The sequence below is a fragment of the Streptomyces sp. NPDC001204 genome (assembly GCF_053598035.1).
In genome coordinates this window covers 245,792-476,477 of sequence record NZ_JBSFJL010000002.1, presented here as the reverse complement: position 1 = coordinate 476,477, position 230,686 = coordinate 245,792, and the positions used below count along the sequence as shown (strand labels likewise).

Here is a 230,686-nt window from a genome sequence, read left to right as displayed (position 1 = left end):
CCGGGTGAGCCGGTCCCGCTCCGGCGGACGTGTTGGACGCGGTCACGGTGCGCTCCCTGACGTGGTACTGGTCCGGCCAGTGTGCACCAGAGCGCCGACGACGCGTCGGCGCTCACGCCGGGGAGCGCGGACCGCGTCTACCAGCGGGGGGTCGGCGGGGCGGTCCAGCCCGGTTCGGCGACGCGCATCGCCGCCGCGTCGTCCCGGTCCCGCAGGCGGCCGTCGTCCTCGGCCCAGCGGCGGTGCAGGAAGGCCAGCCTGTCCCGGTCGAGTTCGACGCCGAGACCGGGGCCGTCGGGGACGGCGATCCGGCCGCCGTCGAAGGTGAGCCGCTCGGTCAGTACGTCCTCCGACTGCCAGGGGTAGTGGGTGTCGCAGGCATGGTGGAGGCCGGGCACGGTGGACGCCACGTGGGTCATCGCGGCCAGGCTGATCCCCAGATGGGTGTTGGAGTGCATCGACACACCGACGCCGAAGGCGGCGCACAGGGCCGCCAGGTGCTGGGTGTTGCGCAGGCCGCCCCAGTAGTGGTGGTCGGAGAGCAGCACCTGGACCGCGTTCGAGGTGAACGCCTCCTTGATCTCGGCGAAGGTCGTCACGCACATGTTGGTGGCCAGCGGCACGCCGGTCCGGGCGGCCACCTCGGCCATGGCGGGCGTGCCGAGGGCGGGGTCCTCCAGGTACTCCAGGACGTCCCCGAGCTGCCGGGCCACCTCCACGGAGGTCTCCACCGACCAGGCCCCGTTGGGGTCCAGCCGCAGCGGGTGTCCGGGAAAGGCCTCCGCCAGGGCCCGTACGGCGGCGATCTCCTCCCGGGGCGGGAAGACGCCGCCCTTGAGCTTGAAGGAGGTGAAGCCGTGGCGCTCGGTGAACCCGCGTGCCTGCTCCACCACCCCCGCCGGGTCGAGGGCGGCGCCCCAGTCGTCCTTCTCGCAGTCGACGCCCTCCGGATGCCCGGCCCACTTGTAGAAGAGGTAGGCGCTGTACTCGACGGAGTCGCGCACCTTGCCGCCGAGCAGCGCGTGCACGGGCAGGCCGAGCGCCTTGCCGAGGGCGTCCAGGCAGGCGACCTCGAAGCCGGACAGGACGGACAGGCGCAGTTTGTCGGCGGTCTGGACGCCGCGCAGCCCTCCGACGTCGACGGCGTTCTCCACCCGGGAGGCGTCCACGGCGAGATCGAGGCCGAAGAGGCCGTTCAGGTCGGTGATCCGACGTCCCGTCAGCCGGTCGGCGAGGGGGCGGGCCAGCTCCAGGTACTTGGTGTCGCCGTAGGTCTCGCCGTAGCCGGTGATCCCGTCGGCCGTCACCACCTCCACGATCAGGCGGGGGGTGTACGGCTGGTGGACGCCCTGGGTGTTCAGCAGCGGCGGGTCGGCGATCAGGATCGGGGTCAGCCGTACCTCGGTGACGGTGAGGTCGCGGGTCACAGGGCGGCCCCCACCATGTCGAGTCCCGCGTCCAGCAGTTCCCTCAGGTCGGCCAGGTCGGCGGGCGAGGGGTCGGTGAGCGGGGCCCGTACGGGTCCGACGGGGCGTCCGCGCAGCCGGGCGGCCGCCTTCACCAGGGACACGGAGTATCCGGGCACCCGGTCGCGCAGTTCGACGAAGGGGACGTAGAAGTCGCGCAGCAGCTTGTCGGCGGAGCCGCCGTCGCCGGACCGCAGCGCGGCGAAGAAGGCGTTCGCGATCTCCGGGGCGAAGGCGTGCACGGCGGAGGAGTAGGCGGGGACACCGACGGCCGCGTAGGCGCGGGCCTGCATCTCGGCGGTGGGGGCACCGTTGAAGAACAGGAACCCCTCGGGGGCGGCGAGGGTGAGCCGCTGGAGGGCGTCGAGGTCGCTGCGGCCGTCCTTGAGGCCGATGACCGAGGGGATCCGCGCGATGCGCCGGAACGCCTCCAGGCCGTACGCCACCTGACCGCGCTGGTAGGCGATGAGCGGCAGCCGGGTGCGGGCCGCGAGCTGTTCGAGCTGGGCGGCCAGTCCGTCCTGCGGGGCGGCGACGAGGTAGTGCGGCAGGACGAGGAGCGCGTCGGCGCCGGCCTCCTCGGCGATGCGCGCGAACCGTGCGGCCTGCACCCAGCCGTACCCGGCGCCCGCCACCACGGGCACCCGGCCCGCCGCCTCCTCGACGGCGGCCGAGACGACCTGGCGGTACTCGTCCTCGTCCAGCGAGAAGAACTCGCCGGTGCCGCAGGCCGGGAAGACGGCGCCGGGCGCGGTGGCGAGCTGAGCGGCCAGGTAGGCGCGGCAGCCGTCGGGGTCGAGCGACCCGTCGTCGTGGAACGCCGTCAGCGGGAAGGACAGCACACCGCCCGCCATCCCCTCCCGCAGTCTGCGCACCACATCGGACGGACCCGCGGTGTTCGTCTCCGGACTCACCCTGGCCATCTCCCCACATAGACGCTATCCATGTATGGGAACGGAGTTTAGAAACGCGAACATGCTCCGTCAACGGGCCTGCGGGGGTCGCGCGGTCGGCCGCCGGGAACCCGCAGACGTCCGGAAAGCCGCATGCGCCGGGCGCACAGGGCACCCGGCGCATGCGGGAGACGGGTTCGGCGGGGGCTTACGGGAACTCGTACGCCTCGACCTCGGCGAGGTACCGACGGCGCAGTTCCTCGTCGTGCTCCAGGAAGGAGGCGAGGAAGGAGTTGCGGGCCAGTTCGCGCAGCCGGTCCTCGCCAAGGCCCAGGGTGTCGCGGACGGCGTCGAAGTTGTCGCCGACGTAGCCGCCGAAGTATGCCGGGTCGTCGGAGTTGACCGTGCACAGCAGGCCGGCGTCCAGCATGGCGGGCAGCGGGTGGTCGGCCAGCGTGCCGACCGCGCGGAGGCGCACGTTCGACAGGGGGCACAGGGTCAGCGGGATCCGGTCGCGCACCAGGCGGGCGACCAGCTCCGGGTCCTCCACGCAGCGCAGCCCGTGGTCGACGCGCTCGACGCCGAGCACGTCGAGGGCCTGCGCGATGTACTCCGGCGGGCCCTCCTCGCCGGCGTGCGCCACGCGCCGCAGCCCGAGGGCGGCGGCGGCCTCGTACACCTCGCGGAACTTCGCCGGCGGGTGGCCCGCCTCGGCGGAGTCCAGTCCGATCCCCGCGATCCGGTCGAGGTACGGCTTGGCGGCCTCCAGCGTCTCCATGGCCGACTCGGCGGACTCGTCGCGCAGGAAGCACATGATCAGCCGGGTCGAGACGCCGTGCTTCTCCTGGCTGCGGCCCAGCGCCCGCCACAGCCCGTCGACGACCGTGCCCATGCCGACGCCCCGGGAGAGGTGGGCCTGCGGGTCGAAGAAGATCTCCGCGTGCCGCACGCCCTGCGCGGCGGCCCGCGCGAGATAGGCGTCGGCCAGGTCCTCGAAGTCCCGCTCGGTGCGCAGGACGGCCATGAGCCCGTAGTACAGGTTCAGGAAGGACTGGAGGTCCTCGAACCGGTAGGCCTCGCGGAGCGCGTCGGTGTCCGCGTACGGCAGCTCGACGCCGTTGCGCGCGGCCAGCTCGAAAGCCAGCTCGGGCTCCAGGGTGCCTTCGACGTGCAGGTGCAGTTCGGCTTTCGGCAGCGGCATCGGAACATCGTACGACCTGGTCAGCGACGTTTCGGAACCGGCACCCTGAGCAGGTCGTGCGCCACGGTCAGCTCGCCGTCGAACCCGGCCGCCCGCGCCTGCCGCTCGAAGTCGTCCGGGTCGGTGTACCGCTGGCTGAAGTGGGTGAGGACCAGATGCCGCACACCGGCGTCCCGCGCCACCCGCGCCGCCTGACCGGCCGTCAGGTGACCGAACTCGACGGCCAGCTGTTCGTCCTCGTCGAGGAAGGTCGACTCGATGACCAGCATGTCGCAGCCCTCGGCGAGCGCGTGCACGCCCTCGCACAGCCGGGTGTCCATGACGAACGCGAACCGCTGTCCGCGCCGCACCTCGCTGACGGCCTCCAGCGGCACCCCGTCCAGGGAACCCTCGCGCTGGACGCGGCCCACGTCCGGGCCCTTGATCCCGTGCGCGGCGAGCCGCTCGGGCAGCATGCGGCGCCCGTCCGGCTCGACGAGCCGGTAGCCGAAGGATTCCACCGGGTGGGAGAGCCGGCGGGCTTCGAGGGTGTACGCCGAGGTCGTCGCGAGGACGCCGTCGGCGTCGACCGGGGCCTCGGTGAGCTCGACCGTCTCGCGGTAGGCGGTGGCGTGGCGCAGGCGGTCGAAGAAGCGCCGGCCCGAACGCGGGTAGTGGGCGGTGATCTCGTGCGGCACCTGGTCGAGGTTGATCCGCTGGATCACCCCGGCCAGGCCGAGGCTGTGGTCGCCGTGGAAGTGGGTGACGCAGATCCGGTTCAGGTCGTGCGCCGCGACCCCGGCGCGCAGCATCTGGCGCTGGGTGCCCTCGCCGGGGTCGAACAGGATGCCCTCGCCGTCCCAGCGCAGCAGATAGCCGTTGTGGTTGCGGTGCCGGGTGGGCACCTGGCTGGCGGTGCCGAGGACGACCAGTTCACGTACGGACACGACGGCCTACCCGGGGGGCCACTCGAGGCCGCGGCCGCCGAGGACGTGCGCGTGGGCGTGCCAGACGGTCTGGCCCGCGCCGGAACCGGTGTTGAACACGATGCGGTAGCTGTCCAGCTTGTCCTCGTCGGCGATCGCCTGCGTCTCGCGCAGCACGTCCGCGGCGAGTCCGGGAGCCTCGGTGGCGAGGACCGCGGCGTCCTTGTAGTGCGCCCTGGGAATCACCAGGACGTGGGTGGGCGCCTGGGGGTTGATGTCCCGGAAGGCGACAGTCGTCTCCGTCTCGCGGACGATCGTGGCCGGGACCTGTCCCGCGACGATCTTGCAGAACAGGCAGTCGCCCTGGGGTTCCCCTGCCATGCGGGTGCTCCTCACGCCGGGTTGATCGGGTACGGGGGCATGGTATCCAGGGCGCGCGGATCCGGCCGGGTCCGGGGGCCTCGCCCCCCGGACGGTCACGGCAGGGACGGCGGCGTCTTCGCGGGTGTCTCCTGGAGCGCCTGAAGCGCGAGGCGGATCGCCTCGTCGAGCTGGACGTCGTGGCCCGCCGCGTGGTCCTGCGGGCGTTGCGCGACCTCGACGTCCGGGTCCACCCCGTGGTTCTCCACGCCCCACCCGTAACCCTCCAGCCAGAAGGCGTACTTGGGCTGGGTGATCAGCGTGCCGTCGACCAGGCGGTAGCGGCTGTCGATGCCGATCACGCCGCCCCAGGTGCGGGTGCCGACGACCGGCCCGATGCCCAGCGCCTTGATCGCCGCGTTGACGATGTCGCCGTCGGATCCCGAGAACTCGTTGGCGACGGCGACGACCGGGCCGCGGGGCGCGTCCAGCGGGTAGCTCTCCGGCCGCATGCCGCGGGGCAGGTCCCAGCCGACGATCCGCCGGGCCAGCTTCTCCACCACGAGCTGGGAGGTGTGGCCGCCGCGGTTCTCGCGGACGTCGACGACGAGCCCTTCGCGGGCCACCTCCACGCGCAGGTCGCGGTGGATCTGCGCCCAGCCGGGGGCCTGCATGTCCGGCACGTGCAGGTAGCCGAGGCGGCCGCCGGACCGCTCGTGGACGTAGGCGCGGCGGTCGGCCACCCACGCGTGGTAGCGCAGGGGTTCCTCGTCGGCGACGGGGACCACGACCGCGTGCCGCGGGTCGCCCCCGCCGGCCGGCAGGACGGTCAGTTCGACCGGCTTGTCCGCCGTGCCGACCAGCAGCGGGCCGGGGCCGGCCACCGGGTCGACGGGGCGGCCGCCGACCGCGACGATCGCGTCCCCGGCGCGCACCGCGACGCCGGGAGCGGCGAGCGGGCTGCGCGCGTCCGGGTCGGAGGTCTCCGAGGGCAGGATCCGGTCGATCCGCCAACTCCCGTCCTGGTGCCGGGAGATGTCCGCGCCGAGCAGCCCCTGCCGGGTGCCGTGCCCGAAGCCCCCGGGCGGCATGACGTAGGCGTGCGAGGTGCCCAGCTCGCCGTGCACCTCCCAGAGCAGGTCGACCAGGTCGTCGTGGGTGGCGATCCGGTCCAGGACGGGCCGGTAGCGGTCGAGGACGCCGTCCCAGTCGACGCCGCCCATGTCCGGCCGCCAGAAGTGGTCCCGCATGACGCGGCCGGTCTCCTCGTACATCTGCCGCCACTCGGCTGCCGGGTCGACGGTCTGCCGGACCCGGCCGAGGTCGACGGTGATGTTGGAGTCGCTGTCCTCGTCGCCGGAGGCGCGCCGGTCGCTCGGCACGACCTTGAGCTTGCCGTCCGTCCACAGCAGGACCCGCTTGCCGTCGCCGCTGACCGCGAAGTGGTCGGCGTCGGCGGCGAGATGCTCGATGCGCTGCTGGAGGAGGTCGTAGCGCTCCAGCTCGGTCTTCGGGTCCGGGTCGCCGGGCGTGGCGCGGGAGGCGCCGAGAACACCGCGCACCGGGTGCCTGAGCCAGAGCACGCCGTCCTTGGCGGCGCGCAGGTTCGAGTAGCGGGCGGCCTCGACCGGGAACGGCACGATGCGGTCGGCCAGGCCCTCCAGGTCGATCCGTGTCGCCGGGACACCCTCGCTGTCCGGGGTCTCGTCCTTGTCGGGCGCCTCGAAGGGCCGGCCGTGCCGCTGCGGGCCGAACGGCGAGGGGGTCGCCGCGGCGAGCGTGATCAGGTGCGGGCGGGAGCTCTCGACGAACGCCAGGTCGAAGACGTGCTCGTCGTAGACCGGGTCGAAGGAGCGGTGGGAGAGGAAGGCGAGGTGCTTGCCGTCGAGGGTGAACGCGGGCGCGTGGTCCCGGAAGCGCAGCGGGGTCGCCTCGGTGACCGACAGGTCGGTGGTGTTGGCGAGGCGGAGCTGGCTGAGGGGGCGCGGCCCGGGGTGCGACCAGGCCAGCCAGGCGGAGTCGGGCGAGAAGGCGAGGTCGCCGACGTCCCCGTGCTCGCTGCGGTCGACCTCGCGCACCTCGCCGCTCTCGCGTTCGACGAGCAGCAGCCGGCCGTCGTGCGAGGCGACGGCGACGCGGCTGCCGTCGGGGGCGGTGGCGAGTTCCAGGACGCGGCCGAGCTGCCCGGCGCCCAGCCGGCGCGGGGTGACGCCGGGCGCCAGGCCGGTGGCGGGCGCGAACTCCAGGGCGTCGTCGCCCTCGGCGTCCGTCACCCACACCACCCACTCCTCGCCCTCGGCGCGGAAGGTGCGCGGCAGCCGGGTGCGTACGCCGGGCTCGGCGGCGAGCGCGCGGGCGGGACCGGAGCGGTGGGTGACCCAGTGGACGGCGCCGCGCACGGCGACCGCGCTGCCGCGCGCGGTGTGGTCGGGGGCCGCCGAGCCGAACCAGTGGGAGGCGTTCACCGGATACGGCTGGAGGTCGACGCGCGGCCCGCCGAGCCGGACGTCGATCCGGCGCGGATCGGCGCCGTCCAGATCGTCAAGCAGCCACAGTTCACCGGCGCTGGAGTAGACGACCCGGGTGCCGTCGGTGGCGGCGTGCCGGGCGTAGAAACCGTCCAACTGGGTGTGCCGGCGCAGGTCGGAGCCGTCGGCGAGGGAGGAGTACAGCGCGCCGGTGCCCTCGTGGTCGGAGAGGAACGCGATCCTCTCCCCCACCCACAGCGGGTATTCGAGGTTGCCGTCCAGGTCCTCGTGCAGCCGGACGAACTCCCCGGCGTCCTCACGGTCGATCCACAGCTTGCCCGCCGTGCCGCCCCGGTACCGCTTCCACCAGGCCGCCTCGCGGCCCATCGGCGCGGACAGCAGGACGGTGTGCGGGCCGTGGACGACGTCGCCGACGGGCCCGTACGGCAGGGTGGTTGCCGGTCCGCCGTCGAGCGGGACGGCGCGCGCCCAGGTGCGGCGCAGGCTGGCCTGGCCCTGGGTGCTGATCGCGAGGACCTCGCCGTCCGGGGTCCAGCCGCGCACCTGGGTCTTCGAACTCCCCCAGTACGTCAGGCGCCTGGCGGGACCGCCGGCGACCGGGGCGATGTGCGCCTCGGGAGCGCCGTCACGGGTGGAGGTCCAGGCGACGAAGGCGCCGTCGGGCGAGATGCGGGGGTGGTTCGTCGGCACGTTGTCGGCGCTGACCCGCCAGGCCCTGCCGCCGTCCAGCGGCGCGAGCCACACGTCGTCCTCGGCGGTGAAGGCGACCAACTCGCCGCGCAGGTGCGGGAACCGGAGATACGCGGTGGAGGCGGACGATGCGGACGGCACGGGCGACGGAGACGATGCGGGCTGAGTCACGTGATCACCCTACGCAGGGGCGACGGCGACGGACAGGGGTCGGATGGCTCCCCCCGCGCACAACCGGCGGCGGTGCGGCCTCACTTGCCCCGGACGGGCCAGCAGGTGGGATCGCCCTGGCACCAGATGGTCCGGGTGACGGTCACCGTGACCGCCGGCTCCGGCTGACCGTGGGTGGGCCGGTAGGTGACGGGCGGGCGGTACGTCGGTGCGGTCGTGGCGTCGCAGTTGCCGAGGCCGCCCACGTGGAACACGACCCTGCCGCCCACCCTGGCGGTCAGGTCCCCGCGCACACAGGCTCCGTCGACGGCCCGGGTGACCTTCCCGGTGACGGAGATCTTCCGGCCGTCCTTCGTCTCCCCCTGGCAGTCCACGGAGACCACGGTGGTCTCGGACGCCGACGGCGACCGGTTCCCCTGGCTCCCCGCCGCGCGCGTCCCTACGCCGTCGTCCCTGCCCGTGCAGCTGATCCAGCTCACCGGCACGTGCCGCCGGTTCAGCTCCGCCGTCGCGGTGCTGTCGGTCGTGTACGCCGCGGACGCGGCGTTGAGCCCGCCGGGTTCACATGCGACGGCACCGCCCGCGGCGACCGCCGCGAGCACCGCCACGGCCCTCACCCGCCGCCCGCACGGCAGGTGCCGAATCCGCCTGGATGCCCCCATGCACGGCAGCCTGCCACCGCCGCGCCCGGGGCGGTAGAGCGCATACGGCCACACGCGCGCCGCGCGCGCCCGCGCTCATGCGGCCCCGCCGGTCAGGACCAGCGGCCGGTACGGCCCAGCAGCAGGGCGGCGGCCGCCGTGCCGGCGGTGGAGGTGCGCAGCACGGTGGGGCCGAGCACGTACGCCTTCGCCCCCGCGTCCCTGAACTGCGCCAGTTCCTCGGGTGACACCCCGCCTTCGGGGCCGACGACCAGCACGATGTCGCCCTGGGCGGGGAGTTCGACGGTGGCCAGGCGTTCCTCGCCGCTCTCGTGGAGCACGGCGGCGAAGTCGGCTTCGGCCAGAAGTGCGGCAACCTGTTTGGTCGTCGCCGCGTCCGCGACCTCGGGGAAGCGCACCCGGCGGGACTGCTTGCCGGCCTCGCGGGCGGTCGCGCGCCACTTGCCGAGCGCCTTCAGACCCCGGTCGCCCTTCCACTGCGTGATACAGCGGGAGGCGGACCAGGGCACGATCGCGTCCACGCCGACCTCGGTCATGGTCTCCACGGCGAGTTCGCCGCGGTCGCCCTTGGGCAGGGCCTGGACGACGGTGATGCGGGGGGACTCCGGCGGTTCCTCGACGAGGGACGCCAAGTCCGAGACCACCAGCCGGTCCTTGCCCTCGGCGGCCTTGACCACGCCCTCGATCCAGAGCCCGCGGCCGTCGGTGAGCACCACGTCCTCGCCCGGCCGCAGCCGCTTGACCGAGACCGCGTGCCGCCCCTCGGGGCCCTCCAGCACGAACTCCGTTCCGATTGACCTCAGTTCGTCCACGACAAACACCGGCGCGGTCATCGCGCGTCACCTCCTGCCGCGAAACCGGCCTCCAGCGCCGCCCGTGCGGCGTCGAGTTCGGCGAGCAGCACCTCCACCAGCTGCCCGGCGGGCAGCTCGCGGGCCATCCGGTGGCCCTGGCCCGCCCACAGTGCCATGCCCTGCGCGTCCTTCGCCTTGGCGGCCGCCTTGCGCAGCGGCGCGGTGAGGTGGTGGACCTCCGGGTAGGCGGCGGGCGCGTACGGGCCGTGCTCCCGCATGAAGCGGTTGACCAGTCCGCGGGCCGGCCGTCCGGAGAACGCCCGGGTCAGCTCCGTACGCGGGAACACCGGGTCGGTGAGGGCCTGCTTGTGCAGCTCGTGCGCGCCGGACTCGGGGGTGGCGAGGAAGGCCGTGCCGAGCTGGGCGGCACTGGCGCCCGCCGCGAGCACGGCGGCGATCTGGCTGCCGCGCATGATGCCGCCCGTGGCGATGATCGGCAGGGCGACCGCCTCCCGGAGCTGCGCGACGAGCGAGAGCACGCCGATCCCGGCGCCGCTCTGTTCCGGCAGGTCGCGATGGGTGCCCTGGTGACCGCCGGCCTCCACGCCCTGGGCGATCACCGCGTCCGCGCCCGAGCGGTCCACGGCGAGCGCCTCCTCGGTGGTGGTGGCGGTGGCGAGGACGAAGGTGCCGACCCGGTGCAGGGAGTCCACGACCTCGCGGGCGGGCACGCCGAAGTGGAAGGAGACGACCGGCACCGGATCCTCCAGGAGCACGGCGAGCTTGGCGTCGTAGCCGTCGTCGCGTCCGGAATCCGGGTCGCCGAGTTCGGTCTCGTACCAGCCGGGCTCGCCGGCGAGCTGGTGGGCGTAGAGGTCGACGGCGCCGGTCTCGGCGCTCTCCGGCTGCGGCATGAACACGTTGATGCCGAAGGGGCGGCCGGTCAGTCCGCGCAGCTGCTTGATCTCCTGGTACATGCCGTCGGCGGTCTTGTAACCGGCGGCGAGGAATCCCAGCCCACCCGCATCGGACACCGCCGCGGCGAGCGGCGGCACCGCCGGACCGCCCGCCATCGGCGCCTGCACGATCGGGTGCGGGAAGAGATCGGTCAGTGCGGAGGACATGACGGCATGTTGTCACGTCCGCTTGACGAGTCCGAATCCGGGCGACCTCCGGCATATGCCGGAGGAATCCCTTCCGGCCCAACCACTGAACCCGGCCGACCCGGGCCCCGCCTCGGCACGGGACCCCCGGCCGACCCCAGCCCGCCTCAGCGACCGTTGAACGCGTCCTTCAACCGCGAGAACAGCCCCTGCTGCCCCGGCTGGAACTGCCCCTGTGGGCGTTCCTCGCCGCGCAGCTTGGAGAGCTCGCGCAGCAGGCGTTCCTGCTCGGGGTCGAGCTTGGTCGGGGTCTGGACCTCGACGTGGACGATGAGGTCGCCCCGGCCGCCGCCGCGCAGGTGCGTGACGCCCCGGCCGTGCAGTGGGATCGACTGGCCGGACTGGGTGCCCGGGCGGATGTCGACCTCCTCCAGGCCGTCCAGGGTCTCCAGCGGCACCTTGGTGCCGAGGGCCGCCGCGGTCATCGGGATGGTGACCGTGCAGTGCAGGTCGTCACCGCGCCGCTGGAAGGTCTGGTGCGGCAGCTCGTGGATCTCGACGTACAGGTCGCCGGCCGGACCGCCGCCGGGGCCGACCTCGCCCTCGCCCGCGAGCTGGATGCGCGTGCCGTTGTCGACCCCGGCCGGGATCTTCACGGTCAGGGTGCGGCGGGCGCGGATGCGGCCGTCGCCGGCGCACTCCGGGCACGGGGTGGGCACCACCGTGCCGAAGCCCTGGCACTGGGGGCACGGGCGCGACGTCATGACCTGGCCCAGGAAGGACCGGGTGACCTGCGAGACCTCACCCCGGCCGCGGCACATGTCGCAGGTCTGCGCGGTGGTGCCCGGGGCCGCTCCCTCGCCGCTGCACGTGTTGCAGACGACGGCCGTGTCGACCTGGATGTCCTTCGTGGTGCCGAAGGCCGCCTCGTCCAGCTCGACCTCGAGCCGGATCATCGCGTCCTGGCCGCGGCGCGTGCGCGAACGCGGTCCGCGCTGCGACGCCGTGCCGAAGAAGGCGTCCATGATGTCGGAGAAGTTCCCGAAGGAACCGGCCCCGAAGCCGCTCGCGCCGGCCGCGCCGGCCTGCGAGAGGGGGTCGCCGCCGAGATCGTAGACCTGCTTCTTCTGCGGGTCGGAGAGCACCTCGTAGGCGGCGTTGATCTCCTTGAACCGCTCCTGGGTCTTCGGATCCGGGTTGACATCCGGGTGCAGCTCGCGCGCGAGCCGCCGGAAGGCCTTCTTGATCTCTTCCTGCGACGCGTCACGGCGCACGCCGAGAACGGCGTAGTAGTCCGTGGCCACCTACGACTCCGCCAGGATCTGTCCGACGTACCGTGCCACTGCGCGTACCGCTCCCATCGTTCCCGGGTAATCCATGCGGGTCGGTCCGACCACGCCGAGCTTGGCCACTGCCTCGCCGCCCGAACCGTAGCCGACCGACACGATGGACGTGGAGTTGAGTCCTTCGTGGGCGTTCTCGTGACCGATGCGCACGGTCATGCCCGGATTCTGCGTCTCACCGAGCAGCCTCAGCATCACGACCTGCTCCTCCAGCGCCTCCAGAACGGGCCGGATCGTGAGCGGGAAGTCGTGCGCGAAGCGGGTGAGGTTGGCGGTGCCGCCGATGACCAGCCGCTCCTCGTTCTCCTCGACGAGCGTCTCCAGGAGGGTGGACAGCACGGTCGAGACGGTACCCCGGTCCTCGAGGTCGAAGCCGTCGGGCAGGTCCTCCACGAGGTGCGGGACGTCCGTGAAACGGCGGCCCGCGACCCGGCTGTTCAGCCGTGCCCGCAGATCGGCCAGGGAGGTCTCCCCGAAGGGCGCCGGGCAGTCGACCATCCGCTGCTCGACCCGGCCGGTGTCCGTGATCAGCACGAGCATCACACGCGCGGGCGCGAGAGCAAGCAGTTCCACGTGCCGCACGGTCGAACGGGTCAGCGACGGATACTGCACGACGGCGACCTGCCGGGTCAGCTGGGCGAGCAGCCGTACCGTGCGGGCCACCACGTCGTCGAGGTCGACGGCGCCGTCGAGGAAGTTCTGGATGGCACGCCGCTCGGGCGCGGTCATCGGCTTGACCTCGGCCAGCTTGTCGACGAACAGGCGGTACCCCTTGTCGGTGGGGATACGGCCGGCACTGGTGTGCGGCTGGGCGATGTAGCCCTCGTCCTCCAGGGCCGCCATGTCGTTGCGGACCGTGGCCGGTGAGACGCCCAGGCTGTGCCGCTCGGTGAGGGCCTTGGAGCCCACCGGCTCCTCGGTGCCGACGTAGTCCTGGACGATGGCGCGCAGCACCTGAAGCCGCCGCTCGCTGAGCATCGCGCGCACCTCCAGGGTCGTTCCTCGGCCACCCGCCTGGCACTCTGCGCATACGAGTGCCAGCTCTACCCGGCCCAGTGTACGGCTGCCGGGTACGCCCCCGGCAAGGCCGGGCCGCGACGGACTACGAGGTCGGGACCGGGATCACCCGGGATCGGCCGGGATGTCGTACCCGGCGGGCATCACCGCTAGCGTCGCCCTATGACGGATGCGCGGGAAGCCCCTCGGGAAGAACTGGAATGGGAACGGCTGGCGGACGGGGTGGGGCGGTGCCGCCTGCCCGGATGGGACTGCACGGTCGGGCTGGTCGTCGGGGAGGGCGCCGCGCTGATGGTCGACGCGGGTTCGAGCCACGCGGAGGGCGCACGGTTGCGTGCGTGGGCGCGGGCGCTCGCCGGTGGTGATGTGACACATCTCGCGCTCACCCACCCCCACTTCGACCACATCTTCGGGGCCGCGCAGTTCGACGGCGCGGAGATCTTCGCCGCCGAGGGCGCGGACGCCGTGTTCGGTGACAGCGGTGAGCGCGCCGAGCTGCGCGGGGACGCGGTGCGCCAAGGCCTGGACGCCAAGGCGGCCGAGGAGGCGGCGGACGCCCTGGTAAGGCCCGGCCACGAGGTCCGGGACCGGCTCACCCTCCGGCTCGGTGGCGGGCGGGAGGTGCTGCTGGCGAACATGGGCCCGGCGCACTCCACGCACGACCTCGCGGTGGTGGTGCCGGGCGACCAGACCGTGGTGTTCTGCGGGGACCTGGTCGAGGAGTCCGGCGAGCCCCAGGCGGGCCCGGACGCCGTGCCGTCCCGGTGGCCCGCCGCCCTCGACCGGCTGCTGGCGCTCGGCGGCGAGGACGCGCTGTACGTCCCCGGTCACGGAGCGGTGGTGGACGCCGCCTTCGTCCGCGCCCAGCGGGACGCCCTGGCCGCGCGCTTCGGCGTGTCGCTCTGATCGGACACGGGCCTGTCCATATCGTCACTCGAATGCGCCAGTATTCGCCCGACCTCACTCCGCCCTGGAAGAAGCCCCGGCCCGTGCCGGAGGTTCCCGCCGAGCCGGGTCTGGTCGTGGAGGAGCCCGGGACCGGCTTCTGCGGGGCGGTGATCCGCTGCGAGGCGGGCACGGTGACACTGGAGGACCGTTTCGGCAAGCACCGGGTGTTCCCGCTCGCGTCCGGCGGCTTCCTGCTGGAGGGCCGGGTGGTCACCCTGGTGAAGCCGTCGTCAGGCCCGGTACGGCCCACCCGTACCGCATCCGGTTCGGTCGCCGTGCCCGGGGCACGCGCGCGTGTGGCCCGCGCCGGGCGCATCTACGTCGAGGGCCGGCACGACGCCGAACTGGTCGAGAAGGTGTGGGGCGACGACCTGCGCGTCGAGGGCGTGGTCGTGGAGTACCTGGAGGGCGTGGACGACCTGCCGGCGATCGTCGAGGCGTTCGCGCCCGGTCCGGACGCCCGCCTCGGCGTCCTCGTGGACCACCTGGTGCCCGGCAGCAAGGAGTGGCGCATCGCCGAGTCGGTGACCAGCGAGCACGCGCTGGTGGTCGGCCACCCGTACATCGACGTCTGGGAGGCCGTGAAGCCCTCCTCGCTCGGGATCGAGTCCTGGCCCCGCGTCCCGCGCGGCCAGGACTGGAAGACCGGCGTGTGCCGCGCCCTGGGCTGGCCGGAGAACACGGGCGCGGCCTGGCAGGGGATCCTGTCCCGCGTGCGGTCCTACAAGGACCTGGAGCCGGAGTTGCTCGGGCGGGTGGAGGAGCTGATCGATTTCGTCACGGCAACGGCCGGCGGTGGGGCATGACGTCGGGCGACGTGCCGAATCCGCTCCTGTCGAGTTCGGCACCGAGGGCGTCGAGTGTCAGCGGATCGCCGAACTTCGTCTTCTGCTCTCCCTTGTAGCAGGTTGGGGGGTCGAACCGAGGCTCTGCGGTGGTTCACTCCGCCGAGTGATCAATCCACCAGATCCCGCACCACCGCGTCCGCCAGCAGCCGGCCCCGCAGGGTGAGCACGGCACGCCCCGCCTCGTACGGCCCTTCCTGGAGCAGCCCGTCGGACAACGCGCGCCGGGACGCGGCGAGGCCGTCCGGGCGCAGCAGGTCCAGGGGGACGCCCTCGCGCAGCCGCAGCTCCAGCAGGACGCGCTCCACCCGGCGGTCCTCCTCGGTGAGGAGTTCCCGGCCGGCGCCCGGGGAGCGGCCGGCCGCGAGGGCCGCCGCGTACGCGCCGGGGTGCTTCACGTTCCACCAGCGCACGCCCCCCACGTGGCTGTGCGCGCCGGGTCCCGCGCCCCACCAGTCGGCGCCGCGCCAGTACAGCTCGTTGTGCAGGCAGCGGCCGGCTTCCGAGGTGGCCCAGTTGGACACCTCGTACCACTCGAAGCCCGCCGCGGTCAGCGTCTCCTCGGCGATCAGGTAGCGGTCGGCGTGCACGTCGTCGTCCGTCATCGGGATCTCCCCGCGCCGGATCCGGCGGGCGAGCCGGGTGCCCTCCTCCACGATGAGGGCGTACGCCGAGACGTGGTCGGGGCCGGCGCCGAGGGCCGCGTCCAGCGAGGCCCGCCAGTCGTCGTCGGACTCGCCGGGGGTGCCGTAGATCAGGTCGAGGTTGACGTGCTCGAAGCCGGCGGCGCGGGCCTCGGCCACACAGGCCTCGGGGCGGCCGGGCGTGTGGGTGCGGTCGAGGATCTTGAGCACGTGCTGCCGGGCGCTCTGCATGCCGAAGGAGATCCGGTTGAAGCCGCCCTCGCGGAGCGTGGCCAGGTAGGCGGGGTCGACCGACTCGGGGTTGGCCTCCGTCGTGATCTCGGCGTCGGCCGCGAGGCCGAACTCGTCGCGGATCGCCCCCAGCATCCGCACCAGGTCCTCGGCGGGCAGCAGCGTGGGCGTGCCGCCGCCGACGAAGACCGTGCGGACCTCGCGCGGGTCGTCGCCGAGCACCTTGCGGGCGAGGCGCACCTCGTCGGTCAGCGTCCCGGCGTAGTTGTCACGGGAGGCGAGCACCCCGCCGGTGCCGCGCAGCTCGGTGGCGGTGTAGGTGTTGAAGTCGCAGTAGCCGCAGCGGGTCGCGCAGTAGGGGACGTGCAGATAGAACCCGAGGGGCCGTTCGGCCGCCCCGGCGAGCGCGGCCACGGGCAGCGCACCGTCATCGGGAACGGACTCACCATCGGGAAGTGCGGAAGGCATGCCTTCCATTGTCCAGCACGACGGGAGAAGCCCGGCCCGGCCGCCGGAGCGGCGGGGGCTGGGCGGCTTCTTCGGGCGTCGTGTTCTGTCAGTCGCGTTCGGCCTGGAGTACCAGCAGGGCCAGGTCGTCCTCCGGCGGGCCCGTCCCGAAGTCGTGTACGAGCCGGCGGATGCGCTCGGCGATCGGTTCCGCGTCGAGCCCGGCGCAGGCGGCGAGGGCCGTGGCGAGGCCGTCGCCGTCGTCGAACTGACGGGAGCCTGAGCGCCGCTCGGTGACGCCGTCGGTGACGCACAGCAGGGTGTCGCCGGGCCGCAGGTCGAAGGTCTCGCAGGCGTACGTCTCGTCCTCGATCACCCCGAGCAGCGCCTGCGGCCGGGCCACCGTACGGACGCCTCCCTCGCGCCCGAGGACCAGCGGCAGCGGGTGCCCGGCGGAGGCGAGGGTGCAGCGCACGCCACCGTCGAAGGGGACCAGCTCGCCGTACAGCAGGGACAGGAACCGGGTCTGGGTGTCGCCGGGGACCGGGGTCCGCCCGCCGGCCGCCACCAGGACGCGCGCGGCGGCGTCGGCGGCCTCGGTGGCGTCGTCGAGGAGGAGCTGGTTGAGGCGGTCCAGGACGTCGGCGACGCCGTAGCCCTCGCGGGCCAGCAGCCGCAGCCAGGGGCGGGCGAGCCCGATGACGACGGCGGCCTCGGGACCCTTGCCCTGCACGTCGCCGACCGCGAAGCACCAGCGGCCGTCGCCGGCCGGGAAGAGGTCGTAGAAGTCACCGCTCGGGCCGCCCTTGTCGCACGGCTCGTACACCAGCGCGCTGCGCAGACCGGGGATCTCGGCGACCGCGCCGGGCAGCAGGCCGCGCTGGAGCACGGCGCTGATGGTGGCCTGGCGGGCGTACTGCCGGGCCGCGCCGATGGCGAGGGCGACCCGGCGGCTGAGGTCCTCGATCAGCCCGGTGACCTCGTCGGGGAAGCGGAGCAGCCCGGTCCGACCGATGACCAGCGTGCCCAGCGGACGGCCTCCCGCGATCAGGCGGTACGCCAGCGCCGCGCCGTGGGCCGCGTGCGGGCCGAGGGCCTCCCCGGGCCAGGGGTACGGGTCGGGCCCGGACCGCAGGCCGTCGGTGGGGCGCGGCGGGTCCTTCTCCAGGGCCCGGCGCAGTTCCTCGATCCGGCTCTCGCTGCCGTGCCAGACACGGGCGAGCCGCGGCCCGGCCGCGCCGGTCCCGTCGTGCCAGCCTCCACCGCCCTCGGCTCCGCTCCAGCGCGAGGCCCCCCAGCGGCCGGTCGACTCGTCCTCCAGCCACACCGCGCACCAGTCGGCCAGCCGGGGTACGAGCAGCTGTCCGGTGAGCGAGGCGACCAGGTCCTCGTCGAGCTGGCCGGCGAGCAGGTCGGAGGCCTCCGCGAGGAAGGACAGCGCGCCGCGTCCCAGCCAGTCCCGGTCCCGCCCGGCGCGCTGGGGCTCGGGCGCGACGAGGACCTCGGCGATGCCGAGCCCGCGCTCGGCGCCGTACACAGCCTCCCCGGCCTCCTCCGCCGGGCCGGCCTCGGCGGGCAGCCGCGCCCACACCGTCTTGGCGCCGGCCCGGTAGGTGACGCCCCACGCCTCGCAGAGCGTCGCGACGAGCCGCAGGCCGCGGCCGTGCTCCGGGGTCTCGTGCGGTGCCCCGGAGCCGTGGTCGCGGAGGGGGCGCGAGGGGTGGTGGTCGCACACCTCGACCACGCAGGCGCCGGTCTCCGGCTCCAGCCGGCAGGTCAGCTCGACGTCGGTGCCCGCGTGCACGACGGCGTTGGTGACCAGTTCGCTGACCACGATCAGGGCGTCCTCGGCCAGTCGCTCGCCGATCTCGAACCCGAGGTCCGTCCACTCGGTCAGCGCGGCGCGCAGCCGCGCGCGGGCGGCGCCGGGCGCGAGGGAGCCCCCGGGCAGTGTCGCGTGCGTCCGCGGGCATGCCCCCGCGGCGTACGCGCCCGGACCGGACGCGTGCGCGGGTACCGCGAAGGCACGGGAGGCGGTCTCCCGCTGCGTGGGAATGACCCCCATCTGCGGCTCCCCGGGCGGTCCGGACGAATCGGTTCGGTCGATGCCGACAGGGTGACAGACCGACCGCGCCCATAAGCAAGGAGTTACCGAAGTGTGTCGCCTTGCACGAGAACCATGAGAACTGCGCTACCAAAGTGATCAAAGACGGACAGATCCGAGCGCCCGTGAACCTATTCGTGATCGTTCCCCGCGCACCCGGGGCGCGCGGGGAGTTCACCGGCCGGGCCGGCTCAGTGATCACGCCTCACGCGCGCCTGCATACATCTCGTCGATCAGATGCTTGTACTCCCGCTCCACCACGGGCCGCTTCAGCTTCAGGCTCGGGGTGATCTCGCCGTGCTCGACGTCGAGGTCGCGCGGCAGCAGGCGGAACTTCTTGACGGTCTGCCAGCGCTGCAGGCCCTCGTTGAGCTGCCTGACGTAGCCGTCGACCATCTCGACCGTCCGCGGCGCGGCGACGACCTCGGCGTACGGCCTGCCCTCCAGGCCGTTCTCCTTGGCCCACTCCAGGATCGCCGGCTCGTCGAGTGCGATCAGCGCGGTGCAGAAGTTCCGGTCGGCGCCGTGCACGAGGATGTTGGAGACGTACGGGCACACCGCCTTGAACTGGCCCTCGACCTCGGCGGGCGCGATGTACTTGCCGCCGGAGGTCTTGATGAGGTCCTTCTTGCGGTCGGTGATGCGCAGATAGCCGTCCGGGGAGAGCTCGCCGATGTCGCCGGTGTGGAACCAGCCGTCGGCCTCCAGCACCTCGGCGGTCTGCTCGGGCAGCTTGTGGTAGCCCTCCATGACGCCGGGGCCGCGCAGCAGGATCTCGCCGTCGTCCGCGATGCGCACCTGGGTGCCGGGCAGCGGCTTGCCGACCGTGCCGGTGCGGTAGGCCTCGCCGGGGTTGACGAAGGAGGCGGCGGAGGACTCGGTGAGGCCGTAGCCCTCCAGGATGTGGATGCCGGCGCCGGCGAAGAAGTAGCCGATCTCCGGGGCGAGGGCGGCGCTGCCCGAGACGCAGGCACGCAGCCGGCCGCCGAAGGCCTCGCGGATCTTGGCGTAGACGAGCGCGTCGGCGACCTTGTGCTTGGCGGCCAGGCCGAGGGGCGCGGAGCGGGTGCCGGTGCGCCTGAAGTTGTCCTGGGTGACCTTGGCGTACTCGCGGGCGACCTCGGCGGCCCACTGGAAGATCTTGTACTTGGCCGGGCCGCCGGCACGAGCCTTGGCGGCGACGCCGTTGTAGACCTTCTCGAAGATGCGCGGGACGGCCGCCATGTAGGTCGGCTGGACGACCGGCAGATTCTCGATGATCTTGTCCACGCGGCCGTCCACGGCCGTCACGTGCCCGACCTCGATCTGGCCGGAGGTGAGGACCTTGCCGAAGACGTGCGCGAGCGGCAGCCACAGGTACTGCACGTCGTCGGCGCCGACCAGCCCGGTGGCGGCGATGGCCTTGGCCATGTACGACCAGTTGTCGTGCGGCAGCCGGACGCCCTTGGGGCGGCCGGTGGTGCCGGAGGTGTAGATGAGGGTGGCGAGCTGATCCTTGGTGATCGCGCCGACTCTCTCCTTGATCAGCTCGGGGTGCTCGCCCAGGTACGCGGCGCCGCGCCGCTCCAGCTCGGCCAGGCTGAGCACCCGGTCGCCGGTCTCGACGCCGTCCGCGTCGATGACGACGACGTGGTGCAGCTCGGGCAGCTCTGCGCGCTTCTCCTCGGCCTTGGCCAGCTGCTCGGCGTTCTCCGCGATGAGCACCCGGCTCTGGGAGTCGGAGAGGATGAAGGCCGCCTCGCCGGCGTTGGTCTGCGGGTAGACCGTGGTCGTGGCCGCGCCCGCGCACATGATGCCGAGGTCGGCCAGCAGCCACTCCACACGGGTGGCGGAGGCGAGCGCGACACGCTCCTCCGGCCGCACGCCCAGTTCGATGAGTCCGGCCGCGATCGCGTGGACCCGCTCGGCGGACTGCGCCCAGCTCAGCGACTTCCAGTCGTCCGGACCCTCGCCGGAGGCCGCGGGTACGGGGTAGCGGTAGGCCTCGGCGTCCGGTGTCGCCGCCACACGCTCCAGGAAGAGGGCCGCCACGGACGGCGGACGGTTCTCGATCAGGGTCTGTGCGTCGCTCACGACATCCTCCGGGGCCCGCGACAGTGCGGCTGGCTCTTTGCGGCTGGGGTGACTCACGTGTGGTGGTGCGGACTGTTGCTTAACTCACGAGTAACTAACGAGCAGGATCAGACTAAGGCGCGACCGGTCACCGCGTAAGGGGCAGTGCTCCGTCACTTCGCACAGAGAGCTACCGCGCGGATGCGCGAGGGCCCGCCGCGCTTTCGCACGACGGGCCCCATTTTCACCCGGTTCACCGGGTAACGGCCGCACGCCCCGGGCTACCGGGGGGTCACTTCTTGCCCTTGGCCGACCCCGCGCTGTCATCGCTGGAGAGCACCGCGATGAAGGCCTCCTGCGGAACCTCCACGGAACCCACCATCTTCATGCGCTTCTTGCCCTCCTTCTGCTTCTCCAGCAGCTTCCGCTTACGGGAGATGTCACCGCCGTAGCACTTGGCGAGGACGTCCTTGCGGATGGCGCGGATGGTCTCGCGGGCGATGACCCGGGAGCCGATGGCGGCCTGGACGGGCACCTCGAAGCTCTGCCGCGGGATCAGCTCCTTGAGCTTGGCGACGAGCCGGACGCCGTACGCGTACGCCTGGTCCTTGTGGGTGATCGCAGAGAAGGCGTCCACCTTGTCGCCGTGCAGCAGGATGTCGACCTTGACCAGGGAGCTGCTCTGCTCACCGGTGGGCTCGTAGTCGAGGGAGGCGTAGCCGCGGGTCTTGGACTTCAGCTGGTCGAAGAAGTCGAAGACGATCTCGGCGAGCGGGAGGGTGTAGCGGATCTCCACGCGGTCCTCGGAGAGGTAGTCCATGCCCAGGAGGGTGCCGCGGCGAGTCTGGCACAGCTCCATGATCGAGCCGATGAACTCGGTGGGCGCGAGGATCGTGGCCCGTACGACGGGCTCGTACACCTCGGCGAGCTTCCCCTCGGGGAACTCGCTGGGGTTGGTGACCGTGTGCTCGGTGCCGTCCTCCATCAGCACGCGGTAGACCACGTTGGGGGCGGTGGCGATCAGGTCGAGCCCGAACTCGCGCTCCAGCCGCTCGCGGATCACGTCCAGGTGGAGCAGTCCGAGGAAGCCGACGCGGAAGCCGAAGCCGAGGGCGGCGGAGGTCTCCGGCTCGTAGACCAGGGCGGCGTCGTTGAGCTGGAGCTTGTCCAGCGCCTCGCGCAGCTCGGGGTAGTCGGAGCCGTCCAGCGGATACAGGCCGGAGAAGACCATCGGCTTGGGGTCCTTGTAGCCGCCCAGCGCCTCCTCGGCCCCCTTGTGCTGGCTGGTGACGGTGTCACCGACCTTGGACTGGCGGACGTCCTTCACCCCGGTGATCAGGTAGCCCACCTCGCCGACGCCGAGACCGTCGGCCGGCAGCATCTCCGGGGAGTTGGTGCCGATCTCCAGCAGCTCGTGGGTGGCGCCGGTGGACATCATCCGGATCCGCTCGCGCTTGTTGAGCTGACCGTCGATGACACGGACGTAGGTCACGACACCGCGGTAGGAGTCGTAGACGGAGTCGAAGATCATCGCGCGGGCGGGGGCGTCGGCGACGCCGACCGGAGCCGGGATCTCCTTGACCACCCGGTCGAGCAGCGCCTCGACGCCGAGACCGGTCTTGGCGGAGACCTTCAGCACGTCGCCGGGCTCGCAGCCGACGAGGTTGGCCAGCTCCTCGGCGAACTTCTCCGGCTGCGCGGCCGGCAGGTCGATCTTGTTGAGGACCGGGATGATCGTGAGGTCGTTCTCCATCGCCAGGTAGAGGTTGGCGAGGGTCTGGGCCTCGATGCCCTGGGCCGCGTCGACGAGCAGGACGGTCCCCTCGCAGGCGGCGAGCGACCGCGAGACCTCGTAGGTGAAGTCGACGTGCCCCGGGGTGTCGATCATGTTGAGGATGTGCGTGTTGCCGGGGTCGTGGGTGGGAGCCCACGGCAGACGCACCGCCTGGGACTTGATCGTGATGCCGCGCTCGCGCTCGATGTCCATGCGGTCGAGGTACTGGGCGCGCATCTGCCGCTGCTCGACCACCCCGGTCAGCTGGAGCATCCGGTCGGCGAGCGTGGACTTGCCGTGGTCGATGTGCGCGATGATGCAGAAGTTGCGGATCAGAGCCGGGGCGGTACGGCTCGGCTCGGGCACGTTGTCAGGGGTCGCGGGCACGCAGGGTCCTGTTTCTTGAGGCGCCTTATGCCTCGGGTCGGAACGATACGTAGCTTCCATGGTCCCACGGGTGGGGACCGGCGACCGGTTTGGGCCGCCCAGCGGGCCACTGGTAGCCTGGGCGACTGTGTCTCATGCCCTCTACGCGCGAGGCACAACCCAAGAAATCACCGGTACGGGACCCGTGCGGCCCCGTGCCAGAACCTGAAAAGGCTCATTCGTGGCGAACATCAAGTCCCAGATCAAGCGGAACAAGACCAACGAGAAGGCGCGGCTGCGCAACAAGGCCGTCAAGTCCTCTCTGAAGACCGCGATCCGCAAGGCCCGCGAGGCCGCTGCCGCGGGTGACGTCGAGAAGGCCACCGAGCTCCAGCGCGCTGCCGCGCGTCAGCTCGACAAGGCCGTCTCGAAGGGCGTCATCCACAAGAACGCGGCCGCCAACAAGAAGTCGGCGCTGGCCACCAAGGTCACGGCCCTCAAGGGCTGAGCCCCTTCCTTGATCTGAACGGATCCTCCGGGATCCGACTTGGCCGGAAGGACCGAGGGCGGGCCCTCTCTCATCCGCCCCCGACCGGCAACCCCCGGATCCGCGCGCGGCCTGCGTTCGCCACGCGGGCGCGGAACCGAACTGCGTGAACCGAAGACCCCGTCGCACTCCCTTTCCCCAGGGAGAGCGGCGGGGTCTTCGGCGTGTCGCGCGAGCGTGAAGAGAGGCTTGGACCTTCGACGTGGGGTGGCGCGGGCCGTCTCAGCCGCGTCCTCTGGAGCGGGCCGCCCGGGCGATGGTCACCACCGCCTTCTCCAGGGCGTACTCGGGGTCGTCGCCGCCGCCCTTGACGCCCGCGTCGGCCTCGGCCACCGCGCGGAGAGCGACGGCCACACCGTCCGGGGTCCAGCCGCGCATCTGCTGCCGGACGCGGTCGATCTTCCAGGGCGGCATGCCGAGTTCCCGTGCCAGGTCGGCCGGACGGCCGCCTCGCGCGGACGACAGCTTTCCGATCGCCCGCACGCCCTGGGCGAGCGCGCTGGTGATCATCACCGGTGCCACGCCGGTGGCCAGCGACCACCGCAGCGCCTCCAGCGCCTCCGCCGCCCGTCCCTCGACGGCCCGGTCGGCGACCGTGAAGCTGGACGCCTCGGCCCGCCCGGTGTAGTAGCGGCCGACGACGGCCTCGTCGATCGTCCCCTCGATGTCGGCGACCAACTGCGCCACCGCCGACGCCAGCTCCCGCAGATCGCTGCCGATCGCGTCGACCAGCGCCTGGCACGCCTCGGGTGTGGCCGAGCGCCCGAGCCCGCGGAACTCGCCCCGTACGAAGGCGAGCCGGTCGGCCGGCTTGGTCATCTTCGGGCAGGCCACCTCGCGCGCACCGGCCTTGCGCGCCGCGTCGAGCAGGCCCTTGCCCTTGGCGCCGCCCGCGTGCAGCAGCACCAGTGTGATCTCCTCGGCGGGCGCCCCCAGATACGCCTTGACGTCCTTGACCGTGTCGGCCGACAGGTCCTGCGCGTTGCGCACGACCACGACCTTGCGCTCGGCGAAGAGCGACGGACTGGTCAGCTCGGCGAGCGTGCCGGGCTGCAACTGGTCCGGGGTGAGGTCCCGTACGTCCGTGTCGGCGTCGGCGGCCCTGGCGGCGGCCACCACCTCCCGCACGGCACGGTCGAGCAGGAGGTCCTCCTGCCCCACGGCTAGCGTCACCGGGGCGAGAAGGTCGTCGTTCGCAGTCTTCCTGGCCATCGCGACAAGCATCCCACGGACCACTGACAACGCCCCCGGCACGTGGCACCGGACGCCGCGGACGACACCGGTTCGCTCCTGGCCCCTACAGGGCTACGGCTCCTCGCGCCAGCCCTCCCACTCCGCCGCGAACGCGTCCAGCTCCACCGGATCCAGCCGTTCCGCCTCGTCCCGGAGGACGACGAGCCACTGCGCGTCCTCGGCGTCGTCCTCACCGGCCAGCGCGTCGCGGACGATCCGCGGCTCCTCGTCGACCGCGAACCGCTCCGCGAGTGCCTGCGCCACCTCCTCCGCGGCATCGCGGTCGGGCAGCACCAGCACGTGTCTCACATCGCTCACGGTGCCATTGTCCGGCAGCCCGCCGTGACGAGGACCGGCGGCCGACGGCCGGCGGCGCCTGACGGCCGTGCCCGGCCGGGGGTCAGGCCTTGGGGACGAGCTGCACGTCGAGGGCGACCTGGATGGTCGGCCCGACCACGGCGATCCCCCGCGCCAGCATCGTCTGCCAGCTCACCGTGTAGTCGTCACGGTGCAGCTCGGTGGTGGCCCGGCAGGCCGCCCGCACCTCGCCCTCTATGCCGTTGCCGAGCCCGAGGTACTCCATGTCGAGGGTGACCGTACGCGTCACCCCGTGCAGCGACAGCGCGCCGGTGACGGCCCATCTGCTGCCGCCCCTGTGCACGCACCGCTCGCTGTAGAACTCCAGCGTCGGGAAGTTCGCCACGTCCAGGAAGTCCGCCGAGCGCAGATGGTCGTCACGCATCCGCACGTTGGTGTCGATGGACGCCGCGTCGATCACCACGTGCATCGCGGACCGCTCCACGGGATCGGAGATCCGCACCGCTCCCGCGAAGGAGTTGAACCGCCCGTGGATCCGGGCCAGCCCGATGTGCCGGGCGGTGAAGCCGATCGAGGAGTGCGTCGCCTCTATCTCCCAGTCGCCCGGCGCCGGCAGGCCCGGCGGCTGGGCGACCTGGAGGGTCACATCGCCCAACGGGGCCAGCGAGTTCTCGCCGACGAACACGGTCGCCCGGTGCGGCGTGTACCCCTCCGCGGAGATGGCGAGCCGGTACTCCCCCGCCGGCACCGTCGCCAGGAACAACCCGTAGGGATCCGTGCCGCCGCCGACCGCCGTGCGCCCCATGGTGTCGCTGACGGTGAACTCGGCGTGCGCCACCGGTTGGTTGACCGGATCGAGCACCCGGCAGCTCAACACACCCGCGTCGGGCGGGGTCTGCACCGCCGCGAGCGGACTCGCCTGTTGCACCCGGTTCGTCCGGTTTCCCAGCCAGCGGCCGAACATCTGCGCCACCCCATGCATGCCTCGACATCTCCATTGCCGAAGAAGTATTCGATCACCAACAGGGCATTCCAGGCAACACGAGCCCACATCGCGAGAATCCGGCACATGCCACGGGACTGCACACAAGGAGCATCAACTGGCTGCTCATTGACAGAAAATGAATATTTTCACCTCTCCCTCCCCACAACCGGCACACATCCCCGGCATTCAGTTCCGCGCCACACGCACTCCCGCACCCGCACCGGTCACCGCGAGCGCCCCGTCCCGGTCCGTGCGCAGCACCACCGCGCCCAGCGCGCGCAGGGCCGCGACGGTGGGAGGAGCCGGGTGCCCGTAGCTGTTGTCCGCGCCGCAGGAGATCAGGGCCAGTCGCGGGGCCGCCACGCGTATCAGGTCCGGGCTCTGGTACGCCGAGCCGTGGTGGGCGACCTTGAGCACGTCCACGCCAGCCAGTCGCGCGCTCATCGGGGAGTTCAACAGCGCCTGCTGTGCCGGGGGTTCGAGGTCGCCCAGGAGAAGCAGGCGCAGTCCGCCGGAGTGGACGAGCAGTGTGACGCTGGCGTCGTTGGGTCCGTCCGGGTCCGGTGCGGGGGGCGGTGGCGGCCACAGCACCTGCCAGGTCAGGTCACCGGTACCGCGCTGTTCCCCGGCACCGGCACGGGTCAGCGGGATGCCGCGACGGGCCGCCTCCTTCCGTACGAACTCGGCCTGCTGCGCGGGTTCTTCGTAACCGGTCGTCTCGATCGCGCCCACCGCGCGTCCGCGCAGCACGCCCGGCAGGCCGGCCACGTGGTCGGCGTGAAAGTGGGTCAGTACGACCAGCGGGACCCTGGTGACGCCGAGCTTGCGCAGGCAGTGGTCCACCAGTGCCGGATCGGGCCCGGCGTCCACGACCACACCGGCGCCGCTGCCCGCCGCGAGCACCGTCGCGTCGCCCTGGCCCACGTCGCACATCGCGAACCGCCAGCCGGGCGGCGGCCAGCCGGTGATCACCCGGGTCAGTGGCGGCGGCTGCACGACCACCAGGAGGAGCAGCGCCCCGCAGATCCCGCAGAGCCAGGGGTGTCTCAGCAGCCACCGGCCCGCGAGCGCGGCCGCCACCGTGACGAGGGCCAGCAGCAGCGCCCCGGTCCAGTTGTCCGGCCAGTCCACTCCCCCACCGGGCTGGGCCGCCCCGGTCCGGGCCACGTCCGCGATCCACCCGGCCGGCCAACTCGCGCACCAGGCCAGCGTCTTCGCCACCGGCATCGCGAGCGGTGCCGTCGCCAGCGCCGCGAATCCCAGCACGGTCGCGGGCGCGACGGCGGCCTCCGCGAGCAGGTTGCACGGCACCGCCACCAGGCTCACCCGGGCCGACAGCACGGCGACGACGGGAGCGCACAGCGCTTGCGCCGCTGCCGCCGCGGCCAGCGCCTCGGCCGCCCTGGCGGGGACCCGACGGCGTTGCAGCGCTGCGCTCCAGCGGGGCGCGAGCGTGAGCAGGGCTCCGGTGGCCAGCACCGACAGCAGGAAGCCGTAACTGCGCGACAGCCACGGGTCGTAGAGCACCAAGAGCAGTACGGCCGTCGCCAGGGCGGGGAGCAGCGATCTGCGGCGCCCGGTCGCGAGGGCGAGCAGCGCCACCGCTCCGCAGGCCGCGGCCCGCAGCACGCTCGGGTCGGGCCGGCACACGACGACGAACCCCAGCGTGAGCGCCGCCCCGAACAGCGCGGTGCCGCGCAGGGGCAGGCCCAGCCGCGGTGCCAGGCCGCGGCGCTCCACTCGCTGGGCCAGGCCCGGTGGCCCCAGGAGCAGGGCGAGCAGGATGGTGAGGTTGCTCCCGGAGACGGCCAGGAGGTGTGTGAGGTCCGTCGCCTTGAACGCCTCGTCGAGTTCGGGGGTGATCCGCGAGGTGTCCCCGACGACCAGGCCCGGCAGCAGCGCCCGCGCGTCCGCCGGCAGGCCGTCGGTCGCCGCCCGCAGCCCGGCACGCAGCCGGCCCGCCAGCCGCTGTGGCGCGGACGGCTCCGCCACCACCTCGGGCGGCGCCCTGTCCTGGACCCTGAGGACCGCCGCGATCCGGTCGCCGCCCGTCATCGGGGGCGCCAGCCGCGCGGTCACTTTCAGCCGCGTGGACGGCAGCAGCCCCAGCCAGGGCGAGAGCTGTACCCCTTCCTCGGGGTGTGTGTCGTGTCCGTCCGGCGAGCGTCCCGGGTTCCCCGACGGGGCCCCGACACGGGACGCCGTCCACGAGCCGATGTCGACCAGGATCAGCACCGGAGTCCGGGTCACCACGGCCGCCGCCGAGCCGGGTCGGTCGACGCGCAGCACCTCGGCGTCCATCCGTACGGAGGGAGGCGCCTGACGGTCACCGCGGATCCGGGGGCGGGTGAGGCGGGGGTCGGAGGTCAGCTCCACCTCGGCGGTCACCGTGGCGAACTGCCGTGCCAGAGCGGGCACCGGACCGCGCCGCACGTCCGCCCCGTGGAGCCCGGCGGACACGGCGGCAGCGGCGGCGCCCAGCAGCGCGGCGGCAGCGGAGGTACGCGCCCAGGAGGCACGTGTCCCGGACCGCCTGATGGCAGGAGCGGGTGGCTGCCCTGCCGTGGGTGCGGGTGTTCCACGGCTTCCGCGTCGTCGGCGTACCAGGAGTGCGGCGGCAGCGGCGAGGCAGGCGATCACGAAGCCGGTCACTCGGCCCGTGGAGGCGTCCAGCGCCACGGCCGCCGTCGCCCAGGCCGCGAGGGCGGGCGGGACGAGCCGGAGGTCTGCCGGTCCTTCCTGCCGGGGATGGGCGTTGCCCAGTCGCTTGCCGGAGGCGGCGTGCACCGCGGGACGGACGTGGGTCCGGGTGGATGGGGGCTCGGCAGGGGCGGGGCGGCCGGGAGGCGCGGGGCCTCGCTCGGCGTCGGTGCCGGTCTCGGTATCGGGGTTCACGGGCTGACCAGGTCCCGCAGATCGGCGAAGCGGCGCGTGCCGATGCCGCTGACCTCACGCAGCTGGTCCACCGAGCGGAAGCCGCCGTGCTGCGTGCGGTAGTCGATGATGCGCCGGGCCAGCACGGGACCGACGCCGGGCAGGGTCTGCAACTGGTCAGCGGTGGCCGTGCTGAGGGAGACCGGGGCCGCGGAGTTGCCCGCGGCACCCGTACCGGCCGCGCCGGAGAGGCCCGCCCCGGGCGCCTCGGGTACGGCGGCGGGGGCCGGGCCGCCGACGACGACCTGTTCGCCGTCCACCAGGAAGCGGGCCCGGTTGAGGCCGTCGGTACTGGTGCCGGGACGCACCCCGCCGGCCGCCTGAAGGGCGTCGGCCACCCGCGACCCGGCCGGCAGGCGCTGGATTCCGGGGCGCCGGACCTTGCCGCTGACGTCCACCACGATCTCCGTGCCGGGGGACGCCGGAGCGCCCCGCGCGAGGACCGGCGGCGCCCCGGCAGTGGTGGCCTTGTCCTGCCCCTGGTCCTCGTGGGGAGCCACGGCCCGCACCACCTCGGGTGCCTGGACCGTCTGCGTACGGCCGGTCCAGAAGTGCTGCACGGCGAGGAGCGCGGCGACGGCGAACAGCACGGTGAGTGCCACCACGTTCCTGCGCTCCAGCCCGCACCGTGCCTGCAGCCACAACGGCATGCGCTCGCGCACCGCGGCCCCGGTCCGCTCCCGCCAGTCCGGCACCCCGGCAGGACCGACGGGCTCCGGCTCGGCATCGCCGCCCGTCTCCACGGCGCCCCGCACAGCGGGATGGGCCGCGCCCCTGCGGCCGGCCGCCACCGGGCCTGCCCCAACCGCCGTGGTCGAGCAGCTCACTTCGCGCACGGCAGCGGGGCTCACGCGGCCCGCGCCAGACGGACTCACGTCCCCCGAACCCCCGTCGACGACCGCAGCCGGGCCGACATCGGCCACCGCGGCCGAGCCGCCAGCGGCCACGCCAGTCGCCCCGCCGCCGACCACGGCCGCCGAACCCACGCCGCCCACCACCGCAGCAGAGGCTCCGGCTGCGGCTGCCCGGCCCGCGCCGACCAGCCCACCACCGGCCACCTCGGCCGGGCCCGCCTCCCCCACGGCGACAAAAGCCCTATCCCCCAGTGCAGTCGAATCCGTGCCCTCCACCGCAGGCTGACCCACGGCCACCGCACTCGGCTCACCCTTGGCAGTAACGACGTCGGCCAGGACAGAGGGCGCCCTACCACCCGCCGCAAGCGAACCCACGGCGGTCACACCCGCCCTCCCCACAACGCCAAGCCCCACATCAGCCACACCGTTCGGATCCGCGCCACCCGCCACAAGTCGGCCCAGGCCCGCCGCGCTCGGCTCAGCCGTGGCAGTGACGACCTCGGCCAGGACAGACGGCGCCCTACCACCCGCCGCAAGCGAACCCACGGCGGTCACACCCGCCCTCCCCACAACGCCAAGCCCCACATCAGCCACACCGTTCGGATCCGCGCCACCCGCCGCAAGCGAACCCACGCCCGCCGCGCTCGGCTCGCTCCTGCCGGCGCGACCGAAGTCGCCCCCGGTCATCGCACCCTCACCACCCACAGGGAGCGACCCCGCGCCAAGCGCCGCAGCCGCGCTCGCCGCGTCCGGTGGGCGGCCCGTCCGGTCCGGCGTCGCGGTGGCCCAGGACGGCCTGGGACGAGGGGGCCGAATCGGCGTCGCCGGGTCAGGGCCGGTCTTGTGCTTGCGCGTGACCTCCCGGGAGTCACCGCCCGGTTCCCCCGCCCGCCCCGCGCGTTCGGCGAACAGTGCCTGCGCGCGGCGGTGCAGATCCTCCGCCGAGGCGTGGGAGCCCCGGCGGGCCGGCGGGCGTCGGTGGCGGGAGCGGCCGTCCGAGTCGGGCGTGCGGCCCGGGCCGCTGGTCGCCGCCGCTGTGCGTGAGCGTGATCGAAGTGCCATGCCAGGAGCATCCGGCAACCCGGCACACCCGCGATGATCTTGCTCGATTTCCGGGGACTACCGCCCGGTTGTGGACAACTCGCTCACCCGTACGGGTCAGCGCGGCGAGACCACGACCCCCAGCAGCCCCGGACCGGTGTGCGCGCCGATCACCGCCCCGACCTCGCTGACGTGCAGGTCGGCCAGGCCGGACACCCGTGTGCGCAGCCGGTCCGCGAGGGCCGACGCCCGTTCGGGAGCGGCGAGATGGTGGACGGCGACATCGACGTCGGCGTCGCCCGCGCGCTCGGCCACGATCTCCTCCAGGCGGGCGATCGCCTTCGAGGCGGTGCGCACCTTCTCCAGGAGTTCGATCCGGCCGTCCTGCAACTGGAGCAGCGGTTTCACGGCGAGCGCGGAACCCAGCAGCGCCTGCGCCGCGCCGATGCGGCCGCCGCGGCGCAGATAGTCGAGGGTGTCGACGTAGAAGAAGGCGGAGGTGCCCCCGGCACGCTTCTCCGCGGCCGCGACCGCCTCGTCCACCGTGCCGCCGGCCTCCGCGGTCTCGGCCGCGGCCAGGGCGCAGAAGCCGAGCGCCATCGCGACCATCCCGGTGTCCACCACCCGTACCGGCACCGGCGCCTCACGCGCGGCGAGCACCGCGGCGTCGTACGTGCCGGAGAGCTCCGCGGACAGGTGCAGGGAGACGATGCCGCTCGCGCCGGACGCCGCGACCCCGCGGTAGGTCTCGGCGAACAGCTCGGGGCTGGGCCGCGAGGTGGTGACGGGCCGCCGCTTCTGCAGCGCCTGGGCGAGTGAACGCGTCGAGATCTCGGTGCCCTCTTCGAGCGCCTGGTCTCCGAGGACCACGGTCAGCGGAACCGCGGTGATGCCGTGGCGCTCCATCGTCCGCGGCGGCAGGTAGGCCGTTGAATCGGTGACGATCGCGACATGGCGGGACATGAGCTGGAGGTTACCTGCCGTAGTGCCCCGACGGCAGCCCAGCCCCTCTCACCGGGTCATGTGTGGCCGGATCGGACCGTGTTCAAGTCGTGCTCTCGGGCCGGGGCTTCTTCTGCCAGGGGTAGACCGGGCGACGGCCCGACGGGGTGATGGCGGGCCGGTCCGGCTCCTCGGCGGAGGCCTGCCGTGGGGCCCCGCGCCAGGTCCGCGGGTCCGCCGCGGCGGCCGGTGGCTCGGTCGTCGGACCGGACGGCTCGGTCTCTGTCGGCGGCTCGGACGGCTCGGTCTTGGTCCAGTGGCGCAGCGCGCCGGCCTCCACGTCGATCTGGGCGCTCAGCGTGTCCAGGTCGTCGTCGGCGAAGCGGCGGGCGCGGTCGCGGGCCGCCCAGCGCAGGGAGTCGGCCGATTCCGTGATGCGCCGGGTGCGTTCGCGCAGGACCGGGAGCCGCTCGGTGAGCGTCTTCCGGTCCGGATCGGCCTCCAGTCGCCTGAGGTCGCCCTCGAGTTCGCGCCCGTGCACGCTGAGCCGCTCGAACAGGGCGATGGACTCCTTGAGGGACTCGTCCTCGTGCACGCCCGCGTACAGGGCGTCCTGGGTGGCGCGCATCGAGGTGCGCAGGCTGAGCCGCAGCTGGGCCAGTTCGCCCCCCGGGCCGGGCTGGGTGAAGGACTTGGCCCGCAGCGTGTGGTCCTCGACCGTGCGGCGGGCCTGGGTGATCGTGCGGTCCACACTGCGCTTGGCCGCCCCGACCACCTTCACCGCGGCGTAGGCGCCGAGCACCACGAAGACCGCGAAGAGGAGGACGAGGACGGTGACGACTGTTTCCACAGCGCTCCTCCTCCGGCTCGCGCGGCACCGGTCGCGCCGCCCTTCCACGGTAAACGCAACGGGCAGGTCCCGGGTTCCAGAAGAACCCCGAACCTGCCCGTAGGGGACTACCCCGAGGCACTCACGCAGGAACGATGTTCACCAGCTTCGGCGCCCGCACGATCACCTTGCGGATGCCCGCGCCCTCCAGCGCCGCGACGACCTTCTCGTCGGCCAGCGCCACCTTCTCCAGCTCCTCCTCGGAGATGGCCGGGGAGACCTCCAGACGCGCCTTCACCTTGCCCTTGACCTGAACGACGCAGGTCACGGTCTCGTCGACGACGTACGCCGGGTCGGCGACGGGGAAGTCCTGGTGGACGACCGAGCCGGAGTGGCCCAGCTTGTGCCACAGCTCCTCGGCGATGTGCGGGGCCAGCGGGGCGGCCATCAGCACCAGCGCCCCGGCGACCGAGCGCGGCACGGGCCGGCCCGTCTTGGTCAGGTGGTTGTTCAGCTCCGTCACCTTGGCGATGGCGGTGTTGAAGCGCAGGCCCTCCAGGTCCTGGCGGACACCGTCGATCGCCTTGTGCAGGGCCCGCAGCGTCGCCTCGTCCGGCTCGGCGTCGACGACGGTGACCTCGCCGGTCGCCTCGTCGACGATGTTGCGCCACAGGCGCTGCAGCAGCCGGAACTGGCCCACCACCGCGCGCGTGTCCCACGGCCGGGACACGTCCAGCGGGCCCATCGCCATCTCGTACAGGCGCAGCGTGTCGGCCCCGTACTCGGCGCAGATCTCGTCCGGAGTGACCGCGTTCTTCAGGGACTTGCCCATCTTGCCCAGCAGCCGGGAGACCTTCTCGCCCTGGTAGTGGTAGGCGCCGTCGCGCTCCTCCACCTCGGCGGCCGGCACCGCGATGCCGCGGGCGTCCCGGTAGACGTAGGCCTGGATCATGCCCTGGTTGAACAGCTTGTGGAACGGCTCCGCGGAGGAGACGTGCCCCAGGTCGTACAGGACCTTGGACCAGAAGCGCGCGTACAGCAGGTGCAGCACGGCGTGCTCGGCGCCGCCGACGTACAGGTCGACGCCGCCGTGGGGCATGCCCTCGCGCGGGCCCATCCAGTAGCGCTCGATCTCCGGGTCGACCAGCTGCCGGTCGTTGTGCGGGTCCAGGTAGCGGAACTCGTACCAGCAGGAACCGGCCCAGTTGGGCATGGTGTTGGTCTCGCGGCGGTACTTCTTCGGTCCGTCGCCCAGGTCCAGGGTGACGTTGACCCAGTCCTCGTTGCGCGACAGCGGCGTCTCGGGCTGGGTGTCGGCGTCGTCCGGGTCGAAGGTGCGCGGCGAGTAGTCCTCGACCTCGGGCAGCTCCAGCGGCAGCATCGACTCGGGCAGCGCGTGGGCCACGCCGTCCTCGTCGTAGACGATCGGGAAGGGCTCGCCCCAGTAGCGCTGGCGGCTGAACAGCCAGTCGCGCAGGCGGAAGTTGACGGTGCCCTCGCCGATGCCCTTGCGCTCCAGCCACTCGGTGATGCGCGCCTTGGCGTCGACGACGCCCAGGCCGTCCAGCTTCACGTCGTCACCGGCGGAGTTCACGATCTTCGCGTCGTACGAAGCGAAGGCGTCGTCCCAGGCCGAGGGGTCCGTGCCACGGTCGTCGGCCGGCTCGACCACGCAGCGCATCGGCAGTTCGAAGGCGCGCGCGAAGGCGAAGTCGCGGCTGTCGTGGGCGGGGACGGCCATGATCGCGCCAGTGCCGTAGCCCATCAGGACGTAGTCGGCGATGAAGACCGGGATCTTCTCGCCGTTGACCGGGTTGACGGCGAACGCGCCGGTGAAGACGCCGGTCTTGTCCTTGGCCTCGGCCTGGCGCTCCACGTCCGACTTCGAGGCGGCCTGGGCCCGGTAGGCGGCGACGGCCTCGGCCGGGGTGGCGTGGCCGCCGGTCCACACCTCGTGGGTGCCCTCCGGCCAGGCGCCCGGGGTGAACTTCTCCACCAGCGGGTGCTCGGGCGCCAGCACCATGTAGGTGGCGCCGAACAGGGTGTCCTGGCGGGTGGTGAAGATCGTGATCCGCTCGCCGTCGATCGGGAAGTCGACGCGGGCGCCCTCGGAGCGCCCGATCCAGTTGCGCTGCTGGAGCTTGATGGCCTCGGGCCAGTCCAGCTCCTCCAGGTCGTCCAGCAGCCGGTCGGCGTAGGCGGTGATGCGCATGTTCCACTGGCGCAGCTTGGCCTTGAAGACCGGGAAGTTGCCGCGCTCGGAGCGGCCGTCGGCGGTGACCTCCTCGTTGGCCAGCACGGTGCCGAGGCCGGGGCACCAGTTGACGGGCGCGTCGGAGGCGTAGGCCAGGCGGAACTCGCCCAGGACCTCGGCGCGCTCGGCGGCGCTCAGCTCGGGCCACGCGCGCGTGTGCCCCGGCACGGCCCGCTCACCGGACTCGAACTGGGCGATCAGCTGCGAGATCGGACGGGCCTTCCCGGCCTCGTCGTCGTACCAGGAGTTGAAGATCTGCAGGAAGATCCACTGGGTCCACTTGTAGTAGTCCGGGTCGATCGTGGCGAACGACCGGCGCTTGTCGTGGCCCAGGCCCAGCCGGCGCAGCTGCGCCTTCATGTTCTCGATATTGGCCTCGGTGGACACCCGCGGGTGGGTGCCGGTCTGCACGGCGTACTGCTCGGCGGGCAGGCCGAAGGCGTCGAAGCCCAGGGTGTGCAGGACGTTGTGGCCGGTCATCCGCTGGAAGCGGGCGTACACGTCGGTGGCGATGTACCCGAGCGGGTGACCGACGTGCAGGCCCGCACCGGAGGGGTACGGGAACATGTCCATGATGAACTTCTTGGGCCGGGCGACCAGCCCGGGGTCGCCCGCCAGGTCACCCTTGGGGTTCGGCGCCGCGTAGGTGCCGTCGGCGTCCCAGAAGTCCTGCCAGCGTGCCTCGATGTCGGCCGCCACGGCGGCCGTGTAGCGGTGCGGCGCTGCCACCTCGGAGGGGGCAGCGGGGTTCGTCTCGCTCATGGTCCTCAAAGCTCCATCGATCGTCTCTGCCCACGGCTGCGACTTTCGGAAATGAAAAATCCCCTCGCACAGGAGGGGACGCCGCGCCGATGCCGACCATCCGATTGGTCCGGCGGTCGGGACTGATCAGCGCGGCTCGCTAAGCAGAAGGCGTACGGCACGCATGGCGTCAGGGTACCGCAGCCGTCGAGTGCGGGGCGACGGGCGTCCGCGGGGCGGGATGCCGGCCCCCGGCGAGTCGTGAGGGACCGGGGATCCGTTTGTGAAGGTTCAGAAAAACTGAACATCGTTCAAATTTAACCCGGCGTAATGGATCCTATGGGGACAACACGAGCCCCGGCAGCGTCGTTGATAACAACGCAATAACTCAAACGGCGTACTGCTCGGTTTGGAGCCACTTAGAGTTCGTGCCCGGGACCGCTTTCCCGAACCGCTCGGAGTCGCCCCCATGAACCCTCGTCGCAGTAACAGCTCCCTCCCCAAACCGGGCCGCTCGGCCTATGGGGTGGCGTCGGCTGTCGTCCTGCTCCTCATACCCGTGGTCGTGCTGGCCGGAGGCAGCCAGTTCCGCGAGTTCCTGAACTTCGGCGCGGGTGTGCTCTCCCTCGTCTCGCTCAGCTGCTCGGTGATCTGGGGCCTGGTCGCCCAGGACCGGATCATCCTGAACACGCGCCAGCGGATCGTGGGCCAGGCGGTGCACCGGACCACCGCGGTCGCCTCGATCGCGTTCCTCCTGGTGCACATCACCACCAAGATCGTGCTGGGTCACACCCAGCTGATCGCCGCGCTGATCCCGTTCTCGCTCGGCCTCACCGGGATCGAGGGCCTGGTCGGCCTCGGCTCCCTGGCCGGCCTGCTGATGATCTTCGTGGGCATCACCGGGGCACTGCGCAGCAACTTCGCCACCCCGGCCCCGGTCGCGGCGCGCTGGCGGGCGATGCACATGCTGGCCTACCCGGCCTGGTGCGCGGCGCTGATCCACGGCCTGTACGCGGGCCGGGAGGCCAAGCCGATCTTCCTCATCCTCTACGGCCTGTCCCTGCTGGGCGTCATGGCGGCCCTGGCCGTGCGTGCGGCGCCGCGCCCGGTCAAGCGCAGGCTCGCCGGCCGGCTCGTGGCGGTCCTGGGCGGCGGCGAGCGGCCGGAGCTGGACGACCTGGACGCGAGCCGGGCCAGGGCGGCGGAGTCCGGGCTGCCGGGCTACGAGAACGCGCGCGGCGCGACGCCTCCCCGCGCCGACGCGACGAGGCCGGCGCCGCGCGGTCCGCGGCCCTCCTCCCCGCTGTACGACACCCCGGCCTCCGCCGCGGAGCCCGAGCCCACCCCCGGCTTCGCCGCCGCCTACCGGGCCGTCGCGACGCCGCCGCCCGGGCAGCCCTTCGCGGCCGACCAGACCGCGCGCATGAACGTGCCGTTCGACCCCCGGACCACGGGGGCGGCGCCGCGCGTGGACGGCCCCGGCAGCACCTCGGGCAGCTGGCCGATCCCCTCGCCGCCGCCGGTCGGCGAGGCGCCCCCGTCGGCCTACGACCCGCTGAACGACACGGGATACAACATCCCGGCCTACAACAATCCGGGCGCGGCCGCGGGCACTCCCGCGTACGGCGGACGTGATGTGTACAACACCGGTGAGACGAACGCCCCCTACGGCACGTACAACCCGAACGACACGTACAACAGCGGTCCCGCCACTGAAACACCCCCCGGCGCCTCCTATGACGCACCGGGTTCGGGCGAACCTTGGAACACGCCTTCCGGAGGCTACAGGTGAACGAGGCCCTGCCCGACGTCCCGGAAGTCCGCGTGGTCGGGCTTCCCCAGCTCACGTCGGGCTTCGACCTTGTCGAAAGACTCGACCTGCCCATGCACCTGAAGGTGCACGGGCCACTCGAACCGTTGGGCGGCGAGCAGCTCGCGAAGCTCTCCGAGGCCATCAATCTGAAGGGCCGCGGCGGCGCGGGCTTCCCCTTCCACAGGAAGCTGCGCTCGGTCGCCGAGGCGGCGATCAAACGCGGCGTACGGCCGGTCGTCGTCGTCAACGGCAGCGAGGACGAGCCGGCCTGCCGCAAGGACACGGTCCTGATCAACCGTGCCCCGCACCTCATCCTGGACGGGGCCCTGCTGGTCGCGGAGGCCCTCGGTGCCCGCACGCTCGTCGTCGGGGTCACGCGTGAGTCCACCCAGCGCTCCATGGAGGCCGCGCTCGCCGAGCGCGGACTGAGCAACAGCCGCAGGTCGGCTCTGCGCGCGAGCGTGCAGCGCAACCCGGTGCGCATGGTCACGGGCGCGGCCGCCTCGCTGATCCGTTCCATCGACGGCGGTCCGGCGATCCCGCCGGGCCGCAAGACCAGCGCATCGCAGAGCGGCGTGGGCGGCGCGCCCACCCTGCTGTCCAACGCGGAGACCTTCGCCCAGCTGGCGATCGCCGCCCGCATCGGCCCGGAGCGCTACGGCAACACCGGCCTGTACGACGAGCCGGGCACCGTGATGCTGACCATCTCCGGCGCCGTCGCCCGCCCCATGGTGGTCGAGGCCCCCACCGGGGTGCCACTGCGCTACGTCCTCCAGCTCGCCGGCGCCCCGCCGGTGCCGCAGGGCGTGCTGACCGGCGGCTACCACGGCAAGTGGATCGACGCGGCGACCGTCAACGAGGCGATCGTCTCGCGCAACTCCCTGGACGCGGTGGGCGGTGCGATGGGCGCCGGGGCGATTCTGCCGATCAGTCAGGAGACCTGCCCGCTGGGCGAGTCGCTCCAGGTGGCCAAGTGGCTGGCGGAGGAGAGCGCGGGCCAGTGCGGTCCCTGCTACCTCGGTCTGCCGGCGGCCGCGCGCGGTATGGAGGACATCCTGAACGGCGGCGGCCCGGCCGCCCTGGAGGCCCTCAAGCAGGTCGCCAAGAACGTCAAGCGGCGCGGCGCGTGCTCGCATCCCGACGGCTCGGCGATGTTCCTGGAATCGACCATCAAGGCGTTCACCGACGACCTGGCCGCGCACGTCCTCGGCAACGGCTGCGGACGCCCCGTGGAGGGCGTCCTGCCGCTCTTCGAGGGCGGCAGGGCTCCCACCGGTGTCCCCGGCGGCGGCGAGGCCGAGGAGTCCGGCGCCAGCCGTCAGAAGATCTACGTCGACTGGACGCTGTGCCGGGGACACGGCCTGTGCGCGGACATCCTCCCGGAGGTCTTCGAACTGGGCGCCGACGGCTTTCCGACCGTCGCCCAGGCGAAGGTTCCGCGCTACGCGGAGGACAAGGCCCTGCGCGCCGTGCGCCGCTGCCCGGCGCTGGCCCTGCGCCTCGAGGAGGACACCCGCTCGCAGGCTCCGTCACGCAACCTGCCGGTCCTCTCCCAGGGCCGCGGCCGCCGCGCTCTGGGCCGCTGAACGCACGCGACGGCGGGTCACCCTCCCAGGGGAGGCGACCCGCCGTCGCGTTTTCGCTGCCGGTGCCGCCGCGTACACGCGCGGGCATACGTCGAAGGCGGGTCATCCGATGGATGACCCGCCCTCACTTCCTGTGGAGCTAAGGAGAATTGAACTCCTGACCTCCTGCATGCCATGCAGGCGCTCTACCAACTGAGCTATAGCCCCTCGTGGCCACGCGGCTGAGCCGCGTATTCGACCGTGTCGCCCGGTTTCCCCGGCGGCGACGCCAACATTACACGGTCCAGGGGGTGGAACACCAAATCGGTTTCGCTCCGCCCCGCACGGCCCCGAGCACAGGGGCGGCGTCACGCCGTCACGAACGAATAGAACCGCTTCAGCGTGCAGTGCTCCTCCAGGAGCCGGCCGTAGATCGGCTCGCCCTCGAGTTCGCGGTAGGTCTCGATCGGGTCGCCTTTTATGATCAGCGCCCGCGCGCACTCCTCGCACCAGTACTGGTAGTCGGGGTTGATCGGCTCCATGTCGCGGACGATCGGGGTGCCGCCGCCGCACCAGTCGCACTTCCGCCTGTGTGCACCCATGGGTCAGCTCCAGCTGTGGCCGCAGGCCGTGCACACGTACGAGATCCCCCCGTTGTCACCGAGGACTTGGGCCACATGGAGGGAGCCGCAGGAGGGGCAGACGAGGCGGGTGACCGTGTCTCGTATCAACGCCGCATCGAGGAGATCACCGACCTCCTCGAGGATGCAGGCAGGCATCGCTACTCCCTCCCGTCGGGCCGCGCCCCCTTCCGGCCGTTTGATTCTGCCACGGCCGGGCCGACACGGTCAGCGACGCCTTGGTACCAGTACGGCCACGGCCTGCACCGGGGACGTCCGGGCGGGCGCGTCCAGGCACTCCGAGAGCGCACTCGCAGAGGTATACGCCCCCGGAGCCCCAAGTGACTCAAGCCGGTTCACGGGAATACAGAAAATCCCGCCCCTGAACGGGACGGGATCCTGACGAACGATCTTCGGCGACTCAACCGAGTGCCGGTCCGTGGAGCTAAGGAGAATTGAACTCCTGACCTCCTGCATGCCATGCAGGCGCTCTACCAACTGAGCTATAGCCCCTTGCCGCCACGCGAACCATCCGCGTGGTGTTTCGCCCCGCTCGGCGGGGCGAACAAGATGAACTTTAGCCTGCGACCTGCCGGAAAGTGAAATCCGGGTCCCGTGGGCCGCGGGGCGGCTCAGTCGTCGTCGCCGAGGACGGGCTCGGGCAGGGTGCCGGCGTTGTGCTCCAGCAGCCGCCAGCCGCGGGCGCCCTCGCCGAGGACCGACCAGCAGCAGTTGGACAGGCCGCCCAGGCTCTCCCAGTGGTGGGGTTCGAGACCGAGGAGGCGACCGAGGGTGGTGCGGATGGTGCCGCCGTGGCTGACCACGACGAGCGTGCCGTCCTCGGGCACCTTCTCCACGTGCCGCAGCACGACGGGGGCGGCGCGGTCGGCGACCTCGGTCTCCAGCTCGCCGCCGCCGCGGCGCACCGGCTCACCGCGCTTCCACGCGGCGTACTGATCGCCGTACCGGCCGATGATCTCCTCGTGCGTCAGGCCCTGCCAGACGCCCGCGTAGGTCTCGCGCAGGCCCTCGTCCCGGGCGACCTCAAGGCCGGTGAGCGCGGCCAGCTCGGCGGCCGTGCGGGTGGCCCGCAGGAGGTCGGAGGAGACGATCGCGTCGGGCCGCAGGGAGGCCAGCAGGCGGGCGGCACGGCGGGCCTGGCCGACGCCGGTCTCGGTCAGCTCGACGTCCGTGCTGCCCTGGAAGCGCCGTTCCACGTTCCAGGGAGTCTGGCCGTGGCGCCACAGGATGACGCGGCGGCCACGGCCCGGCGCCCGGCCTGGCCCCTCGGCGGCGCCGCTCACCGCCATTCACCGCCGGGCTCCGCCGTCTCCTCGGCGGCCTGCTGCTTGGCGTGCTCCTCGGCCTTGCCCCGGGTGGCCTTGGCGTCGGCGGGCAGTTCGAGTTCGGGGCAGTCCTTCCACAGCCGCTCCAGGGCGTAGAAGACACGCTCCTCGCTGTGCTGGACGTGCACGACGATGTCCACGTAGTCGAGGAGGACCCAGCGGGCCTCGCGGTCGCCCTCGCGGCGCACCGGCTTGGCGCCGAGTTCCTTCAGCAGCCGCTCCTCGATCTCGTCGACGATCGACTTGACCTGGCGGTCACTGGGCGCGGACGCCAGCAGGAAGGCGTCCGTGATCGACAGCACGTCGCTGACGTCATACGCGATGACGTCGTGCGCGAGTTTGTCGGCGGCCGCCTGGGCGGCGGTGTTGATGAGGTCGAGAGAGCGGTCGGTCGCGGTCACTACAGGGCTTTCCTTCGGCGGTCACTTGACACCAAGGGTCTCACGGACCGCCGAGGACACCCCACGCAATTGAGGGATCACTGCCCCGAGGAGCCCTGGTAGTCCTGACCGAGGACGACGGAGACGTCGGCGTTCGAGGTGACCGTGCCCTTCGTCACCGCGCTGTCGGGCAGCCCCAGGGTCTTGGCGACCTCCGTGGCCTTCTCCTTGTCCGCGGCGTCGGCGTAGACGACCTCGGACGCCGAGCGGACCTCGGAGGCGGTGCCGCCCTCCAGGAAGGTGAAGCCGCCGCCCAGCAGGACGATGCGGGCCTTCTCCGTGTTGCCCTTGGCGCCGGTGGCGTTCCGCACGGAGACCCGGACGGCGGACGACTGGTCGGGGCTCTTCGCGGTCCCGCCCAGGACGTCCTTGACCACGCTCTCGCTAGCCTGCGCGCTCAGCGTGCCGTCCGTCTGCACCGGCAGCAGCGCCGTCTTGTAGTCGCCGCCCTTGGCGAACTCGGCCAGCTTGGCGAGGAAGGTGCCGAGGTCCTCGTCGGTGAGCGAGGGGTCGAGGATCTGCTGGAGCGTCTGCACCGTCGTCGTCGCGCCCGTGGCGTCGGAGGAGACCTTGCGCAGCACGCTCTGCATCACCTGGCCGAACCGTTGGAGCTGGGCGTTCTCCTCCTCGCCCGAGGCGTGGTAGGTGGCGTAGGCGACGGCCATGTTGCCGCTGAGGGTCTGCGCCTTGCCCTTGCGGACCAGGGGCGCGGCGCCCTTCTTCTTGGCGTCCGGGTCGGGCACGTCGGCGTTGGTGTCGACGTCGACGTTGCCGACCAGGTCGACGAGGTTCTGGAGGTAGGGGGTGTCCAGGCGCCAGGTGCCCTCGATGTCGGTGCCGAGGACCGTGTCGAGCTGCTCGCGGGTACCCGAGGAGCCGTCGCCCTTGACCGACTTGGCGAGGGTCGTGACGGTGCCGTCGTCGCCCGTCAGGGCGAGGGAGTTGGGCAGCAGGACGGTGGTGCCCTGCTTGGCGGTGGTGTTGCCGACCAGCAGCGCCGTGGACGTGCCGCCCCGTTCGGTGTCGTGCAGGTGGACGACGATCACGTCGCGCTTCTGGGCGCCGTTCGCGGTCGCGGTGCCGCCCCCGGAGCCGGACGACGACAGGCCGGGCAGCTTCCCGGCGTACCAGAGGTAGCCGACACCGCCCGCCGCGAGCAGGGCCAGCACGACCGTCAGGGCGATGACGCGGCTGCGGGCGCGGCGGCGGGCCTCCTCGCGGCGCTCGGTGCGGTTCTCGGTGAACTTCAGCCAGTCGATGACGTCCTCGGAGTCGTCGCTGGGCTCCTCGACGAAGGCGAACTGCTCGGTGCGGTAGTCGGGTCCGTCCGCGCCGTCCGGGTCGGGTCCCTGCGCCGCCCGGTCGGCGTCCGCCGGGCCGGTCTGCTGCGGGATGTGGGCGGTCTGCTCGGGGACCCGGGGCTGCTGCCCGCTGGTCGCGGCCCGGCCGTACGGGTCGTACGGCGCCGTCGTCGCGCCGGAACCGTACGGGTCGTAGGAGCCGTGGGCTCCGTGGGCTCCGTGGGCTCCGTGGCTGGAGGGGTCGGGCGCCTGCCGGCCGGGGTCGTAGCCGGTGCCGTAGCCGCCCTGGTAGGCGCCGTCGTGACCGCCCTGGTAGGACGTGGGATCGAGCTGCTGCTGGCCGCCGGTCGCGTACGGGTCGTAGCCGTAGCCCTGCTGTCCGTACGCGTCGTAGGCCTGCTGCGGAGTCTGCTGGACGGGGACCGGCCGGTACACAGGCCGGCCGTACTCGTCGTAGCCGACGAGTTCGTACTGGTCGCCCCCGTGACCAGCGTCGTATCGGTCGTTCACCGGTGCCCCTCTCGGCTCACTCGCCTCGGTACAGCTGGCGTTTGGCGATGTAGCGCACGACTCCGTCAGGCACCAGATACCAGACCGGGTCACCCTTGGCGACTCTCGCCCGGCAGTCCGTGGAGGAGATGGCGAGGGCGGGGACCTCGACGAGCGAGACGCCGCCCTCCGGCAGGCCGGGGTCGGTCAGATGGTGGCCGGGCCGGGTGACGCCGATGAAGTGCGCGAGGGAGAACAGTTCCTCGGAGTCCCGCCAGGTGAGGATCTGGCCGAGCGCGTCGGCGCCGGTGATGAAGAACAGGTCGGTGTCGGGGTTGAGCGCGCGCAGATCGCGCAGGGTGTCCACGGTATAGGTGGGACCGCCGCGGTCGATGTCGATGCGGCTCACGGAGAACTGCGGGTTCTCGGCGGTCGCGATGACCGTCATCAGATAGCGGTCCTCCGCCGGGGAGACTTGGCGGTGGGACTTCTGCCAGGGCTGCCCGGTGGGCACGAACACCACCTCGTCCAGGTGGAACTGCGCCGCGACCTCGCTGGCCGCCACGAGGTGCCCGTGGTGGATCGGGTCGAACGTTCCGCCCATGACGCCGAGGCGCCGCTTGCCCGACGCCGAAGGCCCGCCGCCGGGCCCGTGTTCGAGGGGGTTCACCGTGTCACTCGCCGGACCGGTAGGCATGTCCTGCTCTCCCATGCGTGCAGACCCTACCGGCCCGGCCTGAGGACTCCATGAGCCAGACCCCGGGGACGGGCCGGACAGGACTTCAGCGGTCGCGGTTGAAACGCGTGGTGATCCACAGCAGGAGCAGCAGGATGAACAGCGCGCCACCGCCGGTGAGGAAGGGGCTGAGGCTCTCGTGGTTGCCCCCCTCGGCCTCGGCGAGGTTGACCAACTGGGCAGCGGTGCTGGGGTAGCTCATCTTTGGCAGGACCTATCCGGGAGTGAGCGGGACAAGGATGTCGGCCCATCGTAAGCAACCCCTGGCGCACCGCTCACCCCGACTCCACCGTTGGCACCGCGGGCGCTTGCGCCCCACCCGCACCCGCGCGGCCCCGCCGGTGCGGGTGCGACGGCCGCGGGAGCTCTCGGGAACCTTTCCGCCGCGTCAGTCGTCGTCCCGCTTGTAGCCGCGGAGGAGGAACCAGCCGGTGAGGACGCAGCCCAGGACCATCACGATCAGGACGACCCGGAGCAGGTAACCCGCCCCCTGGTGCTGGGCGGCGGCGCTCGCGGCCTCGGTCAGCCAGGCGGCTGCGGGGTGGTGCTCCATGACGTGGACTCCTTCGTTGCACTGCCCGTCCACGGTATCTCCGCCTAGGCTGGGCCCTGCCTCGGGGGCACATTGGGACACTGACACACATGGGGGACCACATGTCCGACGACGGCCGCGAACAAGAAGCGCAGGAGCACGTGCCGAGCCGGCAGCGCAGGCGCTTCCCGGAGATCTCCTCGCGTGCGTACGAGCACCCTGCCGACCGCTCCGCCCTGGTCGCGCTGCGCAAGCTGAGCGGTTTCGACACGGTGTTCAAGGCCCTCAGCGGCCTGCTGCCCGAGCGCAGTCTCCGGCTGCTGTTCCTGTCCGACTCCGTCCGCGTCTCCGACCAGCAGTTCGCACACCTGAACGACATGCTGCGGGACGCCTGCTACATCCTGGACCTGGAGAAGGTCCCGCCGATGTACGTGACCCAGGATCCCCAGCCCAACGCGATGTGCATCGGCCTGGACGAGCCGATCATCGTCGTCACCACGGGCCTGGTCGAGCTGCTCGACGAGGAGGAGATGCGGGCGGTCGTCGGCCACGAGGTGGGCCACGCCCTGTCCGGGCACGCCGTGTACCGCACGATCCTGCTGTTCCTGACGAGCCTGGCCATCCGGGTCGCCTGGATCCCGCTGGGCAACCTCGCGATCATGGCGATCGTCACCGGGCTGCGCGAGTGGTTCCGCAAGTCGGAGCTGTCGGCGGACCGGGCCGGTCTGCTCGTCGGCCAGGACCTGAAGGCGTCCATGCGGGGCCTGATGAAGATCGCGGGCGGCAACCACCTGCACCAGATGAACGTGGACGCGTTCCTCCAGCAGGCCGAGGAGTACGAGGCCGGGGGCGACCTGCGCGACTCCGTGCTGAAGATCCTCAACGTGCTGCCGCGTTCGCACCCCTTCACCACCGTGCGGGCGGCCGAGCTGAAGAAGTGGGCCGAGTCCCGCGACCACCAGCGGATCATGGACGGCCACTACCCGCGCCGCACCGAGGACAAGGACACCTCCGTCACCGACTCCTTCCGCGAGTCGGCGGCCCACTACGCCAACCACGTCAAGAGCTCGAAGGACCCGCTGATGAAGCTGGTCAGCGATCTGGCGGGCGGCGCCGGCGACCTGGGTGACCGGGTGCGGCGCGGCTTCGGCGGCTTCACGGGAACGGCCCCGCCCAAGGACCGGGGCAAGGACCAGCCGTCCGCCGACACCCCGCCGCGCGACGAGGACTGACCTTCCGGGCGAGCGCGGGCCGGTCCCGCGCGGCCACCGCCCGCGGCGGCGTCACACCTTCGGCTCGGCGCTGTGCGCCAGGGAGCCGCACAGGGCCGCCGCGGTGTCCGTGGCGTACGGGTCCGTGCCGGGCGGGCTGCCCGCCTTCGCGGTCTGACCGGCCAGCAGCGGCTCGAAGCGTCCCGCGGAGTCCCCGGCGCAGGAGAGCGGGCCGGCCTGCACATAGGAGACGACGATCTGGACCTGGTGCAGCCGCAGGTCGTCCTGGGTGAAGCGGAACTGCAGCTCACGCCGGACGGTGAACAGCGAGGCCGGCGCGTGCGCCGCGGAGCCGGCCGGCTTGAGCGCGTAGACGAAGGTGTGGTCCGCGCCGACCTCCAGGGTGGAGGAGTCGGTCTCGGCGGCCTGGAGGCTGCCCTGCACCCGGATCTCGCGGTCGGCCAGCTCGGCCCGGGCCGGGTCGAAGCGGACGAGCCAGCCGGTGGGCGCGTGCCGGCCGTCGGCGGCGGGGTGGTCGAAGCTCTGGTCGAACTGGTCGAGCTGACCGGGGTCGAGCAGTGCCCGTACAGGGCGGGTCTGGCCGCCGGTGAGCACCTCCGGGTAGAGGGAGGACGCGACGATGTACTCCTTCGCGATGGTGAGCGCGGCGACGACCTGGCTGTCGGTGAAGTGCGCGGTGCGCCGGACGACGGGCAGCGGTACGCCCTCCGCGCCGATGGCGAACTGGGCGGCCGGGCTGTGCGCGTACAGGTACCCGGGGTCGGCCGCGCCGGGCACCTTGCCCTGCGGGGCGAGCGGGATGACGGTCATCCGCAGCGGCTCCACGGGCCGCTGCGCCTGCGCGCTCTGGTAGGGGTGCCGTACGCCCATGTAGATCGCGGTGCCGAAGGCGACGATGATCAGCAGGACCAGCAGCAGCGCCTGTCGGGGCAGCCCTCGGCGCAGTGGCGGGCGGCGGCGCACGGCCGGGGTGTGGTCGGTCATCCGCTCGCGCGCTGAATACTCCTGGAGGCGGGCAGCCCGGACGAACGACTCGTCGAAGACGACGGATCGGTATTCGTCCTCCGCACCTCCCGGGACGCCCTCGGGTGTCCCCTCAGGTGGCTCTCCAGGCCCTCCCATATCTTCAGGGTAGGTCTCCGGAAGCCCTGGTAAACGCCCTGATGTGCGACAAGTTCTGACAGGTTCTCACCAGAACCGCCGCCCCGCCGTCAGGGCGTGCGCGGGACCGCCGGGACGGGTGGCTGGGAGTAGTCGGCGGACGCGGAGGGCGCCGCGGCGCTGCCCTGCTCCAGGCCGGTCGAGGCGGGCGGCGGGGCCTGCTCCCGGGTGCCCGAGGAGCCGCCCCGGTAGACCGCCGCGAAGGCCAGGGCGACCATGCCGATGCCCATGACGAGGGCGAGCACCCAGGCGACGGGGCGGTGCCAGCGGACGTGCCTGCCGAAGGTCCCCGGGGCGCCGTGGCGGCCTTCGAGGACGTCGGGGTCGTCCAGGTCGCCGTAGGGGTGCTCGGGGCCGAGGCCGGGGCCGTACCCGTCCTCGTAGCGCTCGCCTCTGGCGTGGGCGCGGCGGGCCTCCGCCTCGGAGGCCTCGGCTCTGGCCTGCGCGGCGGCCAGGAGGCGTTCGACGGCGGTCGGCTCGTGGATCACGGCCGAGCGTACGAAGGCCTCGTCGAAGACCACGGAGGCGAACTCTTCGTCCGACACCCCGCGGTCGTGGTCGTCGTCGGGCTCCCAGCCGTCAGGGAACGGCGTGCCCCCCACATCCTCCGGCACGGATCCAGAGTAGACCTGAGGGGTCAATTTGGGCAGACGGTATGGAAATTCATCCGACTGCTGAGACGCCCCGTCATGGGCCGGGCGGCGTCAGCGCCGGGTGTGCCCGTCCCCCGTGAGGATGTACTTCGTGCTGGTCAGCTCCGGCAGCCCCATCGGGCCGCGGGCGTGCAGCTTCTGGGTGGAGATGCCGATCTCGGCGCCGAAGCCGAACTGGCCGCCGTCGGTGAAGCGGGTGGAGGCGTTGACGGCGACGGTCGTGGAGTCGACCAGCTGGGTGAAGCGGCGGGCGGCCTGCTGCGAGGTGGTGACGATCGCCTCGGTGTGCCCGGAGCTCCACAGCCGGATGTGCGCGACGGCCCGGTCCAGGGAGTCGACCACGGCGGCGGCGATGTCGTACGACAGGTACTCGGTCTCCCAGTCCTCCGGGGTGGCCTCGACGACCGTGGCCCGGGAGTCCTTGGCGTGGGCCATGACCCGCTCGTCGGCGTGGACGGTGACCCCGGCCTCGGCGAGCGCGTCCAGGGCGCGCGGCAGGAACTCGGCGGCGATGTCCTGGTGGACCAGCAGCGTCTCGGCGGCGTTGCAGACGCTGGGCCGCTGCGCCTTGGAGTTGATCAGGATGTCGACGGCCGTGTCCACGTCGGCCTGCGCGTCGACGTAGACGTGGCAGTTGCCGGTGCCGGTCTCGATCACCGGGACCGTGGACTCGTTCACCACCGTCCGGATCAGCGAGGCGCCGCCGCGCGGGATCAGCACGTCGACCAGGCCGCGGGCGCGCATCAGCTCGCGCACGCTCTCGCGGCTCTCGCCGGGCACCAGCTGCACGGCGTCGGCGGGCAGGCCCGCCCCGCCCACGGCGTCGCGGATGACCCGGACCAGGGCGGTGTTCGACTCGTAGGCGGAGGCCGAGCCGCGCAGCAGCACCGCGTTGCCCGACTTCAGGCAGAGGGCGGCGGCGTCCACGGTGACGTTCGGGCGGGCCTCGTAGATGATGCCGACCACGCCGAGCGGGACGCGGACCTGCCGCAGGTCGAGCCCGTTCGGCAGCGTGTTGCCGCGGACGACCTCGCCGACCGGGTCGGGCAGCGCCGCCACGTCCCGCACGTCGGCGGCGATGGCGCGCACCCGCTCGGGGGTGAGCGTGAGCCGGTCGACGATGGCGTCGCTCGTGCCGGCCTCGCGAGCCTTGGCGACGTCCTTGGCGTTGGCCTCGAGGATCTCGCCGGTACGGACCTCCAGGGCGTCCGCGACGGCCAGCAGGGCGTCGTCCTTCGCCACCCGCGGCAGCGGCGCGAGGTCGGCGGCGGCGGCCTTGGCGCGGTACGCGGCCTGGGTGACCGGGGACATCGAGTCGTACGGCGAGAGCGTGGTCATGAGGGAAGGGTAGTGCGCCACGAGGGGCGGACACCGGTCATCCCACACCGCGAGACGGGGTCAAAAGGGGTGTACTCCGACCGGTGTCGCGGGCGGCGCTCCGTACCCCTCGGCGAGGCGCTGGTGGTAGGTCTCGCGGTCGATGACCTCGAGGCCGACGATCTCCCAGGGCGGCAGCCGGGCGCTCTGCCGGTGCTCACCCCACAGGCGCAGCGCGACGGCGGCCGCGTCGTGGAGGTCGCGGGCCTCCTCCCAGTAGCGGATCTCGGCGTGGTCGCCCGCGTAGCGGCTGGTCAGCAGGAAGGGGTGGTCGTGAGCGAGCTGCTCGAGGCCGCGCCGCACCTCCTTCAGAGGGGCCTGGGCGCCGGAGACGCTGAGCGTGACGTGCCACAGCCGGGGCAGATCCCGCGGCTCCTCGTAGCCGGCTCCGGCCGCCACGCTCGTCAGGCCACCGCGGGACGCCGCCGCCCCAGGGCGCACTCGTCTCACGACGTCCTCCTTCACGCAGCGCTCGCTCGAATCGCTGGTCCCGCTCATGCGGAATGCGTCACCGCCTCAAAGTGGAACAGGCCGCACGGCTCCATGGGGCGGTTTTACGGAACGTCCCCCACCTTCGGCACCCGGGTGGTCGGACGTTTCGGCGTATTACGGCTCCAGGAGCACCAGATCGTCCCTGTGTACGACCTCGCGTTCGTACGCCGGTCCCAGCTCGCGGGCGAGTTCGCGGGTGGAGTGGCCGATCAGCCGGGGGATCTCCTTGGCGTCGAAGTTGACGAGGCCGCGGGCCACCGCGCGCCCCGCGCCATCGCGCAGCTCGACCGGGTCACCGGCGGTGAACTCGCCCTCCACGGCGGCGATCCCGGCCGGCAGCAGCGACTTGCGGCCCTCGACGACCGCGCGGACCGCGCCGTCGTCGAGGGTGAGCGAGCCCTGCGGGGTGGAGGCGTGCTGCAACCACAGCAGCCGGTCCGCGGAGCGCTTGCCGGTGGGGTGGAAGTAGGTGCCGGTGTCGCCGCCGGACAGGGCGTCGGCGGCGTGGACGGCGCTGGTGAGCACCACGGGGATGCCGGCGGCGGCCGCGATCCGGGCCGCCTCCACCTTGGTGACCATGCCGCCGGTGCCGACGCCGGCCTTGCCGGCGCTGCCGATCTCGATGCCCTCCAGATCGCCGGGGCCCCGGACCTCCGCCAGCCGGGTCGTGCCCGGCCGGCTCGGATCGCCGTCGTAGAGCCCGTCCACGTCGGACAGCAGCACCAGCAGGTCGGCGCGGACCAGGTGGGCGACGAGCGCGGCGAGCCGGTCGTTGTCGCCGAAGCGGATCTCGTCGGTGGCGACGGTGTCGTTCTCGTTGACCACCGGGAGAGCGCCCATCGCGAGCAGCTTGTCGAGGGTGCGGGAGGCGTTGCGGTGGTGGGCGCGGCGACTGGTGTCGTCGCCGGTCAGCAGGACCTGGCCGACGCGGATGCCGTAGCGGGCGAAGGAGGCGGTGTAGCGGGCCACGAGCAGGCCCTGGCCGACGCTGGCCGCGGCCTGCTGGCGGGCGAGGTCGCGGGGGCGGCGGCGCAGGCCCAGCGGGGCGAGGCCGGCGGCGATGGCACCGGAGGAGACGAGGACGATCTCCTTCCGTCCGCCGCCGCCTTCGGCGGAGCCCCTTCGGGCGCCGCCCTCCTTGAGGCTCTTGCCGAGGACGTCCACCAGCGCGTCCACCCGGTCGGCGTCCAGGCCGCCCGACGCGGTGGTCAGGGACGAGGAACCCACCTTGACGACGATCCTGCGGGCCTCGCACACGGCTTGCCTTGCCCTTGCCACCGTGCCCACTCCTCACCTCGTCCACGTCCGGACGCCTCGCACGCAATCTACGCGAAGGGCACCGGGCGGCGTGTGTCGGTCCAGCCTGCGGACCGCCGCCCGTGGCACGCCGGGCACGCCGTGTGTTCCCGCGGGTACGGCCGGCTGCGCCGCGTGCGGCGTGGTGCGGTGCGACGGCCCGGCCCGGGCGGGTGCGCCCCGGGCGGCCGCACAGGGCGGCCGGTCGGGGACGAGGGCGGCCTGCGGGCCTGACGGCACGTCTGCCGGAGGAGGCCGCCGGATGCGCCCCCCCGGGTCCGGTCCTCAGGCGTGGCGGTGGCGCCAGCCCTGCCAGGCGGACTCGATCATGTCGTCCAGGCCGTGGCGGGCGGACCAGCCGAGTTCCTCGCGGACGCGGTCGGCGGAGGCGACGACGCGGGCCGGGTCCCCGGGACGGCGTTCGGTGACCTCCGGGACCGTGCCCTCCCGGCCGGTGACCTTCAGGATGCGGTCGACCATCTCCTGGACCGAACTTCCCTCGCCACGCCCGATGTTGAGCGTCAGAGCGGTGCCCGCCGGCGCCGTCTCCAGACGGGTGGCGGCGGCCAGGTGGGCGGAGGCGATGTCCTGGACGTGGATGTAGTCGCGGACGCAGGTGCCGTCGGGCGTGGCGTAGTCGTCGCCGAAGATCCGCGGGGCCTCGCCGGCCTCAAGGCGTTCGAAGACCATCGGGATCAGGTTGAACACGCCGGAGTCGGACAGCTCCGGGGACGCGGCACCGGCGACGTTGAAGTAGCGCAGGGACGCGCTGCGGATGCCGTGGGCGCGGGCGGCGGCGTTGATCAGCCACTCGCCGACGAGCTTGCTCTCGCCGTACGGGCTCATCGGGACGCACTCGGTCTCCTCGGTGACCAGGTCGACGTCCGGCATGCCGTACACGGCCGCGGAGGAGGAGAAGACCAGCCGTTCGACGCCGGTCCCGGTCATCGCCTCCAGCAGGGTCTGCAGGCCGGTGACGTTCTCCCGGTAGTAGTAAAGGGGGCGTTCCACGGACTCGCCGACCTGCTTCTTGGCGGCGATGTGCACGACGCCGGTCACGCCGTGCTCGCGGATCGCGGCCTCCAGCCGGGGCCGGTCGAGGACGCTGCCGACCACCAGGGGAACCCCGGCGGGCACCCGGTCCCGGCTGCCGGTCGACAGATCGTCGTAGACCATGACCTTCCGGCCGCCCTCGGTCATCGCGCGCACGACGTGCGCTCCGATGAAGCCGGCACCGCCCGTGATCATCCACATACTTGGGTCATCCCTTTCCGTCGCGCCGCCCGTCCAGGCCGTCGATGGCCCGGAAGACACGTGCGCAGTTCTCCGTGTCGCGCTGACCGAAGAAGTCGTCGACGCGCTGAGCGTACGGGTCACTGACCGAGAAGCCGCGGTCGATCGCCGCGACGATCTCGTCGACGGCGTCCTCCACCGTCCGGGACACCGGCCCGAACCCGTCGCGGGTCAGGTCGAAGTAGCCGCGGCGGTAGTGCTGGCCGTAGAAGTCGTCCTCGTCGAAGGGCACGTAGACGAGGGGCTTGCCCATGTAGGCCACGTCGAAGAAGACGGACGAGTAGTCGGTGACGAGGAGCGAGCACTCCTTCATCGCCTCCTGCACGCCCCTCTTGGTCTGGTCGGCGACGGTGATGTTGGGGTGGTCGACCTTGAAGTGGCGCAGGTACGGACGGATCTCGTAGTGCGGGTAGAACTCCAGCCGGACGCCGGAGCGCTCCAGCCCGGCCCGCAGCCGCTCGTCCTCCAGCAGCCGGGAGAAGAACCGGAAGTACTCCGAGGCCGGGAACTGGACACGCGGCCGGCGCCTGCGGTTGTACGAGGGCACCACGATGTCGCGTCGCCACGTCGGCATCAGCAGCACGGTGGGCTGCCCCTCGACGGGCTGCAGCTTGTCGAACCGGGGGAAGCCCAGGGCCTGGACCTCGTCGGTGCGGTAGCCCATCTCCTCGCGGATGTAGGCGGCCTCGTCCTCGGACACGGCCACGAACAGGTCGACGCTCGTGGACTGCCGGTGCGCGGACTGCGAGACGTCGTTGTACGTCACGCCGTGCTGGAGGAACACCCGGCGGTACTTCAGCAGGTCGCCGAAGATGCGCAGGTAGTTGAGCTTGCCCATGCTGGGCGGCGCGAGGTAGGCCTCGAGGTCGTACGGCGATATCAGCCGGGTCGCGTTGAGCAGGTAGAGCCGGTGCTTGAGCGAGCCGAGCGCGAGGACGTTGCCGCAGTCCTGGACCTTCGCGCGATCGGCCGCCTTCGCGTCGATGACGTAGTAGACGTTGCGCCGGGGGTGGTTCTGGCGCATCCACCGGAAGAAGTGGTGGCCGTTGTCCTGCGCGGTGTCGTGGCGCTCGCCGACGATCCAGATGTCGCGGCGGGCGAGCACGGGGCGGGTGAGCCAGTACAGCAGCCGCAGCAGCCAGCCGGGCTGCCGGGTGACGATCCGGCCCGTCTCGCGGCCCAGGCGCCGCATCCGGTCGGCGACGCCCGCCGCCGAGCGCCGCCGGGCCACCCGCACGTGGGCCACGTTCTCCGTGTCCGCCGACACCTCGTAGCGGAAGGCGCCGATGCGGTCCACGCCCTTGAAGCGGTGGAACGCGGGGCGGGCGGTCACCGGGGTGTCGACGAAGCCGCCGGGGCCGTGCAGCCGTACCGCGAGGGAGTAGGCGCCGCCGTGCAGGGCCGCCAGCTCTTCGCGGCCGAGGTCGGCCCGCCAGCCGCTGTGCAGGTCCCGCTGCTTGCGGACGTGCCAGCGGTCGCGGCGGTACACCTGCCGCGCCGGTACGGTGTGTTCCCGGCCGCCGGGCGCGCTGAACACGAGCTCCAGCCGGTTGCCGAAGTCCTCGGAGATGTCGACGTCGCCAAGGGTCAGGAACCCCTCGACGCGCAATGCGCCGTCGACGGGACGGACGGACTCCGCCTGGGCCGACCGGGACATGACGCGCAGCAGCGTGGAGTCGTCCACGTCGCCCTCGGTCCTGCGGAAGAGCACCGGGCCGGCGACCGACAGCTCCGGCAGGAAACGGGGCTCCTCGAACGGACGGGTGAAGAGCGCGGCGTTGCCCGCCCTCACGGCGTGATGCGTCAGGAGGGAGGCGTTCGGACCGGCGCAGTCCAGGACGACGTCGTCCGGGATGTCCCGGTAGAGGGTCCGCAGCTTCGGGTAGAGGGCTTCGAGTTCCTCGCCGACCATCATCTTGGGCAGGCCGACCAGGTACGGGTGGAAGCCGCCCGCCACGAAGCGCTGGAGCGCGGCCCGCCGCTCCGGACCCGCCGTCGCATGGGCGTCCAGCAGCGACTGGAGCAGGGCCAGCAGGCTCCGCGCGGTCTCGCGCCGGTCACGGGCGGGGAGTCCGGAGCGGGCGTCGTCGGTGACGCCGTAGGCGAGCGCCGCGGTCACGCGGATGCGGCGGGCCTTCAGCAGAGCGGTGGCCACGGGGGTGATGTGCTCGATGTCCCAGCCGTCCCCGACGTGGAAGCCGCACTCGCGCAGCAGGTCGCAGCGGAACAGCTTGCCGCCGGGCGACGCGGCGAAGACCAGGTCGGGGGCGCCGGCGAGGCCGTCGACAGTCCGGTCGCCGGCCTCGAAGCACTCGCGCAGGAACACGTCGGCCTCGCGCAGCACCTCGGAGGCCTGCCAGGTGTCCCCGACCACGACGTCGACGTCGTCCGCGGCCGCGGCGAGCAGCCCGGCCAGCGCGCCTTCGGCCAGGACACCGGATCCGTCCATGAAGGCCGCGTACGGACCCGCCAGTCGGTCGAGGACCGCCTGCCGGGAGGCCTGGGCGTCGCGGCCGTCCGGGGTGCGGACGAGACTCGCGTTGCCGTGGCGGTCGGCGAACTCGACCGCGGCGGGCGCGTCCGTACCGGTCCCGGCGGTGACCAGGAGCACCCGGGTATGGCCGAACTCCTCCTGACAGGCCAGGGAGTTCAGGGCGGCCCGCAGCGCGTCGTCGCCGTATCCGGCGCAGAACACCACGACGGTCGCGACGGGTTCCGCGGGCTCCGCCACGTTGGCCGGCAACTCGCGCCCCTGCCACCACTGCCAGTACCCGGCGTCCGGCGCCTTGCGCGTCGCCCCCCTGGCGTCGGCGGGTTCGGCCGGACGCCACACGAGGTTGCCGCTGCCCGTGATGTCCGGCCACAGACCGGAGGGCTCCAGCACGCGACCGAGTGGTGCCAGGTCGCTGCCGCGGACGCAGAGGGCGGTGGTGTGCTTGCGGCCCTTCCACAGGACCTGCATGTTGAGGTTGACCAGGCTCCGCGAGGAGAGCACGGCGGCGGCCGAACCCAGGTCGAACGAGACCTGGTAGGAGATCCGGGACTCGTCCACCCGGACGTCCGGCACCTCCACGACGGTCCGCTCGCCGGTGTCCTTGGCCCGTACGTGCAGCGCCAGCCGTACCTCGTCGCCGGTTCCGATGCGCTGGAACTGGTTGAGGATCTCGCCCGCGAGCGTGACCGTCGTGCCGTCGACGGCGAGGGAGGTAACCCGGTTGAACAGCTTGCAGTTCTCGAACGACTCGTCCTGCAGGCCGAGTTCGGTCACGTCGAGGAACTCGTCCGCCCCCGGCAGGTCGGCATGGCGTGCCGACCAGTACACGCGGTCTCCGCGGCGCGCCAGGTCGGTGGAGACGACGCCCCGGCGCTGCTCGAAGTCGGCGACCGTGAGGGCCTCGTCCGCCAGCCGGTTCCGGAGGTAGAAGGCGCGCACCCGGTCCAGCGGACCGCACAGCGGGTAGGCGCCCTCGTCGATCTCGGTCAGGTACTCCGAGACGATGTCCAGGAAGGCGGTGCGGAACCGCTCGTCGCCCGCGCGGAGTTCCTTCGCGTACAGCCGGACGTCGTGGCTGATGAAGCGGGCGTCCTTGTAGACCTTGATGTCCTCGGCGCCGGCCTCGCGCAGGAACCCGTCCGCCAGCCGGTGCACCGCCACCCGGTCGGAGATGCTGCGGATCTCCCCGCGCCGGTTGGTGATCGAGGCGCTGCCGTCCTGCGGGTCCTCCCAGACCCACCGGTAGACCGGTTCGGCGAGGACGGAGATGCCGGAGGCGAGGGTGTAGGACTTCGCCGAGAAGAAGGTGTCCTCGTAGAAGACTCCCTCGGGGAAGAAGATCTCGTTCTCGAGCAGGAAGTCCCGCCGGTACAACTTCGCAGCGGCGATGGGATCGTTGATCAGTTCCGGCCAGCTCCGGATGCCGTCCACGGTCCGGTCGACGCCGTAGAGCATGGGCTGCCACACCTGCGTCGTGTCACGCTGCAGATTGATCCGGTGGGCGCGTCCGGCGGTGATGTCGGCGCCGGTGTTCCGGGCCGACTCCAGCAGCAGTTCGCACGCCTTGACCGGCAGTTCGTCGTCCGAGTCCAGGAACATGACGTATTCGCCGCGTGCCGCACGAATTCCGTCATTGCGGGGTGCTCCCACGCCCCCGCTGTTGGTCTGCCGGGATATGACCCGCAGCTGCGGAATTCGGTCCGCGTAACTCTCCGCGACGGCCCGGCTACCATCTTGGGACGCGTCGTCGACGACCACGGCCTCGAAGTCCTGGCATGTCTGCACCACCAGGGAGTCGAGGGCTCTGCCGAGGGTCGCCGCGGCGTTGTACGCGGGGACGACGACGGTGATGCCAGGTGCAGCGTCCACGCGCGGGAACATCACGCCTCCATTACCAAGGGCTGAAAAGTCGGAGATCACAGCTCCCACGCCAAACACCCTCGCGTCGGCACTGGCCCGGAAGGCGCCCAAACCTCGGCTCGCACGACAAGGGGACCCCGGGAGGAACTCCGCCACGGAGGCGCGCCAAGCGGCAAAAGCCAAGTGCCACAAGGAAGCGGCTGACTCATGAGCAGATTAGCCTAACCCGCGCGTCCGGCCGGTTCCCAATCAGGGACGATTCAGACACCATCCACCTTATGTCCCGGTCCCGTGTGATTCTTGACACAGCTTCGGATGAACGGGGCAACCACCGCCGCCCAAGCATTGCCTTAAGCCTTGGCGAACGGCGTATGGTTGGCCGCGCCCGGGCCACCCTACGATGGCATTTGACTGTTGGATTACCGTGGTAAAGCCAACGTCCTTTGACGTAAGGCGCACCGGCATGCCCCGGCCGCCTCGTGTGGCACGTCCGACCACTCCGCGCGCTCCTCGGTGCCTCGCCGAGGGCCACCCCGAAAGGGCTTCCTGCCGACCATGGACATACCTCCGCTCGCCGAAGTGCGCCGCCGCACTGAGAAGAAGCGGGACGCCTGGTGGACCGTTCTGCTCGTCGACCCGGTGGCCACGCCCCTGGTCCGGTGGACCGCCAAGTGGACCAGGGTCACTCCGAACCAGATCACCTGGGCCGCGCTCGTACTCGGCCTCGGAGCGGCCGCCTGCTTCGCCCAGGGCGGGTGGCTCTGGCTGGTCGTCGGCGCGGTCGTGTACCACTGCAGCTTCATCCTGGACTGCATGGACGGTAAGCTCGCCCGGCTCACCGGCAACGGATCCGAGTTCGGCGCCTGGCTGGACTACGTCTTCGACCGCATCCGGGTCCTCGTCTGCGCCGTCGCCCTCATGGGCGGCCAGTACCACCAGACCGGCAACGTCGCGTACATCTGGCTGGCGCTGGCCGTCGTCTTCCTGGACATGCTCCGGTACATCGACGCCCTGCAGATCTACAAGGTCCGTCAGGGCATGCGGACCAAGCTCCAGCAGGCCGCGGCCGAGGTCGCCGAGGTGACCCAGGCGCCCGCGCCCCGCGTCGCCGCGGCCGTGCGCATCACCGCCGAGGCGAAGGACGAGGCCGTGGAGGCCGGCGAGGAGGAGAGCGCGGCCGACCAGCGCGCCGAGGAGCCCGCGGCCCCCGCCCTCGGGGTGGTCACGCAGCAGTCCTTCGTGCGCCGGTTCACGCGCTACAACCGCATCCGCGACCTCCTGATCAGCCACCGCATCCGCACCCACCTGGTCAGCGGCATCGAGTTCCAGATGGCGGTGTTCATCATCGGCCCGCTCGCCGGGGCGATCATGGGCGTGACGATCGGGGCCGGTGTCCTGCTGGTGCTCTTCGAACTCGCCATCATCTACAAGCTGATGCTCTCGACCCGCGACTTCGAGAACGCCATGGACTCGTACCGCCGTACCGCCGCGGCCGCCACAGTGGCAGCGGAGCCGGTCACCGCGTCCGTCCCCGTCAAGGGCTGACTCCCGCACGGCCCACCGCGATGCCGGTCTCCTGAGCACGTCGGAGACCGGCATCGGCGTTTTCCCGGCCGTGTGCCCGCAGGCATCGCCCCTCCCCCAGCAACGGAGCCCCCGGTGACGGACCAACCCTCGTACGACGCCGCGCTCGTCGTGCCCTGCTTCGACGTGGCCGGGCACGTGCCCCGCTTCCTGGACTCGGTCGCCGCCCTCGACGGGTTCGACCGGACCCAGGTGATCCTCGTCGACGACGGATCGACCGACGGCACCCGCGGGCTGCTCGCCGCGTTCGCCGACCGCCATCCGCAGGCCGAGCTGATCACGCAGTCCAACGCGGGTCCCGGGGCGGCCCGCAACCGCGGGCTGCGCGAGGTGCGCGCCGCCCACGTCGCCTTCGCCGACGCGGACGACGTGATGGCGCCCGACGGGCTGTCCGCGATGCTGGCCTCGGCCCGCGGCAACGACGCCGACATGGTCGTCGCCGACTTCACCAACGTCCCGCTGCGCCCCTACGGCCGCTGGAAGCGGTACTTCGGAGACGGCGACCGGTGTGTCGAGGACATCACCGAGTACCCGGACCTGGTGTTCTCGGCGAGCGTGTGGAACAAGCTGTTCTCCGTGCCGTTCCTGCGGCGCATCCGGGCGTCCTTCCCGGAGGGCGTGCTGTTCGAGGACGCCTGGTTCAGCGTTCCGGCGCTGCTGTCCGCGCGCCGCGTCAACCTGCTGGATCGCTCCGTCTACCTCTACCGGCAGCGCGGCGACGGTTCCTCGATCATGGACTCCCTGCGGGCCAACGCGGGCAACTACCGCGACCACCTCGACCTCAACCTGCACCTGCTCGACGTGGGCACGCGCCACGGACCCGGGGTGCGGCGGTTGATGGAGCGGTACGCCGCCTTCACCTATCTCGGCTTCCTCAGAAGGCTCTCCGAGGCGCCGCCGGAACTCGACGTCGCGGCGCTCCTGCCCGATGTGGGCAGGCTCTACGGGGGCATCCGCGACGACGTACTGCGGGAGTTCGTCACCGGCCGCAGGGACGCGGCGCTGCAGGCCGCGGCGAAGTCGGGCAGGCTCGGCGAGTGGCTCGCGGACCCCTGGCCCCTGCTGCCCGAGGGCGCTCGGCCGGCCGACCGCGTATGGCGGGACCTGCCGCTGAATCCGGCCGTCGCCGCCCACGGCGACCCGCCTCGCTACCGGCTGAACGGCGACCGGGTCGAACTCACGGGCTCGGTCGCCCCCGCCGGCGGCGGCGGCTTCGGATCCCGGTGGACGTCCAGTACGACGCCCGTCAGCGCGGTGCTGGACACGACGGTGAGCCCGGCCCGCACCCACCGCGGCGTCGCCCTGCTGCAGACCCTGCCGGCGTCCACGGTCAACGTGGCCACCCTGCAGATCTCGCGGGGCGGCGTGCTGGCCCTGTCGCTGCCCCGCATGGAGGCCCTGCCGGGCTGGGTCGACCTGTCGGCGATGACATGGCCGCTGCCGGAGCCGGCACCGGTGGAACGACCGGCGCCGGCACCATGAAGCCGGTCTACGAGGCGAAGGGGTCGAACCCTTCGTACCCCTGCTCCGCCTCGTCCCGCTCGGCCTGCCGGTTCCGGCGCCGCTGGGCGGCCGGACGCGGCGCCTCGAAGCGGTGGTCCTCGCCACGGCGCCCCAGCATCTCCGCGCCCGCCGTGACCGTCGGCTCCCAGTCGAAGACGACCGCGTTGTCCTCGGGTCCGATGGCGACGCCGTCGCCGGACCGGGCGCCCGCCTTCATCAACGCCTCCTCGACACCGAGGCGGTTGAGCCGGTCGGCGAGGTAACCGACCGCCTCGTCGTTGTTGAAGTCGGTCTGGCGCACCCAGCGTTCGGGCTTCTCGCCGCGGATACGGAAGAGGCCGTCGTCCTCGCGGACGACGGTGAAGCCGGCGTCGTCGACCGCCTTCGGGCGGATGACGATCCGGGTCGCCTCCTCCTTCGGACGGGCGGCACGCGCCGTCGCGACCAGGTCGGCGACCGCGTAGGACAGCTCCTTGAGTCCCGTGCGCGCCACCGCCGACACCTCGAAGACACGGTAGCCGCGGGCCTGGAGATCGGGCCGGACCATCTCGGCGAGGTCCTTGCCGTCGGGCACGTCGATCTTGTTCAGGACCACGATGCGGGGGCGGTTGTCGAGGCCGCCGTACTGCCGCAGCTCCTCCTCGATGACATCGAGGTCGGAGACCGGGTCGCGGTCGGACTCCAGGGTCGCCGTGTCCAGCACGTGCACGAGCACGCTGCACCGCTCCACATGGCGCAGGAACTCCAGGCCCAGGCCCTTGCCCCGGCTGGCGCCCGGAATGAGTCCGGGCACGTCGGCGATGGTGTAGACGGTCGAACCGGCCGTCACCACACCCAGGTTGGGCACCAGGGTGGTGAAGGGGTAGTCGGCGATCTTCGGCTTGGCGGCGGAGAGGACGGAGATGAGGGAGGACTTTCCGGCGCTCGGGTAGCCGACCAGCGCCACGTCGGCGACGGTCTTCAGCTCCAGCACGATGTCCTGGAGGTCCCCCGGCTCGCCCAGCAGCGCGAAGCCGGGCGCCTTGCGCCGGGCGGAGGCCAGCGACGCGTTGCCCAGGCCGCCCCGGCCGCCCTGCGCGGCGATGAACGAGGTGCCGTGGCCGACCAGGTCGGCGAGCACGTTGCCCTGCTTGTCCAGGACCACCGTGCCGTCCGGCACCGCCAGCACCAGGTCCTCGCCGTCCTTGCCGGAGCGGTTGCCGCCCTCGCCGGGCTTGCCGTTGGTGGCCTTGCGGTGCGGGGAGTGGTGGTACTCGAGCAGGGTCGTGACGGACTGGTCGACGGTGAGGATCACGTCGCCGCCGCGCCCGCCGTTGCCGCCGTCCGGGCCGCCCAGCGGCTTGAACTTCTCACGGTGCACGGAGGCACAGCCGTGGCCCCCGTTACCCGCGGCGACGTGCAGTTCGACGCGGTCCACGAAGGTGGTCATGGTGTGTGCCTCCAGCACTGCGCAAATGTACGGATGTGTTTACTGCGTAACACGCGAAAGGCGGACCCGCCTTCCCGCCGGGGAAGTGAGGTCCGCCTCGCGAAGAATTCCGATCAGGCGACCGGAACGATGTTCACGACCTTGCGGCCACGGCTGGTGCCGAACTCCACCGCACCGGCCTGCAGCGCGAACAGCGTGTCGTCGCCGCCACGGCCGACGCCGGCGCCCGGGTGGAAGTGGGTGCCGCGCTGGCGGACCAGGATCTCACCCGCGTTGACGACCTGACCGCCGAAGCGCTTCACGCCGAGCCGCTGGGCATTGGAGTCGCGACCGTTCCGGGTGGACGATGCGCCCTTCTTGTGTGCCATGTCTCCTCAGTCCCTTACTTCGCAGCCGCGGGGATCGACGTGACCTTGATCGCCGTGTACTGCTGGCGGTGGCCCTGACGACGGCGGTAGCCGGTCTTGTTCTTGTAGCGCAGAATGTCGATCTTCTGGCCCTTGTGGTGGTCCACGACCTCGGCCTGGACCTTGATGCCGGCCAGCACCCACGGGTCGCTGGTCACAGCGTCGCCGTCGACAACGAGCAGGGTCGAGAGCTCGACCGTGTCGCCAACCTTGGCAGTGGAAATCTTGTCAACCTCAACGATGTCGCCGACAGCAACCTTGTGCTGGCGACCACCGCTGCGCACGATGGCGTACACGCGGATCTCACTCTCTCGCTCGGAACGGTATCCCCGCAGTCCAGCCGCCCCGCGACACGCGCGAACGGCCTCTCCTGGCCACGGCCCGTGCGGGCCCGTTGCCGGGAGGAAGAGGTTTACGGGGATGAGACGCATCTGGCGACACGCCGACGGTCAAGGTTACGGGGCCCGGCTTGAGGGGTCAAACCGGGCTCCGTGCTCACCTGGCCGCCCGGGTTCCTGCCGCTCGGAGACACCCGTATGCGCTGCACACGCGAGCGCCAGAGGGCGGACGCGGGTCCTTGCGCGGCGGGGAATATGCTCGCTGCCGAAGCCAACAGGGGAAGGCAGCCAGGTGAACTACAGGGTCCAGCCCAGCGCCCAGGTCGACGAGAGCGCCGAGATCGGTGCCGGCAGCAGTGTGTGGGACCTCGCGCAGATCCGTGAGGATGCCCGTCTGGGCGAGGCGTGCGTGATCGGCCGCGGCGCGTACGTCGGCTCGGGCGTGCGCATGGGCGACAACTGCAAGCTGCAGAACTACGCACTCGTCTACGAGCCGGCCGAACTCGGGGACGGCGTCTTCATCGGCCCGGCCGTCGTTCTCACCAACGACCACAACCCGCGCTCCGTGGACCCCGAGGGCAAGCAGAAGCGCGGCGACGACTGGGAGGCCGTCGGCGTGAAGATCGCCGACGGGGCCTCGATCGGCGCGCGTTCCGTGTGCGTCGCACCACTGACCATCGGCCGCTGGGCGATGGTCGCCGCCGGCGCCGTCGTCACCAAGGACGTCCCGGACTTCGCCCTGGTCATGGGCGTGCCGGCGCGGCAGACCGGCTGGGTGGGGCGCGCCGGGCACAAGCTCGTGCAGAAGGAGTCCGGGGTGTGGCAGTGCCCGCAGACGGGCGCCCTGTACGACGAGAAGGACGGCGTCCTCACCGAGCGCGACGCCTGAGGAAGTGGACGAACGGCCCGTGGTCCGCAGGACGTGCCTGCGGACCACGGGCCGTCTCGTGCCCTTCTGGCCCAAGGGCCGGGCTCCCTGCGTCAGCCGATGCCGAAGAGCCGGTCGAACTCTCCCCGGACCGCCGGCCAGTCCCACGAGGCCAGGGCGTACTTCTCGCTCTCGCGGCCGTGCCCCGCCCACGTCTCCTCGTCGGCGGTGACGGCGAGGATCCGGTCCGCTGCCGCCTCCGGGGTGCTCACCACCCAGTCCGCCGGGTAGAGCGTCGGGGCGCCGTGCTTCTGCCCCGCGAAGAAGGGCCAGTCACGGACGACGGGAACCGCCCCGCTGGCGGCGCCCTCCATCACGCCGACGTGGCAGCCCTCGCGCACGGAGCTGCTGAGGATGACACCGACGTCCCGCAGGTTGCCGGGCACGTCGGTGGTGACTCCCCGGCGCTCCACGACCCCCTCGGCCTCCAGCGCGCTCACCTTGCGCTGGAAGGAACGCTGGTAGGCGGCGACGGCCGGGCTGTCCTTGGCGTCCATGTCCCCGCCGATCATCACCAGCCGGTACCGCTCGTCGCGGCGGCGCAGTTCCCGGATGACGCGCAGGGCCCACAGGGGGTCCTTGGCGACCTGCCCGATGCCCACCATGCCCACGGTGAAGCGGGCGTCGGGGTTCTTCGGGAGGGCGAAGCCCGCGAGGTCCATGCCGTTGCCGACGATGTGCGTGCGCGGCGCCTGCGGTCCGGTCAGGGCCGGCACGGAGCGCAGGGCCAGGTCACGGATGTGGTCCGCGACGAAGACCAGGTCGTCGACGCGGGAGAAGTCCGTCAGCCGGGGCCAGTAGGAGAACGTCTCGTAGCTGTGCAGCCGCACGACGATGCGGGCGGTGCCCGGGTCCACGGAGGTGAACAGCGCCGCGGCCGCGGCGCACCAGTCGACGAACACCGTGTCGGCCCAGTCGAGGTAGGGGCGCAGGTGCTGCTCGGCGGTGAAGCCGTACATGGCGTCGCCGCCGAGGCGGTGCGCGATCAGACCCCGGCGATTGCGGGCGAGCCGCTTGATGCCGGGGTAGTCGGCGATGTCGAGGAACCTCAGCTCGACATCCGGGTTCGACTCGTAGTGGTTCCTGATCAGGCCGAGGAAGCTGTCGTTTCCGTCCGTCACGACCAGCAGGCGCCGCGGCCGGCCCGGCTCCGGCTCGGCCGCCGGACGCGCCCGTCCCTGCGCGGCGGTCGCCGCCGCACCCGCGGTGGACGCCGTGACCAGACGGGCGAACTCCTCCGCGCGCTTCGGCAGCGGGCTCTCCCGCTGATCGAGGTGTGCCACCCGGTGGAACGCGGTCTGCAGCGCGTGGTTCACGAACTCCGCCGCACCGGCGGCGTCGCCCGCCGCGAACAGGCTGTCGGCGTGGGCGAGATCGGCCTCGGCGGACGCGAACAGTGTGTCGGGGGTGAATCCCTGGCTCAGCGCGCGTCGCGTCGCCGTGCGCAGCACCTCGGCCCGCGACTCCGTGTCCCGCAGCCGCTGGGCGACCGCGCCGGCGGTCGCCACCGCGGCCTGTGCCTTGCGGAGGCCGAACAGGCCGGTCATGACACTGCGCGTCACATCGACCCGGGTCCGGCGAGGCAGCGGAAGCAGCGGCACCCGCCGGGCGACGGCGGAACCGATCCGGGAGCCGAGCACCTTCTCGTGGCCCAGGAGCAGCGCGCCGTCGGAGATCCGGTCGCGCTGGGGGCCGTCGTCCACCGCGTCGGGCACGGACACGGCCGGGGCGTTGCCGTCCTTCAGTGCCCGTACCAGGCGCTGGGCCGCGCCGAAGCCGACGCAGGCGTGTGCGCCGGTGTTCAGCCGCGCCAGCTCCCAGCCGCTGTAGTAGGCCTTGGAGTCGGCCGCGACGATGACATCGGCTGCCCCGGCGAGGCGCAGGACCTTGTCGTCCCCGCCGACGTAGGCCCAGAAGCGCTCGTGCGGGTGCGCGTGCACGGCACGGCCGCGGGCGCGCCAGTCCAGGTTGACGCCGTCGGTCGCGACCCGGTGGACGGTGTCGATCCCCCACTCCGCGTCGATCCGGTTCTGCGCGAACGTCCCGACGAGATGCACGCGGACGTCCAGCTTCTTCATCTCGCCGACGAACGTCTGGAAGATGTCGGTGTTGGGCGTGCGCCCCACCACGACGAGCACGTCCTTCACGATTCCACCTTCTCCTTCGCCGCGTTCCGCGCGTCGAGAACCAGTTCGGTCAGTTCGCGGACCGCGGGCGCCATCACTGCGCCCCGCTGGTAGGACGCCCCGTGCGCCTTGGCCGCCCGGCGCTGCTCGTCCGTGGCCGACGTCGCCATGTGCGCGGCCCGGCAGAAGGACTCCGTGAGCTTCTCGACGTCGAGGCCGTACGCACCGGTCCACAGCGGATGACCCTCGAGCAGGTCCGAGGCGTCGTGCTCACGCTCGTGGACCGAGACGACGGGCAGCCCGGTGGCCATGTACTCGTAGACCTTCCCGGACGTGACGTACTTGCCGCCGACGATGATCAGCAGCAGGGCGTTCCACCGTCCGTAGAGCTCGGAAACCTGCCCCTTGGGCACCGGTCCGCCGATGACGACGCCGTCGGCGGCTGCCTCGTGCAGCATCTCCATGTGCCGGTTCGCCCCCTGGTGCGCTCCGACACCGATGTGTCCGCGCACTTCGAGGGTGGCGTCGGCCAGCAGCGGCTCGCGTTCGCGGGCCGCCTTCCAGGAGTCGAGGACCTTGGCCAGCAGAGGCGCCGGGAACGTCACGGTCCCGAGGTAGCCGAAGACCAGCGGGGCGTCGGGGTCGCGCACGGTGGTCGGCAGGTCGACGCTGTCGGCGTCGTAGCCGTTGCGCACGATGTGGATCCGGGAGCGGGCGTCGGGGTAACGCTTGCGGTAGTGCTCGGCGATCGGGTCGTTGACGCACCAGAAGGCCACCGCGTCGGCCAGCATCCGGGACTCCCAGACACCCGCGGGAGAGTCCTCCAGGAACGCCTCGACACCTTCCACGACGTCGAGCGACCAGCCGTCGCGGAAGTCGACCGCGTAGGGGACCTGGTGGTCGTCGTAGAGGCGCCGGATCGCGGCGAGTTGCACGTAGGGCACGCAACTGGCCATCGAGAGGGTCACCGGGTTCTCGGCGTGGATGCGGAGGGCGGCTTCCTCCAGGGCGGGGCGCCAGGCGCCGAACACCGGGTCGGGGAAGATCTCCTGGACGTCCTCCCGGGCCTGGCGCAGCCAGGCCTCGGGGTCCAGTGCCCGCTCCCGCGAGAACTTCCGCAGGTCCGTTTCGAGGTCGTCCCGGGACAGCGGCAGCTTCACCACGTCGATCCTGGGGTCGACCGGGTCGGAGAGCGTCGGGTCGATACCCGAGTCGATCATCCAGGACTCGTCCTCGATGGTGACCACGGTGACCCGCCACCCGTGAGCCGCGAACTGGTTGGCGGTCTCCCGCATGCGGTAGGCACAGCTCTTGGCCGCGGGCGGGAAACCGATCGCGAAGTACAGCAGATGCGGCTTGTCCTGGCCCTCGGCGGATGTCAGGTCGGCGGGTGGCACAGACTTGTCCTCGACTGGAGTGGTTGACTCTGGCGGCCGTGCTTCCTCGCTCAGCCATGGCGGTGGCGGGGGCGCACACCGACCGCAGGCCAGGCCGGTTCCCTGGTGGTCGTGGCCTTCCTCCACCGTGCGGTGATGTGTCGGTCCCGCCGCCTCCAAATGGAGGGATTATCACACACGTTCGACAAGACTTTCCCTCACCGACGGCCACCGTCCGCCTCACGGCAACGCCTGACCCCCCGCCGCGCGTCGCCGGGCGGATCGTATGCTCGGTCGGCACTGCGACGACGAGGGGATGCAGGATGACGGGGGGACACACGTGGCACTGAGACCCGCGAGACACCAGGGAGCCGGTGCCGCACCGGGCCGGGACCGGCTGCCTTCTCTCACCGGTCTGCGCTTCTGGGCCGCGCTGGCCGTGGTCCTGTACCACCTGTCCCGGCAGGCGGGAAAGATCCCGGGGCTGAGCGACGTGGTGTGGTACGGCCGCACCGGCGTGACCTTCTTCTTCGTCCTCTCCGGGTTCGTCCTCGCCTGGACGTACGACGGGGCGGGCGTCGCCGCGAAGGTCTTCATGTGGCGGCGGTTCGCCCGGATCTGGCCGATGATGGTGGTGAGCACCGCCCTGTCGGTGGCCGTCATGGCCGCCCAGAATGTCGCGATCCCGGGTGCGGCGGTCGCCACGTCACTGGTCCTGCTGCACGCCTGGGTGCCCGACCCGGTCTACGCGTCCGCGGGGAACCCGGCCGCCTGGTCACTGAGTGACGAGGCCTTCTTCTACGCGGTCTTCCCGCTGCTCCTGGCCGCTCTCGCGCCCCGCAGGGCACGGGCGTGGGCGTGGACGGCGGCTGTCTGCTGCGCGGCCCTGCTCCTCGTGTGGCCGACGGCCTCCACCGTCTCGGACACGTTCGTGCGGGTGTGGGCACTGGACTACGTACCGCTGACCCGCTCGCTGCAGTTCGTCGTGGGTGTGGCGGCCGGGCTCGCCGTCAAGCGCGGATGGCGTCCCCGCGTGCCCCTGTCGGTCGCCGTCGGCCTGGTCGTCGCCTGGCACCTGCTGCTGATCCCCTGGTCCCGTGCCGTATCCGACGCTCTCTGGTACAGCCCCTACAGCGCCTCCCAGTTGCTGTCCACCCCGCTCTTCGCCCTGCTCGTCGTCGCGGCCGCCCGCGCGGATCTCGACGGCCGCCGCACGGGACTGGGCGGTTCCTGGATGATCCGGCTGGGACACTGGTCGTTCGCCTGGTACCTGATCCATGAAATAGTCATCCGAATCGTCAAGGGCTTCTACGGGCGCCCCGTGTCGCTGTCGGACACCGTCGAGGTCTGGACGCTCGTCCTGGTGATCAGCCTGGCGTTGTCCGCGGCCGCCTACCAGTGGATCGAGCGTCCCGCCGAACGCACGCTGCGCAGGCTCGGCCCGCGCCCCGCGGCTCCGAGGCCACGACCACGGACCGCACGCGCCCAGTGAGGCCGCACGCCCGGAACACCGCCCCTGACCGAGAAGAAGAGACGCCGTGAAAGTCATCAGCATCGTCGGAGCCCGCCCCCAGCTGGTCAAACTGGCCCCCATAGCAGCCGCGTTCGCGGAGACCGAGCACGAACACGTCATCGTGCACACCGGCCAGCACTACGACGCCGACCTGTCGGACGTCTTCTTCAGCGGGCTGGGCATCCCGGACCCGGACGTGCACCTCGGGGTCGGATCCGGCAGCCACGGCGTGCAGACCGGCGCGGTGCTGTCCGCCCTCGACCCCGTCCTCGACGAGCACCGGCCGGACTGGGTCCTGGTCTACGGCGACACCAACTCGACCATCGCCGGCGCCCTGTCCGCCGTGAAGCAGCACATCCCCGTCGCCCATCTCGAGGCGGGGCTGCGTTCCTTCAACCGCCGCATGCCGGAGGAGCACAACCGCGTGCTCACCGACCACTGCGCCGACCTGCTGCTCGCGCCCACCGAGGAGGCCGTGCGCCACCTCGCCGGCGAGGGGCTGGAGCACCGCACCCGGCTGTCCGGCGACGTCATGGTCGACATCTGCCTGCGCATCCGGGACGCCGTGCTCGCCGGGGAACACCCGGCGCCGGCGCTGCCCGAGGGCATCGACCCGGCGCAGCCGTTCCTGCTGGCCACCCTGCACCGGCCGGACAACACCGACGATCCGCAGCGCCTCTCCGCGCTCGTGGCGTCGCTGGCCGGGCTTCCGCTGCCCGTGGCCCTGCTCGCCCATCCGCGCCTCGTCGCCCGCGCCGAGCAGCACGGCATCAAGCTGGAGCAGGGATCCGTCCACGTGGGCCGTCCGCTGCCGTACGCGGGTCTGGTCGCCGCGGTGCTCGCGTCCGCCGGCGTGGTCACCGACTCCGGCGGACTGCAGAAGGAGGCGTACCTGCTCGACCGGGCGTGCACCACGGTGCGGCCGGAGACCGAGTGGGTCGAGACCCTGGAGGACGGCTGGAACGTCCTCGTGCCCGATCCGCACGAGAAGCCGGCCGCCGAGTGGGCCGGCATCGCCTGCCGCCCGGCGCCGCGGACGCCTCGCGGCACTCCGTACGGTGACGGCACCGCGGCCCGCCGTGTCGTGCGGCTCATGGAGGAGGCGGCCGGCGCCTGACCGGAGCCCGCGTACGGATCTGAGCCCCCGCCCGGTGGTCCGGGACGGGGGCTCAGCGCCTTACGAGGCGGTCAGCCGCCGATGACGACCCGGCGCACGCCCTCCCAGCGGGCCGGGTCGGTGGTGCGGCGGCCGTCGACCAGGACGCGTACGTCCGGCAGGTCGGTTGCCGACAGCTCGCGGTACTCGGCGTGGTCGGCCTGGAGGATGGCGGCGGTCACGGTCTGGCCCTCGTGCGGGGGCAGGCCGTGCGCGGTCAGCTCCTCGGCGGTGTACATCGGGTCGGAGACACAGGGCACCGCGCCGCGCTCGCGCAGCGCCTCCACCGTGCCGTAGACGCCCGAGAACGCGGTCTCCTTGACGCCGCCCCGGTAGGCGGCGCCCAGCACGAGGACGTTCACGCCGGTCAGGTCGCCGTAGGCGGCCGCGAGGAGGTCGACGGCGTACGCCGGCATGGCCGCGTTGGCCTCGCGGGCGGCGCGCACCACGGTGGCCTGCGGGTCGTTCCACAGGTACATCCGCGGGTAGATCGGGATGCAGTGGCCGCCGACGGCGATGCCCGGCTGGTGGATGTGGCTGTAGGGCTGGCTGTTGCAGGCCTCGATGACCTTCTTGACGTCGATGCCCGCGGTGTCGGCGAAGCGCGCGAACTGGTTGGCCAGGCCGATGTTGACGTCCCGGTAGGTGGTCTCGGCGAGCTTGGCCATCTCGGACGCCTCCGAAGTGCCCAGGTCCCACACGCCGTTGGGCCGCGGCAGGTCGTCGCGCTCGTCGAAGTCGAGGACCTGCTGGTAGAAGTCCACGCCGCGCCGGGTCGACGCCTCGTCGATGCCGCCGACCAGCTTCGGGTAGCGCCGCAGGTCGGCGAAGACCCGGCCGGTGAGGACCCGTTCCGGGGAGAACACCAGGTGGAAGTCCTCGCCCGCGGTCAGCCCCGAGCCCTCGGCGAGCATCGGCGCCCAGCGGTCGCGGGTCGTGCCGACGGGGAGCGTGGTCTCGTACGACACCAGGGTGCCCGGCTTCAGCCCCTGTGCGATGGCCTTGGTCGCCGCGTCCATCCAGCCGAAGTCCGGCACGCCCTCGGCGTCCACGAACAGCGGCACGACAACGACGACGGCCTCGGACCGGGCCACCGCGTCGGCGGTGTCGGTGGTGGCGGACAGCAGCCCGTCATCGACGGCACGCTTGAGCCGGACGTCGAGGTCGTGCTCGCCGGGGAAGGGCTCGGTACCGGCGTTGACCAGGTCGACGACCTTCTCGTTGACGTCGGCGCCGATCACCCGGTGGCCCTTGGAGGCGAACTGCACGGCGAGCGGCAGGCCGATCTTCCCGAGGGCGACTACGCAGATGTTCATGGACGGGGTGCCTCTTTCTCGGGGCGGTCTGCGGGACCGGGACACGGGACCCGGCAGGAAGCGATGGGCCGGGCCTCAGGCCCCGGACGGCACGGCGTCGTCGGCCGTGTCCAGCCGCACGGTGTCGCCGGTGGCGGCGGATTCGAGCACCGCGGCGGCCACCTCGACCGTCCGCAGGCCCTGGCGGAGCGTCGAGATCTCGTGCGAGCGGCCGAGCACGGCGTCCCGGAAGAACTCGTGCTCGACGAGGAGCGGCTCCCGCTTGGGGATCGCGTAGCGGATCATGTCGCCCTCGGCAACGCCGCGGAACGCCTGCAGGGCCTCCCACTCGGTCGCGACGGCCGCGTTGGAGTGGAAGGTCAGGTCCGCGGTGAGGGTGTCGGCGATGAAGCAGCCGCGCTCGCCGGTGACCGAGGTGAACCGTTCCTTGAGCGGGCTCAGCCAGTTGACGAGGTGGCTGACCATGGTGCCGTCGACCAGCTGCCCGACGGCGGCGACCATGTCCTCGTGCGGGCGGCCGCTCTTGGAGACGGTGTGCGCGGAGACCGACACGTAGGGCTTGCCGGTGACCCAGGCGGTCAGGTCGATGTCGTGGGTCGCCAGGTCCTTGACCACGCCCACGTCGGCTATGCGGTGCGGGAACGGCCCCTGCCGGCGGGTCACGACCTGGAAGACCTCGCCCAGCTCACCCGCCTCCAGGCGGGCCCGCAGGCTCTGCAGCGCCGGGTTGTAGCGCTCGATGTGGCCGACGCCGGCCACCAGGCCGCGGGCCTCGAAGGCCTCGACCAGCCGCCGAGCGCCCTCGACGGTGTCGGCCACCGGCTTCTCGACCAGCGCGTGCACCCCGGCCTCGGCGAGCTGCAGGCCGATCTCCTCGTGGAGCGCGGTCGGGCAGGCCACCACGGTGTAGTCGACGCCCAGCGCGACGAGCTGCTCGACGGACTCCAGGACCGGCACGCCCCGCGAGACGCCGAACTTGTCGCCCATCGGGTCGACTACGGCGACCAGTTCCACACCGTCGAGTTCGGACAGGATCCGGCAGTGGTGGCGGCCCATGGACCCCAGGCCGACGAGACCGGCCCGCAGCTTCGCCTCGCTCACAGTGTGTCTCCCAGGGTGTTCACGGCGTCGGCGATGCGCACGAGGTCGGCGTCGGTCAGCGACGGGTGGACCGGCAGCGACACGACCTGGGCGGCGGCCCGGTCGGTCTGCGGCAGGTCCCAGGTCCGGCCGGCCTTGCGGTCCGGCTCCCGGTACGGCGTGAGCCGGTGGATGGGGGTCGGGTAGTAGACGGCGTTGCCCACTCCGGCGGCCGTGAGCCGCTCCTGCACCGCGTCCCGGTCCATGCCCTCGGGCACCCGCACGGTGTACTGGTGGTAGACGTGCCGCGCGCCCTCGGCGACCGGCGGCGTCACCAGCGCGGTGATGTGCTCGTCGAGGTGGGCGGCGTTGGCGCGGCGGCGGTCCGTCCACTCGGCGAGCCGTCCGAGCTGCACCCGCCCGATGGCCGCGGCGACGTCCGTCATCCGCATGTTGGCGCCGACGATCTCGTTGGCGTAGCGCTGCTCCATGCCCTGGTTGCGCAGCAGCCTGAGGGTGCGCGCCACCTGGGGGTCGGCGGTGGTGATCATGCCGCCCTCCAGGGCGTGCATGTTCTTCGTCGGGTAGAAGCTGAACGTTCCGGCGGTGCCGAACGCGCCGACCGGGGTGCCGTTGAGCTGCGCCGCGTGGGCCTGACAGGCGTCCTCGACGACGGCGAGGCCGTGCTTCTCGGCGATCGGCAGCAGCCGGTCCATGGCCGCCGGGTGCCCGTACAGGTGGACCGGCATGACGGCGGCGGTGCGCGGGGTGACGGCCGCCTCGACCGCGTCGGGATCGAGGCAGAAGCTGCCGGGTTCGATGTCGGCGAAGACGACGTCGGCGCCGACCAGGCGGACGGCGTTGGCGGAAGCGGCGAAGGAGAACGAGGGCACGATCACCTCGTCGCCCGGGCCGATACCGAGGGCCATCAGGGTCAGATGGAGCGCGGAGGTCCCGGAGTTGACGGCGACGCAGTGGCGCCCGTCGACCAACTCGGAGAACTCCGACTCGAAGGCGGCCACTTCGGGCCCCTGCACGACCCTGCCGCTGCGCAGCACGCGCACCGCGGCCTCGATCTCCTCATCGCCGATCACCGGCCGAGCAGCCGGGATGGACTCCAGGGCGTCCGCCATCGGCGTCCTCCTCTTCAACGGCCTTGTCGCCGCACGACATACCTGAGCCGGGAGGTGGCCGCCGTGGCACGTTCGTCCGCTTCCCGTGGATTACCGGTGCTACGGGACGGCGTACAGGTCTCCGCCGAATCCTCCGCCGGCGGCGTGCTCTTGGGGGGAGCCGGCCGCGAGCGAGATGTCCGGCGTGCTCGTCGGCTGTGGTTCTCGGCAAGCGCCTGGGTGTACGTCTCGGCAGCGGCCGATACCGCCGTTCAGGCTATCAAAGGTGCACGTGTGTTCCCTTGTCCTCCATCTCTCCGTAACCTCCGGCGTTCGAAGGGGGTCCGGACGGACGGCGGACGGCGGACGGCGGACGGCGGACGGCGGACGGCAGACGGCAGACGGCAGACGGCAGACGGCAGACGGCAGACGGCAGACGGCGGGCGGCGGGCGAGCCAGTCGGACGTACCGGCGGACGAGCCGGGCGGCAGGCGGGCGGGCAAGCGAGGCAGACGAACCGGCGGACGAGCCGGGCGGCAGGCGGGCGGGCAAGCGAGGCAGACGAACCGGCGGACAAGCCGGGCGGGCGGCCGCGCGGCACCGGAACCTCGGCGGGCCGGAAACAGCCGTGTGCCCCGGCCCGGCACACCGCAGGGGTGTCCGGGCCGGGGCACACGGCCGGGGCTAAGCCCTCGTCACTCCTCCACCGACGAGCCGACCGAGGACGGCGCCTGCTGGGCCGCCGCCGCGGTCTTCTTGGCCGTCGCCTTCTTGGCCGTCGTCTTCTTGGCCGCGGTCTTCTTGGCGGTCGTCGTCTTCGCCGCCTTCTTGGCCGTGGCCTTCTTCACGGCCGTCTTCTTGACCGCGGTCTTCTTGGTGGCGGCCTTCTTCGCCGTCGCCTTCTTGGCCGTCTTGCGGGCCGCCGCCTTCTTCGCCGGAGTCGCCTCCGAGGCGGTCTCCTCGGCGGGCTCCTCCGCGGCGGCGGCCGGTTCGGCCTCCTCCGCCGGGGCCGACGGGACGACCAGGACGGCCGTGTCCTCGGACGCGGTCGGCGCGGTGGCCTTGCGCACGGCGCGGCGGCGCGGACGGGCCGGGGCGGCGGACTCGGCGGGGGCCTCCGGCTGTTCAGCCGGAACCGCAGCCGCTTCGACCGCGACGTCCTGCGGCTCGGCGGCCGTCGGCGCGGCCTCGGACACCGTCACCACGGTCTCCTCGGCACCCGCCGGGGAACCGGCCGGCGCCGACACCTTGCGGGTCGCGCGACGACGCGTACGGCCCTTGGGGGCGGCCTCCTCGACCGGGGCCTCGGCCGCGGGCGCCGGAACTGCCGGGTCCTCGACGGCCACGGGCTCGGCCTGAGCCTGTTCCGCCGGCTCCGGGCGCACCGGGCGCGCGGCCTCGGCGGCCGCCGTGACGTCCTGGGCCGTGGGAGCCGGGGTGCCACCGTCGGCGTGGGCCTTCGGCGCGCCCGCGGGCGCGGACGCCCGCCGGCTCGCGCGGCGCCGCGTACGGCCACGGCTCGCCGCGGCCTCCGCCTCGGCGACGCTGCTGTACAGCTCCTCGTCCGGGGCCATCTCCAGCGCGGGCAGCGCGATGGGCTCGGCGGCCTCCGTCTCGGTCTCCGCCTCCTCCTCGGCGGTCGGGGAGACCACCTCGGCGGCCACGGCCTCGTGCTCGTGCGGCTGCTCGGCACCGGCACGGGCGCGCTTGCGGCGCTTGCTCCCGCCGCCACCGGCGGCGCTCGCCTGCTCCAGGTGGACGATGACACCGCGGCCGTTGCAGTGCACGCAGGTCTCGGAGAAGGACTCCAGCAGACCCTGGCCCACCCGCTTGCGGGTCATCTGCACCAGGCCCAGCGAGGTCACCTCGGCCACCTGGTGCTTCGTCCGGTCGCGGCCCAGGCACTCCAGCAGACGGCGCAGCACCAGGTCGCGGTTGGACTCCAGGACCATGTCGATGAAGTCGATCACGATGATGCCGCCGAGGTCGCGCAGCCGCAGCTGACGCACGATCTCCTCGGCCGCCTCCAGGTTGTTCCTGGTGACCGTCTCCTCCAGGTTGCCGCCCTGGCCGGTGAACTTGCCGGTGTTGACGTCGATGACGACCATCGCCTCGGTCCGGTCGATCACCAGCGAACCACCGCTGGGCAGCCAGACCTTGCGGTCCAGCGCCTTGGCGAGCTGCTCGTCGATCCGGTACGTGGCGAAGACGTCGACCTCGCTGGTCCAGCGCTGCAGACGCGGCGCGAGGTCCGGGGCGACGTGCGAGACGTACCCGTGGATCGTCTGCCACGCCTCGTCACCGCTGACGATGACCTTGGAGAAGTCCTCGTTGAAGATGTCGCGCACGACCCGGACGGTCATGTCCGGCTCGCCGTACAGCAGCGACGGTGCGCTCGAACCGCCGCCGTTCTTGGCCTTCTTCTGGATGTCCTCCCACTGCGCCTGGAGCCGCTCGACGTCCCTGCGCAGCTCGTCCTCGCTCGCACCCTCGGCGGCGGTGCGCACGATGACCCCCGCGTCCTCGGGGACGATCTTCTTGAGGATGGTCTTCAGCCGGGCCCGCTCGGTGTCGGGCAGCTTGCGGCTGATGCCGGTCATCGAGCCCTCGGGGACGTACACGAGGTAGCGGCCCGGGAGGGAGACCTGGCTGGTCAGACGGGCGCCCTTGTGTCCGATGGGGTCCTTGGTGACCTGGACGAGGACGGACTGGCCGGACTTGAGGGCGGACTCGATGCGCCGGGGGCCGTTGGCCATGCCGAGCGCCTCGAAGTTGACCTCACCGGCGTACAGCACGGCGTTGCGGCCCTTGCCGATGTCGATGAAGGCGGCCTCCATCGAGGGCAGGACGTTCTGCACCTTGCCGAGGTAGACGTTGCCGACGTACGAGGTCGACTGCTCCTTGTTGACGTAGTGCTCGACGAGCACGCCGTCCTCCAGGACGCCGATCTGCGTACGGTCGCCGTGCTGGCGGACCGCCATCACGCGCTCGACGGCCTCACGGCGGGCCAGGAACTCGGCCTCGGTGATGATCGGCACCCGGCGGCGGCCCTGCTCGCGGCCCTCGCGGCGGCGCTGCTTCTTGGCCTCCAGGCGGGTCGAGCCCTTGATGGACTGCACCTCGTCGGACGGCTCGGCGGCCTTGCGGGGCTCGCGCACCTTGACGACGGTGCGCTCGGGGTCGTCGGCGGACGGCTCGTTGTCCGTGCCGCTGTCACCGGCCCGGCGACGACGCCGACGGCGACGGCGGCTGCTGCTGGAGCCACCGCCCTGCCGGCCCTCGTCCTCCTCGGCCGACTCCGCGGACCCGGCCTCGTCCTCCTCGTCCTCGTCGAGCTGCTCGGCGGTGTCCTCGGCGTCCTGCGCGGCCTGCTCGGCGGCGAGCTCGTCGCTCTCCTCCGCGTACTCGTCCCCGCCGGCCTCGGCGGACTCGCCCCGGCGACGGCGGCGGCCACCGCGACGGCGGCGACGGCGCGAACCGGACTCCTCGCCGTCCTCGCCCTCGGCGGCTTCCTCGGCCGACTCGGCGGACTCCTCCTCCGTCTCGTCCTCGGCGGACTCGTCGGCGGTCCCGGCCGCCCGGGTCTCGGGCTCCTCGTCACCGGAACCCCGGCGGCGACGGCGACGGCGCGAGCCGCCCTGCTCAGCCTGTTCAGCCTGCTCGGGCTGCTCGGCCTGCTCCTCCGGAAGCTCCTCGACCTCCGCGGCCTCGGCGGCCGCCGCGGCGGCGGCCCGCTCCGGGGTCTGGAACATCGGCTCGGTGAAGACGGGCGCCTGGAACACGGCGACAGCGGGGCGCGCGGGCCGGCGCGACGACTCGCCGTCGCCGACGGCGGACTCGGCGGCGGGCTCGGAGAACCCGGTCGCGGCACGCCGCACGACCCGACGCCGGCTGCGCCTCGTCCCGGTCTCCTCGGCCCCGGCCTCGGCAGCGGGCGCCTTGGGCGCCTGCGACTCGTCGGCGGCAGGGGTGGCGGGGGCGACGACGGCGGGGGCCTGGTCCTCGCCGGGGGTCCCGGTGACGCCCGTGGTCTGGGCGGCGGGCTCGGACACACGGCGCGTGGCACGCCGGCGGGCACGCCGCGGAGCAGCGTCCTCCACGACCTCGGCGGCGGGCTCGGGGGCCGTGGCCTCCTCGGCTGCGGGGGCCTCGCTCACGGACTCCGCCGCGCCCTCGGGCGAGGCGGCGGGCTCGGACACACGGCGCGTGGCACGCCGGCGGGCACGCCGCGGAGCAGCGTCCTCCACGGCCTGGGCAGCGGGCTCAGGCTCGGCGGTCGCGGCCTCGGCGGCCGGCTCGGGGGCCGTGGCCTCGGGAGCGGCGTTCACCGCGGGGGCCTCGGCCGGCGCGGGGGCACCGGCGGGCGTGGACACACGCCGGGTCGCGCGGCGCCGCGTACGAGCGGCGGGCGCGGGCGCCTCCACCGCCGGCTCGGCGACAGCCTCGGCACTCTCCTGCCGCTCCACGCTCTCCGCGGGCGCGGCGGGGACGACCGACTCCGCGGACGCGGGGGGCGCGGACACGCTGCGGGTGGCACGCCGGCGGGCACGCCGCGGAGCGGCGGCCTCGCCGACCTCCACGGACCCGGCGGACGTCTCGACGGCACCGGACCCGGTGGCCGGCGTCTCGGCGACGGCCGCCGCCGGCACGACGGTCTCGGCGGCAGCCTCGCCCTGGGCGGTCGTGGGGGTCCCGGCGGGCACGGAGACACGGCGGCGCGTACGGCGCGCGGGTGCGGCCTGCGCGGCGGCTTCCACGAGGGCGGCGGCCTCGGCCGCCTCCTCCGTCTCCTCGCCGGTGACCGCCTCGGCCCCGAGGGTCTCCTGCTCCTCCACCTGCTCCGCGAGTTCCGCGGAGGCGGCGGCCGGTACGGCCGGAGCGGTGATCTCGGCCGCGGCCTCGGAGGACGCGGCGGCGGGCGGACCCGCCGGGCGAGAAGCGGCACGGCGCCGACGACGCGGCGGCAGGGTGTCGCTGGGAGTGTTCAGTTCTTCGGAACCCTCGATGGGTTCGGTCGGTTCGAGCATGCGGGCGTATCTCCCGTCAGGCTCCCGGGCGCCGCGCCTGGTCCGGCGCCGATCATCGATCGACACCGTTGACGTCCGCGGCCGTGCCATGGGCGCCGGCCGCCGTCCGGGGCGCGGGCGCCGCACGGGAGCTCTCTGTGTCCTGTCTCGCCGGTTCCGCACCCCTTGTCGTGTACGGCCTGGCGAAAGTCTTCTGGTCGGTGCGCTGCCCGACCCAGGTGGCTCCCGAGTACGAGGGCGGCGCTTCGACGTCCGTCCCGGTGCGGAACCGTCCCTACGCAGGCGCCTTCGCGGCGGCAGGAACGGCGGCCCCCACTGAATCGGCCGGGGCGGCCAGGTCTGCCTCGCGGTCGGGCGCGAGCGGGTCGGTCACCGTACCGGTCTCTTCATCGAGCAGCCCCTGCGCCAGCCTGGTCACCGCTGCGGGGACCGGCGGCGCCAGGTCGGCCACGGCGCGGAGACCGGACAGGACGTCGTCGGGTCGTACGGCAGGCGTCACGTGCCGAACAACCAGCCGCAGTATCGCACAAGGCTGGTCGCTCGGCCCATCAGCCGCCGAACCGTGCGTTTCCGCACTCTCCAGGTCCACCACCGCGGACCGGGCGTCGAAGGTGCGCATGCCGTTCTTGGTCAGGCGCTGCACTTCCACGGTCTCGGCCCCGTTGAAGGCCGCGACCGCACGTTCGGCCTCGGCCGGGTCCACACCGTCCAGCCGCAGCTCCCACACGGAAGCGGTCAGCCGGTCGGCGAGCCCCGACGTACGGGCCTCGACCGCCTCGACGATGTCCAGCCCGGCGGGCAACGACTCGTCGAGAAGCTCACGCAGACGCTCCGGGTCGCGGGACGCGGTGAGCGCGATCTCCAGGTACTCCGCCTCACTGCCCGTGCCGGTGGGTGCGGCATTGGCGTAGGACACCTTCGGGTGCGGCGTGAACCCCGCCGAGTACGCCATCGGCACCTCGGCACGGCGCAGCGCGCGCTCGAAGGCGCGCTGGAAGTCACGATGGCTGGTGAACCGGAGGCGGCCACGCTTGGTGTAGCGCAGTCGGATGCGCTGCACCGCGGGTGCGGGCGGTGGGCCTTCGGGCTGTCGCTTGCCCAGTGGAACTTCTCCTCGTGTACGGCGGACGGTCCGTGGCGCCACCCCGCAACGGCGGGGAGCGTCCGGTCCGGCACCTTTCCGGTGCCGTCCCGTCCGGATCACCCCCGCGTCGGCGGGGAGACTTCGCGCCCGGTCCTTGTCTCTAGAGTACGCGCCTCGGCCACCGCGGGTTCCCGACGGGCCACCGGCCGGGGTTCCCCGAGGAGCGCCCGGCGCAGGTCTGCCCGGGTCTGCCGGGCGATGTCGCGCGCCGCGGCGAAAGCCTGCCGGGTGGCATGGCCCACCTGGCGCGCGATCCGCGCCGCGGGGCGCAGGACGGCGTCCCGGACGGCGTGCCCGACCGGCGTGAGCACCCGACGGTACGCCCAGCGCACCGGTTCCACGACGAGCCGGCGCAGGACGGCCCCCAGGAACCGCCCTACGGCGAGGGAGATCCGCCCGGCCACCCGCCAGGCGTGCCCGAGGGCGTCCGCCACCTCCCGCCCGACGACGGCCAGGGCGCGACCGGCGGGGACGAGCACCCACCGCCACAGTCCCCTCGCGCACCAGGCGAGTCCGCGGCCGGCGGGCGTGAGGACCCACCGCCACAGCGCGAGCGCGGGCAGGACGAGCAGGACACGGCAGGTCCAGTACAGAACCGCACCGACCCCCGCGGCCACCGTCGCGAGGAGCCACCACAGTCCCCTCGCACACCGGGCGAGCGCACGGCCGGCCGGCGTGAGGATCCACGTCCAGCACCACCTGCCGGGGACCACGAGGAGCCACTGGACGAGCCGGGCAGCGCCAGCGAACACCGCTGCTCCCACGGCGGCGAGCACGAGCCCGAGCCTCCGCAGCACCCACTCGGCCGCACGCCCGATCGGCGCGAGCACGCGCGCGTACACCCACGCCAGCACGTCCCCGGCTCTCCGCGCGAGCCACACGAGCGCGTGCCCGATCGGCGTCAGCACCCACCGGTACGCCCCTACGAGCGGTACGACGACCACTACGCGCCCGAGCCGAGCGAGCGCCCGGCCGAGCGGCCGCAGCACGGTGTCGCGCAGCAACCGCCCGCCGACGACGAGCGCGTCCCACGCCATGCGCACCGGCACGACCAGCACCAGCACCACGATCCGTACGGGCATCCGGATCGCCACCACGAGGCACCCCTCGGGCGGCCGTTCCCCGGCCCCCCGCTTCTCCAGTTCCATACCGGAGAGGACGCGGCGGCGCCCCCGACGGATCCACGAGGCCCACGCGGCACTCGGCGGGAATCCGCAGAGGCCGGACCCCGATCCCCCTCCGGCCGCACACGAGAACCTGGCCGCACACGGCAACGGAGCGGACCGAACCGGCCCGCTCCGCCCGCGCTGCGCCTCGGATTACTCGTGAATCGCCTTACTTGTGAATCGTCGCGCAGGCCTTGGTCCCCGGGTAATTGTGCCAATACCCGCAGATCTTGCTGCCGTCCGCCGCCGAAAGCCCCCAGGTGGTTCCGACCGTCTTCTTCTCGACCCGCGCGGCGGTGACGGTTTGGCTCATGAAACCGCCCGAACCGTCCGTGAAGTCGATGTGCGCGTAATCGGTCCAGGCCCGGTTGTTCGACTGCTTGGACAGGTAGAAGCTGTCCACCTTGAGCCCGGTCCCGTTCACCGTGATGCAAACCGACCCGGACCCGTCCGTGGATCCCGCGTTTCCGGTGCAGTTCGTGGCGCTGAACGGAGTGACATCCACCGCCTGGGCATTTCCGCCGAACATCGTGACACCCATGACAGCGGCGGCGATTGCGGTCAGAACCTTCTTCAAGTGGCTTCACACCTCAAGCGATTGATCGGCAAGTGACAGGTCATATAAACAATCCGCCACACACCGCAGCCACTCATTTCCGGCCTTGATCTGACTGGTTCCCCGCTTCTCAAACACGTTGAAGCCCCCTCCCGACAGGGAAGGGGCTTCAACCGGCTACGCGGCCGGACACGAGTGCCTCGCGCAACTCAGTGCGCGTGACCGCTCGACGCAGGTGCCGGGGCCGCGTTCTTGACCGTCAGAGGCAGCAACTTGATGGTGCCCGGGGGCGCTTGGCGTTGCATCAGTCGGCCTCATCGAGCCGGGCCAAGCACTTCGTCGGCGCTTCGGGGCTCTGTGCGCGGCTGTCGGTTGAGCTTGTGGCGCGCGATGGAGGATCGCCGGTAGACCTCCTTGCGGGCCCGCATGATGTTGCCCAGGGGCGCGTGCTCGGCGGTGACCCGCCAGGGCGTGAAGGACAGTGCGTCCATCTTCTCCAGATTCCCCGGCTCGGAGATGTCCTGCTGCGGCAGCCGCAGCTCGGCCACGGTGACGGACGGCGAGAGCTGCTCGGGCCACTCCACGGTGGTGTCCTCCACCGGCATGCGCTCCAGGTCGGTGCAGAGCTGGACCTGGATGTCGAAGGCGTAGGGCCGCTCCTGCAGCTCGGCCTGCAGGGCCGGCCGGAAGACCTCCACCCCCGAGGTCGGGTCGATGGTGCGCCGGACCACCGCGGCAGCGGAGGACGGGTCGGGGGTGATGCGCACCTTGGCGATGTAGTCCCCGTGCCGGACCGCGCCCATCGTCCAGTAGCTCGAAAGCAGCAGGTTCGCCGGAGGGGTCTTGGACAGACGCAGGAAGGCCAGGAACTCGTCCCATGCCCAGTTGTCCTGGTCCAGTGTCCCCTTCCCGGTCACGAACTCGGTGAAGAAGCGGTGTGCTCCGGGACGGCCCTGGGAGAAGTAGGCCGGCGCGGTCAGGAACAGTTCCTGGATGAACAGGTAGTGCTCGACTGTGTTGCAGAAGAAGATCGGTCCGTTGATGTTGGCGTAGTCGAATGTGCCCGTGTCCGGTTCGTCCTCCAGCAGGGTCGGGCCCGGGATGTCGAACATCTTCAGTGCCAGTCCGGTGGCGGCTCCCAGCCGCGCGTCGGCTCCGGCGTGAGGCGAGCCGTTGGAGAAGCGGATGAGCGCATCGTGGGTTCCCGGAGTCGCGTAGATTCCTTGGGCGTACTCGGGGGGCAGCCCGTCCAGGATCTCCACTTCCCCCCGGACCAGCCCGTAGCCCTTGGCATGGGCGTCGCGAAGGGCCCGTCCGGTGCCGCCGGCCTCGACCGACTCGGCGATGTAGCTCTCGGTCTTCTCGATCACCGTCTGCACGTTGCGGTCGAAGTCCGGGTCGTCGTCTTCGACGTCAGGCGTGTAGCGGACGAACTGTGCGGCCATGACCTCGACCTCTCCTCTCGGAGACCGTGCTCGCACCTCAGGGGCTCGGAATAGCCCTCAGCCCTCCAGTTCGGCGAGCCAGCGCAATGCGCGCAGCCCCGGCACAAAGCAGTACTCGCCACCCCGGGTGACCACGAAGCTGGGCAGGTTCCGCAGACGGCGCCGGACCGGCTTCTCCGGGATGGTGACGCTGCCGGTTCCGCCGTGATGCCCGGCCACCGGGTCCTTCTCGCCGGGGTAGCCGATGAAATTGCCGTCGTTGACCCATTCGGCCTTGATGAACTCGAACTGCCGCTCCAGATGGGCCCCGAGGAAGACTCCGACCAGACCCCGGTCGGCGCCGTCGTCCTCAAGCACGCCCTCCGGCAGCGGCGGGCCGTAGGTGGTGCCACGGCGGATGAGGCGGTGCATCCGCGCATCGCCGATGATGGTGGAATCACGGGGGTTGGTGCGCCGGATGTGCGCACCGGCGGGGCACCGGTACCCCCGGTCGTCGTTCTCCCGGTACAGGAAGTCGTTGACGCGGTGCGCATCGGCCGCCAGTTCCGGATCATCGTGCTCCGGCGTCAGCGTCAGCGGCGCTCCGCTCGGCCAGCGCCCGACCATCTTGGCCGCCAGGAGTGCCTCCTCCTCGGCGCTGGAGCTGTTCGCGCGCAGGTACCGGCGCCAGGCCGCCACGTTGGTGTGGATCTTGCGGACGGCCGCGTAGGTCCCGTTGCGCCCCAGCACATCGGGGCTGGGCATGGGCGGCAGACTGCCGGTTTCGTCGGGGTAGCCGAGGATGAACTCGCCCGCCTTGATAGGGGCTTCCCGCGGGCTGGAGCCGGGCAGTCCGACGCCCTCGATGTTCGGATGGCTGATGCCGTCACGGAAGCCGAAGGTGGTGCGCCCGGTCGGGAGCTGGTGGACGTCCTGCTGCCAGATCACCTGGACACCGGGTGTCTCCTCGTAGGCGACACGGGCCCGCTCCAGCTCCTTGTCCAGCTGTGCCGTATCGGAGGAGAGGGCACTCAACGCGATGTGGACGTCGCCCGTTCCGAACGGTGCCTCCCAGTGGGCCGGTGCACTCTCGCCCACGTCGCCGATCAGCTCCGCCCGAGCGGCCATGCCCTCACGAAACGCCCGCGGAAAGCTGTCCAGCGACTCCTGGGGCACCCCCAGGGCCCTCAGCCCCTCGTAGGTGAACGCCACGGCGACCCAGGCATCCTGGCTCCGGTCCGGGCCGGGCAGACCACCCGAGGTCACCGGGAGCAGCCGCCGCAGCAGGGCGCGCCCGGCATGACGGTCATCGACACGCAGGAAGACGAACTTTCCCTCGTACGGCACGGGCCTCGGACGCAGCGCCCCGCTCTGGACGTCGTCGATCTCGATGCTCACGCCGGCCGCGCTGCCGCTGTCCGCTGCGTTCATGATCGCTTGTGCCCTCCACACCGGTCTCTAGGCCGAGGCTTCCTCCAACAGCTTCTGGAAGGCGGGCGTGGCCACCAACTCCGCGTTGGCGGGGTTCTCCAGGGCCGACCGGAACTCGGGGGTGTCCAGCACCTCCTGGAACGCGTCGTCCACGCGGTGGTCCTTGAAGATCTGCTGAACGGTCAGATCGGGATAGGCGCTGACGAAGACCCCCGCGGGCTCCTGATGGGCGAGGAACCAGTCCTTGACTCCTGGATCTTTGATGCCGGGGAACCCTTCGCTGTGCGAGAAGACCTTGTCGAAGCGTTCCCCGACCACCGTCTTGGCGAAGTCGTCGATGTAGGTGTCCCAGGAGCCGTCGAAGACGCTGGCGAACATGAACCTGGTGTCGTTGTCGAAAATGACGTGCCGTGCGTCATGCAGCGTGCCGATCTGGCGCAGCGCCGCATGGACATTCTCGTCATTCGCCGCGTCGCCGAGCCAGGTGAGATCCTCGCGCAATGCATCGGCCTCGCCCGGCTTGATCTTGGTGAAGACGGTGAACTCGTTAGAGACCCCATCCGTCCTGCCCGGGTGCTCAGGGTGAGCTGGCGGGGTTGCACCTGTCGCAGTCATCGCGAAGCTCTCCTGCCGCGGATCGGTGCGAGAGTCGCCAAGCGCTCGGACATGAGGCGCCATCGCCCTCACGTGCCAATCCTCACCGCGGATGCACTACCTCGCATCCCGGCGAAGTCCCGGCATTGCGGGGTCCAGCCTGACCCCTCCCGCCCCGAAAAGCACCCGAGGACAGATCCGGCCAGGCGCAGGAAGATGGAATGGGCCGGACGTGCCGAGCACGTCGTCGTCACCATTCCCGGGCAGCCGCTCGCGCACGGCCGTGGAGACAGTGGCGCGACTCGATCGCACACCGACCCGTTGCGCCGCCGAGGCGCTCGGGGCACCCTCGCGCGCCAAGCCCTGCTCACGCGCCAAGCCCTACTCAACTGGATCGCCACCCCGACCTCACGCGGAGGCAACCATGGGCGCAGTTCTTGGTGACGTGCTGGGTTTCGCTGCGGCCGTCGCGGTCAGTCCCCTCCCGATCATCGCCGTCATCCTCATACTCGCCACGCCCCGAGGACGTCTCAACGGCGTCCTCTTCACCGTCGGCTGGATCCTGGGACTCGCGGCACTGGGCGCGGTGATGCTGGCGATCGCTTCCCCGGCGGGTGCCTCCGCCCGCAACCACCCGGCCACCTGGGTGGGAGCCCTCAAGCTCGCCCTGGGCCTGTGCCTCGTCCTCTTCGGCGCCCGGCAATGGCACCGGCGCCCAAGGGATGCCTCGCAAGCCCAGCTGCCGAAGTGGATGAGCGCGATCGACCGCCTCACGCCGGTCAAGGTCTTCGCACTCGGGCTGGCCCTGGCCGCGCTCAACGCCAAGAACGCCCCGCTGACCATCGCCGCGGGGGCCGCGATCGGCTCAGCCGGCCTGCCGGTAGGGCAGCAGATCGCATCTCTGGCGATCTTCGTCCTGATCGCCACCCTCGGCCTGCTGGCCCCACTGGGAGTCTTCCTGCTCGGGGGAGAGCGAGCCAAGACCACGCTCGGCAGCTGGAAGAACTGGGCAGCTCAGCACAATGTCGCCGTGATGGCGGTCCTGTTCTTCGTCCTCGGGCTGAAACTGCTCGGAGACGGCATCTCCGTCCTCAGCTCCTGACCGGCCTACTCGCGTCGCCCGGATGCCGACGAGCCCCCTCCCGACAGGGAAGGGGCTCAACCGGCTACGCGGCCGGACACGAGTGCCTCGCGCAACTCAGTGCGCGTGACCGCCCGACGCAGGTGCCGGGGCCGCGTTCTTGACCGTCAGAGGCAGCAACTTCTTGCCGGTCGGGCCGATTTGAATGTGGGTGTCCATTTGCGGCCATTCACCAACGGGCCCAAAACCGCTACCGTGCTGGCCATGGCCAAGCGAAGCAGGACGCGCACGACAACTGACCGTGGGGCGTACGACGTTGAGAGCGAGTGGACCAAGGCCGACTTAGCCCTGTTGGAGGAGTTGAAGAAGGCGGAGGCTCTCTTACCCGACGACGCTCCACGCGCCCTCCTGTCCGTGCGCCTGTCCGTCCTCACCGATGACACGACCTCTCCAGTCCGCCAGGAACTTGATCTACGCATCCTCGCCAGGGAGCGCGGCTGTCGTGTGGTCGGCGTCGCCAGTGACCTCAACGTATCGGCCACGAAGGTGCCGCCGTGGAAGCGCAAGGAGCTTGGCGACTGGCTCAACAACCGGGCTCCGGAGTTCGACGCACTTCTCTTCTGGAAGCTGGACCGCTTCGTACGCCGCCTCTCCGACCTCAGCACCATGATCGACTGGTGCCTGAAGTACGGAAAGAACCTGGTCTCCAAGAACGACTCCATCGACCTGACCACCACGGCCGGCAAGATCATGGTCACGATCATCGGCGGCATCGCCGAGATCGAAGCAGCCAACACGAGCACCCGCGTCACAAGCCTCTGGGACTACACGAAGACGCAAAGTGACTGGCTGGTGGGCAAGCCCGCGTTTGGATACGAGACGGCGGAGGACGAGGCCGGCAGGGTCGTACTCGCCATCGATGAGAACGCCTACCGAGCGCTGCACTGGTGCCGCAGCGCCGCCATGAGGGACAGGCCGGCTTCAGCCCGGCGCATGGTCAAGGTCCTCGTACGAGCCGGGCTCTGCGGACCAGGCCTGACAGCATCGACGCTGCTCCGGCGCCTCAGGAACCCGGCGCTCATGGGATACCGAGTAGAAGAGGACAAGAACGGCGGTGTGCGCCGCTCCAAGATCGTCCTCGGCAACGACGCGAAGCCCATCCGCGTGGCAGACCCGATCTTCACCGAGGATGAGTTCCAGAGCCTTCAGGCGGCTTTGGACCGACGAGGGAAGAAGCAGCCCACCCGACGCCCCGATGGCGCGACAAAGTTCCTCGGCGTCCTGATCTGCCATGACTGCGGCTCGAACATGACAGTGCAGAAGAACCGCGTCAAAGACCGGTTCTACATGTACCTCCGGTGCGGCAAGTGCAAGGCAGGAGGCCACGGCGCGCCGAACCCCGACGAGATCTACAGCAAACTCGTCGACGACGTTCTGAGGGTTCTCGGAGACGAGCCGGTCATGACACGCGAGTACCGGCAGGGCGCCGAGGCCCGCAGGGAACAGCAGCGTCTTGAACAGTCGATCAGCTACTACATGACCGGGCTTGAGCCTGGGGGCCGCTTCACCAAGACGCGCTTCACCAAGGAGCAGGCTGAGAGGTCACTGGACGACCTCATCAAACAGTTGGAGGCCATCGACCCCAAGTCGACCCAGGACCGGTGGGTGGCCGTGCACAACGGCAAAACGTTCCGCACCCATTGGGAGGAGGGTGGCATGGAAGCCATGGGCGCCGATCTACTCCGGGTAGGCGTGAAGTGTGTGGTGAAGCGAACCAGGGTGAAGGGCGTGCGGGCGCCGCACATCCACATGAAGCTCATGATCCCCAAGGACGTCCGGGACCGCCTCATACTCAAGGAAGACGACTTCGCGGAAGCCTTCTGACGCAGCACACACGGCGTGCGTGCGTAGCCGCCTCCCGATGACACGGGGAGGCGGCTTCTCGCTTCACGAGAACCACGTCGCAGGATCGAACGGCTCTTCCGTACCGTCATCGTCAATGATCACTATCTCGCTCTCGATCAAGCTGGTGATCCTGTCGCTGACCATCCGGGGCAGTGACGAGCATCCGGGCTGCTGACGCTCAGGTTCGGGTGAAGCAGTTATCGGCCCCACTCCCCCGCTTGCCTAGCTTCCAGGCCAAGCCGCCGGGACTCCGCAAGGTCGTCAGCAATTCCTGTCGCTATGAGGGCAGCGCCGGGGGTGTGGCCGGAGCCGACGTAGCGCCATTGCCTCTCAGTGAGCACATCGGGCACCTCGACGTGGCCCATGTGGTCTGCACGTTCGGCGCGGAGCGCGGCGTACGTCGTCGAGTAGGCGCGGGACTTCGTCAGGATGTGGCCCCGATAGCCGAGGGTGTGAGCCCAGTCCCGGAGCCGGAGGGGCCCGTACTCGGGGAGGCCGCCGAGACGCCAGCAGGTACGGATGAGGGAGCGGACGTTTCCGCTCACAGGTGCCGACTCGATGTCGCCCCAGGACGAGAGCGCGTGGTCGAGGCCGGCACCTGTCTCACTTGCACCCTTGGTGACGTACTTGGCCACGTATGCGGCGACCGCGTCATCGTCGGGTCCGTCGCCATCGGCGCGTAATGGCCGGGCGTCGACCTGGGCGCCCCAGCGCAAGGCCAACTCGCCCACGGCCGGGCTGTAGGGAGTGCGGACCAGGACCCGCCGGGCGGAGGCGCGCACAGCGTCGATGAGCAGGCCTGAAGTGCCCCAGGCCGGAGGTTCGTCGGCAGGTCCGTTCGGGCCATCGAGGCGGACGACGGCGTGCACGTGAACGGCCGCCCGCTTCTGATACTCGGCGACGCGGGCGAAGGACAGCCGGGCGTGTTGGGCGAAGTGAGACTGTACGAAGCCGGCCGAGGTGGCGAGGCGTCGCCGGACGTCGATGACGAACCGGTCCCAGAGCTTGGAGGCGTGTGCGTGCCACAGCACGTGGCCCGCGTAGTCGTAGCAGTCGAGGCAGAGGGGTTGGCCGACGTCCGGCGCGTCCGGGGTGTGGACGGTGCCGCAGCCGAGGGGACGGCCATGTTCGCAGGTTCCGCCGTCGCGACGGGGGCGGCAGAGTTCCCCAGCACGGTGGACCGGACCGAAGGACGGAGCGGTCAGGGTGACGAAGAGCCGGGGGCGGTGGCGGACGGTGGCGGGGACGTTCTTGCCGCCCAGCAGGCCGGCGCGGACGAGGTGGTAGGTGTCTCCGGCGTGGAGGCGGGAGCAGGCCGGGCAGACGGTGGCGCGCCGGTTGCGGCAGCGGACGAGGAGGCGTTCGCCGGGCTCGTTGCGGGTGTCGTAGTGGTGGAGGACCTCGCCGGTCGCACCGTCCAGGGTCATGGTTGAGCCGGAGAGATGGACGGGATGAGCGCAGCCGCCGGTGGCGGTGATCTGCTCGAGCCAGCGTGGGAACTTGGGGTCTTGGGCGAGCCGGATGGCGTCGCGGTCTGCTTCGGGGAGCTGACGTAGGCGCGCCGCGCGGTCGAGGGCGGCGCGCCGGTCAGTAGGGGTGTTCTGCGGGGTGATGGTGGTGACCTTCCGGGGTGGGCCGCCGTAGCGGCCGGGTGGGTGGTGGGTGGTGCGCTGTGGTTCATGGGGATCTCCTCCGTTGCGGGTCGGGTGGGGGTGGGTCAGCGGATGGTTCCGGTGCCTCGGCAGACGCGGCAGCGCCGCTGCCGTCCGGTCCAGGTGCGGCGGGCTCCGTCGCCCTTGCACTGGGGGCACCTCACACGGGGCATAGGCATGCGGTTGTGTCCTTTCTGCTCAGGGGTGAGAGAAGCCGTTGATCAGCCAGGTGACGAGGCCGTGGACGGTGAAGACCACGGGGGTCTGGCCGAGGTAGAGGCCGAAGAGGCCGACGCAGACCGCTTCCCAGGCGCGGACGTCGCGGGAGCGGACGAGGAGGACGGTGATGATCCCGAAGATCACCGCGAACGTGAACGCCGTACCTTCGCCGATCACTTCTCGTCTCCCTCCAACACCTCAAGCGCGCGTGTCAGGCCTGGCAGTTCGGGAGTGGTCGCCGCGTACTTCCTGCTGATCGCCACGGCTTCTTGCGTGGGAGTGAGGTGGGAGCGGGCGCGGCTCCAGCCGCCGTCCGGCCCGGTGCACACGGCCACCCCGCGTTCCTCCGCTGTGATCGACTGGGCGACGGCCACGGCGTCCTTGTTCAGGTCGCCGAGGGTCATCTCGGCGGTGCCGGGGTCGTTGACGCGGTGGCAGATACGGCCGCCGAGCTGCGCCCGCAGGGCGGTGACGCCGGGGCCAAGGTCGGAGCCGACGCGTTGGCCGGCGACAACCAGGTGCATCCCCAGCGCGGCCCCGAGCTGGGCTAGCCGCAGCAGCAGCGTGGAACACTGGTCCGCTTCCGCCTTGCTCTCGCGGGTGCCGTCCGACAGGTACAGTTCGGCGATCTCGTCGACGATGACGACGACCGGCACCGGCCTCAGCTTCTCCGGAAGCTCCCAGATCGAGCGGACCCCGGCAGACCGGCAGACGCTCATCCGGTCCTGCATGTCGACCACGAGCGCGGAGAGCACGACGACCGCTTCCCTGCGGCAGGTCGCCAGCGCGCTAAGCCGTCCAGCGAACAGGCCCAGTTCCATGCCGCCCTTGCAGTCGATGCCGACCAGGGCCACCGGCTGCCCGGCGAGCTGGGTGATCAGCCGGGCCAGCAGCGTGGACTTGCCCGAGCGGGTTGCCCCGGCGATGAGCCAGTGCGGTACGAGCCGCAGGTTCATCACCCACGCCCCGCCGGACTCCAGCACGCCTATCAGCGCGCAGAGGAGTTCGGCCGGAGCCGTGGCTAAGCCAGGCCGCTCCAATGGATCCGTGGCCGTCGCCGTCAGCAGGACGAGCCCGCGTTCCGGCGAGGTGACCCGCACGGCGTGCACCTTCCACGCGTGCACGAACGCGTCCGCCGCCTTCAGATACGTCGCCGGGGTCTGGCCCGCGTGCAGGCGCACGATCACGGTCAGGCCCATGCGGGTGGCGCGCGGGAAGGAGACCCGCGGAGCTACCGGCCGCAGCGGATCACCCTTGACCACCAAGTCCCCAAGCAGGCCGCGCGGCGGGCGGCGGGAGATGGCGAGGTCGTTGAGTATGGCGACCTTGCGCCAGGTGAACACCACCCGGCACGCAGCGGCCGGGTAGCCCACGAGGTACCAATGCCAGGCCGGACGGTGCCGGCGCACCAGGTCACCGACGACCAGCACCCAGGCCAGCACGGCCAGCGCGAGGGCGAGAGCTATCGGCCCCATCAGGCGCCACCGCCCTTGGCGTGCGCCGGGCCGGGCACGGGCGTGATGGCGTCGGCGCGGAAGCTGACGCCGTGCCGCTCGCCCATCGACCAGACGAACGCCGTCAGCCCGGTGACCTTGACGATCTGTCCTTCCTCGATGCCCTTGGGCTCACCGGTCACGGCGATCTCGATGACGGAGATCCGCCGCCGGTCCTGCCGCACGGTGACCGCGACGGTGTAGACGGGGTTGCCGTCCCGGTCCTTCTTCACCTCCTGTGTCTCAAGGTTGCTGATCTTCGCTTCGGGCGCGATGGCGCACCGCAGTACGCCCAGCCGCGTCGTGTCCACGGGAATGGACTGCATTTCTTTGGCCTCCCTGGCCAGTCAGGACGCCAGTGATGTACTGACGTCACTCGTCCTTACGAGTTACGACTATGGAGCTCTGTACGGCGGGGGTGCAACTACTTATGCTGACGAGTGATGTCGCGCGTGCGACGTGCCTACGACCACGACCCGGAGAAGCCGAGATGACCGAGATCCAGCGCCCCGGAGCCCTCTACCAGCAGGTGGCCGCAGCGATCAGAGAAGCGATCCTGTCCGGCGAGTTCGCGCCCGACTCCCTGTTGCCGTCCGAGGCTCAGCTCATGGCCCGCTACGGCGTCTCCCGCCCCACGGTCCGCAACGCGATCGCCGCACTGCGCGCGGAAGGGCTGATCGATGTCCGGCACGGCAAGGGCAGCTTCGTACGCTCCGACGGACAGCCGGCCCTCACCCTGGAGCGGCGCATCAGCCGCACCACGGAGGGCAAGTTCGTCATGCCCAACGGCGACGTATGGCAGGAGGCCGAGGAGCCGAGCACCTACCGCACCCACACTGCCAAGGACACCGGCCGACTGCTTCAATTCGGCGAGGAGGAAGCGCTGTTCGGCTGCGACCGGCTGCTCACCGATCCCGGCACCGGGACGCGGGCCATGCATCGCACCCTGATCCCCTTCGAGATCGCCGAGGCTGTCCCGTTGCTCGGCAAGGAGCCGTGCAAGCCTCCGGCAGCGATCTACTGGGTACTCACCCAGGCCGGACACAAGCTGTCGTGGACTGAGACGGTACGCGCCCGCATGCCGCTGCCCGACGAGCGCGCCACGCTCCAGCTCCCCGACGCGACCCCGATCCTGCACATGGCCCGCGTCACCCACGGAACCGACGACCGCCCCCTGATCCTCGAAGAGCTGCGCATCGGCGCGGACCGCGCCGAACTCGCCTACCGGATCACCGCCGACAAACAGCCCGCCCGACGCGCCCGCGCCTGAGCAACCGGCATCGGTCGAAACCGCCTTCACTTCCTCAAGGGCGCGCCTGCGGCGCGCCGGGCCGCCCGGCCGCCCCGGCCGGGCGTGCGGCGTGGCCGCCGGTCCCGTCCGGTCGCCGGACGCCCCACACCGCAGCCAGCCGGAGAAGTCGAGGCGTCGACCGGCCGTCGCAGGCTGGGGCGTGGGTGGCTGGGGGTCGCCGGCCTCCGAGACTTTAGGCAGCTCCCATGGGGCGAGCCTCGAAGAACAGGGGGCCCATCGGGCACAACCGCGGACAGGTCCAGTACCTGCCCGATTCGCCGGGCCAGCGTAAGGCCCCCTGTTCACTCGCCCCATGGCAGCTACTGCCCAAAGTCTCTCCGGCCGGCGACGTGCCCACGTACCGCGCTCACCAGTGACAGCGCCCCTCATGCCGCACCGCCGCCGTCGCCGTCGAGCCCCTCCAGGAGCCCGGCAAGCCGGTCCACCGCCTCCGGCCAACCCACCAACCGCACGACTCCACGCCCGTCCTCGCCCGTCGAGGCGACCGCCCGCACGATGGACAGCTCGAAGCCCGCACCGAGGAGCGCCCGGTTCAACCGGTCGGCAACCACCCGAGCCTCCCGCCAGCCCACCACGTAGTCGACCCCTGGCACCCACAAGCCGTGGTCGACGCCCATCACGCCATCGAGGCCATCACTCAGCCAGCCCTCACCCGAGCCAGACACCTTGCCCACCTCTGCCCTGATCTAGGTAACGGATCATCAACTCTCTTTGGCCCAGGGCAAACAAGCAGCCCAACGGCCCCGGTACCATCTGGCACCGGGGACCGCTGCGTCCCCTCCCGGACCACCCCGGTTGCTGCCAGGCGCGGGGGTGGTCCGGTCTCGGTATGAGGTTGTGAAGCGTGGCCCCCAGGGCCGAGTGGGGAGCCCGGCGGACAGTCTGGGAGCCACGCCCCGATCGCCGGAGGAAACACCCCCCGGCCCCGTGCTGCCGCCCGCCCCGAGGGGACAACACGAAGGCGACAGCCCGGAGATCACTAGATTGGACTGGCGCCATCTCCGCCGTTGAGGTCGAAGCGGCACCACACCGTCTTGCCGCCCCCGTCTCCCGGCGTCCACCAGACCGCCACCGCCAGCCGCTGAACGATCAGCAGCCCACGGCCGCTGTCGGGCAAGACCGCTTCCGACAGCTCACCCATGAGTCCCGGAGAGAACGCGTCGCCCAACGGAAGCACCGGAGGCGTCGAGTCCTCATCCGAGACGCCGATAAACAGCCAATTCGGCCAGAGCTTGAAGGTCACATCAATGCGCCGACAGCCACCCGGATGAGCCAGATCCCGATCCGGCACCGCGTGGTTCACCACGTTCCCCACCAGCTCGGATACGGCTAGCCGAGCATCGTCGATCACCTCGGTTGCACCAGCACCCCGCAGGAACTCGGCGGTCATGTCTCGTGCGACGCGTGCCGTGTCCTGGAACTCGGCGAAGAGCGTCAGTGTCAAGAAGTGCCCACCGGATGACGGCTCAGGCGCCACGAACCAGTGGGCGTACGCGTCCAGTTCCTCCTCTAAGTGCTCACGCTGTCGCACTCTCTTCGCCTCCATGACAGGGTTCCGTCTCGGGTCACGTCTGCCGAAGTCCTCCCGGCAGGGTCACCCGAGGCTGCCCCGTATCTCCCGGCCATCGCTCCCCCCTCGTGGGGACCCCCCTCGTGGGTACACTCGCGAGACGGACAGTGCGCAAAGATCGAAAGAGAAGATCGAACAAGACGAGACGTCAGGTCAATCACGATGGGGAAGTGAGATGACCGAAGCTGCACCGACACCGGCTGCTCTACCGCCGCACGTACTGGAACGCGCAGACGTACGGTCCGCAATCGCCAACCACGACTTCGGTGAAGTCTTCAGGCTGGCCCGGCTCCATGGTCAGATCAGCTTCGCCAAGATCGCCGAAGCTACCGGCTACAAGCGCGAGCACATCGGCAAGATGGCCCGGCCTGAAACCGAGGGCAAGGGCGTACGCCCACGGATCACCCAGCACTACAAGATCCTCGAAGTGGTGGACGCACTATGCGTCCCCGGCCATCTCGCGGGACTTGCCCCGCGCCCGTGGGAGCTGACCCAGAGAACCACCTCGTCACCGACAGACGACCCGAGCACCCTGATCACCCAGGGTGGGGCAGGTCTGTGGGATGTCGCAGAGTTGCTCCGCCGTACCGAGATGTCGAGCATCAACAGCGCCGCCCTGGAATCCATCGAGCAGGGCATTGATCAACTCGCCCGCGCCTACCCCTACGCGGATGCCGACTACCTGCACGAGCGCACGCGCAACGGCCTTCACTACGTCACCAAGCAGCTCGAAGGCCGGATGACCCTCCGCCAACACCGCGAACTTCTCGTCGATGCCGGATGGCTCTTCCTGCTGAACGCATGCGTCCAGTACGACCGCGGCCAGCGCGAGGCCGCCAACCTCAGCAAGGCCGCCGCACTCCGCATCGGCGAGGACGCCGGCCACGGCGAGATCAAGGCATGGGCATGGGAGATCGAGGCGTGGTTTGCCCTCACCCAGAGCCGTTGGCAAGACATGCTCGACGCCGTTGAAGCAGGACACGCCTCCGACCAGACGCACTCCGTCGGCGTGCAGTTGTACGCGCATAAGGCACGCGCCGCCGCGCGCATGGGAGATGCCCGCCTGGTCCGTGACTCCCTGGACGCTGGACGCGCACGCCTGGACCGGCTACCGCGCGCGGACCACCCCGAACACCACTTCATCATCGACCCGGACAAGTGGGACTTCTACGAGATGGACGCCTACCGTCTCCTCGGAGACGACGAGCGCGCCGCGACCCACGCCCAGTCAGTGATCCGCATCAGCACCGGCCCGGATGGAACAGAAATCTCGCCCATGCGCGCCGCAGAAGCCCGCCTCACACTCGGAGTCGCCGCCGCCCGCACCGGCGAGATCGAAGAAGCCATCGGCATGGGCACCAAGGCACTGGAAGCCGACCGCAAGTCTCTCCCATCCCTGCTTTTAGTCGCCGACGAGCTGGACAAGGAACTACGCGCCAGGTACCCGCGCGAAGCAGCCACACGCGACTTCCACGAGCAGGTCGTGATCATCAAGCGAGGTGCCGCCCGATCTGAGCTTCCGTTCTAGACCAGACGACAGACGGTCCGGGGCCCATTCATCAGACCTTTGCAGCACTCGGCCTGGCGCTGAACGTTGCATTGACAGCCGAAGATTCACAGCCACCCAGCCTCGGACCTCGAACGATCAGACGGTCATCGAGGCTTTCAACGCGGTCAGCGGTCAGCTGACCGCCGTAGCGTCCGACAATCCTCGGCAGACCCAGTCGCCTGGTGAAGATGCGTAGCTTCCGCACCTTTACCCACGCGATTCCTTGATCTCAATTGAGTCAATGAGATTGCACGTGCTTCATAAATCCGCCAAGACGTGACCCACAATACACTAGCGCCAATTGCAAGAGAAAGGCCAGCGACCCACCAACTGGCAGGGTCACTGGCAGGCATAGCGGTCCAATCCCAGCGCTTCCCGGTACCGAGCCAGACGAGAGGAAAAACGGACAACAACGGAACTATCCAAGTCAGGCGCACCCCGAACAGGCGGCCTGACAAAAATGCCAGCCCCAACCAAATCAATAGAGATCGAACAAATACCACTCCGCTCCCGACTCCGGCAGCCGCAGCCTCAGAAAGAAACGAGAGCGCGCAAGAGACGATCAACAGAGAAGACGTGACGACAAGACGCGTGCGATGCAGCAAAACACCCCCGGTCCCCTCGTGATCCGCCATCGGACCACCCAAGCTTGACGCAATGAGAACGGCCGAGAATAGCGGAAGCTCTCTACGGAAGGGAACTCCCGCCACTGCGGGTCCCCCCTCAAAGGATGGAAGCGGAATTTGAAACCCGCCCAAGAAGGCAGAAATGGCGGCAGTCGCAACTACAGCTATGAGCGCCACCCAGATTCGGTGTACGCGTACGTATCGCAGTAGGCAAGAAGCGGTCATCAACGTGGCGCACATCCCGCCTCACGCACGTACGTGCGCTCTTCCTTGACCCATTGCTGCTGATCGGATTCCGACGCCGCAACTATACGAGCCGCGGCTTGCTTGGCATCTGACATGCCCTCCATATGCAATCCGGCATCGGCCTTGGTCGGCGACTCACCCATTGCGCGATACTCGAGCCATAGATCAATTCGGTCTACCGCTCGCCATGCCCTCGAAGCCGTCTCAGGAGGAAGACACTGGCCCATACCAAGCGATTCCATGGAAACCTGACTAGCCATTGCTATCGCTGCCGCCCTAACGTGACCTTCTGCAATTTCGAAACCGCGATCGCCAAGTGGAGTAGGACGAAGGCCGCTCTCGTAAAATATTGGAGGCACCTTAATCCACTCTTGCGGAATTTGGTCAAGGCGTTCCGCCATTCGCGTAAGCGACGGTAGATACTTTCCATGGTCACGCCATACGCAGACCCTTGGAGTATCCACAGATACCCTGTCGCACAGCATGTTGTTAGCTGTAGCGGAGCGCGCCTCTCGAAGCGGCCCAGCGAAAAGAAGTCCAGCGAACGCAATAAAGCACAACGGCAAAGAAAATGCGAAAACGCACCGAACACCCAGCGGAATCGGGTAGAAGGAAGTTTCACCACTGTTTCGGAAGCGTCTGCCCACGGGGGCGACCACAGCAATGACGAGGAGAACAGAGGCGAGGAATAGGCGAGCGGCTACGGCGTCATGCCGGACGATAGTGTCTGGGGCTCCAGAGAGAACGAACAGGCCATACGCCTGCCCCACTACCAGGAAAAGAATGAATCCGCCCAGTGCGCAGACAACCGGCGTGAAAGCCGGTGACGGCCAGATGCGTCCAATAAGGTGTCCGACTGCTGCATACATCGTGAGTGTCGCCACCCCGACAAGCAGATAGGAAGGCCAGAGGAAGCCGCCGCCTGCCTCAGGCAGGGAAGCAATTGCGGCAATTACGCACCCAACGCCATATGCGCCCAGCCCCAAAGTGAGGGTTGCCGCCAGTCGCGCCGCCTCTGCGTACCAGGCCTGTCGGGCCGAGGCCAGAAGAAAAGCGGGCATTTCTGAGCGCGAGGATCTGCCGGCCTGCCAGGCAGACACTGCGGCAAGCACGGGCCCCAGGAAGAGTGTCGTTACTTGTGATGCGGCACTCGCCTCCGACCAAACGCCGATCCAGTAACGTGACCTCCCGAAGAGCACGAGGAGATCGATAACGATCATCAACGGCAGTGCAATCAGCAAGGGAGAGCGACGTAGCTCTATAAGATAGATCCTTACCATGCGGCTTCCTCCCCAGAGGCAAAACTACCCAGCACTGTCATATAGCCGCGCTCTAGTGCACTGTCACCGGGGGCTGTCGCGGATGCCGATGCCGCCAATTGTTGCGGTGTGCCGTTATGCACTATCTCTCCGTCTTTCAGTACGAGCACAGTGTCGCAAGCCGCACTGACATCCTCAACCAAATGCGTACTGAGCAGTACAGCAGCTCCTCCATTGGCAAGGGAACGGATCAAGTTTCGAAAGTCCAGCCTTTGAGCTGGATCCAATCCAACGGTCGGCTCATCAAGAAGAATTAGAGACGGCTCTCCGACAATGGCCGCCGCAATTCCTGCTCGCCGAAGCATACCGCCAGACAGGGATTTCATTTTATGGTTTGCTCGGTCAGCGAGCCCGACGGCAGCTATAGCTTTCTCGGTGGATTTCTCGGCTCGCTTATGTGGAACTTCGCGCAGCCAGGCACAGTAGCGCACAAAGTCGCGGATAGAAAAGCTGGGATAATAGCCGAAATCTTGAGGCAAGTATCCAATGCGACGACGGACGCGGCGAGCACACCGTTCGGAGTGAATCTCCTCTCCAAAGAGACAGAGAGACCCTTCCTGGGGTGGGGACATGGTGCTGAGAGTCCGTAGCAGAGTCGTTTTGCCGGCGCCGTTCGGTCCGAGCAGGCCAGTGACCCCTTCCGCAACATTTAGGTCCAACCTGTCGATGACTTTCCGATGACCGTATCCCTGAGAAAGGCCAGCCAGCCCAACAATATTGTTTGACATTTAAACTCCATAAGCGGTGGGGCATACACCCCACCGCTCGTCTGGACGCGATCAGACCTCTAGCCGACAACCTTCGTGCTGTTTATGCTGAAGATACATTCGTACGAGTGGAACTTTCCGACATACCCCATCGGCAGGCTGCGGAAGCCATATCCGTCACTTTCGAAGCTGCTGCAGTAGTAGTGCACGTCGTAGTAGCCACTCGTGCTTGTGACGCCCTTGCAGTAAGCGTGCCCGGACGTGGTGTACCAGTAGCCGCGACATCCGTGATGCCAGGTAGATTCATACGAGGCGCTGGCCATCGGCGCGCTCAAGCCGATTGCCAGGGTTGAAAGGACAGCGACGGTAGCGACCTTGGCGGACTTGCCGGAGATTCGCCGCTTCAATGCAGTGAGCATTACTCCCCCTTGGGCGTCAAAATTTTGCTCTGTGTTGATCATCATACGGCATGTACACAACATGTAAAGCCTATGAGGGCGAGGAGTGCAGATCTCACTGATCTCGTTTTATTCTATTAGCGCTAAACGTCAGATGTTTAGAGACTTAATTAACTACAGGCGGTTCATCGCAATAATTGCCGTTATACAAAAAGTGTCCGATTAATTCATGAGCAGAGTCTGACTGAGGAGCACCCCATGGCAAGCTGACGTACATGACGTCGACGACCCGACCCGAGCCGAAGCGAGCGGTCACAACAGTGGCCGGGCGGCGCCTGTCCTTCCTCGATTTCGGCGGCCCGGGACGTCCCCTGCTCGCCTTGCACGGACACTTCGGGGAGGGCCGCACCTTCGCACGTCTGGCTCAGGACCTGGGCGACCACTGGCGGATCATTGCTCTCGACCAGCGCGGGCACGGCTATTCCGGCCGCCCCGCCGACTTCTCCCGCAGCGGCTACGTCCAGGACGCGGCGAGCCTTTTGGAGGACCTGGGGCTCAGCGGCACTGTCGTGCTTGGACACTCGCTCGGAGGCGTCAACGCCTACCAGCTCGCTGCCCGGCATCCCCACCTTGTCCGCGCTCTGATCATCGAAGACATTGGTGCCGAGGTCGATGACGATCTGTCCTTCAGCCTGGCCTGGCCACATCGGGCTCCGACACGGGCAGGGTTGTTGGATGGGCTCGGCGCGTCAGCGAGCTACCTCACGGACGCCGTCCGCGAGTACGCCGACGGGTGGGGACTTGCCTTCAGCCCGCACGACATGAACACCTCACAGCAGCAGCTCAACGGCGATCACTGGAACGACTGGCTCGCCAGCGACTGTCCCGCCTTGCTCATCCGCGGCAGCCGCAGCTTGGTCCTCAGCGCCGGCCACGCGAAGGACATGGTGGCGCGACGTCCCCGCACTCACCTCACCGAACTTCCCGCCGGCCACACCGTCCATGAGACCGACCCGGCCGGATTCGCTACCGCGGTCCGCGGGTTCCTCAGCTCATTGTGATCACGGCAGCACCGCCGATCAGCGAAGCGGGATCACAAGCAACCCATTGACGAAGCCGGGCCCCCACGACCGTGCCTGTCAGGGACACGAGCCAAGAGGACCCGGGACGCCAAACTATCGGCACCCCGTCCGACACCGGCGCGGACACTCCCGCTTCTCACCAACATCGCCAGAAGTCACCCGATAGGGGTGGCTCCCGTTCTCGTTGCCGATCATGGGCCTGTGTGACAGTCCATGCCTTTCACGGATGGCGCAAGGTGGCTCCCGTTCTCATTGCCCGAGTGGCTCCCTTTCACCCTGTCGAAAACACCCAACCCCAGAGAAGGCCGTAACGCAAGCGCGGTCGAGCGCTGGGAAAGTCACTAAGACGCCGTTTATTTTGGTCGCAGCACGACGAACGAGAGTGCCACAGTGATCCGTATGGAACTCCCTCCCGACACTGTGTTCATCTTCGATCGCGACGAGGACTTGTTCGTCTTCGCATCCTTCGTCCACGCTACGAACGGGATTGAGGCGATTGAGATCGATGAAGGTGAGTACACGGCGGCGTACTCACCAGACGGTGGCGTGTTGGCGCTGACTGCCCCCGAAGGCCCAGAAGGGTCGGTCATTCTGGCCAGGACCGGCAGCATGGACCTGGGCGATCTGGAGCGGAGAGTGGCCCGCTACTGGCGCCGCCATCAGACAGGTCAGCCCCCGCGTGACCCGCTGCACACAGCGCGGTTTTTGATCGAGAGGGACAACAAGCCGCGCAGGGGATGGCTGAGCCGGGTCACTGCCCTGCTGCGACACGACAGTGACGGGGCCGAACCAACACCAATCGACCCGCATGACTTCACCGCGCAAGGCGACGGTAGCCGATGAGGGCCGCGGCTATGCCGACGAAGGCGAGGAAGTGTTCGGCCTTGCGCTCGTAGCGGCGGTGCAGGCGGCGGCAGCCGGCCAGCCAGGACACCGTCCTTTCTACGACCCAGCGGTGGCGGCCCAGCCGTGTGGAGGACTCCACGCCCTTGCGGGCGATGCGGTGCCGGATGCCTCTTTTGCGCAGCCACCGGCGCAGGTAGTCGTAGTCGTATCCCTTGTCGGCGTGGAGCTTGGCCGGGCGCCGGCGGCGCGGCCCGCGCTGGGAGCGGACAGGCGGGATGCCGCGCACGAGCGGTTTCAGGCCGAGGCTGTCGTGCGTGTTGGCGCCGGAGATGCCCAGGGACAGGGGCAGTCCGTTCCGGTCGGTAATCAGGTGGATTTTCGATCCACTCTTGCCGCGGTCAGTCGGATTCGGTCCGGTCAAGGTCCCCCTTTAGCTGCCCGGACACTGACGGTGTCAATCGCGCACCGCGACCAGTCCAACTTCCCCTGGGTACCGAGTCCGTCGAGGATGACCCGGTGGAGGCGGGCCCAGACCCTTTCCCGGCTCCACTGGGCGAAGCGCCGGTAGACCGTGGGCCAGACCGGCCCGAACACCGGCGGCAGCTGCCGCCAGGTGCAGCCCGAGGTGGCCACAAAGATAATCCCCGCCAGGGTCTCACGGTCACCTGCCCGCCTTCGGCCCCCGCCCTGCGGACGCTTCACCTCCGTCGGTGGAACCACCCGCCAGAACAGCGCCCACAACTCATCCGGTACCAACCGCTCAACCAGATCCGTCATGCACGGCTCAACGAACGATCACGCCAAAGGAAACGACGTCTAACTCTAGAAACGACTGGGCCCCTTCCCGCGCCAGGGAAGGGGCCCACGAGCACGCAGTTGCTCACCGCCGCCCCATCTGTCCGCGTGGTCAGCAGAGTGGTGGTTTGACCGAGTGATCACGGCCCCCTGCAACTCACCAGCCGATCGGGCAGTGCACGAACGCCCTACGCCTCAGTCAGTGGTCTGCGCCCAGAGCCGTGGTGGCCTCTTCCCTTCCTTCAAGAAGGCATCGACCATCCGCATGTCTGACGCGAAGCCAACTGAGGCGTTGTCTGCCAGAAGATCCAACTGATCCGGGCTCCACTCATCAACGCTGCCGCCGAGAAGCACGAATCGCTGGTCCGCAGAGTAGCGAGCGCGTGCAAGCTGTTGCACCAGAACAAGGGCGTGCTCGGCTGCTTGCTTGCTGCTCGCAGCCTGCAGCAGTACCTCACGCTTTGGCGCAACTACCCGAGCCGTCGGACGCACTTCACCACCTCGAGGTAGGCGCACCGATGGACGCTTTTGATATTCGAGGTGGGCCGAGCTGAGGAAGGCGTAGAGAGACCTCTCCAACGGACTTTCTCGACCACCTTGCGCCAGCCACTTCAAACTGTCCGTGGACAGCACCGCACCAGCGATGTCAGCCACGAGGGCACCGGCACAACGGATCGAACGGCGACCGGTGATGCGTCCGTGAATCTCCTTCAGGTGGTAGCCGTCGAGGATCTCGCCCCAGGCCTTGGCTGCGCGTCCTCCCCCAAGGTCTACACCGGCGTCCAGCAACCGCATGGCAGCGATGCCTGCATCGCTGGCAAGGACTTCATCGCCGGACACGCGGAGAAGCAAAGTGACTCCATCACCGTCACTGAAGAATAGGCCTCCGGTGAGCGCGACTGTTCCAGGCTTCCCGCCAGGAGCGATCGTCCATCCGGCGAGCTGATCACGGACAGAGGGCGGCAGTATGTCGTCCCTGATCACGGGTACTCCTCCAGGCCCTCTAGCGGTAGTGTGTCGGGCGGCGTCGTCGGGCTGTACCAGGTGTACCCGTCCCCGATCGCGATCTCGCATTCGCCCATGAAGTCCAGCAAGACTTGACGGTACTCCTCATCCAAGGCAGCGAGGGATGTATCCACAGGGACCGCCGGGTCATGCCGTATGTCGGTAGGCGCGTACACATCCTTGTTACCGCGAGCCTCGCTCCAGCGATGCTTATGGGTACGGCAGATGTAGTCCTCGCCCACCCGATCACGGTGAGTGCCCCGCACATCGAGCCGCCGCACGTTCGCGCCGCTGGGGAGATGCCGCAAGATGAGGGTGTACTCCCAGGCCAGATCCACTTTGATCCTGAAGATCAGGTCGAACCGGTCTGGCAAGTCACTGCGAACCGGTACGTTGCCCTCAAGCTGCGATGGTCGGCCGTCCCTGCGCACGCTCTTGGGCTTCCATCGAATTGGGGCATTGAGCTGCGCACTTACTGTCGCGCTCAAGATCTTTTCTGCTACTTCATCTGTACACTCGCCCGCCCCCACCATGGGGCGATCATAGGTTGAACGTGTGGGTAAGGGAATGGCTCCGGAGAGTCACAGCAAACGACTCCAATTCGGAGCCCTGGACTCACATGTCGCCGGCCCCCCGCAGGCCTCCTTGAGACCAGGAGCGGGGGTAAGCCTCAGACCCACTCCACCTCGGACACGATCTGGACACCGCTTCCAGGGCCCGGCAGCGGTGTCCGGAGGGCGGCCTGCGGAACGGACGAGCGAGGACGGGAAGCAGCCACGACAGCCAGCGCAGCAGCCACCTCGTCCTCACTCGCCCCCGCCAGGGCCTCAATCACCCGATCGAGTGCCTCGCTCACGTCAGTGGGTGTGACCACTCGCAGCGGGCGCCGGACCTGCGTTCTTGACCGTCAGAGGAAGCAACTTCTTGCCAGTCGGGCCGATTTGTATGGCCGTGTCCATCTGCGGACATACCCCGCAATCGAAGCAGGGGGTCCAGCGGCAGTCCTCGACCTCGGTCTCGTCGAGGGCGTCCTGCCAGTCCTCCCAGAGCCAGTCCTTGTCGAGACCGGAGTCGAGGTGGTCCCAGGGGAGGACCTCCTCGTAGGTGCGCTCGCGGGTGGTGTACCAGTCGACGTCCACGCCGAAGGGGGCGAGGGCCTTGTCCGCGCCGGCCATCCAGCGGTCGTAGGAGAAGTGCTCGCGCCAGCCGTCGAAGCGGCCGCCGTCGTCGTAGACCGCGCGGATGACGGCGCCGATCCGGCGGTCGCCCCGGGAGAGCAGGCCCTCGACGATGCCGGGCTTGCCGTCGTGGTAGCGGAAGCCGATCGAGCGGCCGTACTTCTTGTCGCCGCGGATCTTGTCGCGGAGCTTCTCCAGGCGGGCGTCCGTCCCCTCGGAGGAGAGCTGGGGCGCCCACTGGAACGGGGTGTGCGGCTTGGGGACGAAGCCGCCGATCGAGACCGTGCAGCGGATGTCGTTGGAGCCGGACACCTCGCGGCCCTTCTGGATCACGCGGGTCGCCATGTCGGCGATCTGGAGGACGTCCTCGTCCGTCTCCGTGGGCAGACCGCACATGAAGTACAGCTTCACCTGGCGCCAGCCGTTGCCGTAGGCCGTGGCGACGGTGCGGATCAGGTCGTCCTCCGAGACCATCTTGTTGATGACCTTGCGGATGCGCTCCGAGCCGCCCTCCGGGGCGAAGGTGAGGCCCGAGCGGCGGCCGTTGCGGGTCAGCTCGTTCGCCAGGTCGATGTTGAAGGCGTCCACGCGGGTGGAGGGCAGCGAGAGGCCGATCTTGTCGGCCTCGTAGCGGTCGGCGAGGCCCTTGGCGACGTCGCCGATCTCCGAGTGGTCGGCCGAGGACAGGGAGAGCAGGCCCACCTCCTCGAAGCCGGTCGCCTTCAGACCGGCCTCCACCATGTCGCCGATGCCCGTGATGGAGCGCTCGCGCACCGGGCGGGTGATCATGCCGGCCTGGCAGAAGCGGCACCCCCGCGTGCAGCCGCGGAAGATCTCGACCGACATGCGCTCGTGGACCGTCTCCGCCAGCGGCACCAACGGCTGCTTGGGGTACGGCCACTCGTCCAGGTCCATCACCGTGTGCTTCGACACACGCCACGGGACGCCCGACTTGTTGGGGACCACGCGGCCGATACGGCCGTCGGGGAGGTACTCGACGTCGTAGAAGCCGGGCACGTACACCCCGCCCGTCCTCGCCAGGCGGAAGAGGAGTTCCTCGCGCCCGCCCGGGCGGCCCTCCGCCTTCCAGGCGCGGATGATCTCCGTGACCTCCAGCACCGCCTGCTCGCCGTCGCCGATGACCGCGCAGTCGATGAAGTCGGCGATCGGCTCGGGGTTGAAGGCGGCGTGGCCGCCCGCCATCACGATCGGGTCGTCGATCGTGCGGTCGCTGGCCTCCAGCGGGATTCCGGCCAGGTCCAGGGCCGTCAGCATGTTCGTGTAGCCCAGCTCCGTGGAGAAGGACAGGCCGAAGACGTCGAAGGCCTTGACCGGACGGTGGCCGTCCACCGTGAACTGCGGGACGCCGTGCTCCCGCATCAGCGCCTCCAGGTCGGGCCACACGCTGTAGGTGCGCTCGGCCAGGACACCCTCGCGCTCGTTGAGGACCTCGTAGAGGATCATGACGCCCTGGTTGGGCAGGCCGACCTCGTAGGCGTCCGGGTACATGAGCGCCCAGCGGACGTCGCAGGACTCCCAGGGCTTGACCGTGGAGTTGAGTTCTCCGCCGACGTACTGGATCGGCTTCTGCACATGCGGGAGCAGAGCTTCGAGCTGCGGGAACACAGACTCGACGGTCTCGGCGGCTTCGGCAGGCATCTCGACGGACCTTCGTGAGCTGACAGGGGGGACCACCAAGCGTAACCCGGTCCCGGACCTGTCCCGAACGCCCGGAAGGCGGTCGCGGGAGCGCTCAGAGGGACGTCCCCTTCTCGATCGCCCGCCAGGTTTCCGGCAGCCGCGCCTCCAGCTCGGCCGCACTCCGCTCCTCGCGTCCGTGGAGCACCCCGTACGTGAACGCGCTCTCCCCAGCCTCGTGCGCCTGGCCGGCCAGCTCGCGCAGGGTCCGGCGGGCCATGACGCTGTCCTGGTGGTCGCCGAGCAGGCTCTGCAGCGACTTCGCCGCCTTCACCAGGCCGGCGGCCGGATCGCCGAGGGCGGGTACGGCCGCCTCGGCCGCGTACCGGGTGGCCTTGGCCTTCTTGCGGGCCTCGTGCAGGGCGAGGTCGCGGTCGTGGCCGGGCGGCAGGTCGAGGGCGTGCCGGAGCAGGGCGGAGAGCGCCGCGAAGTCCTTGTGTACGGTCTTGGTGATCACCTTGGCCGGTTTCCCGGCGGCGGCCGGGCGCAGCGGCGGGTCGGCCAGCAGGGCGTCGAGTGTGTCGAGGAGGGCCAGGTGGCGATCGCTGTCGAGGTCGGCGAGGAGGCGTCGGCGCGCGTCGCTGCGGGCGGTCTGCGACCAGGTGCGCAGCCGGGTGCGGACGGGGCCGGTGATCAGGGTGTAGGGCAGGTCGTCGAGGCCGGCGGTGAGACGTTCGGCGAGGACTTCCTGGTCGCGGCCGAGCCCGAGTTCGGTGCCGAGCCATTTCAGTTCCGCGCGGACCGGGTCGGTGGTGGTCCGGTCCAGGACCTTGCGGTAGGTGCGCAGGGCGCTGCGCAGGCGGCGGGTGGCGACGCGCATTTGGTGGACGGAGTCGTACTCGTCCCGGCGTACGGCGGGGTCGAGTGCGACGAGGGCGTCGCGCTGGGTGCGCAGGTAGGCGAGGACGTGGTCGCCGGCCGTCGTGGGGGCCGCGTGCCCGGCCGCCGTGGGGCGGGGGCGGTCGGGCGGGGCGGTCTCGGTCAGGGCGCGGGCCAGTTTGGAGGCCGCCGGGGAGGGGCGTACGCCCGCCTTGCGCAGGCGTTTGCCGACGGCGTCGAGGAGCGCCGGGTCGCCGTCGTCGGCGAGTTCCACCTCGATCTCGGTCCACTGGGCGGCGCCGCCGTGACCGGTCAGCCGTTCGGCCCGTACGGCGTCGACGGCGACCTCGGCGAGCGGGGTGCCGTCGGCGTCGACGAGGTGGCTGATCCCGCGGCGGGAGCGGATGCGGACCAGTGGGAGCAGTTCGGCGTCGCGGACGCGGGAGCGGACGAGTCCGGCGAGGGCGGGGGGCACGGTGTCGGAGAGGGGGGCGTGGATCTCGTCGCGCACGCCGGGGCTGACCGGGAACTTCAGGTGCCAGCCGGCGTCGGTGCCGCCGGTGCGGCGGCGCAGGGTGAGTCCGTCGGCGGTGAGGCGTTCGTCGGGGGTGTCGTAGTAGACGGCGTCGAGTTCGGCGACGCCCTGGTCGACGACGGCCGCCACCGGGCCGACGCCGGTCAGGTCGGGGAGTGCGCCGTCGCCGGCCTCGTACTTCCGCTCGATCTCCCTTTTCGCCCTCATGTCCGCCATGACCCGAATCTAGTGCGGGTCCGGCCCCGGCGGCAGGGGTCCGGGCGCGGGTCGCCGCCGCTACGCCGACATGGGCCGCTGCATTCTGATCGACTGGAGCAGTCCGACCGCCACCCAGACGGCGAACATCGACGAGCCGCCGTAGGAGACGAAGGGCAGGGGCAGGCCGGTGACCGGCATGATGCCCAGGGTCATGCCGATGTTCTCGAAGGACTGGAAGGCGAACCAGGCGACGATTCCGGCGGCGACGATGGTGCCGTACAGCTCGGTCGTCTCGCGGGCGATGCGGCAGGCGCGCCAGAGCACGATGCCGAGCAGCAGGATGATCAGGCCGGCGCCGAGGAAGCCGAGTTCCTCGCCCGCGACCGTGAAGACGAAGTCGGTTTGCTGTTCGGGGACGAACTGGCCGGTGGTCTGGGAGCCGTGGAAGAGGCCCGCGCCGGTCAGGCCGCCGGAGCCGATGGCGATGCGGGCCTGGTTGGTGTTGTAGCCGACGCCGGCCGGGTCGAGGCTGGGGTTGGCGAAGGCGGCGAACCGGTTGATCTGGTACTGGTCCAGGATGTGCAGCTGCCAGACGGCGATGCAGCCGACGACACCGGCGGTGAGCAGGCCGAAGACCCAGCGGTTGGAGGTGCCGGAGGCGAGCAGCGCGCCGAGGATGATGGTCAGCAGGACCAGGACCGTGCCGAGGTCGGGCATGAGCAGCACGACCATGATCGGTACGGCGGCGAGGCCGAGCGCCTGAAGGACCGTGCGGTGGTCGGGGTACATCTTGTCGCCCGCGTCGACCCGGGCCGCGAGCAGCATCGCCATGCCCAGGATGATCGTGACCTTCACGAACTCGGAGGGCTGGAGGGAGAAGCCGCCGCCGAGGACGATCCAGTTGCGGTTGCCGTTGATGGTGGCGCCGAGCGGGGTGAGCACCAGCAGCACGCCGAGGACAGAGAGTCCGTACAGGATGGGCACGACGTTGCGCAGGGTGCGGTGGCCGAGCCAGACGGTGCCGATCATCAGGGCGAACCCGATGCCGGTGTTCATGAGGTGCCGGATCAGGAAGTAGTACGGGTCGCCCTGGTTGATGCCGGTGCGGTTGCGGGTGGCGGAGTAGACCAGGGCGGCGCCGATCGCGGACAGCGCCAGCGCGCAGAACAGTATCGGCCAGTCGAGCCGGCGGGTGGCCGAGTCGCGGGCGAAGACCCGTGTCCAGCCGCCCTTTTCAGGGCCGTACCCGGAGATGGAGAAGCTGTTCGCGCCGGTCATGCGGTCATCCTCCGGCTTCCCCTTCGGCGCTGGCGCCTGCGGGTGTCGCGGTTGCCTGTGGGGGGCGAGGCGGTGGTCGCCGGCGGCTGCTGGTCGTTCGGTGCGGTGCCGCCCTGCTGGTCGTTCGCGGTGGTGCCGCCCTGCTGGTCGCCCGGCGCGGTACCGCCGCCCTGCCCGGCCTGCTCGGCGGCCTGCTTGGCGATCTCCTCCTGGTCCTTGGCCGGGTCGGCGGGGACCTTCGCGGCGGCGATCGAGCCGTCGGGCCGGATCTGCGGCAGGCTCTTCTGCGGGGTGGGCAGCAGGGCCTTCTTGTTGTCGATGGAGCCGTCGGCCTGGACGCCGTACATGGCGCTGTAGATGTTGCGGACGGCCTCACCGGAGGCGCCGGAGCCGGTACCGGCCTGGGCGATGGTCATGATGACCGTGTAGTCCTTGCTGTAGGTGGCCAGCCAGGACGTGGTCTGCTTGCCGTAGACCTCGGCGGTACCGGTCTTGGCGTGCAGCGGGATCTTGTCCTGCGGCCAGCCGGCGAACTTCCAGGCGGCGGTACCGCGGGTGGCCACGCCGGCCAGGGCCTGGTCCATCATGTCGCGGGTGGCCTTGGTGATGGGCAGCTTGCCGTGGGACTTCGGCTTGATCTCGGTGACGTGCTTGCCGTCGGAGCTGACGATCGCCTTGCCGATGCTCGGCGTGTACATGGTGCCGCCGTTGGAGATCGCGCCGTAGATGACAGCCTCCTGGATCGGCGTGAGAAGGGTGTCGCCCTGGCCGATGGAGTAGTTGATCGAGTCGCCCTCGCGCAGCTTGTTGCCCTCGAGGCAGTTCTCGTAGGCGATCTTCTCGACGTAGCTGCCGTCCTTCTTGCCGGTCTTGCACCAGGCGTCCTTGTTGGCCTCCCAGTACCGCTGCTTCCACTGGCGGTCGGGGACGCGGCCGGTGACCTCGCCCGGCAGGTCGATGCCGGTCTCCTTGCCGAGGCCGAACTGGTGGGCGGCCTTGTAGAAGTAGTCCTTCGGCTTGCCCTTCTTGGGGTTGATGCCGCCGTCCTTCTTCCACTCGTTGTCCGAGAGGTAGTAGAAGACGGTGTCGCAGGAGACCTCCAGGGCCCGGCCGAGTGAGATCGGGCCGAAGCTCTCCCCCTCGAAGTTCTTGAAGACCTGGTTGCCGACCGAGTAGGAGCTGGTGCAGGGGTAGTTGCCGTTGAAGTCGTAGCCGGCCTCGACCGCGGCGGCCGTGGAGACCACCTTGAACGTCGAACCGGGCGCGGACTGCCCCTGGATGGCCCGGTTGAGCAGCGGGTAGTCGGAGTCCTTGCCGGTGAGCGCCTTGTAGTCCTTGGCGGAGATGCCGCCGACCCAGACGTTCGGGTCGTACGTGGGGGCGGACGCCATGGCGACGATGCGGCCGGTCTTGGCCTCCATCACGACGACGGCCCCGGAGTCGGCCTTGTAGTTGCTCTCGGTGATTTTGTCCCACTGGGCCCGGGCGGCCTTCATCGCCTTGTCCAGCTCGTACTCGGCGATCCGCTGGACGCGGGAGTCGATGCTGGTGACCAGGCTGGAGCCGGACTCGGCGGCGTCCGACTGGGCCTTGCCGATGACGCGGCCGAGGTTGTCGACCTCGTAGCGGGTGACGCCGGCCTTGCCGCGCAGTTCCTTGTCGTACTGCCGTTCCAGCCCGGAGCGGCCGACCATGTCGGAGCGCAGGTAGGGCGAGTCGGTGTCCTTGGCCTTCTGGATCTCGTCGTCGGTGACCGGTGAGAGGTAGCCGAGTACCTGAGCGGAGTTGGACTTGCCGGGCCCGGGGTAGCGGCGCACGGCCGCGGGTTCGGCGGTGATGCCGGGGAAGTCCTCGGCGCGTTCGCGGATCTGCAGGGCCTGCCGGGGGGTGGCCTCGTCGGTGATGGGGATGGGCTGGTACGGCGAGCCGTTCCAGCAGGGCTGCGGGGTCTTGGAGTCGCACAGCCGGACCTTCATCATGACCTCGTCGACGTCCATGCCGAGGACGCCGGCGAGCTTGGTGAGGACCGCCTTGCCGTCGTCCTTCTGCTTCAGCAGGTCGGTGCGGGAGGCGGAGACCACCAGCCGGGTCTCGTTGTCGGCGAGCGGCACACCGCGGGCGTCCAGGATGGAGCCGCGCACGGCGGGCTGGACGACCTGCTGGACGTGGTTGCCGGAGGCCTCCTTCTGGTACTGGGCGCCCTCGCGGATCTGGAGGTACCACAGCCGGCCGCCGAGCGTGCCGAGCAGGGAGAGAACGAGGATCTGGATGACGACGAGCCGGGTCTGGACGCGTGGGGTCCGACCGGTCTCAGGGATGTTTGTCATGGGCGAAGCCCAGTCCTTGGAAGGGTGGTGGTGGGAGACGGGTGGGCGGTCACGGGTGCTGCCTCCCCCTCTCAGTGCGTGTAACGGACCTGTGCGGCCGGCAGGGCGGCCGACTGCCGTGCTGTCACAGCCGCTTGACCCCCTTGATGCGGCCGACCCGGGTGGTGCGGGTGCGGGCCTTGGCCTTCAGACTGCCGAGCGCGCCGCGCCGGCCCCCGATGCTCAGTCCGGTGCCGGAGGAGAGCCAGCCGGAGGAGATGTCGGTCTTCTTGGCGGCGGAGCCGGAGTCGGCGAGCGGATCGTTCTCCGCGCGCCTGGCCAGCCACATGATCCCGGGCACGACGAAGGGGGCCAGCAGCAGGTCGTACACGGCTGCCGTCAGCAGCAGTCCGCCCAGGCCGACATGGCGGGCGGCGGTGTCGCCGACGAGGGCGCCGACGCCCGCGTACAGCAGGGTGGAGCCGATGGCGGCGGCCACCACCACGGCCATGGGGCCGGTGGCCGACTTGACCTGGCCGGTCTCGGGTTTGATGAGTCCGGCGAGGTAGCCGATGACGCACAGGACGAGGGCGTAGCGGCCGGCGGCGTGGTCGGCGGGCGGGGCGATGTCGGCGAGCAGTCCGGCGCCGAAGCCGACCAGGGCGCCGCCGACGTGGCCGTAGACCATGGCCAGGCCGAGGACGGTGAGCAGGAGCAGGTCGGGGACGGCTCCGGGCAGGTGCAGCCGGGACAGGACGCTCACCTGGATCACCAGGGCGACGACGACCAGCGCGCTGGAGAGCAGGATCCGGTTGGGGCGCATGGGACGTGAAGCTCCTACTGCTGCGGATAGTCGTTGGCGTAGGCGTCGGCGGACGGGGTGACCGTCACGGTCACCGTGGGCGTCGGGGTCGGCTTGGGCTTCGGCGGCAGGACCTCGTCACGCGGGTCCTTCTTCGGGGCCTGGACGACGACGCCGACGACGTCGAGCTTGGTGAAGCCGACGAACGGCGTGACGTAGACGGTGCGGGTCAGGTCGCGGCCGGAGGGGTCGACGCGGGAGACGACACCGACCGGGACGCCCGGCACGAAGGGCTTGTCGCCCTGGGAGCCGAAGGTGACCAGGCGGTCGCCCTTCTTCACGTCCGCCTTGCCGTTGAGGAGTTGCACGCGCAGGGGGCGGTCGCCCTGGCCGGAGGCGAAGCCGAGTTCGTCGCTGCCCTCCATACGGGTTCCGACGGTGAAGTCGGGGTCGTTGGCGAGCAGCACGGTGGAGGTGCTGGGGCCCACGGTGGTGACGCGGCCGACCAGTCCGTCGGCGTTGAGGACGGTCATGTCGCGCTGGATGCCGTCGGCGGCGCCGGCGTCGATGGTGATGGTCCAGGAGAAGCCCTGGGACGCCCCTATGGCGATGACCTGGGCGCCCTTGATGCCGTACTGGCCGTCGCCGGCCAGCTTCAGCATCTTGTTCAGCTGGGTGAGACGGCTGCGTTTGCGGTCGTCGCTGCCGAGTTCGGCCTTGAGGGCGGCGTTCTCCTTCTCCAGCGCGGCGAGCCGGTCGTGGCGCTCGCCGGAGTCGCGGATCGCGGAGACCGCGTCGCCGACCGGGTTCACCGCGGCCGACACGCCGTTCTCGATCGGGCCGAAGACGGTGGCGGCGGCCCGCCGGGCGCCGTCCACCGGGGAGTTCTCCCCGCCGCGGATGTCCACCGTGATCAGTGCGAACGCGATGGCGATCAGCAGCACCAGGAGCAGCCGGCTCTCTTTCGTGTCCCTCACGTGCGGCGGCCGTGCCCTTCCTCATAGGAATCGGGTGGCCCCGGCGAAGCGCGGTCTGCGCGCAAATCCAAGGGGCCCGTTTGCGGGAGCTTATGCCTCTATATCAACGATCCGCCGCACGAGAGAAGATCATCTCGTACGGCGGAGTCGCTGAGTTGTGTCATCTGCGGGGCTGGGCGTCCAGGACCTGCTGGAGTGCCTCGAACTCCTCGACGCACTTGCCCGAGCCGAGCGCCACGCTGTCCAGCGGATCCTCGGCGATGTGGATCGGCATGCCGGTCTCACTGCGCAGCCGCTCGTCCAGGCCGCGCAGCAGAGCTCCGCCGCCGGTCAGAACGATTCCGCGGTCCATGATGTCGCCGGACAGCTCCGGCGGGCACTTGTCGAGGGTGGTCTTGACCGCGTCGACGATCGCGTTGACCGGTTCCTCGATCGCCCTGCGCACCTCGGCGGCCGAGATGACGACGGTCTTCGGCAGCCCGGACACGAGGTCCCGGCCGCGGATTTCGGTGTGCTCGTCGGAGTCGAGGTCGTACGCCGAACCGATCGTGAGCTTGATCTGTTCGGCCGTCCGCTCGCCCAGCAGGAGCGAGTACTCCTTCTTGACGTGCTGGATGATGGCGTTGTCCAGCTCGTCGCCCGCGACGCGGATGGACTGGGCGGTGACGATGCCGCCGAGCGAGATGACCGCGACCTCCGTGGTGCCGCCGCCGATGTCCACCACCATGTTGCCCGTGGCCTCGTGGACCGGCAGGCCGGAGCCGATGGCCGCGGCCATCGGCTCCTCGATGATGTGCACCTGGCGCGCGCCGGCCTGGGACGAGGCCTCGATGACGGCGCGGCGCTCGACGCCGGTGATACCGGAGGGCACGCAGACGACGACGCGCGGACGAGCCAGATACCGCCGCTTGTGGATCTTCAGGATGAAGTAGCGGAGCATCCGCTCGGTGATCTCGAAGTCCGCGATCACGCCGTCCTTGAGCGGACGCACGGCGACGATGTTGCCCGGCGTGCGCCCGATCATCTTCTTCGCCTCGGCGCCGACCGCAAGGATCCCACCGGTGTTGGTGTTGATCGCGACGACGGACGGCTCGTTGAGTACGATCCCGCGACCCCTGACGTACACCAGCGTGTTGGCGGTCCCGAGGTCGACAGCCATGTCACGGCCGATGAACGACATTGAGTTCCCCATCAGGATTCGTCTGGCCTTCCCTGGGAGCGTTTGACGGCATTTCAGGTACGGCGAGGTGGGTGCTGTGACGTGAAGGCTTCCATCGTAGACGCGCCTGCACGAACACTGCGCGAGGGTCTTCGCCATTGTCAGCAGATGGCGTACCGCCTCGCTTCTGGAGACGGTCCATCGGGGGCACTCGTTCCCCCGATCGGCACCGCATATGCCACCGGGCGACCGGGTTCGTGCGGCCGCCCAGGTCAGGCGGGCGGCCGAGCTGACAGAGCGTCAGCTCGGCGGGGCCGGGGAGGGCGCTCGGGGGTCAGCCGCGGCCGGGGAAGAAGATCTTCACCTCGCGCTCGGCGGACTCCTCGGAGTCGGAGGCGTGGATCAGGTTCTCCCGGACGATCACGCCGTAGTCGCCGCGGATCGAACCCGGAGCGGCGGCGATCGGGTCGGTCGGGCCGGCCAGCGCGCGCACGCCCTCGATGACCCGCTCGCCCTCGACGATCATGACCACGACCGGGCCGGACGACATGAACGCCACCAGCGGCTCGTAGAAGGGCTTGCCCTTGTGCTCGCCGTAGTGCTGTTCCAGCGTCTCCGTGTCCAGGGCGCGCAGGTCCAGCGCGGTGATCTGCCAGCCGGCCTTGCGCTCGATACGGCTGATGATCTCGCCGGTCAGGCCACGACGGACTGCGTCGGGCTTGAGGATGACGAGGGTGCGCTGGGTCACGGGTGGCTCCTTCTCCTGGCAGATGTGCGGTGGGACGAGGTTACAGGGCGTGTCGCCGCTCCTGTCACGCAGCGTCAGCCGGAGGGCCGACCTCGGCGGCCTGGGCCGCGAACCTGGCCTTGGCCTCCTCGATCTTCCGTCCGAAGTGCACCGACGCCCACCACAGCGCCGCGAAGACCGCACCGAGGAAGTACATCATCGGCACGACCAGGCCGGACGCGATCAGCGCGAACTGAAGCACCCAGCCGAGGACCACACCGGCGGGCCGGGTCACCACGCCGCACAGCAGCAGGCACAGCAGCATCGCGATGCCGCTGACCGTCCACACGGTCGCCATGGACAGGCCGGGGTCCTTCATCGCGACCAGCGCGGCGAAGCCGATGACGAAGAACTCGCCGATCAGGGTCGAGGAACACAGCGTACGCACGAGAAGTCAGCCCCTCCCCAGGAGCAGTCGGGCCTCACCGACGGTGATGACGGAGCCGGTGACGAGCACACCGCCGCCGGCGAACTCGCCCTCCTCCTCGGCGAGCGTGATCGCGGCCTCCAGCGCGTCCGGCAGCCGCGGCTCGACCTGGACCCGCTCCTCGCCGAACACCTCGACGGCCAGCGCGGCCAGCTCGTCGGCGTCCATCGCGCGGTGGCTGGAGTTCTGTGTGACCACGATCTCCGCGAAGATCGGCTCGAAGGCCTCCAGCAGACCGCGCACGTTCTTGTCGCCGCTGGCCCCGACCACCCCGATCAGCCGGCTGAAGTCGAAAGCCTCCCGGACCGCCTCGGCGGTCACCCGCGCGCCCGCCGGGTTGTGCGCGGCGTCCAGCACCACGGTCGGCGAGCGCCGTACGACCTCCATCCGGCCCGGCGAGGCGACGGACGCGAACGCCTTGCGCACGGTGTCCACGTCCAGCGGCTGGGCGCGCTGCGCGCCGACGCCGAAGAACGCCTCGACGGCGGCGAGCGCCACGGCGGCGTTGTGCGCCTGGTGGGCGCCGTGCAGCGGCAGGTACACCTCGGTGTAGTCGCCGCCCAGGCCGCGCAGGGTCAGCAGCTGCCCGCCCACGGCCACCCGGCGGGCCACGACACCGAACTCCAGCCCCTCGCGGGCGACCGTCGCGTCGACCTCCACGGCCTTCTTCAGCAGGACCTGCGCGGCGTCCACCGGCTGCTGGGCCATGATCACCGTGGCGTCCTGCTTGATGATGCCGGCCTTCTCCCCGGCGATCTCGCCGGGCGTGGTGCCCAGGCGGTCGGTGTGGTCCAGGTCGATGGGGGTCACCACGGCGACGTCACCGTCGATGACGTTCGTGGCGTCCCAGCTGCCGCCCATCCCGACCTCCACGACGGCCACGTCGACCGGCGCGTCGGCGAAGGCGGCGTACGCCATGCCGGTCAGCACCTCGAAGAAGGACAGCCGGTACTCCTGCGAGGCGTCGACCATCTCCACGTACGGCTTGATGTCGTGGTACGTCTCGACGAACCGCTCGGCGGAGATCGGCGCGCCGTCCAGGCTGATCCGCTCGGTGATCGACTGCACGTGCGGGGAGGTGTACCGGCCGGTGCGCAGTTCGAAGGCGCCGAGCAGGGCCTCGATCATGCGGGCGGTGGAGGTCTTGCCGTTGGTGCCGGTGATGTGGATGGACGGGTAGGACCGCTGCGGCTCGCCCAGGACGTCCATCAGCGCGGCGATCCGGCTGACCGAGGGCTCCAGCTTGGTCTCGCCCCAGCGGGTGGCCAGCTCCCCTTCGACCTCGCGCAGCGCCTTGTCGACCTCGGGGTCCTCCGGGCGCCCGGCTACGTCCGCCTGCGACGGGCCGCCCTGGGTCCGCAGGGTGCGGCTGCCGGCCTCGATGACCGCGAGATCGGGGTCGCGTTCGGTCTCCGTGGCGATGATCTCGTCGAAGGTGTCGAGAGGGTCTGGCTGGCCGCTGCTGTCCGGGGGGAGCTCACTCACGGGGCCAGTGTACGGAGGGTCGCCGACATACGTGGGCGAAGGCCCCCGGAGTCGCGTGATTCCGAGGGCCTTCGTCACCTCCGCGTGGACCCGTCCGTCCGCGGGCCGGGCGCTAGCCCTGCGGCAGCCGCTCCAGCTGCGCCGCGATCCGTGTGATGTCCTCCTCGGCCTTGGCCAGCCGCGTACGGATCTTCTCGACCACGTGGTCCGGCGCCTTCGCCAGGAACGCCTCGTTGCCGAGCTTGCCGTTCGCCTGGGCCTTCTCCTTCTCCGCGGCCGCCAGATCCTTCGCCAGCCGCTTGCGCTCGGCGGCGACGTCGATCGCGCCGGACAGGTCCAGCGCCACCTCGACACCCGCGACCGGCAGCGTCGCCGTGGCGGTGAATCCGTCGCCCTCCGGCTGGAGCCGCAGCAGCTGCCGGATGGCCGGCTCGTGCGTGGTCAGCGCCGTACCGTCCAGGACCAGGCGGGCCGGGACGCGCTGGCCCGGCTGGAGCCCCTGGTCGGCGCGGAACCGGCGCACCTCGGTGATCACGGACTGGAGGGTCTCGATCTCCCGCTCGGCGGCCGCGTCGCGGAAGCCGCTGTCGGTGGGCCACTCGGCGATGACGACGGACTCGCCGCCCGTCAGCGTCGTCCACAGCGTCTCCGTGACGAACGGGACCACCGGGTGCAGCAGCTTCAGCGTGACGTCCAGGACCTCGCCCAGGACGCGCTTGGAGACCTCGGCCGGCTCGCCGCCCGCCTGGAACGTCGTCTTGGACAGCTCGACGTACCAGTCGAAGACCTCGTCCCACGCGAAGTGGAACAGGGCGTCCGACAGCTTGGCGAACTGGAAGTCCTCGTAGTACGCGTCGACTTCGGCGACGACCGAGTTCAGCCGGGACAGGATCCAGCGGTCGGTCGCCGACATCTTCGAGGCGTCCGGCAGCGGTCCGTCCACCGTCGCGCCGTTCATCAGCGCGAAACGGGTGGCGTTCCAGATCTTGTTGGCGAAGTTGCGCGAGCCCTGGACCCAGTCCTCGCCGATCGGCACGTCGACACCGGGGTTGGCGCCGCGGGCCAGGGTGAACCGGAGGGCGTCGGAGCCGTACTTGTCCATCCAGTCCAGCGGGTTGACCGCGTTGCCGAAGGACTTCGACATCTTCTTGCCGAACTGGTCGCGGACCATGCCGTGCAGGGCGACGGTGTGGAACGGCGGGGTGCCGTCCATCGCGTACAGGCCGAACATCATCATCCGGGCGACCCAGAAGAAGAGGATGTCGTAGCCGGTGACCAGGACGGAGTTCGGGTAGAACTTCGCGAGGCTCTCGGTCCGCTCGGGCCAGCCGAGGGTGGAGAACGGCCACAGGCCGGAGGAGAACCAGGTGTCGAGGACGTCGGTGTCCTGCTTCCAGCCCTCGGCCTCGGTGCCGGGCGGCTGCTCGTCGGGTCCGACGCAGACGACCTCGCCGCCCGGCCCGTACCAGACGGGGATCCGGTGGCCCCACCACAACTGCCGCGAGATGCACCAGTCGTGGAGGTTGTCGACCCAGTCGAAGTACCGCTTCTCCATCTCCTGCGGATGGATCTTGACGCGGCCGTCCCGGACGGCGTCGCCGGCGGCCTGCGCCAGCGGGCCGACCTTGACCCACCACTGCATGGACAGGCGCGGCTCGACGGTGGTCTTGCAGCGCGAGCAGTGGCCGACGGAGTGGACGTACGGGCGCTTCTCGGCGACGATCCGGCCCTCGGCGCGCAGCGCCCCGACGATGGCGGAGCGGGCCTCGAAGCGGTCCAGGCCCTGGAAGGGGCCGTGGACGGTGATGACGGCGTGCTCGTCCATCACGGTGATGGCGGGCAGGTCGTGGCGTCGGCCGATCTCGAAGTCGTTCGGGTCGTGGGCCGGGGTGACCTTGACGGCGCCGGTGCCGAACTCGGGGTCGACGTGCTCGTCCGCGACGACCGGGATGGAACGGTCGGTGAGCGGCAGCTTGATGAGCTTGCCGACGAGGTGGCGGTAGCGATCGTCGTCGGGGTGAACGGCGACGGCGGTGTCACCGAGCATGGTCTCGGCACGGGTGGTGGCGACGACGATGGTGTCGTCCCCCTCGCCGTACTTCATCGAGACCAGCTCGCCGTCGTCGTCCTGGTACTCGACCTCGATGTCGGAGATGGCGGTCAGGCACCGGGGGCACCAGTTGATGATGCGCTCGGCGCGGTAGATGAGTTCGTCGTCGTAGAGCCGCTTGAAGATGGTCTGAACGGCCTGCGACAGCCCTTCGTCCATGGTGAAGCGCTCGCGCGACCAGGCGACGCCGTCGCCGAGGCGGCGCATCTGGCCGGAGATCTGGCCGCCGGACTCGTTCTTCCACTGCCAGACACGCTCGACGAAGGCCTCGCGGCCGAGGTCGTGCCGGGACTTGCCCTCCTTGCCGAGTTCGCGCTCGACGACGTTCTGGGTGGCGATGCCGGCGTGGTCCATGCCGGGCTGCCACAGCGTCTCGTATCCCTGCATGCGCTTGCGGCGCGTGAGGGCGTCGATGAGCGTGTGCTCGAAGGCGTGCCCCAGGTGGAGCGAGCCCGTGACGTTCGGCGGCGGGATGACGACGGTGAACGGCGGCTTGTCGCTCTTCTCGTCCGCCTCGAAGTAACCCCGCTCTACCCAGCGCTCGTACAGCGGCCCCTCTACGTCGGCCGGCGCGTACTGGGTCGGCAGTTCGGTGTCGGGCGCTGATGTCTGCTGCTGAGCGTTGTCGGTCACGGGGCCAGTTTAGAGGCGTCACGGCGCTGTCCCGAACCGCATTTGTTTCGTAACGGTGGCGACCCTGATGACATGGCATCGCCGTACCTGGGCCAGGATGTCAGGGACACATAAGCATCGGGAGGGGAACCCAGGAAATGAGCAACAACCAGCCGGGCCCGTACGGCGCGCAGCCCCAGCAGCCGGGGCCGTACGGCCAGCCTGGTCCCTACGGCCAGCAGCCGCCGCAGGGACCGCCCCAGCCCGGCTACGGCTACCCCCAGCAGGCCCCTCCCGCCCAGCCGCAGCCCGGTTACGGCTACCCGCAGCAGCCCGCCGCCCCGGGCGTCCCGCCCCAGCCGAACCCCTACGGCCAGCAGCCCCCGTACGGCCAGCCTCCCTACGGCGCCGCCCCGCAGCCTCCGGCCCCCGGTGGCGGCGGCAAGAAGACGGGCCTGATCATCGGCGCGGTGGCGGTCGTCGCGGTGATCGCGGTGGGCGCGTTCTTCGCGATCGGCCTGATCGGCGGGGGCGGCGGCTCCAGCGTCGCGGACGACGGCCCGCACAAGCTGATCACGCCCGCGGCGGTTCTCGACGGCCAGTACAAGAAGGCCGAGGACTCCGGGAACGACGGCATGTCCAAGTCGGACCTGAAGGACGCCGAGAGCTGGGGTGTGAAGAGCCCGAAGGACGTCAGCGCCAATTACCAGTCCGGGGACAAGAGCAACCCGCTCGCCATGAAGCAGATCAGCTTCGGCGGCGTCTACGGCACCATCGACGACCCCGAGAAGGCCGTCGACAACATGTTCGCGGACATGAAGAAGAACGCCGAGAAGGAGAAGAGCGACGGCGGAGAGCTCCTCGGCAGCCCGAAGGCGTACAGCCCGAGCGGCCTCGACGGCGCCGTCCTCAAGTGCCAGGAGATCAAGGTCGACCTGGGCTCGTCGGGCGGTACGGCCGGCGCCCCCAAGGACATGACGATGCCGGTCTGCATCTGGGGTGACCACAGCACCCTCGGACTGGTGATGCCGGTCGACATCGCATCCGCCATGACCGGCAAGGCGAGCACCCCCGAGGACGCCGCCGAGACCACGGCCAAGCTCCGCAAGGACGTGCGCGTCAAGGCCTGACGCCGGCACCCGGCAGACGAGGAAGGGGCCCTGGTCGGTCGACCGGGGCCCCTTCCTCGTTCGTGCGGATTCCTCGTTCCCGCGCGGCGGTTACGCCGTCTTCTGCTCGCCCGGACCGCGGCCGCGCGAATCGCGGGGGATCAGGGTCGGGTTGACGTTGGAGAGGACGACGTCGGCCGTGATGACCACGCGGGCCACGTCCTTGCGGGACGGGACCTCGTACATCACGCCCTGGAGCACCTCCTCCATGATGGCGCGCAGGCCGCGGGCGCCGGTCTGGCGGAGGATGGCCTGGTCGGCGATGGCCTCCAGGGCCTCGCGCTCGAAGTCCAGCTCCACGCCGTCGAGTTCGAACAGGCGCTGGTACTGCTTGACCAGGGCGTTGCGCGGCTCGACCAGGATCTTCAGGAGCGCCTCGCGGTCCAGGTTGTGGACCGAGGTGATCACCGGCAGGCGGCCGATGAACTCCGGGATCATGCCGAACTTGACCAGGTCCTCGGGCATGACGTCCTCGAACTGGTCCTTGGTCTCCAGCTCCCGCTTGGAACGGATCGTCGCGCCGAAGCCGATGCCCTTGGCGCCCGCCCGGCCCTCGATGATCTTCTCCAGGCCCGCGAAGGCGCCACCCACGATGAACAGGACGTTCGTCGTGTCGATCTGGATGAACTCCTGGTGGGGGTGCTTGCGGCCGCCCTGGGGCGGAACCGAGGCCGTGGTCCCCTCGAGGATCTTCAGCAGGGCCTGCTGGACGCCCTCGCCCGACACATCCCGCGTGATGGACGGGTTTTCACTCTTCCGCGCGACCTTGTCGATCTCGTCGATGTAGATGATCCCGGTCTCGGCCTTCTTGACGTCGTAGTCGGCCGCCTGGATCAGCTTCAGCAGGATGTTCTCGACGTCCTCGCCTACGTACCCCGCCTCCGTCAGCGCCGTGGCGTCGGCGATGGCGAACGGGACGTTCAGCATGCGGGCCAGCGTCTGGGCCAGCAGGGTCTTGCCGGAGCCCGTGGGGCCCAGCAGAAGGATGTTGGACTTGGCGAGCTCGATGCCGTCGTCACGGCCCTGCGCGCCGCCGTTCTCGCCGGCCTGGACGCGCTTGTAGTGGTTGTACACCGCGACGGACAGGGCTTTCTTCGCGGCCTCCTGGCCGACGACGTACCCGTCCAGGAACTCGTAGATCTCGCGGGGCTTGGGCAGTTCCTCCCAGCGCACCTCGCTGGTCTCCGCGAGTTCCTCCTCGATGATCTCGTTGCAGAGATCGATGCACTCGTCGCAGATGTACACACCGGGCCCTGCGATGAGCTTCTTGACCTGCTTCTGGCTCTTGCCGCAGAACGAGCACTTGAGCAGATCGCCGCCGTCACCGATGCGTGCCACGGTGTGCTTCCCCTTCGCCTGGGAGACGCCTACGTCCAGCGGCTCCTGGTGCTGCCTTATGTCGACGGTACCTTGCCGGGCCCCTCGTTCGGGCCCCCCTTGGCACGGTTCGCTTTGACGTGCACCGTGCCAAGGAGTGGCAGACGATACTGCCTCCCGTCAGCGGACGGACGCGTTGTTCATCTTCCGGGTCGAGATGATCTGGTCGATCAGCCCGTACGACAGAGCCTCCTCGGCCGTGAGGATCTTGTCGCGCTCGATGTCCTCACGGATCTTCTCGATCGGTGTGCTGGAGTGCTTGGCCAGCATCTCCTCCAGCTGCGAACGCATCCGGAGGATCTCGTTGGCGGCGATCTCCAGGTCGGAGACCTGACCGCGACCGGTCTCGCTGTACGGCTGGTGGATCAGCACCCGGGCGTTGGGCAGCGCCATGCGCTTGCCCGGCGTGCCCGCGGCCAGCAGGATGGCGGCGGCCGAGGCGGCCTGGCCCATGCACACGGTCTGGATGTCGGGCTTCACGAACTGCATGGTGTCGTAAATGGCGGTCAGCGCCGTGAAGGAACCGCCGGGGCTGTTGATGTAGACCGAGATGTCCCGGTCGGGGTCCATCGACTCCAGGCACAGCAGCTGCGCCATGACGTCGTTGGCGGAGGCGTCGTCGATCTGGACGCCGAGGAAGATCACGCGCTCCTCGAAGAGCTTCGCGTACGGGTCGTACTCGCGGATGCCCTGGGAGGTGCGTTCCACGAAGCGCGGGATGACATAGCGGGACTCGGCCGTGGGGCCGGTGTACTCGGCACGCGTACGGTCGTAGAGGCCACTGCCGGGGAAGTCGTTCACGGTGTCTCCTGGAAAAGGGCTGGGCGGTCGGCTGGGGCTGGCTGGGCTGCGCGGAGGTTCGGACACCCGCACGGGGCCGGGAACTCCGCGGGAGCGGCTCAGGGGGCCTCCTGGACCCCGTGGGAGCGGCTCAGGCCCCGGTGCCACCGCCGCCCGGCATGCCGGCGGCCGAGGTGATGACGTCGTCGATGAGGCCGTACTCCTTGGCCTCGTGGGCGTCGAACCAGCGGTCGCGGTCGGAGTCGCGGGTGATCTGCTCGACGGACTGGCCGGTGTGGAAGGAGGTCAGCTCGGCCATGCGCTTCTTGGTGTGCAGCAGCCGCTCGGCGTGAATCTTGATGTCCGAGGCCGAGCCGGCCAGACCGGCGGAGGGCTGGTGGATCAGGATCTCGGCGTTCGGCAGCGCGAAGCGCTTGCCGGGGGTGCCCGCGCTGAGCAGGAACTGGCCCATCGAGGCCGCGAGGCCCATGGCGATGGTCACCACGTCGTTCTTGATGTACTGCATGGTGTCGTAGATCGCCATGCCGGCCGTGATCGAGCCGCCGGGGCTGTTGATGTACAGGTAGATGTCCTTGTCCGGGTCCGCGGCAAGGAGCAGCAGCTGTGCGGTGATCTTGTTCGCGATGTCGTCGTCGACCGGCTGGCCGAGGAAGATGATCCGCTCGTTGAGCAGCCGGTTGTAGACCTGGTCGCCGAGGCCACCACCGATGGAAGGCTCGCCGGCGGCGGAGGGCATCAGATTCGTCACGTATCCACCTGCTCGTCTTACGACGGCGCCGGGCCGTCTCACGTGTTCCTGCCAGGGGCTGGGGACTCCCCTGCCCCCGTACTCATGGACCCTAACGCGCGGCTCCCTTCGGCGAATCCCGCTGAGGGGAGTGTTCGCCGGGGGCGTAGCGCGCGGCCTCCGGAAAAGCGAACGGGCCCCAGGTCACCAACGTACCCGGGGCCCGCCCTCCGCGCGCATCCGTATGCCGTACGGATCAGGCCTCGGCCTTCTCCTCGCCCTCGCCCTCGGCGGCGGCGTCGGCGGTCTCCGCCTCGTCCTCCTCGTCGTCCAGGTCGACGATCTCGCCGTTGGTGTCCTTCACGGTCGCGGCCTCGACCACGACGGCCAGGGCCTTGCCGCGGGCGACCTCGCCGACCAGCAGCGGAACCTGGTTCTGCTCGACGACCGCCTGGGCGAACTGGTCGGGGGACATGCCGGAGGAGGCGGCGCGCCGCATGAGGTGCTCGGTGAGCTCCTCCTGGTTGACGTTGAGCTTCTCCGTCTTGACCAGCTCGTCGAGGACGAACTGGGTCTTGATGCCCTTGACCGCGGCGTCGCGGGTCTCGGTCTCGAACTCCTCGGCGGTCTTGCCCTGGATCTCCAGGTACTTGTCGAGGGTGAGGCCCATCTGGCCGAGCTGGTGGTGCTCCAGGTTGTGCTTGCGGGTGTTGATCTCGTCCTCGAGCAGCTTCTCGGGGACCGGGACCTCGACCAGCTCGAGCAGCTTGTCCAGGACGCGCTCCTGGGCCTGCGTGGCCTGGTCGTACTGCTTCATGTTCTCCAGGCGCTTGCGGCTGTCCGCGCGCAGCTCCTCGAGGGTGTCGAACTCCGAGGCGAGCTGCGCGAAGTCGTCGTCCAGCTCAGGCAGTTCGCGCGCGGCGACCTGGGTGACCTTGACGGTGACCTCGGCCTCCTTGCCGGCCGCGGAGCCGCCCTTGAGCTCGGAGGTGAAGGTGGCCTCGCCACCGGCCTCCAGGCCCTTCACGGCGTCGTCGATGCCGTCCAGCAGCTCGCCGGAGCCGATGGTGTAGGAGACGCCGTTGGCCACGCCGTCCTCGAGGACCTCGCCGTCGACCTTGGCCTCCAGGTCGATGGTGACCACGTCGCCGTCCTCGGCGGCGCGCTCGACCGGGCTCGTCGAGGCGAAGCGCTCGCGCAGCTGCTCGACGGCCTTGTCGACGTCCTCGTCGGTGACCTCGACGGCGTCGACCTCGACCTCGATGCCGGAGTAGTCCGGGATCTCGACGGCCGGGCGGACGTCGACCTCGGCGGTGAAGTTCAGCGTCTCGCCGTCCTTCAGCTCCGTGATGTCGACCTCGGGCTGGCCCAGCGGGCTCAGCTCCGCCTCGTTGACCGCCTCGGTGTAGAACTTCGGCAGCGCGTCGTTGACGGCCTCCTCCAGAACCGCACCGCGGCCGAACCGCTGGTCGATGACGCGGGCCGGGATCTTGCCCTTGCGGAAGCCCTTCACCGTGACCTGCTGGTTGATCTTCTTGTACGCCGCGTCGAGGCTGTCCTTGAGCTCCTCGAAGGGCACCTCGACAGTGAGCCGAACCCGGGTCGGGTTCAGGGTCTCCACGGCGCTCTTCACGGTTCGGTCTCCTTGTGGCTGACTGCTTGGATTCTGCCGGGGCCAGACAGGTCCGGCGGATTTCGCCCCGCCCGGAGGAGTTCGCAGGCCCAGCAGGACCGGACACACGGGCGCGCAGTCTGCATAGTAACCGCAGCCACTCCGCGCCCCCAAAGGCGATCACGTGTGGTGACGCCGACCGGCGGCCGGCGGATGGTCGGGGTGGCGGGATTTGAACCCACGGCCTTCCGCTCCCAAAGCGGACGCGCTACCAAGCTGCGCCACACCCCGTCTGGTGCGACAGGTAGGGTACATGCCCGCAGGCAGTGCGGACGCCGCATTCCACGACCACCGGGAACGCGCCGGGCGCGGACGCGGTACGGCAGTGGCTCGCGGGGACCTCGCGGGAACGGAGTGTGCGTACACGGCGCACGACCCGCTACGATGCCTTGTGTGCCGCGGTCGGCAGACCAGCGGCGCCTTGTGTGCGGGCGTAGCTCAATGGTAGAGCCCCAGTCTTCCAAACTGGCTACGCGGGTTCGATTCCCGTCGCCCGCTCTGTACGGCTCAGGGCCAGGTCGGAGGATGTCTCCTCCGACCTGGCCCTGATCGTTTCCGCGCGCACTGACGGCTCGCGCCCCGTCCCGCCGGGTCAGCGGCGCGTCACCTGCTCGTCAGAAGCTGATCGAGTTGATCGTGTGCGCTATCGAGTTCAGGAAGCGGTTGATCGACGGCGCCATGCCGGTGGAGGCGAGGAAGAAGCCGAAGAGTACGGCGACGATGGCCGGGCCCGCCTTGATGGAGCCCCCTCGGAGCAGCACCACCAGGATGATCGCCAACATCAGCACCACTGACAGTGAAATGGCCACAACTGATCACACCCTCGGTCGGTCGCTCTCCCGGCCCGCGGACGCCAGCCCCGCGCACCCCGCTGGAACCATCGTGCCACCAACCCGGCCCCCCTATGCGGCGGCTGACACATCATCGGCCAAACCGTCCGCTCCCGGGATCGCGCCCCTTGGGGCGGGACGCTTCTCCGACCGTGATCCGTAAGGCAATTCGGCGCCGTTCGCGGCACCGCCTCCGCAGGGAATTCAGCGAGATCTTTTACACGCCTGCACATTATGTTCGCAAGGAATTCGAATCGTCACCCAGAACGTGAACTCCCGCACCAACTCATCAGGATGAGTCTGGACATTGGGGGTCCCACTGCGCACACGACGGGCACATGAGATGTGTCGACCATCACCCTGAAGGCATGCCGACTTCGTCGAATACGGGGTAGCCGCAGCGAATAACCGGCGTATGACGTCGGCGCTTTCACGGAACCCCGCGGACAACACTAGGGTGCCTCAGATGTTCCACGCTGCCTCGTCCCCCGGTCAGAACAGAACGCCGCTCCCCCCTGCACAGTCGCCGGCCCCCGCGGTACCGAGTCCGCGCCGATCGGGCGAGTCGGACGGAAGACCGGCCAAACAGCGCGACGCGTTCTTCGACAACGCCAAATACCTGGCGATCGTGCTGGTGGCAGCGGGTCACTCCTGGGCGCCGCTCATGGACGACAGCCGCGTCCTGCGAAGCCTGTACATGTTCGTGTACGCCTTCCACATGCCGGCCTTCATCGTCATCTCCGGCTACTTCTCGCGCAGTTTCGACGCCCGGCCCGACCGGCTCAAGCGGCTGATCACCGGTGTCGCGGTTCCGTACGTCGTCTTCGAGACCGCCCTCTCCCTCTTCAAGCGCTACGCCGGCCACAGCCCCGAGCAGGACATCAGCCTCCTCGACCCCTGGTACCTGACCTGGTTCCTGTGCGCCCTGTTCATCTGGCGGCTGACCGCACCCCTCTGGAAACTGGTCCGCCGGCCGCTGCCGCTCGCGCTCGTCATCGCCATGCTGGCGTCGGCCGGCTCGTCCATCGGCGACGACCTGGACCTTCAGCGGGTGCTGCAGTTCCTGCCGTTCTTCGTGCTGGGGCTGTCGATGAAGGCCGAGCACTTCCGGCTGGTGCGCCGCCGTTCGGTGCGGATCGCGGCGGTGCCGGTGTTCGCGGCGGCGCTGGTCACCGCCTGGTGGGCGGCGCCCCGGATGAACTCCTCCTGGTTCTACCACCGTGACGCCGCGCAGGATCTGGGCGCGCCCTGGTGGGCCGGCCCGGTGATGACGCTGGCGCTGTTCGGCTGCTCACTGGTGCTGACCGCCTGCTTCTTCGCCTGGGTGCCGGGCCGGCGGATGTGGTTCACCGCGCTCGGCGCGGGCACGCTGTACGGCTACCTGCTGCACGGCTTCGTCATCAAGGGCGCCGGCTTCCAGGGCTGGTTCGACCACGCCTGGCTGCACCGTCCGCTCGGCGAGATCCTCGTCACCGTCGTGGCGGCGACGGTCATCACCCTGCTGTGCACGCGCCCCGTGCGGCGGGTCTTCCGCTGCGTCATGGAGCCCGAGATGAAGTGGGCCTTCCGGCAGGACGCGGGCGAGCAGGCCCGCGAACGCCGGGAGGCGCAGTGGCCGCAGTGGGAGAAGGCCGGCTCGGTCAGCGCCTGAGAGGGCCGTCCGGGAGCCCGAGAAGTGCGCGCATCCGTGCGTACTTCCCGGTCAGCCGGGTGCGGGTGGCCTCGTCGAGGACCGCGAGGCGGACCGGGTCGGCGTTGTGCGCCAGGTCCGCCTCCTTCACCAGCAGCGCGCCGGGCGTGGCGAGGATCCGCCGCGCGTACGCCTCCGGGTCCTCCCCCGCCCGCTTGGTGACCGCCAGCACGATGTCCTTCGTACGGCGGCTCAGCGCGGCCTCGCGCAGCCACCCCTCGGACAGGGCGCCGTCCTCCACGGAGTCGTGCAGCCAGGCCGCCGCGATCTGCTCGCCGTCGCCGCCCAGGACCCGTACGCCCTCGGCGACGGCCCGCAGGTGCTCGGCGTAGGGCCGGCCCGCCTTGTCGGTCTGCCCCTGGTGAGCGGCCCTGGCGACGGTCTCGACCTCGGCCAGGGACATGGTGCGCGGGGTGCGGGGCGTGTCGGTCACCTGCCCAGTGTGTCAGCGTGCCGCCAGGGCCGTGGGCCCCTCGCGGCAGATCAGGAGCAGGGCGCGGTCGTCGTTGACGTCCTTCGCCACCGCTTCGATCAGGTGCCAGGCGGCGCCGTGGAAGCCGCCGGCGACATAGCGGTCGGCCTCGCCGGTGAGGCGGTCGATGCCCTCGACGATGTCGCGGTCGGACGTCTCCACCAGGCCGTCGGTGAACAGCATCAGGACGTCCCCGGCGCGCAGGGAGCCCTTGACCGGGTCGAACTGGGCGCCGTCGTACACGCCGAGGAGCGGGCCCTCGGCGGCCTTCTCCTCCCAGCGGCCGCTGCCCGCGCTGAGCTGGAGGCCCGGCGGGTGCCCCGCGGAGTACAGCTCGTAGTCGCCGGAGTCCAGGTCCAGCACCAGATGGATGGAGGTCGCGAAGCCCTCGTCCCAGTCCTGGCGCAGCAGGTAGCCGTTGGCGGCGGGCAGGAACGCGTGCGGGGGCAGGCTGCCGAGCAGACCGCCGAACGCGCCCGACAGGAGCAGCGCCCGCGACCCCGCGTCCATGCCCTTGCCGGAGACGTCCGTGAGGACGACCTCCAGGGTGCGGCCGCCGTTCGTACGGGCGGCGACCACGAAGTCGCCGGAGAAGGACTGGCCGCCGGCCGGGCGCAGCGCCATCTCGTGGTGCCAGCTTCCGGGCAAATGCGGCAGCTTGCTCTGGACGCGGATGCGTTCGCGCAGGTCGAACAGCATGGTGCCGCCGCGCCGCCAGGGCACGCCGACCCGGCTGCGGAACTGGGCGATGAGCAGCCCGAAGAAGCCGCAGGCGGCGACCACGAGCACCACGCCCGGGGTCACCCGGGACGGGCCCTCGGTGTACGGCCCGAGCCGCACCGACTCCACGATCAGCGCCGTGGCCGCAGCGGCGTACAGGCCGAGCAGGCTCGCCGGGCGCAGCAGCAGCCCGCCGGCGACGATGGGCAGCACCAGCGCGACCGGGGAGAACCACACCGAGTTGGCGAGCGTCAGCACCAGGATCAGCGGGATGGTCAGCAGCAGACCGCCGAGCGCGATCCAGTCCGAGCCGTCCCCGCGGAAGTAGTCGACGGCGGCTCGGCGCACGCCGACGCGGGCCCGGTGCCACTGCATCTTCAACCGGGCCGTGAACGTCTCGGCTTCCGCGCGCCGCTGTCGTCCTGCTGCCATTAGTTGGGGACCCTATCCATCGGACCTGACGCTTGGCACGGGAGGTCCCACTTGTCCCCCGTCCGAGGCTCGGATTCACAGTGAACTTCACCGGCGGCCGTCTCGCTGCCGCCTGGGCGAAATTCGTTCGCCCGGTCCGTGGCGCGCTGGTAGGCATGGCGCATGGCGACTGAGCGTGCGACCGAGCCGAGGGTGCTGCGGCGGGACGAGTGGGACCGCTGGTACGACAACCTGATCCGCGCCTTCGGAGGGGTCCCGGAGCCGGCCGAGGAGCGGGAGGCCTGGAAGTCCCTCACCGAGCCGGACCGTTCTCTGGGTGTCTGGGACGGGGACATGTGTGTGGGCACGGCGGGGGCGTTCCGCTTCCGGATCACCGTGCCGGGCGGCGACTCGCTGCCGGCGGCCGGCATCACGATGGTGAGCGTGGCCGCCACGCACCGGCGGCGCGGTGTGCTGACGTCGATGATGCGTCGGCAGCTGGACGACGTGCGTGCCTGGGGCGAGCCGCTGGCGGTGCTGACCGCCTCCGAGCCGGCGATCTACGGCCGCTTCGGGTACGGCGCGGCGACCTTCCAGCTCAGCGCCGAGATCGACACCGACCGGGCCGGTCTGACGGTCCCGGCCGGCACGGACGACGTACGCCTGCGGTACGCGGCGCCCGCCGACGTGCTGGACGACTGCGAGGCGGTGTACGCGCGGCTGGTGCCCGGCCGGCCCGGGATGCCGGCCCGGCAGCCCGGCTGGGGGCGGCTGGCGCTGCTCGACCCGGAGAGCGCACGGGACGGCGCCTCGCCGCTGCAGTGCGTGGTCGCCGAGCGGGCGGGCGAGGTCACGGGGTACGCCCGCTATCGCGTCAAGCCCGGCTGGGGCGTCGGCGGGCACGAGGGCACGGTGCTCCTGAACGACCTGGACGCGCTGGACCCGGAGAGCGACGCGGCCCTGTGGCGCTTCCTGTTCGGCATCGACCTGACCTCGACGCTGATCGTGCGGGAGCGGCCGGTCGACGACGCCTGGCAGTACCTGGTGTCCGACATCCGGCGGTGCCGGCCGCAGCTGCGGGACGTGCTGTACGTACGGCTCGTGGACGTGGGCGCCGCGCTCGCCGCGCGGACCTACCAGACGCCGGTGGACGTGGTGTTGGAGGTGGCGGACGAGTTCTGCCCCTGGAACGCCGGGCGGTGGCGGCTGACCGGAGACGCGAAGGGGGCGTCCTGCGAGCGGACCTCGGACGCGGCGGAACTCTCCTTGTCCGTACGCGAGTTGGGGGCGGCGTACCTCGGCGGCGTGCCGCTGTCCGGACTGGCGGCGGCCGGGCGGGTACGGGAGCTGCGGCGGGGGGTGCTGTCCCAGGCGTCGGTGGCGTTCGGCTCGGCGGTGGCGCCGTGGCTGCCGCACGGATTCTGAGACGGGCGTCTCATCCCGCCTTCGCGGGCTGCTGGCAGGCGGGGCACCAGAAGAGGTTGCGGGCGGCGAGGTCGGCGGTGCGGATGTCCGTGCCGCAGATGTGGCAGGGCAGGGTGGTACGGCGGTAGACGTAGACCTCGCCGCCGTGGTCGTCGACGCGGGGCGGACGGCCCATGGCCTCGGGGGTGTGCTCGGGGCGGACGGTGTCGATGCGGTTGTTGCGGACGCCCTCGCGCATGAGGGCGACGAGGTCGGCCCAGATGGCGTCCCATTCCGCCGGGGTGAGGTCCCTGCCGGGGCGGTAGGGGTCGACGCGGTGCCGGAAGAGGACCTCGGCGCGGTAGACGTTGCCGACGCCGGCGACGACCTTCTGGTCCATCAGCAGGGCGGCGATGGTCGTACGGCTGCGGCGTATGCGGGCGTAGGCCTGGTCCGGGTCGGCGTCGGGGCGCAGGGGATCGGGGCCGAGGCGGTCGTGCACGGCCTGCTTCTCGGCGTCGGTGATCAGGGCGCAGGTGGTGGGGCCGCGCAGGTCGACGTACGAGGTGGCGTTGGCGAGGCGCAGGCGGACGGTGTCCGTGGGCGGGGGTGCGGGGGCGTCGCCGAAGGCGACCTTGCCGAAGAGGCCGAGGTGGATGTGGATCCAGTCGCTGTCGCGGAAGCGCAGGAAGAGGTGCTTGCCGTGGGCTTCCGTGCGGGTGAGCTCCGCTCCGGTGAGGAGGGTGGCGGAGGTGGAGAACTTGCCCTGGGGGCTGGTGACGTGGGCCTGCCGGCCTTTGAAGCGGGCGGCGTAGTCCAGTGCGAGGCGGTGGATGGTGTGCCCCTCCGGCACGGGGTGTCCCTTCTTGGTTCTTCGCCCACCCGCCCGACTCGGTGGGTGGAGGGGCACCGGCCCTGAGGCTCCGCCCCGGACCTCGCCGGGGCTTCCCCCCGCGCACCCCTGGCAGCGTTACGAGGCGGCACGGCTCCCCTGAGGGCGCCGTGCCGTGGAGTGGTGCGTCGGTTACTGCTGGGGGTGGTGGGGCGGAATCGGGGGAAGGTCGCCCGTCGATTCGTAGGCCGTGAGCATGTCGATGCGGCGGATGTGACGCTCGTCGCCGGAGAACGGGGTGCCGAGGAAGGTCTCGACGAACTTCGTCGCCTCCTCCGTGGTGTGCATGCGCGCGCCCACCGCGACGACGTTCGCGTTGTTGTGCTGGCGGCCGAGGGAGGCCGTCTCGTCGCTCCAGGCGAGGGCCGCGCGCACGCCCTTGACCTTGTTCGCCGCGATCTGCTCGCCGTTGCCGGAGCCGCCGATCACGATGCCGAGGGAGTCGGGGTCCGCGGCCGTGCGCTCCGCGGCGCGCAGGCAGAAGGGCGGGTAGTCGTCCTGGGCGTCGTAGATGTGCGGTCCGCAGTCGACGGGATCGTGGCCCGCCGCCTTGAGCCACTCGACGAGGTGGTTCTTGAGTTCGAAGCCCGCATGGTCGGAGCCGAGATACACGCGCATGGTCCGAGTGTGACATGGCGGAATGCGGGCGGCAGCGCCGGGTCACGTGCACTATCACATCCGCAAGAAGAATGTGGCTAAACTTGCAAAGCTCAAAGAAACCTCAAGTAACAATTACATTTCGAAGGTTCACGGATTCCAATGCCTCCGTTTCACTGGAGCATCCCGTACACCGCTCGTACGGGGCAGTGCTCCACCCGAGCAAAGGAATTCCCCCCATGACTTCGCAGCCGACCCTTTCGGAGACCGGAAGCGGCCATACGAACCCCGAGGGCCCCGGTTCGGGGCTCCAGGCCGGGCTCAAGAACCGCCATCTGTCGATGATCGCCATCGGCGGTGTCATCGGCGCCGGTCTCTTCGTCGGTTCCAGCTCGGCCATCGCCACCGCCGGACCGGGCATCCTCCTCTCCTACGCACTCGTCGGCACGCTCGTCGTCCTCGTGATGCGCATGCTCGGCGAGATGTCCGCCGCCAACCCCACCTCCGGTTCCTTCTCCGCGCACGCCGACCGGGCGCTCGGCGGCTGGGCCGGGTTCTCCATCGGCTGGCTGTACTGGTTCTTCTGGGTCGTCGTGCTGGCCGTGGAGGCGACGGCGGGCGCCAAGATCCTCTCCGGCTGGGTGCCGGCCGTGCCCCAGTGGGGCTGGGCCCTCATCGTGATGGTGGTGCTGACCGCCACCAACCTCGTCTCCGTCGGCTCCTACGGCGAGTTCGAGTTCTGGTTCGCCGGGATCAAGGTCGTGGCGATCGCCGCGTTCATCGTCGTCGGCGGGCTGGCCGTCTTCGGCGTACTGCCCGGCGTGCACAGCGACAAGGCGGGGCTCGGCAACCTCACCGACCACGGCGGGTTCCTGCCGAACGGGCCCGGCGCCATCCTGACCGGTGTACTGCTCGTCGTCTTCTCCTTCATGGGCAGCGAGATCGCCACCCTCGCGGCGGGCGAGTCGGAGGACCCGCAGCGCGCCGTCACCAAGTCGACCAACAGCATCATCTGGCGTATCGGCGTCTTCTACCTCGGTTCCGTCTTCGTCGTGGTCGCCCTGCTCCCCTGGAACGACAAGGCGATCACCGAGAAGGGCTCCTACGTGGCCGCCCTCGACTCCCTCGGCATCCCGCACGCCGGTCAGATCATGAACTTCATCGTGCTGACGTCGGTGCTTTCCTGTCTCAACTCCGGCCTCTACACCGCCTCCCGGATGGCCTTCTCGCTCGGCGAGCGCGGGGACGCGCCGAAGGCGTTCGCACGAACCACCCGCCGCGGTGTGCCGATGGCCGCGATCGTCTCGTCGGTCGTGTTCGGCTTCGTGGCCGTGTTCTTCAACTACAGGTTCCCGGACTCCGTGTTCCTCTTCCTCGTCAACTCCTCCGGCGCGGTCGCCCTGTTCGTCTGGCTGGTGATCTGCTTCTCGCAGCTGCGGATGCGGAAGATCATCCAGCGGGAGGCGCCGGAGAAGCTGGTCGTGAAGATGTGGCTGTACCCGTATCTGACGTGGGCGGCGGCCGGGCTGATCGTCTTCGTCTTCGGCTACATGCTGACCGACACCGAGCACGACGGCCGCGAGACCGTGCTGCTGTCGCTGCTGGTCGCGGCGATCGTGCTGGTGATCTCCTTCGTCAAGCAGAGGCTCGGGAGCGGCCGTACGGCGGTCGCGGCCCCGGCCGCCGAGGAGACGGACAAGGTCGCGGCCGGCTGACGACGGTCGCGGCAGGGCCCGGCAGGCGCAGGCAGGTCTGACGGTCCGGAACGCGAAAGAGGCCCGCCGGGGAACGTCGCAGAGCGACGCGGCGGGCCTCTTTCGTAAGATTCGCGGGATTTCCGCGGGATATTCGCGGGATTCCGGCGGGCTTTCGCAGGAGCCGGCGGGAACGGGACCTACGGCATCGCGAAGCGGAAGGTCACTTCCCGGCCAGCTTCCAGGCGGTGGGCAGCAGGCCCATCGCCAGGGCGGCCTTGAGGACGTCGCCGATCAGGAACGGCGTGAGGCCCGCGGCGAGCGCGGCGGACGTGGACATGCCGGTGGCCAGGGCCAGGTAGGGCACGCCGACCGCGTAGATGATCGCCTGGCCCAGCACCATCGTGCCGGCGGTGCGCCAGACGTTGCGGTCACCGCCGCGGCGGGCCAGGGCGCCCACGACGGTGGCGGCGAGCAGCATGCCGAGGACGTAGCCGAAGGAGACGGAGCCCGCGCCCGAGGCACCGCCCGCGAACCACGGCACGCCCGCCGCGCCCGCGAGCACGTACAGCGCGAGGGCGAGGAACCCGCGGCCGGCGCCCAGCGAGGTGCCCACGAGCAGCGCCGCGAAGGTCTGACCGGTCACCGGCACCGGGGAGTGCGGGACGGGCACCGAGATCTGGGCGGCGAGTCCGGTGAGCGCGGCGCCGCCCACCACGAGGGCCACGTCCCGGACTCGGGACGCGGGCAGCAGGTCGGCGAGGACGACCCCGGTACGGGCGGGGGTGGCGGCAGCGGTACTCATGGGGACTCCGCGGAGTGAGGGCAGTTCGGGACAGCGTGACGCTATCCCAGCGGCGGCGCGGCGATCACCGTCAGCGGTCGACAAGGGGGGAACGGACGCTTGGTCGGTTTCGCACAAAGGAAACGCCGTACACCCTGCGGGACGTGACGCCTGTCACTGAGGTGGCGCGGTTTCCGCCACTCGGGCCGAGGGCACGGCGACTGTAGGGTCCCGCCAAACGGCGCTCGGTGGCTGGATCAAGGGCGGCGCCGCGCGCCGCACACCGGTGGCGACACCTCGCGCGGGTAATCACCGTCTCACTCTGCGCACAGAGCACGTCCGGATGGTGAGCGGGCGCTCCGTCGCGGCGGAGCGGCCGCCCAGACTGTGGGGGTTTTCGCAACTGCCCCCCACCGGACGAGCCTCCCCCATGCCAAGCGACACCACCTCCCCCGAGCTCTCGGCTTCGCCGGAGCAGGGGGGATCCCCGTCGGCGCCCTCTCGGGCGGACGACGTCTCCCTGTCCCACGGCCTGAAGCAGCGCCACCTGTCGATGATCGCCCTCGGCGGTGTGATCGGCGCCGGCCTCTTCGTCGGCTCCGGCGCGGGCATCGCCGCCGCCGGCCCCTCGATCGTCGTCGCCTACGCCCTGTCCGGCGCGCTCGTGATGCTGGTCATGCGGATGCTGGGCGAGATGTCGGCCGCGTACCCGTCGTCGGGCTCGTTCTCCGCGCACGCCGAGCGGGCGTTCGGTCCATGGGCCGGTTTCACCGCGGGCTGGTCGTTCTGGGTGCTGCTGTGCACCGCGGTCGGCCTGGAGGGCATGGGCGCCGCGAAGATCGTCACCGGGTGGCTGCCGGGCACGCCGGAGTGGGTGTGGGTGGCCCTGTTCATGGTGGTGTTCTGCGGCACGAACCTGGCCGCGGTGAAGAACTTCGGCGAGTTCGAGTTCTGGTTCGCCGCGCTGAAGGTCGGCGCGATCGCCCTGTTCCTGGTCCTCGGTGTGCTGGCCGTCGCGGGCGTGCTGCCCGGCACGGACTCCCCGGGTGCCTCGAACCTCACCGACTTCCTGCCGCACGGCGGCCACGGCCTGGTCATCGGCCTGCTCGCCTCGGTCTTCGCCTACGGCGGCCTGGAGACGGTCACCATCGCGGCGGCCGAGTCGGAGAACCCGATCCGCGGCGTGGCGAGCGCCGTGCGTACGGCGATGTGGCGCATCGCGCTGTTCTACGTCGGCTCCATGGCGGTGATCGTCACGCTCGTCCCCTGGGACTCCGAGGAGGTCGTCGCGAAGGGCCCGTACGTCGCCGCGCTGGACCACCTCGGCATCCCGGGGGCCGGTCAGCTGATGAACGTGGTGGTGCTGGTCGCGCTGCTGAGCGCGATGAACGCCAACATCTACGGCTCCTCGCGCATCGCGTACTCGCTGGTCGAGCGCGGTCAGGGCCCGAAGGCGCTGGCGAAGGTCTCCGGCGGGGTGCCGCGGATCGCCGTGCTGGCCAGCTCCGTCTTCGGTTTCGTCTGCGTGCTGCTGAGCCACTGGCGGCCCAACGACGTCTTCCCCTGGCTGCTGAACATGATCGGCGCGGTGATCCTCGTCGTCTGGATCTTCATCGCCGTCTCGCAACTGCGGCTGCGCCGCAGGCTGGAGCAGGAGGCGCCGGAGAAGCTGGTGGTCCGGATGTGGGCGTTCCCGTGGCTGACCTGGGTGGCCCTGGCCGGCATGGCGGCGGTCTTCGCCCTGATGGCCGGCGAGTCCGGCACGCGGGTGCAGCTGTACTCGACGGGCGCCATGACGCTGTTCCTGGCGGCGGCCGGGTACATCCGGCAGCGCAGGCGCGCCCGGAGCTGACGCGTCCCGGAACGCCGTCCGGGACCGTCCGGCCTCGTGACCGCCTGCTCACCCTTCGCCCTTCACCCGGCAGGCGTAAAGAAGGAAGCCCCCGCGAGAACGTGTCTCGCGGGGGTTCCGCGTTCGGATGCCGCCGCGGCGGGACCGGTTCCGGGCTCGCGGCGCGGCACTCGCGCCCTTACGATCCCAATTCCGGCGAATCGTACAGCGATCCGACGACCGGACCGGAGGCGCGCATGCCCGACTACATCCACTGCCCCAACTGTCCCGAGAAGAAGCCGCACCCCTTCGGCAAGGTCGGCCCGGACGAGGCGAAGCACATCAACGAGGCACGCGGAGTGCGGGACGGCCACGGCTGGTGGCGGTGCGAGAGCCAGGGCCCCAAGGGGCGCTGCCTGTGGGTCCAGCCCCGCTGGGCCCAGGCGAAGGGCTTCAGCCTCCCCGAGAGCTTCCGCTGACCGGCCGGGTCACAGGTTGCTGAAGTCCGGTCCCACCGTGCGGGTGCGCTTGATCTCGTAGAAGCCGGGGACGGAGGCGACCGCGAGGGTGCCGTCCCAGAGCCGGGCGGCCTGCTCGCCCTTGGGGGTGGGGGTGACGACCGGGCCGAAGAAGGCGATCTGCTCGCCGTCCGGGCCGGGGACCGCGATGACCGGGGTGCCGACGTCCTGGCCGACCTTCTCGATGCCTTCCTTGTGCGAGGCGCGCAGTTCCGCGTCGAACTCGAAGTCCTCCTGGTCGGCGTAGTCGATCAGGTCGGCGGGCAGGCCCACCTCGTCGAGCGCGGCGACGACGGCCTCGCGGGTGGGGCCCTCGCCCCGGTTGTGGAAGCGGGTGCCGAGCGCGGTGTAGAGCGGGCCGAGGACGTCCTGGCCGTGCTTCTGCCAGGCCGCGGTGACCACCCGTACCGGCCCCCACGCCTTGGTGGTCAGCAGCTCCCGGTATTCCTCGGGCAGTTCGTCCAGCCTCGGCTCGTTGAGCACCGCGAGGCTCATGATGTGCCAGCGGACCTCGATGTCCCGCACCTTCTCCACTTCCAGCACCCACCGGGACGTCATCCAGGCCCAGGGGCACAGCGGGTCGAACCAGAAGTCGACGGGAGTCTTGCCGGACGACGGGGTCGCGGCGGGGGCGGTCTCGGACATGGCTCTCCTCGGTAAAGGGTCGTTGAACTGCCAACATCGACGGTCGTGCACGGCATTCCCGGCTGCCGCGCGGCAAACCCGCATGGCAGGATCGGTGCTGTCCACATCGTGAAACGATCCGAGGGAGTGCCGCCTGTGCCCGGTGAGAATCTGTCCCGCGACGAGGCCCGGGAGCGGGCCGCCCTGCTGTCCGTCGACGGGTACGAGGTGTCCCTGGACGTGCGGTCCGCGGTGGGCGAGGACACTGGGAACGGTCCGCGGACGTTCCGGTCCGTGACGACGATCCGGTTCCGCTGCAACGAGCCGGGCGCGTCGAGCTTCGCGGACCTGCTCGCGCCGAGCGTCACCGCCGTCTCGCTCAACGGCAGGGACCTCGACCCCAGCGAGGTCTTCGACGGCTCCCGGATCCTCCTGGAGGACCTGTCCGCCGACAACGAGCTCGTCGTGGACGCGCAGTGCGCCTACTCGCGCACCGGCGAGGGCCTGCACCGCTTCGTCGACCCGGAGGACGGCGAGGTCTACCTCTACACGCAGTACGAGCCCGCCGACTCCCGCCGGGTCTTCGCCAACTTCGAGCAGCCCGATCTGAAGGCGCCGTTCCGCTTCGAGGTGCGGGCGCCCGAGGACTGGCCGGTGTGGAGCAACGGCGCCGGTGAGCGGCAGGACGGAGTGTGGCGGTTCGCCGAGACCAAGCCGATCTCGACGTACATCACCTGCGTGGTCGCGGGCCCGTACCACCGGGTGACGGACTCCTACGAGCGGGTGTTCGAGGACGGTACGCGGCTGGAGATCCCGCTGGGCGCGCTGTGTCGCAAGGGGCTCGCCAAGCACTTCGACGCCGAGGACGTCTTCCTGGTCACCAAGCAGGGCCTGGACTTCTTCCACGACCACTTCGACTACCCGTACCCGTTCGGCAAGTACGACCAGGCGTTCGTGCCCGAGTACAACCTCGGCGCGATGGAGAACCCGGGCCTGGTCACCTTCCGGGAGGAGTACATCTTCCGCGGGAAGGTCACGCAGGCCTCCTACGAGGCCCGGGCCAATGTGATCCTGCACGAGATGGCGCACATGTGGTTCGGCGACCTCGTCACCATGGAGTGGTGGGACGACCTGTGGCTGAAGGAGTCCTTCGCCGACTTCATGGGCTCGTTCTCGCTGGTCGGCGCGACCCGCTTCACGGACGGCTGGATCACCTTCGCCAACCGCCGCAAGGCCTGGGCGTACCGCGCGGACCAGCTGCCCTCCACGCACCCGGTCACCGCGGACATCCGCGACCTCCAGGACGCCAAGCTGAACTTCGACGGCATCACCTACGCCAAGGGCGCCTCGGTGCTCAAGCAGCTGGTGGCCTACGTCGGCCAGGACGCGTTCCTGGAGGGTGCGCGGCGCTACTTCAAGCGGCACGCCTACGGCAACACCCGGCTGGGCGACCTGCTCGCGGTGCTGGAGGAGACCAGCGGCCGTGACATGGGCGCGTGGGCGCGGTCGTGGCTCCAGACGGCCGGGGTCAACTCGCTGACCCCGCAGGTGGTGCTGGGCGCCGACGGCCGGATCGAGGAGCTGGCCGTGGTGCAGGAAGCCTCTGTCATTGCCCCGGCGGGCCACCCGGAGCTGCGCCCGCACCGGGTGGCGGTGGGCCTGTACCAGCGGTCCCAGGTGGGGGCGCTGGAGCGATACGCGCGCGCCGAGACCGACGTGGCCGGCGCCCGTACGGTGGTGTCCGAGCTGGCGGGTGCGGACGCGCCCGATCTGGTGCTGGTCAACGACGACGACCTGACCTACTGCAAGATCCGCTTCGACGAGACCTCGCTGGCGACCCTGCGGGAGCACCTGGGCGGCCTGACCGACCCGCTGGCCCGCGCGCTGTGCTGGTCGGCGCTGTGGAACCTGACCCGGGACGCGCTGCTGCCGGCGCGGGACTTCGTGGGCCTGGTGCTGCGCTTCGCCGGCCGTGAGACCGACATCGGCGTGCTCCAGATGCTGCACGCCTGGGCGGAGTCCGCGCTGGTGCACTACGTGGCGCCGCAGTGGCGGGAGACCGGAGGGCGGTCGCTGGCCGAGGGCGCGCTGGCCGAGCTGCGGCAGGCCGAGCCGGGCAGTGAGCACCAGCTCGCGTGGGCGCGCTTCTTCGCCACGGCGGCCTCGGCGCCGGACGACCTGGAGCTGCTGAAGGGCCTGCTGGACGGCACGCAGGAGATCGCCGGCCTGGAGGTCGACCAGGAGCTGCGCTGGGCGTTCCTGGAGCCGCTGGCGGCGCACGGGGTGGCGGACGAGAAGGTGCTCACCGCCGAACTCGCCCGGGACGACACCGCCTCCGGCAAGCGGCACCAGGTGCGCTGCCTGGCCGCGCGGCCCTCGGCCGCCGTCAAGGCGCGGGCCTGGGAGCAGGTGGTCGACTCGGACGCGTTGTCGAACGCGCTGGTGGAGGCGACCATCGCGGGCTTCGGGAAGGCCTCCCAGCGGGAGCTGCTCGCGCCGTACGCGCCGAGGTACTTCGAGGCGATCGAGCGGGTGTGGACGGAGCGGTCCATCCAGATCGGCATGGACGTCGTACGGGGGCTGTTCCCGGCGTTGCAGGACTCGCCGGAGACCCTGGAGGCGGCCGACGCGTGGCTCGCCGCGCACGAGGGCGCCGCTCCCGCCCTGCGCCGCCTGGTGCTGGAGGCCCGGGACGACCTGGCCCGGGCGCTGCGTGGACAGGCGTGCGACGCGGCGGCCGGAACGTCCGCCGGCTGACCCGTAGTCCTGGCCAAGGGTCGGGCACGCCGTAGCTGTTACAGGATGCGTGCCCGGCTCGCCGTAACCCCTGGTCCACCCACGACGGGACCAGGGGTTTCCGGCATCCGAACAACCGTCCTTCAGGGCGGGCTTGTCCATGTTTGTCAACGGGCGTGTAACACCGGTTGAGGGCCGGTCACGGCGCGGGAAGCGTGCCGTACATGAACCACGAAACCCCGCTCTCCCCCCGCCCCCTGCACCATCTAGCCGAGGCGCCCCGCCGGGTCCTGACCACCGCTCAGCTGCGCGAGCACGGAGTACCGGCGGCCGAGACGGCCGTGCGGTGCCGTGCCAAAGGACCCTGGCAACAACTCCTGCCGGGCGTGTTCCTGTTGCATCCGGGCCCACCGACCAGCGAGGAGCGGCTGCACGCGGTGCTCCTGTACGCGGCGCGCGGACCGCTCCCGCGCACGGCCGCCGGGGTGCCGGCGCAGCCGACCGCCGGGGATCCGCACCGTCCGGTGTACGCGGAGGTGATGGTCACCGGTCTGGCGGCGCTCACCCTGCACGGCTTCGCCACGTCGCCCTGCCTGCCGGCCCTGGAGCAGATCGACGTCCTGGTGGAGCGCGGCCGGCGGCTGCGTTCGGCCGGCTGCGCTCGGATCGTCCGGGCGGCCGGCCTGCCCGCCGCCGAGGCGGTCACGGGTCTGCCGGTGGCCCCGGTGCCGCGCGCCCTGGCGGACGCGGTCGCCGGTCTGTCCGACGCGGGCACGGTACAGCGGCTGCTGACGGAGGCGGTGCGCGGCGGGTACTGCGAACCGTCCGCCGTGGTCCGCGAGCTGACCGGGGCCGGGCTGCTGGACCGGCCGCACGTGGTGGACGCGGTGGGCCTGCTGCTGGCCGAGGGGCGGGCGCTCGCGGAGGACCGGCTGTACCGGATGGTGCGTGAGCACGGGCTGCCGGACCCGGTCTGGAACGTGGACCTGCGGTTGCCGGGCGGCCTCCGTCTCGGCGGCGTGGACGCGTACTGGCCGGTTCAGGCGGTCGCGCTGGAGCTGGACACCCGCGCACCCCGCCGGGGCGGCCGGCCGGCCGACGAGACCCTGTGCTCCGAGTACGCCCGCAAGCGCGAGCACCTGGAGCGGCTGGGCATCACGGTCGTCCACCTCACCCCCCGGAAGCTGCGGGAGTCCCTGTACCAGCAGGCGACCGTCGTCCGCACCGCCCTGATGGCGGCCATCGGACGCGAACCGGCCGCGCACGTGGTGGTGCTCCCCCGGTAGTGCCCGAGCGCCCGCCGGGGGCACGTCAGGAGGGGGAGAGGAGGGGCCGCCGGACCACGTCCCGGCGGCCCCTCCTCGCACACCACAGGACGTGCGGGCGGGTGCCGCGGACGGCCGGGGCGGCAGGCGGGTGCCGTCAGGCGGGGTTCCCCGCAGGTGGGCGGTCGTGCCACAGGCGCAGGCCCACGTCGACCAGGCCGACGCGGCGCAGTGCGGGTACCGCGTCCAGGGGGTGCCAGGCGGCCCGGTCCGTGGAGCCGCCCGTCTCGTGGCGCAGTTCGCCGCCGGTGACACGGCCCTCGTAGAGGATGCGCAGGCCGTGGAAGTCGGCCTGGGCGCCCAGGGGGCGCGGGTAGTTGCGGCGGACGGAGTCCAGGCCCAGGAGGGCGACCGGTTCGACGGTGTAGCCGGTCTCCTCCTCGGCCTCGCGCACCACCGTGTCGTAGGGGTCCTCGCCGTGTTCCATGCCACCGCCGGGCAGGGTCCACCGCCGGGTGCCGTCGCCCGCCACCCAGCGGGCCAGCAGCAGCCGCCCGTCCCGCACACACACGGCGTAGGCCGCCACCCTCAACTCCTTTTTCATGGGTGGACGTTACGGCAGGAACGGGGCTGTCCGGCGTGAATCGGCGAGGACGGGGCCCAGCACACGGCCGAGTGAACGCCCGTTCCGGCAGCAGTGGTTGTCCTCCTGTGGCACTGAGGGAAGCGCCACGGTTTGGACCGCTATGCCCTTCGTGACGCATGGCGGAAGTACGCCATGCTCCCATCTCGCCAGGACCAAGTCTCGTCAAACATCTTTCCTTTGGGTAAAGCTGAGCGATCATCCGACTCCGAAATCCGGACGATCGCGATCGACCCCGATCGCACCTCGCTTGGTTCCTTTACCTGCAAGGGATGCCGATGACCCCCGACCCCCAGCGCGCACCGCTCACGGGCGCGAGACGCCTGGCCCGCATCGCCATGGCCGCCGGCGTGGTGGCCGCGCTCTCCGTGGCCGGCCCGATACCCCTGGCCGTCGCCCAGGACGGCCCCGCGTCCACCGACCCGACCGTCAAGCCGGCGGGCGACAAACTCGGTTCGGCCGACGCCGAACTGCTCGCCGAGGCCAAGGCCGAGGGCGCCAAGAACGTCACCATGATGATCGCGACCGCGCCCGGGCAGACCGCGCAGGTCGCCAAGCAGCTGGACGCGATCGACGGCGGCGCCGTGGGCCGCACCTACGACAAGCTCGGCTACGTCCGCGCCACCGTGCCGACGGACAAGGCGGACTCGGCGATCGCCGCCGCCGCGAAGCTGTCCTCCGTGCAGGCCATCGACCTCAAGCAGGACATCCCGCTCGACGACCCGAGGCCCGAGGCCGACGCCCCCCAGGGCAAGGACAAGGGCAAGGGGAAGGACAAGGGCACCTACGCGGCGCCGGACAAGAACACCCCCGCCGAGAACCCGTACAACCCGTCCTTCGAGACGGGCGCCGTCGACTTCGTGAAGAAGAACCCGAAGGCGGACGGCCGGGGCGTCACCATCGGCGTCCTCGACTCCGGCGTGGACCTCGGCCACCCGGCGCTCCAGAAGACCACCACCGGTGAGCGCAAGATCGTCGACTGGGTCACCGCGACCGACCCGATCGTCGACAGCGACGGCACCTGGCGCCCGATGACCGCCAGCGTCACGGGCCCCCAGTTCACCTCGGGCGGCAAGACCTGGAAGACCCCGGCGGGCTCCTTCCTGTTCAACACCTTCAGCGAGTCCGCGACCAAGGGCGGCGACGCCGACGGCGACCTGGACCGCGACGGCAGGACCACCAGCGTGTGGGGCGTCCTGTACGACCCGGCGAACGGCACCGTCCGTGTCGACCTGAACAACAACAACGACTTCACGGACGACGTCCCGATGAAGCCGTACAAGGACGGCTACCAGGTCGGCTACTTCGGCCAGGACAAGAAGGACCCGGCGACCGGCGCCGACCTGCGCGTGCCGTTCGTCGTGGAGATCCGCAAGGACGTGGCGATGGACCCCTACGGCGGGTCCTGGATCGGCAAGAAGGCCGACTTCGTCAACATCGGCGTGATCGAGTCCGAGCACGGCACGCACGTCGCCGGCATCACCGCCGCCAACAGCCTGTTCGGCGGCAAGATGAACGGCGCCGCCCCGGGCGCGAAGATCGTCTCCTCCCGCGCCTGCACCTGGAGCGGCAGCTGCACCAACGTCGCGCTCACCGAGGGCATGATCGACCTCGTCGTCAACCGCGGCGTGGACATCGTCAACATGTCCATCGGCGGCCTGCCGGCGCTCAACGACGGCAACAACGCCCGCGCGGAGCTGTACACCCGGCTCATCGACACCTACGGCGTGCAGCTCGTCATCTCGGCGGGCAACAGCGGCCCGGGCCTGAACACCATCGGCGACCCCAGCCTCGCCGACAAGGTCATCTCGGTCGGCGCGACCATCTCCAAGGAGACCTGGGCGGCCAACTACGGCTCCGTGGTGAACAAGTCGTACGCCATGATGCCGTTCTCCTCGCGCGGTCCGCGTGAGGACGGCGGCTTCACGCCGATCATCTCGGCGCCCGGCGCGGCCATCAACACCACCCAGACCTGGCTGCCCGGCGGCCCGGTCGCCGAGGCCGGCTACTCGCTGCCGGCCGGATACTCGATGCTCCAGGGCACCTCGATGGCCTCCCCGCAGGCGGCCGGCGCGTCCGCGCTGCTGCTGTCGGCGGCCAAGCAGCAGCGCATCGACCTCACCCCGGCGAAGCTCCGCACCGCGCTGATCTCGACCGCGCAGCACATCAAGGGCGAGCAGCCGCACAGCGAGGGCGCGGGCCTGATGGACATCGTCAAGGCCTGGAAGTCGATCGAGAAGGGCGCCTCGGCGCACGAGTACACGGTCAAGGCCCCGGTCAACACCTCGCTGTCCTGGGCGCTGAAGACCCCCGACTTCGGCACCGGCCTGTACGACCGCGAGGGCGGTCTGAAGAAGGGCCAGAAGAAGACCTACGAGGTCCAGGTCACCCGTACGACGGGCCAGGCCGGTTCGGTCAAGCACCACCTGAGCCTGAAGAACGACGACGGCACCTTCAAGATCGTCGGTTCGCCCGAGGTCTCGCTGCCGCTGAACAAGCCGGTGACGGTCAAGATCGAGGCGCGTCCCGCCTCCGCCGGTGTGCACAGCGCGATCCTCGAGGTCGACGACCGCCGCACCGAGGGCGTGGACAAGCAGATCATGCTGACCGTCGTGGTCTCCACGGAGATCGCCAAGCCGTCCTACACCTACTCGGTGTCGGGCGTCGCGCAGCGCAACAGCACCACGTCGTACTTCGTGACCGTCCCGGAGGGCGCGAAGACCCTCGAGGTCTCGATGAGCGGTCTCAAGGACGGCAGCCAGACCCGCTTCATCGCGATCCACCCGTACGGCACCCCGGTGGACAACACGTCGACGCCGTACTGCTACCCGAACTACAACAACCCGGCCAACACCTGCCGTCCGGACGTGCGTTCGTACGCCAAGCCGATGCCGGGAGTGTGGGAGATCGAGGTCGAGTCGCGTCGTACCTCGCCGCTGCTGGACAACCCGTACACGCTGAACGCGGCGGTGTACGGGCTGGACTTCAGCCCCGCGGTGCAGACGGTCGACGAGGCGAAGGCCGGTACTCCGGCCCCTGTGTCCTGGACGCTGACGAACAAGCTCGCCGGGCTGGACGCCAAGCTGAAGGGCGGCTCGCTGGGCTCGTCGAAGTCGGACCGCCCCACCATCGCCGACGGTGACTCCAAGACCATGACGGTGGTCGTCCCCGCCGGTGCCGAGCGCCTGGACGTCGCCATCGGCAACGTCTCGGACGCCGGCGCCGACCTGGACCTGTACGTCTACAACGCCGCCGGCACGCGCGTCGCCTACTCGGCCGCGGGCGGCTCGGAGGAGGCTGTCTCCATCGCCAAGCCCGCCGCGGGCACGTACACCGTCCTGATCGACGCCTACTCGGTGCCGGCCGGCACCACGGCCTACGACTACCGGGACGTGTACTACTCGGCGGCGCTCGGCTCGGTCAAGGTCGACGAGGCGAAGGTGTACTCGCTCGCCCCGAACGGCACGGCGCAGATCTCCGCCGACGTCATCGCGAACGAGCCGGCCCCGGCGGGCCGCGAGTTCTTCGGCGAGGTGCAGGTGCTGAACACCCGCGGCACCGCCGCGGGCCTCGGCAGCGTGAAGATCGGCAAGGTCGTCCAGTAACGGCGGTCTCCACCTCCGGTACGTGACGGCGGGGCGGGCTCCACTCGGAGCCCGCCCCTTGCGTTTCCGGCGGAGCCCGCCAACCTGCCGTCCCGCGCCGTCCCACTCCGTGGGCAATGGATTGGACAGACGGACCCGGGACAGACGCATGATGGAACCGTCCTGCGCGTACCGCGTACGCAGAGTCAGTGAAGTGAGCAGAAGGAGTCACCGTGAGGATCGGAATCGTCGGAGCCACCGGTCAGGTCGGCACGGTCATGCGCGGGATCCTCACGGAGCGCGATTTCCCGGTCACCGAGCTGCGCCTGTTCGCCTCGGCCCGCTCGGCGGGGACGGTCCTCGACGGGGTCACGGTGGAGGACGCGGCCACCGCGGACTACACCGGCCTGGACATCGTGCTGTTCTCGGCGGGCGGCGCGACCTCGAAGGCGCTGGCCGAGAAGGTCGCCGCGCAGGGCGCCGTGGTGATCGACAACTCCTCGGCGTGGCGCAAGGACCCGGACGTCCCGCTGGTGGTGTCCGAGGTGAACCCGCACGCGATCGCCAACCGTCCCAAGGGCATCATCGCCAACCCGAACTGCACCACGATGGCCGCGATGCCGGTCCTCAAGCCGCTGCACGCGGAGGCGGGCCTTCAGGCGCTGGTCGTCGCCACCTACCAGGCGGTGTCCGGCTCCGGCGTCGCGGGCGTCGCCGAGCTGCACGGCCAGACCCAGAAGGTCGTCGCGGACGCCGACAGGCTGACCCACGACGGCGCGGCCGTGGACTTCCCCGAGCCGTCCGTCTACAAGCGCCCGATCGCCTTCAACGTGCTCCCCTTCGCGGGCAACCTCGTCGAGGACGGCCTGAACGAGACCGACGAGGAGCAGAAGCTCCGCAACGAGTCCCGCAAGATCCTGGAGATCCCGGAGCTGAAGGTGTCCGGCACCTGCGTGCGCGTGCCCGTCTTCTCCGGCCACTCCCTCCAGGTCAACGCCCGTTTCGCGCGCCCGCTCAGTGTGGAGCGCGCGACCGAGCTGCTGGGCGGGGCCCCCGGTGTCGCCCTCTCCGACATCCCGACACCGCTCCAGGCGGCCGGCCAGGACCCGTCGTACGTCGGCCGCATCCGCCGCGACGAGACGGTGGACAACGGCCTGGCCCTGTTCATCTCCAACGACAACCTCCGCAAGGGCGCGGCCCTGAACGCGGTGCAGATCGCGGAGCTGGTGGCGGCTGAGCTCAAGGGCTAGTCGGTGCCCACCTGGTTCCTGCGCACCTCGTAGAGGAAGCAGCCGTACTCGACGGCCCGGACGTGGACGAGCGCCACGGCCGGGTCGTCGAACGCCTCCGCGAAGGCCGCGTCGAACCGGGGGGAGCCCTCCCCGACCAGCCGCCCGCCCAGGATGTGCCCGTCGGCGCCGTAGCGCCGGACCACACGGTGGGCGTTGGTGAACGGGTGGTCTTCACCGGCCGGCCCCGCGCACTCCCGCGCGTGGATGAAGACCGGCCCCTGCTCGTCGTACGCGCCCAGAGCGGCGCCCGTCTCCGCCGCCCAGCGCCGCAGCGGGGCGTAGGAGACCAGCGCTGTCCGCTCCCCCGGCTCGCTCCTGCGCAGACAGCAGCGCAGGGGCGCGCCGCCCTCCTCGTCGGTGAACGGGGCCGCCGGACGTCCGGCGTCGTCCCGTTCCCGCAGTCGCGCCAGCACGGCCGGGGCGATGGCACGCGCGCTGTGTCCCGTCGTTTCACTCACTGTCGTCATGCCCTCAGCCTCACGCCCCGCCGCCCCGGTCACCGGCGGGATCCGGTCGTCGCGTTCCGCGCGGGTCACGTGGAAGGATGGCGCAATCCACACATCACGAGGAGATGACCGCGTGCCTGGCACAAACCTGACTCGCGAAGAGGCGCAGCAGCGGGCGAAGCTGCTCACCGTTGACTCGTACGAGATCGATCTCGACCTCTCCGGCGCGCAGGAGGGCGGCACCTACCGGTCCGTGACCACGGTGCGCTTCGACGTCGCCGAGGACGGCGTCGCCTCCTTCGTCGACCTGGTGGCCCCGGCCGTCCACGAGGTGACCCTCAACGGCGACTCCCTCGACCCCGCCGAGGTCTTCGAGGACTCCCGGATCGCCCTGCCGGGACTGCTCCGGGGCCGCAACGTGCTGCGCGTCGTCGCCGACTGCGCGTACACCAACACCGGTGAGGGCCTGCACCGCTTCGTCGACCCGGTCGACGACCAGGCCTACCTCTACACCCAGTTCGAGGTCCCGGATGCCCGCCGGGTCTTCGCCAACTTCGAGCAGCCGGACCTGAAGGCCACCTTCCAGTTCACGGTCAAGGCGCCCGAGGGCTGGACGGTCGTGTCCAACTCGCCGACCCCCGAGCCCGAGAACGACGTCTGGGTGTTCGAGCCGACGCCGCGCATCTCGACGTACATCACGGCGCTGATCGTCGGCCCGTACCACAGCGTGCACAGCGTGTACGAGAAGGACGGGCAGTCCGTCCCGCTCGGCATCTACTGCCGGCCCTCGCTCGCCGAGTTCCTCGACGCGGACGCGATCTTCGAGGTGACCCGGCAGGGCTTCGACTGGTTCCAGGAGAAGTTCGACTACGCCTACCCGTTCGAGAAGTACGACCAGCTCTTCGTGCCGGAGTTCAACGCGGGCGCGATGGAGAACGCGGGCGCGGTCACCATCCGCGACCAGTACGTCTTCCGGTCCAAGGTGACCGACGCGGCGTACGAGGCGCGGGCCACCACGATCCTGCACGAGCTGGCCCACATGTGGTTCGGCGACCTGGTCACCATGGAGTGGTGGAACGACCTGTGGCTGAACGAGTCGTTCGCCACCTACGCCGAGGCCGCCTGCATGGCGTACGCCCCCGGCTCGAAGTGGCCGCACTCGTGGACCACGTTCGCCAACCAGATGAAGACCTGGGCGTACCGGCAGGACCAGCTGCCGTCCACCCACCCGATCATGGCGGAGATCCGCGACCTGGACGACGTGCTCGTCAACTTCGACGGCATCACCTACGCCAAGGGCGCGAGCGTCCTCAAGCAGCTGGTGGCCTACGTCGGCATGGACGAGTTCTTCCGCGGCGTGCAGGCGTACTTCAAGCGGCACGCCTACGGCAACACGCGCCTGTCCGACCTGCTGGGCGCGCTGGAGGAGACCTCCGGGCGCGATCTGAAGACCTGGTCGAAGAAGTGGCTGGAGACGGCCGGCATCAACATCCTGCGCCCGGAGATCGAGACCGACGCCCAGGGCGTCATCACCTCCTTCGCCATCCGCCAGGAGGCCCCCGCCCTGCCCGCCGGCGCGAAGGGCGAGTCGACCCTGCGCCCGCACCGGATCGCGGTCGGCCTGTACGACCTCGACGAGGCGAGCGGCAAGCTGGTGCGCGCCGCGGACGGCCGGATCGAGCTGGACGTGGACGGCGAGCTGACCGCCGTGCCGCAGCTGGCCGGCCGGCCCCGCCCGGCGGTGATCCTGCTCAACGACGACGACCTGTCGTACGCCAAGGTGCGCCTGGACGAGGGGTCGCTGGCCGTCGTCACCGAGCACCTGGGCGACTTCGAGTCCTCGCTGCCGCGCGCCCTGTGCTGGGCGTCGGCCTGGGACATGACCCGGGACGGGGAGCTGGCGACCCGCGACTACCTGTCGCTGGTGCTGTCCGGGATCGGCAAGGAGTCCGACATCGGTGTCGTGCAGTCGCTGCACCGCCAGGTGAAGCTGGCCGTCGACCTGTACGCCGACCCGGCCGCCCGCGAGGCCCTGCTCACCCGCTGGACGGACGCCACGCTGGCCCATCTGCGCGCGGCGGACGCGGGCAGCGACCACCAGCTGGCGTGGGCGCGCGCCTTCGCGGCGACCGCCCGTACGCCGGAGCAGCTGGACCTGCTCGAGTCCCTGCTGGACGGCTCGCAGACCATCGAGGGCCTGGTCGTCGACACGGAGCTGCGCTGGGCGTTCGTGGAGCGGCTCGCGGCCGTCGGCCGGTTCGACGAGGCGGAGATCGCGGGCGAGTACGAGCGCGACAAGACCGCGGCCGGTGAGCGGCACGCGGCCACCGCCCGCGCCGCCCGCCCGACCGAGGAGGCCAAGGCGGAGGCCTGGGCGTCCGTCATCGAGTCCGACAAGCTGCCGAACGCCGTCCAGGAGGCGGTCATCGCGGGCTTCGTCCAGACCGACCAGCGCGAGCTGCTGGCGACCTACGCCGACCGGTACTTCGAGGTGGTCAAGGACATCTGGGGCGCCCGCTCCCACGAGATGGCCCAGCAGATCGCGGTCGGCCTCTACCCGTCGATCCAGGTGTCCGAGGACATCCTGCGCAAGACCGACGAGTGGCTGGCCTCGGCCGAGCCGAACGCGGCACTGCGCCGGCTGGTCTCCGAGTCGCGGGCGGGCGTCGAGCGCGCCCTGAAGGCCCAGGCGGCGGACGCGGCGGCCCAGCCGTAACACCGCCGGTACGGCGATGCCGTACCGCCGTCCGTGCGGCGACAGGGGGCGCCCGGTGTTCGACCGGGCGCCCCTTTCCCTTCCGGTCTCCGTCTTCTCCCGTCACTCGGGGCGGGCGAGCCCGGCGGCCGCGGACCGCAGTGCCTCCAGCACCCTCGCGGGCGCGGGCGCGTCCCGCGCCCCCTTGCGCACGGCCGCCACCACATGCCGGTACGGCCGGTCGGCGGCCAGGGCGCGCATCACGACGCCCTCCCTGCTCACCGCCGCCATGCGCGGGACGAGTGCCACGCCCATGCCCGCCTCCACCATCGCCAGGATCGCCGTCCAGCCGGCCGCCGAGTGGCCCTGGTACGGGCTGAACCCGGCCGCCTCGCAGGCCGTGCGCGTGATGTCCGACCAGGGGCCGCTGCCGCCGAAGATCCACGCCTCCTCCGCCAGCTCGGCGAGCCGTACCCGGGCCGCCGAGGCCAGCCGGTGCCCCGGCGGCAGAGCGAGGTCGAGCGGGTCGGCGAGCAGCGGCACCAGCGTGAACCGCGGGTCCACCGCGCTGGGCGCCTGCGCGGCAAGGGACAGCGCGAGGTCGACCTCTCCGGCCGCCAGCAGCTCGTAGGCCTCGCCCGCCTCCGCCTCCCGGACCCGGACGGTCACCGCCGGATGCGTGCCGCGCAGCGCCCGTACCGCCGGCACCACGAGCGCGGGCACCGCGGTGGAGAAGGCACCCACCCGCACCTCACCCGCCTCGCCCTTGGCATACGCGGCCAGCTCGGCGTCCGCGCGCTCCAGTTGTTCGAACACGGCCTCGGCGTGCCGCAGCACGAGCCGCGCCGCGTCCGTGAGCCGCACCCGCCGCCCCTGCGCCCGCAGCAGTTCCACCCCGAGCTGCCTGGACAGGTTGGTCAGCTGCTGCGAGACGGCGGACGGCGTCATGCGCAGCGCCTCGGCCGTCGCGGTCACGGTCCCCTGCTCCCGCAGGGTCCGCAGGATCAGCAGCTTCCGGATCTCCCACTCGGCCATGGCGGCAACCTATACGGGCTGTACGGGGCCGCCTTGCGGAGTTCCCGCGCGAGTGGCCTCAGCGGCGCGAAGCCGTGCCGAGGACCACCCCGCCCAGGATCAGCGCCATGCACAGCGCCTGCCGGGGGCCGATCGCCTCGCCGAGCAGGGCCCACGACAGCAGGGCCACGCAGACCGGTTGCAGGTAGTAGACGAGTCCGGCGCGGGTCGGGCCGACGAGGGCGATCGCCTTGCCCCAGGCGAAGAACGCCACGGCGGAGGACATGACGCCGACGTAGAGCAGGGGCAGCACCGTGCCGGGGGCCGGTTCGAAGCCGCCCTGGACGGCGAGGCTGACGGCCTGCGCGGGCAGGAGCAGCACGGTGCCGAACAGGAACGTGGTGAACAGGAAGGCGACGCCGTCGAACTCGGCGGGGCGGCGGCGCAGCAGGGCGCTGTAGGAACCGAAGCAGCAGGCCGCGACGATCATCCACAGGTCCCCGGCCGTGAACGACGCCGCCCCTCCCCCGCCCACGAGCAGCAGCACGCCCGCGCAGGCGGTCAGCAGCCCCACGACCCGGCGCGCTCCGAGCCGTACACCGCTCGCCCGTTCGAAGACCGCCATCAGTACCGGCGAGGCCGCCATGATCATGCCCATGTTGGCCGCCGGGGTGGTCAGGCCCGCCTGGTTGACCAGGGTGTTGTAGACGGCGACGCCGAGGAGGGAGGTCAGCAGCACATAGCCGAAGTGGCGCCGGACCAGTTCCCGCTGCCGCCAGGCCGCGCGGGCGCCGAACGGGGCGACGGCGGCCAGTGCCACCACCCAGCGCCAGAACGCGTGCTGCACCGGCGGCACGCTGTCGTGCAGGGCGCGCGAGGTGACGAAGCTGCCGGCCCAGACGACGGTGGCGAGGGCGGCGAGCGCGGTTCCGAGGGCGGGGGCGCCCGCCCTCGGGCCGCTCGTGGCGGTGGGGCGGGCGGTGGGGCGGCTGCCCGTGGCTGGGGGCGGTGTGGTGGTCCGGGGGCGGACGTCGGCCACGTAGGTCCTCTCGCTGATGGGTGAGCGGGGTCCGCTCTACCGTCGCAGCACCGAACCGGTCAGGTCCATCGAATCTTTTCGAGCATTCCTTTCAGTGGAGCTGAATGGTTTCGGCGGTGCGGCCGCCGGGCGGGCGGTGCCGAGCTGTCCCGCCAGCGTCGCCCCGAACGCCAGCGCCATGCCGACGAGCTGGACCGGGGTGAGCGCCTGCCCGAGGGCGGCCCAGCCGACCACGGCGGCGGTGAGCGGTGACAGCGGGCCGAGGAAGGTGACCCGGGTGGCGGAGAGCCTGCCGATGCCGCGGAACCAGAGCCAGTAGGCGAGTGCCGTGTTGGCCAGGGCGAGATAGGCGTAGCCGCCGAGGGCCCGGGCGTCCAGGGCGGGCGGCGGTCCCTCGGCCAGCAGGGCGAGGGGCGCGATCAGCAGTCCGCCCGCGGTGAGCTGCCAGCCGGTGAGCGCGAGCGGACCCACACCGGCCGGGCGGCCCCACCTCTTGGCCAGCACGGTGCCGGTGGACATCGAGGCGGTGGAGGCGAGGGCGGCGGCGACACCCACGCCGTCCAGCGCCCCGGCCGCCCTCAGCACGACGAGGCTGACCCCGAACGCGGCCGCGGCCCCGGTGAGCAGTGCCCGCCCCGTCGGCCGCTGCCCCAGCAGCGGTGCCGAGAGTCCCACGACGAACAGCGGTCCGACCGAGCCGACGACCGCCGCCATCCCGCCCGGCAGGCGGTACGCGGACAGGAACAGCAGCGGGAAGAACGCGCCGATGTTCAGCGCGCCGAGGACCGCCGCCTTCCACCACCAGGCGCCCTTCGGCAGCACCCGGGCCAGCGCGAGGAGCAGCAGCCCGGCGGGCAGCGCCCGGGCCAGCGCCGTGAAGAGGGGCCGGCCGGGCGGCAGGAACTCGGTGGTGACGGCATAGGTGGTGCCCCAGGAGACGGGGGCGAGGGCGGTGAAGGCGGCAAGGGACCAGGTGGCGGCGGGACGCCGGGAGACAGCCATGCAATTAGCTTAGCTGTAAGCTACTTACCGTCAAGCTACTTTCTTGCGGTCGACCGTAAGGCGACGGATACTCGGTCCATGAGTGAACGCCCCCAGCAGCGCAGGGACGCCGTCGACGCGATCATCGGCCAGTGGGCGGCCGTGCGGCCCGATCTCGACACCGCGGGGATGGAGGTCTTCGGGCGGATCTTCCGGCTCTCGCGGGCGATGGGAGACCGGATGGAGAAGGCGTACGCGCCGTTCGGGATCTCGCGGGGCGAGTTCGACGTGCTGGCCACGCTGCGCCGGGCCGGCGAGCCCTACACCCTCTCGCCCCGGCAGCTCTCGGCGACGCTCATGCTCACCACGGGCGGGATGACCGGGCGGCTGGACAAGCTCGAGGCCGCGGGGCTGCTGCGCCGCTCGCCGGATCCGCACGACCGCCGCGGTCTCAAGGTCACGCTGACCGACAAGGGGCTGCGGCTCATCGACGAGGCGGTCGGGGCGGGACTGGCCGCGCAGACGGAGGCGCTGTCCGCCCTGGACGCCGAACGGGCGGGCGAGCTGGCCGCTCTGCTCAGGGAGCTGCTGGCCGGGACGTCGGAGTCACCGGGGGCGCCGGCGTAGGGGTCGGCCGGTGATCAAGCGGTCGCCCGGCCCGCCGGTCCCGCAACGCACCCGGGGCGCCCACCTCGCCCACGTACGGCGGCTGTGCGCGTACGTACGGCGAGGTCGACGCCCTCGGAGAGAGTGTGCTGCGGACGGGCCCGCGGCGGGAGAAGGACTCGGTCAGGCCTTGGCCTTGACGTCCACGTCCCGGCTCGCGCGCGGCTGCCGGTCCTTGGACTTGTCCAGGACCATGACCAGGCCGGTGATGACCAGGAACAGCAGGAGGGGGAGGCCGACGAAGAGACCCAGCGTCTGGACGACGCTCAGGCCCGGGCCGGGGTCGTCGCCGTCGTCGCGGGTCAGCGCGAGCGCGGGAGACGACATGAGCAGCATCATCAGCGTCGTACCGGCGGCCAGAGCGCCGGCGCGCAGGGCGTTCTTCTTGTCCACGGTGCAAACGTAGCGAACCCCGAAACGGGTCGCGCGCCCGGGGTGCCGTATCCGCTGTCCGGCAGCGGTGCGAGTGGACCGGCGGTCAGCCCGCCTCGCCCGGCGCGGCCCGAGCGGCCGCCCGCAGCACGTCCGTCAGGGCGTGCAGCCGGGGGGACGCGGCGAGGTCCTCCAGGGTCACCGGGCGGCCGTCGGCGTCGGCGACGGGCAGGCGCCAGTTCGGGTACTGGTCCCAGGTTCCGGGCAGGTTCTGCGGACGCCGGTCGCCGACCGTGTCGGGCAGCCACAGGCCGATCATGCGGGCCGGGGTGCGCAGCAGGAAGCGGTGGACGGCCTGGATCCCGGCCTCCTCCGAGCAGCCGCCGGCACCGGCGTCCGTGCCCGGCAGCAGGCCCAGCTCCGCCAGCAGGGCCAGCCACTCGCTCGTGTCCGCGGCGGCCTCAGCGCGCTCCTCCTCCAGGGGGCGGGTGAGCAGGCCGAGGCGGTGGCGCAGTTCGACGTGTTCGCCGGTGAGGCGGGCCGCGGTGGACGGCAGGTCGTGGGTGGTGGCGGTCGCCAGGCAGTCCGCGCGCCAGCGTTCGGGGGGCAGCGGGCGGCCCGACCCCTCCCAGTCCCGTTCGAACCACAGCACCGAGGTGCCGAGCACCCCGCGCCGGTCCAGGGTCTCCCGCACTCCCGGCTCGACCGTCCCCAGGTCCTCGCCGATCACCACGGCCCCCGCCCGCGAGGCCTCCAGCACCAGCACGGCGAGCATGGCCTCGGCGTCGTAGCGGACGTACGTGCCCTCGGTGGGCGGCAGGCCCTGCGGGATCCACCACAGCCGGAACAGGCCCATGACGTGGTCGATGCGCAGGGCGCCCGCGTAGCGGAACAGGGCGCGCAGCAGCCGGCGGAAGGGCGCGTAGCCGGAGGCGGCGAGGCGGTCGGGGCGCCAGGGCGGCAGGCCCCAGTCCTGGCCGCGCGCGTTGAAGGCGTCCGGCGGCGCGCCGACCGACATGCCGGCCGCGAAGTGGTCCCGCTGCGCCCAGGCGTCGGCCCCGCCGGGGTGCACGCCCACGGCGAGGTCGTGCACGATCCCGATCCCCATGCCCGCCTCGCGGGCCGTGCGCTGGGCGGCGGTGAGCTGGGCGTCGGTGAGCCAGGCGAGCCAGGAGTGGAAGTCGACGCGGTCCGCCAGCGCGGCGCGGGCGCGGGCCGTCTCCGTCGAGCGCGGGTCGCGCAGCCCCTCGGGCCACCGGCTCCAGTCCGAGCCGTGCACCTCGGCGAGGGCGTACCAGGAGGCGTGGTCCTCCAGGGCCCGGCCCTGCCCGGCGAGGAAGTCGGCGTAGGCGGCGCGGCGGCCGGGACCGAGCGGCACCCGCCGCACCAGCTCCAGCGCCTCCCGCTTGAGCTCCCACACCGCGTCCCGGTCGATCAGCGCGCCCTCGTCCAGTACGGCGGCGCGCAGCCGGCCGGCCCGCTCCGGCAAGGGCCGCAGCCGGTCCTGCTCCTCGACGTACGCGAACTCCGGGACGTCCTCGACGCGCAGGTGCACCGGGTCGGGGAAGCGGCGCGAGGAGGGGCGGTAGGGGGACGGGTCGGCGGGTGGTCCGGGCACGGCCGCGTGCAGCGGGTTGACCTGCACGAATCCGGCACCCAGCGCCCGTCCCGCCCAGCCGCTCAGCTCGGCGAGGTCACCGAGGTCGCCCATGCCCCAGGAGCGGTGGGAGAGGAGGGAGTACAGCTGGACGAGCAGCCCGTACGAGCGTCCCGCCGGGGTGGGCAGCCGGGGCGGGGCGGCGATCAGGTGCGCCTGCCCGGTGCGGCCGTCGGGGGCGGTGGCGGTCAGCCGGTGGACGCCCGGCGGAAGGCCGGCCAGGCGGTCCGTCCCGTCCACACCGTGCACCCAGGAGCGGGTCCCGCCCCGCTCGGTCTCGACGTCCAGCCGGGTGCCGGGCGGCAGCCCGGCGAGGACGGCCGGCGGCAGCCCGGCGTCCGCCTCGGCCGCGGGGTCGCCGCCGGTGACGGGATGATCCGTCGCGGGACCGCCGGTGGGGCGGTCCGTGGAGCCGTCCGTGGACCGGCCGGTCGGACTGTCCGTGGGGCCCAGCCAGCACACCACCGTCGGCGGCAGCAGCCGTTCGTCCCGTTCCCGTTCGCGAGCGGTGAGCGCGGCGCGGGCGGCCGCGGTGGTGCTCGCGTCGACGTCCAGGGCGGCCAGGGCCGCGACGACCGCGGTGGCGGAAGCGGTGACGGTACGGCCCGGGGAGGGGCTGTAGGAGGTGGCGACGCCGTGCAGCGCGGCGAGCCGGGTCAGCTCGTCACCGAGAGGTCCGGGAGATCCGGGAGCTTCGGAAGGTCCGGGAGGTTCGTCCGGCCGCGGTTCCGTCATCTACAACTCCGCTCGACAGGGGTCCTGTTCGGCCGACTCGGCGACCGATTCGCTGGTCAGGGGGGCAGTCTCGGCGAGCGGCGGCTCGCTGGTCAGCGGCTCGGCGTCGGGCAGCGGCGGCTCGCTGGTCAGCGGGACGTCGGCGCGGGTGCCCTCCGCGCTGAACACGCTCAGGCCGGGGTCGGCGGGCAGCAGGTGGTCGGCGGGCGGCTCCGCCACGTGTTTGGACAGGGCCGAGAGCAGAAGATGTGCCGGTGCGGCCACGGGGGCCTCCTTGTCGAGTACGGCGTCAAGGGGATTACCGCAGCCCTACCCAGTGCTCGCCGCGGCAGACGTATGAGAACGACCTACGTGCCGCTGGTCACATTCCCCTTCACCAGGTTGGGGCAATCACGGCACAACGGCCACTCTCGTTGACACCTTCCCGCAGGGATGGTGTGGTCAGGACTCTTCGACACTGCCTTCGGCCCCGCCCGGCGAAGGCCGATCGACGAGGAGGGGCCGTGCGGCGTCGGCGCGGTATGGGGCATGGGAAGAGCGCGGCCGCACTCGCGTTCGCCGTCATGGCCGGAACACTGGGAGCCGCACCCGCGGCCGTCGCGGCGCCGTCCGCACCCGACCCGGGCGCCGGCCTCCCGGCCGCGAAGCCGGAGCATCCCGCCGCGGACTCCTCCGGCCCCGCGGTGTGGCCGCGCCCGCAGTCCCTGCGGACGACCGGCGGCGCGGTGAAGGTCGCCGACCGGGACGTCGCCCTCGTCACCGACACGGAGGCGGACCCGTACGCCCTGAGCGCGCTGCGCTCGCTGCTGTACGGGGCCGGGGCCCGGTCGGTCACGGACCTCGCCGTGACGGACCCGGTTCCGGCGGGCGCCCTGGTGGTGCGCGCGTACACCGAGCGGGCGCACGGCGACCCGCGGCACGCGCTGCCCTCCGGCGGCTACCTCATCACCACCGGCGGCGGCGCCCTGACGCTCACCGGCGCAGGCGAGGACGGCCTGTTCCACGCCGTGCAGACGCTGCGGCAGCTGCTGCGCCCCGACGGGACCGTCCCCGGCGTGACCGTCCGGGACTGGCCGGGCACCGCCGTGCGCGGCACCACCGAGGGCTTCTACGGCACCGCCTGGACGCAGCAGCAGCGGCTCGCCCAGCTGGACTTCATGGGCCGCACCAAGCAGAACCGGTACCTGTACGCCGCGGGCGACGACCTCTACCGCCAGGAGCGCTGGCGCGAGCAGTACCCGGCCATGCAGCGGGCCGCCTTCCGGGAGCTGGCCGACCGGGCGAGCGCCAACCACGTCACGCTCGGCTGGGCGGTGGCGCCGGGCCAGTCGCTGTGCTTCGCCTCGGACGACGACGTACGGGCGCTGACCCGCAAGCTGGACGCGATGTGGGAGCTCGGTTTCCGGGCGTTCCAGCTCCAGTTCCAGAACGTCAGCTACAGCGAGTGGCACTGCGACGCGGACCCGGCCCGTTTCGGCTCCGGCCCGGACGCGGCGGCACGGGCGCAGGCGCGGGTGGCCAACGAGGTCGCCCGCCACCTGGCGGAACGGCATCCGGACGCGGCGCCGCTGTCGTTGATGCCGACGGAGTTCTACGAGGACGGCGCGACGCCCTACCGGCGGGCGCTGGCGACCGCGCTGGACGCGTCGGTGCACGTCGCCTGGACCGGGGTGGGCGTGGTGCCGCGGACCATCACCGGCGACGAACTGGCCGACGCCCGCGCCGCGTTCGCGCATCCGCTGGTCACCATGGACAACTACCCGGTCAACGACTACGCCGAGGACCGGATCTTCCTCGGCCCGTACACCGGGCGCGAACCGGCCGTCGCCAGCGGCTCGGCCGCCCTGCTGGCCAACGCGATGGAGCAGGCGGAGGCCTCCCGCATCCCGCTGTTCACGGCGGCCGACTACGCCTGGAACCCCCGCGACTACCGCCCCGAGGAGTCCTGGCAGGCGGCCATCGCCGACCTCGCGGGGGGCGACGCACGGCGCCACGAGGCGCTGTCGGCCCTGGCCGGCAACGACGCGTCCTCGGTGCTCGGCGGCACCGAGTCGGCGTATCTGCGCCCGCTGATCGCGGACCTGTGGCAGGCCCGTACGACGACGGACCGGGCCGCGAACGAGCGTGCCGAGCAGCGGCTGCGCGCCGCCTTCACGGTGCTGCGCGAGCTGCCGCGCGGACTGGCCGGCGAGGGCACCCTCGCGGCCGAGGTCGCACCGTGGTCCGCGCAGTTGGCCCGCTACGGCAAGGCGGGCGAGGCGGCGCTCGACATGCTCCGCGCCCAGCGCGCGGGCGACGCGGCGGGGGCCTGGACCGCGTACCGGACGCTGGACCGGTTGCGGGTCGAGGCCAAGCAGGCCGATGTGACGGTCGGCAAGGGCGTACTGGACCCCTTCCTCGACCGGGCGCGGCAGGAGTACGAGACCTGGGCGGGCCTGACGCACGAGCCGGAGGCGGACCCGGACGGGGCGCCGGACGGCCGCACGATCCGTTTCCCGCACGCCCGCGCCCTCACCGCCGTGACGGTCCTCAGCGACCCCGAAACCATCGGTGACGTCGAGGTCCACGTCCCCGGACACGGCTGGCTGCGGGTGGGATCGCTGGCGCAGGGGGGCGCGACGGAGCTGGAAACCACGCAGTCCCCGTCCCCGGGCGGCCCGGTGACACACCCGCCTGCCCTCTGGCCTCCGGTCTCCCCGGCTCCGGGCCTCTGGACGCGCCCGCCGGCCCTCGTGCAGCCCACTCCCCCGCCGGCCGGCACCCGCGTCGACGCCGTCCGCGTGACCGGCGCCTACCCGTCCCGGGTGCGCCACCTGGTCCCCTGGTTCGCCGACACCCCGGTCGCGGACCTGGAGCTGCCGCGTGCCGAGGCCGACGCGGAGATCGGCGGCACGGAGCGGCTGACCGCCCGGCTGTCCTCCGGCCGTCCGGCCGACGTGCGGGGCAAGGTCACCGTCGAGGCCCCCGAGGGCATCGAGGTCCGTGTTCCCGCCGGCTCGCTCACCGTGCCCCGCGGCACCACGGTGGACGTGCCCGTCGAGGTGACCGTGCCGCCCGGCACGCCCGCACGCGCGTACGACATCCGCGTCACCTTCGCCGGGGTGACCCGCACCCTCACGGTCCGCGCATTCCCGCGCACCGCCGGCCCCGACCTGGCGCGCACCGGCACGGCGAGTTCCTCCGCCGACGAGACCCCCGACTTCCCTGCCTCCGCCGCGATCGACGGCAACCCGGACACCCGCTGGTCCTCCCCCGTCGACGACGGCGCCTGGTGGCAGGTGGAGCTGCCGCGCTCGGTGCGCCTGGGCAAGGTCGCCCTCCACTGGCAGGACGCCCACCCCTCCGCCTACCGCGTCCAGGTCTCCCCCGACGGCCGCCGCTGGCGCACCGCCACCACCGTCCGCGACAGCACCGGCGGCCGCGAAACCCTGCGCATGGACGCGCGGGACGTCCGCTACATCCGCGTGCAGGGCGACAAACGAGCCACCCAGTACGGCTATTCGCTCTGGTCGGTGGAGGCGTACGCGGTCGCGGACTGAGCCCACCGGGCAGCCGGCGCGTTCAGATCGTCCGGCGGAATCGTCCGGCGGGAATTTCCGCCGATCACTATTCACTCAGTACATGTACTCAGTACATACTGAGCGCATGAGCACCCGCCACATCCTGCTGGGCCTGCTCGCCGGAGGGCCGAGCCATGGCTACGACCTGAAGCGACGCCACGACGAACACTTCCCGCAAGCCCGCCCGCTGGCCTACGGGCAGGTCTACACGACCTTGCAGCGGCTGGTCCGCGACGGACTGGCCCAGGTGGAGGGCACCGACTCCGACGGCGGCCCGGAGCGCACGCTGTACCGCCTCACGGCCGAGGGCTCCCGGGACGTGGCCGTCTGGGCCGGGCAGGTCACGCCTCCCGCGCCGTTCGTGACGAACGAGATCTTCGCAAAGGTCGTCGTGGCGATCCTCACCGGCGGCGACCCCGCCGCCCACCTGCTCGCGCAACGCGCCGCGCACATGGAGCGGATGCGGGAGCTGACGGCGGTCAAGACCGCCCCGGGCGCCGACCTGACGACGGTGCTCTCGGCGGACTACGCCCTCAACCACCTCGACGCCGACCTGCGCTGGATGACCACCACCCAGGCCCGGCTCACCACTCTGACCGCTCTGACCGTGGAGGTCGACCGAGCATGAGCAACCCTCCGGTGCCCCTTCTGGTGGCCCGAGACCTCGTCAAGTCCCATGGCAGGACCCCGGCGTTGCGCGGGGCCTGCCTGGAGCTGCGCGAGGGCGAGATCGTCGCCGTGACCGGCGCCAGCGGCAGCGGGAAGTCCACGCTGCTGCACTGCCTGGCGGGCATCGTCCGGCCGGACGCTGGCTCGGTGACGTATCGCGAGGAACGTGTCGACGGGCTGCCGGAGCGGCGCCTGAGCGAGCTGCGCCGCACCGACTTCGGGGTGGTGTTCCAGTTCGGCCAGCTGATTCCCGAGCTGACCGCCGTGGACAACGTCGCGCTGCCGCTGATGCTGGCCGGGACCGCGCGGGGGGCGGCCCAGGAGCAGGCGGGGGCATGGCTGGAGCGGTTCGGCGTGCGGGAGCAGGAGGCCGCACGACCAGGGGAGTTGAGTGGAGGACAGGCGCAACGCGTCGCGCTGGCACGGGCGTTGGTGACCGCTCCGAGGGTGGTGTTCGCGGACGAGCCGACGGGGGCACTGGACTCGCTGGCGAGCGAACAGGTGATGACGGCCCTGGTGGGAGCCGCCCGGGAGGCGGGCACGGCGGTGCTGCTGATCACGCACGACGCCCAGATGGCGGCGTACGCCGACCGCGAGGTGCGGTTGCAGGACGGCGTGACGGTCGCGTCGGGGGTGCTCGCGTGAGGACCGATCTGCGGCTGGCCTGGCTGCTCGTGCGAGGCTCGGACCGGCGGGAGTGGTGGCGGATCGCGCTCACGGCGGCGGGGGCGATGTGCGCGACGGGGCTGGGCCTGGCGGCCGCCGTCCTGGCCTCGGTGCACGGGCAGTACCGCTTTTCCTTCGGCAACGGCCTGCTCGACCATCCCGGCGAGCGCTCCGGGGTGATCGTCACGCTGCTGCTCCTGCTGGTGCCCGTCCTCGGCTTCCTCGGGCAGTGCGCCCGGATCGGCGCGGTCCACCGCGACCGGCGGACGGCCGTGCTGCGGCTGGCGGGCGCGGAGCCGGGCCGGGTACGGCGGATCGCCGCGCTGGAGACCGGGCTCGCCTGCCTGCTGGGCTCGGCGCTCGCCACGGCCGGGGCGGTGGCGGTGCTGGTGGCCGTGTCGGAGCGGCCGACCGCGTCGGCCTGGGCCGGGATGGCGCTGGTCGCGGTCCTGGTACCGGCGCTGGGCATGGCGGCCGGGGTGCTGGCGCTGCGCCGCGTGGTGGCCTCACCGCTGGGGTGGGTGCGGCGGAGCCCTACGCGCTCGGGGCGCGGTCCGGCGCTGCTGTTCGTGGGCGGACTGCTGGTCGTGGGCGTGGTGGCGCTGGGGGCGGTGGCCGGTACGTCCGCCGACTCCCGGAATGCGGGTCTGGCCAGGGGCCCGGTCATCGTCATGGCGGGGGTCCTGGCCGTCGGCGCGGGCGCGGTGTGGCTCACGGGCGTCCTGTCCCGGCTGACCGGCCGGCTGCTCGCGGCCCGGACCGGCTCCCCGGCGGTGCTGATCGCGGCGGAACGGCTGCGGGACGACCCGTGGGCGGCGGCCCGCACCCATGCGGCGGTGCTGCTGGTGACGGTGGTCGGGGCCGGGTACCTGGGGGTACGGCAGGCGCTGCTCGCCTGGCTGGAGGCCGCGGACGACACGCACGGTTTCGCCGAGGACGCCTCCTACTACACGACGGGTCTGGACCTGACGGCCGCGGCCATCGTCCTGGCCCTCGTGATCACCCTCGCCGCGCTGGCCGTCGGGACCGCCGAGTCCGTCGCCACCCGGCGCCGGGCCCTGGCCGCGCAGGTGGCCGCCGGAGTACCGCGGCGGGTGCTCGCCCGGGCCCTCCTGCTGGAGACCGCCCTGCCCCTGGCCCCGGCCGTCCTCGTGGCGGGCGCGGGCGGCCTGGCGATCGGCGTCTGGTACGGCCTCGTCGCCGCCGGGACCGTGCCGTACACGGCACTCCTGGTCCCAGCCGGCGTGTACGGCGCCTGCCTGCTGGCCGCGGCCGCCTCGCTGCCGCTGCTGCGGCGCTCGGTCCGCCCCGCGGAGCTGCGGTACGCGTGAGTCCTGCGTATCAGCTTGATGCGCTTGTGGGAGGTCGGGGACCGGCATGCGCGCCGCCCGGCGACTGCGTCGCCGCGGCCGGACAGCTCGGGTTCTCGGCGACGAAGAGGCGCTCGCGGCCGTCCGGCACGCCCTGGCGAGCCTCGGCACCACCTGATCGTTCCGGTCCTCGCGACCGGCCCCGGTGAAGCACGCCGCCCACGGCCCGCGTCCGGAGCGTGATCCCCGGCGGGTGCCGTGGGAACCGCGCTCCGGGCGGGTGGCCGTGGGGCAATGCGAAGGCCCGGAATCGTCAGGCGGAGATGCCGTCGATCCGGGCCAGGGCGTCGTCCGCGCCGTACGGCTGCAGGTAGGGCAGCCAGCGCGGGTCCCTATGCCCGGTGCCGATGATGCGCCAGGCCAGGCCCGTGGGCGGGGCCGGCTTGTGGCGCAGGCGCCAGCCGAGCTCGACCAGGTGGCGGTCGGCCTTGACATGGTTGCAGCGGCGGCAGGAGGCCACCACGTTGTCCCAGACGTGTTTGCCCCCGCGCGAGCGCGGGATGACGTGGTCGACGCTGGTGGCGATGCCACCGCAGTACATGCACCGGCCGCCGTCGCGCGCGAACAGCGCCCTTCGGGTCAGAGGAACGGGCCCCCGGTAGGGAACCCGTACGAAACGCTTGAGCCGGACCACGCTGGGTGCGGGGACGGTAACGGTTGCGCTGTGCAGATAGGCGCCGGACTCCTCGAGGCAGACTGCCTTGTTCTCGAGGACGAGGACGAGCGCGCGGCGGAGCGGTACGACGCCGAGCGGCTCGTACGACGCGTTGAGGACCAGGACATGCGGCACGGATGCCTCCTTGTACGCCGGCGGCGCGTGGCTCGCGCCGGGGCTGCCTGCAGTCAGTTTCCCCTCATGCCTGGTGAACGCGCCACCATGTCCCGGTAACGGGCTGGGAGTGTTTTCGACCACACCCCATTCATCCCCCGGATCACGGCCCCTTCACACAGCCTGATCAGAGGCCGGTGGTCACCGTGTCCCCATGCGCCCTTCCCCGAACTTCACGCGAACCCACACACCCTGCCCCGTTAGTGTGGTGGTTCTGCCCGTCCGGTGATCTCCTCGTGACCCAGTCGATATTGACCCCGTGCCGGAGGGCGGATGCACCTGGAGGTACCTGCCGTGTCCTTGCCCGCCGCCCTGCCGGCCGCCGGTCCGTCGCCGTCGCCGTCGCCCTCCGAGTCGCCGGCTCTGACGGTCCCGACGTTCCAGGACGCCCACGAGACCGCGACGAACGCCGCCAGCTGGGTCGAGCAGAACTGGTCCACGTGGCTCGCCATCGGCCTGAAGATCCTGCTGATCCTGGTGATCGCGGCGGTGCTGAGAGGGGTGGTCCGGCGGGCGATCACCAAGGTCATAGACCGCATGGCCCGTACCGCCCAGGCGGTGGACGGCACCGCGCTGGGCGGGCTGCTGGTCAACGCCGAGCGCCGCCGGCAGCGCTCGCAGGCGATCGGCTCGGTGCTGCGTTCGGTGACCAGCTTCCTGATCATGGGCACGGCGGCGCTGATGGTGCTGTCCACCTTCGAGATCAACCTGGCGCCCCTGCTGGCCTCGGCCGGTGTGGCCGGTGTGGCGATCGGTTTCGGCGCCCGCAACCTGGTCACCGACTTCCTCTCCGGCGTCTTCATGATCCTGGAGGACCAGTACGGCGTCGGCGACTCGATCGACGCGGGCGTCGCCGCCGGCGAGGTGATAGAGGTCGGGCTGCGCGTGACCAAGCTGCGCGGGGCGAACGGCGAGATCTGGTACGTCCGCAACGGCGAGATCAAGCGCATCGGCAACCTCTCCCAGGGCTGGGCCACGGCCGGCGTCGACGTCACCGTCAGGACGAACGAGGACCTGGACAAGGTGAAGGCCACCCTCGACGAGGTCGCCGAGCGGATGAGCAAGGAGGAGCCCTGGAACGAGCTCCTGTGGAGCCCGATCGAGGTGCTCGGCCTGGACAGCGTGCTGATCGACTCCATGGTCGTCCGCGTCACCGCCAAGACCATGCCGGGCAAGTCGGTGACCGTCGAGCGGGAGCTGCGCTGGCGCGTCAAGCGCGCCTTCGACGCGGCCGGCATCCGGATCGTGGGCGACGCGACGGCCCCGGCGGAAGAGGCCGCGGCAGCCGACCCGACGGCGGGCATGTCGGCCCCCTCGGCGTTCGCCAGCACCACCTCCCCGCAGTCCCTTGCGGCCTCGCCGATCCCGCCGCAGTCGCTGTCGAAGTAGAACCACCGTGCCCCCCACGGCGTGAAGAGGCGGCGCCCGGAAAGCCCCGGGCGCCGCCCCGCCGCCTCACCGCCTCACCGCCTCACCGCCTCACCGCCCCCGCGGGCAACTGCTCCGCTGCCGGGAGCGCTTTTCTCTTGACGTTCGCTTCGTCCCGGGCATACTTTCCTCCCACCCAAACAGGAAACTTTCCTAACAGTGATGTAGGGGAGGGGAGGTGCCACCCATGTCAGGAACCGCCGGCACGCCGGGCACCCCGCGGGTCCTGCGCGCCATGAACGACCGGGCCGCCCTGGACCTCCTGCTGGAGCACGGGCCGCTGTCGCGCACCAGGATCGGCAAGCTGACCGGCCTGTCCAAGCCGACCGCCTCCCAGCTCCTGGCCCGCCTGGAGGCCGCCGGGCTGGTTCTCGCCACGGGGACCAGCGAGGGACGCCCGGGCCCCAACGCCCAGCTGTACGCGGTCAACCCGGCCGCCGCCCACGCCGCCGGGCTGGACGTCACTCCCCTCCGCATCCGCGCGGCCGTCGCGGACATCACCGGCCGCACCGTCGGCGAGTACGAGCTGCCGACCCCCGGCCGGCGCCCGTCCCAGCCCGTCGTACGGCAGGTCACCGACGCCCTCGACGGCGCGGTGAAGGCGGCGGGACTGGCCCGCGGCGACGTGCACCGGCTGGTCATCGGCACCCCCGGCGCCTTCGACCCCAACACCGGCCGCCTGCGCTACGCCTCCCATCTGCCCGGCTGGCACTCCCCCACCCTGCTCGACGAACTCGCCGCCGCCCTGCCGATGCCGGTGGAGTACGAGAACGACGTCAACCTCGTGGCCATGGCCGAGCAGCGGCTCGGCGCGGCCCGCGGCCACCGGGACTTCGTGCTGCTGTGGAACCAGGAGGGCCTGGGCGCCGCCCTGGTGCTCGGCGGCCGGCTGCACCGCGGCTGGACCGGCGGCGCAGGCGAGGTCGGCTTCCTGCCGGTGCCGGGCACCCCGCTGGTCCGCCAGGTGACCAGGGCCAACAGCGGCGGTTACCAGGAACTGGCCGGCTCGCAGGCGCTGCCGAAGATGGCCCGCGAGCTGGGCATCGAGGACCTGCCCACGGGATCCTCCGCCGAGGCCGCCGCCGAACTCGTCGCCCGCGCCGCCGACCACGCCACCGGCCCCCACCGCACGCTCCTGACGACGTACGCGACCCGGCTCGCGACCGGTCTCGCCTCCCTCGTCTCCGTCCTCGACCCCGAACTCGTCGTCCTCAGCGGCGCCTCGCTCACCGCCGGCGGCGAGGTGCTGCGTGCCCTGGTCCAGGCCGAACTGGAGGAACTGGCCGCCTCCCGGCCCCGCCTGGTGGTCGGCGACGTCCGTGAACACCCCGTGCTGCGCGGCGCGTTGGAGAGCGCGCTCGCGACCACCCGCGACGAGGTCTTCGACACCTCGCGCTGACCGCCGTACCGGCTGCCGTACCCGCCCCGCCCCTTCCCTCACCGCCCGCCCGTCCCAGGGAGATCCAGCCATGCCCGAAGTGTCCCGGAAAGCGGCCCTCGCCCTCGCTGCCTCCGCCGCCATGGCGCTGCTCGCCACCGCCTGTACCGGTCAGCCCGACGCCGGCGCGAACGACGACGCGTCGAAGGACACCACCATCAACTTCTGGCACGCCTGGAGCGATCCGAGCGAGGTGAAGGCCGTCACGTCGCTGGTCGACGGCTTCCGGAAGGCGCACCCCAACATCCGTGTCAACGTCGTCGGCAACATGACCGACGACAAGATCAACCAGGCGCTGCGCACCGGCGGCGGCAAGGCGCCCGACGTGATCTCCTCCTTCACCACCAACAACGTCGGCAAGTTCTGCTCCTCGGGCGCGCTGGTCGATCTCAACCCGTTCTTCGAGAAGGCGGGCACGGACCCGGAGAAGACCTTCCCGAAGGCGATGAACGAGTACACCCAGTTCGACGGCAAGCGCTGCACGGTGCCGCTGCTGGGCGACGCCTACGGCCTCTACTACAACAAGGACGCCTTCGCCGCCGCTGGCATCGAGAACCCCCCGAGGACCTGGTCCGAGTTCGAGGCCGACGCCAAGAAGCTGACGATCCCCCAGGGCGACGGCTACCGGCAGCTCGGCTTCATGCCGAACTACCACGGCTGGGAGTCGACGACCGAGCACTACTTCGCACAGTTCTCCCCGGCGTACTTCGACTCCAGCGGCAAGTCGAACCTGGCGAAGGACCCCGCGTTCGAGAAGGGCTTCACCCTTCAGAAGCGGCTCGTGGACGAACTCGGCGGCTACCGGAAGCTGGAGAAGTACCGCGCCACCCTCGGTGACGAATGGGGCCCCAAGCACCCCTTCCACACCGGCCAGGTGGCCATGCAGCTCGACGGCGAGTGGCGGCTGGGCATGGCCGAGGAGGCCAAGCCGAAGTTCGAGATGGGCGTCGCCCCGCTGCCCGTCCCCGACGACCAGGCCGACCAGTACGGCAAGGGCTACATCACCGGCACCATCGCCGGCATCGCCGCCACCAGCAAGAAGCAGAACGCGGCCTGGGAACTGGTGAAGTACATGACCACGGACACCGACGCGGTGGTCGGCTTCGCCAACGACATCCACAACGTGCCCTCCACGCTGGCCGCGCTGAAGTCCCCGAAGCTGAAGTACGACCCGCGCTTCAAGACCTTCCTGGACATCGCCGCCGACCCGCGTTCGACCACGACGCCCGCCTCCGTCAACGGCGGCCAGTACCTGGTGACGATCCAGCAGTTCGGCTACGACTACGAGAGCGGCCGGGCGAAGGATCTCAAGGCCGGCCTGCGCAAGGCGGCCCAGCAGATCGACACGGACATCGCGCAGGCGAAGTAGGCGCGCATGACCACCGTCACCCTGGCGTCCAAGCGCCGCCGTTCGGCGCTGAAGACCCTCGCCTTCATGTCGCCGTGGCTGATCGGCTTCGCGGTCTTCTTCGCGTACCCGCTGATCTCCACCGTCTACTTCTCGTTCGTGCGCTACGACGGCTTCCAGCCGCCGACGTGGCGCGGCACCGGGAACTGGACGTATGTCTTCGAGAACTACCCGCTGTTCTGGCCGGCCCTGCGCAACACCCTGTGGCTGGTGCTGGTGATGGTGAGCCTGCGCGTGGTCTTCGGACTCGGCGTGGGCCTGCTGATCACCAGGATCAGGACCGGCACGGGCGTCTTCCGCACCCTGTTCTACCTGCCCTACCTGGCCCCGCCGGTGGCGGCGACCATGGCCTTCGCCTTCCTCCTCAACCCCGGCACGGGCCCGGTCAACTCCCTCCTGGAGCGGGTCGGGATCTCCGCGCCCGGCTGGTTCAACGACCCCGCCTGGTCCAAACCGGCCCTGACGATGCTCGCCCTGTGGGGCGTGGGCGACCTGATGGTCATCTTCATGGCCGCGCTGCTCGACGTGCCCACGGAGCAGTACGAGGCCGCGGAGCTGGACGGCGCCTCGCCCTGGCAGCGCTTCCGGTACGTCACGCTGCCGAACATCTCGCCGATCGTGATGTTCGCGGTGGTCACGGGTGTGATCCAGACGATGCAGTACTACACCCAGCCGCTGATCGCCGGAAAGGTCGCCTCGGGCGTGATCCAGGGCGCGGGCACCCAGTTCGAGCCCGGCTACCCGGACAAGTCCACCCTCACCCTCCCCCAGCTCGTGTACAACCTCGGCTTCCAGCGCTTCGACTACGGCTCGGCCTGCGTGGTGGCGCTGGTGCTGTTCGCCCTGTCGATGGTGTTCACCGCGTTCCTGATGCGGCGCCGGGGCGGTCTCATCCAGGCAGGTGACTGACGATGGCCCAAGTGCTCGACAAGCCGGCTGGGTCGAGGACACGGCCCTCCCCCGCCGAGCGCACGGCCCGCCGCAGGGCGGTGCTGGAGTGGATCGCGGTCCACTCGCTGGGCGTGGCGGCCGCGCTGTTCTTCGTCCTGCCCTTCGTGTTCGTCCTGCTGACCTCGCTGATGAGCGACAGCCAGGCCCTCAGCCGCGACCTGGTCCCGCACACCTGGGAGTGGGGCAACTACAAGAGGGTCCTCGACACCCCGGGCTTCCTGACCTGGTGGCGGAACACGCTGGTCTACGCCGGTCTCGGCACGGTCCTGACGGTCGCGTCCTCGCTGCCCGTGGCGTACGCGCTGGCGAAGTTCCGCTTCCGGGGCCGCAACCTGTCGCTCATGCTGGTGATCTCGATGATGATGCTGCCCCCGCAGGTGATCATCATCCCGATGTACCTGTTCTGGGCCAAGCAGCTGGACCTGTCCGGCACCCTGTGGCCGCTGATCATCCCGATGGCGTTCGGCGACGCGTTCTCCGTCTTCCTGCTGCGGCAGTTCCTGACGACCATTCCGAACGAGTACCTGGACGCGGCGAGGGTGGACGGCTGCGGCGAGCTGCGCACTCTGCTGAAGGTCGTCGTCCCCATGGCCAGACCCGGTCTCGCGGCCGTCGCCCTCTTCCAGTTCTTCTACGCCTGGAACGACTACTTCGGCCCGCAGATCTACGCCTCGGAGAACCCGGGCGCGTGGACCCTGTCCTACGGCCTGGAGTCCTTCAAGGGGGCCCACCACACCGACTGGAACCTCACCATGGCCGCGACCGTTCTGGTCATGGCCCCAGTGATCCTCGTGTTCTTCTTCGCCCAGAAGGCGTTCGTCGAGGGAGTCACACTCACCGGAGTGAAGGGTTGAACAGCATGAAACTCACCGTGGTCGGCGGCGGCTCGACCTACACCCCCGAACTCGTCGACGGTTTCGCGCGTCTGAGGGACACCCTGCCCGTCGAGGAACTCGTGCTGGTGGACCCGGCGACGGACCGGCTGGAGCTGGTGGGCGGACTGGCCCGCCGCATCTTCGCCCACCAGGGCCACCCCGGCCGTGTCGTCACCACCTCCGACCTGGACGCGGCCGTCGACGGCGCCGACGCGGTACTGCTCCAGCTGCGCGTCGGCGGCCAGGCGGCCCGGCAGCAGGACGAGACATGGCCCCTGGAGTGCGGCTGCGTGGGCCAGGAGACCACCGGCGCGGGCGGTCTGGCCAAGGCGCTGCGCACGGTCCCGGTGGTCCTGGACATCGCCGACCGGGTCCGCCGCACGAACCCGAACGCCTGGATCATCGACTTCACCAACCCGGTCGGCATCGTCACCCGCGCCCTGCTCCAGGCCGGCCACCGGGCGGCCGGCCTGTGCAACGTGGCGATCGGCTTCCAGCGCAAGTTCGCGCAGATGCTCGGCGTCGCGCCCGCCGACGTCCACCTGGACCACGTGGGCCTGAACCACCTCACCTGGGAGACGGGGGTGCGTCTGGGCGGCCCGGAGGGCGAGGACGTACTGCCCGCGCTCCTGGCCGAGCACGGCGAGTCGATCGCAGGCGGTCTGCGCCTGCCCCGCCCGCTCCTTGACCGCCTGGGCGTGGTGCCCTCCTACTACCTGCGCTACTACTACGCGCACGACGAGGTCGTGGAGGAGCTGCGCACCAAGCCGTCCCGGGCGGCCGAGGTGGCGGCGATGGAGCGGGAGCTGCTGGCGATGTACGGCGACCCGGCCCTGGTGGAGAAGCCGGCCCTGCTGGCCCGGCGGGGCGGCGCCTACTACTCGGAGGCGGCCGTGGACCTGGCGGCGGCCCTGCTGGGCGGAGGGGGCAACCCGTACCAGGTGGTGAACACGTACAACAAGGGCACCCTGCCCTTCCTCCCGGACGACGCCGTGATCGAGGTGCAGGCGGCGGTGGGTTCCAAGGGCCCGGTCCCCCTCCCCGTCTCCGACGTGGACCCGCTGTACGCGGGCCTGATGGCGGACGTGACGGCGTACGAGGACCTGGCCCTGGAGGCGGCCCTGCGCGGCGGCCGGGACCGGGTCTTCCGCGCCCTCCTCGCGCACCCCCTGATCGGCCAGTACGCCTACGCCGAGGCCCTCACCGACCAACTGGTCGCGCACAACCGGGAGTACCTCGCGTGGACCTGACCGCAAGCGTCCTCGCCATCGACGCGGGCAACAGCAAGACCGACGTGGCGGTGGTGGCGGCCGACGGGCACGTCCTCGCCACGGCCCGCGGCGACGGGTTCCGGCCGCCGGCCGTGGGCGTCGGGACCGCGGTGGACGCCCTGGAGGAAACGGTCCGGCGGGCGTACGCGCAGGCCGGCGTCACCGCCGCCGGCCATGTCTCGGCCTGCCTGGCCAACGCCGATCTTCCGGTGGAGGAGGAGCAGTTGGCGTCCGCCCTGCACGCGCGCGCGTGGGGCACGACGGTGGAGGTCCGCAACGACACGTTCGCGATCCTGCGCGCGGGCGTGGCCGAACCGCGCGGGGTCGCGGTCGTCTGCGGCGCCGGCATCAACTGCGTCGGCATGCTCCCGGACGGCCGCACCGCGCGCTTCCCCGCGCTCGGCCGCGTCTCCGGCGACTGGGGCGGCGGCTGGGGCCTGGCGGAGGAGGCCCTGTGGTACGCGGCCCGCGCGGAGGACGGCCGCGGCGCGCCCACCGCCCTGTCCCGCACCCTCCCCGCCCACTTCGGGCTGGCCTCCGTGTACGCCCTCGTCGAGGCGCTGCACCTGGGGCACGTCGACCACCACCGCCGGCACGAAATGGCCCCGGTCCTGTTCGCCACGGCCGAAGAAGGCGATCCGATCGCCCGCACGATCGTCGACCGCCAGGCCGAGGAGGTGGTGGCCATGGCCACGGTCGCCCTGACCCGCCTCGGTCTGCTCGACGAGGAGACACCGGTCCTCCTCGGCGGCAGTGTCCTCGCCGCCCGCCACCCCCGGCTCGACGACGCCGTACGCGGCCTCCTCGCCGCCCGCGCCCCCAAAGCGGTCCCGCGGGTCGTCACGGCCCGTCCGGTCCTGGGCGCGGCCCTCCTGGGCCTGGACCACGTGGGAGCGCCGGCGGCGGCCGGGGAAAGGGTGCGGGCCCACTTCGAACAGTGAGAGCCGGTGGGCATCCCGACGGTGGGCATCCCGACGGTGGGCATCCCGACGGTGGGCATCCCGCGAGCGCGGCCGGGGGAACCGAACTGGTTCCCCCGGCGTATTCATGGGCAGGGGGTGGTACGGGGCGGGCGCACTGCGGGCCGGCCGAGTTCCGGTGAAGGCCGGTGCGGATGCCGGTCCCGGCAGCGATACTTGCGGCGACGGATGACCACGGGGGAGGTCAGCAGTGACACAACCGCCGACGAGCAGTTCGGCACCGCCGGGCCCGGGCCTGCCCACCCTGCCGGCGGTTCCGCCGCAGCCCGCGGTCCCCGCCCCCGCCGCGCGGCCCCCCGCGCCCCCGCGCCGCACCGCCTTCGCGGAGGGCGCCGAGCGCCTGCGCGCCGCCGCCACCACGGAGCCCGGCCGCCTCCGCGTCATCGGCGCCGTCATCGCCCTTCTCGTCCTGGCCTTCGGCGCCGTCACCGCCCTCCAGGCCACCGACCGCTCCTCGGCCGCCGACGACGTCCTGCACCGCAGCCAGCCGCTCAGTTCCGACGCGGCGGACATCTACCGCTCGCTCGCCGACGCCAACACCATGGCGACCAGCGGCTATCTGGCCGGTCTCCAGGAGACGACGGCCACCCGCGAGCGCTACGAGTCCGATGTCCGCACGGCCGCCGCCAAGCTGGTCACCGCCGCCGCCAACTCCGCCCCCGGCAGCCCCTCCGCGGCCACCATCACCAAGCTCAACGAGCTTCTGCCGCGCTACAAGGGCCTGGTCGAGTCCGCCCGCGCCAACAACCGCCAGGGCTTCCCGGTGGGCGGCGCGTACCTGCGCGCCGCCAACGAGACCATGCAGGACGAGATGCTCCCGGCGGCCGAGGACCTGTACCAGAAGGAGAACCAGCGGCTGCGCTCCGACTACGGGGACGCGACACCGTACCCGTGGGCCGCGATCGCCCTGGGCGTCGTCGCCCTGGCCGCCCTGGCCTGGGCCCAGCGGCGCAACTACCGGCGCACGAACCGGGTGCTGAACCACGGCCTGGTCGCCGCGACCGCCGCCACCACCGTCGTCCTGCTGTGGCTGGTGATCGGCCACAGCGTCGCGCGCGCGGGACTCAACGGCTCCTACACGCACGGCGTGCGCTCGCTGAACGTGCTGCACGACGCCCGTATCGCCTCCCTCAAGGCACGCAGCGACGAGAATCTGACCCTCGTCAGCCGCGGCGCGGAGACCAAGACGCTGAAGGACGGCACGGTCATGGACGCCTACGACTGGGCGTACGACCAGGAACTCGGCACCCTCGCCCGGACGTTGTCCCGGGCCGGCGCCCTCGCCGAGGACCCGGGGGGCAGGAAGCCGGTGGACACGGCGAACGAGTCGATGAAGGTGTGGAAGCAACGACACGAACTGGCCCGCCAGGCCAACGACTCCGGCGACTACCAGAAGGCACGCGACCGGGTCATCGGCACCACCGCCAAGGACCGGACGGAGTCGACGGGTGAGTGCTTCGACAACGTCGACGCCTCCCTCGCGTCGGCGCTCACCCATGAGACGGGCCGGTTCCGGCAGGCCGCGGAGGACGGCCGGGCCGCGATGACGGGCCTGCCGGTCGGCTCCGCGGTGCTCGCGGTGTTCGGCGCGGCCGGCGCGGTGCTGGGCATCGGGCGCAGGCTTTCGGAGTACCGGTGAAAGGGAGCGTGTCAGCGGTGAAAGGGGGCGTGGCGATGCGAGCACGGCGTCTGCGGGCCGGCCTGAAGGGCTGGGGCGGTGTCGGCGCGATGGCGGCCGTCTGCGCCCTGGCACTGGCGTTCGTCCTGCTGCTGCCCCGCACCCAGCCGCAGGGCGCCGGCGACCCCACCGCAAGCGGCTCGCGAGCCGCGCAGGGCACGCAGTCCAAGGCGGACAACTGCCAGGACAGCCAGGCGCAGAACCTGAGCCCGTCCCCGTCCGGCGCCGGCGGCCCCACGCTGAGCGCCATCCGATCACGCGGCTATCTGACGGTCGGCGTCGACCAGAACAGCTACCGCTGGGGCTACCGCAACCCGAACAACGCCTCCGGCGCGCTGGAGGGCTTCGACATCGACCTCGTGCACCGCATCGCCGAGGACATCCTCGGCGACGCGAACAAGGTCCAGTTCAAGGCCATCCCCACCAACGAGCGGATACCCGCGATCCGCAGCGGCCGGGTGGACATGGTGGTGCGCACCATGACCATCACCTGCGACCGGCTGAAGCAGGTGGCGTTCTCCGCCCCCTACTTCCTGACCGGCCAGCAGGTCCTGGCCCCCAAGACCTCCGGCATCACCGGCTACGACGGCTCCCTCGCCGGGAAGAGGATCTGCTCGGCGACCGGCTCCACGGCCTACGACCACCTGTCAGCCGACACCAGGGACGGCAGGCTCCCCGCGTCCACCGACATCACCACCACCGTCCCCAACCAGCTGGACTGCCTGGTGCGGCTCCAACTCGGCGAGGTGGACGCGGTGGTGACGGACGGCGCGCTCGCCGCCAGTCAGGCCGCGCAGGACCCCACGGTGGCCTTGAAGGGCGCCTCCTTCACCAAGGAGTTCTACGGTGTGGCCATGAAGCTCGGTGCCGACGATCTGGTCCGCCAGGTCAACCGGACACTGGAGAACTACCGCAAGGACGGAGGCTGGAAGGCGTCGTACGGGACGTGGCTGTCCGCCACGCTGGGTAAGGACTCACCGTCGGCCACCGCGCCGACGCCGAGCTACCGGTGACCGGTCACCGGCCGGCGCGGCACCGACGGAACAGCAGAACCGGCAGCACACAGGCGACACGCAGCAGCGAGAGGTGATCGATGGGCGTCACGGACCCCGCCGGGCCCGTCATGGACCGGGACGAGGTGGACCGTGCGCTGGCGCGGCTCGGCGCGGAGCACGAGGCCATCGAGACCTCGCTGCTCGCCCTTCAGGACCACGCGGGCCGCAGACTCCTGGAAGGCGCCGAGCTGACCGGCGTCACCGAGGAGCGCTGGGCCGCCACGGAGGCGTCGATCACGCTGCTGTGGGCGTACTTCGACGCCTACAGCGGCGCGCTGCGCACCGCCCGTGAGATCCGCGCCCGCCGCCGCTGGTCCAGCCGCGAGGACCTGGTGGAGCTGACCGGGCTGCTGCGCGGCGAGTCCGTCACCGTCCCCGGCGCGGCCGCCGCGGGCGCCCCCGCCCTGCCCGGTCCGGGCCGGCTCAGCCAGAGCTTCTCCCTGGCCACGCTGGTGGACCGGATGAACGAGCTGTACGCGACCGGTCTGGACATGGTGGTCGCCGCCGACGCGGTGTGGTCGGCGCTGCCCGCGCGGATCGATCTGCTGGCCGCGGAGCTCCAGCGCACCCGCCGGCTCGCGCACTCGGTCGGCGTCCGCCCCGGCGAGCACCCGGCGGGCGACGACCTGGAGCGCGTCACGCGCACGCTGACGAGGCTGCGCGCGGAGGTGATCTCCGATCCGCTCGCCTTCTGGGTGCCCGCGCAGGGCAGTTCGGCGCCGGGCGGCGGACGGCCGGACACCACGGTGTACGACCGGGAGGCGCGGGCGCTGGACGAGGTGCGCCGGGAGATCGACGCCGTGCTCGGGGTCCGGCAGGACGCCGAGCAGCGGCTGATCAGGCTGCGGGACGTGCTCTCGCGCGCGGACCGCACGCTCGCCGAGGCGCGCACCGCGCGCGGTGAGGTGCTGGCGAAGATCGCCGCCACGGAGGTACCGGTGGTCAGCGGTCCGCCGACCGCCCTTCAGGAGCAGCTGGCGGCGGCCGCCGAGTACCGCAGGCAGGCCCGGTGGCACCGGCTGTCGCCGCTGCTGGAGTCGCTGGAGCAGAAGGCGGAGGACGAACTTCAGCGCGCCCGCGAGTCGTTGACGGCGGTCACCGCGCCGCTGGCGGTCCGTGCCGAGCTGCGCGGGCGGCTGGACGCGTACAAGGCGAAGGTCGCCCGCCACGGCCTGGCGGAGGACCCGCTGCTGGTCGAGCGGTACGACGCGGCGCGCCGCATGCTGTGGAGCGCGCCCTGCGACCTGCGGGTGGCCGAACAGGCCGTGCTGCGCTACCAGCAGGCGGCGGCCGAGTCGCTCGGCGGCTCACGGGTGCCGGAGCAGGGCGGGCCCGAGGGACGGTAGGGGGAGTCATGAGTCAGGCGGGGCAGACCTGTCAGCGGCCGGGCTGCGGCGGGTCGTACGAGGACGTCGGCGGCGGCGAGCTGTACTGCGACACGTGCGGTCTCGCGCCGGTCGTCTCGGCGACCGGCATGGTGGGCTCGCCGCCCACCGGCGTCACCGGCGGCGGGGGCTCGCGAGGTTCGGTGGGCAGCGGCGGCTCGGCCTCCAGCGCCCGCAGTTCCCGTACGTCGTCGCAGTCGTCGAAATCGCGCCGCTCGGTGTCGGGACGGCTCTCGCGCTCGCTGTCGGGCAAGGCGACCGGCCGGTCGGTGTCGGTGCGCAGCTCCGGCTCCACGACGGGCTCCTCCGGCCGCGGCCGGCTGGGCGCGGGTCTGGTGCAGGTGCCGCAGGTGCCGCGGCCGGACCCGCGTTCGATGGTGCTGGAGAACCCGGAGGTGCCGGAGCGCAAGCGGTTCTGCTCGCGCTCGGACTGCGGTGCGCAGGTCGGGCGCGCGCGGGGGGACCGCCCGGGCCGTACGGAGGGCTTCTGCACCAAGTGCGGGCACCCGTACTCCTTCGTGCCCAAGCTGAGGGCCGGGGACATCGTCCACGGCCAGTACGAGGTCGTGGGCTGTCTGGCGCACGGCGGCCTGGGCTGGATCTACCTCGCCGTGGACCGGGCCGTGTCCGACCGCTGGGTGGTCCTCAAGGGCCTGCTGGACACCGGCGACCAGGACGCGATGGCGGCGGCGATCTCCGAGCGGCGGTTCCTGGCGGAGATCGAGCACGCCAACATCGTGCGGATCTACAACTTCGTCGAGCACCTCGACCAGCGCACCGGCTCCCTCGACGGCTACATCGTGATGGAGTACGTCGGCGGCAAGTCGCTGAAGGAGATCGCCAACTCCCGCCGCACCCCGGAGGGCAGACGCGACCCGCTGCCGGTGGAGCAGGCCTGCGCGTACGGGATCGAGGCGCTGGAGGCGCTCGGTCATCTGCACAGCCGCAACCTGCTGTACTGCGACTTCAAGGTCGACAACGCGATCCAGACCGAGGACCAGCTCAAGCTGATCGACATGGGCGCGGTGCGCCGTATGGACGACGACGAGTCGGCCATCTACGGCACCGTCGGCTACCAGGCGCCCGAGGTCGCCGAGGTCGGCCCGTCGGTGGCCAGCGACCTGTACACGGTGGGCCGTACGCTCGCCGTCCTCACCTTCGACTTCCAGGGCTACACGAACGTCTTCGTGGACTCCCTGCCCGACCCCGACAACATCGAGGTCTTCCGCCAGTACGAGTCCTTCTACCGCCTGCTGGTCCGTGCCACCGACCCCGACCCGGCCCGCCGGTTCGCCTCGGCGCAGGAGATGTCCGAGCAGCTCACGGGCGTGCTGCGGGAGGTCGTGTCCCTCCAGACCGGCCGGGCCCGGCCGGCCCTTTCGACGCTGTTCGGCCCGGAACTGCGCGTGACGGACGCGGAGTTGTTCCCGCGGCTGGACGGGGACGTGTCCCGGCTGGGAGCGCGGGCGACACGCTCGCGCGGATCGGCCCCGGCCCTCGCGGCCGGTACCGCGCACGGCCACGGCGCCCCGGGCACGCCGACCGCCCCGGCTCCACCGGCGCTCGTCAAGCCCGTCGACACGCCCGCCGCCGCGCTCGCCCTGCCGGTCCCCCACGTCGACCCGGGTGACCCGAACGCGGGTTTTCTGGCAGGCCTGTTGACGTCCGCGCCCGGGGAACTGGCGCACGCGCTCGCGGCGGCGCCCACGCAGTCGGCCGAGACCCGGCTGCGCCAGGTCAGGGCCCGGCTGGAGACCGGCGAACCGGCCACCGCGCTGGAGGTCCTGCGCCAACTGGAGCAGCGGAACCCGGACGACTGGCGGGTCGTCTGGTACCGGGGCGTGGCCTCCCTGGTCACCGGCGACCACGAGGAGGCGGCCCTCGCCTTCGACGCGGTCTACGACGCCTTCCCCGGCGAGGTCGCGCCGAAGCTGGCGCTCGGTCTGTGCGCCGAGGTGCTCGGCCAGCTCGACAACGCCGCCGAGTACTACCGCCTGGTGTGGTCGACCGACCCGAGCCAGGTCAGCGCCGCGTTCGGGCTGGCCCGCGTACAGCTCGCCACCGGCGAACGGCCCGGCGCGGTAAGGACCCTGGAGTCCGTTCCGGAGTCCTCGATCCACTACACGGCGGCGCGCGTGGCGGCCGTACGGGCACGGCTGAGGCACCGTACGGCGGCGGCGTCCGACACGCCGTTCCTGGACGATCTGACGGCCGCCTCCGGGCAGGTCGAGGCACTTCAGGCCTACGGTCTGGACCCGGCGCGGCGCGAGCTGTTGTCGGCGGAAGTCCTCGGCTGCGCCCTGGACTGGGTACTCTCCGGGGGCCGGGCCACCGACCCGGCCGCCCGGCGGGTGCTGCTCGGGAGCGACCTGGACGAGCGGGGACTCCGCTTCGGCCTGGAGCGTTCGTACCGCACGCTGGCCCGGCTGGCGCCCGGTGGCGAGGAGAGGATCGACCTGGTGGAACGTGCCAACCGTTACCGCCCCCGGACGTGGGTGTAGTTGATGTCGCAGATGCACCAGCAGGCCGCGCTGCCGAAGTGCCCGAGCTGTGCGGAGCCGCTCGAATCGGGTGACCGCTTCTGCGGCGCGTGCGGGTACGACCTGTCCGCGGCCGCCGGGCGACCGGGCGACACGCCGACGCTCACCATGGACCGGGGCGCGGTGCCGCGCCCGGCCGGCCCCGGCGAGCGTGCCGACGACGCCGTATGGCCGCGCGCACCGCACCCGGACGCCTCCGAGGCCCCGCCACGGCTGCACCTGCCGGCGGACCTGCCGGGCACGGACTCGAGCGGCTCCCCGCTGCCGGCGCCTGCACGGCAGGCACAGGCGCAGGCTCAAGCCCAGTCCCAGGCGCAGGCCCAGGCGGCGGTTCAGGCTGCGGTTCAGCACCGGCCGCATCCGGTGGCGCAGTCCCCGCAGCAGCCACAGACGGCTGAACCCCAGCCGCAGCCGCAGCCACCGGCCGAGGCCCGGGCGGCGGTCCGGCCGCAGCAGCAGGCTCAAGCCCAGGCCGCAGTTCAGCAGCAGCCGCAAGGACAAGGACAGGCGCAAACACAGCCGCAGCAACACCCTCAGCCGCAGCCGCAGCCGCAGCCGCAGCCGCAAGGCCAGGGTCCGCAGCCGCAGGGACAGCCGCAGGGACAGCCACAGCAGCAAGGGGCGTCCGCCTCGGGCGTGCGGTTCGACCGGCCGGCGGAACCCGACGAGTACCCGTTGCAGGCACCGGACCCGCGCGTTACCGCCGACTCCGACACCGCCGCTCCGGCCGAGGGCGCCCCGGGCGACGGCACCCCGGGCGAGGCCACCACGGTGTGCGTGGCCTGCCGGGCCGGCCGGGTCGACAGCGACGGCTACTGCGAGAACTGCGGGCACGCCCAGCCGCGCGAACGCGACCACATGGAACAGGAGTCGGGCCCGATCGCCGCCGTGAGCGACCGCGGCCTGCGCCACCACCGCAACGAGGACGCCTTCGCCCTCGGCCGTACCGCGCTGCCCGACGGCTCTCCCGCCCTCGCGGCGATCGTCTGCGACGGCGTGTCCTCCGCGACCCGCCCCGACGACGCCTCCCTGGCCGCCTCCCGAGCGGCGAGCGAGTCGCTGCTGGCCGCGCTGCCCCGCGGCACGCACCCGCAGCAGGCCATGCACGACGCGATCGTCGCCGCCGCGCAGGCGGTCGACGCGCTCGCCGGGGAGCCCGCGCCGGCCGGCCGGCACTCCGCCCACCAGAACGCGCCGGCCTGCACGTTCGTCGGCGCGGTGGTCACCTCCGGACTGCTGGTCGTCGGCTGGGTCGGCGACAGCCGCGCCTACTGGATCCCGGTGGACCGCGGCGCGCCCCCGGCCCGGCTCACCGAGGACGACTCGTGGGCCGCACAGATGGTCTCCGCGGGCCTGATGTCCGAGGCGGAGGCGTACGCCGACGAGCGCGCCCACGCGATCACCGGCTGGCTCGGCGCGGACGCCTACGAACTGGAGCCGCACACCGCCTCCTTCAAGCCGGACCGGCCGGGAGTGGTCGTGGTGTGCACGGACGGGCTGTGGAACTACGCCGAGACGGCCCGGGAGATGGCCGAGGCCGTCCCCCTCGACGCCGCCGTGCGCCCGCTGCACAGCGCCCGGGTCCTGGTCGGCCACGCCCTGGACGGCGGGGGCCACGACAACGTAACAGTGGCCGTCCTGCCGTTCCCGGCCGCGCCGCAGGGGGCAGGATCGGCCTGAGGGACGTACGCGGGGGTGCGTGACGAGACCCCCCGGCCGAGCCCTCGGCGCGGGGAAGCTCCGCGGGCCGGCGGGGGCCGGTCCGTCCACAGTCGTCGTCCCCGTTCACGGGGTCCAGAGGGGGATCTGGGACAGCATGGCGAACTTCTCGAAGTCCAGCGTGCCGCAGTTCTCGGTGGACGTGTACCAGAACGAGTACCTGCCGGAGGGCGGCCGGGAGGTCAACTCGATCGTCACGGTCAGCGCGACCGGCGGCGGCACGATCGGCAGCGCGGTCGCGGCACCGCACCTGTACACGCCCGGGCAGGGACCGTCCGCCGCGGTGGCGATCATGGTCGACTGCTCGGGTTCGATGGACTATCCGGCGACCAAGATGCGCAACGCCCGGGACGCCACGGCCGCCGCGATCGACACCCTGCGCGACGGTGTGCACTTCGCGGTGATCGGCGGCACGCACGTGGCCAAGGAGGTCTATCCGGGCGGCGGCCGACTCGCGGTCGCCGACGCGACCACCCGCGACCAGGCCAAGCAGGCGCTGCGCAAACTCAGCGCGGGCGGCGGCACGGCCATCGGCACCTGGCTGCGGCTGGCCGACCGGCTGCTGTCCTCGGCCGACGTCGCCATCCGGCACGGGATCCTGCTCACCGACGGCCGCAACGAGCACGAGTCGTCCGAGGACCTCCGGCGGACACTCGACGAATGCGCGGGACGCTTCACATGTGACGCGCGGGGCGTGGGCACCGACTGGGAAGTGAAAGAAGTCACACAGATCGCCTCCGCGCTGCTCGGCACCGCCGACATCGTCGCCGACCCGGCGGGCCTGGCCGCCGACTTCACGCGGATGATGGAGACGGCGATGGGCAAGGAGGTCGCTGACGTCTGGCTGCGGGTATGGACGCCGGTGGGCACGACCATCAAGTTCGTCAAGCAAGTCGCCCCAGCCGTTGAGGAGTTGACCGACCGCCGGGCCGAGGCGGGTCCGCGCGCCGGGGACTATCCCACCGGATCCTGGGGGGACGAGTCCCGCGACTACCACCTCTGTGTGGAGGTGCCCGCGGCCGGCATCGGGCAGGAGATGCTCGCCGCCCGGATCTCCCTGGTGGTGCCCAAACCGGACGGTACGGTGCAGAACCTCGGCGCCCAGGGCCTGGTACGGGCCGTGTGGACCGACGACATGACCGCCTCCACCTCGATCAATCCGCAGGTGGCCCACTACACCGGGCAGGCCGAACTGGCGCAGGCCATCCAGCAGGGCCTCGACCTTCGTAAAGCAGGCGATTTCGATGGGGCAACGGCCAAACTGGGCCGCGCTGTTCAGCTCGCCGGAGCCTCGGGGAACGCGGATACTGCGAAACTGCTTGCGAAGGTGGTGGACGTGGTCGACGCCGCGACGGGTACTGTGCGACTGAAAGCGAAGGTCGACGAGGCCGACGAGATGACTCTCGAAACCCGGTCCACCAAGACCGTTCGCGTGAAGAAGTGACACGGGAAGACCGCCCAGGACAGCGAGCCCGACCCCTCAGGGGTGGGAGAAATCCGGCCGCACCGGCCGGAGAAGGAGAGGGGGAAGCGCCGACATGCCGACCTGCCCGAACGGACACCAGTCGGGTTCCGACGACTGGTGCGAGGTGTGCGGTCACCGCATGGCCGGTGCCGTGCCTCCGCCTCCCCCGCCGCCCCCGGTCGGGGGCTACGGCTTCCCGCCCGCGCCGGGGCCCGGCGGTCCCGGTCAGCCGGGTGCGCCCGGCGTGCCCGGTGGGCGCCCGCACCTGTCCGCCGTACCGAACCCCGAGCCGGAGCTCTGCCCGCAGTGCCGTACGCCCCGTGAGGGCGGCGCGCCGTTCTGCGAGGAGTGCCGCTGGAACTTCCTGACGAACACGGCGACCTCGTACACGCCGGCCGCGCCGCCCGGTCCCGGTCCTGGTCCCGGCCCGCGTTTCCCGCAGCCGCCCGGTCCGGCCTTCGGCGGCGACACGTTCGAGTACCAGGGCTCCCGGCCGTCCCAGGTGAACCGGCCCGCCGAGCCGATCCCGCACGCCCCGCCCTTCGGCACCGAGCCCCCGGGCCGCCCCGGCCCGCCCAACTTCGGCACCGAGCCTCCCGGCCGCCCCGGCCCCCCGAACTTCGGCACCGAGCCCCCCGGCCGCCCCGGCCCGCCCAACTTCGGCGGCGACCCGTCACGACCGGTTCCGCCGCCGCCCGGTGCCCCCGGAGCGCCCGGTGGCGCCCCGCAGGCGTTCCAGCAGCCGGGCCCGCCGGCACCCCCCGGGTTCCCGCAGGAGACCGGCCGGCCGCAGCACGGCGGTGACGACGACTGGGTGATCTCCCCGCCGTCGTCCACGGGCCCCTCCGGTCCGGGCGCCCCCGGCCGTCCCGGCCCCGGCCAGGCGGGCGGCTACGGCTACCCGCAGCCGGGTGCCACCCAGGCCCCGCCGGGACCGGCCTTCCCGCAGCAGCCGCACCAGCCCGCGACCTGGACGGCGACGATCGGCCCGGACCGCGACTACTTCATGGCGATGATGCAGCGCTCCGGCCCCGAGGCCGCGGGTCTGAACCTGCCCGCGTACTCGCCCGAGCAGCAGCGCACGCTCAACGGCAACCAGGTCACCATCGGCCGCCGCCGGCACTCCACCGGCGACACCCCCGACATCGACCTGTCGGTCCCGCCGGAGGACCCGGGCGTCTCCCACCAGCACGCGGTGCTGGTCCAGCAGCCCGACGGCAGCTGGGCGGTGGTCGACCAGAACTCGACCAACGGCACCACGGTCAACGGCTCGGAGGACCCCATCCAGCCCTTCGTGCCGGTCCCCCTCCAGGACGGCGACCGCGTGCACGTGGGCGCCTGGACGACGATCACGATCAGGCGCGGCTAGTGCTGTGACCGGAAAGGTTTGCCGGGAAGCTCGCGGCGTCCGGTGCTGGGGGTACCTCCCACGCCGTTCAGGCTGTGGGGGGGCATCGCAAGGCGGAACGTTGCCCGCGTACTGGATGTACTCGGGTGATACGACGACGCGGCGAGGTGCCGTGCCGGGCGCCGCGAGCCGGTGAACCTTGCCGGTCGCAGCACTGGGGCCTCTCGTCCGGAGCACGTCGGGACCGGAGGCCCAGGCCTGTCATCGGGCAGGTCTTAGGCCTCCGGTCCTCCGTCCGGCCGTCTGAGAGCATGGACGGGTGAATGAGATTCGGCGTGGCACGCTTCAGGAGCAGACCTTCTACGAGCAGGTCGGCGGCGAGGAGACCTTCCGCCGGCTGGTCCACCGTTTCTACGAGGGGGTGGCCGGGGATCCCGAGCTGCGGGCGATGTATCCCGAGGAGGATCTGGAACCGGCCGAGGAGCGGCTGCGGCTGTTCCTGATCCAGTACTGGGGCGGTCCGACGACGTACGGCGAGCGGCGCGGCCATCCGCGGCTGCGGATGCGGCACGCGCCCTTCCGGGTCGACCGGGCGGCGCACGACGCCTGGCTGCGGCACATGCGGGTGGCGGTCGACGAGCTCGGCCTGTCGCAGGAGCACGAGCAGACGCTGTGGAACTACCTGACGTACGCGGCGGCGTCGATGGTGAACACACCCGACTGAGCCGCCACGCAGGAACCCGAGTGCCGGATTCCGGTCATCCGGCGCCGGATTCCGATCACGATCCGGTCAAGCTCGACCCACAAACGCTTACCCGCGCCGCACCCCCTCTGACAACATCACCGAAAAGGTCTGGACAACGGCAGGGGGAGCCGGGTGGCGGGGTTCACGGGATTCGTCCTGATGCGTGCGCGGGCGCACCGGCTGCTGCTGGCCGCCGCGTTGCTCACGGTCCTGCTGACCACGGCGGTACTGGCGACACTCACCGCCTACTCCGGCGCGATCGGCGACGCGGCGTTGCGCCACTCCCTGCGGGACCCGCGCAACGCCGCCGACGCCACCTTGGTCGTCCGCGTCGACACACCGACCGAGAAGCGCGCCGCCGCCGACACCGCCGTACGCGAGCAGGCCCGCAAGGCCTTCGACGGGCTGCCGGTCACCGTGCGCACCCTGGTGCGCTCCGGCCCCTACGGCCTGCCCCTGTCCCTGCGGCCCCCGGCGGAGCGCTCGGGCGACCCGGACCTGACGTACCTCGCGGCGATGGACCCCACCCAGGTGCGGCTCGTCTCCGGACGCCTCCCCGGCGAGACGGCGACGGGTGACCTCGAGGTCGCGCTGCCGCAGATCGCCGCGCAGCGCCTCGGGCTGAAGCCCGGCGCCCGGCTCACCCTCACCGACCGCCTCGACGGCCGGAAGGCCCAGATTCGGATCACCGGGCTCTACCGCCCCGCCCACGCCGACGCGCCGTACTGGCGGCTGGACGATCTGGGCGGCCGCGGCGTCCGCAAGGTCGGCTTCACGATGTACGGGCCGCTGCTGACCGACCCCGCCGTCCTCACCGGCGGCAGGGTGAGCGCGGGACAGACCGCGTGGCAGGCGTCGGCGGACTTCTCCACGCTGACGACCGGACGGATCGGGGCGCTGCGCGACGCGGTGCGCGAGAGTGCCGCGTCCCTGCGCAAGTCCACGGCGGTGAGCGGCACACCGGAGGTCACGTCCTCGCTGCCCACCGTCCTGGACCGGATCGACCGCTCCCTGCTCGTGGCCCGCTCCACCCTGATGATCGCCGTGCTCCAGCTGGCGTTGCTCGCCGGCTACGCGCTGCTGCTGGTGGCCCGGCTGCTGAGCACCGAACGCGGCGGGGAGACCCGCCTGCTGCGGGCCCGCGGCGGCTCCCGCGCCCGGATCGCCGGCCTCGCCGCCACCGAGGCGCTGCTGCTCGCCGTGCCCGCCGTGGCCTGCGCGCCGCTGCTGGCGGGACCGCTGACCGGGCTGCTGGCCGGGCAGGGCGCCCTGGCCCGGATCGGACTGCACCCGGACGTCTCCGCGACCGGGCGGCCAGGGGTCTGGCTGGTGGCGGCGGCCGTGGCGCTGGGGTGCGCGATGGCGGTGACGCTGCCCGCGCTGACCTCGTCGTTCACGCCCGGCTCGCGGGCCCGTACGCTGCCGGCGCCGCTGCGCGCCGGCGCGGACCTGGGACTGCTGGCGGTGGCCGGTGTGGCGTACTGGCAGTTGAACGGGCAGCCCTCCGGCGCGGTCGGCGGCGACCTCACGGGCGCGCTCGGCATCGACCCCCTGCTGGTCGTTGCGCCCGCACTGGCCCTGCTGGCCGGAACGGTGCTGACCCTGCGGCTGCTGCCGCCGGTGGCCCGGCTGGCCGAGCGCCGCGCGACCGGCGGCCGCGGACTGCCGACCGCGCTGGCGGGCTGGCAGTTCAGCCGCCGCCCGATGCGCGGGGCCGGGCCGGTGCTGCTGCTCGTCCTCGCCATCGCGCTGGGCATGCTGGCGATCGGTCAGGGAGCTTCCTGGGACCGCTCGCAGGACGACCAGGCGGACTTCCGGGCGGGTGCGCCGGTGCGCGTACTGGCCGCCGGGGAGGGAGACCTCGGCCGCACCGAGCAGTACGCGGCCCTCCCGCACGTGAGCGCCGCCGCCCCCGCCGTCCGCACCACGCTGCCGCTGTCCGGCAACCGCGCCGCGACCGTGCTCGCGCTGGACACCGCGAACGCGGCGGACACGATGCTGATGCGCCCCGACCTGGCGTCCGATTCCGTACGGCCACTGCTGGCGGGGCTCGCGCCCAAGAGCCCGACGGCGGGGCTGAAGCTGCCCGCCGGGACGGCCCGCCTGCGGCTGACCGCAGACATCCACGGCTCCGGCACGAGGATGCCGGTGGACATGGGAGTCACCGTCGAGGACAGTCGCGGAGTCCCGTACCGCATGCCGCTGGGCACGCTGCCCGCCGACGGCCGCTCCCACCCCCTGGACCTGGCCCTCCCCGCGGACGCGGACCCCCTGACCCTGATCGGTCTCGATCTGTCCCTCAACCAGCCCGTCGACGTCGCCGAGCGGCACCGCCTCACCGTCTCCGAGGTGATCGCCACCGGCGCCGACGGGACGGTACGGCGACTGAGTGCGCCGACGGCCTGGAAGGCGACCTCGATCGGCAACAACATCGCCTCCACTCCCGACGGCGACGACGGCACCTCCCCGGCCAAGGCGGCCGTGACCTCCACCCGCCCGCTGACCGTCACCTACGGCACCGGCTACGTGCCGCACGACCAGCCCTGGGTGACGGGCTCGGTGACCGTGCGGCTCCAGGTGGCACAGCCCGCGCAGACGGAGGTCGCGGCCGTGGCGACCGACCGCTTCCTGGACTCCACGGGCGCACGCGAGGGACAGCGGGTGGACGTGACCTTCGGCGGCGAGAACGTTCCGGTCCGGATCGTGCGTTCGGTACGGGCGCTGCCGACCACGGGCACTGCCGATCAGGGCGGTTCCCCGGACGCCGCGCACGACGGCGGAGGTCTGCTGATGGACCTGCGGTCGGTCAACCGGCTGCTCCAGTCACAGTCCGGCGACCGGGCCGCGCCCACCGAGTGGTGGCTGCACGCCGACGCCCACCGGTCGGCGGCCGTGGCCGCGGCCCTGCGGGCCCTGCCCGACATCGACCCGACGCGAGTGATCGTGCGGGACGAGATCGCCGCCCAGCTGCACGACGACCCGTTCGGCGCCGGGCCCGCGGCCGCCTTCACCGCGGCTTCCGCGGCCGCGGCGGCGCTGGCCGCTGTCGGCTTCGTGGTCGGGGCTGTCGGGGCCCGCAGGGAGCGGGACGCCGAATTCGCCCTCCTGCGTGCCATGGGCGCCCCGCGCCGCCAACTGGCCCGGACGCTCGCGGCCGAGCAGGGCGTGCTGGTGGCCCTTGCGCTGGCGGTCGGCGTGGTTCTGGGCACCGTACTGGCCCGCACGGTGATCCCGCTGATCGTACTGACCGGGCAGGCCGCGAAACCGCTGCCGACCGTCCTGGTCGAACTGCCGGCCGCTCGGGTGGTCCTGCTGCTGGCGGCCGTCGCCGCCGCGCCGCTCGTCGTCACGACGGTACTGACCCTGCGCCGGCCCGACCCGGCGCTGTCCCTTCGAGACCGCGGAGGTGAGTGAGCTGAACGCCGTCACTCCCGCCTGGGTCCGGGTACGCCTGCGCACCGCGCCGGGTGCCGCGGCCGCCCTCGCCCTGCTGGTCGCGCTGACCGCGTGCCTTGCGGCCGCGTTCCCCCGCGCGCTCGACCGGTACGAGAACGCCGGTCTGGCCCAGGCCGTCGAGCGGGCCACCCCGCCACGCACCACCTTGACGGTTTACGCCCAGGTGCCCGACGCCTCGGACCAGCAGCGGGAACAGGCGCTGCTCCCGTCGACCCTGGGCCGGCAGCACACCAAGATCCTCGGCACCATCCCGCGCCCGCTCGTCGCCGACCCCGGCCAGTCGTCGTACGGGGTGGTGAACGGCACCGACCTCCCCGTGCCCGACCGCTGGATCCCCAGGCCCAGCGGGCTGCCCGCGAAAATTCGCCTGGTCGCACCCAGTGGACTGGCCGAGCACTCCTCGCTGCGCGCGGGCCGGATGCCGCGGGCGACCGGGCGGGTGACGGCCTCGACCCCGGACGTGGAGGCCGCCGTGAGCGCCGCGACGGCCAAGAGCCTGCACATCGAGGTCGGTTCGGTCATCCACGTACCCGCCGTGGCCGGCCCGGCGCTCGCGGTCCGCGTCACCGGCATCGTCACCCCGCGCGAGCCCGACGGCGCCTACTGGTCGACCGCGCCGCTGCTGCGCACCCCGGCCCTGGTGCAGGTGCCCTCTGACGAGCCCGAACCGCCGATGTACTGGCTCGGCGCACTGCTCCTGCCGTCCGAGGCCGCCCCCGCTCTGCTGGGCACCGTGGGGACCCCCATGCGCTACTGGCAGGTGGCTCCCGAGACCCGCTCCCTGCAGGCCCACGACCTCGAGGGTCTGAAGTCCGCGGTCGCCAACCTGAAGTCCGGGCCGGGCCTGGTACAAGTGCGCGCGGCCACCGCCCCGACCACGCAGGTGGACACCGACCTCGACGACATCCTCATCTCCTACGGCCGCCTGAGTTCCGACATCACCCCGCTGGTCGCGGTCGCCGCCTTCGGCAGCGGGACGGTCGCCGCGGTGGTCCTGCTGATGGCCGGTGGCCTGGCCGCCGACCGCCGCCGCTTCGAACTCACCCTGCTGCGCGCCCGCGGCGCCTCCCTGCCCGGTCTGGCCGGCCGGCTGCTCGCCGAGACGGCGGTGGTCGCCGTGCCCGCCGGCGCACTCGGACTCGGTGCGGCCCTGCTCGCGGTCCCCGAGGGCCGCCTGGGTTACGCGGTCCTCGCGGCCGCCGCGGTCACCGCCGTCGCCTGTGCCGCGCTGCCCGTGCGCGCGGTGGTCGCCCACCGCGCGGTCCGCGTCCACGGACCACGCGAGGACACGGCGTCCGTACGTCCCTCCCAGCGCCGCACGGTCGCCGAGTTGACGCTGCTGCTGATCGCGGCGGGAGCGGTGGAGGCGCTGCGGCGGTACGGAGTCTCGGGGCCGTCGGAGGATGCCGGTGCCTCGGGCGGGTCGGGGGACCAGCTGGTGTTCCTGGCCCCGGTGCTGGTTGGCGTGATCGCGGCGCTGCTGCTGGTCCGCCTGTACCCGTTGCCGCTGCGCTGGCTGATGCGTCCGGCCGGCCGGCTGCGCGGGGCGGTGGGTCATCTGTCCCTGGCCCGTGCGGGCCGTACGTCCGTCCCGGCGATGCTGCCCCTGCTGGCGCTGCTGACCGCGCTCACCACTGCCGCCTTCGGAGGCTCCGTACTGGCCGGGGTGGCCGGTGCCCGCGACCAAGCGGCTCTCCTCGCCGTCGGCGCCGAGGCCCGCGTCGAGGGAACCGAAGCGCTGCCGGCCGGACTGTCCGACCGGGTCCGTCGGACACCGGGTGTCCGGGAACTCGCCGAAGTGAGCACGGACTACCTGGCCAAGGCGGGAACGGACCTGACCCGGGTGCCCCTGGCGGGCGTCGACCCGGCGTCCTACGCGTCCCTGGCCAGGAGCACCGGGCTCGGCGCCTTCCCCGAGCGGCAGTTGCGGCGGCCGGCCGACGGCTCCCGGGACCCGCTGCCGGCGCTGGCCTCCCCCTCCATCGCCGAGACGTTCGGCAAGCAGCCCTTCAACGTGATGCTGGGCGACGGCACCGACGTCACGGTCCGGATCGTCACCGTCCGGGACCGGACCCCGGCCGTGATCGGCACCAGCTTCCTGGTCGTGGACCGAGCCGGGCTGAGCCGCGAAACGGCCCGTACGAACACGCTGCTCCTGACCGGCGGCCACCCGGACGCCGGCGCCCTGCGCCGGACGGTGGGCGAGTCGGCGTCCGTGCACCTGCGTTCCGAGGAACGGGCCCAGTACGTCGACTCGCCTCTCCAGTCCGGCGCCGAGCGCGTCTACGCGGTGGCGGTGGCCGCCGGCGCCGGCTACGCCGTCCTGGCCCTGCTGCTCGCCCTGCTGCGCACCGCGCCCGAGCGTGCCGCGCTCCTCGCCCGCCTGCGCACCATGGGCCTCACCCGCGCGCAGGGCCGCCGCCTGCTCGTCCTGGAGTCACTGCCCCAGGCACTGCTCGCCGCGGCGGGCGGAGCGCTGACGGGCTGGGCGACCGTCCTGCTGCTCTCCCCCGGTATCGACCTGACGGCCATCGCGCTGCCGTCGACGACGGTGGTCACCGATGGGAGCGCGCTGCGGACGGACCCGCTCTCGCTGGCCCTGCCGGCGGCGGCGGTGCTGCTGCTGACCGTGGGCATCGCCGTGAGCCAGGCGTGGTGGACGGGACGCAAAGGATCGGTACGGGAGTTGAGAGCGGGGGACGCGAGATGAACCGACCGGACCGCCACAGCCGCCGTAGCCGCCGCGCAGGAGAGCCCCGATGACGACGAACCCCACCCTGGCCGACCTGGCCGAGCGCGCCACCGCGAACCGCACCCGCCCGGCCTACGGCCACGACGCGCTGATCAGCTGCGACCGCCTGGTCCGCATCTTCACCGCCGACGGCGTGGAGGTCCAGGCCCTCCAGGGCCTGGACCTGCTGGTCCGCGAGGGCGAGCTGATGGCCCTCGTCGGCGCGTCCGGCAGCGGCAAGTCCACCCTGATGAACATCCTCGCCGGGCTGGACACCCCCACCGCCGGCGCGGCCCGGGTCGCGGATCACGACCTGCTCGCCATGACCGCGAAGGACCGCCTGCGCTACCGCCGCGAGGTCGTCGGCTTCGTCTGGCAGCAGACCTCCCGCAACCTGCTCCCCTATCTGACGGCGGCGCAGAACGTCGCCCTGCCCATGCAGCTGTCCGGCGTCCGTGGGCGCAGCCGCCGCGCCAAGGCCGAACGCGCCCTGGAACTACTGGAGTTGCTGGAGGTGGGCCACTGCCGGGACCACCGCCCGCACCAGATGTCGGGCGGCCAGCAGCAGCGCGTGGCGATCGCGGTGGCCCTCGCCAACAACCCCTCGGTACTGCTCGCCGACGAGCCCACCGGCGAACTGGACTCCCACACCGGCGAACAGGTCTTCGCCGCGTTCCGCACCGCCAACGAGCATCTGGGCACGACCATCGTCATCGTCACCCACGACCAGGCGGTCGCCGGCGAGGTCCGCCGCACGGTCGCCATCCGCGACGGCCGCACCTCCACCGAGGTGCTGCGCCGCAGCGAGGTGGACGCGGCGACCGGCGACGAGAAGCTGGTGAGCCGCGAGTACGCCATGCTCGACCGGGCCGGCCGTCTGCAACTGCCCGCCGAGTACACCCAGGCCCTGGGGATGCGCGACCGGGTGGCGCTGGAACTGGAGCCCGACCACATCGCGGTGCGGCCGGACGACAGCGAGCGAGGCTGAGCCGCCGCGTTCAGCGGACGCTGACGTCCAGGGAGCCGAGTCCGGCCTCCGCCCGCCGTACCGCGATCGAACCGTAGGGGGTCCGCAGCCGCAGCCACGTCCCCGACGACAGCAGCGCGAGGTCCTCATCGCCGGAGGCCGCCCTGGGCCTCGCGGAGTCCCCCTCGCCGACGGCGGCGGGGGGCCTGAGGAATCGCAGCGACTGTGCCGCGTGCACGGCACGCACGGGCAGCTGGGTCTCGCCGACCAGCCGGGACCAGATCTCCCGCCCGATCCGGTCGAGTTCGGCGCGCGTGCGGTGCTCCTGCGCCAACTCCCGCGTACGGGAGCGGAACTCGGCGACCGCGGCGGCCACCGTGGCGCCCAGGGCTCCGGCCGGGGGCAGCCCCGGCTCCGCCCGCCAGCCGCCGCGCGGCGGCAGCACGCCCGCCCACGGCGGTCCGGTCACGGCCGCCGGGACAGCGGCCGTGGCCGCCGACTCGTCGACGGACTCCAGCAGTTCACCGGCGGAGACGGTCACGTCGAGGGTGGCGTCGGGGTCGTTCCGGTACGGCTCGGCGAGTCGCACCGCGCGCACCGCCAGCACCTCGAAGGACGCCGGCCGTCCGAAGACGGCGAGCGCCGTGCCCGCCGCCTGGAGGCGCACCGCGGCGGAACGGTCGTAGTGCAGCAGCCGGGAGAGGAAGGCGGCGAGGTCGGCCGCCTCCGTCTCGTCGGCGAGGTGGAGGACCGTCATGCGGCGACGGCCTCCTCCTTGTCGCCCGCGTCCGCGGCGTCGTCACCGGTGCCGGCGTCGTCGGTGTACTCCTGGAGGAACTCGCGCTCCTCCGCGGTGATCCGGCGCGGACGCTGCGTCTCGAAGTCGAACGGCACGATCACCGTCGAGGCGCGGACGTAGACCTGGTCGCCGTCCTTGACCTCGTAGGCGAGGGTGAAGGACGCCGCCCTGATCTCGGTGACCCACAGCTCGACGTCCACCGGCGCGTGCCGGTGGACGAGCTGGCGCTTGTAGTCGATCTCGTGACGCGCCACCACGGACCCCTGCTTGAACTCCTTGTCCGGGCGGAACAGGAAATCGATGCGTGCCTCCTCCAGGTAGCGGAGGAACACCACGTTGTTGACGTGGCCGTACGCGTCCATGTCCGCCCAGCGCAGCGGGCAGCGGTAGATGTGGCGCATCTGCTTCGATCAGCCCCGGGTCAGCTTCTTGTAGGTGGCGCGGTGCGGCCGGGCGGCGTCCGGGCCGAGCCGCTCGATCTTGTTCTTCTCGTACGACTCGAAGTTGCCCTCGAACCAGAACCACTTGGACTCGCCCTCGTAGGCGAGGATGTGCGTCGCCACACGGTCCAGGAACCACCGGTCGTGGGAGACGACGACGGCGCAGCCGGGGAACTCCAGCAGCGCGTTCTCCAGGCTGGACAGGGTCTCGACGTCGAGGTCGTTGGTCGGCTCGTCGAGGAGCAGCAGGTTGCCGCCCTGCTTCAGGGTGAGCGCCAGGTTGAGGCGGTTGCGCTCACCGCCGGAGAGCACACCGGCGGGCTTCTGCTGGTCCGGGCCCTTGAAGCCGAACGCGGACACGTATGCCCGGGACGGCATCTCGACCTGGCCGACGTTGATGTAGTCCAGCTCGTCGGAGACGACGGCCCACAGCGTCTTCTTCGGGTCGATGTTCCCGCGGCTCTGGTCGACGTAGGAGATCTTGACCGTTTCGCCGACCTTGATGCTGCCGGAGTCCGGCTGTTCAAAGCCCTGGATCATCTTGAACAGCGTGGTCTTGCCCGCGCCGTTCGGACCGATGACGCCGACGATGCCGTTGCGGGGCAGCGTGAAGGAGAGGTCGTCGATGAGGACCTTCTCGCCGAAGGCCTTGCTGAGGTTGTTGACCTCGACAACGATGCTGCCCAGGCGCGGGCCCGGCGGGATCTGGATCTCCTCGAAGTCCAGCTTCCGCATCTTCTCGGCCTCGGCGGCCATCTCCTCGTAGCGGGCCAGACGCGCCTTGGACTTGGCCTGCCGTCCCTTGGCGTTGGACCGCACCCACTCCAGCTCGTCCTTGAGCCGCTTCTGCCGCTTGGCGTCCTTCTGGCCCTCGACCTTCAGACGGGCGGCCTTCGTCTCCAGGTACTTGGAGTAGTTGCCCTCGTAGCCGTGCAGCCGGCCGCGGTCCACCTCGCAGATCCAGCCGGCCACGTTGTCCAGGAAGTACCGGTCGTGGGTGACGGCCACGACGGTGCCCTCGTACTTGGCCAGGTGCTGCTCCAGCCAGTTCACCGACTCGGCGTCGAGGTGGTTGGTGGGCTCGTCGAGGAGCAGCAGGTCGGGCTGCTCGAGCAGCAGCTTGCACAGCGCGACACGGCGGCGCTCACCACCGGAGAGGGTGGTGACGGGCCAGTCGCCGGGCGGGCAGCCCAGGGCGTCCATGGCCTGCTCGAGCTGGGCGTCGAGGTCCCACGCGTTGGCGTGGTCGAGTTCCTCCTGGAGCTTGCCCATCTCCTCCAGCAGCGCGTCCGAGTAGTCGGTGGCCATCTGCTCGGCGATCTCGTTGAACCGGTCGAGCTTGCCCTTGATCTCGGCCACGCCCTCCTGGACGTTCTCCAGGACCGTCTTCCCCTCGGTCAGCGGGGGCTCCTGCAGCAGGATGCCGACGGTGTAGCCGGGCGACAGGTACGCGTCACCGTTGGACGGCTGCTCCAGCCCCGCCATGATCTTCAGCACGGTCGACTTACCGGCACCGTTCGGGCCGACGACGCCGATCTTGGCACCCGGCAGGAAGTTCAGGGTGACGTCGTCGAGAATCACCTTGTCGCCGTGCGCCTTGCGCGCCTTGCGCATGGTGTAAATGAACTCAGCCAAGAGAAACCGTCCGGCAGCTTGAAATCAGGCAGTGGGCAGATACACCCCATCTTGCCGTACCGCCACGCCTACGCGGAAACCCGTTAGGTCTGAGGGCCCTGACCTGGGGTTTCACTGCTGGCGGCCGGCGCTCGTCTGTCACTGCCGGTCGCCGTTGATCGGCCTCGGACGCCCTCGCACGGCCCACGGACGGCCCGGTGGCGATCACTTCGCCCGCCTGGCGCTGAGGCCCCGCGCCGACCGGCAAGGTCCGCGCTCGTCGACGTCAGGGGTTGATGCCAGGATCCGGCTCGGTGGACAGCGATCACATGGAGCCGAGCACCACCCAGCCCGAGACACCACGGCACCGCATCGCCCTGCACGCCGCTGGGTGGATCGCCGGCTCGCTGCTCGGGTCTGTGCGGGTACCTTCCGGTGGCGGCCGGCCTGGGGCCGACGGAGACGGTAGGCAGGGCGGTATCGGAGGCCCTGGCCGCAGTGGCGGTGTTCTTGGCCGCCGTACCTGGGGTGCCGGGGTGAGGGGTTGCCTTGGACATCGCGACCGCGCCCAGCTTGGTGAACGTCCCGCGTTCACTGGCACGCTCGAACCGTAGTGATCAGGGCTTCCCTGCCGAGTACGCACAGGTCACGGCCCTGATCACCATTCGGGCATCCGGCACGGGGTGCGCGTTCAGGCCTGTTCCAGGGCGTCGCCGAACTCGCGCAGGGTTTTGCCGCGGTGGCTGCGGGCCAGTTCGTGGCCGACGGCGATGGCGAGCGCGACCGGCCATTCGATGAGGTCGAAAGCCGTGAGGAGGCCGAGGCCCGCGAGGTAGGCGAGCTGGTCCCGCGGCGGGAGTTCGAAGCGGAGACCGCCCAGGGAGACGGTCACCGAATCGCCCGAGACGACCCGCTCGGCCGCGGCGCGGGCGCCGTGGGACTTCGTGGTCGGAGCCGGTGCGCCGGCAGCCGCCGCCGTACCGGGGTCCGTCCTGCTCGCTCGCACGGTCATGTCACACCCCGTTCAACGGCCGGTGCCGGGCATCCGCTCGATGTCCCCCCACCACGCTAGATCAGTTCCCGGCGCTCTTCCTCTTGTGGACGATGCTCAGGGCCGTGGCACCCAGAACCAGCAGGCTGAGGCCGGTCGCGGCGATCAGCGGGGTGGTGCTGGTGCCGCCGGTCTCGGCGAGGTTGGGGTTGGGCGAGGTGCCGCCGCCCGCCGTGACGGGGCTCGGTTCGCCGACGGTCTGGGTCACGGCGCCACCCGGGCTGCCCTGGGTCCGGCAGTCGAGGACGCCGGTGAAGCGCTCCGCGTGGCCGCCCGGGCCCCTGATCGTGAAGTCGTAGGCCTGGTCCTCCTGGAGCGGGATGGTGATCGTCTCGGACGCGCCCGCGGCGATGCCGTACCGGGTGTCCATCAGCTCGAAGGTGAACGGCTCGTCGCCCTTGTTGGCCGCGGTGATGTCCAGGGCGCCCTTGGCGCAGTTCTTCACCGCGGACAGGGCGGGTATCGCGCCTTCGGCGGCCCAGGTCGCGCCGCTGGTGGCGGCGACCGTGGACTCGCTGGACCCGGCCAGGATCTGGGTCTGGCTGCGGCTGTCGGAGGTGAGGGCACGTCCGACCGGCACGGAGGTGGAGGCCTGCGCGGTCAACGTCGCCGAGCCGTCCCCGGCGTCCTCGGGCACGTCGAAGAACACCTGGTTGCCGTCCCTGGCGGACGTGATCTCCTTGCCGTCCTTGCCGACGATCCGCACGCCGCTCGTGGCGGCGCCCGCGGGAGGTGTCAGGGTCACGCTGCTCGCGTTGGTGTGCACGGTCACCGGGCCGACCCGCTCGCCCGGACGACCGGAGACGGCGGGCGGGTCGAGGGTGAGCGAGGCCCGCGGCTCGGGCAGGTCGCGGGCGTTCTCCTCCAGGTAGTCCGCGAGCTTCTCGGCCCGTGGGTCGGCCGCGTCGACGTCCGCGCCGTCGGAGTAGCGCCATATGGCCACCTGGGTGCCGGCCGCCGCGTCCTGCTCGGTCAGGTTCCCGACGCCGGCCTTGGCGGCGAGCGCCGCGAGATCGTTGACCTGCGGGTAGGAGTTCTCCAGGATCCAGCGGATCTTCCCGGCGTTCCTGTTGGCGGCCAGTGAGGTGCCGCTCCAGGGCGTCTCCCGGTACTTGGCGTCCCGCTGCGTGGGGTTGTGCAGGTCGATGCAGTAGGTCTGCAGGGTCCCGCCGCCGTCGACGGACATCTCGAACAGGCCCGCGGAGACCTGGTGGTCACCGCCGTCGTCATGGATGACGGCGGTGCCGTAGGTCTTCAGGCCGCCGATGGTGGCGGTCGCGCCGCCCGGACTCTGCGGCATGCCGTCAGCGGCGGCCGGGCCGGCGGCGGCCAGCACACCGGCGGCGACGAATCCGGAGACCAGGGTGGCGGCGGCGAGCCGGGCCGCCCCCCGCCTGCGCGCGGACGGCGCAGAGTACCAAGCACACACAGAATTCCCCTTCGAGCAGGACCCGTTGACGTGGGGGTCTGGTCCCACCGGCAGAAACCTCAAAGCCCAGAGACAAGCCCAGAGAGCTGTGTCCGGCATCCTATGGATCCCGCACACCAGGACTTCGCTGTCGTATCGTCAGATCGCCGATCCGAATCGCAATCGTTATCGCCAAGATCACCGGGGCCCCTGTCAGCGGGGCTCGTCGAGGAGTCCCCTGGAGAGTTCCCGGGCGCATCCCGGGCGCGTGCGCCGATGAGCGGCGGTGACGCGCAGCAGTCCGGCCGGCGGCTCGGCACACTCCCTTCAGCACACGGCCGCGACCGGCTCCGGCTGTGGCTCCGGCTCCCGTGGGACCTCCGAGTCCGCGGCGGCCGTCTCCCACGTGGGCTCCGGCCGCGGCGGCGGACTCGCCGGCTGCGGCTCCGTCCTGACCGTGCGCCGGAAGGCCGACGTGCCCCGCGCCAGGTCGTGGCCGATCGCCAGGGCGTCGATGTCCGCCCAGGTCCGGCTGGTGCCGTCGCGGCTCTCGGTACGCACCTTCAGCCGGCCCTGCACGATGACGGGGTCGCCCACGGTCAGCGACGCCACCGCGTTGGCGGCGAGCTGGCGATTGGCCCACACCGTGAAGAAGTTGGTGTGTCCGTCCGTCCAGGCGCTCTTCTCCCGGTCCCAGTAGCGCGAGGTCACCGCCAGCCGGAACCGCGCCGAGGCGCCCGAGGGCAGCTCCCGGTGCACCGGCTGCGTCGCCACGTTGCCCACGGTGCAGACGATCGTCTCGTTCATCGTCGAATCCCCTCCCTAGCCCGGCCGCTCGGTCCGGGCGGACACGCGTACGGGCCCGTCCCGTACGGCTGCGTCTGCCGTGACGACCGCGTCCGTCGCGATCGCCGCGGAACCAGACTGCCTCCGTCCGGGCCGAGCCCGCCGAGCCCTGTGGACCACCGCCTGCCTGGGGAAAACTCCGTCACCCTCGCGGGCGATGACCGCCCGTCATCCGACCCCCGCTCCCCGCACCAGCGCGTACTGCTCCCGGACTTCCCGGTACCGCAAGAGTTCCGCGGCCACCGGATCCAGCACCCGGGCCCGGCCGCACCCCGAGGCCGCCTCCCGTAGTCGGCGCTCGGCATCCTGGCCGTACCGCCGTGCGGGTCCGCGCGCCGCGATCCGGCAGCTCCACTCCACGAGCGGCCCGCCCACGATGCCGGCCAGCATGAGCAGCACCGGCACCCCCAGGTTCGGCGCCGTCACCCCGACGATCTGGCCCACCAGCCACAGGCCGCCGGCGACCTGAAGGATCGTCATCGTCGCCTGCACGAGCACCGCGAGGGGCCACCAGACCGGGCGCGGGGGCCGCCCCGAGGGCAGCGCGGCCCGCGCCGCCAGCTGGTCCAGCGCCTCGGGCAACCCGTGCGCACCGCGTACGGCGGCCTCACGCACGGCCTGCGCCCACGGCCCCGGCATGCCTGCCGAGGCCTGGTCGGCCACCGTGCGCACCGCGTGTTCGACACGCTGCCGCGCGGTGGCCTCCTCGTCCTGCTGGTTGCGCAGCAGGAACCGTCCGGTGGGCGCCTCGCGCCGGATCCGGCACCAACGCCACAGCCGCAGCCAGGGCGTGCCGCAGGCCTTGTTGGCGTTGCGCAGCCAGGCCCGCTCGGCCGCCTCGCCGGCGGCGGTGGCGCCCACCGCGTCCGCGAGCCGGGCCGCGAACTCCTCGCGCGCCTCCTCGCTGAGCCCGGCGTTCGACCGGGCGGCGTAGACGGGCCGCAGGCGCTGCGCCGCGGCGTCCACGTCGGCCGAGATGCGCCGCACGGCGGCTCCACGCTCGGCCACGAACTGACCGAGCGCCTCGCGCAGTTCACCGACGCCGTGCCCGGTGAGCGCGGAGAGCGCGAGCACGGTCGCGCCCGGCTCGCCGTACTCTCCGAGGGCGATCCCGTCCTCGTCGAGCAGCCGTCGCAGATCGTCGAGGACCTGGTCGGCGGCCTCGCCGGGCAGCCGGTCGACCTGGTTGAGGACGACGAACATGACCTCCGCGTGGCCGGCCATGGGCCGCAGGTAGCGCTCGTGGAGGACGGCGTCGCCGTACTTCTCCGGGTCGACGACCCAGATGACGGCGTCGACGAGCCGCAGGATGCGGTCCACGTGCTCGCGGTGCTGCACGGCCGCCGAGTCGTGGTCGGGCAGGTCGACCAGAACCAGGCCACGCAGCTGCGGGTCGGCGTCCTGGGCCTGCACCGGGCGCCTGCGCAGCCGTCCCGGGATGCCGAGCCGGTCGATGAGGCTGGCCGCCCCGTCGCTCCAGCTGCATGCGATGGGCGCCGCGGTGGTCGGCCGCCGCACTCCGGTCTCCGAGATGGCGACGCCGGCGAGGGCGTTGAACAGCTGGGACTTGCCGCTTCCGGTGGCGCCGGCGATGGCGACGACGGTGTGCTGCCCGGAGAGCCGGCGCCGCGCCGCGGCCTCGTCGAGGACACGGCCCGCCTCCGCGAGGGTCTGGCTGTCGAGCCGGGTGCGGGACAGGCCCACCAGCTCGCGCAACGCGTCGAGCCGGGACCGCAGCGGTCCGTCGTACGCCAGCGGGGTCGCGCCCGGCTGCCGGGCGGTCCGGGGCTCCACGGGTACGGGTTCGGCGGTGGTGTCCGTCTCGGTGACACGGCGCGCGATCAGCCCGTCGTCCCAGGCGCCCTCGGCCTCCGTACGCCTCCATGTGCCGTCGTCCGTCCCGCGCGCGTCGCAGTCGTCGTGCTGCACGCGCGCGTGGGCGACGGCGGCCTCCTTCACCGTGGTGACCTGCCCGGTCACCAGGTGGTCTGCGGCGGCCGCCCCGGGGACCCGGTGGCCCTTGGTGTCCCCGGACGTCCCCGCGTCTCCGGCTTCGGGCACGCCGTCGGCGCCGTGGCCGCCCTCGGCCCTGGCGTCTGCCGCCCTGTCGCGCATCCAGGTCTCCCTGCTCGCCCTCTCCCCACCCGGCCCTCCGTCCGTCTCTCCGTCCCTGAGGTCGGTGCCCTGCGTCTGATCGGTGTGTTCCGTTCGGTCCTGGTCAGTGACGGCGGTCACCGGTCACCTCTCTTTCAGCAGTACGGACAGCGCGGCGATGAGTTCGGCCTGGGGCTCGGGTTGTACGTCGAGGGCGTCCAGCGGGGCCAGACGGCGCTCGCGCTCGGCGTGGATCACCCGGTCCAGGTGTTCGGTGAGCAGCCGCCCGGCGCGGTCGCGCAGCCGCAGTGCTCCGTGCGCGCCGATCCGTTCGGCGAGGCCCTCCCCCACCGAACGCGCCCGGCGGCCTCCCAGCAGCCCGGTGGCGGCCAGGGCGGCGACGACCTCGGCGTCCGGCGCGATGTTCCGGTCCAGCCGGCGCACCTCGTCCTCGGCGTACTCCTCCAGTTCCCGCCGCCAGCGCCGTACGGCCAGCCCGATGCGTTGCTCGGCGCTCTCCGAGGCGCGGTCGCGGTCGGTGAGCCCCGGCGCCGTGGCGGCCTGCTCGTGCCGCCAGGCGTCGTCCACGCGCTCGTCGGCGGCGGTGACCGCGCACAGCAGCAGGGAGCCCAGACTCTCCACGAGCGCGTCGAGCAGTTCCCCGGCGGAGCAGTCCAGGGGGAAGGCGCGCCACCTCTTCAGGGCGTCCCCGGCGAGCACCGCCCCGGCCTGGAGCCGTCCACGCACGCGCGTGTGCTCGCTGTCGTAGGCGGTCTCGACGGCCGAGGTGAGCCGCAGCGCGGCGGCGTACTGGGCGGCGGCTGCACTGGCCAGCTCGGGCATCCGGGACTTCAGCGAGTCAAGGAGCCCCTGGGCCGTGCGTGCCATGACGTACTGCCGGGCCGCGGAGTCCTGGGCATGGTGGACCAGCCAGGTGCGCAGCTGCGCGACGGCGCTGGCGGGCAGCAGGCCCCCGCCCCAGGCCGACTCGGGCAGCTCGGGCACGGTGAACCGCGGTACCTCGCCGAGTCCGGCCTTGGTGAGCAGTGCCCCGTACTGGCGGGAGACCTCGGAGGCGACCTGGTGCGGTACCCGGTCCAGCACGGTCACCAGCGTGGCGTCGTACTCCTTGGCCGTGCGCAGCAGGTGCCACGGGACCGCGTCGGCGTACCGGGCCGCCGTGGTGACCATGACCCAGATGTCGGCCGCGCAGATCAGCTCGGCGGCCAGGACGCGGTTGTCGGCGATCAGGGAGTCGACGTCGGGCGCGTCGAGGAGCGCGAGACCGGGGGGCAGGGTGTCGACGGTCTCCACGCGCAGCACCCGGGAGGGGGTGCTCTCCTGCACCAGCAGGTCGTCGCCGGCCCCGGGGTCGCCTCTGGGCACCCACACGCGTGTGAGGTCCGGCAGGACGCGCATCCCACTGAACCAGTGGTGGTCCTCCGGATGGCAGACCAGCACCGGGGTCCGTGTGGTCGGCCGCAGCACGCTCGCCTCGCTGACCCGCCGTCCGACGAGCGAGTTGACGAGGGTCGACTTCCCGGCGCCCGTCGATCCCCCGACGACCGCCAGCAACGGCGCATGGGGCCTTCTCAACCGGGGCACCAAGTAGTCGTCGAGCTGTGCGAGCAGTTCGTCGCGGTTGGCACGCGCGCGCGGAGCCCCCGCCAGGGGCAGCGGGAAGCGTGCGGCGGCGACACGGTCGCGCAGGGCGGAGAGTGCGTCGAGCAGCTGAGGCCGTACGTCCAAGGTCACCACATGCGAAGAATGCCCAATTTTAGGGGAATTCTGAAGCATATGAGCATGTCTGCGCGCCGATTGGACACAACGGACGGAAGGGACGACTGGGACGCCGGTGCGGTCCAGGCATAACGAGTGCACAACACCAGGTGCGCCGGACGTCAAAAGCGATGCACGATTCGTACCCGCCTGCGATTATCAGGACCGCTTCACCGAACCTCCACATTGAGCCACGGAGGCGAAGCAACCGGGACATGGATCCGGGAGCCCTATCCTTGTCCCCGGCGATGTCACGGATCAGCCCCCACCAGGGCACCGCGACAGAGGCCACCACACCAGGCCCCCGTAGCTCAGTGGATAGAGCAGGCGCCTTCTAAGCGCTTGGCCGCAGGTTCGAGTCCTGCCGGGGGCGCCTGTGACAGCCCTCCCCAGTGGGAGGGCTTTTCGCTGGTCAGGCCGGGTTTCACGATGCACGACGAAGCCCCGGGCACTCCCCCGACGATCATGGGAAGGCTCCGGGGCTGTCCGGCTGTCACCGGGTTTTCGCGGGTGGCCGTGTCGCACACGTGCCGAAGTTCCCGGCCGGACGATCAGCCGACGTCCGGCAGTTCCGGGAGATCCCCCGCGGCTTCGAGCCGCCTCTTGAGATCAGGAAGCTGCCCCTCGACACAGCGGGCGTACGTGGCCAGAAGCACCGGGACGCTGTTGCCGGCCCAGTCCACCACCTGAGCGGGCGGTATCCCGTCGTTGAGCCACTTCGTCAGGCGCGTGTGCCGGTTGTCGTACACGCGCTTCCCCGTGAGCGACCCTAAGACGTGGGGGCAGCACCTTTCGTGGATCTTCCCCGTGCCGGTCCACTGCCTGCCGACCTCCGGCGTCGCCGTGTGGATAAGAAGTTCACTCCACTGGTCCTCGTCACCAGAGGCGGGCAAAATCACATCTTTCACCCGAACGGCCACGGCTTCCCCGGGGCGCGGACCGCAGTAGTACAGCGTGGCGAAAAACGCGTGCAAGCGCCTGCCCCCACGCGGGCGACGCCGGATCCAGCCGAGGAGGGCCGCAGCCTGATCCGGACTTGGGGGCGGGGGGTTGGCCCGCAGGATGCGTCGCCGCATCGCATGCTTCATGACGACTCCCGTATCAGGGAAAGACGCTGGATCGTTGGGCGCGTGCCGCCTTACGGTGGCGCCATGAGCGATCACTCGGAAGCGCCTGTCGCGCCCGTCGAGGCCCATGAACCGCCCTACTACGTCGCTGTCTTCACTACGGTGCGAACCCAGGACCAGAGCGGCTACAGCGAGACCAACGCACGCATGGAAGACCTGGTGAAGGACATCCCCGGGTTCCTGGGGATGGACCACGCGCAGACTCCTGGCGGGCTGGGCATCACCGTCGGGTACTTCCGCGACGCCGACGCCCTCACTCAGTGGCGGAGCAACGCCGAGCACCGCGCGGCGCAGAAGCGCGGGCGAGCCGAGTGGTACCAGAGCTACACGCTGCATGTGGCGAAAGTGGAGCGGAGCCACGGGTTCACGCGAGCGTAGGTCCCGCAGAGCCCGAGAGTGAGTGTCGACGAAGCCCCGGGCGCTCCCCCGACGATCACGGGGAGGCTCCGGGGCTGTCGGGCTGTCATCGGGCCCTGCCCACCCCGTGCCTGGACCGGCGGACGACGAAGGACGGACGACGGACCGAGGATGCCGCCCGCCTCCGGCGTCGCCGCCGGGCGACGCCACTTCTCTCGCCCGAACGGCCACCGCTTCCTCCGCGTTCCGGCACACGCCCCGCCGGAATCCTCACGCCCCGGCGACGACAGGCCCGTGGCCGACGCCGGGCACCCGACACCCTCCGACACCTTCGGCTGAGGCCCACGGCGCCTTTCACGGGCGGGCGGGACATCGAATAGGCGACGGTCTCCCATTCCTTTTTTCCGGAGTCGACTCGTCGGCGCAATGGCCGAATGCGCCCGTTGTGAACTCCTCACTTGTGGTGAGATCGCCGCGTATTCGATGTCCCGCCCACCCATGGATTACAAAGACTGGTCACAGCGCCGGCAAATCCACCCCACAGTCGCCACTCATCGGGTTCGAAGACAGAAACGACACCCGGATTCGGCACCACACGGAGTGTCGGCGCAGCTCAGCGACGTGCGCACTCAAAGGAGACCGGCCGCCGCCCTCGACCCTTTGATCTTTGCTCTTTCAATTGCGCCTGACCACAGGCGCTTCGCACAGCCGCGTCACGCATTTCGCGAGGAGGTCTACCCGGTTACTTCAGCGTCACATCAGGCACATCGATGCACTGTTCCTTCAAACAAAATCCTCCTGCCCTCCCTGGAGTCAAGGATGCGGCGTAGGTAAAGTCCGCTGAAATTTGAAGGAAAACATCCGTACGCATCGGCTTCCGGCCCGCGGCCATCTGAGCGCGCAAGTCAGCAAGTCCGTGCTCAAGGATGGTGATCGGCCTGGAGCCCGCGAAGTTGTCAGCAATGCCCCCGCCCGCTCGGTTGCGCACCGCCGCCGCGCGCCTCCTCCTGCCCGCAGTGCTCGCCCTGTCGTTCGCCGCTCAGGCAGTGGGTGCCCTCCTCCCCGGCGTTCCCCTGCTCGTGGCCTCCACCGCTGCCGGGCTGGCGGCGGACATGGCCCTGCACCGGTGGCAGCGGAACGTGACCACCGCCCTCGGGAAGCTGCACGCGACCGTGACCGTGCGCCAAGTCCTCCGGGACCTTCTGCTGGTGACCGGCCTGATCCGCATCAGCAACGAGGACTACGAGACGAAATACCTGGCTCTGGTCTGCGGCCTGCTGCTCTTCTACAGTCTGCTTTTCGCATCCCAGGCGCTTGCGATCCTCGTACGCCGTACCCGCACCCTGCCCGTGGTGACCCGGAACATCGACGCCTCGCCGCTGCTGCTGAGCCCCGCTCCCCCGGCGCTGCTGACGCAGCGCTCCGGGCAGCGGCTCCTCGCGTTCGGTCTGCCCTCGGCCGCCGGACTGCTGGCCGCGGCGGTGGGCGGCTCGGTCTGGTGGGCCGTCTCGGGAATCGCCCTGTCCGCCGCCCTCGCCCTGGTGGCCATCGGCGTACTGCTGCTGCGGCTGCTCCCGGGACGCAGGCCGGTGACGAGCGAGCAGGCGCTGGAGTGGTTCGACGCCTGGCTCGCGGAGTACCGGCCGACGGTGGGCATGTACTTCTCCGGCGGCACGAGCTCGGCCTACCAGGCGAACATGTGGCTGGAGCCGCTGGCCCGGCTGGAGGGCCGCCCGCTGATCGTGCTGCGTGAGCGCTTCATGGTGAACCAGATCGCGTCCACCGACGTCCCGATCGTCTGTCTGCCGAAGGTCGCCGACCTGATGAGGCTGGAGCACTCGGCCCTGACGGTGATGATCCACCCGTCGAACTCCGGGAAGACCTCGCAGGTGTTGCGCATCCCCACCATCAAGCACGCGTTCGTCAACCACGGCGAGAGCGACAAGCTGTCCAGCTGCAACCCGTATGCGAAGGCGTACGACGAGGTGTGGGTGGCCGGTCCCGCGGCGCGCGAGCGGTACGCCCTGGCGAACGTGGGTGTCGACGACGGCGACGTCGTGGAGATCGGACGCCCGCAGCTGGACGCGATCGAGCCGTACGCCGGTGCGCCCGTGGGCCCGTACACCACGGTTCTCTACGCCCCCACGTGGGAGGGGTGGGACGGCAACCCGGGCAACACCTCGGTCGTCGAGGCCGGCGAGAACATCGTCCGCGCCCTCCTCACCGACCCCGGGGTCCGTCTCCTGTACAAGCCGCACCCGCTGACCGGCTCGGTCGATCCCCGGGCGGCAACCGCGAACACCCGGATCCAGGAGATGATCCGCGCCGCGAACACCCTCCGTGCCGCGGAACACTCCGATGAGCGGCCCACGCCCTCCGCGGCGGCGGAACTGGCCCGCCGGACCGCCGAACTCGACCGGCTGACCACGTCCACGTTCCGGGCGAGCGCGGACAGCGCGGAGCGGATGCTGCTCCAGACGGTCCCGGAATCCGGTCGGGCCGCGGCCGTGGCCGCCGCGACCGCCGCCTGGGAGAGCGCGTACTGGGCCTCGCTCCCCGCGTGGGAGCACCACATCATCACCGAGGCGCGGCCGACCGTCTACGCCTGCTTCAACGTGGCCGACCTGCTGGTCAGCGATGTCTCCAGCGTCATATCCGACTATCTGGCGAGCGAGAAGCCGTACGCCGTCGCCAACACCAGCGGCCTTCCGGAGCAGGAGTTCCGCGATACCTTCCCCACCGTCCGGGCAGGCGCCGTCCTCACTCCGGACGCCTCCGCCGTTCCGGCCCTGCTGGAGTCGGTGCGCCATCCCGAGAAGGACACCCACGCCGAGGCCCGCGCCGAGCTCAAGCGGCACCTGCTGGGCCCGTCCGATCCGCCGTCCGCCGTCCGCTTCAACGAGGCGGCGCGCGCGCTGTGCGCGGTGACCGACGGACACCGGGCGGGTGTGGCGGTGCGCGCGCTCGCCGCCATCCCGGCACAACGGGACACCAGGTCACCCCTGGACAGCAACCACGTCAGGCGCTGATACCGCAGGTGTGTGCGCCGGTGCCGCCCGTGGGGCGGACGTCCGGTGCCCGGCGGGCCGCGGACGGTCAGCGCCGTGTCACAGCGTGCCGTCGTCCCACTGGTCGAGCAGCTCGTCGTCCCCGGGGCCTTCGGCCGGTCCCGCCCCGCCGTGCAGGGGCTGCTCGGTCCAGATGACCTTGCCGGTGGGGGTGTACCGGGTTCCCCAGCGCTCGGCGTACCGGGCGACCAGGAACAGACCGCGTCCGCCCTCGTCCGTCGTCGCCGCGTACCGCAGGTGGGGCGAGGTGCTGCTGCCGTCGGAGACCTCGCAGATCAGCTTGCGGTCGCGCAGCAGGCGGACGTGGATGGGGGCGCTGCCGTAGCGGATGGCGTTGGTGACCAGTTCGCTGAGGAGGAGTTCGGTGGTGAAGCTCGCGTCCTCCAGACCCCAGTCCTTCAGCTGCCGGGCGACGTCGGCGCGGACGCGGGAGACGGCCGCGGGATCGGCCGGGACGTCCCAGTCGGCGACCAGATCGGGATCGAGTACGCGGGTACGGGCCACCAGCAGGGCGATGTCGTCGACGGCGTGGTCCGGGGGAAGGGCGTCGAGCACCGCCCGGCAGGTCTGCTCCGGGGGCCGGTCGGGATGGGCCAGCGCGGAACGCAGGAGTTCGATGCCGTCGCCGATGTCCCGGTCGCGGTCCTCGACGAGCCCGTCCGTGTAGAGGACCAGCTGGCTCCCCTCGGGCAGCCGCAGTTCGGTGGCCTCGAAGGGCAGGCCGCCCAGGCCGAGGGGCGGTCCCGCCGGGAGGTCGGGGAAGGCCACGCTGCCGTCCGGGCCGACGAGGGCGGGCGGCGGGTGGCCGGCCCGGGCCAGGGAGCAGGTGCCCGAGGACGGGTCGTAGACGGCGTACAGGCAGGTGGCCCCCGCGAGTCCCTCCTCACCGCCTGTGGCCGCGCCGTCCCGGTCGAGCCGGGCCACCAGGTCGTCCAGGCGGGCCAGCAGCTCGTCCGGGGCGAGGTCCAGGGAGGAGAAGTTGTGCACGGCGGTGCGCAGCCGTCCCATGGTGGCCGCCGCGTGCAGCCCGTGTCCCACCACGTCGCCGACCACCAGGGCCACCCGGGCTCCGGACAGTTCGATCACGTCGAACCAGTCCCCGCCCACCCCCGCCTGGGCCGGCAGATAGCGGTAGGCCACCTCCAGGGCGCTGTATTCGGGCAGGCCGCGGGGCAGCAGGCTGCGTTGCAGGGTGACCGCCATGGTGTGCTCGCGGGTGTAGCGGCGGGCGTTGTCGAGAGCGACGGCGGCCCGGGCGGCCAGTTCCTCGGCGAACGGTACGTCCTCCGCGTCGAAGGCCTCCTCGCGGCAGCGCCAGAAGTCCACCACCCCCAGTACCGTGCCGCGGGCGCGCAGCGGCACCGCGATCAGGGAGTGGATGCCGCGCTCCAGGATGCTCCGCGCGCGATCGGGATCCGCCACCTGCCACTCCCGGGCTTCCGTCAGCTCCGTCTCGAGCGCCCCCCGGCCGCTCTCCACGCACCGGGCCTGCGGTGAGCCGGGCGCGAAGCTGAGCCGTCGGCCCACGTCCACCAGCGGCTGGTACCCGGGACGGCCGCGCACCGCGGCCCGGCGCACCTCGCCGCTGATCGCCGCGGTCGGCTCCTGGCCGCGCAGGACCTCCTCGACCAGTTCGACGGTGACGACGTCGGCGAAGCGGGGAACGGCCACGTCCGCCAGTTCCTGCGCGGTGCGCGACACGTCCAGGGTGGTGCCGATCTTCATGCCCGCGTCGTAGAGGAGTTTCAGGCGCTCGCGCGCCACCTCGGCGCGTCCCGACAGAGCCCGCAGTTCCGTGGTGTCCCTGAGCGTCACCACGCTCCCCTCGTACCCGCCGTACGGGGCGGTGGGCCGCTTGTTGACCGCGAGGAGGCGGTCGGCCGTGAGGTGGACCTCGTCGCTGGCCGTGCGCTCCGACGTCAGCAGTTCGGCGATTCCGGCGTCCAGGGGCAGGTCGGTGACCTTGTGCCCCTCCACGTCCGGCGGCAGATCCAGCAGCCGCAGCGCCTCGTCGTTGGCGAGCAGCAGCTGTCCGTCGCCCCCGACGATCAGCACGCCCTCGCGCACCGCGTGCAGCACGGCGTCGTGGTGGTCGTACATCCGCGTCATCTCGGCCGGTCCCAGGCCGTGGGTCTGGCGCAGCAGCCGCCGGCTCACCAGCGCCGTGCCGGCCGCGGCCAGGACCAGCGCGCCGGCGGCCGTCCCCAGCAGGACCGGAAGCTGGCGGCCCGCCGTGGTCTGCACCTTCTGGACCGTGATCGCGACCGCGACGGTGCCGACGGCCCCGCCGCCCGGCTTGGTGACGGGGACGTACGCCACCGAGCGTCCCTGGGTGGTCTGGAGGGTCTGGGTGACGGGGGAGGACGGCGGCTTGCGGGCGCCGAAGACCGGTTTGCCGATGAAGGCCGGGTTGGGGTGGGTGTAGCGGATCCCGTCCTTCGAGTAGATGACGACGAGGTCGACGTCGGTCTCCTTCATGATCTTGTGCGCGACGGGCTGGAGCACCTTGCTGGGGTTGGGGCCGGTCATGGCCTTCAGCGTGTCCGGCGCGTACGCCAGCGTCTCGGCGATGCCCAGGGAGCGTTCCCGGGCGTCCTTGGTGCTGTCGTCCCCGGCCTGGAGCACGAGGGCGACCAGTGCGGCGGCGACGATCAGTACCGCGATGACCACTTGCAGCAGGAACACCTGGCCCGCGACGGTGCGCGGCCTGAACAGTGACCGCAGCCGCCCCGTGGGCGGCGTCGGCGAGTTGTCGCGCCCGCCGCGCCGGAGGGATCGGCGGGATTGTGCGATCACTCCTCCATTTTGCTCCCTGTGTCCCGGTCGGCATTCCGGCAAGGGCATGATGGAGCGCACCATGGCAGGCAATACGACGGACGAGATCCCCGACAACGGCGCGGCCGGCTCCGGGCGCGGTATGACCGTGCTGCGCAACGGCATCGGAGTGCTGCGCACCTTCAGCGTCGACGAGCCCGAGCTGGGCGTCACCGAGATCGCCACCCGGGTCGGACTGCACAAGTCCACCGTGTCCCGCATCCTCGCCACGCTGGAGCAGGACGGCCTGGTCGAGCGCGACCCGGGCTCCCGGCGGTTCCGGCTGGGGCTCGGCGTGATCGCGATGGCGGGTCCGCTGCTGGCCGACCTCGATGTGCGCCGGGCGGCGTATCCGGTGCTCCAGGAGCTGAGCCACCGCACCGGGGAGACCGCGGCGCTGCTGGTGTGGAACGGCGCCGAGGCCGTCTGCGTGGAGCAGGTGGCGAGCCGGCACGAGGTCAAGCACAGCACCCCGCTGGGGACCCGCTACCAGACGGCGGCGAGTTCCTCGGTGCAGGTGTTCCTCAGCCGGCTGCCCTCCGAGCGCGTACGGGCCCTGGTCACCAGCGGGGCCGTGGTCCACCCGGGGCTCAGCGACGCCGCGGTCGACGCCTATCTGCTCCGCCTCGCGGAGAGCGCCGAGCGCAGCTACGCCGTCAACTACGGCGAGACCTCGGTGGAGGAAGTGGGCGTCGCCGCCCCGGTCTTCGACCACCGCGGCGAGGCGGTCGCCTCGGTCCTGGTCTCCGCGCCCCGGTTCCGGGTCTCCCCCGAAGGGCTTCCGGTGCTGGGCGAGACGGTGCGCGAGTCCGCCGCCCGGGTCACCGCACGCCTCGGCGAACGCCGGCCCACGTCGGACGGCTGACGTCCCCGTCGCCGCTACAGGCCGGGACCGGCCGTCAGGTCGGCTCCCGGGGCGGTGCGCAGTACGGGGGCGAGGACGGACAGCTCCGGCTGCTTCAGGGTGGGCAGTTCGCCGGGGTTCGGGGCGGTCAGGGGGGCGTCCAGGGAGAGGCCCGGGGTCAGGGTCCGCACGTCGGAGGCGGGCAGGCCGACGCCGACGTGGTCGAAGCCGTCGTCGAGGGTGTGGGCCAGCGGGGCGCGCAGCTCCATGCCGGGCAGCCCGCCGTCGACCGGCAGCCGTGGCACGGCGCGCTCGGGCAGGAGCCGTCCATGGACGAAGCGCGGGGGCTCCGGCACGCCCGCCGCGGGCAGCGGCACCTGTCCGCCGACCTCGGGCAGTTCCGTGCCGAGGGCCGCCTCCGCGCCGCCCAGCGGGACGGGGACGGGAACCGTGCCGGCCGCGGCGGCGGGGGTCGCCGCCGCGCCCATGGCCGCGGCGACGCCCGTGATGAGGGCGGCGAGGGTTCCTCGAGTGGTCGACTTCATGTCAGGTACGGTCCCTTTCCGGGTTCGGGGCTCGACGTCCGTACCGCCCAACGATCCTGACGCCACCACCAGCACGGGATTCCCCCGAGTGCCGTAGTAGTACGACGGGTCCGGCCGGCACGGAGGCGCCGGGCTCACGCCTCACGCCTGACGCGGCTCAGCGCTGCAGCGCCAGGCCGCCGAGCAGGGGCTTGGGGGCGTTCAGGGTCTGGGTGGCGCCGTTCACCGTGTGGAGCAGCGAGTCCTGGTTCTCGGTGTTGAGGGCGTTGGACTGGTGCTGGAGCGGCATGACGTCGACGGGGCCCTTGGTGAGCGTGTTCACAGCGCCGTTGAGGCTGTTGGGCGTGAGGTCGGCGGCGTTCTGGGCGAACGCGGGCGCGGCGGCAGCGGTGAGGGCCAGGGATCCGGCGAGGACGGCGGCAGCCTTCAGGGACTTCATCGTCGTGTTTCCTTTCTTCGGCGACGTCGGTCACCGCGGGGGATTGCGTCGCCCTGCCCAACGAGCCCCGGCCGGACCGGAAACCCCGGTGGCCCGAATTCGCCGCGTTCTGATACGGGATCTGCGACACGGGGGATCTGCTACGCGGCCGGCCGCCGTCCCACGGCGGAACCCGGGGACGGCGGCCGGACGGAGGAACGCGCGCGGATGTCAGCCGTTGACGCAGGCGTTGCCGAACGTCGGGTTCAGCACGCCGACGACGTCGATGGTGTTGCCGCAGACGTTGACCGGGACGTGCACGGGAAGCTGGATGACGTTGCCCGACAGCACGCCCGGGGAGTTGGCGGCGCCGCCGGTCGCGCCGCTGCTGGCGGCGGCGATGCCGGCACCACCGGCGACGGCCGCGGCGGCGACGGAGGTAAGGACCAGGCCCTTGGCGATACGCGACATGGAGAAATGCTCCTTGGGTTGACGCAAAAACACCCGGGCGGGGATGCCCGGCGTTGTGTCAACGCGTGGCAGTCCCGCGAGTTGTGCCGCCAAAGGGGTGATCTCGAAGTCTCCTCGAACACGCCGGGCCGGTCCGCGCCCCGCCTCCGGGAGCGCACCGCGACCGAGTGCGGGCCGGGGGCGGGGACGGCGCACGACCGAGGGCCGGCCGGGGCGGGGACGCACCACGACCGAGGCCGACCGGGGGGCGGGGCGAGCCAGGACCGGGAGCAGGCCAGGACCGGGAACAGGCCAGAACCGGGGGCAGGCAGGGGCCAGGGGCAAGTCAGGACCGGAGGCAGGCCGGGGCCGGGGCGGCCGGCGACTGGGGGCAGGCCACTGCTAACGGCGAACCAGGACCGGGAGCGGGCCAGAACCGGAAGCGAACCAGGACCGGAGGCAGGCAGGAACTGGGAGCGAACCGGGACCGGCGGCGAGCAGGAACCGGCAGGCGGACCGGCGGCGAGCCAGGACCGGCAGCGGACTAGGGCCCAGCAGCAAGCCAGGACCCGCAGCGTTCGGGGCCGGCCAGAGGTAAGGCAGGGACCGGAGGTGGGCCAAGGCCGAAGCAGGCCGGGGACTGGGGGCAGGCGACGACCAGCGGCGAACCAGGACCAGCAGCAGACCTGACTGGAGGCGAACCGGGACCGACAGCGGACCAGGACCAGCAGCGGTCGGGGGCCGGGCGGCCAGGGCCGGCGGCGGACCAGGGCCGGCGCGGGGCCGAGACTGGCGGTCGGCGAGCCGCGGGCGGCCGCTTCGGGCGTCGGCAAGGCAAGTGCGCCCGGACGCCAGGCAGGCGAGCGCGCGGGCGTCGGCAAGACAAACGCGACGGCCGGCAGGAGGACGAGCCCGCCGGTGCCAGTCGGACAAGCCCGTCGGCCTTCAGGAGGACAAGCGCGAACCCGCCTGCCGCCAGAAGGACGAGCGCGACACCCGGCAGGAAGATGAGCCCTGGGCCCGCCGACGGTCAGCAAGACGCGCACGCCTGCCGTCAGGAAGGCGAACCCGGCGGCAGTCGGGAAGGCTTACGCGGCGGCCGGCGACAGGACGCGCTCGCCTGCCGTCAGGGAAGACAAGAACGGGTGCCGGACAGCATGTCCGGCACCCGTAGGGGGCCGCTTCGCCGGCCCGGGGATCCAGTCCTAGCGGTGCGTCGCCGCCCGGCCGCGGCGGTAGAGGATCACGCCGCCGGCGATCAGGGCCGCACTGGCGGCCGAGGACGCCAGCAGGGCGCCGGTGCCGGTCTCGGCCAGCTGCGGGGCCGCGTCAGGCGTGGCGTTCTCGAGGACCGCCGGAGCCGGCAGGGTCTGGGCATGCTGGGGCTCGGCCACCGCCTCGTCCACCACGCGCGGCGGGGTGTCCGTGGTCGACGTGCCGGAGTCCGGTGTGGGCGTCGGCGTGGACACGGGAGGCAGGGCCGTGGAGCCGTCGTCGGTCGACGGCGTGACACTGGGTGGTGCCGGCACCGTCACGGGCGTGGTCACCGGTGAGCCGTTGCCGCAGCTGTTGCCGAACGCCGGGTTGAGCACCGCCACCACGTCCACGGTGTTGCCGCAGACGTTCACCGGCACCGAGACCGGTGCCTGGATGGTGTTCCCGGACAGCACGCCGGGCGAGTTGGACGCGGCGCCCTCGGCCTGAGAGTCGGCCAGGGCGGAGCTGCCGCACAGCGTCAGCAAACTCGTCGCGGCGGCGGCCGCGAACACTCCCCTGCTCAGAGTCTGTCGCAATCTCGTTGTCTTCCTGCTTGCAGCCGCTCGGTCGATGCGGCTTGAAGATGTGGGAAGGCCGGCCTTGGGCGGGAGATCGATGTCCAAGGCCGGCCGTGACACAGCCGGTACGGCTGGGTGCGCCGGACGGTCAGCCGTTGGCGCAGGTGTTGCCGAACGTCGGGTTCAGCAGCGCGATGACGTTGACGGTGTTGCCGCAGGCGTTGACCGGAACGTGCACGGGAACCTGGATGACGTTGCCCGAGAGCACACCCGGGGAGTTCGCGGCGGTACCCGTGGCCCCGGAGTCGGCGAAGGCGGGGCCGGCCATGCCCAGGGCCACGAGGGCGCCGGTGACGACAGCAACGCTCTTCTTCATGAAATGTTCCCTTCTTGGGGACGACGCCCCGATGACGGTCAGAAACCGATTGAACACAACCGATACGGTCGTGATGCTGAACGAGGAATAGCCGTAATGGGAAAATGCGGAACGTGAGTCGCCGAGCACTTCACTCGATTGACCCTCGTGACCATACGATTCACCCTCGACTGCATTGCCGGAAAGAGTTCTTCGGAAAGGTACGGGCAGTCCTCGGCCGAATCGGCGAAGGACCATGGCCGTGCGAAAGCGCGGCGTCCCGCTCGGCCCAAGTGGAGGTGTCCGGGCACTGCTGGTCCTGCTGGTCCGAGTCGACGGACCGCAGCACGCCGGCGCTGGTGTCGCCCATGCCGAGGCACGGCTTGTCGAGCGCCCCCCGGGTCAGCGAGAACAGCGGACTCGTAGTGCCCGACAGAAGCGGCGGCCGCCGCGGCGACCTCTGCCCTTTTGAGCACTGCGCGTTCCTTTCCTCGTAGCGACGCAAGTCCTACGCCTTCATCAACCCGGAGCCGCATGTTTGGTTGCGGGGGTTCACCCGCTTGGACGCCACCGCATTCAAAACTCCGGAAAATCACGGAGTCCAAAAAACACACAAGCAGTCCGCGCCGTCGACCGGCGGGGTGAAGGGGAGAAACCAGGGTGCGGTCGCGCAGTTGACCAGAGCACTCCGGTGTGACGGGCTTCCTCGGAAAGCCAGGTGGCCGACGTCCAGAACGTGCCGATCCTGCCGATCCCGCCGGACCGGAAGAACCGGCAGAACCAACAGCACCGGCAGAACCGGCAGAACCGGCAGTGCGACAACGTCCGCGGTTACGACACCACGTCCTTGCGGGCGAACCCGCGGAAGGCCAGGGCGAACAGCACCAGCGCGTAGCTGACGGAGACCGCCGTGCCCTGGATCATCCCGGACCACTCGGGGTGCGGCTGCACGGCGTCGGCCCAGGCGTACTGCCAGTGCGCGGGCAGGAAGTCGCGCCAGTGCCCGAGGGCCGTGACGGCGTCCAGGACGTTGCCCACGATGGTCAGGCCGACCGCCCCGCCCACGGCGCCGAGCGGCGCGTCCGTCCTGGTGGACAGCCAGAACGCCAGTCCCGCGGTGACCAGTTGCGACACGAAGATGTACGCCACGACCACCAGCAGCCGCTGCGCTGCCGTCCCCGCGTCCAGCGCGCCGCCGGTGGGGATCTCCAGCGGGCCCCAGCCGTAGGCGGCCGTGCCGACGGCGAGCGCCACCAGCGGCAGCAGCAGCATCGCCGCCAGGCTGAGCCCGAGTCCGACGACGAGCTTGGACCACAGCAGCCGGGCCCGCGGCACGGGCGCGGCGAGCAGGTAGCGCAGGGAGGACCAGCTCGCCTCCGAGGCCACCGTGTCCCCGCAGAACAGCGCCACCGGGATCACCAGCAGGAAGCCCGCCGAGACGAACAGGTTCACCGCGGCGAAGTTGGCCGCGGACGCGGTGGCCGTGTCCATCAGCGTCACCCGGCCGCCGCGGCCGCCCGGACCGCCGCCGATCGCGAAGGCGACGGCCAGCACGAAGGGCAGCGCGGCCAGGATGCCGCCCATGACGAGCGTGCGGCGCCGCTTGAACTGCCGCACCAGCTCCACCCTCAGGGGCAGGGTGCGGGCCGCCCGGTAACCGGAGGCGACCTCGGCGCTCTCGGCGAGCGTGCTCATGCGGAACCTCCGATCAGGGTGAGGAAGGCGTCTTCGAGCCGGCGGTGGGGGCCGACCGAGACGACGGGCACCTCCAGCCGCACCAGCTCCACGACCAGGTCCCGCGCCGTGCCGCCGGTCTCCAGCCGGACCAGGAGGCCGTCCTCGGTCCGCAGTGCCGAGGCGACGCCCGGCAGGGCGGACACCTTCTCCACGACCGGGTCCTCCACCGGCGTGGCGGTGCCGACCAGGAGGGTGTCCCCGGAGCCGACGATCTCGCCGACCGGACCCGCCTGCACCAGCCGCCCCCGGTCCATCACGACCAGGTGCGTGCAGGACTGTTCGACCTCCGAGAGCAGGTGGCTGGAGACGATCACCGTGCGGCCGCCGGCCGCGTAACGGATCATCACCTCGCGCATCTCTCGGATCTGGGGCGGGTCGAGGCCGTTGGTGGGCTCGTCCAGGATCAGCAGGTCCGGCAGGCCCAGCATGGCCTGCGCGATCGCCAGGCGCTGGCGCATGCCCTGCGAGTAGGTGCGTACCGCGCGGGCCAGCGCGTCGCCGAGACCGGCGATCCGGAGGGCCTCGTCCAGGTGCGCGTCCTCGGCCGGGCGGCCGGTGGCCCGCCAGTACAGCTCCAGGTTCTCCCGGCCGGACAGATGGGGCAGGAAGCCGGCGCCCTCGACGAAGGCACCGACCCGCGACAGCACGGGCGCTCCGGGCCGGACGGCGTGGCCGAAGACGCGGATCTCGCCGGCGTCCGGCTGGATCAGGCCCATCAGCATGCGCAGGGTGGTCGTCTTGCCCGCGCCGTTCGGCCCGAGCAGGCCGAGGACCTGGCCCTTGTCCACCTGGAACGACAGGTCCCGTACCGCGTACCGGTCCGCCGACCTCGCGTAGCGCTTGCTCAGGCCCGTGATCCGCAGCGGGACGTCGGCCGACTCCGGGTCGGGAGCGGGCGCGGCGGTGCGGCGGCGGGAGGTCAGCAGCAGGGCGAGCGCGACCGCCGCGCCGGCCGCCGGCAGCCACCACACCCAACCGGGCAGCGGGGCCGCCGCGGTGGTCACGCCCGGCGCGGTCGGCACCTTCAGGTCGCTCTTCAGGCCGACGGTGTACGTCGCAGGGGCGGCCGGTGAGGCGTAGCCGAGGTCGGTGGAGGCGAGCACCAGGCGGAGCCGGTGGCCCTTCTGCACCTCGTGGTCGATCGCCGGGAGGGTGAGGGTGACGTCCTTGCCGGCCTTGGCGCCCTCGACACGCACGGGGGCCACCAGCTGGGCGGGCAGCACCGGCTGCTCCTTGCCCGGTCCGACGTCGTACAGCTTGGCGAAGAGCACCGCGTCGTCGGTGGTCGAGGTGACGTGGACGGTCACCGTGGGCGAGCCGGTGACGCGCAGGCCGCCGCCGAGCGGCGCGGAGTCGAACCGCGCGTACTGGCCGGGGAAGTCGAGGGACACCCCGACGCCGAGCGAGGACAGCTGGGCCAGACCGCCGGAGCCGCCGAGGCCCGGCAGGGAGGACACGGCGGGCGGGTTGGCCCCGGCGGGGTTCTCGAAGCGGCGCTCGCCTCCGCGCAGGGCGATGGACCGCTGCCCGCCCTCCAGCCCCGGATACGTGCTGCCGCTCGCGCCCCGCAGCAGGGCCCGGCCGTCGGTGGAGTCGACCCCGCCGGTGCGGGTGATGCGGAAGGCGGGGCCCGTGCCGGCGTTCTTGTCGCCCTTGAGGTACCGGTCGAACCAGTTCTTCACGCGTGCCTGGACCCGGCCGGTCTCCATGTCGCCGCCGTCGTGGCCGCCCGCGATCCAGTCGACGTCGACCGGGGCGCCGTTCGCCCGGATCGCCCTGGCGGCGGCGTCGGCCTGGCCGAGCGGGAAGAGGGAGTCGGTCTGGCCCTGCACCAGCAGGGTCGGCACCTTGATGCGGTCGGCGACGGCGGACGGCGAGCGCTCCTGGAGCAGTGCGCGCGCCTCCGCGTCCGGCTTGCCCGACTCGGCGACCCGCTCGTACATCCGGCACAGCGTGGGCTCGAACTCGGCGCATCCGCCGCCTGAGTTGATGAAGGCGCCCGCCCACAACTTCTTGAAGACGCCGCCCGGGAAGAGCGCGTCCGCGAGGTTCCAGTAGGTGATGGCCGGGGCGATGGCGTCCACCCTGCGGTCGTGTCCGGCGGCGAGCAGGGAGATCGCTCCGCCGTAGGAGGCTCCGGCCACGCCCACGCGCGGGTCGCCGGGCCCGTCGAGCCGCACCTCGGGCCGCCGCGCGAGCCAGTCGATCAGCTGGGAGACGTCGGCGACCTCGCCCTCGGGGTCGTTCAGCCCGATCTTGCCGGTGGATCTGCCGAAGCCGCGCGCCGACCAGGTCAGCACCGCGTATCCGTCCCTGGCGAGGTCCTGCGCCTGCCGCCGCACGTCGTCCTTGCTGCCCCCGAAGCCGTGCCCGAGCAGGACGGCGGGGTGGCGGCCGGACGTGGCCGGGGTGAAGTACGAGGTGTCGATCCGCACCCCGTCGCCCGTGGTCATCATCCGGTCGGTGCGGTGCACCGGGGGCGGGTCGTCGGAGGCGATCGCCTTCCACGTGCCGGCACCGGCCAGGACGACGACGGCGGCCCCGGCGGCCAGCAGGCGCCGGGGCCTCGGCGGCAGCCCGCGCAATCCGGGCAGTCGAAGATCCATGTCCTCCACGGTACGGTCCGCCGCCGGCGACCGAAGCCGCCGACGGACCGAACCTCCGCACCTACTCGGGGAGTACGGGGCCGCCGCGGCGTACCGCGGACGCGGTACGCCGCCCGTCGTCCTACGGCTGGGTGTCCTCCGGGATCGACACCAGCCAGCGGGTGTCGCGGCGGGGGCGGAGGTAGAACGCCCAGTAGAGGGTGGCGACCGCCATGATGCCGCCGGTCCACAGCAGGTAGGTGATCTCCTGCCGGCTGAGGATGTACGCCAGGAACGCGATGAGCAGCACGGGCACGGCCGGCCAGAGCGGCATCCGCCAGGCGGCCGTGTGCTTGTGGGAGCCGCGGCGGGACAGCAGCGCGGCGACCGCGACGAGCAGGTACATGCCGGTCACCGAGACGCCCGTGACGCCGTACAGGGTGTCCAGGTTGACGAAGCACAGCAGCGCGCCGGGGACGCCGACCGCCAGGGTGGCGACCCAGGGGGAGCCGAAGCGGCCGAGCCGGGAGAAGACGTTGTTCACCGCCGAGGGCCAGGCCTTGTCGCGGGCGGAGGCGAACAGCACGCGGGAGTTCTGGATGACCATGACGATGCCGGCGTTGATGATCGCCAGGGCCACGCAGAGGCTGACGAAGGTGCCGACCGCGGAGTTGGACCAGGCGATCACCATCGAGCTCAGGTTGCCGGCGGTCAGCTCCTTGATGTCGGAGGCGCCCATGGTGATGGCGACGACCGGCACGAGGATGATCACGGAGGAGATGGCGAGGGTGGCGAGCACCGTGCGGGCGACGTTGCGGCGCGGGTTCTCCAGCTCCTCGGAGAGGTAGACGGCGGTGGAGAAGCCCTGGGTGGCGAAGAGCGCGATGGCGAGCCCGGAGATGACGAGCATGGCCGTCACGGCGTCCGTGTGCCCGTCGGTGCCGGCCACCTGCATGGAGACCAGGCTGCCGACGCCCCGGTGGCTGTGCGCGAAGCCCAGCAGCGCGACCACGCCCGCCGCGATGACCTCCAGGACCAGGAAGATGCCGGTGATCCAGGCGTTGGCGCGCAGGTCCAGCAGACCGGCGAGGGTGGCCAGCAGCATCACGCCGGCGCCGGTCCAGGCCGGGTCGAGGTGCACGATCGGCGCCAGGTAGTCCGCGGTGCCCATCGCGATCACGGGCGGGACGATCATGACGACGAGCAGGGACAGCACGAAGACCAGCCAGCCCGCCAGCCGCCCGGCCATGGTCGACACCATGGCGTACTCGCCGCCCGCGCTGGGGATGAGGGTGCCCAGCTCCGAGTAGCAGAACGCCACGGCGATGCACAGCAGGGAGCCGATGGCGATGGTGAGGGCGGTGGCGGTGCCGAGCGTGCCGAGGAGGTCGGGCACGACCACGAACAGCGTGGAGGCGGGGGTCACGCACGAGAGGGTGAGGAGGGTGCCGCCGACGACCCCGATGGAGCGCTTGAGCTTGGTGGGGCTGTCCGTCGCCTCTGTGGGACTGCCGGCCACTTCGGGGACGGCGTTCTCGACAGAGCGGAGCATGTCGGTCATGCAGCGGTTCCGATCGACTTGTGCAACAGGTGAGGGGCCGGGGAGCGCGCTATCGCCTCCGGCGGTTCGCGGTCGTAAGCACTCTCGTCCGCTCCCGGCCCGGATATCGAACATCAACGAAAACCGCTGAGTCAATGGTCGTTAACCTACGGAATTCGCGGCGGAACAGCGATCTACAACTGATTCACTCGTCGAACGGTCCCATTGTTCGGGCCCTTACGGGCGTGCGGGAACCGTAGCGCGCACCCGAAAAAAGATGAGGCCGTCCGCATAGCGGACGGCCTCGTCATCGCCTGCGGCGACGGTCGGGGGTCGGTGATCAGTGGTTGCGCGGGAACCCGAGGTCCACGCCCGCCGGGGCCTCGGACGGGTCCGGCCAACGGGTGGTGACGACCTTGCCGCGGGTGTAGAAGTGCGTGCCGTCGTTGCCGTAGATGTGGTGGTCGCCGAAGAGCGAGTCCTTCCAGCCACCGAAGGAGTGGTAGCCCACCGGCACCGGGATCGGCACGTTGACGCCCACCATGCCGGCCTCGATCTCCAGCTGGAAGCGGCGGGCGGCGCCGCCGTCCCGGGTGAAGATCGCGGTGCCGTTGCCGAACGGCGAGGCGTTGATGAGCGCCACGCCCTCGTCGTAGCTGTCCACGCGCAGCACGCACAGCACCGGGCCGAAGATCTCGTCCTGGTAGGCCTTGGCGCTGGTCGGCACCCTGTCCAGCAGCGAGATGCCGACCCAGTGGCCGTCCTCGAAGCCCTCGACCGTGTAGCCGGTGCCGTCCAGGACGACCTCGGCGCCCTCGCCCGCGGCGTTCTCCACGTACGAGGCCACCTTGTCGCGGTGCGCCTTGGTGATCAGCGGGCCCATCTCGGAGGACGGGTCGTTGCCCGGACCGATCTTGATCTTCTCGGCGCGCTCGCGGATCTTCTCCACCAGTTCGTCGCCGATCGCGCCGACCGCGACGACGGCCGAGATGGCCATGCAGCGCTCGCCCGCCGAGCCGTACGCGGCCGAGACGGCGGCGTCGGCGGCCGCGTCCAGGTCGGCGTCCGGCAGCACCAGCATGTGGTTCTTGGCGCCGCCGAGGGCCTGCACGCGCTTGCCGTTCGCGGAGGCGGTGGTGTGGATGTAGCGGGCGATCGGGGTGGAGCCGACGAAGGAGACCGCCTTGACGTCGGGGTGCTCCAGGAGGCGGTCCACGGCCACCTTGTCGCCGTGGACGACGTTGAAGACGCCGTCGGGCAGCCCGGCCTCGGCCAGCAGCTCGGCGATCTTCAGGGACGCCGACGGGTCCTTCTCGCTCGGCTTCAGCACGAAGGTGTTGCCGCACGCGATGGCGATGGGGAACATCCACATCGGGACCATCGCCGGGAAGTTGAACGGCGTGATGCCGGCGACCACGCCGAGCGGCTGCCGGATCGCGGCCACGTCGACGCGGGTGGCGACCTGGGTGGACAGCTCGCCCTTGAGCTGGACGTTGATGCCGCAGGCCAGGTCGACGATCTCCAGGCCGCGCGCGACCTCGCCGAGCGCGTCGGAGTGCACCTTGCCGTGCTCGGCGGTGATCAGCTCGGCGATCTCGTCGCGGTGCGCGTCCAACAGCGCGCGGAACTTGAACAGGATCGAGGTCCGCTGGGCCAGCGAGGACTGGCCCCAGGTCAGGTACGCGTCCTTGGCGGCGGCGACCGCGGCGTCCACCTCCTCCACGGAGGCGAACGCGACCTTCGTGGTGACCTCGCCGGTCGCCGGGTCCGTGACCGGCCCGTACGTCCCCGAGGCGCCTTCGACGGTCTTCCCGCCGATCCAGTGGTTGACGATCTTCGTCATGCCCGGTTACTCCTTCACAGATGGCGGCGACGGGTCGAAACGTGCCGTTCGTTGAGCTCGTGTGCCGTGACCGGCGACGGGCGCGTCGCGGTCCCGGCCACAGGTACATCCCACCAGGCACGCGCTCAGGACGCGCCCGACACTGTGTCTGCGGTTTCCGTCTCCACGTAGACACATGTGGGAGTGTCCGCCGCACGCGCCCCGCCGAGGACTGCATGCGGATTCCGCGGTCGGGCGGAGTGCGGGCGGCCGCCGCCCCGCGGTGGGTTGTCGGGACCTCCGGCGCGGGGCCGTAGCGGGCGGGGAGTCGACGCTCGCACTTCGCTCCTGCCAGGGCGAAGCGGCGTCCCGCGCCGGAGGCGTTCTGTGCCGGAGGCGTTCAGCGCCGGGCGCCACGGGGCGCGTGCGGGTCCGCACCCGGCGTACCCCCGCCGCTCGGGTGGGGAAACTCTTGGCCGGACGGACCGTCCCGGGCGCGCCGGCGAGTACGGCCCCGCGGTGATCAGGTCGCACGCCATCGGCTGCCCTCGGCTTCCCTTCGCCTCGACTCCCCCGGTTCCCCCGGTTCTAGTGCCGGGCACGGACCCCTGTCAATGGTTTGTCCGGACATACGGACGAGAGGGTCCGCCATCGGTCGCGTAAACCCCCGGGCGGGTAAGTCGCTTGCTTCAGCTCTGTCACAAAAACCTCCGCCGTGTCACGCATGTCGCGGGTACGCGGCCCCCCGGTCACACCCGGCCGACAGCCGCTTGCCGGTGCGTACTCCGGGTCGTTCACCGATCACAGGCTTGGAGATCGCCAGCGCGGCGCCCGGCTCCCCCGACGGCCTCTCCGGCCGCCGCCGTGGTGCGCGCGGGGAGGTGCACGTCATGACCGACCGAAGGCTCTGGTCGTACAAGGAGATCGCGGCACACATCCGGGTGCAGCCGGACACCGTGCGGTCCTACCGCAAGCACGGTCTGCTGCCGCCACCCGACCACGTGGAGAGCGGCAGGCCCTACTGGTACGCCGACACCGTCCGCGCCTGGGTCGCCGCCCGGCCCGGCAACCGCGGCCGCAGAGCCGACTGAAACGCCGCCGGGCCGCGGGCCCGGCCCCCGTGACTGACGGTGCCCCACGCGAGGTGGGGCACCGTCATGTCAGCTCCACGGCTCGATGACCGTGACCCCGGATCCCGGTGCCGTGCCCATCGCCGCGAGCGCGTCCGGGACGGCCGCCAGCGGGATGACCGACGTCACCAGCAGGTCGGGGCGCAGCACGCCGGCCCGTACCAGCTCCAGCATCTCCGGATAGGCGTGCGCGGCCATGCCGTGGCTGCCCAGGAGTTCGAGTTCCAGGGCGATCGCGCGCGCCATGGGCACGGGGGTGGTGCCCGTCGCGGAGGGCAGCAGACCGACCTGGACGTGACGGCCCCGTCGGCGCAGGCCGTTCACCGAGGCCGCGCAGGTGGCGGGCGAGCCGAGCGCGTCGAGCGAGAGATGGGCGCCGCCGCCGGTCAGCTCGCGCACCCGCTCCGCCGTGTCCTCGACGTCCGACGCGTCCACGCACTGCGCGGCGCCGAACCTCCGCGCCAGGTCCAGGGCCCGGGCGGACACGTCCACCGCGACCACCCTCGCCCCCGCGGCCGCCGCGATCATCACCGCCGACAGCCCCACGCCCCCGCAGCCGTGCACGGCGACCCAGTCGCCGGCGGCGGCGCGGCCCTGCTGGACCACCGCGCGGTACGCCGTGGCGAACCGGCAGCCGAGCGAGGCCGCCGTGGCGAAGGACAGGCCCTCGGGAACGGCGACCAGGTTCACGTCGGCGTGGTCGAGCGCCACGTACTGGGCGAAGGAGCCCCAGTGCGTGAAGCCCGGCTGGGTCTGCCGCTCGCACACCTGCTGGTCGCCCGCCGCACAGGCGGGGCAGGTGCCGCAGGCGCAGACGAAGGGGACGGTCACCCGGTCGCCGGGCCGCCAGCGGGTCACCCGGGGGCCCACCTCCTCGACGGTCCCGGCGAGTTCGTGCCCCGGCACGTGCGGCAGCGCGACGTCGGGGTCGTGGCCCTGCCAGCCGTGCCAGTCGCTGCGGCACAGGCCGGTCGCCTCGACGCGGACCACGACCCCGTGTTCCGCGGGCCTCGGGTCGGCCACCTCGCGCACCTCGGCCGGCTCCCCGTACCGCTCGAACACCACAGCCCGCATTCCGCCGCCTCGCCTTCCGTCCGGTTCACCGCGGCCCACCGCCGCCGGCGAAACCGTAGTACGCGGGCACAACCCGGGCACGGGCGGCCTGGAGGGTGATCCGCACCGACCCGGCTTCGGTCATCGGCCGTGGTTCCTTGGTCAATACCCCCTAGGGGTATAGTCTGAGAAATGGCGGGCCACCGTGGCCCCCTGTGCCCCACCCACCACGACGAGGAGAACGACATGACTGCCCAGACCGGCACCCCGGACACCGTCACCACCGTCTACAAGGTGAGCGGGATGAGCTGCGGACACTGCGAGGGTTCCGTGTCCGCCGAGATCTCCGGGCTGCCCGGCGTCAGCTCGGTGAAGGCCGTCGCCTCCACCGGCGAGGTCACCGTGGTCTCCGCCTCCCCGCTGGAGACGGAGGCGCTGCGCGCCGCCGTGGACGAGGCCGGCTTCGAACTCGTCGGCGAGGCCTGACGAGGGCCGGTCCACCCGCCCGTATGTCGTCTGGAGTCCCGAGGATGAACACCCACGCCGCCCCGCAGACGCCCACGGCCGACCGGCCGGGCGCCGCCGAGGTCGAGCTGCTCATCGGGGGAATGACCTGCGCCTCCTGCGCGGCCCGCGTCGAGAAGAAGCTCAACCGCATGGACGGCGTCACCGCGACGGTCAACTTCGCCACGGAGAAGGCCAGGGTCTCCCACCCCGCCGGGGTATCGGTCGCCGATCTGGTCGCCACCGTGGTCAAGACCGGTTACACGGCGGAGGAGCCCCCGCCGCCGGCACCCGAACCGGCGGCGGACGCGGAGTCCCGGCCGGACGCGGAGCGGCCGCCCCGGGACTCCGAAGCGGCCTCCCTGCGCGGGCGGCTGATCGTCTCCGCGCTCCTCGCCGCCCCCGTCGTGGCGCTCGCGATGGTGCCGGCCCTTCAGTTCACGTACTGGCAGTGGCTCTCGCTCACCCTCGCCGCGCCGGTCGTCGTCTGGGGCGGACTGCCGTTCCACCGGGCGGCCCTGACCAACGCCCGGCACGGCGCGGCCACCATGGACACCCTCGTCTCGATCGGCACCCTGGCCGCGTTCGGCTGGTCGCTGTGGGCGCTGTTCCTGGGCGACGCGGGCATGCCCGGTATGCGCCACGAGTTCCGCCTCACCGTCTCCCGGGTGGACGCGGCCTCCACGATCTACCTGGAGGTCGCCGCCGGGGTCGTCGCGTTCATCCTGCTCGGCCGCTATCTGGAGGCCCGCTCCAAGCGACGGGCGGGCGCGGCGCTGCGGGCGCTGCTGGAACTGGGCGCGAAGGACGTCTCCGTAGTGCGGGGCGGAGTGGAGACGAGGATCCCGGTGACCGCGCTGGCGGTCGGGGACCGGTTCGTCGTACGGCCCGGTGAGAAGATCGCCACCGACGGCACGGTCGTCGAGGGCGGCTCGGCGGTCGACGCCTCGATGCTCACCGGCGAGTCGGCGCCGGTGGACATCGGTCCCGGCGACACGGTCACCGGCGCCACGGTCAACGCGGGCGGTCGGCTGGTCGTCGAGGCCACCCGGATCGGCGCGGACACGCAGCTCGCGCGGATGGCGCGGCTCGTCGAGGACGCGCAGAGCGGCAAGGCCGAGGTGCAGCGGCTGGCCGACCGCATATCGGCGGTCTTCGTGCCGGTCGTCCTGCTCATCGCCGTCGGCACCCTGCTCGTCTGGCTGTTCGCCACCGGCGAGGTGACCGCCGCGTTCACCGCGGCCGTCGCGGTGCTGATCATCGCCTGCCCGTGCGCGCTGGGCCTGGCCACGCCGACCGCGCTGATGGTCGGCACCGGCCGGGGCGCCCAGCTCGGCATCCTCATCAAGGGTCCCGAGGTGCTGGAGTCCACCCGCCGCGTGGACACCGTCGTCCTGGACAAGACCGGAACGGTCACCACGGGCCGGATGACCCTTCAGGAGGTGTACGCCGCCGAGGGCACCGACGAGAAGCAGCTGCTGCGCCTCGCGGGCGCCCTGGAGCACGCCTCCGAGCACCCGATCGCGCGTGCCGTGGCCGCCGGAGCCGAGGAGCGGGTGGGACCGCTGCCCCCGGTCGAGCACTTCGAGAACGTCCCCGGACGCGGCGTACGCGGACGCGTGGAGGGCCACGACGTGGCCGTGGGACGGCTCGTCGAGCTCACCGCCGAACTGCCGGAGGAGGTGGCCCGCGCCCGGCGCGAGGCGGAGAGCGAGGGCCGTACGGCGGTCGTCGTCGGCTGGGACGGGGCGGCACGCGGTGTCATCGCCGTCGGGGACGCGGTCAAGGAGACCAGCGCGCGGGCGGTCGCGCAGCTGCGCGCGCTGGGGCTGCGGCCGGTCCTGCTGACCGGCGACAACCGCGCCGTCGCCGAGGCCGTGGCGCGGACCGTCGGGATCGACCCGCAGGACGTGGTCGCCGAGGCGCTGCCCGAGGAGAAGGTCGAGGCCGTCAGGCGGCTGCGGGCCGAGGGGCGCACGGTGGCGATGGTCGGCGACGGGGTCAACGACGCCGCCGCGCTCGCCACCGCCGACCTGGGTCTGGCCATGGGAACCGGGACGGACGCCGCCATCGAGGCGGGCGATCTGACCCTGGTGCGCGGGGACCTCCGGGTGGCCGCGGACGCCATCCGCCTGTCCCGGCGGACGCTGGCCGTCATCAAGGGCAACCTCGTGTGGGCCTTCGGCTACAACGTGGCCGCGCTGCCGCTGGCCGCCGCCGGACTGCTCAACCCGATGATCGCGGGAGCGGCTATGGCGTTCTCGTCGGTGTTCGTGGTGACGAACAGTCTGCGGCTGCGCACGTTCCGCTGAATGAAAAGCAGTCGAGACCGAAGTAAGAGTCCCTCTAGAGTCCAACGCGCGCCTCACATAAGCTCTTCACAAGGCTCGCGCATCATCCTTACGCTTGGGTTCCTGTCGCCATACTTGGGCTCTTGCGTACCTAACGGACATATGCAAGAGACGCAGATCACAGTGATGTGAACGTAACCATCGAAGGGGTTCGAAGGTCTAAGTTGGCGATGTCGGGCAGCGTCTTGGGGGGCGCTGACCGGCATCTGGGGATGTCTTGGGGGACTTCCTCAGAGGTGCGTTGCCGGGGCACGTACACCGGGGAGCTTTGAGCGGCCCTCCCGCGCGTGCGCGTCCCGGCAGACCGCACGAGCACCAGGTGCGACGAGTTCTGCTCGTTGTGCTCACAGCGATTCAGGCGCTGGTCCTTGAACGCCCGGCCGGATCCCGTGGGGGGAATCCGCACCGGGACATGGGAAGGCGCCCTGGTCGTCGGCCCGTGGGGGGACCGGCGCGCCGGGGCGCCTTCCGCTTCTTTCGCGGCGTTGCTTCTGCGGCCCTCCTCCGGGCCGCGTTTCCTCTGCGGTCCGTTCCCGTAACCGGTACGCCTACGGGGGGCTCCGCACAGCACGAGGCCCCGCACCCGCGAACTCGCGCGGGATACGGGGCCGGTGACGCTATTCGGCCGGTGACGCCGCCGGGAGGCTCAGCGCTCCTCGACCGGGACGAAGTCGCGCTCGACCACGCCCGTGTAGATCTGACGCGGGCGGCCGATGCGCGAGCCCGGCTCCTTGATCATCTCGTGCCACTGGGCGATCCAGCCCGGCAGCCGGCCGAGGGCGAACAGGACCGTGAACATCTCGGTCGGGAAGCCCATGGCCCGGTAGATCAGGCCGGTATAGAAGTCGACGTTCGGGTAGAGCTTGCGCTCGACGAAGTAGTCGTCGGACAGGGCGTGCTCCTCCAGCTTCAGGGCGATGTCGAGGAGCTCGTCCTCCTTGCCCAGCGCGGAGAGCACGTCGTGCGCGGCGGCCTTGATGATCTTGGCGCGGGGGTCGAAGTTCTTGTAGACCCGGTGGCCGAAGCCCATCAGGCGGACGCCGTCCTCCTTGTTCTTCACCTTGCGGATGAAGGTGTCGACGTCGTTGCCCGAGTCGCGGATGCCCTCGAGCATCTCCAGGACGGACTGGTTGGCGCCGCCGTGCAGCGGACCCCAGAGGGCGCTGATGCCGGCCGAGATCGAGGCGAACATGTTGGCCTGCGAGGAGCCGACCAGGCGGACCGTCGACGTCGAGCAGTTCTGCTCGTGGTCGGCGTGCAGGATCAGCAGCTTGTCCAGCGCGGCGGCCACGACCGGGTCCGGCTCGAACTCCTGTGCGGGCACCGAGAAGGTCATGCGCAGGAAGTTCTCGACGTAACCGAGATCGTTGCGCGGGTAGACGAACGGGTGACCGATCGACTTCTTGTACGCGTACGCCGCGATCGTCGGGAGCTTGGCGAGCAGGCGGATCGTGGAGAGGTTGCGCTGCTTCTCGTCGAACGGGTTGTGGCTGTCCTGGTAGAAGGTCGACAGCGCCGAGACGACCGACGACAGCATCGCCATCGGGTGGGCGTCGCGCGGGAAGCCCGTGTAGAAGTTCTTGACGTCCTCGTGCAGCAGGGTGTGCTGCGTGACCTCGTTCTTGAACGAGGTGAGCTCGTCGACGGTCGGCAGCTCACCGTTGATCAGCAGGTAGGCCACCTCCAGGAAGGTGGAGCGCTCGGCCAGCTGCTCGATCGGGTAGCCGCGGTACCGGAGGATGCCCTGCTCACCGTCGAGATAGGTGATGGCGGATTTGTAGGCGGCTGTGTTGCCGTATCCGCTGTCCAAGGTCACGAGACCGGTCTGGGCGCGCAGCTTCCCGATGTCGAAGCCCTTGTCGCCGACGGTGCTGTCGACCACCGGGTAGGTGTACTCGCCGCCGTCGTACCGCAGAACTACAGAGTTGTCGCTCACGTCTTCCCTCACCGACGTAGTGCCTCATCTTCGAGGTGCCCTGACTGTCTCTACCATCCCCCATTTGGCTCAGGAGAGTGCACTCGGGGTCGACCATTGGGCCCATTGACGGCACTCAGTGCCGTCAACCTGTTCATCCTGCCCCCTCGCTCCGGCCACGGGAAGTGCTGTGTGACCTTTACGACTCATTTGATCGATCATTTTTTGTGACGTAGTGTCAGACGGTGGCTTCCGGCCCACCGGGCGGCGGTTTTCAGCCGCCGCCGAGGCGGAAGTCCAGCGCCGTGCAGCGCCGCCCCGCCGACACCGTGCGCACCGCCTGGCCGATCGCCCTGCGCGAGCCGACGAGGACGACCAGCTTCTTGGCCCGGGTCACCGCCGTGTAGAGCAGGTTGCGCTGGAGCATCATCCACGCGCCGGTGGTGACCGGGATCACCACGGCCGGATACTCGCTGCCCTGCGAGCGGTGGATGGTCACCGCGTACGCGTGCGCCAGTTCGTCCAGTTCGTCGAACTCGTACGGCACCTCCTCGTCCTCGTCCGTCAGCACCGTCAGGCGCTGGTCGACCGGGTCGAGCGAGGTGACCACGCCCACGGTGCCGTTGAAGACGCCGTTCTTCCCCTTCTCGTAATTGTTGCGAATCTGGGTGACCTTGTCTCCGACGCGGAAGACCCGGCCGCCGAACCGCTTCTCCGGCAGGTCGGGCCGGCCCGGGGTGACCGCCTGCTGGAGCAGGCCGTTCAGCGTGCCGGCGCCCGCCGGGCCCCGGTGCATGGGCGCGAGGACCTGCACGTCCCGGCGCGGGTCGAGCCCGAACCGGGCCGGGATCCGGCGCGCCGCCACGTCCACGGTGAGCCGGCCGGCCTCCTCGGTGTCGTCCTCGACGAAGAGGAAGAAGTCCTTCGTGCCGTCGGTGAGCGGATGCTGCCCGGCGTTGATCCGGTGCGCGTTGGTCACCACACCCGACTGCTGGGCCTGGCGGAAGACGCGCGTGAGGCGGACGGCGGGCACCGGGCTGCCGTCGGCCAGCAGGTCGCGCAGCACCTCGCCGGCGCCCACGCTGGGGAGCTGGTCCACGTCCCCGACGAACAGCAGGTGCGCGCCCGGGGGCACGGCCTTGACCAGCTTGTTGGCCAGCAGCAGGTCCAGCATGGACGCCTCGTCCACGACCACCAGGTCGGCGTCCAGCGGGCGGTCCCGGTCGTAGGCCGCGTCCCCGCCGGGCCTGAGCTCCAGCAGGCGGTGCACGGTGGAGGCCTCGGCGCCGGTGAGCTCCGAGAGGCGCTTGGCGGCCCGGCCGGTGGGCGCGGCCAGCACCACCTTGGCCTTCTTGGCCCGCGCCAGCTCCACGATCGAGCGCACCGTGAAGGACTTGCCGCAGCCGGGGCCGCCGGTCAGCACGGCCACCTTCTCGGTCAGCGCCAGCCTGACCGCCGCCTCCTGCTCGGGGGCGAGGTCGGCCCCCGTACGGCCCTTCAGCCAGGTCAGCGCCTTGTCCCAGGCGACGTCCCGGAAGTCGGGCATCCGGTCGGCGTCGGCGCGCAGCAGGCGCAGCAGCTGGGCGGACAGGGACAGCTCGGCCCGGTGGAAGGGCACGAGGTAGATCGCCGTCACCGCCTCGCCGCCGTCCGGGCCGGGCACCTTCTCCCGTACGACACCGGGGTCGGCGTCGTCCTCGGGGGGCTCGGCCAGTGCGGCGAGGCACTCGATGACGAGCCCGGTGTCCACCTGGAGGAGCTTGACCGCGTCCGTGATCAGCCGCTCCTCGGGCAGGAAGCAGTGGCCCTGGTCGGTGGACTGCGACAGCGCGTACTGGAGGCCCGCCTTGACCCGCTCCGGGCTGTCGTGCGGGATGCCGACGGACTGCGCGATCTTGTCGGCGGTCAGGAAGCCGATGCCCCAGACGTCGGCGGCCAGCCGGTACGGCTGGTTCTTCACCACCGAGATCGACGCGTCGCCGTACTTCTTGTAGATGCGCACCGCGATCGAGGTGGAGACCTCGACGGTCTGGAGGAAGAGCATGACCTCCTTGATCGCCTTCTGCTCCTCCCAGGCGTCGGCGATCTTCCTGGTCCGCTTGGGGCCGAGGCCGGGCACCTCGATCAGGCGCTTGGGCTCCTCCTCGATGACCTTCAGAGTGTCCAGGCCGAAGTGCTGGGTGATGCGGTCGGCGAAGACCGGTCCGATGCCCTTGACCAGGCCGGAGCCGAGATAGCGGCGGATGCCCTGGACGGTGGCCGGGAGCACGGTGGTGTAGTTGTCCACCTGGAACTGCTTGCCGTACTGCGGGTGGGAGCCCCAGCGGCCCTCCATCCGCAGCGACTCGCCGACCTGGGCTCCGAGCAGCGCGCCGACGACCGTGAGGAGGTCACCGGCGCCCCGTCCGGTGTCGACGCGGGCCACCGTGTAGCCGTTCTCCTCGTTGGCGTACGTGATCCGCTCGAGCACGCCCTCCAGCACGGCCGGACGCCGCTCGCCGGCACCGGCCTGCCCGCTCCGACTCGCCTCCGTGGTCATGACCCGACGGTACCGCCGGGCTGTGACAGCCCCGGCGCGCGAGCCGGGGCGGTCCGGCTCCGCGCCGCCCGGGCCGCCGGCGGAGCCCGCCGCTCAGCCGGCCTCGCCCTCGGCGAGGGTGTGGGCCACCAGGGCGTTCGCGTGGCCGTGCCCCAGGCCGTGCTCGGACTTGAGCCAGTTGACCAGTTCCATGTGCTTGGTCAGCGGCGAGGAGCGGATGAGGCCCTTCCACTCGGCGATCGGCCGGCCGGACTTCTTCTCGATGGAGGGGAAGTAGCTCGCGGGGCCCTTGGCGGCGGCGGTCATGGCGGATGCCTTCCTGTGACGGACGTTGTCGTAGGTGGTGACTGACGCCGGAGGGCGGACTCATCGCCCGGGCGGGGACGATTTCGCGCCGCTTCCGGGCCTCGAAGGGCAACGATCCGGCAACGAGCCCTTGCGGCCGCGTGTGTAATCGTTTCCAATCCTAGGGTGTAATCGATTCCACGAGGAGGTGGAACGGCGATGGCGAGCATCAAGGACGTCGCCGCCGCGGCAGGCGTGTCCGTCGCCACGGTCTCGCGCGTCCTGAACGAGCACCCGTCGGTCAGCGCCGACGCACGCACACGCGTGCTGGCCTCCGTCGAGGCACTGGGCTACCGCCCGAACGCCGTCGCCCGGTCCCTGCGCACCCACCGGACCCGCACCCTCGGCCTGGTCATCAGCGACGTGCTCAACCCGTACTTCACCGCGCTGGCCCGCTCCGTCGAGGAGGAGGCACGCGCCCTCGGCTACAGCGTCGTCATCGGCAACGCGGACGAGCGGCCCGGCCTCCAGGACCACCACGTACGGACCCTGCTCGACCGCCGTATCGACGGTCTCCTGGTCTCCCCCACCGACGGCGGCTCCCCGCTGATGCTGGAGGCCGCACGCGCGGGCACGCCGATGGTGTTCGTGGACCGGTGGATCGAGGGCGTGGACGTGCCCGTGGTCCGCTCGGACGGGCGGGCGGCGGTACGGGATCTCGTCGCGCACCTGTACGGCCTCGGCCACCGGCGGCTCGCGATCATCGCGGGCCCCGCGGCCACCACCACCGGCCGCGAGCGCGTCGAGGCGTTCCGCGAGGCGCTGGCCGCCCACGGCCTCCCGCTCCCGGACGCGTACGTCGGCCAGGGCGACTTCAGGGCCGGGAGCGGCCGGCGGGTCACCGAGGGCTTCCTCGGGCTGCCCGAGCCCCCCGAGGCGGTCTTCGCCGCCGACAACCTGATGGCGCTCGGCGCGCTGGACGCCATCCGCGCGCGCGGACTGCGGGTGCCCGACGACATCGCGCTGGCCGCGTTCGACGACATCCCGTGGTTCCCGCACACCGACCCGCCGATCACCGCGATCGCCCAGCCCACCGACGAGCTGGGGCGGGCCGCCGTACGCGCCCTGGTCGACCGGACAGCGGGTCGGCCCGCGCGGTCCGTCACCCTCCCCGCCCGGCTGGTCGTACGCCGCTCCTGCGGCGAGCCGGGGGGCGGCGACGTGCCGGGCGGCCCGGCGCCGGCGACCTGACCACCACCGGCGGCGCCCGACACGGCCCGGTTCCGCCGGTTGACCCCCGGCCGGCCCACCCTCGTGAATCACCTCTGTAAGGAGAAAGCGCACATGTACGACTACGACCTCCTGGTCGTGGGGTCGGCCAACGCCGACCTGGTGATCGGTGTGGAACGGCGGCCCGCCGCCGGGGAGACGGTGCTCGGTTCCGATCTGAGCGTCCATCCCGGCGGCAAGGGCGCCAACCAGGCCGCGGCCGCCGCCCGGCTCGGGGCCAGGACGGCCCTGCTGGCCCGGGTCGGCGACGACGCCCACGGCCGGCTGCTGCTCGACGCCCAGCGCGCGGCCGGGGTCGACCCGGCGGGCGTGCTGGTCGGCGGGGCGCCGACCGGGGTCGCGCTGATCACGGTGGACCCGTCCGGGGACAACAGCATCGTGGTCTCGCCGGGCGCCAACGGCCGGCTCACGCCCGAGGACGTCCGCGCGGCCGGCGACCTCCTGCGCGCCTCCCGGGTGGTCTCGGCGCAGCTGGAGATCCCGCTGGAGACGGTCGTGGAGGCGGTGCGGAACCTGGCGCCGGGCAGCCGCTTCGTGCTGAACCCGTCGCCGCCGCGCCCCCTGCCGCAGGAACTCCTGAAGGCCTGCGACCCGCTGATCGTGAACGAGCACGAGGCGAAGGTGATCCTGGGCGGCGCCGAGGCGGGCGACACCCCCGAGAGCTGGGCGCGGGACCTGCTCGCCCTCGGCCCGAGCTCGGTCGTGATCACTCTGGGCGGCGAGGGCGCGCTGGTGGCGTCCGCCGACGGGGTCGCCCGGGTCCCGTCCGTGAAGGTGGACGCCGTGGACACCACGGGCGCGGGCGACGCGTTCACCGCGGCGCTGGCCTGGCGGCTGGGCGCGGGCGCGTCCCTGGAGGAGGCGGCGGCCTACGCGGCCCGGGTCGGCGCGGTCGCCGTCACCCGGCGGGGCGCGCAGGAGTCCTACCCCACGGCGGCGGAGGTCGACGCCTTGTGAGCGGGGGGCGTTCGGCTTGAGCGGGGGCGGGGCGTTGGGCTTGAGCGGGGCGC

179 protein-coding genes, 5 tRNA genes and 2 pseudogenes are annotated in these 230,686 nt (G+C 71.5%); 61 read left to right on the top strand and 125 right to left on the bottom strand.

Going from position 1 to position 230,686, the window contains the following annotated elements; all coding sequences use genetic code 11:
- Positions 1 to 137 precede the first annotated feature (137 nt).
- The 11 genes from ACWC91_RS04965 to hrcA form a co-directional block, all read right to left on the bottom strand.
- On the bottom strand, positions 138 to 1,427 hold the full coding sequence (locus ACWC91_RS04965) for a glucarate dehydratase family protein (RefSeq protein WP_450640892.1): 1,290 nt from the start codon (positions 1,425 to 1,427) through the stop codon (positions 138 to 140).
- Entirely contained in the window at positions 1,424 to 2,389 is a 966-nt protein-coding gene (locus ACWC91_RS04960; RefSeq protein WP_376501003.1) for a 5-dehydro-4-deoxyglucarate dehydratase, read from the bottom strand. The genes ACWC91_RS04965 and ACWC91_RS04960 overlap by 4 nt, the downstream gene beginning before the upstream one ends.
- Positions 2,390 to 2,567: 178 nt before the next feature.
- Positions 2,568 to 3,560, bottom strand: a complete 993-nt coding sequence (locus ACWC91_RS04955; protein ID WP_450640891.1) for an adenosine deaminase — start codon at positions 3,558 to 3,560, stop codon at positions 2,568 to 2,570.
- A gap of 20 nt (positions 3,561 to 3,580) precedes the next feature.
- On the bottom strand, positions 3,581 to 4,486 hold the full coding sequence (locus tag ACWC91_RS04950; protein WP_450640889.1) for a ribonuclease Z: 906 nt from the start codon (positions 4,484 to 4,486) through the stop codon (positions 3,581 to 3,583).
- Between the two features lie 6 nt (positions 4,487 to 4,492).
- Complete coding sequence (locus tag ACWC91_RS04945; protein WP_225075087.1) at positions 4,493 to 4,846, bottom strand: histidine triad nucleotide-binding protein; 354 nt, start codon at positions 4,844 to 4,846, stop codon at positions 4,493 to 4,495.
- Positions 4,847 to 4,941: 95 nt separating this feature from the next.
- Entirely contained in the window at positions 4,942 to 8,175 is a 3,234-nt protein-coding gene (locus ACWC91_RS04940) for a S41 family peptidase (protein WP_450640887.1), read from the bottom strand.
- Between the two features lie 80 nt (positions 8,176 to 8,255).
- Entirely contained in the window at positions 8,256 to 8,837 is a 582-nt protein-coding gene (locus ACWC91_RS04935) for a hypothetical protein (protein WP_450640886.1), read from the bottom strand.
- 92 nt (positions 8,838 to 8,929) lie between these two features.
- Complete coding sequence (locus ACWC91_RS04930) at positions 8,930 to 9,670, bottom strand: 16S rRNA (uracil(1498)-N(3))-methyltransferase (protein WP_225075090.1); 741 nt, start codon at positions 9,668 to 9,670, stop codon at positions 8,930 to 8,932.
- Positions 9,667 to 10,755 (bottom strand): nitronate monooxygenase, encoded by a 1,089-nt coding sequence (locus ACWC91_RS04925; protein ID WP_450640884.1) that lies wholly within the window; start codon positions 10,753 to 10,755, stop codon positions 9,667 to 9,669. The genes ACWC91_RS04930 and ACWC91_RS04925 overlap by 4 nt, the downstream gene beginning before the upstream one ends.
- Before the next feature lie 146 nt (positions 10,756 to 10,901).
- Positions 10,902 to 12,038, bottom strand: coding sequence for a molecular chaperone DnaJ (dnaJ, locus tag ACWC91_RS04920; protein WP_225075092.1), 1,137 nt, complete (start codon positions 12,036 to 12,038; stop codon positions 10,902 to 10,904).
- On the bottom strand, positions 12,039 to 13,055 hold the full coding sequence (gene hrcA, locus ACWC91_RS04915; RefSeq protein ID WP_225075093.1) for a heat-inducible transcriptional repressor HrcA: 1,017 nt from the start codon (positions 13,053 to 13,055) through the stop codon (positions 12,039 to 12,041). It lies immediately after the preceding gene.
- A gap of 201 nt (positions 13,056 to 13,256) precedes the next feature.
- Between hrcA and ACWC91_RS04910 the strand changes: the two genes are divergently transcribed.
- Together ACWC91_RS04910 and ACWC91_RS04905 are read left to right on the top strand one after the other, a co-directional pair.
- Positions 13,257 to 14,000 carry an MBL fold metallo-hydrolase gene (locus ACWC91_RS04910; RefSeq protein WP_225075094.1) on the top strand — a complete coding sequence of 248 codons (744 nt, stop codon included), beginning with the start codon at positions 13,257 to 13,259 and terminating at the stop codon, positions 13,998 to 14,000.
- Positions 14,001 to 14,032: 32 nt separating this feature from the next.
- Positions 14,033 to 14,848 (top strand): DUF3097 domain-containing protein, encoded by an 816-nt coding sequence (locus ACWC91_RS04905; protein ID WP_376501012.1) that lies wholly within the window; start codon positions 14,033 to 14,035, stop codon positions 14,846 to 14,848.
- A gap of 149 nt (positions 14,849 to 14,997) precedes the next feature.
- Here ACWC91_RS04905 and hemW read toward each other — a convergent pair whose 3' ends face one another.
- The 4 genes from hemW to lepA form a co-directional block, all read right to left on the bottom strand.
- The gene (gene hemW / locus ACWC91_RS04900; RefSeq protein ID WP_225075096.1) at positions 14,998 to 16,230 is read right to left on the bottom strand and encodes a radical SAM family heme chaperone HemW; all 1,233 of its coding nucleotides are present in this window, start codon (positions 16,228 to 16,230) and stop codon (positions 14,998 to 15,000) included.
- Positions 16,231 to 16,318: 88 nt separating this feature from the next.
- Positions 16,319 to 18,274: a SpoIIE family protein phosphatase gene (locus ACWC91_RS04895; protein WP_450640883.1), complete on the bottom strand. Its 1,956-nt coding sequence runs from the start codon at positions 18,272 to 18,274 to the stop codon at positions 16,319 to 16,321.
- Positions 18,275 to 18,511: 237 nt separating this feature from the next.
- Positions 18,512 to 20,386 (bottom strand): AMP-dependent synthetase/ligase, encoded by a 1,875-nt coding sequence (locus ACWC91_RS04890; protein ID WP_281154740.1) that lies wholly within the window; start codon positions 20,384 to 20,386, stop codon positions 18,512 to 18,514.
- A 271-nt stretch (positions 20,387 to 20,657) separates the two neighbouring features.
- A complete protein-coding gene (lepA, locus tag ACWC91_RS04885) occupies positions 20,658 to 22,526 on the bottom strand; it encodes a translation elongation factor 4 (protein WP_225075099.1) in 1,869 nt (622 codons plus the stop codon).
- 220 nt (positions 22,527 to 22,746) lie between these two features.
- On the opposite strand from lepA, the gene rpsT reads away from it, so the two are divergent.
- Positions 22,747 to 23,013 (top strand): 30S ribosomal protein S20, encoded by a 267-nt coding sequence (gene rpsT / locus ACWC91_RS04880; RefSeq protein WP_225075100.1) that lies wholly within the window; start codon positions 22,747 to 22,749, stop codon positions 23,011 to 23,013.
- 261 nt (positions 23,014 to 23,274) lie between these two features.
- Here the strand turns inward: rpsT and holA are convergent, their stop codons facing one another.
- From holA to leuS, 8 genes are all read right to left on the bottom strand, one after another.
- Positions 23,275 to 24,264, bottom strand: a complete 990-nt coding sequence (holA, locus tag ACWC91_RS04875; RefSeq protein ID WP_225075101.1) for a DNA polymerase III subunit delta — start codon at positions 24,262 to 24,264, stop codon at positions 23,275 to 23,277.
- Between the two features lie 93 nt (positions 24,265 to 24,357).
- Positions 24,358 to 24,603, bottom strand: coding sequence for a hypothetical protein (locus tag ACWC91_RS04870; protein ID WP_225075102.1), 246 nt, complete (start codon positions 24,601 to 24,603; stop codon positions 24,358 to 24,360).
- A gap of 82 nt (positions 24,604 to 24,685) precedes the next feature.
- Positions 24,686 to 25,567, bottom strand: coding sequence for a YceI family protein (locus tag ACWC91_RS04865; protein WP_225075308.1), 882 nt, complete (start codon positions 25,565 to 25,567; stop codon positions 24,686 to 24,688).
- Positions 25,568 to 25,774: 207 nt separating this feature from the next.
- Positions 25,775 to 28,375: a ComEC/Rec2 family competence protein gene (locus ACWC91_RS04860; protein ID WP_450640912.1), complete on the bottom strand. Its 2,601-nt coding sequence runs from the start codon at positions 28,373 to 28,375 to the stop codon at positions 25,775 to 25,777.
- A 104-nt stretch (positions 28,376 to 28,479) separates the two neighbouring features.
- The gene (locus ACWC91_RS04855; RefSeq protein ID WP_225075310.1) at positions 28,480 to 29,265 is read right to left on the bottom strand and encodes a ComEA family DNA-binding protein; all 786 of its coding nucleotides are present in this window, start codon (positions 29,263 to 29,265) and stop codon (positions 28,480 to 28,482) included.
- 1,269 nt (positions 29,266 to 30,534) lie between these two features.
- Positions 30,535 to 31,380: a DegV family protein gene (locus tag ACWC91_RS04850; RefSeq protein ID WP_281154742.1), complete on the bottom strand. Its 846-nt coding sequence runs from the start codon at positions 31,378 to 31,380 to the stop codon at positions 30,535 to 30,537.
- An 82-nt stretch (positions 31,381 to 31,462) separates the two neighbouring features.
- Positions 31,463 to 32,209 carry a hypothetical protein gene (locus ACWC91_RS04845; RefSeq protein ID WP_225075104.1) on the bottom strand — a complete coding sequence of 249 codons (747 nt, stop codon included), beginning with the start codon at positions 32,207 to 32,209 and terminating at the stop codon, positions 31,463 to 31,465.
- Positions 32,210 to 32,330: 121 nt separating this feature from the next.
- Complete coding sequence (leuS, locus tag ACWC91_RS04840) at positions 32,331 to 35,204, bottom strand: leucine--tRNA ligase (protein ID WP_450643932.1); 2,874 nt, start codon at positions 35,202 to 35,204, stop codon at positions 32,331 to 32,333.
- A 448-nt stretch (positions 35,205 to 35,652) separates the two neighbouring features.
- Here leuS and ACWC91_RS04835 point away from each other — a divergent pair, with 448 nt between their 5' ends.
- Positions 35,653 to 36,975 carry a cytochrome b/b6 domain-containing protein gene (locus ACWC91_RS04835; RefSeq protein WP_450643933.1) on the top strand — a complete coding sequence of 441 codons (1,323 nt, stop codon included), beginning with the start codon at positions 35,653 to 35,655 and terminating at the stop codon, positions 36,973 to 36,975.
- Positions 36,972 to 38,582, top strand: a complete 1,611-nt coding sequence (locus ACWC91_RS04830; RefSeq protein ID WP_225075107.1) for an NADH-quinone oxidoreductase subunit NuoF family protein — start codon at positions 36,972 to 36,974, stop codon at positions 38,580 to 38,582. Before ACWC91_RS04835 ends, ACWC91_RS04830 begins: the two co-directional genes overlap by 4 nt.
- Before the next feature lie 134 nt (positions 38,583 to 38,716).
- On the opposite strand, the gene ACWC91_RS04825 is transcribed toward ACWC91_RS04830, so the two are convergent.
- The 10 genes from ACWC91_RS04825 to ACWC91_RS04780 form a co-directional block, all read right to left on the bottom strand.
- A tRNA-Ala gene (locus ACWC91_RS04825) sits at positions 38,717 to 38,789 on the bottom strand.
- Positions 38,790 to 38,929: 140 nt separating this feature from the next.
- The gene (locus ACWC91_RS04820) at positions 38,930 to 39,163 is read right to left on the bottom strand and encodes a hypothetical protein (RefSeq protein ID WP_100566877.1); all 234 of its coding nucleotides are present in this window, start codon (positions 39,161 to 39,163) and stop codon (positions 38,930 to 38,932) included.
- Positions 39,164 to 39,166: 3 nt separating this feature from the next.
- Positions 39,167 to 39,340, bottom strand: a complete 174-nt coding sequence (locus ACWC91_RS04815; RefSeq protein ID WP_225075108.1) for a hypothetical protein — start codon at positions 39,338 to 39,340, stop codon at positions 39,167 to 39,169.
- Positions 39,341 to 39,621: 281 nt separating this feature from the next.
- Positions 39,622 to 39,694, bottom strand: a tRNA-Ala gene (locus ACWC91_RS04810).
- 119 nt (positions 39,695 to 39,813) lie between these two features.
- The gene (locus ACWC91_RS04805) at positions 39,814 to 40,491 is read right to left on the bottom strand and encodes a histidine phosphatase family protein (protein ID WP_225075109.1); all 678 of its coding nucleotides are present in this window, start codon (positions 40,489 to 40,491) and stop codon (positions 39,814 to 39,816) included.
- A complete protein-coding gene (gene rsfS / locus ACWC91_RS04800) occupies positions 40,482 to 40,928 on the bottom strand; it encodes a ribosome silencing factor (RefSeq protein ID WP_141360997.1) in 447 nt (148 codons plus the stop codon). Before rsfS ends, ACWC91_RS04805 begins: the two co-directional genes overlap by 10 nt.
- 77 nt (positions 40,929 to 41,005) lie before the next feature.
- Positions 41,006 to 42,778 (bottom strand): LCP family protein, encoded by a 1,773-nt coding sequence (locus tag ACWC91_RS04795; protein ID WP_450643934.1) that lies wholly within the window; start codon positions 42,776 to 42,778, stop codon positions 41,006 to 41,008.
- Between the two features lie 16 nt (positions 42,779 to 42,794).
- The gene (nadD, locus tag ACWC91_RS04790; RefSeq protein WP_141360993.1) at positions 42,795 to 43,469 is read right to left on the bottom strand and encodes a nicotinate-nucleotide adenylyltransferase; all 675 of its coding nucleotides are present in this window, start codon (positions 43,467 to 43,469) and stop codon (positions 42,795 to 42,797) included.
- A 70-nt stretch (positions 43,470 to 43,539) separates the two neighbouring features.
- Complete coding sequence (locus ACWC91_RS04785) at positions 43,540 to 43,695, bottom strand: hypothetical protein (protein WP_225075111.1); 156 nt, start codon at positions 43,693 to 43,695, stop codon at positions 43,540 to 43,542.
- 186 nt (positions 43,696 to 43,881) lie between these two features.
- Entirely contained in the window at positions 43,882 to 44,046 is a 165-nt protein-coding gene (locus ACWC91_RS04780; RefSeq protein ID WP_225075112.1) for a hypothetical protein, read from the bottom strand.
- A gap of 89 nt (positions 44,047 to 44,135) precedes the next feature.
- Between ACWC91_RS04780 and ACWC91_RS04775 the strand changes: the two genes are divergently transcribed.
- Positions 44,136 to 45,257, top strand: coding sequence for a M48 family metallopeptidase (locus tag ACWC91_RS04775; RefSeq protein ID WP_225075113.1), 1,122 nt, complete (start codon positions 44,136 to 44,138; stop codon positions 45,255 to 45,257).
- A gap of 51 nt (positions 45,258 to 45,308) precedes the next feature.
- Here the strand turns inward: ACWC91_RS04775 and ACWC91_RS04770 are convergent, their stop codons facing one another.
- From ACWC91_RS04770 to ACWC91_RS04740, 7 genes are all read right to left on the bottom strand, one after another.
- Positions 45,309 to 46,379: an SCO2583 family membrane protein gene (locus ACWC91_RS04770; RefSeq protein ID WP_450643872.1), complete on the bottom strand. Its 1,071-nt coding sequence runs from the start codon at positions 46,377 to 46,379 to the stop codon at positions 45,309 to 45,311.
- Positions 46,380 to 46,468: 89 nt separating this feature from the next.
- Positions 46,469 to 47,032: an SCO2584 family spore wall biosynthesis protein gene (locus tag ACWC91_RS04765; RefSeq protein ID WP_450643871.1), complete on the bottom strand. Its 564-nt coding sequence runs from the start codon at positions 47,030 to 47,032 to the stop codon at positions 46,469 to 46,471.
- A gap of 90 nt (positions 47,033 to 47,122) precedes the next feature.
- Complete coding sequence (locus ACWC91_RS04760) at positions 47,123 to 48,409, bottom strand: glutamate-5-semialdehyde dehydrogenase (RefSeq protein WP_141360985.1); 1,287 nt, start codon at positions 48,407 to 48,409, stop codon at positions 47,123 to 47,125.
- Between the two features lie 60 nt (positions 48,410 to 48,469).
- Complete coding sequence (locus ACWC91_RS04755; RefSeq protein ID WP_263637563.1) at positions 48,470 to 48,946, bottom strand: hypothetical protein; 477 nt, start codon at positions 48,944 to 48,946, stop codon at positions 48,470 to 48,472.
- Between the two features lie 108 nt (positions 48,947 to 49,054).
- Positions 49,055 to 50,218 carry a glutamate 5-kinase gene (gene proB / locus ACWC91_RS04750; protein WP_225075117.1) on the bottom strand — a complete coding sequence of 388 codons (1,164 nt, stop codon included), beginning with the start codon at positions 50,216 to 50,218 and terminating at the stop codon, positions 49,055 to 49,057.
- 303 nt (positions 50,219 to 50,521) lie between these two features.
- A complete protein-coding gene (galE, locus tag ACWC91_RS04745; protein WP_225075118.1) occupies positions 50,522 to 51,490 on the bottom strand; it encodes a UDP-glucose 4-epimerase GalE in 969 nt (322 codons plus the stop codon).
- 7 nt (positions 51,491 to 51,497) lie between these two features.
- Entirely contained in the window at positions 51,498 to 55,892 is a 4,395-nt protein-coding gene (locus ACWC91_RS04740; protein ID WP_450643870.1) for a bifunctional glycosyltransferase/CDP-glycerol:glycerophosphate glycerophosphotransferase, read from the bottom strand.
- A gap of 546 nt (positions 55,893 to 56,438) precedes the next feature.
- Between ACWC91_RS04740 and ACWC91_RS04735 the strand changes: the two genes are divergently transcribed.
- Together ACWC91_RS04735 and ACWC91_RS04730 are read left to right on the top strand one after the other, a co-directional pair.
- Complete coding sequence (locus ACWC91_RS04735) at positions 56,439 to 57,428, top strand: CDP-alcohol phosphatidyltransferase family protein (RefSeq protein WP_225075120.1); 990 nt, start codon at positions 56,439 to 56,441, stop codon at positions 57,426 to 57,428.
- Between the two features lie 114 nt (positions 57,429 to 57,542).
- Complete coding sequence (locus ACWC91_RS04730) at positions 57,543 to 58,949, top strand: glycosyltransferase family 2 protein (RefSeq protein ID WP_450643869.1); 1,407 nt, start codon at positions 57,543 to 57,545, stop codon at positions 58,947 to 58,949.
- A gap of 7 nt (positions 58,950 to 58,956) precedes the next feature.
- Here the strand turns inward: ACWC91_RS04730 and obgE are convergent, their stop codons facing one another.
- From obgE to rplU, 3 genes are all read right to left on the bottom strand, one after another.
- A complete protein-coding gene (gene obgE, locus ACWC91_RS04725; protein WP_225075311.1) occupies positions 58,957 to 60,399 on the bottom strand; it encodes a GTPase ObgE in 1,443 nt (480 codons plus the stop codon).
- Positions 60,400 to 60,512: 113 nt separating this feature from the next.
- A complete protein-coding gene (gene rpmA, locus ACWC91_RS04720) occupies positions 60,513 to 60,767 on the bottom strand; it encodes a 50S ribosomal protein L27 (RefSeq protein WP_030051735.1) in 255 nt (84 codons plus the stop codon).
- A 14-nt stretch (positions 60,768 to 60,781) separates the two neighbouring features.
- Positions 60,782 to 61,102 (bottom strand): 50S ribosomal protein L21, encoded by a 321-nt coding sequence (rplU, locus tag ACWC91_RS04715; protein WP_030749991.1) that lies wholly within the window; start codon positions 61,100 to 61,102, stop codon positions 60,782 to 60,784.
- Between the two features lie 334 nt (positions 61,103 to 61,436).
- Here rplU and ACWC91_RS04710 point away from each other — a divergent pair, with 334 nt between their 5' ends.
- Positions 61,437 to 62,033 carry an acyltransferase gene (locus ACWC91_RS04710; protein WP_225075122.1) on the top strand — a complete coding sequence of 199 codons (597 nt, stop codon included), beginning with the start codon at positions 61,437 to 61,439 and terminating at the stop codon, positions 62,031 to 62,033.
- A 92-nt stretch (positions 62,034 to 62,125) separates the two neighbouring features.
- Here ACWC91_RS04710 and ACWC91_RS04705 read toward each other — a convergent pair whose 3' ends face one another.
- Both ACWC91_RS04705 and ACWC91_RS04700 read right to left on the bottom strand, forming a co-directional pair.
- Positions 62,126 to 64,219, bottom strand: coding sequence for a glycosyltransferase family 1 protein (locus ACWC91_RS04705; RefSeq protein WP_450644502.1), 2,094 nt, complete (start codon positions 64,217 to 64,219; stop codon positions 62,126 to 62,128).
- Positions 64,216 to 65,595 carry a glycosyltransferase gene (locus ACWC91_RS04700; protein ID WP_308042983.1) on the bottom strand — a complete coding sequence of 460 codons (1,380 nt, stop codon included), beginning with the start codon at positions 65,593 to 65,595 and terminating at the stop codon, positions 64,216 to 64,218. Before ACWC91_RS04700 ends, ACWC91_RS04705 begins: the two co-directional genes overlap by 4 nt.
- A 319-nt stretch (positions 65,596 to 65,914) precedes the next feature.
- Between ACWC91_RS04700 and ACWC91_RS04695 the strand changes: the two genes are divergently transcribed.
- On the top strand, positions 65,915 to 67,066 hold the full coding sequence (locus ACWC91_RS04695) for an acyltransferase family protein (protein WP_450644500.1): 1,152 nt from the start codon (positions 65,915 to 65,917) through the stop codon (positions 67,064 to 67,066).
- Positions 67,067 to 67,112: 46 nt separating this feature from the next.
- Complete coding sequence (wecB, locus tag ACWC91_RS04690; RefSeq protein ID WP_450644498.1) at positions 67,113 to 68,204, top strand: non-hydrolyzing UDP-N-acetylglucosamine 2-epimerase; 1,092 nt, start codon at positions 67,113 to 67,115, stop codon at positions 68,202 to 68,204.
- Positions 68,205 to 68,275: 71 nt separating this feature from the next.
- Here the strand turns inward: wecB and ACWC91_RS04685 are convergent, their stop codons facing one another.
- The 10 genes from ACWC91_RS04685 to ACWC91_RS04640 all read right to left on the bottom strand — a co-directional run bounded on the left by ACWC91_RS04685 (position 68,276) and on the right by ACWC91_RS04640 (position 83,177).
- Positions 68,276 to 69,559, bottom strand: coding sequence for a nucleotide sugar dehydrogenase (locus ACWC91_RS04685; protein ID WP_225075126.1), 1,284 nt, complete (start codon positions 69,557 to 69,559; stop codon positions 68,276 to 68,278).
- Positions 69,560 to 69,634: 75 nt separating this feature from the next.
- Positions 69,635 to 70,660 carry a Gfo/Idh/MocA family protein gene (locus ACWC91_RS04680; RefSeq protein ID WP_225075127.1) on the bottom strand — a complete coding sequence of 342 codons (1,026 nt, stop codon included), beginning with the start codon at positions 70,658 to 70,660 and terminating at the stop codon, positions 69,635 to 69,637.
- Positions 70,657 to 71,772 carry a DegT/DnrJ/EryC1/StrS family aminotransferase gene (locus ACWC91_RS04675; RefSeq protein WP_225075128.1) on the bottom strand — a complete coding sequence of 372 codons (1,116 nt, stop codon included), beginning with the start codon at positions 71,770 to 71,772 and terminating at the stop codon, positions 70,657 to 70,659. The genes ACWC91_RS04680 and ACWC91_RS04675 overlap by 4 nt, the downstream gene beginning before the upstream one ends.
- Positions 71,773 to 72,446: 674 nt before the next feature.
- Positions 72,447 to 76,778, bottom strand: coding sequence for an Rne/Rng family ribonuclease (locus tag ACWC91_RS04670; protein ID WP_450725792.1), 4,332 nt, complete (start codon positions 76,776 to 76,778; stop codon positions 72,447 to 72,449).
- Positions 76,779 to 77,052: 274 nt separating this feature from the next.
- Positions 77,053 to 77,838, bottom strand: a complete 786-nt coding sequence (locus ACWC91_RS04665) for a TIGR03936 family radical SAM-associated protein (protein ID WP_450639837.1) — start codon at positions 77,836 to 77,838, stop codon at positions 77,053 to 77,055.
- Positions 77,839 to 77,978: 140 nt separating this feature from the next.
- Positions 77,979 to 79,070 (bottom strand): hypothetical protein, encoded by a 1,092-nt coding sequence (locus tag ACWC91_RS04660; protein WP_450639836.1) that lies wholly within the window; start codon positions 79,068 to 79,070, stop codon positions 77,979 to 77,981.
- A gap of 187 nt (positions 79,071 to 79,257) precedes the next feature.
- The gene (locus tag ACWC91_RS04655; RefSeq protein WP_225075132.1) at positions 79,258 to 79,665 is read right to left on the bottom strand and encodes a hypothetical protein; all 408 of its coding nucleotides are present in this window, start codon (positions 79,663 to 79,665) and stop codon (positions 79,258 to 79,260) included.
- A 293-nt stretch (positions 79,666 to 79,958) separates the two neighbouring features.
- Positions 79,959 to 81,089, bottom strand: coding sequence for a catalase family protein (locus tag ACWC91_RS04650; RefSeq protein ID WP_450639835.1), 1,131 nt, complete (start codon positions 81,087 to 81,089; stop codon positions 79,959 to 79,961).
- 57 nt (positions 81,090 to 81,146) lie between these two features.
- On the bottom strand, positions 81,147 to 82,499 hold the full coding sequence (locus ACWC91_RS04645; RefSeq protein WP_450639833.1) for a Dyp-type peroxidase: 1,353 nt from the start codon (positions 82,497 to 82,499) through the stop codon (positions 81,147 to 81,149).
- Positions 82,500 to 82,526: 27 nt separating this feature from the next.
- A complete protein-coding gene (locus ACWC91_RS04640) occupies positions 82,527 to 83,177 on the bottom strand; it encodes a hypothetical protein (RefSeq protein ID WP_450639845.1) in 651 nt (216 codons plus the stop codon).
- Positions 83,178 to 83,517: 340 nt separating this feature from the next.
- Between ACWC91_RS04640 and ACWC91_RS04635 the strand changes: the two genes are divergently transcribed.
- The gene (locus ACWC91_RS04635) at positions 83,518 to 84,195 is read left to right on the top strand and encodes a GAP family protein (RefSeq protein WP_450639832.1); all 678 of its coding nucleotides are present in this window, start codon (positions 83,518 to 83,520) and stop codon (positions 84,193 to 84,195) included.
- A 243-nt stretch (positions 84,196 to 84,438) separates the two neighbouring features.
- Positions 84,439 to 86,058 carry a recombinase family protein gene (locus ACWC91_RS04630; protein ID WP_450639831.1) on the top strand — a complete coding sequence of 540 codons (1,620 nt, stop codon included), beginning with the start codon at positions 84,439 to 84,441 and terminating at the stop codon, positions 86,056 to 86,058.
- A gap of 218 nt (positions 86,059 to 86,276) precedes the next feature.
- Here the strand turns inward: ACWC91_RS04630 and ACWC91_RS04625 are convergent, their stop codons facing one another.
- The 4 genes from ACWC91_RS04625 to ACWC91_RS04610 all read right to left on the bottom strand — a co-directional run bounded on the left by ACWC91_RS04625 (position 86,277) and on the right by ACWC91_RS04610 (position 89,769).
- Positions 86,277 to 87,692 carry a replication initiator gene (locus ACWC91_RS04625; protein WP_450639844.1) on the bottom strand — a complete coding sequence of 472 codons (1,416 nt, stop codon included), beginning with the start codon at positions 87,690 to 87,692 and terminating at the stop codon, positions 86,277 to 86,279.
- A gap of 237 nt (positions 87,693 to 87,929) precedes the next feature.
- Positions 87,930 to 88,127: a hypothetical protein gene (locus ACWC91_RS04620; protein WP_382080814.1), complete on the bottom strand. Its 198-nt coding sequence runs from the start codon at positions 88,125 to 88,127 to the stop codon at positions 87,930 to 87,932.
- Positions 88,124 to 89,425, bottom strand: a complete 1,302-nt coding sequence (locus tag ACWC91_RS04615; protein WP_450639829.1) for an FtsK/SpoIIIE domain-containing protein — start codon at positions 89,423 to 89,425, stop codon at positions 88,124 to 88,126. Before ACWC91_RS04615 ends, ACWC91_RS04620 begins: the two co-directional genes overlap by 4 nt.
- Positions 89,425 to 89,769: an SCO3933 family regulatory protein gene (locus ACWC91_RS04610; protein WP_450639827.1), complete on the bottom strand. Its 345-nt coding sequence runs from the start codon at positions 89,767 to 89,769 to the stop codon at positions 89,425 to 89,427. The genes ACWC91_RS04615 and ACWC91_RS04610 overlap by 1 nt, the downstream gene beginning before the upstream one ends.
- A 164-nt stretch (positions 89,770 to 89,933) precedes the next feature.
- On the opposite strand from ACWC91_RS04610, the gene ACWC91_RS04605 reads away from it, so the two are divergent.
- Positions 89,934 to 90,713: a GntR family transcriptional regulator gene (locus ACWC91_RS04605; RefSeq protein ID WP_450639825.1), complete on the top strand. Its 780-nt coding sequence runs from the start codon at positions 89,934 to 89,936 to the stop codon at positions 90,711 to 90,713.
- Between the two features lie 407 nt (positions 90,714 to 91,120).
- Here ACWC91_RS04605 and ACWC91_RS04600 read toward each other — a convergent pair whose 3' ends face one another.
- Together ACWC91_RS04600 and ACWC91_RS04595 are read right to left on the bottom strand one after the other, a co-directional pair.
- Positions 91,121 to 91,420, bottom strand: a complete 300-nt coding sequence (locus tag ACWC91_RS04600) for a hypothetical protein (RefSeq protein WP_450639842.1) — start codon at positions 91,418 to 91,420, stop codon at positions 91,121 to 91,123.
- A 314-nt stretch (positions 91,421 to 91,734) separates the two neighbouring features.
- Positions 91,735 to 92,301 (bottom strand): ATP-binding protein, encoded by a 567-nt coding sequence (locus ACWC91_RS04595; protein WP_450639824.1) that lies wholly within the window; start codon positions 92,299 to 92,301, stop codon positions 91,735 to 91,737.
- Positions 92,302 to 92,500: 199 nt separating this feature from the next.
- Between ACWC91_RS04595 and ACWC91_RS04590 the strand changes: the two genes are divergently transcribed.
- Complete coding sequence (locus tag ACWC91_RS04590) at positions 92,501 to 93,853, top strand: tetratricopeptide repeat protein (RefSeq protein ID WP_450639822.1); 1,353 nt, start codon at positions 92,501 to 92,503, stop codon at positions 93,851 to 93,853.
- An 871-nt stretch (positions 93,854 to 94,724) separates the two neighbouring features.
- Here ACWC91_RS04590 and ACWC91_RS04585 read toward each other — a convergent pair.
- Genes ACWC91_RS04585 through ACWC91_RS04575 form a run of 3 tightly spaced genes read right to left on the bottom strand, consistent with a single transcriptional unit; the run spans position 94,725 to position 97,236 of the window.
- Positions 94,725 to 96,026 (bottom strand): DUF7224 domain-containing protein, encoded by a 1,302-nt coding sequence (locus ACWC91_RS04585; RefSeq protein WP_450639821.1) that lies wholly within the window; start codon positions 96,024 to 96,026, stop codon positions 94,725 to 94,727.
- A complete protein-coding gene (locus tag ACWC91_RS04580; RefSeq protein ID WP_450639820.1) occupies positions 96,020 to 96,793 on the bottom strand; it encodes an ATP-binding cassette domain-containing protein in 774 nt (257 codons plus the stop codon). Before ACWC91_RS04580 ends, ACWC91_RS04585 begins: the two co-directional genes overlap by 7 nt.
- A 59-nt stretch (positions 96,794 to 96,852) precedes the next feature.
- A complete protein-coding gene (locus ACWC91_RS04575; protein WP_450639819.1) occupies positions 96,853 to 97,236 on the bottom strand; it encodes a hypothetical protein in 384 nt (127 codons plus the stop codon).
- A 209-nt stretch (positions 97,237 to 97,445) separates the two neighbouring features.
- Between ACWC91_RS04575 and ACWC91_RS04570 the strand changes: the two genes are divergently transcribed.
- Together ACWC91_RS04570 and ACWC91_RS04565 are read left to right on the top strand one after the other, a co-directional pair.
- Positions 97,446 to 98,231 (top strand): alpha/beta fold hydrolase, encoded by a 786-nt coding sequence (locus tag ACWC91_RS04570; protein ID WP_450639817.1) that lies wholly within the window; start codon positions 97,446 to 97,448, stop codon positions 98,229 to 98,231.
- A 420-nt stretch (positions 98,232 to 98,651) separates the two neighbouring features.
- On the top strand, positions 98,652 to 99,095 hold the full coding sequence (locus ACWC91_RS04565; protein ID WP_450639816.1) for a hypothetical protein: 444 nt from the start codon (positions 98,652 to 98,654) through the stop codon (positions 99,093 to 99,095).
- Here the strand turns inward: ACWC91_RS04565 and ACWC91_RS04560 are convergent.
- From ACWC91_RS04560 to ACWC91_RS04495, 14 genes are all read right to left on the bottom strand, one after another.
- A protein-coding gene (locus tag ACWC91_RS04560) for an IS5 family transposase (protein ID WP_450639814.1) occupies positions 99,067 to 99,875 on the bottom strand; the annotation gives its coding sequence in 2 pieces (ribosomal slippage) (positions 99,067 to 99,518 and positions 99,518 to 99,875; 810 coding nt in all). The two genes, ACWC91_RS04565 and ACWC91_RS04560, sit on opposite strands and share 29 nt — an antisense overlap.
- A 213-nt stretch (positions 99,876 to 100,088) precedes the next feature.
- Positions 100,089 to 100,877, bottom strand: coding sequence for a hypothetical protein (locus tag ACWC91_RS04555; protein ID WP_450639812.1), 789 nt, complete (start codon positions 100,875 to 100,877; stop codon positions 100,089 to 100,091).
- Positions 100,874 to 101,431 carry a hypothetical protein gene (locus tag ACWC91_RS04550; RefSeq protein WP_450639811.1) on the bottom strand — a complete coding sequence of 186 codons (558 nt, stop codon included), beginning with the start codon at positions 101,429 to 101,431 and terminating at the stop codon, positions 100,874 to 100,876. Before ACWC91_RS04550 ends, ACWC91_RS04555 begins: the two co-directional genes overlap by 4 nt.
- A gap of 324 nt (positions 101,432 to 101,755) precedes the next feature.
- Entirely contained in the window at positions 101,756 to 103,735 is a 1,980-nt protein-coding gene (locus ACWC91_RS04545) for a TIGR03960 family B12-binding radical SAM protein (RefSeq protein WP_450639809.1), read from the bottom strand.
- Between the two features lie 94 nt (positions 103,736 to 103,829).
- Complete coding sequence (locus ACWC91_RS04540; protein WP_450639808.1) at positions 103,830 to 105,344, bottom strand: CYTH and CHAD domain-containing protein; 1,515 nt, start codon at positions 105,342 to 105,344, stop codon at positions 103,830 to 103,832.
- 60 nt (positions 105,345 to 105,404) lie between these two features.
- Positions 105,405 to 106,604 carry a rod shape-determining protein RodA gene (gene rodA / locus ACWC91_RS04535; RefSeq protein ID WP_225075139.1) on the bottom strand — a complete coding sequence of 400 codons (1,200 nt, stop codon included), beginning with the start codon at positions 106,602 to 106,604 and terminating at the stop codon, positions 105,405 to 105,407.
- Positions 106,601 to 108,931, bottom strand: a complete 2,331-nt coding sequence (mrdA, locus tag ACWC91_RS04530) for a penicillin-binding protein 2 (RefSeq protein WP_225075140.1) — start codon at positions 108,929 to 108,931, stop codon at positions 106,601 to 106,603. Before mrdA ends, rodA begins: the two co-directional genes overlap by 4 nt.
- Positions 108,932 to 109,055: 124 nt before the next feature.
- Positions 109,056 to 109,733 (bottom strand): rod shape-determining protein MreD, encoded by a 678-nt coding sequence (gene mreD / locus ACWC91_RS04525; protein WP_225075141.1) that lies wholly within the window; start codon positions 109,731 to 109,733, stop codon positions 109,056 to 109,058.
- A 14-nt stretch (positions 109,734 to 109,747) separates the two neighbouring features.
- The gene (mreC, locus tag ACWC91_RS04520) at positions 109,748 to 110,689 is read right to left on the bottom strand and encodes a rod shape-determining protein MreC (RefSeq protein ID WP_450639805.1); all 942 of its coding nucleotides are present in this window, start codon (positions 110,687 to 110,689) and stop codon (positions 109,748 to 109,750) included.
- 160 nt (positions 110,690 to 110,849) lie between these two features.
- A complete protein-coding gene (locus tag ACWC91_RS04515) occupies positions 110,850 to 111,869 on the bottom strand; it encodes a rod shape-determining protein (RefSeq protein WP_100566843.1) in 1,020 nt (339 codons plus the stop codon).
- Positions 111,870 to 112,182: 313 nt separating this feature from the next.
- Positions 112,183 to 112,596: a nucleoside-diphosphate kinase gene (gene ndk, locus ACWC91_RS04510; protein ID WP_225075143.1), complete on the bottom strand. Its 414-nt coding sequence runs from the start codon at positions 112,594 to 112,596 to the stop codon at positions 112,183 to 112,185.
- Positions 112,597 to 112,660: 64 nt separating this feature from the next.
- On the bottom strand, positions 112,661 to 113,023 hold the full coding sequence (locus ACWC91_RS04505; RefSeq protein ID WP_225075144.1) for a DUF4233 domain-containing protein: 363 nt from the start codon (positions 113,021 to 113,023) through the stop codon (positions 112,661 to 112,663).
- Between the two features lie 6 nt (positions 113,024 to 113,029).
- Entirely contained in the window at positions 113,030 to 114,547 is a 1,518-nt protein-coding gene (gene folC, locus ACWC91_RS04500) for a bifunctional tetrahydrofolate synthase/dihydrofolate synthase (protein ID WP_450639803.1), read from the bottom strand.
- A 112-nt stretch (positions 114,548 to 114,659) separates the two neighbouring features.
- A complete protein-coding gene (locus tag ACWC91_RS04495; RefSeq protein WP_450639801.1) occupies positions 114,660 to 117,290 on the bottom strand; it encodes a valine--tRNA ligase in 2,631 nt (876 codons plus the stop codon).
- Positions 117,291 to 117,427: 137 nt separating this feature from the next.
- Between ACWC91_RS04495 and ACWC91_RS04490 the strand changes: the two genes are divergently transcribed.
- Complete coding sequence (locus tag ACWC91_RS04490) at positions 117,428 to 118,399, top strand: hypothetical protein (RefSeq protein ID WP_281155000.1); 972 nt, start codon at positions 117,428 to 117,430, stop codon at positions 118,397 to 118,399.
- A 90-nt stretch (positions 118,400 to 118,489) separates the two neighbouring features.
- Here the strand turns inward: ACWC91_RS04490 and clpX are convergent, their stop codons facing one another.
- The 5 genes from clpX to ACWC91_RS04465 all read right to left on the bottom strand — a co-directional run bounded on the left by clpX (position 118,490) and on the right by ACWC91_RS04465 (position 123,246).
- Complete coding sequence (gene clpX / locus ACWC91_RS04485; RefSeq protein ID WP_225075148.1) at positions 118,490 to 119,776, bottom strand: ATP-dependent Clp protease ATP-binding subunit ClpX; 1,287 nt, start codon at positions 119,774 to 119,776, stop codon at positions 118,490 to 118,492.
- A 159-nt stretch (positions 119,777 to 119,935) separates the two neighbouring features.
- The gene (locus ACWC91_RS04480; RefSeq protein ID WP_141360910.1) at positions 119,936 to 120,616 is read right to left on the bottom strand and encodes an ATP-dependent Clp protease proteolytic subunit; all 681 of its coding nucleotides are present in this window, start codon (positions 120,614 to 120,616) and stop codon (positions 119,936 to 119,938) included.
- 130 nt (positions 120,617 to 120,746) lie between these two features.
- Positions 120,747 to 121,352, bottom strand: a complete 606-nt coding sequence (locus ACWC91_RS04475) for an ATP-dependent Clp protease proteolytic subunit (RefSeq protein WP_172633231.1) — start codon at positions 121,350 to 121,352, stop codon at positions 120,747 to 120,749.
- Between the two features lie 247 nt (positions 121,353 to 121,599).
- Positions 121,600 to 122,976, bottom strand: coding sequence for a trigger factor (tig, locus tag ACWC91_RS04470; protein WP_225075149.1), 1,377 nt, complete (start codon positions 122,974 to 122,976; stop codon positions 121,600 to 121,602).
- 193 nt (positions 122,977 to 123,169) lie between these two features.
- Positions 123,170 to 123,246, bottom strand: a tRNA-Pro gene (locus tag ACWC91_RS04465).
- Positions 123,247 to 123,442: 196 nt separating this feature from the next.
- Between ACWC91_RS04465 and ACWC91_RS04460 the strand changes: the two genes are divergently transcribed.
- Positions 123,443 to 123,513 (top strand) — tRNA-Gly (locus ACWC91_RS04460).
- 116 nt (positions 123,514 to 123,629) lie between these two features.
- Here ACWC91_RS04460 and ACWC91_RS04455 read toward each other — a convergent pair.
- Positions 123,630 to 123,824, bottom strand: coding sequence for a hypothetical protein (locus tag ACWC91_RS04455; protein ID WP_225075150.1), 195 nt, complete (start codon positions 123,822 to 123,824; stop codon positions 123,630 to 123,632).
- Positions 123,825 to 124,311: 487 nt separating this feature from the next.
- Here ACWC91_RS04455 and ACWC91_RS04450 point away from each other — a divergent pair, with 487 nt between their 5' ends.
- Positions 124,312 to 125,496 (top strand): acyltransferase family protein, encoded by a 1,185-nt coding sequence (locus tag ACWC91_RS04450; protein ID WP_225075151.1) that lies wholly within the window; start codon positions 124,312 to 124,314, stop codon positions 125,494 to 125,496.
- On the opposite strand, the gene ACWC91_RS04445 is transcribed toward ACWC91_RS04450, so the two are convergent.
- Complete coding sequence (locus ACWC91_RS04445; RefSeq protein WP_281155014.1) at positions 125,486 to 125,938, bottom strand: HD domain-containing protein; 453 nt, start codon at positions 125,936 to 125,938, stop codon at positions 125,486 to 125,488. The two genes, ACWC91_RS04450 and ACWC91_RS04445, sit on opposite strands and share 11 nt — an antisense overlap.
- Before the next feature lie 42 nt (positions 125,939 to 125,980).
- Complete coding sequence (locus ACWC91_RS04440; protein WP_225075152.1) at positions 125,981 to 127,159, bottom strand: PP2C family protein-serine/threonine phosphatase; 1,179 nt, start codon at positions 127,157 to 127,159, stop codon at positions 125,981 to 125,983.
- 162 nt (positions 127,160 to 127,321) lie between these two features.
- On the opposite strand from ACWC91_RS04440, the gene ACWC91_RS04435 reads away from it, so the two are divergent.
- Positions 127,322 to 128,563: a GNAT family N-acetyltransferase gene (locus tag ACWC91_RS04435; RefSeq protein ID WP_450639798.1), complete on the top strand. Its 1,242-nt coding sequence runs from the start codon at positions 127,322 to 127,324 to the stop codon at positions 128,561 to 128,563.
- A 10-nt stretch (positions 128,564 to 128,573) separates the two neighbouring features.
- Here the strand turns inward: ACWC91_RS04435 and ACWC91_RS04430 are convergent, their stop codons facing one another.
- Together ACWC91_RS04430 and ACWC91_RS04425 are read right to left on the bottom strand one after the other, a co-directional pair.
- On the bottom strand, positions 128,574 to 129,395 hold the full coding sequence (locus ACWC91_RS04430) for an Fpg/Nei family DNA glycosylase (RefSeq protein WP_376501428.1): 822 nt from the start codon (positions 129,393 to 129,395) through the stop codon (positions 128,574 to 128,576).
- 171 nt (positions 129,396 to 129,566) lie between these two features.
- Positions 129,567 to 130,052: a ribose-5-phosphate isomerase gene (locus ACWC91_RS04425; protein WP_225075155.1), complete on the bottom strand. Its 486-nt coding sequence runs from the start codon at positions 130,050 to 130,052 to the stop codon at positions 129,567 to 129,569.
- 218 nt (positions 130,053 to 130,270) lie between these two features.
- Here ACWC91_RS04425 and ACWC91_RS04420 point away from each other — a divergent pair, with 218 nt between their 5' ends.
- Positions 130,271 to 131,746: an amino acid permease gene (locus ACWC91_RS04420; RefSeq protein WP_281155004.1), complete on the top strand. Its 1,476-nt coding sequence runs from the start codon at positions 130,271 to 130,273 to the stop codon at positions 131,744 to 131,746.
- Positions 131,747 to 131,948: 202 nt separating this feature from the next.
- On the opposite strand, the gene ACWC91_RS04415 is transcribed toward ACWC91_RS04420, so the two are convergent.
- Complete coding sequence (locus ACWC91_RS04415) at positions 131,949 to 132,530, bottom strand: biotin transporter BioY (RefSeq protein ID WP_225075157.1); 582 nt, start codon at positions 132,528 to 132,530, stop codon at positions 131,949 to 131,951.
- A gap of 409 nt (positions 132,531 to 132,939) precedes the next feature.
- Between ACWC91_RS04415 and ACWC91_RS04410 the strand changes: the two genes are divergently transcribed.
- On the top strand, positions 132,940 to 134,361 hold the full coding sequence (locus ACWC91_RS04410; RefSeq protein ID WP_225075158.1) for an amino acid permease: 1,422 nt from the start codon (positions 132,940 to 132,942) through the stop codon (positions 134,359 to 134,361).
- A 236-nt stretch (positions 134,362 to 134,597) separates the two neighbouring features.
- Positions 134,598 to 134,819, top strand: coding sequence for a hypothetical protein (locus ACWC91_RS04405; protein ID WP_225075159.1), 222 nt, complete (start codon positions 134,598 to 134,600; stop codon positions 134,817 to 134,819).
- A gap of 9 nt (positions 134,820 to 134,828) precedes the next feature.
- On the opposite strand, the gene ACWC91_RS04400 is transcribed toward ACWC91_RS04405, so the two are convergent.
- Positions 134,829 to 135,503, bottom strand: coding sequence for a mycothiol-dependent nitroreductase Rv2466c family protein (locus ACWC91_RS04400; protein ID WP_225075160.1), 675 nt, complete (start codon positions 135,501 to 135,503; stop codon positions 134,829 to 134,831).
- A 135-nt stretch (positions 135,504 to 135,638) separates the two neighbouring features.
- On the opposite strand from ACWC91_RS04400, the gene pepN (ACWC91_RS04395) reads away from it, so the two are divergent.
- A complete protein-coding gene (pepN, locus tag ACWC91_RS04395) occupies positions 135,639 to 138,239 on the top strand; it encodes an aminopeptidase N (RefSeq protein WP_450639795.1) in 2,601 nt (866 codons plus the stop codon).
- A gap of 203 nt (positions 138,240 to 138,442) precedes the next feature.
- Positions 138,443 to 139,504 carry a hypothetical protein gene (locus tag ACWC91_RS04390; protein WP_450639794.1) on the top strand — a complete coding sequence of 354 codons (1,062 nt, stop codon included), beginning with the start codon at positions 138,443 to 138,445 and terminating at the stop codon, positions 139,502 to 139,504.
- A gap of 136 nt (positions 139,505 to 139,640) precedes the next feature.
- On the opposite strand, the gene ACWC91_RS04385 is transcribed toward ACWC91_RS04390, so the two are convergent.
- Positions 139,641 to 140,087 (bottom strand): NUDIX hydrolase, encoded by a 447-nt coding sequence (locus ACWC91_RS04385; RefSeq protein ID WP_281155007.1) that lies wholly within the window; start codon positions 140,085 to 140,087, stop codon positions 139,641 to 139,643.
- A 317-nt stretch (positions 140,088 to 140,404) separates the two neighbouring features.
- Between ACWC91_RS04385 and ACWC91_RS04380 the strand changes: the two genes are divergently transcribed.
- The gene (locus ACWC91_RS04380) at positions 140,405 to 143,731 is read left to right on the top strand and encodes a S8 family serine peptidase (RefSeq protein ID WP_450639792.1); all 3,327 of its coding nucleotides are present in this window, start codon (positions 140,405 to 140,407) and stop codon (positions 143,729 to 143,731) included.
- A gap of 212 nt (positions 143,732 to 143,943) precedes the next feature.
- Positions 143,944 to 144,960, top strand: coding sequence for an aspartate-semialdehyde dehydrogenase (locus ACWC91_RS04375; RefSeq protein WP_225075165.1), 1,017 nt, complete (start codon positions 143,944 to 143,946; stop codon positions 144,958 to 144,960).
- Here ACWC91_RS04375 and ACWC91_RS04370 read toward each other — a convergent pair.
- Positions 144,957 to 145,469 (bottom strand): DUF1203 domain-containing protein, encoded by a 513-nt coding sequence (locus ACWC91_RS04370; protein WP_225075166.1) that lies wholly within the window; start codon positions 145,467 to 145,469, stop codon positions 144,957 to 144,959. The genes ACWC91_RS04375 and ACWC91_RS04370 overlap by 4 nt on opposite strands.
- Positions 145,470 to 145,581: 112 nt before the next feature.
- Here ACWC91_RS04370 and pepN (ACWC91_RS04365) point away from each other — a divergent pair, with 112 nt between their 5' ends.
- Entirely contained in the window at positions 145,582 to 148,164 is a 2,583-nt protein-coding gene (gene pepN, locus ACWC91_RS04365) for an aminopeptidase N (RefSeq protein ID WP_225075167.1), read from the top strand.
- 102 nt (positions 148,165 to 148,266) lie between these two features.
- Here pepN (ACWC91_RS04365) and ACWC91_RS04360 read toward each other — a convergent pair whose 3' ends face one another.
- Genes ACWC91_RS04360 through ACWC91_RS04350 form a run of 3 tightly spaced genes read right to left on the bottom strand, consistent with a single transcriptional unit; the run spans position 148,267 to position 151,198 of the window.
- Positions 148,267 to 149,178, bottom strand: a complete 912-nt coding sequence (locus ACWC91_RS04360; RefSeq protein ID WP_450639790.1) for a LysR substrate-binding domain-containing protein — start codon at positions 149,176 to 149,178, stop codon at positions 148,267 to 148,269.
- Positions 149,179 to 149,236: 58 nt separating this feature from the next.
- Positions 149,237 to 150,196 (bottom strand): DMT family transporter, encoded by a 960-nt coding sequence (locus ACWC91_RS04355; protein ID WP_450639789.1) that lies wholly within the window; start codon positions 150,194 to 150,196, stop codon positions 149,237 to 149,239.
- A gap of 36 nt (positions 150,197 to 150,232) precedes the next feature.
- The gene (locus ACWC91_RS04350) at positions 150,233 to 151,198 is read right to left on the bottom strand and encodes an EamA family transporter (protein ID WP_450639788.1); all 966 of its coding nucleotides are present in this window, start codon (positions 151,196 to 151,198) and stop codon (positions 150,233 to 150,235) included.
- A gap of 78 nt (positions 151,199 to 151,276) precedes the next feature.
- Here ACWC91_RS04350 and ACWC91_RS04345 point away from each other — a divergent pair, with 78 nt between their 5' ends.
- The gene (locus ACWC91_RS04345; RefSeq protein ID WP_225075171.1) at positions 151,277 to 151,804 is read left to right on the top strand and encodes a MarR family winged helix-turn-helix transcriptional regulator; all 528 of its coding nucleotides are present in this window, start codon (positions 151,277 to 151,279) and stop codon (positions 151,802 to 151,804) included.
- A gap of 162 nt (positions 151,805 to 151,966) precedes the next feature.
- Here ACWC91_RS04345 and ACWC91_RS04340 read toward each other — a convergent pair whose 3' ends face one another.
- The 3 genes from ACWC91_RS04340 to ACWC91_RS04330 all read right to left on the bottom strand — a co-directional run bounded on the left by ACWC91_RS04340 (position 151,967) and on the right by ACWC91_RS04330 (position 154,871).
- Complete coding sequence (locus tag ACWC91_RS04340; protein ID WP_376501416.1) at positions 151,967 to 152,236, bottom strand: hypothetical protein; 270 nt, start codon at positions 152,234 to 152,236, stop codon at positions 151,967 to 151,969.
- An 85-nt stretch (positions 152,237 to 152,321) separates the two neighbouring features.
- Complete coding sequence (malQ, locus tag ACWC91_RS04335; protein WP_450639786.1) at positions 152,322 to 154,607, bottom strand: 4-alpha-glucanotransferase; 2,286 nt, start codon at positions 154,605 to 154,607, stop codon at positions 152,322 to 152,324.
- The gene (locus tag ACWC91_RS04330) at positions 154,608 to 154,871 is read right to left on the bottom strand and encodes a hypothetical protein (protein WP_225075174.1); all 264 of its coding nucleotides are present in this window, start codon (positions 154,869 to 154,871) and stop codon (positions 154,608 to 154,610) included.
- Positions 154,872 to 155,128: 257 nt separating this feature from the next.
- Between ACWC91_RS04330 and ACWC91_RS04325 the strand changes: the two genes are divergently transcribed.
- The 4 genes from ACWC91_RS04325 (at position 155,129) to ACWC91_RS04310 (ending at position 160,833) form a co-directional block, all read left to right on the top strand.
- A complete protein-coding gene (locus ACWC91_RS04325) occupies positions 155,129 to 158,146 on the top strand; it encodes a beta-N-acetylglucosaminidase domain-containing protein (protein ID WP_450639841.1) in 3,018 nt (1,005 codons plus the stop codon).
- 106 nt (positions 158,147 to 158,252) lie between these two features.
- Positions 158,253 to 158,795: a PadR family transcriptional regulator gene (locus tag ACWC91_RS04320; protein ID WP_225075175.1), complete on the top strand. Its 543-nt coding sequence runs from the start codon at positions 158,253 to 158,255 to the stop codon at positions 158,793 to 158,795.
- Entirely contained in the window at positions 158,792 to 159,481 is a 690-nt protein-coding gene (locus ACWC91_RS04315; RefSeq protein WP_450639784.1) for an ABC transporter ATP-binding protein, read from the top strand. Before ACWC91_RS04320 ends, ACWC91_RS04315 begins: the two co-directional genes overlap by 4 nt.
- Positions 159,478 to 160,833, top strand: a complete 1,356-nt coding sequence (locus tag ACWC91_RS04310; protein WP_376501411.1) for an ABC transporter permease — start codon at positions 159,478 to 159,480, stop codon at positions 160,831 to 160,833. The genes ACWC91_RS04315 and ACWC91_RS04310 overlap by 4 nt, the downstream gene beginning before the upstream one ends.
- 292 nt (positions 160,834 to 161,125) lie before the next feature.
- On the opposite strand, the gene ACWC91_RS04305 is transcribed toward ACWC91_RS04310, so the two are convergent.
- Complete coding sequence (locus ACWC91_RS04305) at positions 161,126 to 161,662, bottom strand: HNH endonuclease (protein WP_141360845.1); 537 nt, start codon at positions 161,660 to 161,662, stop codon at positions 161,126 to 161,128.
- Between the two features lie 312 nt (positions 161,663 to 161,974).
- Between ACWC91_RS04305 and ACWC91_RS04300 the strand changes: the two genes are divergently transcribed.
- From ACWC91_RS04300 to ACWC91_RS04255, 10 genes are all read left to right on the top strand, one after another.
- Positions 161,975 to 163,090 (top strand): mechanosensitive ion channel family protein, encoded by a 1,116-nt coding sequence (locus tag ACWC91_RS04300; protein ID WP_225075178.1) that lies wholly within the window; start codon positions 161,975 to 161,977, stop codon positions 163,088 to 163,090.
- Between the two features lie 226 nt (positions 163,091 to 163,316).
- On the top strand, positions 163,317 to 164,528 hold the full coding sequence (locus ACWC91_RS04295) for an ROK family transcriptional regulator (RefSeq protein WP_225075179.1): 1,212 nt from the start codon (positions 163,317 to 163,319) through the stop codon (positions 164,526 to 164,528).
- A gap of 70 nt (positions 164,529 to 164,598) precedes the next feature.
- Positions 164,599 to 165,936, top strand: coding sequence for an ABC transporter substrate-binding protein (locus ACWC91_RS04290; RefSeq protein WP_225075180.1), 1,338 nt, complete (start codon positions 164,599 to 164,601; stop codon positions 165,934 to 165,936).
- Positions 165,937 to 165,942: 6 nt separating this feature from the next.
- Positions 165,943 to 166,884 (top strand): carbohydrate ABC transporter permease, encoded by a 942-nt coding sequence (locus ACWC91_RS04285; protein WP_281155013.1) that lies wholly within the window; start codon positions 165,943 to 165,945, stop codon positions 166,882 to 166,884.
- Positions 166,885 to 166,886: 2 nt separating this feature from the next.
- Positions 166,887 to 167,780: a carbohydrate ABC transporter permease gene (locus tag ACWC91_RS04280; RefSeq protein WP_225075182.1), complete on the top strand. Its 894-nt coding sequence runs from the start codon at positions 166,887 to 166,889 to the stop codon at positions 167,778 to 167,780.
- Between the two features lie 5 nt (positions 167,781 to 167,785).
- Positions 167,786 to 169,051, top strand: coding sequence for a 6-phospho-beta-glucosidase (locus ACWC91_RS04275; protein WP_450639782.1), 1,266 nt, complete (start codon positions 167,786 to 167,788; stop codon positions 169,049 to 169,051).
- A complete protein-coding gene (locus ACWC91_RS04270) occupies positions 169,042 to 170,013 on the top strand; it encodes an N-acetylglucosamine kinase (protein ID WP_450639781.1) in 972 nt (323 codons plus the stop codon). Before ACWC91_RS04275 ends, ACWC91_RS04270 begins: the two co-directional genes overlap by 10 nt.
- 229 nt (positions 170,014 to 170,242) lie before the next feature.
- Positions 170,243 to 171,691, top strand: coding sequence for a hypothetical protein (locus ACWC91_RS04265; protein WP_376501406.1), 1,449 nt, complete (start codon positions 170,243 to 170,245; stop codon positions 171,689 to 171,691).
- Between the two features lie 35 nt (positions 171,692 to 171,726).
- Positions 171,727 to 172,743 (top strand): glutamate ABC transporter substrate-binding protein, encoded by a 1,017-nt coding sequence (locus ACWC91_RS04260; protein WP_225075186.1) that lies wholly within the window; start codon positions 171,727 to 171,729, stop codon positions 172,741 to 172,743.
- A gap of 80 nt (positions 172,744 to 172,823) precedes the next feature.
- Positions 172,824 to 174,131 carry a hypothetical protein gene (locus ACWC91_RS04255; RefSeq protein ID WP_376501402.1) on the top strand — a complete coding sequence of 436 codons (1,308 nt, stop codon included), beginning with the start codon at positions 172,824 to 172,826 and terminating at the stop codon, positions 174,129 to 174,131.
- A 31-nt stretch (positions 174,132 to 174,162) separates the two neighbouring features.
- Here the strand turns inward: ACWC91_RS04255 and ACWC91_RS04250 are convergent, their stop codons facing one another.
- A complete protein-coding gene (locus ACWC91_RS04250; RefSeq protein WP_450639779.1) occupies positions 174,163 to 174,465 on the bottom strand; it encodes a hypothetical protein in 303 nt (100 codons plus the stop codon).
- On the opposite strand from ACWC91_RS04250, the gene ACWC91_RS04245 reads away from it, so the two are divergent.
- The 8 genes from ACWC91_RS04245 (at position 174,440) to ACWC91_RS04210 (ending at position 189,162) form a co-directional block, all read left to right on the top strand.
- On the top strand, positions 174,440 to 176,671 hold the full coding sequence (locus ACWC91_RS04245) for a tetratricopeptide repeat protein (protein ID WP_450639778.1): 2,232 nt from the start codon (positions 174,440 to 174,442) through the stop codon (positions 176,669 to 176,671). The genes ACWC91_RS04250 and ACWC91_RS04245 overlap by 26 nt on opposite strands.
- A gap of 3 nt (positions 176,672 to 176,674) precedes the next feature.
- Positions 176,675 to 178,390, top strand: a complete 1,716-nt coding sequence (locus ACWC91_RS04240; RefSeq protein ID WP_450639776.1) for a PP2C family serine/threonine-protein phosphatase — start codon at positions 176,675 to 176,677, stop codon at positions 178,388 to 178,390.
- Between the two features lie 136 nt (positions 178,391 to 178,526).
- The gene (locus ACWC91_RS04235) at positions 178,527 to 179,873 is read left to right on the top strand and encodes a vWA domain-containing protein (RefSeq protein WP_450639774.1); all 1,347 of its coding nucleotides are present in this window, start codon (positions 178,527 to 178,529) and stop codon (positions 179,871 to 179,873) included.
- A gap of 94 nt (positions 179,874 to 179,967) precedes the next feature.
- Complete coding sequence (locus tag ACWC91_RS04230; RefSeq protein WP_450639773.1) at positions 179,968 to 181,263, top strand: FHA domain-containing protein; 1,296 nt, start codon at positions 179,968 to 179,970, stop codon at positions 181,261 to 181,263.
- A gap of 298 nt (positions 181,264 to 181,561) precedes the next feature.
- Entirely contained in the window at positions 181,562 to 181,966 is a 405-nt protein-coding gene (locus ACWC91_RS04225) for a globin (RefSeq protein ID WP_141360814.1), read from the top strand.
- A 180-nt stretch (positions 181,967 to 182,146) separates the two neighbouring features.
- Positions 182,147 to 185,401: an FtsX-like permease family protein gene (locus ACWC91_RS04220; protein ID WP_450639839.1), complete on the top strand. Its 3,255-nt coding sequence runs from the start codon at positions 182,147 to 182,149 to the stop codon at positions 185,399 to 185,401.
- 1 nt (position 185,402) lies between these two features.
- Positions 185,403 to 188,153, top strand: coding sequence for an ABC transporter permease (locus ACWC91_RS04215; RefSeq protein WP_450639838.1), 2,751 nt, complete (start codon positions 185,403 to 185,405; stop codon positions 188,151 to 188,153).
- Between the two features lie 49 nt (positions 188,154 to 188,202).
- The gene (locus tag ACWC91_RS04210) at positions 188,203 to 189,162 is read left to right on the top strand and encodes an ABC transporter ATP-binding protein (protein ID WP_225075193.1); all 960 of its coding nucleotides are present in this window, start codon (positions 188,203 to 188,205) and stop codon (positions 189,160 to 189,162) included.
- Positions 189,163 to 189,172: 10 nt separating this feature from the next.
- Here ACWC91_RS04210 and ACWC91_RS04205 read toward each other — a convergent pair whose 3' ends face one another.
- The 8 genes from ACWC91_RS04205 to ACWC91_RS04170 all read right to left on the bottom strand — a co-directional run bounded on the left by ACWC91_RS04205 (position 189,173) and on the right by ACWC91_RS04170 (position 199,151).
- Positions 189,173 to 189,898, bottom strand: coding sequence for a hypothetical protein (locus ACWC91_RS04205; protein ID WP_225075194.1), 726 nt, complete (start codon positions 189,896 to 189,898; stop codon positions 189,173 to 189,175).
- Positions 189,895 to 190,341, bottom strand: coding sequence for an acyl-CoA thioesterase (locus ACWC91_RS04200; RefSeq protein WP_225075195.1), 447 nt, complete (start codon positions 190,339 to 190,341; stop codon positions 189,895 to 189,897). The genes ACWC91_RS04205 and ACWC91_RS04200 overlap by 4 nt, the downstream gene beginning before the upstream one ends.
- A gap of 9 nt (positions 190,342 to 190,350) precedes the next feature.
- The gene (ettA, locus tag ACWC91_RS04195) at positions 190,351 to 192,015 is read right to left on the bottom strand and encodes an energy-dependent translational throttle protein EttA (RefSeq protein ID WP_141360804.1); all 1,665 of its coding nucleotides are present in this window, start codon (positions 192,013 to 192,015) and stop codon (positions 190,351 to 190,353) included.
- A 670-nt stretch (positions 192,016 to 192,685) separates the two neighbouring features.
- Entirely contained in the window at positions 192,686 to 193,006 is a 321-nt protein-coding gene (locus ACWC91_RS04190; protein WP_225075196.1) for a hypothetical protein, read from the bottom strand.
- A gap of 61 nt (positions 193,007 to 193,067) precedes the next feature.
- Positions 193,068 to 194,474: a Cys-Gln thioester bond-forming surface protein gene (locus tag ACWC91_RS04185; protein ID WP_376501389.1), complete on the bottom strand. Its 1,407-nt coding sequence runs from the start codon at positions 194,472 to 194,474 to the stop codon at positions 193,068 to 193,070.
- 306 nt (positions 194,475 to 194,780) lie between these two features.
- Complete coding sequence (locus ACWC91_RS04180; RefSeq protein ID WP_281154948.1) at positions 194,781 to 195,260, bottom strand: single-stranded DNA-binding protein; 480 nt, start codon at positions 195,258 to 195,260, stop codon at positions 194,781 to 194,783.
- A 207-nt stretch (positions 195,261 to 195,467) separates the two neighbouring features.
- A complete protein-coding gene (locus ACWC91_RS04175; protein WP_450639770.1) occupies positions 195,468 to 197,534 on the bottom strand; it encodes a GTPase in 2,067 nt (688 codons plus the stop codon).
- A 3-nt stretch (positions 197,535 to 197,537) separates the two neighbouring features.
- The gene (locus ACWC91_RS04170; protein ID WP_281154946.1) at positions 197,538 to 199,151 is read right to left on the bottom strand and encodes a dynamin family protein; all 1,614 of its coding nucleotides are present in this window, start codon (positions 199,149 to 199,151) and stop codon (positions 197,538 to 197,540) included.
- Positions 199,152 to 199,472: 321 nt separating this feature from the next.
- Between ACWC91_RS04170 and ACWC91_RS04165 the strand changes: the two genes are divergently transcribed.
- Positions 199,473 to 199,545: transfer RNA gene (locus tag ACWC91_RS04165), tRNA-Arg, on the top strand.
- A gap of 178 nt (positions 199,546 to 199,723) precedes the next feature.
- Here the strand turns inward: ACWC91_RS04165 and ACWC91_RS04160 are convergent.
- Entirely contained in the window at positions 199,724 to 200,092 is a 369-nt protein-coding gene (locus ACWC91_RS04160; protein ID WP_281154945.1) for a hypothetical protein, read from the bottom strand.
- A gap of 231 nt (positions 200,093 to 200,323) precedes the next feature.
- On the opposite strand from ACWC91_RS04160, the gene ACWC91_RS04155 reads away from it, so the two are divergent.
- Positions 200,324 to 200,677: an antibiotic biosynthesis monooxygenase family protein gene (locus ACWC91_RS04155; protein ID WP_225075228.1), complete on the top strand. Its 354-nt coding sequence runs from the start codon at positions 200,324 to 200,326 to the stop codon at positions 200,675 to 200,677.
- A gap of 941 nt (positions 200,678 to 201,618) precedes the next feature.
- Positions 201,619 to 203,685 (top strand): hypothetical protein, encoded by a 2,067-nt coding sequence (locus ACWC91_RS04150; protein WP_450639768.1) that lies wholly within the window; start codon positions 201,619 to 201,621, stop codon positions 203,683 to 203,685.
- 78 nt (positions 203,686 to 203,763) lie between these two features.
- Here ACWC91_RS04150 and ACWC91_RS04145 read toward each other — a convergent pair whose 3' ends face one another.
- Entirely contained in the window at positions 203,764 to 206,568 is a 2,805-nt protein-coding gene (locus tag ACWC91_RS04145) for a SpoIIE family protein phosphatase (protein WP_450639766.1), read from the bottom strand.
- A 13-nt stretch (positions 206,569 to 206,581) separates the two neighbouring features.
- Here ACWC91_RS04145 and ACWC91_RS04140 point away from each other — a divergent pair, with 13 nt between their 5' ends.
- Complete coding sequence (locus ACWC91_RS04140) at positions 206,582 to 207,403, top strand: IclR family transcriptional regulator (protein WP_450639764.1); 822 nt, start codon at positions 206,582 to 206,584, stop codon at positions 207,401 to 207,403.
- A gap of 14 nt (positions 207,404 to 207,417) precedes the next feature.
- On the opposite strand, the gene ACWC91_RS04135 is transcribed toward ACWC91_RS04140, so the two are convergent.
- From ACWC91_RS04135 to ACWC91_RS04085, 11 genes and pseudogenes are all read right to left on the bottom strand, one after another.
- Entirely contained in the window at positions 207,418 to 207,927 is a 510-nt protein-coding gene (locus ACWC91_RS04135) for a hypothetical protein (protein ID WP_225075231.1), read from the bottom strand.
- 157 nt (positions 207,928 to 208,084) lie between these two features.
- Positions 208,085 to 208,366, bottom strand: a complete 282-nt coding sequence (locus ACWC91_RS04130) for a hypothetical protein (RefSeq protein WP_225075232.1) — start codon at positions 208,364 to 208,366, stop codon at positions 208,085 to 208,087.
- 210 nt (positions 208,367 to 208,576) lie between these two features.
- Entirely contained in the window at positions 208,577 to 208,816 is a 240-nt protein-coding gene (locus tag ACWC91_RS04125) for a chaplin (protein ID WP_225075233.1), read from the bottom strand.
- Positions 208,817 to 210,000: 1,184 nt separating this feature from the next.
- Positions 210,001 to 210,588: a chaplin gene (locus ACWC91_RS04120; RefSeq protein WP_225075234.1), complete on the bottom strand. Its 588-nt coding sequence runs from the start codon at positions 210,586 to 210,588 to the stop codon at positions 210,001 to 210,003.
- 130 nt (positions 210,589 to 210,718) lie between these two features.
- Entirely contained in the window at positions 210,719 to 210,946 is a 228-nt protein-coding gene (locus ACWC91_RS04115; RefSeq protein WP_141360730.1) for a chaplin, read from the bottom strand.
- 810 nt (positions 210,947 to 211,756) lie between these two features.
- Entirely contained in the window at positions 211,757 to 212,620 is an 864-nt protein-coding gene (locus tag ACWC91_RS04110) for an ABC transporter permease (RefSeq protein WP_281154943.1), read from the bottom strand.
- On the bottom strand, positions 212,617 to 215,268 hold the full coding sequence (locus ACWC91_RS04105) for a CocE/NonD family hydrolase (protein WP_450642745.1): 2,652 nt from the start codon (positions 215,266 to 215,268) through the stop codon (positions 212,617 to 212,619). Before ACWC91_RS04105 ends, ACWC91_RS04110 begins: the two co-directional genes overlap by 4 nt.
- A gap of 121 nt (positions 215,269 to 215,389) precedes the next feature.
- Complete coding sequence (locus ACWC91_RS04100; RefSeq protein ID WP_281154942.1) at positions 215,390 to 216,808, bottom strand: APC family permease; 1,419 nt, start codon at positions 216,806 to 216,808, stop codon at positions 215,390 to 215,392.
- 319 nt (positions 216,809 to 217,127) lie between these two features.
- Positions 217,128 to 218,630, bottom strand: coding sequence for a CoA-acylating methylmalonate-semialdehyde dehydrogenase (mmsA, locus tag ACWC91_RS04095; RefSeq protein WP_225075238.1), 1,503 nt, complete (start codon positions 218,628 to 218,630; stop codon positions 217,128 to 217,130).
- Positions 218,631 to 218,644: 14 nt separating this feature from the next.
- A pseudogene (locus ACWC91_RS04090) lies at positions 218,645 to 218,839 on the bottom strand (3D-(3,5/4)-trihydroxycyclohexane-1,2-dione acylhydrolase (decyclizing)); the annotation flags it as partial.
- A gap of 44 nt (positions 218,840 to 218,883) precedes the next feature.
- Positions 218,884 to 219,000: pseudogene (locus ACWC91_RS04085) on the bottom strand (5-deoxy-glucuronate isomerase); the annotation flags it as partial.
- Between the two features lie 499 nt (positions 219,001 to 219,499).
- On the opposite strand from ACWC91_RS04085, the gene ACWC91_RS04080 reads away from it, so the two are divergent.
- On the top strand, positions 219,500 to 219,700 hold the full coding sequence (locus ACWC91_RS04080; RefSeq protein WP_141360721.1) for a helix-turn-helix transcriptional regulator: 201 nt from the start codon (positions 219,500 to 219,502) through the stop codon (positions 219,698 to 219,700).
- 69 nt (positions 219,701 to 219,769) lie between these two features.
- On the opposite strand, the gene ACWC91_RS04075 is transcribed toward ACWC91_RS04080, so the two are convergent.
- Positions 219,770 to 220,813 carry a zinc-dependent alcohol dehydrogenase family protein gene (locus tag ACWC91_RS04075; RefSeq protein ID WP_450642747.1) on the bottom strand — a complete coding sequence of 348 codons (1,044 nt, stop codon included), beginning with the start codon at positions 220,811 to 220,813 and terminating at the stop codon, positions 219,770 to 219,772.
- Between the two features lie 225 nt (positions 220,814 to 221,038).
- Here ACWC91_RS04075 and ACWC91_RS04070 point away from each other — a divergent pair, with 225 nt between their 5' ends.
- A complete protein-coding gene (locus ACWC91_RS04070; RefSeq protein WP_376501446.1) occupies positions 221,039 to 221,278 on the top strand; it encodes a heavy-metal-associated domain-containing protein in 240 nt (79 codons plus the stop codon).
- Between the two features lie 44 nt (positions 221,279 to 221,322).
- Positions 221,323 to 223,608 (top strand): heavy metal translocating P-type ATPase, encoded by a 2,286-nt coding sequence (locus ACWC91_RS04065; RefSeq protein WP_450642748.1) that lies wholly within the window; start codon positions 221,323 to 221,325, stop codon positions 223,606 to 223,608.
- Between the two features lie 685 nt (positions 223,609 to 224,293).
- Here the strand turns inward: ACWC91_RS04065 and ACWC91_RS04060 are convergent.
- The 3 genes from ACWC91_RS04060 to ACWC91_RS04050 all read right to left on the bottom strand — a co-directional run bounded on the left by ACWC91_RS04060 (position 224,294) and on the right by ACWC91_RS04050 (position 228,407).
- Positions 224,294 to 225,583 (bottom strand): citrate synthase, encoded by a 1,290-nt coding sequence (locus tag ACWC91_RS04060; protein ID WP_225075241.1) that lies wholly within the window; start codon positions 225,581 to 225,583, stop codon positions 224,294 to 224,296.
- Between the two features lie 253 nt (positions 225,584 to 225,836).
- Positions 225,837 to 228,101: an SF1B family DNA helicase RecD2 gene (gene recD2, locus ACWC91_RS04055; protein WP_450642750.1), complete on the bottom strand. Its 2,265-nt coding sequence runs from the start codon at positions 228,099 to 228,101 to the stop codon at positions 225,837 to 225,839.
- Between the two features lie 93 nt (positions 228,102 to 228,194).
- Positions 228,195 to 228,407 (bottom strand): DUF4287 domain-containing protein, encoded by a 213-nt coding sequence (locus tag ACWC91_RS04050; protein WP_450642752.1) that lies wholly within the window; start codon positions 228,405 to 228,407, stop codon positions 228,195 to 228,197.
- 198 nt (positions 228,408 to 228,605) lie between these two features.
- Between ACWC91_RS04050 and ACWC91_RS04045 the strand changes: the two genes are divergently transcribed.
- Positions 228,606 to 229,637: a LacI family DNA-binding transcriptional regulator gene (locus ACWC91_RS04045; RefSeq protein ID WP_281154938.1), complete on the top strand. Its 1,032-nt coding sequence runs from the start codon at positions 228,606 to 228,608 to the stop codon at positions 229,635 to 229,637.
- Between the two features lie 93 nt (positions 229,638 to 229,730).
- A complete protein-coding gene (locus ACWC91_RS04040; protein WP_225075245.1) occupies positions 229,731 to 230,633 on the top strand; it encodes a ribokinase in 903 nt (300 codons plus the stop codon).
- Positions 230,634 to 230,686: the final 53 nt, after the last annotated feature.

Excerpts from the sequence above, each read along its gene's own strand:
- ACWC91_RS04960 (WP_376501003.1), bottom strand. The coding sequence starts at position 2,389 with ATGGCCAGGGTGAGTCCGGAGACGAACACCGCGGGTCCGTCCGATGTG.
- ACWC91_RS04955 (WP_450640891.1), bottom strand. The coding sequence starts at position 3,560 with ATGCCGCTGCCGAAAGCCGAACTGCACCTGCACGTCGAAGGCACCCTG.
- ACWC91_RS04945 (WP_225075087.1), bottom strand. The coding sequence starts at position 4,846 with ATGGCAGGGGAACCCCAGGGCGACTGCCTGTTCTGCAAGATCGTCGCG.
- ACWC91_RS04935 (WP_450640886.1), bottom strand. The coding sequence starts at position 8,837 with ATGGGGGCATCCAGGCGGATTCGGCACCTGCCGTGCGGGCGGCGGGTG.
- ACWC91_RS04930 (WP_225075090.1), bottom strand. The coding sequence starts at position 9,670 with ATGACCGCGCCGGTGTTTGTCGTGGACGAACTGAGGTCAATCGGAACG.
- ACWC91_RS04925 (WP_450640884.1), bottom strand. The coding sequence starts at position 10,755 with ATGTCCTCCGCACTGACCGATCTCTTCCCGCACCCGATCGTGCAGGCG.
- hrcA (WP_225075093.1), bottom strand. The coding sequence starts at position 13,055 with ATGCTCAGCGAGCGGCGGCTTCAGGTGCTGCGCGCCATCGTCCAGGAC.
- ACWC91_RS04910 (WP_225075094.1), top strand. The coding sequence starts at position 13,257 with ATGACGGATGCGCGGGAAGCCCCTCGGGAAGAACTGGAATGGGAACGG.
- ACWC91_RS04905 (WP_376501012.1), top strand. The coding sequence starts at position 14,033 with ATGCGCCAGTATTCGCCCGACCTCACTCCGCCCTGGAAGAAGCCCCGG.
- hemW (WP_225075096.1), bottom strand. The coding sequence starts at position 16,230 with ATGCCTTCCGCACTTCCCGATGGTGAGTCCGTTCCCGATGACGGTGCG.
- ACWC91_RS04895 (WP_450640883.1), bottom strand. The coding sequence starts at position 18,274 with ATGGGGGTCATTCCCACGCAGCGGGAGACCGCCTCCCGTGCCTTCGCG.
- holA (WP_225075101.1), bottom strand. The coding sequence starts at position 24,264 with ATGGCCAGGAAGACTGCGAACGACGACCTTCTCGCCCCGGTGACGCTA.
- ACWC91_RS04865 (WP_225075308.1), bottom strand. The coding sequence starts at position 25,567 with ATGTTCGGCCGCTGGCTGGGAAACCGGACGAACCGGGTGCAACAGGCG.
- ACWC91_RS04850 (WP_281154742.1), bottom strand. The coding sequence starts at position 31,380 with ATGTCCCGCCATGTCGCGATCGTCACCGATTCAACGGCCTACCTGCCG.
- leuS (WP_450643932.1), bottom strand. The coding sequence starts at position 35,204 with ATGAGCGAGACGAACCCCGCTGCCCCCTCCGAGGTGGCAGCGCCGCAC.
- ACWC91_RS04835 (WP_450643933.1), top strand. The coding sequence starts at position 35,653 with ATGAACCCTCGTCGCAGTAACAGCTCCCTCCCCAAACCGGGCCGCTCG.
- ACWC91_RS04820 (WP_100566877.1), bottom strand. The coding sequence starts at position 39,163 with ATGGGTGCACACAGGCGGAAGTGCGACTGGTGCGGCGGCGGCACCCCG.
- ACWC91_RS04815 (WP_225075108.1), bottom strand. The coding sequence starts at position 39,340 with ATGCCTGCCTGCATCCTCGAGGAGGTCGGTGATCTCCTCGATGCGGCG.
- ACWC91_RS04805 (WP_225075109.1), bottom strand. The coding sequence starts at position 40,491 with ATGGCGGTGAGCGGCGCCGCCGAGGGGCCAGGCCGGGCGCCGGGCCGT.
- nadD (WP_141360993.1), bottom strand. The coding sequence starts at position 43,469 with ATGGGAGAGCAGGACATGCCTACCGGTCCGGCGAGTGACACGGTGAAC.
- ACWC91_RS04785 (WP_225075111.1), bottom strand. The coding sequence starts at position 43,695 with ATGAGCTACCCCAGCACCGCTGCCCAGTTGGTCAACCTCGCCGAGGCC.
- ACWC91_RS04780 (WP_225075112.1), bottom strand. The coding sequence starts at position 44,046 with ATGGAGCACCACCCCGCAGCCGCCTGGCTGACCGAGGCCGCGAGCGCC.
- ACWC91_RS04775 (WP_225075113.1), top strand. The coding sequence starts at position 44,136 with ATGGGGGACCACATGTCCGACGACGGCCGCGAACAAGAAGCGCAGGAG.
- ACWC91_RS04770 (WP_450643872.1), bottom strand. The coding sequence starts at position 46,379 with ATGGGAGGGCCTGGAGAGCCACCTGAGGGGACACCCGAGGGCGTCCCG.
- ACWC91_RS04760 (WP_141360985.1), bottom strand. The coding sequence starts at position 48,409 with ATGACCACGCTCTCGCCGTACGACTCGATGTCCCCGGTCACCCAGGCC.
- ACWC91_RS04755 (WP_263637563.1), bottom strand. The coding sequence starts at position 48,946 with ATGAGCGGGACCAGCGATTCGAGCGAGCGCTGCGTGAAGGAGGACGTC.
- galE (WP_225075118.1), bottom strand. The coding sequence starts at position 51,490 with ATGTGGATGATCACGGGCGGTGCCGGCTTCATCGGAGCGCACGTCGTG.
- ACWC91_RS04735 (WP_225075120.1), top strand. The coding sequence starts at position 56,439 with ATGGACATACCTCCGCTCGCCGAAGTGCGCCGCCGCACTGAGAAGAAG.
- obgE (WP_225075311.1), bottom strand. The coding sequence starts at position 60,399 with ATGACCACCTTCGTGGACCGCGTCGAACTGCACGTCGCCGCGGGTAAC.
- rpmA (WP_030051735.1), bottom strand. The coding sequence starts at position 60,767 with ATGGCACACAAGAAGGGCGCATCGTCCACCCGGAACGGTCGCGACTCC.
- ACWC91_RS04685 (WP_225075126.1), bottom strand. The coding sequence starts at position 69,559 with ATGAACATCTGCGTAGTCGCCCTCGGGAAGATCGGCCTGCCGCTCGCC.
- ACWC91_RS04675 (WP_225075128.1), bottom strand. The coding sequence starts at position 71,772 with ATGGCGGACGCCCTGGAGTCCATCCCGGCTGCTCGGCCGGTGATCGGC.
- ACWC91_RS04670 (WP_450725792.1), bottom strand. The coding sequence starts at position 76,778 with ATGCTCGAACCGACCGAACCCATCGAGGGTTCCGAAGAACTGAACACT.
- ACWC91_RS04660 (WP_450639836.1), bottom strand. The coding sequence starts at position 79,070 with ATGGAACTGGAGAAGCGGGGGGCCGGGGAACGGCCGCCCGAGGGGTGC.
- ACWC91_RS04650 (WP_450639835.1), bottom strand. The coding sequence starts at position 81,089 with ATGGCCGCACAGTTCGTCCGCTACACGCCTGACGTCGAAGACGACGAC.
- ACWC91_RS04645 (WP_450639833.1), bottom strand. The coding sequence starts at position 82,499 with ATGAACGCAGCGGACAGCGGCAGCGCGGCCGGCGTGAGCATCGAGATC.
- ACWC91_RS04640 (WP_450639845.1), bottom strand. The coding sequence starts at position 83,177 with ATGGCGCCTCATGTCCGAGCGCTTGGCGACTCTCGCACCGATCCGCGG.
- ACWC91_RS04635 (WP_450639832.1), top strand. The coding sequence starts at position 83,518 with ATGGGCGCAGTTCTTGGTGACGTGCTGGGTTTCGCTGCGGCCGTCGCG.
- ACWC91_RS04630 (WP_450639831.1), top strand. The coding sequence starts at position 84,439 with ATGGCCAAGCGAAGCAGGACGCGCACGACAACTGACCGTGGGGCGTAC.
- ACWC91_RS04615 (WP_450639829.1), bottom strand. The coding sequence starts at position 89,425 with ATGGGGCCGATAGCTCTCGCCCTCGCGCTGGCCGTGCTGGCCTGGGTG.
- ACWC91_RS04610 (WP_450639827.1), bottom strand. The coding sequence starts at position 89,769 with ATGCAGTCCATTCCCGTGGACACGACGCGGCTGGGCGTACTGCGGTGC.
- ACWC91_RS04605 (WP_450639825.1), top strand. The coding sequence starts at position 89,934 with ATGACCGAGATCCAGCGCCCCGGAGCCCTCTACCAGCAGGTGGCCGCA.
- ACWC91_RS04595 (WP_450639824.1), bottom strand. The coding sequence starts at position 92,301 with ATGGAGGCGAAGAGAGTGCGACAGCGTGAGCACTTAGAGGAGGAACTG.
- ACWC91_RS04590 (WP_450639822.1), top strand. The coding sequence starts at position 92,501 with ATGACCGAAGCTGCACCGACACCGGCTGCTCTACCGCCGCACGTACTG.
- ACWC91_RS04585 (WP_450639821.1), bottom strand. The coding sequence starts at position 96,026 with ATGGTAAGGATCTATCTTATAGAGCTACGTCGCTCTCCCTTGCTGATT.
- ACWC91_RS04580 (WP_450639820.1), bottom strand. The coding sequence starts at position 96,793 with ATGTCAAACAATATTGTTGGGCTGGCTGGCCTTTCTCAGGGATACGGT.
- ACWC91_RS04575 (WP_450639819.1), bottom strand. The coding sequence starts at position 97,236 with ATGATGATCAACACAGAGCAAAATTTTGACGCCCAAGGGGGAGTAATG.
- ACWC91_RS04570 (WP_450639817.1), top strand. The coding sequence starts at position 97,446 with ATGACGTCGACGACCCGACCCGAGCCGAAGCGAGCGGTCACAACAGTG.
- ACWC91_RS04565 (WP_450639816.1), top strand. The coding sequence starts at position 98,652 with ATGGAACTCCCTCCCGACACTGTGTTCATCTTCGATCGCGACGAGGAC.
- ACWC91_RS04550 (WP_450639811.1), bottom strand. The coding sequence starts at position 101,431 with ATGGTGGGGGCGGGCGAGTGTACAGATGAAGTAGCAGAAAAGATCTTG.
- ACWC91_RS04545 (WP_450639809.1), bottom strand. The coding sequence starts at position 103,735 with ATGCCTGCCGAAGCCGCCGAGACCGTCGAGTCTGTGTTCCCGCAGCTC.
- ACWC91_RS04540 (WP_450639808.1), bottom strand. The coding sequence starts at position 105,344 with ATGGCGGACATGAGGGCGAAAAGGGAGATCGAGCGGAAGTACGAGGCC.
- rodA (WP_225075139.1), bottom strand. The coding sequence starts at position 106,604 with ATGACCGGCGCGAACAGCTTCTCCATCTCCGGGTACGGCCCTGAAAAG.
- mrdA (WP_225075140.1), bottom strand. The coding sequence starts at position 108,931 with ATGACAAACATCCCTGAGACCGGTCGGACCCCACGCGTCCAGACCCGG.
- mreD (WP_225075141.1), bottom strand. The coding sequence starts at position 109,733 with ATGCGCCCCAACCGGATCCTGCTCTCCAGCGCGCTGGTCGTCGTCGCC.
- ACWC91_RS04515 (WP_100566843.1), bottom strand. The coding sequence starts at position 111,869 with ATGTCGTTCATCGGCCGTGACATGGCTGTCGACCTCGGGACCGCCAAC.
- ACWC91_RS04490 (WP_281155000.1), top strand. The coding sequence starts at position 117,428 with ATGAGCAACAACCAGCCGGGCCCGTACGGCGCGCAGCCCCAGCAGCCG.
- ACWC91_RS04475 (WP_172633231.1), bottom strand. The coding sequence starts at position 121,352 with ATGCCCTCCGCCGCCGGCGAGCCTTCCATCGGTGGTGGCCTCGGCGAC.
- ACWC91_RS04450 (WP_225075151.1), top strand. The coding sequence starts at position 124,312 with ATGTTCCACGCTGCCTCGTCCCCCGGTCAGAACAGAACGCCGCTCCCC.
- ACWC91_RS04445 (WP_281155014.1), bottom strand. The coding sequence starts at position 125,938 with ATGTCCCTGGCCGAGGTCGAGACCGTCGCCAGGGCCGCTCACCAGGGG.
- ACWC91_RS04440 (WP_225075152.1), bottom strand. The coding sequence starts at position 127,159 with ATGGCAGCAGGACGACAGCGGCGCGCGGAAGCCGAGACGTTCACGGCC.
- ACWC91_RS04435 (WP_450639798.1), top strand. The coding sequence starts at position 127,322 with ATGGCGACTGAGCGTGCGACCGAGCCGAGGGTGCTGCGGCGGGACGAG.
- ACWC91_RS04425 (WP_225075155.1), bottom strand. The coding sequence starts at position 130,052 with ATGCGCGTGTATCTCGGCTCCGACCATGCGGGCTTCGAACTCAAGAAC.
- ACWC91_RS04420 (WP_281155004.1), top strand. The coding sequence starts at position 130,271 with ATGACTTCGCAGCCGACCCTTTCGGAGACCGGAAGCGGCCATACGAAC.
- ACWC91_RS04415 (WP_225075157.1), bottom strand. The coding sequence starts at position 132,530 with ATGAGTACCGCTGCCGCCACCCCCGCCCGTACCGGGGTCGTCCTCGCC.
- ACWC91_RS04410 (WP_225075158.1), top strand. The coding sequence starts at position 132,940 with ATGCCAAGCGACACCACCTCCCCCGAGCTCTCGGCTTCGCCGGAGCAG.
- ACWC91_RS04405 (WP_225075159.1), top strand. The coding sequence starts at position 134,598 with ATGCCCGACTACATCCACTGCCCCAACTGTCCCGAGAAGAAGCCGCAC.
- ACWC91_RS04400 (WP_225075160.1), bottom strand. The coding sequence starts at position 135,503 with ATGTCCGAGACCGCCCCCGCCGCGACCCCGTCGTCCGGCAAGACTCCC.
- ACWC91_RS04390 (WP_450639794.1), top strand. The coding sequence starts at position 138,443 with ATGAACCACGAAACCCCGCTCTCCCCCCGCCCCCTGCACCATCTAGCC.
- ACWC91_RS04385 (WP_281155007.1), bottom strand. The coding sequence starts at position 140,087 with ATGAAAAAGGAGTTGAGGGTGGCGGCCTACGCCGTGTGTGTGCGGGAC.
- ACWC91_RS04380 (WP_450639792.1), top strand. The coding sequence starts at position 140,405 with ATGACCCCCGACCCCCAGCGCGCACCGCTCACGGGCGCGAGACGCCTG.
- ACWC91_RS04370 (WP_225075166.1), bottom strand. The coding sequence starts at position 145,469 with ATGACGACAGTGAGTGAAACGACGGGACACAGCGCGCGTGCCATCGCC.
- ACWC91_RS04360 (WP_450639790.1), bottom strand. The coding sequence starts at position 149,178 with ATGGCCGAGTGGGAGATCCGGAAGCTGCTGATCCTGCGGACCCTGCGG.
- ACWC91_RS04350 (WP_450639788.1), bottom strand. The coding sequence starts at position 151,198 with ATGGCTGTCTCCCGGCGTCCCGCCGCCACCTGGTCCCTTGCCGCCTTC.
- ACWC91_RS04345 (WP_225075171.1), top strand. The coding sequence starts at position 151,277 with ATGAGTGAACGCCCCCAGCAGCGCAGGGACGCCGTCGACGCGATCATC.
- malQ (WP_450639786.1), bottom strand. The coding sequence starts at position 154,607 with ATGACGGAACCGCGGCCGGACGAACCTCCCGGACCTTCCGAAGCTCCC.
- ACWC91_RS04325 (WP_450639841.1), top strand. The coding sequence starts at position 155,129 with ATGGGGCATGGGAAGAGCGCGGCCGCACTCGCGTTCGCCGTCATGGCC.
- ACWC91_RS04320 (WP_225075175.1), top strand. The coding sequence starts at position 158,253 with ATGAGCACCCGCCACATCCTGCTGGGCCTGCTCGCCGGAGGGCCGAGC.
- ACWC91_RS04315 (WP_450639784.1), top strand. The coding sequence starts at position 158,792 with ATGAGCAACCCTCCGGTGCCCCTTCTGGTGGCCCGAGACCTCGTCAAG.
- ACWC91_RS04300 (WP_225075178.1), top strand. The coding sequence starts at position 161,975 with ATGCACCTGGAGGTACCTGCCGTGTCCTTGCCCGCCGCCCTGCCGGCC.
- ACWC91_RS04295 (WP_225075179.1), top strand. The coding sequence starts at position 163,317 with ATGTCAGGAACCGCCGGCACGCCGGGCACCCCGCGGGTCCTGCGCGCC.
- ACWC91_RS04290 (WP_225075180.1), top strand. The coding sequence starts at position 164,599 with ATGCCCGAAGTGTCCCGGAAAGCGGCCCTCGCCCTCGCTGCCTCCGCC.
- ACWC91_RS04285 (WP_281155013.1), top strand. The coding sequence starts at position 165,943 with ATGACCACCGTCACCCTGGCGTCCAAGCGCCGCCGTTCGGCGCTGAAG.
- ACWC91_RS04280 (WP_225075182.1), top strand. The coding sequence starts at position 166,887 with ATGGCCCAAGTGCTCGACAAGCCGGCTGGGTCGAGGACACGGCCCTCC.
- ACWC91_RS04275 (WP_450639782.1), top strand. The coding sequence starts at position 167,786 with ATGAAACTCACCGTGGTCGGCGGCGGCTCGACCTACACCCCCGAACTC.
- ACWC91_RS04260 (WP_225075186.1), top strand. The coding sequence starts at position 171,727 with ATGCGAGCACGGCGTCTGCGGGCCGGCCTGAAGGGCTGGGGCGGTGTC.
- ACWC91_RS04255 (WP_376501402.1), top strand. The coding sequence starts at position 172,824 with ATGGGCGTCACGGACCCCGCCGGGCCCGTCATGGACCGGGACGAGGTG.
- ACWC91_RS04240 (WP_450639776.1), top strand. The coding sequence starts at position 176,675 with ATGTCGCAGATGCACCAGCAGGCCGCGCTGCCGAAGTGCCCGAGCTGT.
- ACWC91_RS04235 (WP_450639774.1), top strand. The coding sequence starts at position 178,527 with ATGGCGAACTTCTCGAAGTCCAGCGTGCCGCAGTTCTCGGTGGACGTG.
- ACWC91_RS04230 (WP_450639773.1), top strand. The coding sequence starts at position 179,968 with ATGCCGACCTGCCCGAACGGACACCAGTCGGGTTCCGACGACTGGTGC.
- ACWC91_RS04220 (WP_450639839.1), top strand. The coding sequence starts at position 182,147 with ATGCGTGCGCGGGCGCACCGGCTGCTGCTGGCCGCCGCGTTGCTCACG.
- ACWC91_RS04210 (WP_225075193.1), top strand. The coding sequence starts at position 188,203 with ATGACGACGAACCCCACCCTGGCCGACCTGGCCGAGCGCGCCACCGCG.
- ACWC91_RS04205 (WP_225075194.1), bottom strand. The coding sequence starts at position 189,898 with ATGACGGTCCTCCACCTCGCCGACGAGACGGAGGCGGCCGACCTCGCC.
- ACWC91_RS04200 (WP_225075195.1), bottom strand. The coding sequence starts at position 190,341 with ATGCGCCACATCTACCGCTGCCCGCTGCGCTGGGCGGACATGGACGCG.
- ACWC91_RS04190 (WP_225075196.1), bottom strand. The coding sequence starts at position 193,006 with ATGACCGTGCGAGCGAGCAGGACGGACCCCGGTACGGCGGCGGCTGCC.
- ACWC91_RS04180 (WP_281154948.1), bottom strand. The coding sequence starts at position 195,260 with ATGAACGAGACGATCGTCTGCACCGTGGGCAACGTGGCGACGCAGCCG.
- ACWC91_RS04155 (WP_225075228.1), top strand. The coding sequence starts at position 200,324 with ATGAGCGATCACTCGGAAGCGCCTGTCGCGCCCGTCGAGGCCCATGAA.
- ACWC91_RS04150 (WP_450639768.1), top strand. The coding sequence starts at position 201,619 with ATGCCCCCGCCCGCTCGGTTGCGCACCGCCGCCGCGCGCCTCCTCCTG.
- ACWC91_RS04145 (WP_450639766.1), bottom strand. The coding sequence starts at position 206,568 with ATGCCCTTGCCGGAATGCCGACCGGGACACAGGGAGCAAAATGGAGGA.
- ACWC91_RS04140 (WP_450639764.1), top strand. The coding sequence starts at position 206,582 with ATGGCAGGCAATACGACGGACGAGATCCCCGACAACGGCGCGGCCGGC.
- ACWC91_RS04135 (WP_225075231.1), bottom strand. The coding sequence starts at position 207,927 with ATGAAGTCGACCACTCGAGGAACCCTCGCCGCCCTCATCACGGGCGTC.
- ACWC91_RS04130 (WP_225075232.1), bottom strand. The coding sequence starts at position 208,366 with ATGAAGTCCCTGAAGGCTGCCGCCGTCCTCGCCGGATCCCTGGCCCTC.
- ACWC91_RS04125 (WP_225075233.1), bottom strand. The coding sequence starts at position 208,816 with ATGTCGCGTATCGCCAAGGGCCTGGTCCTTACCTCCGTCGCCGCCGCG.
- ACWC91_RS04115 (WP_141360730.1), bottom strand. The coding sequence starts at position 210,946 with ATGAAGAAGAGCGTTGCTGTCGTCACCGGCGCCCTCGTGGCCCTGGGC.
- ACWC91_RS04110 (WP_281154943.1), bottom strand. The coding sequence starts at position 212,620 with ATGAGCACGCTCGCCGAGAGCGCCGAGGTCGCCTCCGGTTACCGGGCG.
- ACWC91_RS04105 (WP_450642745.1), bottom strand. The coding sequence starts at position 215,268 with ATGGATCTTCGACTGCCCGGATTGCGCGGGCTGCCGCCGAGGCCCCGG.
- ACWC91_RS04100 (WP_281154942.1), bottom strand. The coding sequence starts at position 216,808 with ATGACCGACATGCTCCGCTCTGTCGAGAACGCCGTCCCCGAAGTGGCC.
- mmsA (WP_225075238.1), bottom strand. The coding sequence starts at position 218,630 with ATGACGAAGATCGTCAACCACTGGATCGGCGGGAAGACCGTCGAAGGC.
- ACWC91_RS04080 (WP_141360721.1), top strand. The coding sequence starts at position 219,500 with ATGACCGACCGAAGGCTCTGGTCGTACAAGGAGATCGCGGCACACATC.
- ACWC91_RS04075 (WP_450642747.1), bottom strand. The coding sequence starts at position 220,813 with ATGCGGGCTGTGGTGTTCGAGCGGTACGGGGAGCCGGCCGAGGTGCGC.
- ACWC91_RS04070 (WP_376501446.1), top strand. The coding sequence starts at position 221,039 with ATGACTGCCCAGACCGGCACCCCGGACACCGTCACCACCGTCTACAAG.
- ACWC91_RS04065 (WP_450642748.1), top strand. The coding sequence starts at position 221,323 with ATGAACACCCACGCCGCCCCGCAGACGCCCACGGCCGACCGGCCGGGC.
- recD2 (WP_450642750.1), bottom strand. The coding sequence starts at position 228,101 with ATGACCACGGAGGCGAGTCGGAGCGGGCAGGCCGGTGCCGGCGAGCGG.
- ACWC91_RS04050 (WP_450642752.1), bottom strand. The coding sequence starts at position 228,407 with ATGACCGCCGCCGCCAAGGGCCCCGCGAGCTACTTCCCCTCCATCGAG.
- ACWC91_RS04045 (WP_281154938.1), top strand. The coding sequence starts at position 228,606 with ATGGCGAGCATCAAGGACGTCGCCGCCGCGGCAGGCGTGTCCGTCGCC.
- ACWC91_RS04040 (WP_225075245.1), top strand. The coding sequence starts at position 229,731 with ATGTACGACTACGACCTCCTGGTCGTGGGGTCGGCCAACGCCGACCTG.